Below are 163,302 nucleotides of genomic sequence, written 5' to 3' on the forward strand. Positions count from 1 at the left end.
CAGAGCTTCAGCAGCGGGTTCAAGAGGGGAGTCCAGGTTCGTCGGGGGCCCCCTATCATCGCATATCGGCGGTGTTCCTCCCGTTTCTGGCACGCTCGCTTCCCCAGCCACCGTGCATTCGTGGAAATTACGCTACGTTCACCCCGCCGCTCTCCCCATCCCTCACCAGGAGTCGCTCTCGAATGGCCCCCAACGATTTCAGCCGGGGCGAGTTTCTCGCCCTCTCCGGTCTGCTGGCGGCGGATGCAGCCGCGTCCAGGGTTGCCCCGCGCCCGGCGAAGGAGGCCGCCGACGCCGGGGTGGTGACGCGGGCCGCTCCATCCGGGCCCTCGCGGGAGGATCTGCGCCGCGGTTGCCGCGCCGCGCTCGCGCCTGGCCCCTCCGGGAATGATGGCGCCGAGCTGATCCGCATCGGCGAATGGGTACAGCGTCAGGGCCTGTCGGCGGACGTGTACGGCAATGGCGAGCTCGTCCAGTCCTTCGAGCGGCGCGTGGCGGGCCTGCTCGGTTTCGAGGACGGGTGCTTCATGCCGACCGGCACCATGGGCCAGCTCATCGTGCTGCGGATGTACGCGGATGCCGGGGGCAAGCGCACCGTGGGCCTCCACCCGTCCTCCCATCATGTGCTGCACGAGGACGACAGCTACGCCGTGCTGCACGGCCTGCGCGCGGTGCAGCTGTCGCCCTGGGTGAGGCCGGTGCTCGCCAGTGACGTGCGCGAGGCCCGCGAGCCGCTCGATGTCGTCAGCGTCGAACTGCCGGTGCGGTGGCTGGGCGGACAACTGCAGTCGTGGGAGCAGCTCGAGGAGCTCAAGCGCACCTGCCGCGAGCGGGGCGTGAAGTTGCACATGGATGGCGCGCGCTTGTGGGAGAGCCAGCCCTTCTACGGGCGCTCCTACGCGGACATTTGCCGCGGCTTCGACTCCGTCTACGTGTCCTTCTACAAGATGGTGGGCGCCATGGGCGGGGCGATGGTGGTCGGCGGGCGCGACTTCATCTCCACGGCGCGCCTCTGGCGGCACCGGCACGGCGGGAACATCTTCCAGATGATGCCCTACGTGGCCTCGGCGGCGATGCGCCTGGACGACGCGCTGGCCCGCATTCCGGGTTACGTCCAACGCGCGAAGCCCCTCACCGAGGCGCTGGCGGCGGACTCCCGCCTCACGGTGCTGCCCCGTCCCGTCCAGACGAACATGTTCCGCGTCTTCCTGCGCGGTGACCCGGCGGCGCTGTCGCGCCAGCGCGATCGCATCGCCCGCGAGCAGGGCGTCTGGGTGGCGAATGGTTTCGGCCAGACGCGTGTTCCTGGAATCGTCGAGACGGAGCTCCAGGTGGGCGAGGGTCTCGCGGGCATCAGCGACGCGGACGCCGCTCGGGCCTTCCTCCGGCTGCTCGAGCCAGCGTGACGAGGGGGGCCTCCGAAGAGGCGGGCAGTCGCCTGTGCGGCCGGTGTCCATGCCGCGATGCTGGAATGCGTATCCACGGATTCTCGCGGCTGAGCCAGCCGGGCCTTGCAAGCAAGGAAGTGGAGGGGCGTCAGCCGTCTTTCAACCATGCCGGACACCATCGATTTCGAGACGCTCTTCAACCACTCCCCGAACTCCTACATGTTGCTGGACCGCGAGCTGAGGTACGTCGCGGCCAACGACGTCTATCTGCGGGTCACGGCGAGCCGGCGGGATGAGCTCCTCGGGCGCAACGTCTTCGATGTGTTTCCTCATGATCCGGAGGATCCCGGTAACACCAGTGCGCGCCTGCTCCGGGCGTCACTCGAACGGGTCCTGACCGGGCGCGTGCCGGACACCCTGGCGCTCATTCCCTACCGGGTCCCACGCCAAACCGCCGAGGGGGTGGTCACCGAGGAGCGTTTCTGGAGTGCCACCCACACTCCCCTCCTCGATGCGCGGGGGGAGGTGGCCTTCATCCTCCAGCACACCGTGGATGTGACGGAGCTGCAGAGGCTCAAGAGGGCCGTGGGTGCCACTGCGGCCCGGGAATCGGCTATCTCCTCGGACCAGGTAGAAGCTGGCGTGTTGTACCGGGCGCGGATCGTTCAAGAAACCAACAGCACCCTGGATGCCGAGCGGCGTCACCTCCGCCGGCTGTTCGATCAAGCGCCCGGGTTCGTGGCCTTCCTGCGCGGGCATCAGCATGTCTTCGAGCTGGCCAACCCCGCCTACTACCAGCTCATCGGCCACCGCGAGATCGTCGGCAAGCCGGTTCGCGAGGCGCTTCCCGAGATAGAGGGGCAAGGCTTCTTCGAGCTGCTCGATCAGGTGTTCACGACGGGAGAGCCGTTCGTCGGCCTGGGCGTGCAGGTCTTCTTGCAGCGTCACCCCGGTGCACCGCTCACGGAGGTGTATGCCGATCTGGTGTACCAGCCCATCATCGAGTCCGATGGGACGGTGTCGGGCATCTTCGTCCAGGGCCATGACGTCACCGAGCGGAAGCGTGCCCAGGATGAGCTCCGCCAGTACCGTGAGCACCTGGAGGAACTGGTCCAGGAGCGCACCCGCGCACTCGCGGAGAGCGAGGCCGAGCGGCGTCAGACGGAGGCCGTGTTACGGCAGTCCCAGAAGATGGAGGCGGTGGGCAAGCTCACGGGTGGCGTGGCGCACGACTTCAACAACCTGCTTCAGGTCATCGGGGGCAACCTCCAGCTCCTGCAGCGGGACCTGGTTGGCAGTGAGCAGGCCCAGCGGCGTTTGAAGGCCGCCATCAGCGCCGTCGAGCGCGGCGCCAGGCTCGCCTCGCAGTTGCTCGCGTTCGCGCGGAGGCAGCCGCTCGAGCCCGTGGCCATCAACCTGGGCCGGTTGGTGCGGGGCATGGGAGACCTGCTGCGGCGTGCCCTGGGTGAGCGCATCGAGCTCGAGACGGTCATCTCCGGTGGGCTCTGGAACACGTTCGCCGATCCCAACCAACTCGAGAACGTCATCCTGAACCTGGCGATCAACGCCCGTGATGCCATGGAGGGGGAGGGCAAGCTGACCATCGAGTCTGGCAACGCCATGCTCGATGACCACTACGCCCGGAGCCATCCGGAGGTCGCGCCCGGGCAGTATGTGCTCCTGGCCATCTCGGATACCGGCTGCGGCATGTCCCCGGAGGTCCTGGAGCGGGCCTTCGAGCCATTCTTCACGACCAAGCCCGAGGGCCGTGGCACGGGGCTGGGTCTGAGCATGGTGTATGGCTTCGTGAAGCAGACGGGCGGCCACATCAAGATCTACAGCGAGGTCGGGCACGGGACGACCATCCGGATCTATCTCCCGCGCTCGTTCCAGGCCGAGGTGTCACCTGTCGAGGTCGTGACGCGCCCGATCGAGGGAGGCACCGAGACCATCCTGGTGGTCGAGGACGACGCCGAGGTGCGCGCCACGGTCGTGGAGCTGCTGACGGATCTCGGTTATTGCGTGCTCAAGGCCTCCGACGGGCAGAGCGCGCTGGCGATCATCCAGAGCGGCTTGGCCGTGGACCTGCTGTTCACCGATGTGGTCATGCCCGGCCCGGTCCGAAGCCCGGACCTCGCCAGGCAGGCCAAGGTGCTCCTGCCCGACCTCGAGGTGCTCTTCACGTCGGGTTACACGGAGAATGCCATCGTTCATGGTGGCCGGTTGGATCCCGGCCTCAGCCTGCTGAGCAAGCCCTATCGGAAGGAGGAGCTGGCCCGGAAGCTCCGCCACCTGCTGCGCAACCGCCAGCAACGGAGCAGCGCCCGACAGGCACTCGCCACGGAGGAGCGCGCCGGGCCCGGACGCGCTCAGGAGACTCCGAGGAGGGGCTCCTTGCGCATCCTCCTCGTGGAAGATGATGAGGAGATCCGCTCGTCCGCGAGCGAGTTGTTGGACGTGCTCGGGCACGAGGTGCGGGCCGTCGCGAGCGCGGAAGAGGCCCAAGAGGTGCTCGCCGCCAGCGGCTTCGACGTGCTGTTCACGGATGTGTCCCTGCCAGGCCTGTCGGGGGTGGCGCTGGCCCGCGAGGCCGTCCGCCTGTATCCCGGGCTGCGGGTCATCATTGCCTCCGGATATGGCGCCTCGGTGATCAACGAAGGCGGCGAGGTGGTGGGAGCCGTGCTGCTGCCCAAGCCCTATGAGCTTTCGCAGCTCCAGAGCGCGCTAACGCGAGCGGGGAGCTCCCCCTGAAGGTGTTCACGGTTTGACGCTGTCGTCCCTCATTGTTCACCTGACTGTCATGCGCGGGTGCTACGTCCCCGGTCCCCCAGGACGTACGCGTCACCTACAAGGAGACACTCCTGTACCCGCACATCCCTCGCCGTCATCCGCTTCGCTCTTCCTTCCGGCGCTCCCTTTCGCTGTCCGCCGTGTTGCCGCTCGCGGCGGCATGCGCCCTCACGCTGACGGGCTGTGAGGAAGATCTCACGCGCCCGATCGCGGACAAGGTGCTCGTGGTCGGTCATCGCGGTGCGAGCGCGCTGCGGCCGGAGCACACGCTGGCGAGCTACACCAAGGCGATCGAGGACGGCGCGGACATCATCGAGCCGGATCTCGTGTCGACGAAGGACGGCGTGCTCGTGGCCCGCCACGAGAATGAGATCTCCGGCACCACGAATGTGGCGGACGTGGCGAAGTTCGCGGATCGCAAGACGACGAAGACGATCGACGGTGTGCAGCTCACGGGTTGGTTCACCGAGGATTTCACGCTGGCCGAGCTCAAGGAGCTGCGCGCACGTGAGCGGATTCCGCAGGTGCGCCCTGACAACAAGACGAACTACAACGACCAGTTCGAGATCCCCACGCTCTCCGAGGTGATCGCGCTGGCCAAGGACATGTCGGGCAAGGCGGGCCGCACCATCCACATCTACCCGGAGACCAAGCACCCGACCTACTTCCAGTCCATCGGGCTTCCGCTGGAGGATCGGCTGATCTCCACGCTGAAGGCAGACGCGTTCACCGCGAGCCAGGCTACGGTCTACATCCAGTCTTTCGAGGTGGCGAACCTGAAGGCCATCCGCGAGAAGATTGGAACCTCGCAGCCGAACTGGAGGCTGGTGCAGTTGATGGATGAGGCGTCCAAGCAGCCCTACGACTTCGTCAAGGCGGGCGATGCGCGCACCTACGGCGCTCTGATGACCGCGGAGGGCATGAAGGAGATCGCGAAGTACGCCAACGGCGTCGGTCCCTACAAGCTGAGCATCGTCAATGTCGACAGCGCGGGTCAGTTCCAGGCGGCGAGCGAGCTCGTGCGCAACGCGCACGCGGCGAAGCTGCTGGTGCACCCGTACACCTTCCGTCCGGAGAACAACTTCCTCCCCGCTCCGCTCAAGTCGGAAGGTGTGGACAGCACGCGCAATCCCGCTGGCTCCATCAAGGAGATCCAGACGTATCTCGACGCCGGCATCGACGGCTTCTTCACCGACGATCCCGCGGTGGGCCGTCAGGCGGTGGATACGTACAACCGCTGAGCCGCCGCATCCTCGGGGGTGAAGCCCAGACCACCCTCGAGGGAGCCGGGCTCCGGTACTCGGGAGCCCGGCGGTGTCACATGAAGGCTCAGGCGCGCTCCGAGGGCCCCTCCCGATTCATTTCACGGTCTGGAGCACCGCCGTCATCGGGGCATGCAACGCGGGCGCGGCGGCCAGGAAGCTGGTGGCGCCCCACTCGAGAGCGCCGCCATGGGCATCGGTGACGACACCTCCCGCCTCGCGGATGAGCAGGATTCCGGCGAGCCAGTTGTACATGTCCTCGCCGAACTCCCAGAAGGCGTCGATGCGCCCGGCGGCGACATAGGCCAGCTGGAGCGAGGTCGGACCGAAGTTGCGCAGCACGAAGATGAGGGGGAGGACCGCGGCCGTCGCCTCGCCCGCGCGCCTGATGCTCTCGGGGTCCTCGCCGACGAAGGGCGGTTGGCTGGCGGCGACGAGCGCATCCTCGAGCCGCTGCTTGGCGCTCACATGGAGGGGCTTGCCGTTCAGATAGGCCCCGCCTCCCGCGACGGCGTGGAACAGCTCGCCGTGGACGGGATCGTACACAGCCGAGAAGACGGGGCGGCCGTCCCGGATCAGCGCCAGCGAGAGCGCCCAGGCGGGAATGGCCTGCAGGAACTGAACGGCTCCGTCGATGGCGTCGCACACCCAGAACTCGCCCGGCGGGTGGCTTCTCTGGGACTCGCTGTCGAACTCGCCGTCCGACCAGGTGATGCCCGGGTACTCTCGGGCGAGAGCGGAGCGCAGCCGCTCCGCCGTCGAGTCGTCGAGACGCTTGAAGGCGGCGAAGAGCTGCTCCCTGTCGGCCAGTGGCTCGACGCTCGCGAACGCGTCCTTCAACGACGTGCCTGCCGCGCGGACGAGGTCGGTGACGAACGTGACGTTGATCTCGGTCATGGTGTGGCTCCTGAATCCGTTATGTCCGAAGCAGAGATTGCCCGCGAGTGCCCTGGCCTCTATCGCCGCGGCCTCTGTTGCGGCGCAGACGGTGGAGCCATGACCAGGATTGACCACGCGCTCCTTGCTCGCCTCGACTCCAGGTCCAAAGGAGAGCGCCGATGAAAGAGTACAAGGCCACCACGACCATTTATGCACCCCCCGAGAAGATCTGGAGCATCCTCATCGATGGGCGCTCCTGGCCCGAGTGGGATCCTTCCTGCGACAAGATCGAAGGCCGCATCGCGGCGGGCGAAACGCTCAAGGCGTTCACGAAGCTGAGCCCGGGCCGGGCGTTCCCGGTGAAGGTGGCGGAGTTCGTTCCCGGCCAGAAGATGACCTGGAAGGGGGGCATGCCGCTCGGGCTCTTCAAGGGAGTCCGGACGTTCACGCTGACCCCCAAGGGCGACAAGACCGAGTTCACGGTCCACGAGGTGTTCAGTGGGCCCATGCTCGCGCTGATCGGCGGCTCCATCCCCGACATGACCGAGGCCTTCGCGAACTTCGCGGAGGGGCTCAAGAAACGCGCGGAGCGTTAGCGGGGCAGGGGGCTCGTCAGTCGAGCCCTGTCTTTCCCACCGACCAGTAGGCCTTGACCTTCGCGGAGCGGCCGAGCCCTTCGGCCTTGAGCCGGGTCTTGAGGGCCTGGATCGACTGCGCCTTGCCGGTCATCACGAACTGCGCGTTCGGGTTGGCGAGGAGCGCTCCCCGCAGCCGCTCATGGACCTCGGCGAGGTGCGAGTCACCGGCCGTTCGCTCGACGTCCGAGCCCTCGAACCCAAGCTCGCTCAGCACGGCGGATGACTCCGCCCGCTGCGAGACCTCGAAGACGCAGGTGACGTTGCGCTTCGCGCTCGCGGACTTGAGAGCGTGGGCGACTCCGAACGACGTCTCATCCCCGAAGAACACCACGGGGCCGGAGGCGTCACCGAGCGACAGGGAGCGGCGGGGCCCGAAGAACTGGGCCCGCTCGCCGACGCGCAGCCCCCGTCCCCAGCTGGCTCCAGGGCTCGAGCCGTGAAGGTAGACGAGAAACGCGGTGGAGCCCTTCTGTGCGTCCCAGGCGAGCGGCGTGTAGGTCCGCATTCCCGTCTCGGGGAGGAAGACCTGCACCTTGTCACCCGCCTCCCAGTGCTCATCGCGCAGCGCCGGACCTTCGAACTCGACCCAGCGGAACCGGGGCGCGATGTCGCGGACGCGCGTCACGCTGACGTCGTGAAAAACGAACCGACCGAGAACGCTTCCGATGAGTGCCTTCGCGGATGCCACGGACCTTCTCCCTTCACGTGTCGTGGGTCTGAGGCTCCCCCAGTAACACAGGGGGCACTCGCGTCCCGTTAAGTAGTGTGAAGCGGACGACCCGAAGGGCCGTCATGGGACGAAGCGCTCGACGAGGAGCTGGAGGCGCCGGCGCAAGACGCGCGTCGCCGGTAGATCGCCTTGCAGCCCATCGACGGCGAGCATGAACACCTCGGAGAGCTCCTTGGTCTCCAGGATCGCCTGGGTGAGCTTGAGGAGGAGCCGTTCGTGCTTCGCCTCGACTTCCGGAAGCAGCCGGGAGCAGGCCTCGTAGAACTCGGCCGCCATGGGAGCTCCCACCATCTCGTCCCACGGCTCCAGAAGCAGCAACTCGTACACCCGGAACAGCTTGTCCCGTTTGCTCCCGGGCCCGGCCAGCGCCTGCTCGGCTTTGGGATACCGCCCCTCGAGCATGAAGTCGAAGAGCGCGGCGAAGATGTCCTCCTTGTTCTTGAACTTCCGATAGATGAGCGGCCGCGAGATGTTGGCCCTCCTGGCGATATCGTCGAGCGACGTCTTCGCGTAGCCGAACTGGAGGAAGCACTCCCGCGCGGCCTCGAGGATCTCCGCCCGGCGCATCGCATCGCGCTCGTCGCCCTTTGTGCTCACCATGTGAACGAATTGACAAAAAATGCGTAGATTGTCAATTTGTAACCCACCGCGCCGCGGCAGGTGAGCCTGCGTGGGATGCGCCCCTCCAGGGAGCAAGAGTGGAGAACATGAAGAAGAGCAAGAGAGCGCGCGGCGTGGCACGTGTGGCCCTGTGGGCCGGGGCACTGGTGGCCATCGCCCTGGCCGGCGTCGCCGCCGATGCCTGGACGGCACTCGGACGCGCCGCCAGCGGCGCACGGCGCACGCGGATGGAGCACTCACCCCAGTGGATGGGCAGCCACTTCGAGAATCCACAGCCGCTCATCAACGACGCCTGGGGCTCCGTGGCGACCATGTTCGATCCCAGTCCAGACGTGAGCCCCAGGCAACCCGTGACCACGGTGACCGGCGACCGCCAGCGGTTCGAGACGCCGCCTGCCTCCGGTCTGCGCGTCACGTGGTTCGGGCACTCCTCGGTGTTGGTCGAGATCGACGGCCATCGCGTCCTCACGGACCCGGTGTGGAGCGAGCGGGTCTCGCCCCTGGGATGGGTGGGCCCGCATCGCTGGTATGCCCCGCCGGTGGCGTTCGAGGACCTGCCCCCGATTGATGCCGTCGTCGTCTCCCACGACCACTACGATCACCTCGATTACGGGACCCTCTCGCGGATGAAGGATTGGAACACCACCTTCATCGTGCCGCTTGGCATCGGTGCCCACCTGGCCTCCTGGGGGATACCCGAGGCGCGCATCGTCGAACTCGATTGGTGGGAGCGCACACGGGTGGGTGGGCTCGAGGTCGTCTGCACGCCCGCGCGCCATGCGTCGGGGCGGACCGGGATCGACAAGGACGCGACGCTGTGGGCCGGCTACGCGCTCATCGGCCCCACGCACCGGGCCTACTACTCCGGTGACACGGGGCTGTTCCCCGCGATGAAGGACATCGGCGCGCGGTTGGGGCCCTTCGACGTGACGATGATCGAATCGGGCCAGTACAACAGAGCATGGCCCGACTGGCACATCGGGCCCGAGCAGGCGGTGCTCGCCCACCAGATGGTCCGGGGCCGTGTCCTGCTTCCGGTGCACTGGGCTCTGTTCCCCCTCGCCGCTCATGGTTGGACCGAGCCCATCGAGCGCGTGCTCGCGGCAGCCGGACAGTCCGGCCAGACGGTCATCGCGCCGAAGCCGGGCCAGAGCGTCGAGCCGGGCTCACCACCAGCCCTCGAGCGCTGGTGGCCTGAGCTGCCCTGGAGGACCGGGGCGCAGGATCCCATCGTCTCCACCCAGATGAACTGATGCCCACCAGAGCTCGAAGCGAGGAGTCCACAACATGAAGGTCATTCTCTTTGGCGCGACGGGCATGATCGGGCAGGGGGTCCTGCGCGAGTGTCTGCTCGATCCCGGCGTGGAGCGCGTCCTCGCGGTCGGACGCAGCACGACGGGGCAGCAGCACGAGAAGCTGCGCGAGCTCGTGCATACGAACTTCCTGGACTTCTCCTCCGCGGAGGAGGCGCTCTCGGGCTACGACGCGTGCTTCTTCTGCCTCGGTGTCTCCTCGGCGGGCATGTCGGAGCAGGACTACCGGCGCGTGACGTACGACTTCGCCCTGGCGGCGGCGAGGACCCTGGTCCGGCTCAACCCCGGCATGACCTTCATCTATGTGTCGGGCGCGGGGACTGACAGCACCGCACGGGGCGGCACCATGTGGGCGCGGGTGAAGGGGGAGACCGAGAACGCACTGCTCCAGTTGCCCTTCAAAGCAACGTACATGTTCCGTCCCGGGTTCATCCAGCCGCTGCATGGGGTGACGTCGAAGACGCGGCTGTACAGGGCCATCTATGCGGTGATGGGGCCGTTCTACCCCGTCTTGAGGGGGCTCTTCCCGAAGGACGTGACGAACACGGAGCAGCTCGGGCGCGCGATGCTCCAGGTCGCCAGGCGAGGTGCCCCGGCGCGCGTGTTGGAAACCCGTGACATCAATAATGCGGCCCCATGACGGGCTGGTTAGTCTGCACCGCCCCAAGGAGAGGCCCATGAACTACTACGATGTGACCGTCCCGGCGTTCATCCGCATCCTGAGCCAGACGCACCGCTGGTTCGACAAGGCGAAGGCGCACGCCGATCAGAAGAAGTACGACGTGAACGTGCTTCTGCCCGCGCGGCTCGCGCCTGATCAGTTCCACTTCGCTCGGCAGATCCAGGGCCTGAGCGATCAAATCAAGGGGGCCGTCGCGCGCCTCGCCGGCGTCCAGCCGCCCTCGTTCGAGGACAACGAGAAGACGGTGGACGAGCTGCGGGCCCGCGTCGACAAGACGATTGCCTTCCTGAAGACGCTCAAGCCGGAGCAGTTCCAGGGCGCGGCCGAGCGGACCATCACCCTGCCGTTCATCCCGGGCAAGGGCCTCAAGGGGAGTGATTACCTGACGGTGTTCGTCCTGCCGAACGTCTACTTCCACGCGACGACGGCCTACGCGATCCTGCGCCACAACGGCATCGATGTGGGCAAGGCGGACTTCATCGGCGACCTGCCGCTCTTCGACGTCCCGAAGTCCGCCTGACGCGGGCTTGAAGAACATCCGGGCCGGAAGCCACTGGAAGGCAGCGGCTTCCGGCCGGGAGCGTCAGCGCGTTTTCACTACTGCCACTGGTAGACGCGCACCCAGTCGATCTCGAACACCTGCGGCGTCTGGGCGATGAGGTCGGCCGTGGACTGCGGCACTCCGTAGTACGGCGAGGTGGCCCCGTTGACGCCGGCCGGGTAGCCGCCACCGACCGCCAGGTTCAGGATGATGTACATGGGCTTGTCGTACACCCAGTTGCCGTACTGGTTGACCTGCGCCTTCGTCGTGGTCTTGACCAGCGCACCGTCGATGAACCACTTGATGTCGGTCGAGGAGTACTCGGTGCGGTAGGTGTGCCAGTTGCTGACCGAGGAGTTCGGGTAGAACCGGCCGTTGATGGGCGTGTTGCCCGAGTAACCCGGGCCGTGCAGGGCGCCCGAGGTCCAATCGCTGTAGCCGACGTTCTCCATGATGTCGAGCTCGCCGCACGCCGGCCAACCCACCGAGCCGATGTCGTTGCCCAGCAGCCAGAACGCCGGCCACAGGCCCGGGCCCACGGGCATCTTGAGACGGGCCTCGACGGCGCCGTGGCTGAACTCCTTCTTGCCCGCGCTCTCCAGGCGGCCCGAGGTGAACGGGTAGCCGTTGTTCGACTCGCGGCGGGCGATGAGCTTCAGCGTGCCGTTGCTCACCTGCACGTTGTTGCCCGAGGTCGTGTACTGCTGCTGCTCGCTGTTGACGTGGATGTTGGTGATGTAGCTCCAGTTGGCCGTGTTCACACTGGTGCCGTCGAACTCATCACTCCAGATCTGCTTCCAGCCCCCGGTGCTGGAGCCGGAAGTTCCAAAGGAGAACGACTCCCAGCAGCCGGCGGTGGCGCGATCCGCGTAGAGGGGCGCGTTGGCGCCGCGGTTCGAATCCGTCGACACGTACTTGCCGGTGCTCTTGGCGATCAGGCCGTAGGTGCCGTTGTTGAAGTCGACCCAGGTAAAGCGCTCCCAGTCCCCGATGGTGGTCCGGTTGGCGACGAGCTGGCCGCCGAGGTTCGTGTCGGCCGACACGTACATGCCGGTCTCGCTGACGCGCAGCGCGATGGTGCCGCTGCCGGCGTCGACGATCTGGAACAGCTCCCAACCCGCCGCCGCCGCGCGATCCGCCACCAGGGGGGCCGTCGCGCCGAGGTTTCCATCCGCCGAGATGAACTTCGAGTTCAGGCACGCCTTCAGCCAGATGGTCTGTCCGATGGGGGCCGCCAGGGGCTGCTTCACCTGCTCCGTCGTCTCAGGGGCGGGCGCCGCCTCGGGCGAGCAAGCGGATGCGCCCAGGAGCATGCTCCCAACCCCAGCCAACAACACCCAACGGCCACCGATTGTCTTCGTGATGTTCAAAGTCATGTGAGGCTCCTTGTGAAGTGAATTACAGCTTGACGAGCTCGAACTGATCGAACGCGGCCCAGTTGCCTGCCTGGGCATTGCTATAGACGCCCACCTCGATGAAGCCGTTGGTGACCGGGATGTTGTTGATGGTGTACTGCGTCCAGCCCGAGACGGCGCCGGAACCGATCTCGGCTGTGACCTCGGCCGCGCCATAGTTCTTCGCATACAGGCGCAGGGCGCTCTGGCCGCCGCCGGAGCGGACCCAGACGCTGGCCCGGTAGGTGCCGTTGGCCACGTTGAGGGTCTGGCCCGTGACCTGCTGATAGGCCGCGGACGCCCAGTGGGTGAGCTTGTAGCTGCCCGTGTACGGCGAGTCCGTATCCACCTTGTGCGCAGCCGCGGTGCCGTTGTGCCACTCGGAGTTCCAGCTCGACAGGCTTCCACTCTCGAGTCCGGAGTTGGCGAGCAGGTTCGTCGGGCCGGAGCCGCCCTGGACCGCCTGGGCAATGGCGGTGAGCAGCGAGGCGCTGCCCGTGGCGTCGTCGGAGATGTCCCAGATCATCACGCCCCCGCCGCGCTGGAGTGCCAGCTGCGACTTGGCCTGGATGGTGGCGATGCCGTTGTAATAGACGTCGCCCACGAGGTCCTTGTACGGAGCCTGGGAATCACGGGCCACCAGGGTGGAGTAGCCCACGTACGAGTTGGGCCCGCGGCCGTAGAACGGAACGCCCAGCACGGCCTTGTCCTTGGGGAGCCCCCGCCCGAGCCAGTAATCCAGGGACTGGACGGCATAGTTATACGTCGAGTGGGGATAGCCACCGTCGTAGGCCATGATGTTCAGGAAGTCCACGTCGGCGAAGGTCGCGGTGGGGATGCCTCCACCCGTGGATCCGCTGGCGACGACCGCGGCGGTGAGCAGCTTTCCACGGCTGTGCATCGCGGTGGACAGCTCCTTCATCATCAGCGCGAAGTTCTGGGACGAGGTTCCCGGATCCGGGTACTCCCAGTCGATGTCCACGCCGTCCAGCCCGGCCTGCGTGACATAGTTGACCAGGTTGTTGACGAAGGCCGTCCGGGTGCTGGCATTGGCGGACAGCTGCTCGAAGCCGGAATCATTTCCATCGTTCCAGCCACCCACCGCGATGCTCACCTTGACGCCCCGGGCGTGCGCGGTCTGCACCAGGGACTTGAGCCGGCTGTCTCCGCTGCCCGGCCCCGTGAGGCCACCCTGCGCGGTGGGCACGACGAAGGCGTAGTTGATGTGGGTGAGTTTGTCGTACTGGATGGCATTGACGTCGCCATTCCAGGTGGGGAAGTAGCCGACGACCCGGGTGGCCAGTGCGGACTGCTCCTGGGGAGCTACTGGATCCTCGGCGGGAGCCTCGGGCTGACCCGAGCACGCCACGAGCGTGGAGATGAAGGCCGCGCCCAGGGTCAGCTTCCGAAAGGGGGATGAGATGTAAGACAAAGAAATGTCCTCCGGTATTGAGGGGATGGATAGAATATCAGGTTTTGCCTGGATAGAGATGCTTATGCCTCTTTTTTTGGGTCAAAAAAAACGCCGGACCCTTGGAAGAGGCACAGCAGCCGGTCCCACCGGAGGCGCCCACTCCACCTGTGGGTGGTGGAGTGGGGCCTTGCCTTCTCATGTCTGGTTACTGGAGCTGCTTCTTGATGCGGATGTTGCGCAGCTGGAAGTGGATGTTGCCTCCCTGGTCACCCCAGGCGGGCAGCATCTCCAGGACCGAGCTCACCCGGGTCTTGTCCCAGGAGGCCGGATAGGACGCGTCGGAGAAAGGCATCTTCACCGTCGTCCACGTATTGAGCACCGGGTGACCGATGAGGGTCTTCAGGTCGCCCGTCGCGCAGCTGTCCGGCTTGCGGTTGCAGACGCTCTTCACCCAGAAGTCCTGGGTGGTGTCGCCGTAGTCGAGCACTCGGATGTCGAACTCCACGCCGCCCGTGTCGGCGATCGCGGAGACGTCCAGCAGGTGCGGCGCCTTGATGCCCAGGGCGATGCCTCCGTTGCCGCCGCCCTCCTTGAGGCCCTTCATGGTGACGTCGATGACCTTCTCACCCCCGCCGATGTCGAACGCGGAATCCACCGTCACGGTGCCCGTCGTGCCCGCGGTCCACCCGTTGGGCGCGTCGAAGAGCGCGGTGTCGGAGATGCCGTTGACGTAGGCGTCCTTGTCGTCGGTGATGGCGGTGGGCGGCGTCTCCGGCTCGGTGCCCGTGCAGCTCACGTTGCCAGCCTTGTTCGGCTCCCAGCGGATGTCGGAGAGTGTCAGGTCCAGCGTGCTCGTGGTGTACAGCAGGAAGGGGGAGTTGACGTTGGTGAAGTCCAGGCCCGTGTCCGCGAAGCACTGGAGGGGAATCGCCAGCTCGCTCCAGCCCTTGCCCTCCAGGCCCTTGAGGGTGTCGGTGAGCTTGATCTCGCCGAGGCACGGATAGATGCAGTGCATGGAGAGGTTCACCGAGGCGGCCGGCGCCGTGTTCACCTTCACCGCGAAGACGAGCGAGCCATGGGAGTTCAGGTAGGGCTGGAGGTTGCGGCCCACGTTGCCGTTCTTGTTCTGCATGTAGACCTGCCCCGTGCCGCTGAACTTGATGTTGACCGCGGCCCACTGGTGGCCGCCCGCGTCATCCACCGGGGTGGCGCTGAGCTCATTGGCGGCGAGGGCCGTGGTGCTGCTGGTGTTCTGCAGCACGTCGATGCCGCCCCAGTTGGACGGCGCGCCAATGCGCATCACCCAGTCATCCTGGTTGCCGCGCTCGAAGAGGGTCAGCGGGGTGGTGGTGGTGCCGCCGTCTCCAGGCGTCGTGCCACAGCCGTGGGCCTGCGTCGTCTCGTCGAGCATGCTCAGCTCTTGCGGCTGGGCATAGGTCAGTCCGTAGCCGAACGCGAAGAGCGGGTCGTAGCCCGTATCGCCCCGGTTGAGCGAGACCTGGCAGGGGGCCTTGGGCCACGAGTAGGAGAGCTTGCCGTGGAAGTCATAGTTGATGGAGCCGTCGTCCTTGCGGAACAGCACGTCGGCCAGACCATCGCCCTCGGTGCCGGGCAGCCAGGCGGCGACGAAGGCATCCGACACGTTGACTTCCTTGTTGGCGTAGAGCGGACGGCCGGAGAAGAGCACCGTCACGATCTTCTTCACGCCCTTGCTCTTCAGGTTCTGCAGCAGCGTGGCGTCCTCCGGGCGCAGCTTGGCGAGCTCCAGGGTCTTGTTCTTGCCGATGTCACCCTGGCCCTCGGCGTAGGGCGTCTCGCCGATCACCACCACGGCGGCGTCGTAGCTCGCATCCGCCAGGGCGCCCGTCGCGCTGGTGTCGAGCGTGGCATTGGGGGCGATCTTCTGGATGGCCTGCCAGGCAGTGGTTCCACCGCCGAAGTCGGCGTCGGTGTTGTCCGTGCCCTGCCACGTGAGGGACCAGCCGCCCGACTGGTTCGACAGGTTGTTGGCGCTCTTGCCCACGACGAGGATCCGGGCCGTGCGCGCCAGGGGCAGGGTGTTGCCGTTGTTCTTGAGGAGCACCAGCGACTTGCGCACGGCCTCGCGGGCCACCGCCCGGTTCTCGGCGGTGCCAATCTCGTGGGTGGCGAGGCGCTGCGAGGGCTTGGACTTCTCGAAGAGGCCGGCGCGCAACTTCACGCGCAGGATGCGGCGGACCGCGTCATTGAGGCGGGTGTGGGAGATCTCTCCCTTCTTCACCGACAGGATGGTGTTGGCGATGAAGGCCTGCCAGTCCGCGCGGTAGGGCACCATCACCATGTCCACACCGGCATTGATGGCCTGCGGGCAATCGCTGTTGGTGCAGTCCCTGGGCGAGTCGCTGTTGGCCTTGGTGATCTGCCCGATGCCGTTCCAGTCGGAGATGACGAAGCCGTCGAAGCCCATCTTGGTCTTCAACACGTCTGTCAGCAGGTACTGGTTGCCGTGCATCTTGTAGGCCTTGGCATCCTCGCCGGCAGCCGCGTCCTGCCAGCTGTTGAACGAGGCCATGACCGTCTGGGCACCGGCCGCGAGCGCCGGGAAGTAGCCACGGCCATGAATGGTGCGCAGCTCCTTCTCGGTGACCCGGGTGATGCCCTGATCCTTGCCTTCCTTGGTGCCTCCATCACCCAGGAAGTGCTTGGGCGTGGCGATCACCTTCTCGTTCGCCTTCGGGTCCTTGGCGAGCTGGCCCTGGAGGCCCTCGACCATCTTGCCGGCGTAGGACTCGACGATGGCGGGGTCCTCCGAGTAGCCCTCGTAGGTGCGGCCCCAGCGGTCGTCGCGCACGACGGCGATCGTCGGCCCGAAGGCCCAGTCCAGGCCCGTCTGGGCCACTTCGCGCGCCGTCACCTCTCCAATGCGCTTGATCAGCTCGGGGTCATTCGCCGCACCCAGGCCGATGTTGTGCGGGAACAGGGTGGCGCCCTTCACGTTGTTGTGGCCGTGGACCGCATCCACTCCCCAGATGATGGGGATCTGGTGGGGATTGGCCGGGTCCATGGAGGCCTCCCACAGCTGGTCGGCCAACGCGTTCCACTCGGCCACCGTGGAGCCCTTCTTGCCGTTGGGCCACGAGCCACCGCCGTTGAGCACCGAGCCGAGGTGGTACTGCTTGACCTCGTCGGGAGTGACGTGGCCGATCTCCACCTGGGTGATTTGCCCGACCTTCTCCTCGAGCGACATGTTGGCCAGCAGCTTGTCGATCCGGTCCTCGATCTCGGGATCCTTGGGAATCGCGCTCTGGACGTGCGCCCAGTCGTCGGGCTGGGTGGGGGGTGGATTCTCTGTCCCCGGGCCGGGGGGCGCGGGGTCCTTACATGCCGCGAGTGCCATCATCAGAAGGGCCGCGCCAGAGGCGCTCTTTCGTCGTGAGAACTGCCGTTTCATGTTCATCTCCAGGGGTAAGGAGGGCGGCTGAAAGCGCTTTCAAGAGGCACCTGAAAATGCCCGGAGGGCTCTTTCCAAAGAGAGGGCCTCACAGGCGGAGAGCAGGAGCACGGCACCAGGGACGACGGCGCGTGCGATGACGCCGCGAGGATGACGACGAATGGTTCGCATGGGGTCTCCTGCCTTTCGGGCGGACCATGACACGATTCCCTGGATGCGCCGCTAAACCGGTTTCGCGTGTAGCTCTCTTTTACATATTAAGGCAAGAGTCCCTTGCGCAGAAGCGGTGGAAATTTCTCAGGACTCCAACCACCAAGACATCATCCAGAAAGTCGAGCGAAAACTAGTTTTCGTGAATATTCGGCTATTGCCGTCAAGCATGAATTCTGGTTTGTGTGACTCTCTTTCCTGAACCCAACGAAGAGGATGATGCAATGAGTCAAATTACCCTGGATGAATCATTCCTGGCCGTTCACTCCCGCCGGAAGCGTGTCCTGGGAGTTGCCGCCTGGGCCCTTCTCGCGGCCAGCGCGGGTTGCGCCGCTCCCCCAGCCACGGAGCAGGACGAGGCCACTGGAAGCGAGGCGAAGATGCTCGCGGCGAACCAGTACACGGTCACCCTGCAGACCTGGTCGGGCCACTACCTCGTCGCCGACCAGGGCGGTGGCGCCGATCTGATGGCGTACAGCACCCAGGCCTTGGAGTGGGAGACGTTCACGCTCACGGATGTGAACGGCGGCTCGCTCGTCAGCGGCGACGTGGTGACGCTGCAGGGAATCAGTGGTCAGTGGGCTTCGGCGATCAACGGCGGTGGCAGCAACATCCGGGTTACCGCCTGGGCACCACAGGCCTGGGAGCAGTTCAGCATCGTGAAGCTGAATGGCACTGGCGACATCGTCAGCGGCGACAAGATCGCGCTGAAGACGACGGTCACCAGTCAGTTCGTCTCCGCGATCAACGCCGGCGGCGGAAACGTCGTGGCCTCCGCTCCCGCGGCGAGGGAGTGGGAGACGCTCACGCTGCGCATCTCCGCCGGAGGCGGTGGGGGCGGTGGGTCAGGCCCGGACTTCGGACCCAACGTCCTCATCTTTGACCCGTCCATGTCGATGGCGACGATCCAGAGCCGGATCGACGGTGTCTTCCAGCAGCAGGAGACGAATCAGTTCGGCAACCAGCGGTACGCGTACTTCTTCAAGCCGGGCCAGTACAGCCTCGACGTCAAGGTCGGGTTCTACATGAACGTGTTTGGCCTCGGGCAGTCGCCCGATGCCGTGACGATCACCGGGGCCGTGCGCTCCAAGGCGGACTGGTTCCAGGGCAACGCCACCCAGAACTTCTGGCGCGGCACCGAGAACCTCGCCATCGTCCCGACGAAGGACTCGAATATCGAGGTGTGGGCCGTTTCGCAGGCGACCACCATGCGCCGCATCCACGTGAAGGGTTCCATCAACCTCTGGGATAACGCCTGGTCGAATGCCTGGTCGAGCGGCGGGTTCATCGCGGATTCGAAGATCGACAATGTCATCAACTCCGGAACCCAGCAGCAGTTCCTCACCCGGAACACCAGCCTGAACAACTGGCAGGGCCAGAACTGGAACATGGTCTTCGTTGGCGATGAGCAGACTCCGACGGGTACATGGCCGAACCAGGTCTACACGGTCGTCGACACCACGCCCGTCATCCGGGAGAAGCCCTATCTCTTCATCGACAGCGCTGGAAACTACGCGGTCATGCGCCCCTCCCTCAGGACGAACAGCAAGGGGACCACGTGGAGCGCCGGGACGACCGCCGGGACGGTCCTCTCCATCGACCAGTTCTACATCGCCCGCTCCGACAGGGACACGGCCGACACGCTCAATGCCGCGCTCAGCTCGGGCAAGCATTTGATCGTCACCCCCGGCATCTACCACCTCGCCAGCCCCCTCCAGGTGTCGAACCCGGGGACCATCATCCTGGGGCTCGGCCTCGCGACGTTCATTCCGGACCAGGGCAATGCCGCCATGAATGTCGCGGACGTCGATGGGGTGACCATCGCGGGGATTCTCTTCGACGCGGGTGTCACCAACTCCCCCGTGCTGCTCAAGCTCGGCAACGCGACGAGCTCGGTCAGTCACGCGGGTAATCCCACGGCGCTCTTCGACGTCTCCTGCCGCGTGGGCGGCGCGCAGGCCGGCAACGCCACGAACTGCGTGACGATCAACAGCAACGACGTCCTGCTCGACAACATCTGGCTCTGGCGCGCCGATCACGGCAACGGCGTGGGCTGGGACGTGAACAAGAGCACCAACGGCCTCACCGTCAACGGCAACAACGTGTCGGCCTATGGGCTCTTCGTCGAGCACTTCGAGGGGTATCAGACCCTCTGGAATGGCAACGGGGGCCGCGTCTACTTCTACCAGTCCGAGATCCCCTACGACGTTCCGAACCAGAGCCGGTGGACGCACGACGGCGTGAAGGGATACGCGTCGTACAAGGTCGCGGACTCGGTGACGAGCCATGACGCCCGGGGGCTCGGGGTCTACTCCGTGTTCTACAACCCCGTCATCCTGGAGAACGCCATCGAGTCGCCGACCAACGCCGGGGTGAAGTTCCAGCACATGATCACCGTGTTCCTCGGCAGCACCGCGGGCGCGGCGATCAACCACATCATCAACGGCACGGGCGCTGCGGTCACCAATCAGAACATGACGGCGAAGTCGTCCTATTAGGCGTACCCGCCAGGTCGTGAACAGCTCGGGGGGCCGTGCGAGCCACGGCCCCTCCTCTGGTGTGCAGGGAAGGGGGCGTGCAGCATCCTGCGGATCCCGTTACATCAGGATCCGCCATGAAGAGCCCTATCCTTCAGACCCTGCCGCTCGGTTCGCCCCCCTGGGTGACCGCGGATCCCTTCCTGTTCTGCGTGCATCACGACGACAAGTACCCGGCCGGCAACGACCATATGGGACCAGAGGCCTCGCTGGCCGGCCGCAACCTCGGCCAGGACTTCGAGAGCAAGGACGGCTGGAGCATGTACCACGGTGAGCAGGTGCCGGGCTTCCCCGGGCACCCGCACCGCGGCTTCGAGACGGTGACCCTGGTGCGCAACGGGCTCATCGACCACTCGGATTCGCTCGGCGCCACCGCGCGCTTCGGCCACGGCGACGTGCAGTGGCTGACCGCGGGGGCGGGCATCGTGCACTCGGAGATGTTCCCGCTCGTGAAGAAGGGGGAGCCCAACCCGACCGAGCTGTTCCAGATCTGGCTGAACCTCCCGGCCGAGGACAAGCACGCGCCGCCGCACTTCTCGATGCTCTGGAGCCAGGACATCCCTCGGCTCACGTTCACCGACGCGGCGGGCCGGCGCACCGAGGTGACGGTCGCCGCGGGTGAGCTCGAGGGCCGGCGCGCTCCGCCTCCACCGCCTCGCTCGTGGGCCGCGCGTCCGGACACCGATGTGGCCATCTGGACCGTCCGCCTCGAGCCCGGCGCGACGTGGACCCTCCCGCCCGCGAAGAACCCGCATGCCAACCGCACGCTCTACTTCTTCGATGGCGACGCGCTGAAGGTCGAGGATCGCGCCTTCCGTGAGCACCAGATCCTGGCCGTGCAGAGCGACGTCGCGTTGAGGCTCGAGGCCGTGGGCGGCGCGGTCGAGGTGCTGATGCTGCAGGGGCGCCCCATCGGGCAGCCCGTCGTGCAGTACGGCCCCTTCGTGATGAACACCCGCGCGGAGATCCAGCAGGCGTTCAACGACTACCAGCGCACGCGCTTCGGCGGCTGGCCGTTCGGGAAGGACGACCCGGTGCATCCGCGCGAGGAGGGCCGGTTCGCCCGTCACGCGGACGGTCGCATCGAGCGGCCGTCTCGCTGAGGAGTCCGGGGTCAGTTGTTCATCCAGACGCCCTCGAAGGAGGCCGAGTCCTGCGTGGAGGAAGGCAGGCTCTCGGAGCTCTCGTTGGCGGTGGCGACGATGTTCTCCGAGCTGGAGTCGATGAGGACCGTGCACAGGCTCCCGCTCGGAATCGTCGTGATGTTGAACGGCGAGAAGACCCGGCTCTCGTACGGCCCGATCGGGCGCTGCACCACGTACGGGGTGAAGGTGCCGCTGCTGGCCGTCCGGCATCGGTAGGTCATCGTCACCGAGGTGGGGGCCGGCCCCACGCTCTGGACGGTGATGCCCGTGTTGGCGGCGAACGCGTCGGTCCGGCTCGGGAACTCGAACTTCGCGGCGGGGATGGCCACATGGTGCCGGCCTCGCGTTACCGGGATGCACGAGTAGCTGGCCAGGCGTCCCCCGCCTTCCTCCACGGCCGCGGCGACCAGATCTCCACCGCTCTGCGCGGTGAGCGTGGCGGAGCTCACGGTCGCGTCGGGGAGCAGGCCCAGTGAGTCCTGGAAGCTCGAGGCCACCACGCTGCGCAGGGACGGAACATCGGTGAACACCTGCCAGTACTCATGGCCCGTGGCCGGGGTGACGGGCTCGAGTGTGCCCTCGAGCCGGGCGTCGACCGTCTGGGGGACGGGCGCCACGTTCATGAGGGCGATGGCGGTCGAGATGCCGCTGCCCGCGGGGAACTGCTTCTTCACCGTGGGGCACGCCAGCTTCCAGTAGTCGAGCTCACCCGACGACAGCCGGTTCATCATCACCACGGAGGGCACCGTCTCCTGGGTGGGCACTTCGACGGCCACCGCTCCGAGCCGATCGGAGCTGGTGAGGTGCAGGGCCGCCAGGCACGCGCGCGCCTCGGACGGAATGGGGTTGCAGGCGGTGGGGAAGGGGATGCCATTCCTGCGGAAGTCCGTGGGGTCGAGCACCGCCGAGGCCAGCGGCGCGAGGGTCAGGCTCACCGTGAAGTCCTGGCCATCGAGCTCGCGCCGGAGCGTCGCGGTGACCGTCGTGTTCACGTCGCGATTCGTGGACTGGAGGAACAGGCGGGTGGCGCGCCCGAAGAAGCCGCTCTTCACCGGGGCGTAGTTGACCTCCACGGGCCCCTCGAAGTCCTCATCCCGCGTCGCGCTGAAGGCTCCCTTCGCGCGTCCACCGGCCGTGCCGAGCGTGCTCGAGATGGGGGCGTTGCTCAGCGTCGCGGTGACCGCGATGTGCCTGTCCGAATGGATCACCATCGAGCCCTGGAAGTTGCCGGTGGCGACCGCGGGGATCCCCACCACGCCCGGCAGCCCCGTGGGATTGTCCGGGCGGAACACCACTGAGCCCCCCGGTGGGATGGCCGCCTGGGCCGTGGTGGACCTGCTCGTCCCGATGCCAGCCATGGGCACGGCCTCCAGAAGAACGAGGGCGGAGTTCACGGTGTCCGTGTTCTGGATGACCAGCGGTGTGTACCAGCCCGCCCCGGGTAGCCCCGTGCCTGTTCCCTGCGTGTTCCTCAGCAGTGGGACATAGGTCCGATAGATGAGGGACGGGCAGGAGGGATCCGTGCAGTCCGCGGCGAGCGGCGCGGAGAGGCTCGGCGCTTGCGGCACGGCCTCGGGCTCGTCACGGGCCTCCGGTGCACCACAACCGGAGAGGCCGACGGTGAGGAGAAACAGTGTGGCCATGAGGCCGCGCTTCGTCGGGTACGGAGCTTGCTCAGAGGAGAGGGAGAGAAAGGGCTGCCACGTCGACATGGGTATCTCCGATCAAGAACAGGCCACGGGGAGTGGCCTGGGGATCGGGTCCTCGCGGCACCCGTTCCCGGCACCGTAGAGAAATGACGGGAGGGATGTGACAGACGCCGATGAGAAATCGGCGAGAGGTCTGTTCGTTGAGGTGGCCGGTCACATCCAGCGCGAGCGTTCTCTACGTCCCCGCCCAGGCAGCGGGTGGGTGGGGGCGGGTGGCGTCTGGAAACACTTCGCAAGGAGCTGACGATGAAGACGATGAAGGCGTGGATCGTGGGTGTCGTGGTGGGGGGCAGCACCGTGCTGGCCATGGCCTGTGGGCCGGAGCTCGAGTCCTCGGTGGATGGACGTGTCGAGAGCCCCGGTGTGCTATTCCAGGCGGGAGCGACTCCACCCGAGGAGATACCGTTCGACGGTGGACTCCAGGTGATACCGCTCGACGGTGGACTCGATGGTGGAGGCAACAACGGAAGTCCGCCAGATGTCGGTCCAGTGCCTTGCCATGGTGGGGGTGACGTGAAGGGGCAGGAAGATGGCGGAGGCTACAGCGGCATCCCCGGCAGGGATGGCGATGGCTGCAGGCCCTAGCGGGACGCCAGGGCCTTGTTTTCTCAGGGGTCCTCGAGCAGCCATACGTCGCTGTCATACGGCTTCGCCGAGAACGCGAGGGAGCGCCCATCGGGCGAGGCCGTGAGATCACTCAGGAATGCGTTGCTGCTCGTCCACAGCGGGCGGAGCGGTTCACCGGGGAACACGGCCCAGAGCTGGTAGGAGTTCACCTCTCCGGAGCACACCGCCGTGACGAAGAACCCGTCACCCCGCGCGTTCCACTCCACGAACCGCGGGCCACAGTCGCCGCGCAGCGGGTAGTGCCTTTCGGGTCCTCCTTCCACCGGATGGATGTGGAGGCCCGTGCTCAACGGGAGCGCCACTTCGCTTCCATCCGGCGACAGTGCCCATCCGTAGCGGCCCAGATCTCCCGCGACGGGGAGATGGAGGAAGGGCCTGGGTGCTTCCGGGCGGGAGGGCTCGAACGTGGAGAAGACGAGCTGCCCGGCCTCCACCTCGCTGACGACGCAGCGAGAGCCGCTCCGCGCGCAGCGGAAGCGCTGGTGCTTGGGCGGAGGCGTGCCCACGGGAGAGACAGGCGTCGCCTGGTGCATGCTGAAGAGCGCGGAGGGCTCGGTGCCGTCCGCTCGGGCTCGCATCAGCCGGGGAATGCTCGTGGCTCCTCTGGACCCGCCAGGCAGCTCCCAGTACAGCAGGCTCGCACCGTCTGGAGAGAGGACGGGCCAGGTCTCCTCGTCCGTTCCGTGCACGAGGGGACGGGGCGCGCCGCCCGAGAGCGGCTGGAGGAAGACATCGCGCGTGCCACGCTCGTCCGAGGTGTACAGGATGTTGGCACTGTCGGGTGTCCACCCGGAGGCACGCTCGTTGTAGTCGCTGAGGGTGAGGCGGCGGGGCGTTTCCATGCCGCGGCCGTCCGGATGCAATGCCCCGACGTAGACGTCCACCTGCGTCTCATACCGGAGGAACGCGAGCTGGTGCCCCCGGGCGTCCAGGCTGAGTTGGCTGATGCCCACGCCCGCCCACTGCGTGAGGACCCGCGCCGGGCCCGTGGGCTGACCTGTTTCCCGATCCACGGGGAGGGCCCAGAGGTTGGCGCCCGTGGGGCGCGGCGGCAGATCCGCGAGCGCATAGAGGATGCGGTCGTCCGGAGCCCACGTCAGTCCCACGGTGTTCTGCTCGAGGGTGAGCAGCGCGTTTTCAACCAGAAGCGCCCGGCCGGCGCCCGAGAGCGCCACTGACTCCAGGGTGTGCCGCTCCCGGCCGCCCGAGCCGGTCTGGAGCTCGAACACCACGCGGCGGCTGTCCGGAGACCACGCCAGGCCTCGCACCTTCTCGCCCGCGGTGAAGGGGAGCAGGGCATGGCGCTCGGGTCGGGTGACTTCCCGCCAGGCCAGGCCTCCTTCATCCATGAAGGCGATGCGCAGACCGTCCGGGGAGAGCGTGGCGAGCTCGAAGCGCCCCTCTCCGAGCGCTTGCGGCTGGCCGTCCCCCGCGGGCAGCCGCCAGAGCTCGGTCTCCGCGGCGCCCTCATGGCGCACGCCGACGAGCAGCGCCTCGCCTCCGGGGAACCACGAGAGGCTCTGTGCCCAGGCCTTCTCTCCGGGCAGTGGGCGCGAGCGCCGCTCTCCCGAGTCCAGCCGCAGCACGCTCAGTCCCGCTTGATCCAGGTAGGCCAGACGCTCGCCATCCGGGGAGAGCGCGTGGGCCCAGACGGGGTTCTCCGCGGGATTGGCGGTCAGCCGCCGCTCGGCGTGCACCGGAGGGGGCGGCGGTTGCCGGGTGGAGCCGATGACCGCGAGTACCCCCACCAGGCCCAGGCCTCCGAGCGCCACCCAGCGCAGGGCTCCGTGGCGGCCTGAGTGGCTCAACTCCGGCAGCCGCCGCAGCGCCTCCACCAACTCCCGGCCATCCGCGAAGCGCTGGGAGGGCTCGTGCGCGAGGCAGCGCTCCAGCAGCCGCCGGGTTCGAGGCGACACCCGGAGCTCGGCCGGGAGGGAAACGACGCCCTGGGAGGGCAGGGGGCGCTGTCCGGTGAGCAACTCGAGCAGGAGCACCCCGAATGCGTACACGTCCGCGCGGGCGTCCACGGGCTCGCCTCGGGCCTGCTCCGGGGCCATGTAGCCCGGGGTTCCCCCCATCTGGCCCGAGCGTGTCTGGGGCACGTCCGCTGGTCTCACGCCGGGAGCGGGCGTGCTCGGGGTGCCCGAGGTCCGGGTCAGCCGGGCCAGCCCGAAGTCGAGCATCTTCAGGGTGCCCTTCGCGGACACCATCACGTTGTCGGGCTTGAGGTCCCGATGGACGATGCCGCGAGCATGGGCGGCGGCGAGCCCCTCGGCGATGGCGAGCCCGTGCTGGAGCGCGGTGGCGGCGGGCAGGGCACGCTCCCCGGCCAGCGCTCGGAGCGTCTGGCCCTCGACGTACTCCATGGCGATGAAGGAGACGCCCTCCACCTCGCCGACCTCGTAGATGGTGGCCACCTGGGGATGGTCGACGGCCGCCGCGCTGCGTGCCTCTCGCAGGAGCCGCTCGCGCGCCGCCTCATCCAGGGCATGGCTGGGAGGCAATAGTTTGAGTGCCACGGAGCGGCCCAGCCGAGTGTCCTCCGCGCGATACACCCGGCCCATTCCTCCGGCCCCCAGCCAGGCGGCGATCTGGAAGGGCCCGAAGCGGGTTCCGACGAGCCCGTGCTCCTCGTCCCGGGCCACGGTGGCCAGCGCCTCGGGCGTGACACTGGGGGCGTGGGCGACCTCCTTCAGCACGGCGAGGAAGGAGTCGGTCCCGAGCGAGTCGTCGGAGTTCTCGGGGTCCTGGCTCATGGCTGCGAGGGGCGTGGAGGATTGCCACTGTAAGCTGAGGGAGTCTCGGCCGTGAAGCGGATCCGGGCAGGAGGGTCGGGCATGGATGCTCGTCGAGAGGCAAAGGCGCGAGAGGTGGAGGCGCTCGAGGCGGAGCTGCGAGCGCTGCATGCCCGGGGAGACTTCGAGGGGGTGGTGACGCTCGCCCTGCGGCGCTATGGCCCGGAGGTGCTCGGCTTCCTGGTGGCGGTGCGGCGGGACGCGCAGGCGGCCTCGGAGTGCTTCTCGCAGTTCTGCGAGGATCTCTGGACGGGGGTGCCGCGCTTCGAGTGGGGAAGCAGCTTCCGGACGTGGGCCTATGTGCTCGCGCGGCACGCGATGGTGCGCCATGCGAAGGATGCGTTCCAGAGGCGGCGCGTGGCGCTCGAGGAGCACCCGCACCTGTCCCGGCTCGAGCAGCAGATCCGCACGCAGACGCTGCCGCACCTGCGGACGGATGTGAAACAACGAGCGGCGCGGCTGCGCGAGCGGTTGGAGCCGGAGGAGCAGGCGTTGCTGGTACTGCGCGTGGACCAGGGCCTGGCCTGGAGCGACATCGCCCAGGTGCTGGCCGAGCAGGCCGAGGGCGCTCCGGCAGGCAAGAGGGACACGGCGAAGGAGACGGCGGCGCTGCGCAAGCGTTTCGAGCGGGTGAAGGCGAAGCTCAAGGCGCTGATGGAGGAGGAGGGGATGCTGGACGAGCCGTGAGCGTCATCGCTCCTTCGCGGAGACGGGCTCCTCGGGGTATCCGGCGAGCGTGTACCCGCAAAAGAAGGTGGCTGCGTAGAAGACACCCTGAAGAAGGGACGGCGTCGGGGTGACAGGCAGCAGGCTGGAGTGATGGGTGAGCCACGCGAGCGCCTGCGGGGCATTCGAGGGATGGCACCACACCGCCAGGAACAACCAGAACGCGAGGGTCGGGAGCAGGGACACGAGCGCGGCTTTTGGGGACGCCAGCCTCTCCAGTGGCCTACCCAGTCCCAGCCCGCGCAACCGCGAGAGCACCCACGGGAGACAGAACACCCGATACAACTGGCCAACGATCGCGCCCAGAACGAGCGGACTCGCGATTTCGAGAAGCTGCGTGGGGATGGCGTTCGTCATCGCGCGAGTATCCCTCGGGATATGGGTGGAAGCATCACGGTTGACAACCGACTACCTCGTTACTACTAGTAACTTACTGTTGGTAACTTGCTTGGGCCGGCATTCGCATCGCCCGCCCGGAGGAGTCCATCCGCCATGTCCGCGAACACGAAGAAACCCGTTCTCTTCATTGGAGGCTCCGGCGTCGTCGGCAGCCGGGCCACCCGAGCACTTCGCCGGCTCCAACCGGAGCTGCCCATCACGATTGGCGGGCGCGATCTGCTCAAGGCCGAGGCGCTCGCCCAGGAAATCGGCGGCGCGGATACGGTGAAGATCGACCTCGAGCGAGAGGATCTGGGTCTACCCGAGGAATCGTCCTTCAGCGCGGTGGTCGTGCTGTTGAAGGATCCGTCGCTCAACTCGATGAAGTACGCCCAGGCGAAGGGGGTGCCCTATCTCTCCTTCTCGGACTTCGTGTTTGATATCGGGCCAGAAGTGGCGCTCTACATCCAGAAGCCCACGAGCGCGCCCATTCTCATGCTGGGCCACTTCCTGGGGGGAACGGCCGTTCTGTCGACCCTCTATTTCGCCAGGGAGTTCCGGACCGTCCATGCGATCGAGATCGGCGCGGTCTTCGACGAGGAAGACGTGGGCGGGCCGGTGGCGCAAGGCGATATGGAGCGTCTCACGACGAAGGGCGTGCCGAATCCGCTGATCCTGAAGGACGGCAAGTGGCTCTGGGCGAGTGGAGCGGACGCGGAGCGCCGGTTCACGGATGTGGACGGGACGGAGCGGCAGGGCCGGGCCTATCCGTTGCTCGACGTCGTGAGCCTCGCGGCCGCGACCGATGCCAGGTCGATCCGGGTGGATGGTGCGGTGAAGGAAGCGGCGAGCCGCCGCCGTGGCGAGGGCCCTTCGCACGAGGTCGTCATCGAGATTTCAGGCGAACTGCGGGACGGGACGACGGGGAGCATCCGGCACGAGCTCGTCGACGGGGACGTGCACTCAGGCCTGAGCGCTCGGGGTGTAGCCCTCGCCGTGGAGCGGTTGCTGGGACTGGCGGGCGGCCCGCCCGTGGCTCCGGGGCTCTATCATCCCGAGGGTCTGCTCGATCCGGCCTATGTGGTCGAGCGCCTGAAAGAGTTTGGAACGAAGATCACGCGCAGGCCGGCTACGCCTTCGCGGAAAGCCATTTGACGATCAGTGAGGCAAGGCTCGCAGCGGCCGTGGCCTCGTCAACACGGCCCCGGATCATCTCTCGCGAAGTCGCCTCCGCGGCGCCAACGATTCCGACGCAACGCAGGTGGAGCTCGTCCTTCGGCAGGTCGCAGTAGGGCGCGAACGCGTCGCAATAGGTTGTCACATAGTTGTCGAGCAGTTCCTGCTGGAAGGCTTCCATTTCCTCATCGCCTTTCAACGCGGCGGAGATCGCATGCCATTCTGGACCGACCGACGTGTAGCAGTTCATGTAAGCGCTGCTCACCACGCGAGCGACATCTTCCAGCCGGTGCCGCGTGCGTTTGAGGGCGTGAAGGAGCGCCGCCACCTGCTGGTCGTCAATCTGCTTGTAGAGCGCAATCAGGAGACCGGATCTCGATTTGAAATGCTCATAGGCAATCGGCTTGCTGACGCCTGCGCGCTCGGCGAGATAGCCGAGGGTCAACGCATCGGTGCCTTGCTCGCGCACGATCATCATCGCGGTCTCGAGCAGTTGCTCGTGGCGCATGGCCTTGGGCAATCGTTTGGATGAGGTCTCGGTCATCTTACTGTCCGTAGCCTACTGTCTGTAGCTTTCAAGATTCACCGTAACACTGTTTTTTTCAGCCAACAACAAGCGTCAAACCCAGAGGAGTCCATCCATCATGTCCGTGAACACGAAGAAACCCGTTCTCATCGTTGGAGGATCCGGCATCGTCGGCTCCCAGGCGGCCAAAGCGCTTCGCCGGCTCCAACCGGAGCTGCCGATCACGATCGGCGGGCGCGATATGGGCAAGGCCGAGGCCGTTGCCAGGGAAATCGGTGGCGCGGATACGGCGAGAATCGACCTCGAGCGGGCGGATCTGGGCCAGCCTGGTGGGAGGGCCTACAGCGCTGTCGCCATGTTCCTGAAGGACGATACCCTCAACTCGCTGAAGTATGCCCAGGCGAACGGCTTGCCCTATCTGAGCATCTCCACGGGCTTGTTTGAAATCGGGCCGGAGGTGGCGCGGTACATCCACAAGCCCACGAGCGCGCCGATCCTCATGGACAGCACCTGGCTGGCGGGAACGGCGACGTTGCCGGCTCTCTATTTCGCCCGTGAGTTCCGGACCATCGAGGCGATCGAAATCGCGGCCGTTCTCGACGAGCAGGACCTGGGCGGGCCGGCGGCGTATGTCGATTTCGAGCGTCAGACGAAGGCCGCGCCGAACGCCCTGATACTCAAGGACGGGAAGTGGCTCTGGGTCAGCGGAGAGGAGGCGAAGCGCAGCTTCAGAGGCGTGGATGGGACCGAGGTGCAAGCTCAGGCCTACTCGTTGCTTGATGGCGTGAGCCTCGCGGCCGCGACCGATGCCCGGTCGATCCGGTTCGATCTCGCGGTGGGAGAGTCGGCGGCCCGCCGGCGCGGCGAGCCCTTCTCGTCGGAGACCATCATCGAGATTGCCGGCCAGCTGAAGGATGGGCGGACAGGGCGTGTCCGTCACGAGCTCGTTCATCCTGCGGGTCAGGCGCCGCTGACCGCGGTGGGGGTCGCCGTTGGCATCGAGCGGTTGCTCGGCCTCGTGGGCGGCGCTCCCGTGGCGCCGGGGCTCTATCTTCCCGACGTCCTGATCGATCCGGAGTACATGGTGCGGCGGTTGAAGGAGGCTGGCACCCAGATCCGGCGGGGCCCGTAGGAAGAACAGGGCCTCCGCTGGAGTGGATGCCAGCGCCTCCGGGTGGATCAGACTTGATGGAGTTGGATCAGATTGCCGCAGGTGTCTTCGAACATGGCGATGGTGACCGGTCCCATCTTCGTCGGCTTCGTGCGAAACACCACGCCCAGCTTCGTCATTCGCTCGTACTCTTTTTGACAGTCATCCACGGCGAAGGACGTCAGGGGAATTCCTGCGTCGAAGAGGGCCTTTTGATAGACCTTGGCGGCAGGGAACCCGTTGGGCTCGAGAACCAGCTCGATGTCGGCGGACCCTCCGGGCGAGATGACCGTCAGCCATCGGGCCTCCCCGGCCGGCACGTCGTGCTTTTTCTCGAAGCCCAGGGCCTTCGTATAGAACTCGAGGGCCTTGGCCTGATCATCCACCAGCACACTCGTCAGATTGATTTTTATCATGGCATCCTCTTCATGGTGTGGCCTCCCAGGAGAGAGACGGGCGCCTACCTTGCCAGAGCCGGGAGCACCCCCGGAAGGGTAGAATGGCGCGGTGTCTTCCATCGTCCTTCGTGCCCTGGTCCTGGCTCTCCTCGGGTTCGTGCTCGCCGGCTGTGCCGTGCCTCCTTCCTCGGAGCCTCGACGCGAGGCCCGCGTGGAGGGCCGCGTCGAGCTGGCGGGCCCCGCCGTGGGCAATGCGTACCTGTTCCTGTTCGCCCCGGATGAGGCGCCACCGGACAAGCGTGGCGAGCCGAAGTATCTGGCCGCCGTGTCCGAGGTGCGTCTCACCGCGGGGGACTCGCGCTTCGGGTTCTCCGGGGTGGGCCCCGATGTGTACCGGCTGTGGGGTTTTCTCGACGCCAATGGGGATGCGGACCTCTCCGTGGACGTGCTCGCGCAGCCAGGAGCGGGAGATTGGGTCCCCGAGTCCTCCGTCGAGCTGAATGTGCAGCCTGGGCAGACACTGCCAGTGGACATTTCGCTATCACGCAGGGTGCGGCGTCCGCCCCCCGCGTTCCAGGTGGTGGAGCAGAGCGAGGAGGGCGTGGTGACGCTGACGGACTCGGCCACGGCGATTGCCTCGTTCACCGTGCGGAGCGAGGGCTTCGGGCTGCTGCGCGGGGACGCGCCCGCGTTCTACCTCCGGCTCGCGGATGCCAATGGGGATGGGACCCCGGATGACGTGAACGGGGATGGCGTGGCGGACCTGTGGCCCCAGTTCTTCCTGCGCTTCGTGCCCAGGCCCGGGCAGACGGTGCCTCTCGACAGCCAGGGGCGGCCCGCGCAGGTCCTGGTGCCGTTGCTGCCGAACGCGACCCCGTTCCTCGGGAGTCTGCAGGGAGATCCGAGCAAGGAGATTGCCGCCGTGTCCCTGCAACTCTTCGTCGTCCCGCTGGCCCAGGCGATCATCGAGGAGCCGGGGAAGGGGAGGGTGGTGACCACGCTCGGGGCCATCCCGGTCGGGGAGTACGAACTGTGGGCCGTGAATGATGAAGGGGGCTTCTGGTTCGTCCCCAATGCGCTGGGACGGAGGACCGGGGAGCCCGTGTCCGGTCAAGACCTGCGTTTCCGTGTGGTCCACGCTGGCGGTGCGGATGCCGGAACAGGCTCCCCGTAGTTCTCGGAACTAAATCCTCACGTAGGTGAAGCCAGACGGTGTTGTCAATATTTCGGAGTCCGCGCGGCGTCTGGGATTGAGAGGCTACGCCCGGTCCATCCGCTCAAAGCGCTGGAACAGCCGGAGCGACGCCAGGTCGAGCGCGGAGATGAAGTGGGCACCCCGGACGATGATCTCCGAGGGGCCGGAGACGGAGTAGAGGGCCTCCCAGGCGAAGCCGGGGCCGACGAAGCACCAACTGTCCCCATCGGGCAGCAGCCCCACCCACCACGCGGGCATCACGTAGTGCTTGTAGCCCCAGAGCCGGTCGCGGCTCAGGCCCTCCTCGAAGCGCACGTGGTGATGGAAGAGAAGGGGTGGGTGGTGGTCCTCGGGATCCACGACGGAGACATGCGCTTCCGGGGGCACGAGCTTCCGGAACGCGTCGAGCACCCGCTGCTGGAGCTCGATGATCTCGTCGGCCAGCGCCTCGTCGTAGGGGCCGAAGCCCTCCGGGATGAGGTAGCGCACCACGTCGCCGCCGTCCTCCCGCTGTAGCGTCTCCAGCACTGTCAGTGCAGGCGCGACCGCCGGGTCATCGAAGTCGAGCTGATTCCAGGCCCTGGCTTTCATGTGTCGTCACCGGGACAGGCGGCGGACCCACTCGAAGTATGTGGCCCGCGGGTCCTCCAGCGGTTCCCGGAACAGCGCCCGCAGGTCCGCCCGGTCCACCTGGTCTCCGTCGAAGCCACGATAGAGCGCGTCTCCGAGCAGGTAGCCCAGCGCGTGGCTGACGCCGTGGAAGAGCCGGTCCTTGCGCAGGGGCAGCAGCTTCACCGCCTCGTCCGGCACCTCCACCTCCGCCGCCTTGTGCGCCAGCACGAACGCGGCGATCTGCCGCTCCACGCCCCGCGCCTCGGCGAAGCGCAGCGCCCACTCGCCGGGCCCCAGGCAACTGCGCCGCGGGTTCACCAGCTTCGAGCCGAAGAACCCCAGCGCCTCTTCCAGGCACCGCGCGTAGAACGCATCCGAGGCCCGTCGCGGCATCTCCATCGCGTCTCCCACCGCGCAGTGCCGCACGAAGTGCGCCGCCTCCTCGGCCGCGTGGTTCAGTGACAGGGACGCCAGATACGCCGTCCGCGCCCGGGGGATGTAACAGCTCTCCCGCGACAGGATGTGCCGCCGAAGTTGCAGCAGCTCTCCCTGGGTGAAGCGGCCCCGCTGCTGGATGCGCACCAGCGAGTCCTCGTCCGCCGCCGTGACCACCTCCACCTCGTCCAGCCACCGGCCCACCGGCACTCCCGCCAGCCGGCCGATGAGGCTCGCCATCTCCCGGAAGCGCTCGGCCGCGCTCCGCTCCCGCAGGGGCGAGTCACCGGACTCCGCCTCCAGATAGTCCAGGAAGCTCTGCTGGCACACCACTGGCGAGGCGTTCAGCAGGCACAGCGCTCCGTCCAGCAACTCCACCGCTTGCGCCATGCCCACCTTGCCCTCGCGGGCGAGCCGCCAGTACACGCCCTCGGCGTTCTGGTACACGACCACTCCGCGCAGCCCGTGTCCCTCGCCGAGCGCCCGCTCCACCTGTGCCGGGAGGTGGCAGGGTGCCACGTGGTACTGGCCCACCAGCACCATCACCCGAGGCCTGTCCTCCGCCCGCACCGCCCGGGCGATCCGCTCCGCCGCGTAGGCGTCCCGCAGCTCCAGGGAGCGCTCGCCCTGGGCGCGCCGGTCGATGCCCACCACCTCCAGCCGGTGGCGCTTCGCGTAGGCCAGCAGTGTGCGCAGGCCCGACCAGGCTCCCTGGCTCGTGCTTTGTCCCAGGCGGGCGAACAGCGCGCGCTCCGTGAGGCGCCCCGCGAGCCAGGCATCCACCGCCGCCTGGTGCCGGCCCTCCACGCACTCGAGCGCCAGCACCACCCGGCGGTTCGTCTCCCGCACACCCTCGACCAGCTCCAGGTACGTCTCCTGGGCCAGCGGCAGCGTGTGGTAGTCGCCCACGTACACCACGTCCGCCGCCTGCACCCGCTGGGACACCGCCGACGCCGGTAGCACCCGCTGGTATTCGGAGGTGCGCCGGCGGTAGCGGGCCTCGTAGGTCCGGAAGGCCGCCGAGTGCCCCTCGATGACCCGGGCAATCTGGGCCTTCTGACGGCGGAACAGGGCGAGGTGGAGGGCGAGCGACGCGCGCATGGGCGATCACAACTCGCATGCGCCCGCCAGCCCGGCAAAAATTCGGCGCTTCGGCCACCCCCCTTGCCTTGACGCGCCGGACCCCTCGGAGGACCATCCGGTCTACCCGTGAAGTCCGTCCTTTCGAGCCCCCGCTCCGTCTTCCTCGCTCTCGTGCTTCTCGCGGCGCTGCCCGTCAACGCCCAGGAGCAGTCGTCCCTGCTCCACAACGCGCCCGCGCGGGCCGAGCCGGGAACGGCGCTCGTGATCGACGGCGTCCTCTCCGGAACGCAGCGCATCACGCGCATGGTCGTCCGCTACCGCGGGCCCGGCGAGCCGTTCTCCGAGGCGCCCATGGAGCTGCAGTACGGCGACCTCTACCGGGGCGTCATCCCGGCCACGAGCCTCGTTCCACCGGGCGTGGAGTACTACGTGGAGGGTTTCACTCCCAGTGGGGAGCGCGTGCCCCTCTTCAAGAGCGCCACGCGTCCGGCTCGCGTCGTCATCGTGGGTCAGGTCCCCACGACGCGGGCCCCGCTCGCCACGTCACGGCCCACCGCGGAGCCCGTTGCCCAGGCGGAGCCCCCCTCGAAGCCCGAGCGCAGGTCCGAGCCCGGCAGGAGGGGGGAGCCGGCTTCGAGACGCGAACCCCCTTCGAAGAGCGAACCGGTTCCACCGCCTCCAAAGGTTGAGTCGGCCCCGAAGGTTGAGCGCAGACCCGAGCCCGCCCGGAAGTCCGAGTCCGATGATGCGATGGCGGCCCTGACGGCCGATGTGCCCGCGGAGGCCGAGCCCGCCGCCACGCACCCGGCCCCCACTCGGCCCGTCCGGTCCCCCGAGCCCGCTGCGCCCGAACCGGAGCGCTCGCAAATGGAGGAGGATCTCGCCCTCTACACCGCCGAGGACACGCTGGCGCTCGCCACCCGGCACGAGGAGACGGTGAAGAAGGTGCCCGCCATCGCCGCCTCGTTCGGGCGCGATCAGATCCGGGCGCTCGGAGCGCGCACGGTGGCGGACGTGCTGGACGTGGTGCCCGGCCTCACCATCAGCCGCGACGTGCAGGGCTTCTACCGCGTCGCCGTCCGCGGCCTGCGCAACGACGCCGAGGTGCTCTTCCTCCTCAATGGCCAGCGGCTCAACAGCTTCTTCGATGGCAAGGCCCTGATGAACCTGCCGGTGGAGAACCTCGAGCGCATCGAGGTCATCCGCGGGCCCGGCTCGGCGCTGTACGGCGCGGGTGCCTTCCTGGGCGTGGTGAACATCGTCACCCAGCGCGCCGAGGGCCTGCGCGCCGCCATCTCAGGTGGAGGCTTCCCCGAGCTCGAAGGGAAGCTCGCGACCACCTTCGATGGCCATGCCTCCGGGGCCCACAACTTCGGTGGCTTCAAGCTCTTTGGAGACGCGGACGTCTGGTACCAGAAGGGGGACTCGTCTCCCGTCGAGAAGGACGCACTCGACGCGGAGACGCTCGCCCAGAAGATGCGCGATCCGTTGGATCCCGTCGGCTACACCCAGGACGATCGCTTCCTGCTCAACGTGGGTCTGGGGTTCGACTACGAGCTGTCGCCCAAGAACCACTTCTCTGTCTCCACACGGGTGATCTCCGAGAGCCGTGCCGCCCTGGTGGGCCTCTTCGACACGGTGGGCCCGGGCTCGCGGCTGGGGTGGCAGGTGTTCCAGGGCAACGCCTCCTACGAGCACGCGCTGAGCGACCGGGTGCGCCTGCGCGCCCGCCTCTATGGGGATTATCAGCACACGGATCGGCTCTTCCAGATCGGCCCGGACGACTTCCGCACCGGCCCCGATGCGGACCAGCTCTTCCCCGACGGCATGCTCGAGCAGACGCGCGTCTCCGTGCTCTCGCTCGGCGCCAGCGTGGACTCGGACATCACCCTCTTCGAGGGCAACCGCCTCTCGCTCGGTGCCGTGACCGAGCTGCAGACGCTGGGCGCCTACAGCTACGAGACCAACTACACCCTCGACAGCCGGCTCCGGCCCGGGCTGACCACGCCGGAGGGGCTGGTGGACATCGTGAGCCTCGCGGATGGCGCGGCCTCGCGGCGGTTGTCGCTCGGTATCTCCGCGCAGGACCAGTGGACGGTGGTGGAGCCGCTCACGCTCACCTTCGGCGTGCGCCTGGACGCCACCCAGCTGCCGTCCGTAAATGACACCAACGCCATCATCGGCAGCCGGCTGGTCCCGAGCATCAACCCCCGGGTGGGGCTCGTCTTCTCGGCCAGCGACTCGCTCGTCCTCAAGCTGCTCTATGGCCGCGCCTTCCGTCCGCCCACGCTCCAGGAGCTGGTGGAGGCCATCCCCGACACCGACTACAACCAGGGGCGGTTCGAGGGGAACGCGGCCTTGCAGCCCGCCGTGGTGAACACGCTCGAGGCGGGCGCGGACCTCATCCAGGCCGCGGGGGATGCGCGCGTGCGCCTGCGCGGCAACGCCTTCTTCGAGAGCTTCTCCAACCCCATCATGGCGGTGGACACCTCGGGCAACATCGTCCCGGTGCGCAACCGCGAGCTGGGAGTCATCGTCTACGGCGTGGAGGGCGAGGCCCGCCTGGAGGCCTCCAAGCGCGCCAACGCCTGGGTCAACGCCAGCGTCTTCCGCGCCGAGGACCAGGAGCTGCCGGCCAACCACAAGTACCTCACCGACATCCCCCAGGCGCGCTTCAACGCCGGCGTGTCCATGCCCATCGGGGACTACATCAACTTCGATCTGGTGGTGCGCGCGGGCGCCGAGCGGCGCAACAACACCCGCTCCGTGCTGGAGCTCATCCGCCGCTACAAGATTCCCGCCTACAGCCTCATCACCGCGCAGGTGCGCACCGAGCCCATCGCCGAGCGCTTCGAGCTGGCCTTCGTGGTGCAGAACCTCTTCGACTCCGACCTGCGCGATGATGTCCCCCGGCCGGACCGCATGTCCGGCCTCCTCCCCCGAGAGGGCGTCTCCGCCTTCCTCACCCTGAGGGCCCGCAACTGATGTCCCGCACGCTCACCGCCGCCCTCCTCGCCGCCGCCCTCGCGCCGGGCTTCGGCTGCATCCAGTACAACGACCAGTGCCGGCCGCTGGTGGATGATCCGGATGCCATCCTCGGCTACCTGGGCGAGGACGTCTTCCTCGACAAGCCCTATGCACGCCATGGCAACCACGCGCTCGGCCAGCTCGCCGCGGACGCCTTCCGGCATGCCACGGACAGCACCCGGACGCCCGCGGAGCTCGGCATCATCAACGGGGGCTCGCTGCGCGCCGAGGGCCTGTGCGTCACCCGAACCGTCATCCCCAAGGGCCCGCTCAAGAACGGCCTGCTGCACGAGGTCCTCCTCTTCGAGAACTCCGTGGTGACGGTGGACCTCACCGAGCAGCAACTGGTGGCCATGTTCGAGCACTCGGTGGAGGCGCTGACCCCGCAGGGCCAGGCCATCGTCTCGCCGTCCGGCGCCTTCCTGCACGTGTCCCAGGGCACCTCGCTGCGCGTGGACTGCGAGCGCCCCGCGGGCAACCGGGTGGTGGAACTGAAGGTGAACGAGCGCACGGTGCCACTGCCGCCGCGCACGGATGCGAGCATCCGCTACCGCGTGGCCATGCCCGACTTCCTTCTGGGGGGAGGGGATGGCTACGGCACCATCTTCAAGGACGCGGCCAAGGACCTGTCTCGCAACCCCGTCACGGCGACGGCGGCCGACGGCAAGGCCACGGACGCCAACCTCACCGAGGCCTATATGCGGGTGAACTACCCGTCGGAGACCCAGGCCTTGCGGGAGGCTGGTCGCGTCGTCTTCGTCAACTGCGCCCAGCCCGGCCGGCCCGTGCAGTAGGGCCGGCCAAGAGGGCGTCTGTCAGGACTGTGTGCCGTCAGTCCCGTTGGGCTGGGTCGGCGTGGGGCCGAAGACGTCGTTGGGCGATGGCATCTTGCGTAACTCGCCGCGAGCCACCTTCCAAGCCTGCTGGACGATCCACGAGAGCGAGCGGTCCTGCCGCGTCGCCTCGCGCTGGATTTCGTCCAGCATGTCTTCGGGGAAGTAGAGGGATTGTTTTCGATGATCTGTGGCGGCCATGAAGTTCAGGACCTCCCTTCTTCACGGGGGTCCTGTCGCTCGTCACCCGTCACGTCGTTCACCGCAGGGAACGACTTGATTCGGTCACGAGCGATCTTCCAGGCCTGTTGCACGACCCACGAGAGCGAACGATCCTGGCGGTTGGCCTCCTCCTGGATCTCCTTCAGCATCTCCTCGGGGAAGTAGAGGGACTGCTTGCGCTTGTCGGTGCCTGCCATCCTGGATCTCCGGAGCGGATACGAGGTGACGACCTGAACACACCGGAGCGGTTATCCGACAGACGCCCCGTTGGGTCAACGGTTTAGGAGTACTCCCGCACCGTATGCAGCCGTGCATGCATCATCCGCGAAAAAAGCGCGCAAAAGAAAACGCCCCGGGTCCTTGCCAAAAAGGACCCGGGGCGTTCCCGGAAAGAAGGACCGCCAGGACTCATCCCGGCGGCCCCGTGGGCCCAGAGGGGGAGGGGGGGGACCCCTAGGCCCAACTCCGTCGAAAATCCACGTTCAAAACAGGCTGTGTCGCGCGACCATTTCCCCCGCCATCTTTTCCCCGACCCTCCCGTCCCTCGCGACCTGCGTGACGATCATAAGAATCGTCTTCGGCCCCTTCAACCGGCCGCATCCGGTGTAACCGGACTCACCAGATTCTGATTCCTTCCCCTGTTCAATGCCCTCCATTGGAGATGTGAGCGTCCTGTTTTCGACGGCCCTGGAAGCGGCCTACCGCCATTTCGGGCTGGTGGGTGGCTCCGTGCTGCTGGCCGTGTCCGGGGGAGCGGACTCGACCGCGCTCCTCGTGGGGACCGCGCGGGTGCGCGAGGCGCTCTCCCTGCGGGTGGAGGTGGCCACGCTGGATCATGGCTTGAGGCCCGAGGCCCAGCAGGAGGTGCTGGCGGTTGCCCGGCTGGCCGCCCGCTGGGCGATGCCCTTTCATGTACGCGCGTTGCATCTGTCACCCGGTTCCGGAGTGGAGGCCCGGGCGCGCGAGGCCCGCTACGCGGCGCTGGAGGAGCTGCGGCGCGAGCGCGGTCTCCAGGTGGTGGCCACGGCGCATACGGCCTCGGACCAGGCGGAGACGCTCCTCATGCGCCTGGTGCGTGGCACCGCCCTGAGAGGGGCTGCTGGCATCCATCAGGCCAGGCCCTTCCTTGTCCGCCCGCTCATCGAGCGCACGCGCGAAGAGGTGGAGGCCTTCCTGGCGGAGCAGGGGGTCTTCTTCACGACAGATCCCATGAACGTGGACCCGGCCTTCCTCCGGACGCGCATCCGCTATGAGGTGCTGCCGAGGCTCGAGCGCGCGGCGGGCTTCCCGGTGGTGCGGCACCTGGCCGCCTTCGCCCGCCTGGCCGCCGAGGACGAGGCCCTGCTGGGGACACTGGCGGATGGGGCCTGGGGCCGGCTCGTCCTTCCGGACGGGAGTCTGGACGTGGTGGGGGTGCGCGCCCTCGAGCCGCCCCTGCGCCGCCGGGTGCTGGCGCGGCTCCTGTCCGAAGCCGGCGCGGAGGTGGATGATGCCTCGCTCGCCCGGGTCATGCGCGCCGTGGAGACGGGCCGGGCCGTGACGCTCCGGGGAGGACACTCGCCCGGGGGTCTTCAGCTGCGGACCACGGGGGGGCGCGTCCGGTGCGTGCGTCCCGAGCCGCCCGGGGAGCCGCCCGCGGCCCTGGTGCTGGCGGGCGAGGGGGCCTCCGGACTCCAACCCGGCACGGGCTGGGCCTTCCGCGTGGAGCCGGGGTCTCCCCCTCCGGGGATTCTGGGCCTGCCGCTGCCGGAGGGGACGCGCTGGCCGCTGACGGTGCGGACGCGGCGGCCCGGGGACCGGGTGAGGGGGCCCGCGGGCTCCCGGAAGCTGCAGGACGTCCTGGTGGACCGGCGCATCCCCGCCGAGCGCCGGGACGCACTCCCCGTGGTGACGGACGCCGGGGGAGGGGTGCTCTGGGTGCCGGGGGTCTGGAATTCAACGGCCGCGGGCGCTGTACGGCTCTTTCTGTGGGCCCACCCTCCGGTCGCGAGCACGCCCGGTACCCGTCCGTTATAGAGTCGACCACTGCGGAAGTGGTTGGGGCTGGAACCCCCAAAATAGTTGAGGCGTTTTTGCTGTTGCTGATACCGTCCGATCAACGGGCAACACGCCCGGTGTCGTGACAAACGGTCGAAACTGCTGGGCATTTTTCGGCCGTGCCCTCATACCGCCGAGCACCGAAAGGGCAGCTGACACGTGCGTTCGACTTACAAGACCATTGGCCTCTGGGTCATCCTGATCGTCCTCTTCGTCGCCTTCTACAACTTCTTCTCCACGGGCAGCGACCAGGTGCAGGAGCCGACCTTCACCCAGTTCCTGGCCAAGGTGGAGGACCGCAAGGTCCAGGCCGTCTCGGTCAAGGGGAACACCTACTCGGGCGTCTTCACCGACACCGACGAGAAGTTCCGGACCACGGGTCCCGAGGCGGATGCCGCCGTCCTCGAGCAGCTTCGCAAGAACAATGTGGACGTGAAGTACGAGCGGGAGGAGCAGAACAGCCTCTGGCTCACCATCCTCGGCCAGTGGATGCCGGTCGTCTTCCTGTTCCTCTTCTTCATCTTCTTCATGCGCCAGCTCCAGGGCGGCAGCGGCAAGGCGATGACCTTCGGCAAGTCGAAGGCGCGGCTGCTCAACGAGAGCCACAACAAGGTCACCTTCGCGGACGTGGCCGGCGCCGACGAGTGCAAGGAGGAGCTCGAGGAGATCGTCGCGTTCCTCAAGGACCCGAAGAAGTTCACCAAGCTGGGCGGCCGCATCCCCAAGGGCGTGCTGATGATGGGCCCTCCGGGTACCGGCAAGACGCTGCTGGCCCGCGCGGTGGCCGGTGAGGCCGGCGTGCCCTTCTTCTCCATCTCCGGCTCGGACTTCGTGGAGATGTTCGTGGGCGTGGGCGCCAGCCGCGTGCGCGACCTGTTCGAGCAGGGCAAGAAGAACGCCCCCTGCATCATCTTCATCGACGAGATCGACGCCGTGGGCCGTCACCGTGGCGCGGGCCTTGGCGGTGGTCATGACGAGCGCGAGCAGACGCTCAACCAGCTCCTGGTGGAGATGGACGGCTTCGAGTCCAACGAGGGCGTCATCCTCATCGCCGCCACCAACCGTCCGGACGTGTTGGACCCCGCGCTCCAGCGCCCGGGCCGCTTCGACCGGCGCATTGTGGTGCCGCGCCCCGACCTGAAGGGCCGCCTGGGCGTGCTCAAGGTGCACACCCGCCGCGTGCCGCTGGCTCCGGAAGTGGACCTCGAGGTCATCGCCCGCGGTACTCCGGGCATGACGGGCGCGGACCTGGAGAACCTGGTCAACGAGTCGGCGCTGATGGCCGCCCGCCAGAACAAGGAGCGCGTGGACCTCAGCGACTTCGAGCAGGCCAAGGACAAGGTCTTCATGGGCCCCGAGCGCAAGTCCATGATCATGACCGAGAAGGAGAAGCGGAACACCGCCGTCCACGAGGCCGGCCACGCCCTCATCGCCAAGCTGCTGCCGGGCTGCGATCCGCTCCACAAGGTCACCATCATCCCGCGCGGCCAGGCCCTGGGTCTCACCTGGAGCCTGCCCACCGAGGACAAGGTCAACGGGTACAAGAAGCAGATCCTCGATCAGATCACCATGGCCATGGGCGGCCGCATCGCCGAGGAGCTGATCTTCAACGAGATGAGCTCCGGTGCCTCCAACGACATCGAGCGCGCCACCGAGACGGCTCGCGCCATGGTGTGCCGCTGGGGCATGAGCGAGAAGATGGGCCCCCTGTCCTTCGGCAAGAGCGACGGTGAGGTGTTCCTCGGCCGCGACTTCAACTCGTCCAAGGACTACTCCGAGGACACCGCGCGGCAGATCGACGCCGAGGTGCGTAGCATCGTCATGGGCTGCTACGAGAACGGCAAGCGCGTGCTGACCGAGCACCTCGAGGGCCTCAAGCGCGTGGCCGATGCGCTGGTGGAGTACGAGACCCTGGACGCCGAGGACGTGAACATCCTCCTGCAGGGCGGCCAGCTCACCCGCGAGCGTCCGCCTCCCCGCGTCGTGGCCCCGCCGACCAAGTCCACCGAGAAGAAGGACAAGCGGAAGATCCTCGACGCTCTCGAGGGGCTCCCCAACATGGAGCCGAACAAGGCTTAGTCCGCGCCTCGTCTCCGGGTAGAACCCAGGCCCTCTCCACCGACCGTGGGGAGGGCCTTTTTGCTAGGGAGCCTCGCAGCCCGACATGATTCGCGCCCGCCCGGTCCGCGTGGACCGACCCACCGACCTCGAGCCCGCCTTCCTCCGCATGGGGCTGCCCACGCCCGCCCGCGAGTACCTGCTGGAGAAGCTGCCCGCGCTCCACGTGCTGCTCACCGGCCTGGAGCGCGAGCAGGGCCGCTTCCTCGCCGGGCTCTTCTCCGCCTCCGAGGCGCCCGGGCGCGAGGAGTTCCCCTCGTGGGTGGCGGGGGATCAGCGCACGCGGCCCGGCACGGGGCTGCTCTCCGGACGCAAGGACCAGTTCGAGCGCGTGGTGGCCGAGGCGAAGGCCCGGCCGGAGCTGACGGGGCTGGCCGAGGCGCTGGCGCGCGTGCTGGAGGTCTCGAGGCCGCCGGCCCCCCTGGTGCTGGGCGGGCGCACCTTCACCTTCGGGACGCGCACGTACGTCATGGGTGTGGTGAACGTGACGCCGGACAGCTTCTCGGACGGTGGGCGCTTCTTCGACACCGAGGCCGCCGTGGCCCACGGGTTGCGGCTCGCCGAGGCCGGCGCGGACGTGCTGGACGTGGGCGGTGAGTCCACCCGGCCCGGCTCGCCCCCCGTGCCCGCCGAGGAGGAGGTGGCGCGCGTCGTTCCCGTCATCCGGGGCCTTCGGGCCCGCACGGACGTGCCCATTTCCGTGGACACCACCAAGGCGGCGGTGGCCCGCGAGGCGCTGAAGGCCGGCGCGGTGCTCGTCAACGACATCAGCGGCTTCCACTTCGACCCCGAGCTGCCCCGGGTCACCGCCGAGGCGGGCGCGGCCTGTTGTGTGATGCACATCCAGGGCACCCCCGAGACGATGCAGAAGGACCCCCACTACGAGGACGTGGTGGATGAGGTGCTGGCCTTCCTGGAGGACGGCGTGGCGCGGGCGGTGGCGGCGGGCGTCCCTCGCGAGCGGGTCCTGGTGGATCCGGGCATCGGCTTTGGTAAGACGCTCGGGCACAACCTCTTCCTGCTCCGGCGGCTCGAGGAACTGCGCGTGCTGGGGCTGCCCCTGCTGGTGGGCACCAGCCGTAAGGGCTTCCTCGGACGGCTTGCGGGGGGCAAGCCGGCGAGCGAGCGGTTGGCGGCGACGCTGGGCTCGGTGGCGGCCATGGCCGCGGCGGGGGACGCGGACTTCGTGCGCGTGCACGACGTGGCCGAGGTGAAGGACGCTCTCGCCGTGGCGGATGCCGTGCGCGCGGCCGTGGAGGGCGGGTCCCTCTATCAATCCCCACCGGGAAAGGTGCGGGGTTGAGGGAGATTCTCGCTCTGGGCGGATGTGCGAACCGGCCCGACCCACCACAGGGTAGGGCGGCCTGACTGGCCGCAAGCTTGTCCAGGGGGCTTGCACTCCCTAGCTTCGGGCGCTGTGGAGGGCGGGATATAAGCCCGCGGTTTTGGTGGACCGGTCTCGCGGCCGGCCCAGGGAAAGGTGGAGCGGCACACTATGGCGTACAGGATGAACATGCCCCCCAAGGAAGAGCGGGCGTCGCAGCGACTGTTCGGCACGGATGGCGTCCGGGGCGTCGCCAACGTCTATCCGATGACGGCGGAGGTCGCGATGCAGCTGGGCCGGGCGCTCGCGCATCTCATCCGCAACGGGCCTCACCGGCACCGCGTCATCATCGGCAAGGACACGCGCCTGTCCGGCTACATGCTGGAGCAGGCGCTCGCCGCCGGCATCATCTCCATGGGCGTGGATGTGGACCTGGTGGGCCCGCTGCCCACCCCGGGCATCGCCAACCTCACCACCTCCATGCGCGCGGACGCGGGCGCCGTCATCTCCGCCTCCCACAACCCGTATCAGGACAACGGCATCAAGTTCTTCTGGCGCGACGGCTTCAAGCTGCCGGACGAGACCGAGGCCAAGATTGAAGAGCTGGTGGCCAGCGGCGCCATCGACTCCATCCGCCCCACCGCGACCAAGATTGGCCGTGCCTTCCGCCTGGATGATGCGCGCGGGCGCTACATCGTCTTCCTCAAGACGACCTTCCCCCGCGAGCTGACGCTGGAGGGGCTGACCGTCGTCGTCGACTGCGCCAACGGCGCCGCCTACAAGACGGCTCCGGCGGTACTCGAGGAGCTGGGCGCCAAGGTGATCGCCCTGGGCGTGCAGCCGGACGGCAAGAACATCAACCACAAGTGTGGCGCGCTCTTCCCGGAGAACCTGTCGCGCGCGGTGGTGAAGCACGGGGCGCACCTGGGCATCGCGCTGGATGGTGACGCGGACCGCCTCATCGTCGTGGACGAGAAGGGCAAGGTGGTGGACGGCGACGCCATCATGGCCATCTGCACCGGCGAGCTCGTCACCCGCAAGGAGCTCAAGAAGAAGACGCTCGTCTCCACGGTGATGAGCAACATCGGCCTGGAGCGGGCGGTGTCGCGCTGGGGCGTCAAGGTGGTCCGCACCAAGGTGGGAGACCGCTACGTCGTCGAGGAGATGCGCAAGAACGGCTACAACATCGGCGGCGAGCAGAGCGGCCACCTCATCTTCCTGGACCACACCACCACGGGCGATGGCACCCTGGCCGCGCTCCAGCTCCTGGCCGTCATGTGCCGCCAGCAGAAGCCCGTGAGCGAGCTGGCCTCCATCTTCGAGCCGGTGCCGCAGACGCTCGTCAACGTGGTGGTCAAGCAGAAGCGCGAGCTGGGCGAGCTGCCCTCGGTGATGAAGGCCATCCAGGACGTGGAGAAGAAGCTGGGCAAGGAGGGCCGGGTGCTGGTGCGCTTCTCCGGCACCGAGCCCAAAGCCCGCGTCCTCATCGAGGGCACCGACGCCGCGCGCAACGAGCAGTACGCCCGGGAGATCGCCGAGGCCCTGTCCAAGGCGCTCAACGGTTGACATCCGGTCTCGGGCCGCGAAAAGAAGGGCGCGCACGGATCGGAGCTCCGGTCTGATGCGCTCGCGAGGAGAGCGGCCGAGATGGGACAGCGATTGGGTGTAAATGTGGACCACGTGGCGACGCTGCGTCAGGCGCGGCGCACCACGTATCCGGATCCGGTGACGGCGGCGGCGATGGCCGAACTGGCCGGCGCCGGGCAGATCACCATCCACCTGCGGGAGGACCGGCGCCACATCCAGGAGCGCGACCTGCGCATTCTGCGGGAGACGGTCCAGACGCTGCTCAACCTCGAGATGGCGGCCACCCAGGAAATGGTGAAGATCGCCTACGAGCACAAGCCGGACGTGGTGACGCTGGTGCCCGAGCGGCGCGAGGAGCTCACCACCGAGGGCGGGCTCGACGTGGCCGGACAGCGCGACCACATCGCGAAGATCATCAAGAACCTCAAGGACGGGGACATCCCCGTGTCGCTGTTCATCGATCCGGACCTGGACCAGGTGCGGGCGTCGCACAAGGTGGACGCGGACCGGATCGAGCTGCACACCGGGCGCTACTGCGAGGCGCGCAACGAGCGCGAGCGGGCGCGGGAGCTGGCCCGCATCGTGGACGCGGCGAAGGCGGCGGCGCGGCTGGGCATGTCGGTGGCCGCGGGCCACGGGCTCAACTACGACAACGTGCTGCCCATCGCTCGCATCCAGGAGATCGACGAGCTGAACATCGGGCACTCCATCGTCGCGCGGGCCGTGTTGGTGGGCTTCGAGCGGGCGGTGCGGGAGATGGTCGAGCTGATGCGCAACCCGGGGTAGGGCACCATGGGAATCCTCGGCCTGGGGATGGATATCTGCTCGGTGGAGCGCATCCAGCGCATCCTGGATGGACCGCGCGCCGAGCGCTTCCTCGAACGTGTGTACACGGAGGCTGAGCGCGCCCTGTGCGGTGCGAGGGCCGACGCGGCCAGTGCCTACGCGGCCCGCTTCGCCGCCAAGGAGGCCCTGGTGAAGGCGCTGGGCGCTCCGCCGGGCCTCACCTGGCAGGACATGGAGGTGGTGCGCGAGGGCGGCCCACCGCGCTTCCGCCTGTCGGGAGTGGCGCTCGAGGAGATGGAGAAGCGGCGCGCGGAGGCCCTGCTCGCGCTCACCCATGACGCGGGGGTCGCTGCCGCGACGGTGATTCTTCAGGAGAGGAGCTGAGTCATGCGCCGTGTCCTCACCGCCGCCCGCATGCGCGCGGCCGACCATGCCGCCGAGTCCCGTTTCGGCATGCCGTCCCCCCTGCTGATGGAGAACGCCGGCCGGTGGCTCGCGGACGTGGCGCGCGAGCTCGGAGCACCCGGTGCCCGGTACGTGGTGGTGTGCGGGCCTGGCAACAACGGTGGCGATGGGCTGGTGGCAGCGCGCTTCCTCCACTCCTACGGCCTGCGCGTGACGCTGGTGCTCGTGGGGGACCGGGCGAAGCTGACGACCGAGTCCAGGCGCAACCTGCGCGCGCTGGAGCCCTATGGGATTCAGCCCCAGCCGCTCGGCGCGGGGGTGGAGACGCGGGCCGGGGACGTGGTGGTGGACGCGCTCTTCGGCACGGGGCTCACCCGGGCCCCGGCAGGGGAGTTCGCCGAGGCCATCCAGCACATGCTCCGTTGGCGCTCGGAAGGGGCGAAGGTGGTGGCCGCGGACATCCCCTCGGGGCTGCACACGGATACCGGCGAGCCCTTCGAGCCTTGCGTGCAGGCGGACGTCACCGTGACCTTCGGCTTCGTCAAGCAGGGGCAGGTGCTGGAGCCCGGCGCCTCCCTGTGCGGCGAGCTGCGGTGCGTGGACATCGGCATTCCTCCCCAGGCCGTCGAGCCCAGCGAGGGCGCGGAGTTGTTCCTCGTCGAGGAGTCCGACGCGCGAGGCGCCATTCCTCCGCGCCGCTCGGATACGCACAAGGGCTCCTACGGACACGTGCTGGTGGTAGCGGGCAGCCATGGCAAGTCCGGAGCGGCGGCCATGTCCGCACTGGGCGCGCTGCGCGGCGGCGCGGGGCTCGTCACCGTGGCCACCCGCTCCGAGGTGGTGGAATCGGTGCTCGGCCATGCGCCCGAGGTGATGGGGTGGCCGCTGGAGAACCGGGGGCCGCTCGGCATGGCGGACCTGGAGCCCCTGCTCGCCGCGGCGGAGAAGAAGGACGTACTCGTCATCGGCCCCGGCATTCCCCGCGGTGAGGAGACGGCGAAGCTGCTCGGGGAGTTGCTCTCGCGCGTGGATGTGCCCACCGTGCTGGACGCGGACGCGCTCAACGCCATCGCCACGGACCTGGAGATCCTCCACCGGGCGAAGGGGCCACTGGTGCTCACTCCGCACCCGGGCGAGATGTCGCGGCTCACCGGCATGTCCACGAAGGACATCCAGAAGGCCCGCGTGAACGTGTCTCGGGAGTTCGCGCGCAAGCACGGGGTGACGCTGGTGCTCAAGGGCGCGAGGTCGCTCATCGCGCACTCCGATGGCACCGTGTACGTCAATCCCACGGGCAACCCGGGCATGGCCACCGGGGGCATGGGGGACGTGCTGAGCGGACTCGTGGGCGCCTTGCTGGGACAGGGCTTGAAGCTCCCCGAGGCCGCCTGGACGGCTGTGTACGCGCACGGGCTGTCCGCGGACCTCATGGTGGCCCGGCGGGGCCAGTTGGGGCTGATTGCCACGGACGTGGCGAAGGGACTGGGCAACGTGTGGACGAGGTGGCACCGATGAGCACTCCCTTGCTGAGCCGGACGGTGCTCTCGGGCTCGCCCGAGGAGACGCACCGGTTGGGTCTCCTGCTCGGACGACTGCTCCAGCCGGGGGACTTCGTGGGTCTGGTGGGCGACCTGGGCGCGGGCAAGACGCACCTGGTGCGCGGCGTGGCCGAGGGCGCGGGCGTATCCCGCTCGGAAGTGGCGAGCCCCACCTTCGCCATCGTCTATCCGTACCGGGGCCGGGTGCCGCTGTACCACGCGGACCTCTACCGGCTGTCCGACTACGACGAGCTATACGCCACGGGCTTCATGGACCTGGTGGGCAGCGACGGCGCGGTGCTGGTGGAGTGGCTGGATCGCATTCCGGAGGCCGCGCCCCGCGAGTTCCTGCGCGTCACCCTGAGGTATTCGGGTGAGGAGTCGCGCGAGCTGGTGGCCGAGGCCTGGGGTTCGAGGCCGACGGAACTGCTCGAGGCGTGGCTGCCCGCGGATCGCTGATGGGTGACGAGAAGCCGGGCGACGAGAAGCGCTACCTCATTCCGGCGGGTCTCCACCGGGTGGAGCAGGAGATCCAGCGAAGCCGCTTCATCACCACGGTGGCCCATACGCCGACGGTGGAGGAGGCGAAGGCTTTCGTCGCCCGCGTCCGCGAGGAGTTCGCCGATGCGAACCACAACTGCTGGGCCTACGTCGTGGGCCCGCCCGGTTCGACCGGGATGGTGGGGATGAGTGACGACGGCGAGCCACATGGGACCGCGGGCCGGCCGATGCTCACGGCGTTGCTCCACGGAGGGGTAGGGGACGTCGCCGCGGTCGTCACCCGCTACTTCGGTGGCGCCTTGCTGGGCAAGGGCGGGCTGGTGAGGGCCTACACCGGTTGCGTCCAACAGGCGCTCGAGAGCCTCCCCACCCTCGAGCGCGTACGCAAGACCCGCCTCGCCGTCGAGCTGGAGTACGCGAGCATCGACATTGTGCGCCGGTTGTTCGCTGCCCACGAGGTCCAGGTCGTGTCCGAGGAGTACGCGGCCACCGTGGGCTACCGGCTGGAGCTTCCTGTCACCCGGGTGGACGCATTCAGGACCGCGCTCCTCGATGCCACCAACGGGCAGGTATTGGTCGAGGTCGAGGAGCCCGAGGATTGATGTCCAGGGTCCGAAGCATCGGGGGATCTACAGGCGGAAGGCGAGCTTGCCCACCATGCGGCCGGAGGCGACGGTCCGATGTGCCTCGGCGAGCGCGTTGGGCTCCAGCGCGCCCGCGTCCACCGTCAGGGTCGAGGTGAGTACGCCCTCGTCCAACAGATCGGCCACGCGGTCGAGGATGGTCTGCTGGGAGCTCAGGTCCGGCGTCTTGTACATCGACTTGGAGAACATGAACTCCCACGAGAAGCGCGCCCTCTTGCTGAAGAGCTTCCCCATCGGCAGGGGCTGCTCCGGCTCGACGATGGACACGATGCGTCCGTGGGGAGCGATCAACTCCGCCATCGCCTCGAAGTGCGCGTCCGTGCCGACGCAGCAGAAGATGGAGTCCACGTTCTTCAGACCGAGCGCCGCGAGCTGCGCGGGCAGGTTCTCACGGTGGTTCACCACGTGGTCCGCCCCCATCTTCTCCACCCACTCGCGGGTGTTGTCGCGGGAGGCCGTGCCAATGACGGTCATCTTCGACACCCGCTTCGCCATCTGCACGGCGAGCGACCCGACACCTCCGGCCGCGCCGATGACGAGGAGGGTGCCGCCCTCCTTGACGTCGAGCTGCTCGTACAGGCCCTCCCAAGCCGTGAGCGCCGTGAGGGGGATGCTCGCGGCGTGGAGGTGGTCCAGCTTGCGCGGCTTGTGGCCGGCGATGCGCTCGTCCACCAGGTGCAGCGAGGCGTTCGTGCCCTCCCGGGTGATGTCCCCGGCGTAGAAGACCTCGTCTCCCACGCGGAAGCGCTTCACCTCGGGGCCTCGCGCGACGACGACGCCCGAGGCATCCCAGCCGAGAACCCGGCCCGGACGCTTCGCGCGCACCTTGGTGTCGACCGGGTTGACGGAGACCGCCTTGACCTCGACCAGCAGATCATACGGACCGGGGGTGGGGACCTCGCGCTCGACGGACTCGAACCGGTTCGTATCGCTGGGGCTGACGATGAGGGCTCTCTGGGTGGTAGGGGCCATGGGGCTCTTTCTCTTGGGAAGACGGTGGCGCTCGAGGCCGGTGCCTCGATGACTTTTGATTTGCATCGTTCCCTGGAGATGAAAAAGGCTCCTCGCGGACGAGGACTCTTGACGGGAATTCACGAATGCTGGAGCACCGCGAGGCCATCACAGGGATGTCCGTATTGGTCGCCGTCGTCGACGCCGGCTCGCTCACCGCCGCGGCGGCGAGGCTGGGCATGACGTCTTCCGCGGTGAGCAAGCAGGTGTCGAGGCTCGAAGCCCGGCTGGGCACCCGGCTGCTCCAGCGCACCACGCGCCGCATGCAGCTCACCGAGGCAGGTGCTCGCTACTGTGAGCGCGCTCGCTCCATCCTGGAGTCCATCGAGTCCGTCGAGCGCGAGGCGGAGAGCGTCCCGGAGTCGCCGCATGGCACGCTGCGCGTCACCGCGCCGACGGTGCTCGGCCAGGTCCAGGTCATGCCGGTGGTGCTCGCCTTCCAACAGAAGCACCCCGCCGTGAAGGTCCACGTCGAGCTCTCGGATCGCCGGTTCGACCTCATCGAAGAGGGCATCGACGTGGCCATCCGCATCACCGCGCATCCTCCTCCGGCCTTCGTGGCCCGCAGGCTCGCGGATGACCGGCGCGTGCTCTGCGCCAGTCCCGGCTACCTCGCTCGGGCGGGCCGCCCCCGCCGCCCCGCGGAGCTCGCGAATCACGAGTGCATCGTGTTCGTCGCGGGTCAGCCGGCGGAGACCTGGAACCTGCGCGCTACAGAGGACGCGGAGCACGCCACCCCCATCCGCATCGCGGGCCGGTTGCACGTCAACAACACCCTCGCGTTGAGGCAGGCCTCGCTCGCGGGGCTCGGGATTGCCGATCTGCCTCGCTACCTCGTCGAGGAGGATCTCGCGGCCGGGCGGCTCGAATCGGTGCTCGAGCGCTTCATCCCGGTGGGTCGCGGGGTGTTCGCCATCTACGCGCCCTCACCCTACGTTCCGGCCAGGGTGCGCGGCTTCATCGAGATGCTGGAAGAAACTTTCCAGCCAGGCCGTCCCCATGTCCGGCCGAGAAAGCGCTGAGGCCGGGACTCCGGCGTCACGAGTTCGTGAATCGCTGAGTGGCCAACATCGTAAGGTCCCCTCTCACCCTGGGAGAGGACAGGCGTGAGGGTCGTCCTCCCGCTTGCTCTCCAGTGACGTTCGCGCCGGATCTATCCTGCGCTCCATGACCCTCTCGCACGCAGCGCAGTGGTTCCTGCTCGTTCCGCTCGCCAGCGCGGTGCTGGCCGGATGCGGTGCCATCGAGCCGGCTCCCCAGTCGTATCCCCATGTCACCGTCTCCTTCGACGTGACGGTCCCCGCCGATACCCCGCCCGATGCGGTCGTCACCGTGGTGGGCTCGGACGAGGCGCTCGGGGGTAATACGGCACCGGGTTTCCGTCTCCGCCGCCAGGGCGAGCACTTCACGGGCTCGGTGCGCCTCTCGCTCGACGCGGACGTCTCGTTCGAGCTCTGGCTGGATGACGTGTGGCGTCCCGAGCTCTCCGCGGACGGCTCGCCGATGCCGCGCCATTCCTTCCGCGCGGGGGACGACATGATGGTGACCACCACCGTGGCCCGCTGGGGCTCTCCAGGCAAGGGGCCCCCGAGCAGGGATTGATTCGCATCCACCGAGCCGCTCGGCGTGCGGCGGGACAGGCGTTGCCTCCGCCCACCAGACGGGCGGGCAGGCGGTGGGCCCTGGCCCGCCCTACGTTTCCTTCGTGCACCTGCGCGAAGTCCAGATCCACCCGACACCGCTGGAGCGCTTCGAGCCACTCATCGGTCCGGAGCGGGCAGGGGCGCTCTATGCCGCGGCGGAGCTGGCCCGGCGGGCGCTCCACGGGCGCGTCGTCTTCATCGTGAACTCGACGGAGATGGGGGGCGGCGTGGCCGAGATGCTGCAACCCCTCCTCGCCTACTCGAGAGGGGCGGGCATCAATGCCCGTTGGTTCGTCATCCGGGGCGACGAGGACTTCTTCCGCATCACCAAGCGCCTGCACAACCGCTTCCATGGAGCGCTCGGTGACGGCGGTCCGCTCGGGGAGCGCGAACGGGCCACCTACGAGGCCGTCCTGCACGAGAACGCGCTGGAGCTCGCGGCGCTCATCGAGCCTCGTGACGTCGTGCTGCTGCATGATCCGCAGACCGCCGGGTTGATCCCCCTGTTACGGCGCTCGGGGGCGCTGGTGGTCTGGCGGAGCCATGTCGGCACCGAGCAGTGGAACGAGCCGGTGCATTCCGCCTGGAGCTTCATCCGGCCCTACATCGAGCAGGCCGCGACCGTCATCCTCACCCGTTCCGAGTACGCGCCGGACTGGTTGCGGCACTACTCGGTCATCCCGCCATCCATTGATCCGTTCTCGGTGAAGAACGAGCCCCTGGACGAGCAGACGATCCGCTCCATCCTCTGCCGCGTGGGCATCCTGCGCGGGAAGCCGGAGGTGCCCGCCATCTACTCGCACCGGGACGGGACACCGGGCCGGATCGATCACTGCGCGGACCTGGTGCGCGCCGGACCTCCGCCGCCGTCCGATGTCCCGCTGGTCGTGCAGGTGTCCCGGTGGGACCGGTTGAAGGACATGCTGGGGGTCATGCACGGCTTCGCGCGCCGCGCCGCCACGCTCGGGGAGGCCCACCTCGCGCTCGTGGGCCCGAACGTGAGCGGCGTCTCCGATGATCCCGAGGGCTCCCAGGTGCTCGACGAGTGCACCGCGGCCTGGCGCGAGCTGCCCCATGCCGTCCGGCAACGCATCCAGCTCGTCTGTCTGCCCATGATCGATCGCGACGAGAACGCGGCGATCGTCAACGCGCTCCAGCGGCACGCGGCGGTCGTCGTGCAGAAGAGCCTCGCCGAGGGCTTCGGGCTCACGGTCGCGGAGGCCATGTGGAAGGCGCGGCCCACCATCGGGAGCGCGGTGGGCGGCATCGTGGAGCAGATCGTGGAGGGCGAGAGCGGCCTGCTGCTCGATCCGCCCACGGATGTGGACGCCTTTGGCGCGGCGTTGGAGCGCCTGCTCTCGGATCGCGAGTTCGCCGAGCGGCTGGGCCGCAATGCCCATCAACGCGTGCTGGAGCACTTCATCGGGAGCCGGCACCTCATCCAGTACGCGAAGCTGTTCTCCAGCCTGGAGAGCCCTCACCCGGTGCAGGACACCGCTCCGGCTCCGGGCCCGTGAGCCGGGCGCTGCTCGGATGAAAGCGATTGCACGCTCAATCCCACCTCAACGCAGTGCAGTAGGGATGGGTGTGCTCGGGCGTGAAATTCCTCTCGGGTTCTGCTCATTTTTGAAATGACGGATTTCCTTGTTTGGAATGGGGCAAACCCCGTATATGGCGGGCCGCTTCACCCAGAGTATCAGTCCATTCCCATCCAAACATGGAGATTCGAGAATGCGAATTCAGCCTCATCTCATCATCCTCGGTTTTGCCCTGATCGCGGCGGGCTGTGGTGAAACACTTCCGTCGGAGAGGATCGAGTCTGCTCCGGTCGAGGGAGTGTCGGAGGCGGCGTTGACGTACCGGTACTGTTCCAGTGGGCTCGACTGCGGCCTGGGTTGTGTGTGCCAGGCGAACCAGTGCGTGAACGATGGCTTTGGTCCGCCGAACCCGGACTGTGGCTCGCCTCCCGTGCGTTCCTGCACCACGAGCTCGGACTGCCGGTCGGCGTGCACGTGTGTCTCGGGGAAGTGCCAGCCGGACGGATTCAGCCCGCCGTATGGCTACTGCCACCTGCCGCCGCCGGACGCCTTCGAGAGCGACAACACCGCCGCGACCGCGAGCAGCTACCTGGGCTCGCCGCAGCTCAACCATACCTTCCACGAGCTCGGCGACGTGGACTGGGTGGCCGTGTACTTCGGAGTAGCGGGGGCGGCGAAGTTCGAGGCGTACAACATCAAGAACGGTGCCAGCGTCTACCTGGATGTGTACACGTATAACAATGGGAGCGCCGGGTCGTACGTCGCGGGTGCGGGCCACGTGTGTAACGACCCGTTCAATGCGGCGTGCCGGGTGGCGCGGGTGACGGTCAATGTGCCCGCGGGCTCGGCGTACTACGTGCGTGTCCGCAACCTGAACGACACCGCGCACAACGTCTACAACCAGTCCGCGCCGGGTTACGACCTCCGCATCTATTATTGACCGCGGATTGAGGGCGGGCGAGCAGGCCGCTCTGGAGTTCGGCAGCCTGCTCGGCCCGGGTTTTTCCTCGAGCGTCAAGGGGAGGGGGTCTCTTTCAAAAGAGGAGAAAGTCGTGGAGGATCTACGGGTCCGGTAGGCCACGGGGGGCTTCGATTTCGAGGGGCGACCCCCATCCACGCGACGCGGGAGGATGAATGCGAAGCCATTCGTTGAGAGTGTTGTTGATGGGAGGATTGTTCCTGGGGAGCATCACGGCCAGTGGGGGGTGCCAACCGCAAGAGGAGCGGCTGCTGCTGGATACCCGCCTGGTGGAGACGAGCAACCAGGGGGGGAGTGTCCAGGGCTTCTACTTCGGGGAACTGGAGATGCTGGCCTATGACTACCGGCCTGGCGCGACCGTCCAGCAGACCGGTCAGCACTTCGGGTTCAACGCCACGCATGATTGGAGTTACTGGGGGGCGCTGATGAGCGGCCATGAGTCCGCTCGCGATCTCGTGCTCCAGCCCGGTCAGCAGTTCGATGCCGCCACGCTCGACGAAGACAACAGCGACACCCCCGACAAGGACTTCATCGAGAACGTGGGTGTCTTCGACATCGACCTCTTCGAGGTCTACATGTACCGGACGGGTGTCCTCCACGACAATGTCTATTACGGCATGAACGCGGACTTCAACGGCTCGCAGACACACCCGCTGTACAAGTACCCGGCATGGGCCTCATGGGAGGATCACTACTGCGATCCCGAGTTCCCCGGCCAGGCGGAGCGCAGCCAGGACCTGAACGTGTTTTTCGTGCGCTCGGACTGGTTCCCGCAGCCTGTCAACGTCACCACGGCCCAGGAACCCGGCACCATGCCGATCAGGCTTGTCATCAGCCACTCGAGCGTCCCGCTCACGCCGGATCAAGAGAGTCTCATCCTGAGTCTGGTGAACAATGGCACCCAGCGCCGCTTCTACTCCAACCTGCTGTTCATCCCGATGCCGGGCCCGGTGTCGGTGAAGATCAAGGATACGGCGTCGTCGAGCAACTCGCCGGGGACGAACCAGTACGTGGCGGGCAAGTTCCGCATCACGATCAACTTCGACATGTCGGACATCATCCACCCGTCCACGGATTGGAGTGTGCCCCGGATCCGCTACAACGGAGATCCCAACAACATCCCTTTCGGGCTCGCCATCAGGTTCGATCCGCTCTGACGTGGAGCCCGCCAGCTGCACTCTGGCGGGCTCAAGCCTTGCAAACCCATCCCCAGGACTGGCTCTTTCAGCAGCGCATCAGCGACCGGCTCTGAGCCGGGAGGCTGTCTGCCCTTTATGACTTGCGGATGCCCGCCACCTCTCCGTAGCCGCCGGGGATGAAGAAGTCGCTCGTGTTCATGCCCATGATCCGCAGCGCGGTAGTTACTGCGTCCGCGGCCCGGGGCACGCGCTTCGAGGGCTGACCGTTCTCCTCGATGATGTCCACCGGCACGCCGAGCCCGCGCGGGGTGTACGAGCCGACCTGCCGGTTCGCCGCCACATTTCCGCCCGCGAAGCAGACCGAGGTGTACGGGTGGTGATCATCCGGCTGGTAGTAGGAGTTGTCGCTCGTGCGCGAGGCCCAGCTGCGGCCGAACTCGCTCATCACCAGCACGAGCGTGTCATCCAGCAGCGTCTTGCCTGGCTTGCCGGGAGCGGGTGCGGCCTTGAGCTCGCCCAGGAAGCGCGCGACGCAGTCCATCAATCCGCGGCCGTGCGCGCAGCTGAAGGCGTGTCCAAAGGCGTTGTGCGTATCGAAGTCGACCTGCAGCGACACGTGCACCGAGGTGCAGAGGTCCGACTTGAGCAGGCGCAGCGCGAGATCCATCCGGGGATCCAACCCCGTGAGGTGGAAGTTCGCGAGGCCGAACGTGTACGTGAACGTCTCGGAGAGGTAGCTCGACAGGTACGCGGGCCGGCTCGACTTCAGCACGTCGATGCCCTTGGTGCTCTCCAGCACGGACACGACGTCCGTCGCGAGCACGCGCGAGACCGACGACAACGAGCCATGCAGGCCCTCGAGGTAGCTGTCCACCTTCGCTGTCGAGCGGTCCATCATCCGCTGGGCCCGCGTGAGCGAGAAGCGCTCGATGGTGGTCGTCTTCAGGTTGCTCCCGGTGGGCTTACCATGCGCGTCCAGCTCGGGGCCCGCGGTGCGCGCATCGAGCCCCGTCCACCACGGATTGTCCGCGGGCTTCGCGGAGAGCTGCGGCTTGAGCGCTCCGATCGACGGAACGCGCACCGGCGAGGCGTGGGAGGGCAGCCCCATCCCGAGCGGCGTGCCGCGCTCACCGGTGACGACCACGAATGGCAGCGGCCGGCTCTCGCGGTACTTCTCGAACAGGTGATTGGCGATCACCGAATGAACGGCCGGCGCCCGGTAGTCCGCACCGGCGACACCGCACATCGAGGCGATGAACGCGCTCTGGTGATCATTGGTGCCCTGGTCGATGCCGTGCAGCACGCTCAGCTGCTCGTGCAGCGCGAAGTGCTTGAAGCCGTACATGAGCGGGCTGTAGGAGCCACGCGCGGCGGGGTCGGCGGGGTTCCACGACTGCCAGGTCCGCAGTGGCTGGTAGGGTCCGTTCTCGGGCGCGAGCGACACCAGCTTGCTCGCGTCGAAGAAGACGGGCTCTCCGTTGTAGCTGGAGGACGTTGGCACGCAGAGCGGAATGTCCGCGTCACCCATCGGGGTGAAGTAGTACGCCGGCCGGTAGCCGCCCGGGATGTAGAGGACCACGAGCCGGGAGGGGACGTCGATGTCCGCGGCGCGCGCGGCGCTCGAGCCGAGGAGTCCCGCGCGTTCGAGGAGCGCGAGCTGTCCCGCTCCGAGGGCCCACTTGAGCAGTGTGCGACGAGAGGTGTTCGGCATGGTGTCCTCGGCTCAGTAGGTGATCCACAGCGGGTGACGGATGAGCGCCGCACAGACGCCGATCCACGCGAGGCGCGTGCTCTGTGCTTCGAGCGGCAGATAGACCTGTTCGTACAGCTCCTTCGCTTCCGTATCCGAGGGCGGCTGTCCGAGCATGCGCAGGTAGAGCGCGCGCAGGTTCTTCTGCACCGCGTCCGGGTTCTTCGCAGAGGTGTCGGCGAGCGTCACGTAGCGCAGCACCGCCGTGTTGCTCTTCTTGTCCACCGCGCGCGCGCACCAAGCCTGGGACATCTGCACCACCGTCTGCGCGGCGGAGGGACCGAAGCTCACGTCCCGCTTGCGGTACGCGAGCGAGTTGCCGCCTCCGAGCGCCTCGAACCGCTCGACGCTGCGTGAGTCGGAGACGTACTCGCCCGAGATTCCGGGCGCCCAATCCCCGGGCCAGATGAAGAGCTTGCCGCCATTCACCACGTACGCCCTGTTGCGCCAGTTGGGATCCGAGGTGGAGACGAAGTCCTCGAGCGTGAGCCCGAGCTGATCCATCAAGCTCACCACCATCTCCTCGGCGGAGAGCCGGCGGACAGTGAAGGCCTTCGGATCCGGAGCCTCCAGCCGCTCGGGCGCGGGAGGCAGCTCGCGAATCCAGGCCTTCACCTGCTCGATGTTCAGCGTGACGCGGCCGTTAGCGACGAGCTCCTCGTAGCGCTGGCCCGGCGGCATCTGGGGGTAGCTTCCCGGCGCGTTTCCCACGAGCAGCTGGATGAGCAGGCTGTTCTCCGGGTCCCCGGGCTTCACGTACTTCTCGTCGTACACGAGCCCGTTCTCGAACGCGGTGAGCGAGGCGAAGAACGGCTTGTTGCCGGTGAGGTGGCAGCCCTCGCACGCGGGCGCGAGCGCGAGCCGGATCTCGTCGTTCCTGTTCGCGGGGGCACAGTTCTCGCCACCGTCCGTGCCTCCGTCCGGGCCGCCCGGGTCCGTCTTGGTGCAGGCCCCCGTGGTGAGCACGAGTGTGGCCAGCGCGGCGATTCCCAGCATTGAACGCAGCGTGTTCATTACAGGCCCCTCCGCAGCTCGGGCTGCTCGAAGAGGTAACGGATGAAGGGCCTCAGCTTGCGCTCGCGTGCGACGAACTCCCTCGCGAGCTTGTCGATGAAGCGCTTCTCGGAGGCCGGGTTCAGCTCACGGCCGATGAACATCGAATAGAGCCTGCGCGCGGCGCAGCGATCGAACTCGCCGGAGCGGACGAGCAGCTTTCCGAAGCCGAGCGGACCCATGGTGCCATCGCCATGCTCGCCGAGCAGCGTGTACGACTCGGGCATCGTGTCGAGCAGCACCGCTTCCGGATTGGCGGCGATCTCCGCGGGGGTGACCGGGGTCAGCACGGTGTTGGGAAGGAACGCGTTCTTCCATCGGTAGCCCGGTGCGGTGCCGGTGTGCGGATACTGCCCGGACAGCCATTCCTTGGTGACGCGGTTGCGGCCTACGCCCGGAATGAAGGGCCAGGGGACGTAGTAGCTCGAGAACGGAGAGAAATCCCATCGCTTGAACGAGATCGCCGCCGGATCGAGCGTCTTGTGGCAGTGCAGGCACGTTCCGCCCGTCGCGGGATCCGTCTCGTACGGAGGGAAGTGCACGTCAGCGGGAGGAGGCGAGAAGCTCTGGCAGGCGAAGATCTCGAGGAAGCGCGCGGCCCGGACGCGCTCGCGCGGGAACGAGGACAGTGAGCCCATCATCGTGAGCACCCCGGCGGTGGGAATCCCCTTCGGCGCTTCGAGCGTGGTGCGGGGATCGAAGCGGTACGTGCGCTCGATGCTGCCGGAGGCCGCCTTGTTGTTGGTGAGCGCGAGGTGGAAGGGCTCCAGGTCCTCGACCACGAACTCGCGCCATGCCTGTGGATCGTTCGGCGTGGGGTGCAGCGGGTCGCGAGGTGCGGTGTCCGCGTCCGGGCGCCACCAGGTCGTGTTCGCGTCCAGCGCGGTGCTGCCCATCTGCCGGCCGAAGCGCACGTACAGCGCGCGCAGCCAGTTGGTCCCCACCGAGTAGTTGCCGAGGACGAGGTCCGACAGCGGCCGGTCGTGCCACGCGAGGTGCGCGAACAGGCGCGCGGGCTCCTCGTACGGGTGGCGCCGCTGAACGCCGAGGTCGAAGTTGCTCATGCTCCCCAAGCCGGAGAGCGGTGAGCACCACACCAGGTTCGGTCCGCAGCCGCACCCGGTGGGAAGCGCGGGATCGTAGTAGCCGCCGCCCGCGATGCCGCAGTCGACCGTGTTTCCCTTGGAGTCGAGGACCTGGGTGACGTCGGAGCCGGCCTTGCCGAGCACCTCGACCCTTGTTCCCGGCGCCCACCAGGGCTCGTGCGAGTGCACCTCAGCCGTCGCGGGATTGCCCTGTTTATCCTTGTCGTTGCACTGATTGACCGACTGGTCGCCGTACTCGTTCTGTTGGTAGTACGAGCTCGGACGTAGGCTGTTCGAGGGGCACTTGAGGAGGTGACCGGACATGTCGCCCTGGTACGCGTCGCCGGCGGCGCCGGTGGTGTACGCGCCCACCGTGATCCAGTCATGCCCGAAGTTCAGCATGCGCTCGTAGAACTTCGGCGAGGCGAGCGCGTCATCCAGCGCCGAGCGCAGGAGAGTTTCTCGCGCCTGGGGCGTGGCCGCGGCCGCCATCGCCTCGTACTGCTCGACGGTCGGTGTGGTCCCGGTGAGCCCGAGCATGATGCGCCGCAACAAGCGCGTGTCGCTCATCTGGTCGTTGGGAGGTTCCTCCGTGGAAGGATCCTCGGGACTGCATTGCTGGGCGTGCGCGTCCGCTCCGGCGAGTCCGGAGATTACGAGCATCACCATCAGCATGGCCGCGCTCTTCGAGTGCCAATGCCAGTGCATTCGCAGAAGGTTACCGAATGCACTTAGGAGATCAATGACCCAGGAGATTGGTGGGTGCGTGTTACGAACGTGCGATCGCGGGCCCGTGCGAAATGCACAGCACCAGAGCAATTGCAATAGGGTAGTCGTTCAGCAGCAGGTGTGCCGTGGCAGGAATGCGAGGAACGGTGCGCGCCCTGTATGTGAGGAGAGGCTTCGTCCGGCTGCCGTGGGGAGCTCGGGGGCGCGCAAGTAGACGGTGGTGCCGCCTTTGACGGTCTCAACCACATACAAGTCCCGCAGAGCCTCCGTGGACACGGTGAGCGGATTGCCCGACAGCACCACCAGATCCGCCAGCTTGTCCGGCTCCAGGGTGCCCTTCTCCCTCTCCTCGAAGTTCTGGTATGCGGCCCACGCCGTCACCGCCTTGAGCGCCTCCAGCGGCGTCGCCCGCTGCTCGGGCCCCAGCACCTGCTGGCTGCGCGTGGTGCGGGCCACCGCGCTCCACACCAGCGGCAGGATGTCCGGAGGCACCACCGGCGAGCCATTGTGAATCGTGTAGCGCAGGTTTCGCTTCGTGGCGGAGCGCAGGGGGGAGATGCGCTCGGCCCTTTCCCTTCCCAGCGTCTCGTCCCGGTGCCAGTCGCCCCAGTAGAAGGTATGCGCCACGAAGAACGTGGGGAGGATGCCCAGGGCCTTCATCTGGTCGAACTGGTCCTCTCGCACCGTCTGCGCATGCACCATCACCGGCCGTCGGTCGGCTGGCCCGAACTTCTTGGTGGCCTGCGCGATGGACCTCAGCATCATGTCCACCGCCGCATCTCCGTTGCACCTCACCGCGTTACACGAAGCATCCACAACGGAGCGTTGTCGTCAGCCCCCGCGCCCGCTGTCCTCCGACGAAGCAGCCCGCATCAACGCCAATACCCCCGCCGAGTTCGTGGACTACTTCGGTCCTCTGAAGCATTGAGCAGGGATTGACCGCTGTCGCGCGGACGGAGCGTCTGGATTTGGTCGCCCGGGGCCCGAGACCATTTCTCCGCTCTCCGAGCCGCCGTGGACGCGGCCGCGGACGACCGGCGAGCTCACGGACCACTTCCCGGAGCTCGAGCGGTCGACCTCCTGGCCCGCATGAAGGCGGACCTGGAGGAGGAGGGTGCTACCTCAGGGCCGCGTGTACAGGTCCTGTACCTTCCACCGGTGCAGCACGAGGCCGTTGTCCACGCCGACGACGTCTTCCTCGTCGATGACGTGCCAGTGGTCCTCTCCCGAGAGCTGCTCGCTGGCGAGCACGAACTGCTCGAGCTGCGTGCCTGGCTTGGGCGGACCGGCGTGCATGCGGTGCGGGCGCTTGCCCGTCTCCGGCGCCGTGTCCGACAGGAAGAGCGTCCGGTTGCGGCGCGTCGCCACCATCACGTCCCCGTTCGTCACGAGGAAGTTCATCGACGAGCGATCCTGCCCCGGCTCGTCCGTGATGGCTGACACCAGCTCCATCGTCTCCGCCAGCGCGCGAGCCACCTTCTCCACGCACGCCGGACCCACGAGGCACTGGCGCTCCGATAGCCGCGTCAGGAAGAGGTAGAAGCAGCGCTCCGAGTCCGTGGCTCCCTGGATGTTCGCCAGCAGCTCCGGGCGGATGAGCGCCTCCACCACGGCCTTGTGCCGGGCGAAGTTCTTCAGCGTCCCGTTGTGCACGAAGCACCAGCGGCCATGGTGGAACGGATGGGCGTTGCGCTTCTCCACCGCGCCCACGGAGGCCAGGCGCAAGTGCGCCACCACCGTGCGGGAGGACACCCGGCTGCTCACCCGCTCGAAGTCGGGATCACAGTACGCGGGGCCTAGCCCGTGCGCGACGAGCGGGCGCTCGCCTGCTTCATAGGTTGCGATACCCCAGCCGTCCTTGTGCTCCCTCGACTGCTGGAGAAGCGAGTTCTTCTCCGTCACGAGGGAGGGATGGACGGCGGTGGGAACTGAGGAGCGGAAGCCGAAGAGACGGCACATGGTCTTGCTGTTTGTTTATAACGGCCGGCCCAGACGGGAAGTCCCGTCACGCCACTCCTGTCCGCTCCACGTCACGGACAGAGGGCCCGCTCATTCTCTACCACTACATGGCCATCTTTAATGACAATCCGCGCGTGGTTGATTCCCAGGTGGTAGGGAAGATGGCGGTAGTTTGAGCACGAAAAAACGACAATGTTTGCCGGATCCCCCACGGTAATCCGGCCGTATGTGTTCAAACCAAGGGCCAGGGCGGCACCACGGGTGGTGGCCCAGTAGGCCTCGGCGGCCGTCAACCCGTTCTCCAGGCAGGCGAGCCCCATGGCGAGGGGAAGGTTCTCGCTCATGGCGGAGCCGGGGTTGAGGTTGGTGCCGAGCGCCACGTTGACGCCGGCGTCGCGCAGCTTGCGCCCGGGGGCGTAGGGCCGCACGCGCAGGAAGAGGGTGGAGGTGGGCACGAGTACGGCGGTGACGCCCGCGTCGGCGAGGGCTCGGATGCCCGCGTCGCTCACGTTCTCCAGGTGGTCCGCGGTGGCGGCGCCGAGCTCGGCCGCCAGCTCCGCGCCCCCGGAGGCGGTGAGCTGGTCCACGTGCAGCCGCGGCTTGAGCCCCAGCTTCTTGGCTGCTCCGAGAATCCGGCGCGCCTCGTCGTGGCTGAAGGCTCCCTGCTCCACGAAGATGTCGCAGAAGCGCGCCAGCCCCTGCTCGGCCACGGCGGGGATGATCTCCTTGATGCAGAGATCCATGTAGGCCTCGCGCCACTCCCGGTACTCCTCGGGCACGGCGTGCGCGCACATGAGCGTGGGGATGAGCTCCAGGGGCTGGAGCGTGGAGAGCCGCTGCATCACCCGGAGCATCTTCAGCTCGTCCTGGAGCGACAGGCCGTAGCCGCTCTTCACCTCGGCGGTGGTGATGCCGTACTCGAGCATCAGCTGCAGCCGGGGCAGGGCGAGCTGGATGAGATCCTCCTCGCTCGCGAAGCGGGTGTTGCGCACGGTGTTGGCGATGCCGCCCCCGGCCTGGGCGATCTGCAGGTAGGTGGCTCCCTGGCAGCGCAGGTCGAACTCGGCGGCACGCTCACCGGCGAAGACGGCGTGCGTGTGCGGATCCACGAAGCCGGGGCCCACGAACTGGCCGTGCGCGTCCACCACGCGGGTGGAGGGGCCCACCGCGCCCTTGGGCAGACTGCCCTCGGAGCCCACGTACCAGATCTTCCCCCGGCGAACGCCCACACAGGCGTTCGGACGGGGCGTGAGGGCCTGCTCGGCGGGCTCCTGGGGGGAGCCCTCCACGGTGAGCACCTCGGACGTGTTGCGGATCAGCAGCTCCAGGGTTTCCATGCGTCACTCGGTGATGCCAGGGATGCGCACGCCGCGGGTCCGGGCGACCTCGACGGCCTCGGGGTAGCCCGCGTCGGCATGGCGCAGCACGCCCATGCCCGGGTCCGAGGTGAGCACACGCTCGATGCGGCGCGCGGCCTCGGCGGTGCCGTCGGCGACGATCACCTGGCCCGAGTGCAGTGAGTAGCCCATGCCCACGCCGCCGCCATGGTGGAAGGACACCCAGGAGGCGCCGTTCACCGCGTTCACCAGCGCGTTGAGGATGGGCCAGTCGGCCACCGCGTCCGTGCCGTCCTTCATGGCCTCCGTCTCGCGGTTGGGCGAGGCCACCGAGCCGCAGTCCAGGTGATCGCGTCCGATGACGATGGGGGCCTTCACCTCGCCCTTGCGCACCATCTCGTTGAAGCGCAGGCCGGCCTTGGCGCGCTCGCCGTAGCCCAGCCAGCAGATGCGCGCGGGCAGCCCCTGGAAGGCCACGCGCTGCTGCGCCATCTTGATCCACCGGCGCAGCGACTCCTTCTGCGGGAAGAGCTCCAGCACCGCCTCGTCCGTGCGGCGGATGTCCTCGGGGTCTCCCGAGAGCGCCACCCAGCGGAAGGGCCCGAGCCCCTCGCAGAACATGGGGCGGATGTAGGCCGGCACGAAGCCGGGGAAGTCGAAGGCGTTCTCGAGTCCCGCGAGCTGGGCCTGGGCGCGGATGTTGTTGCCGTAGTCGAAGACGTGGCTGCCGGCACGGGCGAAGTCGAGCATCGCCTCCACCTGCATGGCCATCGACTTCTGGGCCTTCTCGACGTAGCCCTTGGGGTCGCGCTTGCGCAGCTCGGCCGCGGCCTCGAGCGACAGGTCCGCGGGGATGTAGCCGTTGAGCGGATCATGGGCGCTCGTCTGGTCGGTGACGAGGTCCGGTTTGATGCCCCGGCGGTACAGCTCGCGGTACACCTGGGCGGCGTTGCCGATGATGCCGATGGAGCGGCCGATGCGCTTGGCCTGGGCCTCCTTCGCCAGGGCGATGGCCTCGTCGAGGTCCTTGGCGACGACGTCCAGGTAGCGCGTCTCCACGCGGCGCCGGGCGCGGTGGGGATCGATCTCCACGCCGAGGAAGACGGCGTTGTTCATGGTGGCGGCCAGGGGCTGGGCGCCGCCCATGCCGCCGAGGCCGCCGGAGAGGACGAGCCGGCCGGAGAGATCATCCGAGCCGAAGTGGACGCGGCCGGCCTGGGCGAAGGTCTCGTAGGTACCCTGGAGGATTCCCTGGGTGCCGATGTAGATCCACGAGCCGGCCGTCATCTGGCCGTACATCATCAGGCCCTTCTTCTCGAGCTCGAAGAAGTGGTCCCAGGTGGCCCAGCGGCCGACGAGGTTGGAGTTGGCGATGAGGACGCGGGGCGCGTCCGGGTGGGTGCGGAGGATGCCCACGGGCTTGCCGGACTGGACCAGGAGCGTCTCCTCGTCGGTGATCCGGCGCAGGCTGTCGACGATGCGATCGAAGGACGGCCAGTCACGGGCGGCCTTGCCGATGCCGCCGTAGACGACGAGATCCTCGGGGCGCTCGGCCACATCCGGATCCAGGTTGTTCATCAACATCCGGAGGGCGGCTTCCTGGACCCAACCCTTGCAGGACAGGGCCGTTCCTCGGGGGGCACGAATAGTGCGGGACATGTGTCTCCTCGGGGGTACTTGCGCCGCGCCGACACTAGCCGAAGCGGGGGGGGGTTGCGCGCCCGAGTTGAAAGGTTCCCACGACAGGAGACGGAATGCCGGTCATCAGCCAGGGCACTACCCACCCGGTCAGCGAGCGCGCGGCATGGTCTTCACGTCCACTCCGTGCTACCACGCACCGCGCCATGAGCCGCATCTACCGTTCACTTCCCCCCGCTGGTACCCGGATTGGTCTCGCTTTCTCGGGTGGTCTCGATACCCGCGCCGCCGTGGCGTGGATGTCACGCAAGGGCCTCGACGTGTACGCCTACACCGCCGACCTCGCCCAGCCCGATGAGAAGAACCCCGCCGACATCCCTCCCGTCGCCACCCAGCACGGCGCGAAGCAGGCCCGGCTCGTGGACTGCCGTGAGGCCATGGTGCGCGAGGGGCTCGTCGCCATCCAGTGCGGCGCCTTCCACCTGTCCGTGGGCGGCAAGAAGTACTTCAACACCACGCCGCTCGGCCGCGCCGTCACCACCACCGCCATCGTCCGCGCCATGCGCGAGGATGACGTGCACGTCTTCGGCGATGGCAGCACGCACAAGGGCAACGACATCCAGCGGTTCTACCGCTACGGCATCCTCGTCAACCCGGAGCTGCGCATCTACAAGCCCTGGTTGGATCAGGAGTTCGTCAACGCCTTCGGCGGCCGCAAGGAGATGAGCGAGTACCTGGTCTCCATCGGGCTGTCCTACAAGATGGGCACCGAGAAGGCCTACTCCACCGACGCCAACGTGCTCGGCGCCACGCACGAGGCCAAGGACCTGGAGCACCTCGACAAGGGCATGAACATCGTGGAGCCCATCATGGGCGTGGCCCACTGGCGCCCCGAGGTGGACATCCGCCCCGAGCGCGTCACCGTGGAGTTCGCCCAGGGCCTGCCCGTGTCCCTCAACGGCAAGCGCTTCCCCTCGCTCTACGAGCTCTTCCTCGAGTGCAACCGCATCGGCGGGCGGCACGGCCTGGGCATGAGCGACCAGATCGAGAACCGCGTCATCGACGCCAAGAGCCGCGGCATCTACGAGGCCCCGGGCATGGCGCTGCTGCACATCGTCTACGAGCGCCTGCTGTCCTCCATCCACAACGAGTCCACCAGCGACCTCTACTTCACCCTGGGCCGCCGGCTCGGCCGCTTCCTCTACGAGGGCAAGTGGTTCGACCCCGAGGCCCTGCTGCTCAAGGACTCGCTCACCCGGTGGGTGGCCCCCAGCATCACCGGCAGCGTCACCCTGGAGCTGCGCCGCGGCGATGACTACACGCTGCTCGACACCCAGGCCGAGCACATGGCCTACGACCCGAGCAAGCTCTCCATGGAGAAGGTCGCCAGCGCCTTCACCCCGGAGGACCGCATCGGCGCCCTGGAGATGCAGAACCTCTCCGTGGGCGACAACCGCGGCCTGCTGCTGCACCACCTCTCCAGCGTCCGCCGCCTCTCCGAGGGCACCGGCACTGGCCTCGCTCAACTGCTGGGTGACGGCGAGGAGGAGTGAAGTCCTCCGGCTCCTGGAACACCCGCTGACGCCGCTCTCTGGCGCCGAGCTCGAGGCTCGGCGCCGTGCGGCCTCCCGGGCCTACTCCGCCAGCTCCACCGTCTCCAGGTACTCGGGGATATAGGCCGGCCAGCCGCGCGCCTCCACCCGGCCCTGGAGCGCCTTCAACGCCGAGGGCTCCCCGTGGACGAGCAGCGTCTGCCGCGGGGGAGCCTCGAAGCCGTCCATCCAGCGCAGCGTCTCCGTCCAGTCCGCGTGCGCCGAGAAGCCGCTCACCGTGCGGATCTCCGCCTCCACCGGCACCATCTGCCCGTGGATCTTCACTTCCTTCTCGCCGTCCAGCATGCGCCGGCCGCGAGAGCCCTCGGACTGGTAGCCCACGAAGAGCACCGTGTTGCGCGGGTCCGGCAGCCGGTACTTCAGGTGGTGGAGGATCCGGCCTCCGGTGGCCATGCCCGAGGCGGAGATGATGATGCCCGGGCCCTCGACCTGGTTGAGCTTCCTGCTCTCCTGCGGCGAGGTGATGAAGCGCGTGCGCTTCGTGGCCAGCGGGGACTCGCCGCGCCCCACGATGGCGGACATGTCCAGGTCGTGGTCCTCCGCGTGCGCCAGGTAGATGGGCGTGGCGTCGCACGCCATGGGCGAGTCCACGTAGACATCCAGCTCCGGGATGCGCCGCTCCCGCTCCAGGTTGCCCAGGTGGTAGAGCAGCTCCTGGGTGCGGCCCACGGAGAAGGCGGGGATGACGACCATGCCCTTGCGCTCGGTGGCGCGCAGCACGGCCTCGCACAGCGCGTCCACGGGCCGTTTGTCCCCGTGCTCGCGGTCTCCATAGGTGCTCTCCACGATGAGCGTGGTGGCCGAGCGCACCGTCTGGGGATCCCTCAGGATGGGGGCGTGGTAGCGGCCCAGGTCTCCGCTGAACACCACGCGCTGGTTGGTGCTCTCCAGGTGGAACACGCACACCGCCGAGCCGAGGATGTGGCCCGCCCGGTAGAAGGTGAGGGTGATGCCGGGGAGGATCTCCCGGGTGTGCTCATAGCCGAAGGTCTTGAAGAGCTTCAGCGCGCGCTCCGCGTCCTCCACCGAGTAGAGGGGCAGGGCGGGGTGGTGCTTGGAGAAGCCCTCCTTGTTGGCGTAGCGGGCCTCTTCCTCCTGGAGGTGCGCCGAGTCCGGGAGCAGCAGCGCGGACAGATCCCGCGTGCCGGACGTGCAGTAGACGGGCCCGTGAAAGCCGTCGCGCACCACGCGGGGCAGGCCGCCCGTGTGATCGATGTGGGCGTGCGTGAGGACGATGGCGTCGAGGCTCCGCGGAGGAACGGGCAGGGCCCGCCAGTTGCGCTGGCGCAGCTCCTTGCGGCCCTGGAAGAGGCCGCAATCGACGAGCACCCGCCTGCCCTGGTGTTCGAGGAGGAACTTGGAACCGGTGACGGTTCCCGCAGCACCGAGGAACTGGATGGAGGCCATGCCCGGCACTCTACCCCAGCCGCTTCCCTGCGGTGGCGGGGCCTCCTATCCTCTCCACGTCGGGGCACGTGGGCCCCAGGCTCCACGGGAACCGTTTCAGCAGGAGGAGAGGCGAGCCATGAACCGGAAGAGGAATACTTCGTGGTGGTGTGCGGCGGTGGTCGGCGGGTTGCTGCTGGCGCTGCCAGCGGCGGCGGCGGGGAAAAAGTCTCCGGAAGAGAAGTCTCCGGAGAGAGCCGCCCAGAAGTGCCAGTTCGACTGTCAGTCGAAGGCCAACACGGCGGCGGAGGCGTGCTTCACGGCCTGCCCGAAGTCGGACGACCCGAACAAGAAGGAGGCCACCCAGAAGTGCATCAGCGGCTGCTCGGAGAAGTTCAAGTCCGCGATGGCGTCGTGCGAGAAGAGCTGCCCGCAGCCGAAGAAGGCGCAGGAGCTCCACTAGGCGCGCTCAGCGGAAGCGTGGGCCTCGCGCTCACGCTTGCCGCGAGAAGGCCCCATACACCGAGGCGAAGCCCGCGGCGGCCAGTCCCGCCAGGAAGAGCAGGGGGCCAGGCAGCAGCCGGCCGTGCACGAGCGTCCAGACGAGGCCGAGCACCACCACCGCGATGGGCGAGAAGCGCAACCAGTCCGGCCGTGGCACCTCCGGGCGCAGTGCCATCAATCCCAGCACCGCCAGCAGCAGCATCTCCATGGCCACGGAGCAGGGCTGATCCCAGCCCTTGTCGTAGGACTCCTCGAACAGGCTGTAGACGACGTCGTCCGAGGGGCGCGGCGCGTCCACCACGTGCAGCTCCGGCGGCGCCATGGGCACCGGGCCCGTGCTTCGCGCCGGGGTCGTCGCCACCGGCATCCAGGTGAGGAACAGCGTCGTCAGGCACAGCGCCACGCCCCCGAGCCCCACCGGGGCCAGCCCTCGCACGAGCTGGCGCGGCTCGAAGAGGCGGCTCCACCCGTCCTCACCCGCGTACACTTTGCGGTACTGGTCGAACCCGATCAGCGCCGCGCCTCCCAGCCACAGCACGGGCGTGAGGCCGATGCCGAGCATCCGGATCGCCAGCCCCACCAGCATGACCGCGTACAGCGCTGGCACCGCCGGGCGCAGCAGGGTGTCCGGCACCCAGTCCACCAGCGGGTGCTTCACGCTGGCCGCGCGCAGCTCTCGCGCCGTCACCAGCCACCCACCCGCGAACACCACCGACGACCAGAAGGGTCCCACTCCCGCGAAGAAGGGCAGGATGGAGAGCACCAGCGCCACCGCCAGCAGCCCCACGCCCAGCACGCTCGGCGAGTGTCCCGGCACATGCGCCAGCCACACAGGTCCGTCGTAGGGAGGCGACGCGGGCTTGCCTGGATCCGTGCTCTCGTCCGCGTCTCGGGCGGATACCACCGGACGCGGGTCGGGCACCGTGTCGTCGCCCGGGTCCGGCGCGGAGACCGCTCGGGCGGCTCCGGTGCTTCGCGTCCGCCCCGAGGTCTGGATGGCGGCTCGGGTGCCGGTCCGGCGGATCGCTCCAGGAGGGGGCGTGGGCATCTTCGCCCCACAGTTCTCGCAGTAGCGCAGGGTGTGATCCTTCGCTAGCTCTCCGCACTCCTTGCACTGCATGGGATACGGCCTCCGGCTTCCGGGCGCTGGGGGGGCGCCGCGCGGAGTATACTGGATTTGCGGCGACTACTGCTTCGCGGTGGGGCCGCTCGTGGACAGCTCCTTCATCCAGTTCGCGAGCGTCTGCGGATCAATCGGACCCACATGCTTGCCCCGGATGATGCCCTGCGCGTCGATGAAGTACGTCTCCGGCACGCCGGCCACCCCGTAGTCCACCGCTACCCGCGAGTGCGGATCCACCAATTGCGGGAAGCTCGCCCCCATCTGCGACAGGAACTGCCGCGCGTTGTCCTCGGTGTCCTCGAAGACGATGCCCATGAACTGCGCCTGGTTGCCGAACTCGCGCGAGCCCCACTCGAGTACCGGGTGCTCCATCTTGCAGGGCCCGCACCAGGACGCCCAGAAGTTGATGACCACGGGCTTGCCCTTGAGCTCTTGCAGGCTCACCCGCATCCCGCTGTCCAGCGCGCGCAGCGTGAAGGGCGTGGCCGGCTGGCCCTTCAGCATGAAGGGCACCGCATGCGGGTCGCTGCCGAAGCCCTTGTAGAGCACGCCCAGCAGGCCCAGGCACAGGATGATGAAGCTGATCGTGACGCGCCAGTTCATGCCGCACCCTGGTTCATCTCACCACCCGCCTCGGGAGGAGCACCCGCCGGCGTCTGAGCCTCCGCCACCGCGCGGGCCCGCCGCGCCGGCCACAGGGCGATCAGCGTCCCGAGCACCAGGATGGGGATGCTCCACCAGATCCACCCCACCAGCGGGAAGACCCAGGCGTTGAAGCTCGCGGTACCCCGCTCCTCGGAGAAGGCCATCAGCGACAGGTACAGGTCCTCCTTCGCCGTCGAGCCCACCGCCGGCGTGCCTATCGGATCCGTCATGCGCTCGTAGTAGTTCATCCGGGGCGCCAGCTCGCTGACCGTCCCGTTCGGTGCCGTCACCTCCACCTTCGTGGCCACGTAGGCGCGGTGCGGCTCCTGGCCGCTGGTGAGCCCCAGGTACTTCACCTGGTAGTTGCCCACCTTCATCGACTCGCCGACGCGCACCGTGCCCGTGGTGTGCGTCACGTACGCCTGCGACGCCCCCACTGCCACGAGGATCATCACGATCCCCAGGTGCACGATGTAGCCGCCGAAGCGCCGCCGCGCCTTGGTGGCACTGCCCACGAGCGCCGTGACGAAGCCCTCCTTGCGCTCGCTCATGCGCACCTTCACCGGCAGCGCCAGCTCGCGCAGGGTGATGACGGTGACGAAGCCCGCCAACCCGAAGGTGAGCAGCGGGTAGAAGCCCCTCAGGCCGCCCGCCAGGCACGCGCCCACCACCGCCACGCCCACCGCCGCCGGAATCCAGAAGCGATCGCGCACCGTCTTCGGATCCGAGCTGCCCCAGGGCAGCATCGGGCCCACGCCCATCAGGAACAGCACCATGATGCCGCCGGGCACCGCCATCTTGTTGAAGTACGGCTCGCCCACGCTCACCCGGATGCCGCGCACGGCCTCGGAGATGAGCGGGTAGAGCGTGCCCAGCAGCACCGTGAAGGTGATGGCCACGAACACCAGGTTGTTCACCAGGATGGTGGCCTCGCGCGACAGCATCGTCTTGATGTTGCTCTCGGCCACCAGCAGGTGGCCGCGCGTGGCCAAGAGTCCGATGGACACGAACAGCAGCACGGCGATGAACACCAGGAACGTGGGCCCGATGTCCGACTGCGTGAAGCTGTGCACCGAGTTGAAGATGCCGCTGCGGGTCATGAACGTGCCCAGCACCGTCAGCACGAAGCTGGAGAGCACCAGGCTCAGCGTCCACAGCTTGAGCATCTTCTTGCGCTCGTGCACCAGCGTGGAGTGCATGAACGCGGTGGACGTCAGCCACGGCAGGAAGGACGCGTTCTCCACCGGATCCCACGCCCAGTAGCCGCCCCACCCGAGCACCGCGTACGCCCACCACGCGCCCAGGATGATGCCCACGGACAGGAACATCCACGCGAACAGCGTCCAGCGCCGCAGCGGCGCCATCCACGCGTCACCCATCTCCCCGCGCAGCAGCGCGGCCACGCCGATGCCGAAGGGCACCGTCATGCCCACGTAGCCCAGGTAGAGCATGGGCGGGTGGATGACCATCAGGTAGTGGTTCTGCAGCAGCGCGTTGGGTCCCGGGCCGTCCGTCGGCGCCGGAGACAGCGTGTGGAAGGGGTTGGCCGGCCCGGCGATCAGGAAGGCGAAGAAGACGCCCACCGCCAGCATCGTGCCCAGCGCCAGGGACATGTAGCGCGCGTGCTCGCGCCGGTGCACCAGCGCGAACGCCAGCACGTAGCTGCCCATGATGAGGCCCCAGAAAAGGATGGAGCCCTCGAGCGCGCTCCACAGCGAGACGATCTTGAAGATCGTCGGCGTGGCGCGGCTGCCCACCTGCGCCACGTACTGCACGCTGAAGTCGTTGGTGAGCAGCGCCCACTCCATCACCAGGTTGGCGCCGAGCATGCAGGCGAAGAAGCCGAACACGCAGCGCATCACCCAGGGGAAGGCCGCGTCGTTGCGGCGCATCCCGCTCACCAGGCCCACCAGCGCCCCGAAGCTCGCGAACGCGAGCCCGCCAAGCACCAGCGCGTTTCCGAGCGTCCCGTTCACTGGGCCCTCGCCGCGGCGGCCGTGGTGGCCTCCGCCTTCTGCATGTCCTCGAACATCTTCTTCACGTCGTCATCCGTCTTCGGCGCCCGGTACTCGTTGGAGTGGTTCACCATGAGCCGGCTGCCCTGGAACACCTGGGACTTGTCGAAGGTGCCCTCCACCACCACGCCGATGCGCTCGCGGAACATCTGCGGAGGCACCTCGCTGGTGCTCACCAGCACGTTGGCCGCGCCAGGGTGCTCGCTGTCCATGACGCGGAAGTGCAGGGTGGTGTGCTGCTCGTTCCACTGGATGCTGCCCGGCTGCACCTGCCCACCCAGGCGGATGGTGGGGCCATACGCCTTCTCACCCTGGGCGAGCATCTCCGAGGGCCGCCAGTAATAGACGAGGTTCTCACCGATGTTGCCGAAGGCCACCAGGGCCAGTCCGGCCCCGGCCACCAGCAGGGCCACCACGGCGATGACACGATTGCGCGTCTGCTGCGTCATGGCTCACTCCTTCGAGTCGTTCACGGCCTTGCCGGGTCGGCGCAGCCACAGGGACAGGGCATACAGCGAGAGCGACGCCCAGGCGATGCCGTAGGCGGCCCAGATGTACTCCCAACCACCCTGGATGCGGCCCACGCCCACCTGGGCGAGCAGTGTGTACGTGTGCGGGGACATCAGGCCACCTCCGAAGCGCGGTTGTCACGCGAGCCCGGTGCATCCGGGGGCAGCGCGTCCGGCATCGCCACCTCCGCCTCGCGCGTGGCGAGGGCGATCCGGTAGCGGTGCAGCAGGAAGAGGGTGAGGATGATCAGGAAGGCCCAGGCATTGACGCGCAGCGACAGCGCCATGTCCGGGTCCACCGTCTTGGGCGTCGACTGCACCTGGTGCAGGCTGCGCCACCACTTCACCGAGAACCAGACGATGGGCAGGTTCACGAAGGAGATGATGCCCACCACGGAGCTCCACACGGCGCGCTTCTCCGGATCCTCCACGAAGCGGCGCAGCGCCATGTAGGCCACGTACGTCACCAGCATGATGGCCATGGCCGTGAGCCGCGGATCCCAGTCCCAGTACGTGCCCCAGGTGGGCTTGCCCCAGATGGAGCCCAGCACCAGCCCGTAGGAGCCGAAGAGCAGGCCCACCTCGGCCGTGGCCTCCGCCAGCGCGTCCGTCTTCCAACTCGTGTGCAGCAGGTACGCCACGCACAGGCCGAAGTTCAGCGTCAGCGCGATCAGCGCCATCCACATGGCCGGCACGTGCACGTAGATGATGCGGTAGACGTCTCCCATCTCCCGCTCGGGCGGCGTCCACACCAGGGCCAGGTACGTGCCCACCGCGAGCAGCCCCAGCGCCGCCCCCGTCATCCCCACCAGCACCGGCGTGGCGTTGTACCGCGACCCCGGCGGCGCCCACTTCACGCCCAGCCGGATTCCCAGACCCACTGACGCCAGCGCCGCCACCGCCGAAATCACCTGCAGCACCGTGTTCATGACTCCGCTCCTGACCTCAATCCTCGATGACCCGGGGGAACAGGACGAATCCCAGCCCCCAATAAATCAGATTGAACCCGATGAGCAGCCCAAACCATGAGCCCAGCTGATTCATCGGGTCACCTTGCAACACGAGCGATGTCGCCTTCGCGGCGGCGAGCAGCGCGGGAATGATGAGCGGGAACAGCAACAGCGGGAGCAGCACGTCTCTTGCCCGCGCGTTGCTCGCGATGGCCGAATACACCGTGCCCGGTGCGCTGATGGCCATGCAGCCGAGTACCACCGTGGTGGCGAAAGGTCCCACCCCCATGGCCACGTTCACCCCGTAGAGGGCGACCATCACCGGAATCAGCAGGGCGCCGAGCATCACCAGCAGCAGGGTGTTGCCCAGGGCTTTGGACAGGAAGATGGCGCGCGCATCCGCCGGGGCCAGCCGCAGCCCGTCCAGGGTGAGGTTCTCCGTCTCCACCCGGAAGGACTCGCCCAGCGCGAGCACGCTGGCGAAGAGCAGCGCCAGCCACAGGTAGCCCCCCGCGTTGCGCGCCAGCAGCTTGGTGTCCGGGCCCACCGCGAAGGAGAAGAGCAGCAGCGTGGCCAGCGCGAAGAAGATGAGCGCGTTGAGCCGCGCCCGCGTGCGCCATTCGATCAGCAGATCCTTGGCCAGCAGCACCCCCACCGTCTTCAGCAGGGAGATGGGTCGCACCTTCCTCATGCCGCCACCGCCCGGCCTTCCTGCAGGTGCAGGCGCTCCTCGCACAGGGACAGGCCCTGGTCGATGAGGTGCGTGGCCAGCACCACGGTGACTCCCGCGTCCTTGAGCTCGCGGATGATCTTCTCCATGGCCTGGATGCCGGCGGGATCCAACTCGCCGAAGGGCTCGTCCAGCAGCGCCAGCGCGGGGGCCTTCATCAGCAGCCGGGCAATGGCCAGGCGCTTGCGCATACCCGCGGAGAACTGGCGCACCGGGCTGTCCGAGCGCTTCGTCAGCCCCACCTTGGTGAGCAGCTCCCCGGCCACGTCCGAGGGCGCGTCCATGCCGAGCAGCCGCGCCAGCACCACCAGGTTCTGGTGGGCGGTGAGGTCCTCGTAGAGGAAGCTCGCGTGGGACAGGAGGGCCACCTCGCGCCGCACCGTGTCACGCTGCGTGACACAGTCGTTGCCGCGCACCTCCACCCGGCCGTGGGTGGGGGAGAGCGCGGTGGCCACCAGCCGCAGCAAGGTCGTCTTGCCGGAGCCGTTGTGACCCGTGAGCAGCAGGGAGCGGCCCGCGGGGAGGGAGTAGCTCAGGCGCGCGAGTGCCCAGCGACGTCCATATCGCTTGCTGACATCGTGAAGGGCGAGCGCGGGGGGCTGCGGCGCGGCGGGGGCGTCCATCGGCGGGAGCGTTCGTAACTGGAAATTTCCCCACACTCCAGTGAAAGCACGCCCGTTCGCTTGGCCGGGAGCCTGGAGGCGGTGCCCCAGGACGAGGCCCGGACCCCCTGGCGTGGCGTGTCAGCGCCTCGAATGGGAAATCCCAGGGATGGAATGGGTCCTCGGGTGGGGGCCTCCCGGGGCCCCATCCTGGGGCGCTCCAGGGCGGGGACGGGAAGTTTTTTCAAGCCGGAGCCCCCGGGGCGGCCCGGAACGGGGCCCTGTCCTGGGCGGAACGGAAGATCTTTCAACCCGCTGACGCCTCGCTTGCACCGGACCTGTCCCGTGGACGTAGCGGTTGGGAACGGCGTTACCGTCAACAGTGCTTCGGCCTTCCAGGCATCCCCCCGCTGTGCGGATGGCACCCCTCATGCACACCTCCGAGTCCGGAGAAGTACGGGCGGCGGCGTCATCTGGGAGGAAGCAACGATGGACAGGCGGGGAGTGGTGCGACGGGCGATGAAATCCGCGGCGGCGGGGCTGCTGCATCACAGCGGCCTGCGCAGGGCGCTGGCGGCCTACAGGCGGCATCAGTCGGGAGGGCGCCGCCTGCTCATCGTCAGCTACCACCGCGTCGTGGAGGACTTCACGGGCGAGCTACAGCGCTCCATCCCGGGCCTCCTCATCTCGCAGAAGACCTTCCGCCGGCACCTGGAGGAGCTCTCCGCGGCCGGCTACGAGTTCGCTCCGCTCGGTGACGCACTGGACGTGATGGCCGGGCGCCGCACGGCGCGCAAGGACCTGTGCGTCGTCACCTTCGATGACGGCTACCGCGACGTGTACCGGTACGGCTATCCCGTGCTGAAGCAGATGGGCGTGCCGGCCATCACCTACCTGCCCGCGGCGCTCATCGGCACCCACAGGCGCTTCAACCACGACCGGCTCTTCCATTTGTTGCGGCGCGCACGGTCCCGGGGCTACCAGCCGCTGTTCGACGTGCTGCCCGCTCCCGCCATGGAGCTACTGGAGACGGTGCTCTCTGGGCGCACCCGGCTGTCCGCGGCGCTCGACGACTTCATCGGCAAGTACCCCTCCTCCACGCTCACGGAGACCCTCCAGGCGCTGGAGGAGCGGCTCGGCCCCGGCTCGGACCTGCTCCCCGAACAGGGGGACCTGATGGACTGGGACGAGGTGCGGCGCATGGTGAAGGACGGCTTCGACTTCGGCGCGCACACCCTGGGCCACGTGGTGCTGACGCACGAGCCGCTCGACGTGGTGGAGCGCGAGGTGCGCGAGTCCAAGGCCCTCATCGAGCGCGAGGCCGGCATCACCGTGCGCGACTTCGCCTACTGCAACGGCTGGTACTCGGACGACGTCATCCGCGTGCTGGTGCGCAACGGGTTCCGCTCGGCCGTCACCACCGAGGACATGCCCAACCTCATGGGGGGCGATCCGTTCACCCTCAAGCGCAAGGTGCTCTGGGAGAACTTCAGCGTGGGCCTGACGGGTGGCTACTCGCGCAGCCTCACCGTGTGCCAGCTCGACGACTGCTTCGGAACCCTCGGCATGCGCGAGCCCGTGCATGGCCGGCGCCCGCAGCAGATGGCGGCTTCGTCCTCGTCCAACGTCGCGCGTCCCACGGGGATCCCGGAGGAGGTGTCCTGGTGAACGGAAAGCCGGACACCGCTGTGCCCGCCGCACCCGTTGTCGCGCCCGCCTCCTCATTCCTGGGGAAGGCGGGCCCGTTGGTGCTCGCCCGGCTGTTCACCGCCGGGCTCACCCTGTCCATTCCACTCGTCCTGGCGCGGATGCTGAGCCTCGATGAGTATGGCACCTACTATCAGCTCTTCCTGATCGCCACGACGCTCTACTACGTGCTGCCCTTCGGGATCGTGCAGAGCCTCTACTACTTCCTGCCCCGCGCCGAGGAGAAGCGGCCCTGGCTGGGCCAGACGCTGCTCTTCATGACCGGGGTCGGCGTGGTTGCCGCGGGCATGGTGTGGGTGGTGCTCGGACCCGTGGCGCACCACTTCGACAACCCGGCGCTGCTCGCCCACCGTGGGACGCTCGCCGTCTACACCGCCTTCCTGATCGGCGCCTTCCCGCTGGAGATCTCCCTCACCAGCCAGGGCCGCACGAAGCACTCGGCGATCGCCTACCTGGTCTCGGACGTCCTGCGCGCTCTCTCCATGGTGGTGCCGTGCCTGCTCGGGTTTGGCCTGCGCGGGATGATGCTGGCGGTGGCGGGCTTCGCCTTCGTGCGCTACGTGGCCGCCTGGGTGGTGGTGCCTCGGGGCTCCTCCGGGCCGCTGCTGCGCGCGGGGCTGTGGCGCGAGCAGCTCGTCTACGCGGCTCCCTTTGGCGCGGCCATGGCGCTCGCCATCCCCCAGCAGAACGCCCACCTCTATATGGTGGCGAGCGCGGTGGCCCCGGCGCTCTACGCCCTGTACCGCGTGGGGTGCTTCCAGCTCCCGGTGGTGGATCTGCTCTACACGCCCACCAGCGAGGTCCTCATGGTGCGCCTGGGTGAGCTGGAGAATCAGGGCCGCATGGAGGAGGGTGTGGTGGCCTTCCGCGAGGCCGCGGGCAGGCTGGCCTACGTCTTCCTGCCCTTCGCCGCGTTCCTCTTCGCCGCGGCGCCCGAGTTCATCGGCGCACTCTTCGGCGCGAAGTTCCTGCCGGCCGTGCCCATCTTCCGGGTGAGCGTGCTGGGCGTGGTGCTCGCCATCCTTCCCATGGACGGCGTGCTGCGCGCCCGCGGGCACACGCGGGCCATCCTCCTGTCGTACCTGCTGAAGGCGGTGGTGACGGCACCGCTCGTGTGGTTCGGTGTCAAGCGGTTCGGGATGACGGGGGGTGTCGTGTCCTGGGCGGTGGCCGAGGTGGTGGGCAAGAGCGCGCTGCTCGTCCGCGTACCGGCGGCGCTGTCCACTCCCGAGCGGATGCTGCACATCCGGGACATCATCCCCTGGCGCGAGCTGGGCAAGGCGTCGCTCGCGGCCGTGGCCTCCGCGGTGGCTGTCTTCCTGCTGCGCGTCTGCACGGAGCACGCCTGGCGCGGTCTGCCCGAGGGCTTCGTCTGGAGGGTCCTGCCACTCGCGGTGGCGGGCCTGTTGTTCGTCACGGGGTATGTGGGCGTGCTTCACGCCACGGGGGTGAGACCGCTGAGCCTGCTCGTCAGCTTGCGCTCGCGTCGCGCGGGGGGCTCCTGATGGGACCTGCAGGTGGTGGACGGCAAGGGTCTGGGGGGACTCCCGCCCCGGAGGGCTGGTACCTAGCTTGGGGCTCCGTTCAACCAGGGGAGAGGCGTGATGGGCATCGATGCGATGACGTTGTACCGGCTGGGACGCAAGCTGTACCTCAGGGGCGTCCCGGTGTTGCCAGCCGTGCTGCGCAAGGCCATCCACTATCTGCATGGCTCGTACATCCCGGTCGAGGCGGAGATCGGCGAGGGCACGCAGCTGGGCTATGGCGGCATGGGCGTCGTCATCCACAAGGACGCGAGGATCGGCCGGCACTGCCTCATCTCCCACCAGGTGACGATTGGTGGACGCTCGGGGCTCAAGGATTTACCGGTGATCGGCGACTACGTGCGCATCGGCGCGGGCGCGAAGATCCTGGGCAACATCCAGATCGGTGACTTCGCCGTCATCGGCGCGAACGCCGTGGTGGTGAAGGACGTGGCCCCCGGCGCGGTGGTGGGCGGCATCCCGGCCCGGGAGATCCGCAAGGATCCGGATCCGCTCGCCACCTACGAGCGGGAGATGGGACTGCGCCCGCAGCCGGCGCGGCACCCCGAGGCGGTGAAGCCCATTCCATCGACGGTGTCGTCCGCCGCGCAGTAGCTAGCAGGAGGGCAGGGCATGCGAGTGCTCCTCGTCGGGGACTATCCGCCACCGCACGGTGGCGTGGCCGTGCACGTCCAGCAGCTCCACGGGTACCTGCGCGAGCGCGGGGTGGAGGCGGTGGTGCTGGACATCGGGAAAGGGCGGCGGCCGGCGCCGGATGTCATCCCCGTCCGGACCCCCACCCAGTATGGAACGCGGCTCGCGGGCTTCCTGCGCGAGGGGTGGACCGTCCACGTTCACACCAGCGGCAACAACCCGAAGTCCTGGATGCTCGTCGCCACCGCCGGAGTGAGGGCGCCGCGCTCCCAGCGTGTCATCACCCTGCACTCGGGACTGCTGCCGGACTACCTGGCCGCCTCCGTGTCGCGCCGGGCCTTCGCTCGCGTGGCCCTGGCCGGGTATTCGCGCGTGGTGGCCGTGTCCGAGGCCGTCCGCGAGGCGCTCTCGCGCTGTGTTTCCGAGGACAAGCTCGTGGTGTACCCGGCCTTCTGCGGCTCGCAGGTGCGGCCGGGGCCGGTGCCTCCTCGGGTGGAGGAGGCGCGCAACCGCCGCCGGACCCTGCTGGCCATGGCACACCACCCGTCACCCGTCTACGGCCGCGGGCTGATGTTCCGCGCGCTGCGGATGCTCGCGAGTGCGTTGCCCGGTGTGGGGCTCGCTGTCTTCGGGCCCGGCACCCGCTCGGAGGAGTTCCTCCGCGATGCCAGGCAGTACGAGGTCGAGGCGCTCCTCGAGGACCTGGGCGAGCTGGAGCACCCGGCGGCGCTCGCGTTGATGGCGCGCTGCGATGCCTTCGTGCGGCCGACCACGCACGACGGCGATGCCATCTCCGTGCGCGAGGCGCTCGCGCTGGGCGTGCCGTGCGTGGCCAGCGACGTGTGCGGGCGGCCTCACGGGACGTACACCTTCCGCGCGGGCAACGCGGTGGACCTGGCGGAGAAGGTCCGGCACGCGCTCGAGCAGGGGCCCGCGCAGGTGGTGTCACCGGACGCCGGACCGGTGCTGCTGAAGCTGTACGGAGAGCTGGCGCAACCGACGATTCAGGGTGGAGGCGAGACACATGCGGCGCAGTGAGGAACTGGATCTGGCCCGCCGGGCCCTTCGTGGCAGGGATCTGGTGGTCTTCTCCAACGACTGGGATGGGGATCCGCTGTCCAAGGTCCACATCATGCGGATCCTCTCGCGGGACAACCGCGTCCTCTGGGTGAACAGCATCGGCAACCGGGCGCCGAAGGCCAATGCGCACGACGTGAAGCGCATCTGGAAGAAGCTGGCCTCGTTCACCGAGGGCATCCGCGAGGTGGAGCCCAACCTCTTCGTGCTCGCCCCGCTGGCGATTCCGTTCTACGGCTCGGAGGTGGTGCGGGCCACCAACCGGGAGCTGCTGCGGGCCCAGGTGCTGCGCGCCATGCGCAAGCTGCACTTCAAGCGGCCCATCTCCTGGTCCTTCCTGCCGGCCTCGGCGCCGGTGTCCGGGCGGCTGGGCGAGGAGTTCGTCGTCTACCACTGCGTGGACGAGTTCTCCGCCTTCAGCGACACCAACGGGCGGCACATCGCCGAGCTGGAGGAGACGCTGCTGCGCCGGGCGGATTTGTGCATCACGTCCGCGGACCGGCTGAGGGACAACAAGATTCGCGTCAACCCGAACACGGTGCTGGTGCGCCACGGCGTGGACTTCAACCACTTCGTGAAGGCGTGCGATCCCTCCACACCCATTCCCGAGGACATCGCGAAGCTGCCCCGGCCCATCTTCGGCTTCTTCGGACTGGTGGCGGACTGGGTGGACCTGGAGGCGATCGCCGCGACGGCGCGGGCGCACCGCGAGGGCTCGGTGGTGGTGATCGGCAAGGTGGCTCCGGACGTGGACCCGTCGGTGCTGACGGCCGAGCCCAATGTGCACATGCTCGGACGCAAGCCGTACGCGGCGCTGCCGGGCTACTGCCGCGCATTCGACGTGGCGCTCATGCCCTTCAAGGTGAACGAGCTCACACTGAACGCCAACCCGCTCAAGGTGCGCGAGTACCTGGCGGCGGGCCTGCCCGTGGTGTCCTCGGACATTCCCGAGGTGCGCAAGGTGGGGTTGTGCAAGGTGGCGAGCAGCACCGAGGACTTCGTGCGCAAGGTGGACGAGTGCCTCGCCGATGGCGCCGGGCCCACCCGCGAGCGCGCCGAGCGCATCCGCCACGAGAGCTGGGAGGCCAAGGTGGAGGAGATCCGCGGCTTCGTGGGCGAGGCCATGGTGAAGGCGGGACGGGGCTTGTAGCCGCCGAGCCCGTTGGCTGCCTGCCGTGATTCCGGTGGGCAGCCAGGCGCTTCGCTCGCGGGTACATCCTGCTCGCGTCTCTGTTAAGAGGAGCAGGTCACCTGCGCCGGTGCAGGTGTCCCGCTTGCTTGCTCCATGACCGCCGCGCCTTTCTGCACCTTCGACGATTCACTCTGGCCGCTGCTCATCCTCCGGATGACGAGAGAGCCGTCGAACCAGGAGCTCGAGGAGTACCTCGACAGGTCGGCGTCCTTCCTCCGCCGCGGAGAGCGCCACGTCGTCATCGCCGATCTGCTCCAGGGCGGGATGATCACGGCCGAGCAGCGCCGCAGGCAGGCGGACTGGATGCTGCAACATGACAGGCTCCTGCGGGAGACGGTGCTCGGCAATGCCTTCGTCATGACCTCCCCCATTCTCCGGCTGGGGTTGAACATCCTCTTCTACATCCGGATGCCGCCCTGTCCCTATGTCGTCGTTTCCCGCCTGGAGCCCGCCCTCGTATGGGCCGCGGACCGGTTGGAGGGGGCGGGCCTGCACGAGGCCTCGGAGCGTGTCCGGAGACACTGGGGCTTGCTTCCCACGCGGAACCGGTTCAGTTAGTCCCGAGCGGCCTCGTCTTCCACCGAGGTGGCTCTCCCGATGCTCACCCGGCGTCTGATCGAACACTCCAAGGAAGTAGCCCGCTTCGCCCCGGTCCGTCCGGCGGTGAAGGCCGGGCTCCGAGCGGCGATCGCCACGATCCTCCCCCTGGTGGTGGCCAGTGTCTTCCATCTCACGGGGGCCATCTGGCTCAGCGTGGGAGGCTTCAACACCTCCTTCGCGGACAAGGGCGGGTCGTACCGCTCTCGCGCATCCAGCATGGGGGCGGTGGCCCTGGCCACGGCGCTCTCGGTCCTCGTGGGAGGACTGGCGGGCCGATATCCGGCCCTGGCCATCCCCATGGCCCTGCTGTGGGTGACCGCCTGTAGCTACGCGGGCGTGTACGGACCCGCGGCGGGCTTCGTGGGCAACATCGCGGCGAGCGCCTTCGTCATCTCCCTGGCCCTGCCGGCCTCCAGCCTCCGCGAGGCCCTCGAGCGGACGGGCTTCCTGCTCGTGGGCGCTCTCTGGGCGATGGTGCTCTCGCTCGTGCTCTGGCCGATCCGCCCGTACCGGCCCGCGCGCTTCGCCCTGGGCCGCTGCTTCCGGGCGGTGGCCGACTTCGCGGGGGAGGTGGGCCGGCTGTCCACCGGAGCCGAGAGCGCCGCCTGGCAGGCGTTGATCCAGGGCCATCACGGGCGGATTCGAGAGACCCTGGAGGAGGCTCGGGGCACCCTGGTCGCCACCCGGCGGGGACGCCAGGAGAGCGGGCGAGGGGAGCGGCTGTTGGTCCTGCTCCAGATCGCGGACGCGAGCTTCGGGGCGGTGATCGCGCTCTCCGACGTGATGGAGAGCCTGTCGCACGAGACCGGGGTCCGCCCGGCGCAGGAGGAGGTCGAGCGCACCCTCGCGGCCTTTTCCCGGAGCCTTCAAGAGCTCGCGCGCGTCGTCGAGACCGAGGGCAAGCCCCATCAGCTGCCCGCGTTGGATTGGGGCGCGGAGGCACTTCGGGAGGCACTCTCCCGCGCTGAGAGCGCGGAGGGGCTCGAGGCCATGCGGGTGGTGGATCGGGCACAGACCCTCCACGCGGCCCGGTTGCTGGCGCAACTGCGGGAGTTCATGGGGATCGTGGTGGAGACGGCCGCGAGCCTCTCGGACGATCGCCCGTCGACGCTCGGACGGGCACTGCTGGGGATCGACCTGGCCGAGCGCAAGCGCCCCTTCCTCGAGCCGTTGCGGGAGAACCTCTCGCGCAACTCGGTAGTGCTCCGGCATGCGCTTCGGGTGGGGGTCACCACGGCAGTCGCGGTCTGGCTCACGACGGCGCTGGGCCAGAGCCACGGCTACTGGGTCACGATCACCGTGCTCACGGTCATGCTGCCGTACACCGGCCCGACCTTCCTCAAGGGACTGCAGCGGGTGGTGGGCACGGTGCTGGGGGGAATTCTCGCCGCGCTGGTCGCCGCCGAGCTTCATGATCCACATGCGATCATGGCGCTGGTGTTTTTCACGGTGGCCATCAGCGTGGCCGTCATCTCGGTGAACTACGGGCTCTACACCATCTTCCTCACGGTCACGTTCGTGCTCCTGGCCGAGGTGGGCACGGGAGACTGGGGCCTGGCGGAGGTGAGGATCATCAACACGCTCATCGGCGGCGCGCTGGCGCTGGCGGGAACGTGGCTCCTGTGGGAGCGGCCGGAGAAGGAGCTCTTTCCCGAGCAGCTCGCGGCGGCGCTGCGGGCGGATCGCGAGTTCTTCCGGCAGGTGTTCGCCGTCTGGCTCGGAGAGCCGAAGACTTACAATCCCGGGGTCGGCGAGTCCCGGAGGAAGATGGGCCTGGCGTCCATCAACGCGGAGGCGTCCTTCCAGCGGTTGCTCTCCGAGCCGCGGCGGCGGACGGAGCCAATTGAGCCCTTGATGACGCTGCTCGCGTATACCCGCCGTTTCGCGGCGGCGGTGATTGCCTTCTCCACGACGCAGCACGAGCAGACGACGGAGCAGGTCCGGGCCCTGCTGGAGCGTTTCGCGGCGGCCGTCGAACAGGTCCTGGAAGATCTGGCCAACGCGGTGACGGAGGGCCGCTCGCCCGAGCCGCTGCCCGACTTCACGAGCCTGCTCGGAGGGGAATCGTTCTCCACGGAGGTGTCCGCGGCGCTGGCTCAGGATGCGCCCCTGCTGCGAGCCCAGCTCGAGCGGGTGGTGAGGCAACTCGCGGTCCTGCACGGAGCGGCGTCCCGGAGGGGGACCCCGCTCGCGCCAGAGCGTCCCTCTCGTCCAGAGTGGAGCGCCGGGTCCGAGCAGCAGGGCGGGTGAGACGGACGGTGCAGGCGGTTGAAGTGCGTCCCCGCTCGCCGGAAGCGAATCTCTCCAGCCGCCAGCACGTCTTCACCTCCAGCGCAGGCGATGTGCTCGGATCTTCTCGGGGCGAGCCGCAGCCGGCCCTGAAGGTCCTCGACGTACGTGTTTCCCTCAGCGAGGGCATCGGGGTGGGCCTCGTGCCATTCCTCGATGTCTCGCATTGATGTGATGGGTGTGCCAGTGGGGAACGACGCCACGGAGCGACGTATCTTCTTCGGGCCGACGTAGGTGTACGCGTAAAGCTCCATGGCCGTCTCCTCGCGCCAGCGAGCGTCAGATTCGCCCCGCCGCACGGTTGAGCGCACCCGCCTTCATTCTTTGTGAGAAGGGCAGTTGGCACGCAAATCTCGTCCGGGGTCGTCTATAAACAGGGATCTTCACTGCCTGTTTGGGCTGACTGCTCGGATTCTTGATGAAGCGTTTCCTCCTGGCCGCGGCTTCCGTTCTTCTCCTCGCTCTCTCCCTTGCCGCTCCGGCTGCCCGCGCGGCCGCTCAGCCCCGCCGAGTCAATAGCGCCACGGGCATTGTGAAGGTCTGGTCTCCGTCCCAGCACCTCTACGTGAAGGGCGACCTCGGCGTTTCGGACGCGCAACTGCGCGAGCTCGAAGTGTGGTTGACGAAGGGCGCGCCGCACTGGACCGTGGTGCTGCTGGAGAGCTCGGAAGGGGAGCGCTTCACGGATGCGGAGGGCTCATCCTACGAGGATGTGGCGGCGGTGCAGCACGCGCTCGGCAAGGGGCTGTCGAACCGCACGAACTTCGGCTCGCTGAAGCACCCAAAGACGGGCGAGCCGGACGGCGCCATCTTCCTGTTGTCGCTGCGCGATCGGAACCTGTCGTACTTCGGTTCGGATGCTCAGGACCGGCGCGGTCTGGGGGATGAGCATTGGAAGGGTGAGCTCGACGCACGCGCCATCGCCGCGATGCGCAGCGGTGGGCGCGTTCTCGATGCGGTGCGCGACACCATCACCTTCATCGACGAGCGGATGGCGAGCACCATCCAGCAGGAGCTCGCTGAGCGCGAGCGGCTCCTCCAGCAGGAGCTCGCCGAGCGAGAGCGGGCCCGGGCCGCGCTGCTCGCCGAGCGCGAGAGCACTCGTGCCTCACTGCGTGACCGGCTCCAGCGGATGACGGGCGAGCTCGATGCGCTCGTGGCGCAGCAGCAGGAGCTCTTCGCGGGCAACCCTCCGCCGGGCGTCCCCCAGGCGAACCCCGACGTGGCCGGCCTGCGCGTGAAGGTCGCCACCACCCTCGCGCTGCTCGAGCCGGAGCAGGTCCCCAAAGGCAAGAAGGCCAAAGGCGAGAAGGCCCCGGCGCCGAAGCTCGATCCGCCGCCGGACCCGAGGCTCGATCAGGCGAAGGCCACCCATGAGGAGCTGCGCGCCTCCATCGATGCGGCACGCCAGGGGCTCGAGACCTACCGCCAGGCGCTCTCGCGCCTGAAGAAGGCCGAGGAGGGGTTGCGGGCACTCGAGTCCCACCGCCTGAAGGCGTTCGCCGAGCCAGAGTTGGCGGATGCGAGCGCGGTGCTCGAGCAGGCGCGTCTCGGCGTCATGTCCCTGACGCCGACCCACGGGGCGCTGCTCGACGCGCTGGAGGCCCACCGGGTGAAGGCCGCGTCGCGCCTGGAGGAGACGGCTCGTCGCGAGCAGCGGCTGGGAGAGCTGCCCGGCCTGTTCGATGCACTCGAGAAGGGACGTCATGCCGCGCTCGTCCAGCAGGACCTCGCGAATGCCCGCAAGGCGCTGGCCGGGGCGCAGGCGGCATTCTCGCGGCAGGAGCGCTCGTTCGAGGAGCCGCTGAGCGCGAGCGAGGCGTCGCACCAGGCGGCCCTCGCTCGCATCAACGAGGTCGAGCTCGCGGAGGCCGCCCGTTTCGCGCTCGTGTTCCTCGCCACCGTCTTCACGCTCATCGTCCTCGGCATCGCGCGACTGCGGCGCTTCCTGAGCAGGCGCAAGGCCGTCAAACTCCACGCCCAATGGCGCACGGCCATCGACGAGAAGACCCAGGCGCTCTTCGGGTTGCTGGACCGGACGCACCTGGTCGCTGGCCGCTCGCGCGAGGAGATCGACAAGCGCTACTCGGGCATCACGTGCGAGCGGGCCCTGAAGCTCGCCTCCGACGTCGATGAGCTGTTCCTGCTGTCCGTCGGGGCCTCGCGCGTGTTGGGCCAGGCCGAGGCGCTCCTCACTCGCCAGAAGGGGGGCATGGAGTGGTTCAAGTTCCATTTCACGACCGGGCGCTTCGTGCGTGTCACGCGCCTGCTGCGCGACGAGCCCATCGTGTTCCACCCCGATGATGGCATCGAGCTCGTGCTGCGCGGCCGCCCCACCGACACGCAGCGGCTCATCGGCGAGCTCGCGAGCTACCAGCCGTTCTCCCTCTCGTTCGAAGCGCTCGTCGAGGCCTTCAATTCGCGCGCGGCGGCCTCTCTCTCGGCGCTCGATGCGCTGGAGTCGGCCCCGGCTCGTGCGCGGGAGGCCGTCAGCCACCTGGATTCCCTCGTCGCCGAAGTGCGCAAGGCGGAGTCGGCGGCCGTGGGGCTGCGCGTGTCGGCGCTCACCGAGCGCGTCGTGCCGTCGATCGAGGCGCTCCTGAAGCAGGCGTGGGCGCTGCTCCGGGGAGATCCCATCGCCGCGCTCGAGGGGCCTCTCGCCACCGGTCAGCGGCAGGGCTCGGACACGTCGGAGCTCCTGTCCGTGCTCGCGCGCGGACGCTCGGAGGTTCTGCCCACGGCGGAGCGCGCGGGTGGGGCGCTCGTGTCGGCCGGGCTGCAGCGGCGGTGGGTCGATGAGACGCTCGAGGCACTCACGCGCCAGGCGAACGAGGTGGCCCGGGAACTGGTGGCGCGGCCGGCCACCGAGTCCGTGAAGGCGTTGGCCGAGGCGCTTGCCCTGCTGGAGCGGCGTGCGACCGAGGGCGCGACGCTCGTGGCGGTGGCGGGACGCGCGCGCACCGAGCTGACGCGGGTGGCGACGGTGATTCAGACGGCACGGGCCTCGCTGGGACAGGCACTGGGCCTGGCTCCCGGGTCGCTGCTGCGGGAGGAGGGCCGCGATCCCTCCGATCGCATCAACTCGGGAGAGCAATCCCTCACGAAGGCCCGCGAGGCGCTGAGCCGCGGCGAGCTGGAAGCGGCGCGCACCTCGCTCGATGCGGCCCTGGCGCGGGTATCCGAGGCGGAGGAGTTGGTGACCCGGAGCCGCGAGGCGCATACGCGCTTCGAGCCGAGGCGCCAGGAGCGCCGGACCGAGGCGCAGCGGCTCACGGCGCTCGTGACTGAGCGCGATGACCTGCTGGTCGACGTGAATCACCGCTATCTGCCCTCGGCGCTGGTCCTGCGCGAGAAGGATCCGGTGCACCCGAACGCGAATGGCACCGTCAAGGACAACTCGCGCGAGTTCGTCTCGCACACCCAGCGGGCCGCAGATCTGCTCCAGGCCGCGGCCACCGCGTTCTCCGAGGGACGGCTGCTCGCGTCGGCCGATCTGCTCGGTCAGGTGCAGGGGCAGCAGGAGCTCGCGGCGCATCGGCTCGAGGAGCTCACCGAGAAGGCTCTGCAGCTGCGGGCCCTCGAAGCCCGGAACACGCAGGTGCTCGCTGCGAGCGAGGCGCTCGGTGCCTCGTGTGCCCACGAGGTGTCGGATCCCCGTGTCATGAAGCCCACCCAGAGCGCGCTCGTGGCGGCGCGGAGTCTGGTGGAGGTGGCTCGCACTGCGGTCGGGCGCCGGCCGGGAGATCCGTTCGACGCGGCCGAGCGGCTCTTCGAGGCCGGTGTGGCGCTCGCGAATGTCCAGAAGAGCATCGCGGGGGATCTTTCCCTGCACGTGGCGGCGGGGGAGAGCCTGCGGTCGGCAAGGTCGGCGCTCTCGGTGGCCCAGCAACTGGTGCATCGTGCCTCCAGCGATGGCATCCCCGATAGCCGTGACACCACCCAGGCCATCAAGGCAGTCGAGGCGCTCTCCCGTGCACTCGAGGCGGCGGACAGCGCGCTCGGCAAACCCCATGGTGACTGGAACGCGCTGGATACCGAGGCCGAGCGCATCGAGGCCCAGGTGGCGCGCGAGGCAGCCACGCTGCGGGGTGAGCTGAAGGACGCCGAGCGTGCGGTCGAGGCCATCGAGCAAGCAGCGAAATGGGTCCGGCGCGCGGACAGGTGGTCCGGGTCGTATGGTGTGTCCATTCCTGGGAGCCCCGGTGCTTCCAGGCTCGCGGATGCGCGCAGGTCCCTGGAGCGGGGCAACTACGCGTCCGCCCGGGACTCCTCCGAAGAAGCCGGGCGGATTGCCAGCGATGCCATCGACAGGGCCGAGCGTGAGGTGGCCTCACGGCGTGCGGAGGAAGAGCGGCGCAGGCGCGAGGAGGAGCGGCGCAGGCGCGAGGAGGAGCGGGCCCGCGAGCGCGAGAGGGAACGCGAGCGCGAAAGGGAGCGTGAACGCGAGCGCGAGCGGGAACGCAGCTCCCGCTCCTCCAGCGGTTCAGGGTTCTCCAGTTCTTCCTGGAGCAGCAGCGGCAACAGCTCGTCGCGCGGTTCCAGCGGCAGTGGATCCGGCTTTGGTAGCTCGAGCTGGTAGGCCCCGCTTCACACAGCTGCGACGGAAGAAGTTGCCCACATACAACCCCCCCGTTACGTCTGCCCGCCTGCCGCATCCTGTGCTTGACATCTCCCCCCCCCCAGGGATTAGTTAGTTTGCAGTCACTAACTTATCTCGGCGCGAGGAACTGCCCACCTCTGATAGGGGGGCAGGGCGCACGGGAGCACGGGTATGCAGAAGCTTCTTCGACAGGGCAGGACGGGCAAGAAGGTCCGGACGTTCAAGGTGCTGGTGGCGGGCGGGCTGGTGCTGACGCTGGGCGCTGGCTGTGGTTCGCGGGTGGACGCAGCGGAGAACAAGAAGGGTTCCCAACCACAACAAGCCGTGGCCCAGGAAGCCGCGGTGAAGGCGGACACGGTCCAGGTGGGGGAGGGGAAGGTTCCGCGCTACCTCACGCTCACCGGCACGTTGTCGGCCTACGAGGACTCGGATGTGGCGGCCGGCGCCGCGGGCAAGGTGCTGTCCGTGCACGTCGAGCGCGGCTCGGTGGTGAAGAAGGGCGACGTGCTGGTGCGGCTGGATTCCCGCGCCGCCTCGGCGAGCCTCGAGGAGGCTCGGGCCCAGCTGGCGCTGGCCAAGTCGCAGCAGGAGCTGGCCAACGCCGATTGCGAGCGCAACGAGAAGCTCTTCGCGAGCGGCACCGTCTCCTCGGCGGATCATGATCGCGCCCAGGCGCAGTGCCGCAACGCGGCGGCGCAGCTCGCCTCCGCCACCGCGCGGCTGTCGATGCTGGAGCTCAACGTGACGGATGCCACCATCCGCGCCCCCTTCGACGGCGTGGTGTCCGAGCGGGTGGTGTCCGTGGGCGAGTACGTGCGCCAGGACTCGAAGGTGGTGACGCTGGTGGCGCTGGATCCGCTGCGGCTGTCGCTCACGGTGCCGGAGTCCTCGGCGGCCTTCGTGCAGAAGGACCAGGCGGTGGAGTTCACCCTCACGGCGGCGCCGAACGTGGTGCACAAGACGAAGGTGTCCTTCGTGGGCGCGGGCCTGCGCAACGGCACCCGGGACCTGGTGGTGGAGGCGCTCGTTCCCAACAAGGAGCGCACGCTGCTGCCGGGCCAGTTCGCCACGGCGAAGGTGCAGCTGGGCGAGCAGCAGCTCCCGGTGGTGCCGCGCAGCGCGGTGCTGGGAGACGGCGCGCGCCGCAAGCTCTTCGTGGTGAGCGACGGGCGGCTGGAGGAGCGGTTCGTCCAGGTGAGCGAGTCCGCGGGGGACTCGCTGGGCGTGATGGCGGGTGTGCGCGCGGGTGAGCGCGTGGTGGCGGTGGCGCGGGACGACCTGCGCGACGGCCAGAAGCTGCAGTAGGAGAGGGCATCCGCCATGCAATGGCTCGCGAGTATCTGTGTTCGTAAACCCGTCTTCGCGTCGGTGATCATCCTGCTGATCTGCGTGCTGGGGATCGCCGGTTACGCGAAGCTCACCGTCGATCGCTTCCCCAAGCTCGACTTCCCCACGGTGGTGGTGGTGACGCGCCTGCCGGGCTCCGCTCCCGAGGAGATGGAGACGGACGTCACCGAGAAGATTGAAGAGGCGGTCAACACCATCTCCGGCATCGACGAGATGTCCTCCGTCACGGTGGAGGGCGTCAGCCAGGTCGTCATCACGTTCGTCCTGGAGAAGAACGTCGACGTGGCGGTGCAGGAGGTGCGCGACCGCATCAGCCAGATCACCTACGATCTGCCGCGCGACGTGGAGACGCCGCTGGTGCAGAAGTTCGATCCGGACGCGGTGCCGGTCATCATCCTGTCGCTCCAGGCGGAGCGGCCCGTGCGGGAACTCACCGAGTACGCGGATCGCGTGCTGCGCCGGAGGCTGGAGACGGTGCAGGGGGTGGGCCAGGTGTCCATCATCGGTGGCCGCAAGCGTCAGGTGAACGTGTGGATGGATCCGGTGAAGATGCGCGCGGCGGGCGTGAGCTCCGCGGACGTTCAGCGTGCGCTGTCCGGGCAGAACATGTCGCTGCCCGGTGGAAGCATCGAGACGGGTCCGGAGCGGCTCACCCTGCGCCTGCGCGGGCGCGTCACCAGCGTGGAGGAGCTGGGCCAGCTCGTGCTGCGCGAGAGCAACGGCCACATCCTGCGCGTGCAGGACGTGGCCCGGGTGGAGGACGGCGAGGTGGAGGCGGAGACGGCGGCGGTGCGCGACGGCAAGCCGGCGGTGCTGCTGTCCATCCGCAAGCAGTCCGGTGAGAACACCGTGGCCCTGGTGCAGGAGGTGCGCCGGCGCGTGGGTGAGCTCAGCCAGACAATGCCGGCGGGCTATTCGCTGCAGGTGGTGCGCGACAACTCGGAGACCACCATCACCAGCGTGAACGCGGTGAAGGAGCACCTGGCCCTGGGCGGTCTCTTCGCCGCGCTGGTGGTGCTCCTGTTCCTGGGAAGCTGGCGCAGCACCCTCATCGCCGCGCTCGCCATCCCCACGTCCATCGTCGGCACCTTCGCGCTGATGAACGCCGCGGGGCTCAACCTCAACACCATCAGCCTGCTGGCGCTCGCGCTGGCGGTGGGTATCGTCATCGACGACGCCATCGTGGTGCTGGAGAACATCCACCGCTTCATCCACGAGAAGAAGCTCAAGCCCTTCCCGGCGGCGATCCTGGCCACGAAGGAGATCGGCCTCGCGGTGCTCGCGACCACGCTGTCGCTCATCGCGGTGTTCCTCCCGGTGGCCTTCATGGGTGGCATCCCCGGACGCTTCCTGAGCAGCTTCGGCTGGACGATGGCCTTCTCCATCGCCGTGTCGCTGCTGGTGTCCTTCACCCTCACGCCCATGCTGTGCGCGCGCTGGCTGGTGGGCGGCTCGGCCGCTCCCGAGCACGGCCACCACCGCAAGCCGGCGCTCGAGCGCCTCACCGACGTGTTCTACCTGCCGGTGGAGCGCGCCTACGAGCGCGCCCTGCGCTGGGTGATGGCGCACCGCTGGGTGGCCGTCGTGGCGTCGGTGGTGACGCTCGGCTCGTGCGTGCCCCTCATGGGCGCGGTGCCCAAGGGCTTCCTCCCCAAGAGCGACGAGGCCCAGTACCAGGTCACCGTCCGCATGCCCGAGGGCACCAGCCTGGACTCCACCCTCCTGGTGGCCGAGCGCGTGGCGCGTGACATCCGCGAGAAGATCCCGGAGACGACCTCCACGCTCGTCACCATCGGCGACAACACGGACAAGACCCCCAACGTGGCGGGTATCTTCGTGAAGATCGTCGACCCGGAGAAGCGCAAGGACTCGCAGGACGACATCATGAACCGGGTGCGTAAGGAGATCACCTCCAAGCTGCCCAAGGAGTTCCGGGTCAGCGTGTCCAACGCGCCGCTGTTCAGCGGATTCGGCGCGCAGGCGGCGATCCAGTTCGTGGTGACGGGTCCCGACTTCGACGAGCTGGCCAAGCAGTCCAGCCTGCTGCTGGCGAAGATGAGGGAGATCCCCGGCGTGGTGGACGCGGACAGCAACCTCATCATCGGCAAGCCCGAGGTGAGCGCGTACATCGACCGCTCGCGCGCCGCGGACCTGGGTGTCCAGGTCCCCGACGTGGCCAGCACCATGCAGATGCTGGTGGGCGGCTTCGACGTGTCCACCTACGTGGAGAATGGCAACCTGTACGACGTGCGGCTGCGCGCCGAGCAGGGCTCGCGCGACAGCGTGGAGTCGCTCTCCCAGGTCACCGTGCCCTCCATGCGGCTGGGCTCCGTGCCCCTCACGGACGTGGTGAAGCTCAAGCACGAGGAGGGTCCCTCGCAGATCAACCGCATGAACCGTCAGCGGCAGATCATGATCTCCTGCAACACCGCGCCGGGCGTGAGCACGGGTACGGTGGTGGACGCGTTCAACAAGGTGATCGCCGAGACGAAGCTGCCGGCCGGCTACGCGGCGAAGCCCGCGGGTCAGTCCAAGGAGATCGCCCGCACGATGGTCAACTTCCTCATGGCCTTCGCGCTGGCGTTCATCTTCATGTACCTGATCCTCGCCGCGCAGTTCGAGTCGTGGGTCCACCCCATCACGATCCTCCTCTCCCTGCCGCTCACCGTGCCCTTCGCGATCATCTCGCTGCTGATCTTCAAGCAGTCGTTGGATCTCTACTCGATGCTGGGCCTGCTGGTGCTCTTCGGCGTGGTGAAGAAGAACTCGATTCTGCAGATCGACCACACCAACCAGCTGCGGCGCGAGGGCCTGCCGAAGCTGGAGGCCATCGTCCACGGAAGCAAGGATCGTCTGCGTCCCATCCTCATGACCACGCTGTCGTTCGTGGCGGGCATGATTCCGCTTCTGCTGTCCAAGGGCGTGGGCGCAACCTTCAACCAGGCTACAGCCGGCGTGGTGGTGGGTGGACAGACGCTGTCGCTGGTGCTCACGCTGCTGGTGACGCCGGTGGCATATTCGCTGATCGATGACGCGTCGGCCTGGTTCAAACGCAAGTTCGGTTCCAAGCGCTCGCCCGAGGAGACGGGTGAGGCCGAGGTGGCGCGCGCCTATGGCGTCGACACGCTCTCCGAGCTCCGGCCGGCACATGACAAGGAGGCGGCGGCGTGATTGCCCTGCTTGCATTGACACTGACGGTGAGCACCGCGTCCCCGGTGCTCACCCTGGATGAGGCGCTCGAGGCGGCTCGCCAGAACAACCTCGATCTCCAGGTGGCACGTGCCCGCCTGGAGCAGTCCCGGCTGCTGTCCAACAGGGCGTGGGCCGCCTACCTGCCCACCGTCTCGGTGAGCGGCGTCTACACCCGCAACTCCGCGGAGGCGTCGGTGAGCCTCCCCGGGGGGCCGCAGATCGTCATCCAGCCGTTCAACTCGTTCGCCGGCCAGGCGGAAGTACGCCAGGCGATCCTCGCTCCGTCGCTGTGGCCCGCCATCCGCAACGCGGGAATCGCCGAGGACGTGGCGGTGCTGAACACGGAGAACGTGCGTCGGGAGATCCTCTTCGCCGTGGCCCAGGCCTACTACGCGGCCGCCAGCTACCAGGAGGCCATCCGCGCCGCGGAGTTCCTGCTGGAGGTGAACAAGGCGCGCGAGCAGGACACGCAGAAGCGCTTCGACGCGGGCACGGTGACGCGGGTGGCGTTGCTCCGGGCGCAGTTCGACCGGGCCCGCGCCGAGCAGGACCTGGTCCGGGCGCGTAACTCCTACTCCTCCTCGAAGCTGGCGCTCAGCACGCTCATCCAGAAGGAGCCAGACTTCACGCTGCAGCTGCCTCCGGTGCCGGAGGTGCCCCCCACCGAGGAGGATCTCGTGAAGGTGGCGATGGAGCAGCGGCCGGACGTGGCCGCCGCACGGCGCAACCTGGACCTGGCGGTGGGCCGCCGCACGGGCGTGTGGTACTCCTACGCGCCCTCGGTGGCGTTCTCCGGCGTCTACCGCATCAGCAACGCCGGGGGCTTCACGGGTCAGACTGACTCGTGGGCGCTGTCGCTCTCTGCGCAGTGGACACTGTGGGACGGTGGCGTGCGCGAGATCAACCTGCGCGAGGAGTCCGCGCGTGTGGCCGAGGCGAGCGCCCAGCAGAAGCAGGCCGAGTCGCGCGCCCTGGAGGAGGTGTCTCGCGGCAGGCTGGACTACGAGAGCGCCAAGGCCAACCTGGCCAAGGCCGAGGAGGCGCTGGGGCTGGCGCGTGAGACGCAGCGCCTCACGGAGATCAGCTTCAAGGCCGGCGTGGCCACCTACCTCGAGGTGGCGGACGCTAACAACGCGCTGACGAACGCCGAGGTGAGCGCCATCTCCGAGCGTCTGCAGACGTCGCTCGCGGCCCTGCGGCTGCTGCGGGCCGCCGGGCTCTTCTCGGCGAAGCAGTAGCGTTCACGGGCTCGCGGGTTCCGAGGGCTCCGCTCGTCAGGGCGGGGCCCTCTGTGTTTTCCCAGAGGCGCTCCCCGGGGCCCGGGGTCCCCCTCGGGGCCGTCGGTCGTGCCGACGTCTACCCTGGACGTCCGCCTGCACGCTCTTCGTCCCTCCTTGCTCCCGCCCGCGCGTGAGCCCCTCCCAACGCCATGTCTTCCACCCCCGGGGGGAACCCAGTTAGAATTGCTCGGTGGACAACCAAATGGCGAGCCGCAGCACCCCGCTGGATCCGCTCCTCTGGCGACCCCCTCACGCGTTCTGGATGGTCGGGTCGCAGGATGGAGCCCAGGGGGTGGGGGTGCGCCAGGCTCCGTCAGGAGGGCCCAGGATGGAGGGGCAGGGCGATCGGCGCATCCTGGTGGTGGACGATGATCCCGCCATTCTCAATGTCTGGCGCAGGGTGCTCGGGCCGAAATGGCGCCGCCCCGCATTGGACAACCTGGAGAAGAAGCTCTTCGGTGCCGCTCCTCCCTCCCCGGCTCCTGAAGTGGGTTTCGCCATCGACACCGCCTCCCAGGGAATGGAGGGGTATCAGAAGGTCATCGCCGCTCTGGAGGAGGCGCGTCCCTACACCTTCGCCCTCGTCGACATGCGGATGCCGCCGGGTTGGGACGGGCTGGAGACAGTCCTGCGCATGCTGGAGAAGGATCCCCAGCTCGAGGTGGCCATCTGTAGCGCCTTCTCGGACATCTCCCGCGAGGAGGTCGCCAAGCGGGTCGGCCGGATCGACCTTCAGTGGCTCCGGAAGCCGTTCGACCTCGAGGTCGCCCGGGAGCTGGCCTGGAAGTTGGGCGAGCAGGGGAGCCACCGCCGTCAGGCCCGCTGAGCGGGCTCCTTACGGGTTCTCGGCCCGAGGTGCCGCACGGCCCGTGATGATGTTCTCGAACTGGGAGTAACGCCGCACCAGCCGGGCGTACTCCGAGGGGCGGATGTCCCGTTGCTCCATCGTGCGGACCAGCTCCTCCCTCGCGGCCAGGTAGTCCGCCGCCTTCACCCCGCAGGTCTGCTCCAGGAGCCGTGCCGCCTCGTCCTCGGGCAGCGCGAGGGGAATGCCCAGCCGCTCGTGCATGTGCCGGCGAAGCTGGCGCGCCAGTTCCGGCACCAGCTCACGCTCCACCTTCGAGCGCCGGGCCAGTCCTCCCAGCGAGCGCACGTACTCCAGCGCCGAGCGGTGTTTCTCCACCACCTGCGGCCGGGGAGGACCGAAGCGCGTTCCGCGAGACACCGCGTAGAGCAGCCCCACCACCAAGCCCTGTGCCACGAACACCCACAGCGCTCGGGCTGAGGGTGGCTCGGGCTTCGGACCCACGGAGTGGTGAAACTCGTCGAAGGCGATGGGCCCCCGTGCCGCCAGCGAGTCCCAGAAGCGCAGGTTGTCCAGCAGCTCCAGCCGCCGGTTCTCCGCCAGGTCCACTCCCGCCAGCACGTACACCTCGCCTCGGCCCTCCGGCACCCGCCACAGCACCGCCGCCCCCTTCGCTCCTGCGAGGGGGAGCGCCTCTGGCAGTCCCACCGTCATGCCCTGGTCCAGCGACACGCGGAGCCGCTCCAGGCCCCGCGCCGCGCCCACCGGAGCCCAGACGCGTGCCGTCGTTCCCGTGAGATCCTTCTCCCCGGACGGCAGTCCCTCGGAGTCCGGCGGCGTGATTGAGCCCTCGGAGATCCGCAGCCAGTCGTCCAGGTGGGGCTGCCGCGTCTTCGCGTTCCTCGACACGAGGTAGACGAGTGTTCCTCCCCGGGAGACCCACTGGCGCAGCGCCTCGGCCTCCGCCTCCGTCACGGGCCGCCCCGTGGGCGCCGCCACCACCACCGTCCGCACGCCCTCGGGAATCCCCGGCACATCGAGTGCCTCCCTCAGTGCCGACACCGGTGCCCCCGACTCCTCGAGGTACAGGTACAGCGCCCGCAGTCCCATGGGCCCCGGATTGTCCACCGAGGGCAACGTCGACAGGGGCGGCGCCTGATTCACCGCGAGGCCCAGCGCCAGGGCCAGCGCTACCAGCACGCCATAGATGGCCGCGGTCCGGAGGCCCTTCATGCCGCCGCTCCCGCCAGGCCCTGGTGCAGCCGCTCCACCTCGTCCACGAAGCGCGACGCGTCCTCCGGCGGCACCGGCTCGAGCGAGTAGAAGGCCCGGTCGTACCAGCGCACCAGCCGCTCCACCTCTCCCGTGAGCTGGGTGGAGGCACCTCGTCCGGGAAGCTCGCCCACCAGCTCGCGGTTCGTCTTCACGCGATCCGGCCGCGCCAGCCGCTTCTCCTCCAGAGAGGACAGCAGTGCCAGCAGTCCCTCGCGGATGGCCTCGCGCGGTTGGGTTCTCATCACCGCCCGCGCCCGCGCCAGATGCTCCCCCGGCAAGTCGAGCCGCAGCGCCTCCGCCCTCGTGTCCGTGCCCGGCTCCTCTCCGCGCCGCACCGCGCCCCTCCGCCAGTGGCGCAGGCGCAGCACCGCGAAGAGCACCACCGCGAATCCGAGCCCTAGCACCACCGTCCGCGTGCTCGTCGCGAAGCTCTGGGCCTGCCGCGTCTGCAGCAGGTCCTCCAGCCACGCCGCCGCCAGCGTCAGCAGCCGCTGGAGCACGTCACCCTGGCGTTGCCTTGCGTGAGCGAACTCGGGCCGCGAGAGGATCTCCTGGAGCCGGGCCCCGTCGGTTCGGGGCAGGGCAGCCGGTGCGTTTCGCGCCTCCTCGAGCTGGGTGCAGACACCCTGGAGGCGGCGGGCCGCCGTCCTCGCGCGCTCCTCGGGCGTCTTGTCCTCGGGCGAGCGCAGGGGCAGGCCTTCCCAGCGCGACTCCAGCGCCTCGAGATATGCGTCGTCCAGCGCCTCGGGCTCGCGCGAGGTGAGCTCCGTGAGTTGCTGGGCCTCTCGGGCGAGGTCCTCGCAGGGCAGGGGCACGGCCGCGAGCCACAGCAGCACCAGCCCGGACATCATGCGGCCACCACCGTATCCGTGCTCGCAGGGGTTCTCGCCTCCAGGCGCCGCTCGAGATCCAGTCCTTCCCGGCGCACGCGCATGTCCAGGTAGAGCGTCGAGTAGACGACGACCCCCAGCGGGTTGAGCATGGCCTGTCCCACCACCTGAAGCAGCTCGGCGGGGACGAGGAGCGACTGGGGTGCCAGGTTGGCCGCCGCGGCTCCCGGGTTGAGGGGACTGCCGTAGACGAACTGGATGATCAGCGCGGGCATTCCGCACAGGATGCTCACCGCGAGCAGGATGAGCGACACCACGGTGACGAGGACCATCGCTCGGACGGTCACGCGCCCGAGGAAGCCCGGTTCCACCCGTCCCGAGAGCAGCTCGCCCGAGCGCCGGAAGGAGCGCAGCGCCGAGTGGTCCTCCAGGGCCATCACCGGTGCCAGGATCGAGAAGCGCAGCAGGTACCAGAGGACTCCGCCCAGCATCCCGAGCATCGCGAGGATGAGCCCCACGATGCCCACGACCACGCCGGCCATCCGGACTCCCGGGGAGCTCGATTGCAGGCCCATGAGCGTGCCGACCCCGGCCAGCACCCCGCCGGGCAGCATCATCAGCAAGACGGCCCCCACGGCCCACAGCAGGGACAGCGCATAGGCACCGGTGAAGGCTCCCACCCGCTGCAACGCGCGCCGCCCCGCATCCGCCGGACGCGCTGGCTGTCCGAGCTGTATCGGCACCACGTACCTGGCCACCACCAGGCTGTTCAACTGGTAGAGCCAGTGGGTCACCACGATGATCCCCGTCATCGCCACCATGAGGCGGGCGTACTCGGAGCCCATGGCCGCCAGGTCGTTGTCGCGCGCCGCCTCCTGGATGGCCGCGAAGTTGCGTTGCGTCGCCAGCTGCAGGGCCTTGGTGAGGATGTAGGAGGACAGGTTGAAGCCGAGGCTCAGCACGAGCAGCGACTTGAAGTGCTTGCGCCAGAACGTGGCCGCGCGATCGATGATCTCACCGAGCGCCAGGGGCCGCAGATCCGAAAGGGGAAGGCTCACGGGCCGCAGCATACTTGCGGCACGCAGTCCTGGGGGAAGACCCTCACCCGGACGAGCACAGGGCCCTCGCGGCGGCTCCCGGGTCCTCGGCCTCCAGCACGCCAGAGATGACCGCGAAGCCCGCCGCCCCGGCGAGCAGGGAGGCTCGCTCGGGCGTGATGCCTCCGAGCGCCAGGGCGGGGCAGGGGAGCGCCGAGGCCAGTCTCCGGAAGCCCTCGGGTCCCAGCGTGGGCCGGGTGTCGTCCGGCTTCGAGCCCGGCGGGAACACCGGGCTCACCAGCGCCAGGTCCGCTCCCAGGGCCTGGCGCGCCTCCCGCTCGTCATGCACCGCCACGCTCACCTGGCGGCCCTCGGGGAGATGCGGGCGCACGTCCCCGGCCGAGAGGCCTCCCGCGGGCAGATGCAGGTGCGCTCCCACCAGCAGGGCCACGTCCAACCGGCCATTGACGAAGAGGGCATTGCCCCGTGCCCGGCACAGCCCGGCCAGCAGCCGGGCCTCCTCCAGGAACTGGCGCGCGGTGGCCTCCGGGTGACGGTGCTGCACCGCCACCTCCGGCCCCACCTCCAGCGCCCGTTCCAGCGCGGCCAGCAGCCGCTCCCGGGGCAGGCGCCAGTCGGTGATGACGATCAACCTCGGCCGCACTACTCGACGAGCCCCTCGATGGGACTGGACGCCGAGCCGTACGCCTTGCGCGGAATGCGGCCGGAGAGGAAGGCCTCGCGCCCCGCCTCGATGGCCAGCTTCATGGCGCGCGCCATGCGCACCGGATCCTTCGCGCCCGCGATGGCCGTGTTCATCAGCACCGCGTCCACGCCCAGCTCCATGGCAATGGCCGCGTCCGACGCCGTGCCCACGCCCGCGTCCACGATGACCGGCACCTTCACCGACTCGCGGATGAGGCGGATGTTGTGCGGGTTGCGGATGCCCAGCCCCGAGCCGATCGGCGCCGCCAGCGGCATCACCGCCGCGCACCCCACGTCCTCCAGCTTGCGCGCGGTGATGGGATCATCCGACGTGTAGGGCAGCACCGTGAAGCCCTCCTTCACCAGGATGCGCGCCGCCTTCAGCGTCTCCTCCACATCCGGGTAGAGCGTCTTCTCGTCGCCCAGCACCTCCAGCTTCACCCACTTGCTCATGCCGAGCTCCTCGGCCAGCCGGCAGGTGCGCACCGCGTCGTCCGCCGTGTAGCAGAGCGCCGTGTTCGGCAGCAGCCGCATGCGCGAGCGGTCGATCCAGCTCATCAGTGACGTCTCGCCCTTCGCCGACAGATCCAACCGCCGCACCGCCACCGTCACCATCTCCGCGCCCGAGGCCTCGTGGCAGTGCTTCATCACCTCGTGACTGGGGTACTTCCCCGTGCCCACGATGAGGCGCGACTGGAAGGTGACTCCCGCGATCATCAGGGGCTTGTCCTGCACGCTCATGGCTGGCTCCTATCCGCCACCGACGAAGGTGACGATCTCCACGCGATCCCGCGGCGAGAGCTGGTACTCGGCGTGGCGCGCCCGGCGGACCACCTCCGCGTTCACCTCCACCGCCACTCCCGGCCCTTCCACCTCCAACGAGGCGAGCAGCGCCGCGAGCGTCATTCCCTCGGGGACTTCCCGTAGCTGTCCGTTGATCCAGATCGTCACGGTTCGACGCTCCTGCTGGCCTCCGACGCCCTACAGGTGCGTCCCCCCGGCTGTCAACGCGCACCCAAATCCCTCACGTCCTCCAGTGCTCGCTTATACTCGGCGTCATGTTCACCGTCCGAAGCAGGCTCGTGGCCGCCGCCCTGGTGCTGTCGCTCGGGCTGCCCGCCGCCGCCGAATCCCCCCGCGCTCCGGATGCCCCCGAGCGGGCTCCCTCCGGCCTCTATGGCCACCGCTATGCCTTCGTCGCTGGCGGCCTGCTGCTCCTCGGAGGCGCCGGTTTCGGCTACCTCGCGCAGGGTGAGTCCAACCGCGCCCGGACCCTCTCCTCGGCCAGCGAGTCCACCGCCGCGCTCGGCCGAGCCCGCGCCAGCGCCGCCACCGCCAACGTGCTCTACGGCGTGGCGGGGATGACGCTCGTCTACGGGCTCGTGCTGGAGCTCCTCCCCGAGCCCGCCGCCGAGAAGGCCAGCCTCACGTTCCACTTCTGAGGCGTGAAGCCCAGCGCCGGAACGCCCCCACCCCAGCCCTCTCCCTCCGGGGAGAGGGAGCAGACTCATGCGCTCCCTCCTGAAACCGTTGATGCTTGTCTCCGCCCTGGCGTCCTCCGGATGTTTCATCTCCGAGAACACCGGGCCGGGGCACCCCTGCTCGGATGACTCCGAGTGCCCCACCTCCTACCGCTGCGTGACGGCCTCCCCGGGCAACGCCTCCTGCGAGGTGGTGTATCCGCCGCTTCCCCAGGAGGCGGACTCGGGCACTCCCGACGCCGGGCCGGTGCCCACCTGGTGCCGGGACATCCGGCCCATCCTCGCGGCCAGTTGCGTGGCCTCGTGCCATGGCGCGGATACGTCGGGGAGCCACCGAACGGACTTCCGGCTCGACCAGTACGAGGCCAGTGGTGGCGTGCTCGGGGCCCGGGACCTGGCCGCGCGCATCAAGGTCCGCGCCGTGGATCAGCAGTCGATGCCACCCGCGGGCAATCCCGCTCCCTCGGCCGAGCAGCGGGAGCTCCTCACGCGCTGGATTGCTGGCGGTACACCGTCCTGCTCCGACGGTGGTACTCAGTAGGGCGCCATGATGCGCATCCACTTGAGCCTCCTGGGTCTCTGTGCCGCCGCGGCCGCCGGCTGCACCATCGAGGCCCCCGATTTCTCCGGCAAGTCGTGCCAGTCCCCGGCCGACTGTCCCTCGGCCTATACCTGCGTCGCGGCGCGTTCGGGCGCGGGTCGCACCTGCGAGGTGCTCAACGGGCCGGGCGTCACCGAACCCAACGACGGGCCGGTGCCCACCTGGTGCAGCGACATCCAGCCCATCCTCGCGGCCAACTGCGTGTCCTCGTGCCACGGCGCCACGACAAAGGACAGCGGCAGGGCGGACTTCCGGCTCGACATGTACGAGGCCGATGGCGGAGTGGCCGGGGCGAAGCTGATGGCGCCCCGCATCCACGCGCGTGCCGTCACCTTCCGCACCATGCCGCCCCCCGGGAGAGGTCTTCCCGAGCCCACCGAGGACGAGCGCTCCCTCATCAATCGCTGGGCCTCGGGTGGAGCGCCGTTCTGCGGCGATGGCGGCACGCCGGACAGCGGCTCCTGAGCCCGGGCTGGCGCGGGAAGTCCGCGAAATCCCTACCGCTCCGAGCAGGCGGACGCCCGAGCGTCCCGTCCCTCGGGCGGAGTCCCTAGGTCCGCACCTCTCCTGTGACAAGGCTTTGCAACCACGAAGCAGGGTCCCAGTTTCCTGCCACACGCCGGGGAGGTTCCCCGGCCAGCAACCGAAAGGAGCGGCACCACATGCGTAAGCTCATGATGGCGGTGATGACGGTGGCGGGGATCGGTCTGATGACGGCGGGCTGCCAGCAGAAGAGCGAAGTCCAGAAGCAGCGCGAGGACGTGGCCTCGGCGCAGCGGGATGTGACGAAGGCGGAGCAGGACGCGAACCGCAAGGTCGCCGAGACGCGCCAGGAAGAGCAGAAGGATGTGAACGAGGCCCAGGGCAACCTGAACAAGGAGCAGAGTGACCTGGCCAAGGCCGAGCAGGAGCAGGCCACGGGCGGCAGTGGCACGGCCACCGCGCAGACCGAGGAGGTGAAGGGCACCATCCAGTCCGCGTCGGCCAGCACCATCACGATCATCGTCCCGGACAAGAACAACCAGATGATGCGCTTCCAGGCGAACCCGCAGGTCGTGGTGACCCGGGACGAAAAGCCGGTGGCTCTCAAGGATCTGAAGCCCGGCGATGAGGTCCGCGCCTCCTATCAGATGGACCCGAACGGCCAGATGGTTCTGAAGAGCATCGACGTGAAGAAGGCCAGCGCGCAGCACCCGGGCGTGAAGGCGAAGTAGTTCCGCGCCCGGCGTGGACGAACGCGGCCTCCTCCTTCGGGTGGGGGCCGCTGTGCTTTTCGTGGCGGGCCTCAGGGATGCTTGTGGCGGGGCCCGGGAGGGCCGAGACTGGCGCCATGTCCCTGACGGCGAGTGACGTTCTCGAGTTTCATCAGCGCTGGTGCATCGCGGATGGGCACGCGGACTCGTTGATGTGGAACCGGGATCTCTGCGAGCGCTCCTCCGACGGTCACGTGGACTTCCCCCGCCTGCGCGAGGTGGGGATGAAGCTGCAGTGCTTCACCATCGTGACCCGGGGCTTTCCCTTCATCGGGGGGTTCGAGGCCTTCGCCATCTGGAGGGGCTGGCCGCGCGAGGCCCGTGCCACCGAGTGGACGCGCGCGGTGTGGCAGATTGATCGGCTGGCGGACTTCTGCCGCCGCTCCGAGGGGCGGGTGCGGATCACCACCACGGGGCGGGGGCTGGAGGAGAACCTCGCCCAGGGGCGGCTGTCGGCGGTGATCGGCATCGAGGGCGCGCATGCCATCGAGGGCCAGGTGGAGCGCGTGGCCGAGCTGTACCAGCGGGGCGTGCGCTTCATGGGCCTCACGCACCTGTCCAACAACGACGCGGGAGGCTCGTCCTTCCCGCTGATGGGGAACCGGCCGCTGTCGCCACTGGGCCGGGCGGTGCTGGAGGAGATGGCCCGCGTGGGCATGGGCGTGGACGTGGCCCATGCCTCCGAGCAGACGCTGGAGGACATCCTGGCCCATCCCACGGCGCGCGTCTTCTCCTCGCACACGGGCGTGCGCGGAGCGGGCGGCGGCTGGCGCAACCTCTCCGACGAGGTGCTGCGCCGCATCGCCGACAAGGGGGGCGTGGTGGGCATCATCCTCGCGCCCGTGTACCTGGGGGGGGACGCCATCGACGATGTCGTCCGCCACATCGAGCACGCCGTGTCCGTGATGGGAGAGGAGGGCGTGGGAATCGGCTCGGACTATGACGGCATGGTGGCCCTGCCCAAGGGCATCCGCGACGTGACGGATCTGCCCAAGCTCACCGAGGCCCTGTTGCGCCGTCACCCGGAGGCGTTCGTGGAGCGCATCCTCGGAGGAAACTTCCGAAGGTACTTCCGCGAGACGCTCGGGGCGTGACACCGGTTGACCGGGCTCGCGGCGCCTGGAATCGTCCGGCGCCGTGATGAACCGCGCTCCCGTCCTGTTCTCGTTGCTGCTCGGCTCCCTCCTGCTCTCCGGCTGTGGCACCCAGGCCGGAGACTCGTGCTCGGGCTCCGGCTATCTCTGCGCCTCCGAAAAGGAGGCCCTCGAGTGTCGCGACAAGGTGTGGCGCGCGCTGCCCTGCAAGGGGCCCGCGGGGTGCTCCGTGTCTGCCCAGTCCATCAACTGCGACATGACCGGCAACGTCGACGGAGATGCCTGCGCCGCGTCCGCCGAGGGCCGCGGTCTGTGCACAGCCGACCGCAAGGCCGTCCTCGAGTGCCGCATGGGCACACTGGTGCAGGTGAAGACGTGCAGCGCGTGCACCATGAGCGGCGACCTCGTCACCTGCAACCCGTGACGTGAGCAGTCCGTCTGGCGAGGGTATTGCCGGACATCCGCCGGAGGTACCGCGGCAGGGGAGGGCGCAGGAGACGATGCCGTCTCCCGCGCCCAGGGCCCTGCTCAGGCCCGTCCGGAGGCCTGCCGTCCGCGACGCGAGAGGGCGTCGATGGAGGCGGCCACGAGCAGCACTGCGCCCGTCACCATGAACTTCACCGACGAGGACAGCGCCAGCAGATCCATCCCGTTGGAGATGGAGCCAATCACCAGCGCTCCGAGGATGGCTGACCACGCCGAGCCTCGGCCGCCGAAGAGACTGGTACCGCCGATCACCGCCGCGGCGATGGAGTTGAGCAGCACGTCTCCACTGCCCGACGACTGATTCACCGCCATGAGGCGCGAGGACGCCAGGATGCCGCCCGCCGCCGCCAGGGTGGAGCCCAGCGTGAAGATGGCGACGCGGATGCCTTCCACCCGGATGCCCGCCCGGCGCGAGGCCTCCGCGTTGCCGCCCACGGAGAAGACGTGACGGCCGAAGCGCGTGCTCAGCAGGACCAGTTCCAGGATGGCCACGATGCCCGCGAAGATGATCGTGGCCAGCGGCAGGCCGCGGTCCTGCGTGAAGACGGCCGTCACCCCCAGCACCGCTCCGGAGATGAGCACCACGCGCAGGGCGGTGGTGCGAATGGGGGGCAGCGTCAGGCCCGCTGCTTCCCGCCGTTTCCGCTCGACGAACACCGTCGCGACGAGCAGGGCGATGACCAGGGCGGCCACCGACCAGGCGACAGATGGCTCGAAGAACGTCCCGGTCAGCCCGGTGATGAGCGAATCATTGATGTTCACCGTGCCCGTCCCGCCCAGCACGTACAGCAGCGCGCCCTGCCACCCGAGCAGACCCGCCAGGGTGACCACGAACGAGGGGACGCGGAACCGGGTGATCCAGATGCCCTGGAACAGGCCGATGACGGCGCCCGTGGCCAGGCCGGCCAGCAGGGCGGGCACTGGCGCCCACCCCTGCTTGACGTTGAGCACCGCCATCACCGCGGCGGACAGGCCGCTCACCGCTCCGGCCGACAGATCAATCTCCCCGAGCAGCAGCACCAGCACGATGCCCGCGGAGATGGTCCCCATGGCGGAGATCTGCAGCATCAGGTTGGTGAGGTTGACCGCGGACAGGAAGCGGGGGTTGGCCAGGTAGAAGGTGATCCAGATGGCCACCAACCCGATGATGACGGGCAGGCTCCCCAGCTCTCCCTGGGAGACCTTGCGGCGGAAGCCCCGCCACGCCCCCACGAGCCCCGGCGGATCCTGGATGAGACGCGGGTCGATCCGCACTTCGCGCATCGTGTTCATGGATTCACCTCCGGGGCGGAGGCCCCTTCCCTCGGCGGCACGGCCAGTCCGGTGATGGCGGAGACGACCTCGACCTCCCGGGTCGCCTTGGCGTCGAAGGACGCCACCCTCCGGCCGAGCCGCATCACGGTGATGCGATCCGCCACGGAGAAGACATCCGCCAGGTTGTGGCTGATGACGACGACACCCAGGCCCTGCTCGCGCAGCCGCCGGATGAGGTCGAGCACCTGCCGTGTCTGCGCCACGCCCAGCGCCGCCGTGGGCTCGTCCAGCAGCACCATCCTGGGCGAGCCCATCATCGCGCGCGCCACCGCGATGGACTGACGCTGTCCGCCGGACAGCGCCGCCACCTGGGTGCGCACGCTCGGGATGCTGACCGAGAGCTTGTCGAGCAGCTCGTTGGCCTGGCGCTCCATGGTCGTTTCGTCCAACCACCCCACCAGCTGCCCGGCGCCGCTTGCCTTCAGCTCGCGTCCGAGGAACAGGTTGCCGACGACGTCCAGGTTGTCGCACAGCGCCAGGTCCTGGTAGACGGTCGCGATCCCGAGCGCGGCCGAGTTCTGCGGCTTGCCCAGGGTGACCGGCTTGCCGTCGAAGAGGATCTCGCCCTCGTCGATGGGGATGATGCCGGAGATGATCTTGATGAGGGTCGACTTTCCGGCCCCGTTGTCTCCCACGAGGGCCACGACCTCGCCCGGATGGACCTCGAAGTCCACCCGGGTCAGCGCCTGGACGGCGCCGAAGCGCTTGGAGATGCCTCGAAGCGCCAGCAGTGGGGTCTTGGACATGCGTTCACCTCGGGACTACAGGAGGTTCGCCGCCGTGCAGGCGTTCTTGTAGGAGCTGGAGCAGATCTCGTCCGGCTTCCAGAAGCCGTCGGCGATGACGGTGCTCTTGAGGTTCTCGCGCGTCACGGCCACGGGGGCCAGCAGGATGGACGGCACGTCCTTCTGGCCGTTGTTGACCTTGCCGTTGATCTTGCTGGCCTCCGGCTGGCCGCCACGCAGGATCGTCACCGCCAGCTCGGCCGCGGTCTCCGCCTCGGGCTTGATGGCCTTGTAGATGGTCATGAACTGCTCCCCGGCGACGATGCGCTGGATGCCGGCGAGCTCCGCGTCCTGGCCCGTGACGGGCGGCAGCGGGGTGACGCCCGCGGCCTTCATCGCCGCGATGGCCCCACCCGCGGTGCCGTCGTTGGCGCAGTAGACGCCCGCGATGGTGCCCTTGCCGAGCGCGGTGATGGCCTGCTCCATCTCCGTCTGGGCCTTGTCCGGGCTCCAGTCCGGCGTGTCGTACTCGGCGCCGATCTTCAGGCCGCTGCCGTCGATGATCGAGTGGGCGCCCGCCTTGAACAGCTTGGCGTTGTTGTCGGTGGGCGAGCCGTTGATCATCACGATGGTGCCGGCGCCCTTGCCATCCGCCTTGAGCTTGTCCACGAGCGCCTGGCCCTGGAGCTTGCCCACCTTCTCGTTGTCGAACGAAATGTAGTAGTCGACGTCGGCGTTGACGATGAGGCGGTCATAGCTGATGACCGGAACCTTGGACTGCCGGGCGCGCGCCACGATGGCCGCCGCGGAGGCGGAGTCCACCGGATCCAGCACCAGCACCTTGGCGCCGTTGGTCAGCGCCGCCTCGGCCTGGTTCTGCTGCTTGGCCGCGTCCTGGTCCGCGTTGCTGTAGATGACCTCACAGTCCGCGCACAGTTCCTTCACCTTGCGCTCGAAGTTCGGACGGTCGTGCGACTCATAGCGCGACGTCTTCGACTCCGGCAGCAGCAGGGCAATCTTGCCGCCCGTGGTCTGCGCCGCCGGCTTCGCGGCGGTCTCCCCCGCGGCCGGAGGCGGGGTCTCCTTCTTTTCGCTCTTGCAGCCAGCGGTGAACAGCAGCATGGCCGCCAGCACACGGGTTCCAATGCGAGTTACCGAAGTACGCGTATCCACTCGAACCTCCCTCAGCGTTGAAGACGACGACGACGATGGGACTTCTGCGGTAGTGACGACGGGAATTCCTGAAAGCGCTGCCATCCTGACTTCGCCCCGGGTGTGCCGCAAGAGCCTTCACCCGGGCCCACGCGGAGAGTGACGTTCTCCTCGCGGAGGGTGAAGCTGTTTATGCGATCCACCCCTCAAAAAACCAGAACCCCGGGCCCCGGCCGCCTGGACTCAGGTCAGCAGGAGCACCGGGTCCTGGAGTGGGGCGGATGACGGCTAGAACCACCACTCGGCGCGAGCGCCGATGTAGTGGCCGAGGTTCTTCGGCCCGAAGGTCTGCAGGTAGGGCGAGTACTGCTTGTCACGTGCGTCGTTGTCGTAGACAGCGAGCGTATAGAAGAGGCGCAGGTGCGGGCGGGCCCACGCCGAGCGCACGCCGGTGGGGACGATCGTCGGGGCGATGGTGAACTTGAAGGCGGTGCCCCAGGGATCGTCGCCGTCCTTGCGGCCCTGGTAGGTGGCCTCGTTGATCAGGTGGAACTGGTCGGCGATGTACACGAAGCTGCGCACGCCGAACGCGTAGTCCCAGCCCTTGTCCGCGGCGGTGTCGCTGGCGCCCTGGTCGTAGTGGAGGATGCCGTAGCCGTTGAGGGTCAGCCGGTTGTTCACGTTGTAGAGGAAGTGCTCCACCACCTCGAGACCCGCGGCGCCATCATACCGGCCATTCACGTCCGTCAGGCCAAAGGTGTTCCACGTCTGCGAGCCGGCGCGGCTGCCGTTGGCGGCGCGGCTGCCGTAGCGCACGGAGAACTCGTTGAAGCTGCCCTCGGAGAGCGAGGTCAGCTCCACGCGAGTCTTCACACCCGCCACCCAGCCGAAGTCGGACGGCAGGCTCTCACTGCCATCGCGGTTGATGCCCGCCGGCAGCAGGTGGAGCTCACCCAGGAAGTGCAGCTTGAACTGCTCCGTCACCGGCAGCACGTACTGCCCGACGAGCACGGAGCGTTGACGCCGTGAGTCAAGAATGCCGTCGCCGTTCGAGTCCCAGTTGTACTGGCTTCCGAGGAGGGACGTCTGGAGAAGGACGGCGACATCCAGGTTGCCATACTTGGCGCCCACGCCCTGACCGCTCAGGTTGTTGAAGTAGAAATAGTCCGCGATGTGGACGTCGGTGCCACGGTAGAAGCGCTCGCCGGCCCACAGCGTCAGCTTCGGGATGAGGACGTTGCCCGCTTCGATATAGGCCTGGAAGATCTCGATGCCCAGGGTCGTCGGCGCGTTGTTGGTGAAAGCGCCGATGAACGAGCCGTTGCGGGCGAACATGGCGGGCGTCAGGACGAAATCCACCGTCGTCCCATCCGGCTCCTCGGGCTTGGCCCGGAGGACGTGGAGCCGGATGGTCGGCTCGAGGTAGTCACCTTCCTCGAAACGGCCACCGATGGAGTTGCCCATCAGGTTCATCGATGTTCCCTGGATGACCTTGCCGTTCACGGGAGACCACGCAAGGCCAACGCGGCCGTACATGCTGATCTCCAGCGCGCTCGCGTCGAGCGACGCGTGGGCGGCGGCGGGCGCCATCAGGGCGCCCAGCAGGGTGAACATCGGCAAGGAGGGAGACTTCCGCCAGGCGGCGGACACACTGGAACAGAGACGGTGGAGAAGCACGAGGTGACTCCATGCGGGGGGAGCTGAAGGGCGCGGAAGCGGTTTCAAGCCACGCGACCCTTCAGCCATGCTTCTTTAACGTGTTAGACACAAAACTCAAGGCTTCTCTGTAATGTTGCAACGTGTTAACGGGTTCCACCGGGTAGCTCTCAAGCACTTCAGTCGTGGAGGAACATCCATGTCGAAGTTTTTGGCAGGGCTTGTAGTTGCGCTGACTTTCGTCGCACCGCGTCATGCTTTGGCCGAGAAGATCAGCATTGCGTGCGGCAGCGTGGGGCAGGAGCAGGAAGTCTGCCGGCAGGGCGCGGAGGCGTGGGCGAAGAAGACGGGCCACACCATCAACCTGGTGTCGGTGCCAACGGCTGCGGATCAGCAGCTGGCGCAGTTCCAGCAGCTCCTGGCGGCGGGTTCTCCCGATGTCGACGTGTACCGCATCGACGTGGTGTGGCCGGGCATCGTGGGAAATCACCTGATTGATTTGAAGCCTTACTTTCCAGACACGGCTCTGTCCCAGTTCTTCCCAGCCATCGTGAAGAACAACACGGTGAACGGGAAGCTCATCGCCATCCCATGGTTCACGGACGCGGGCCTCCTCTACTACCGCAAGGATTTGCTGGAGAAGTACCAGCAGAAGCCGCCGACGACGTGGCAGGAGCTGGCGCAGATCGCCAAGACAGTGGTGGAGGGCGAGCGCAAGGCGGGGCAGGACAAGCTGGTGGGCTTCGTGTTCCAGGGCAAGGCGTATGAAGGCCTCACCTGCAACGCGCTGGAGTGGGTGGACTCGTTCGGTGGGGGCACCATCGTGGACTCCAGCGGCAAGGTCACCATCTACAATCCGAAGGCAGTCGAGGCCATCCAGTTCGCGGCGTCGCTCATCGGGCCGGTGGCTCCCAAGGGAGTGCTGAGCTACGAGGAGGAGGGGGCGCGCGGTGTCTTCCAGTCCGGCAACGCGGTGTTCATGCGCAACTGGCCGTACGCGTGGGCGCTGGCCAACTCCAAGGACAGCCCTGTCAATGGCAAGGTGGGGGTGATGGCCCTGCCCAAGGGCGGCCCGGACGGCAAGTCCTCGGGCACGCTCGGAGGCTGGCAGCTCGGCGTGTCTAAGTACTCCAAGCACCAGGAGATCGCGGTGGACCTGGTGAAGTACCTGACCAGCCCCGAGGAGCAGAAGCGCCGCGCGCTGGTGGCCTCGTTCAATCCCACCATCGCCAGCCTTTATAAGGATCAGGAGATCCTCAAGGCCAATCCCTTCATCGGACAACTCGAGGCCACCTTCACCAACGCGGTGTCGCGCCCCGCCACGGTGACCGGCACGAAGTACAACCAGGTGAGCACCGAGTTCCGCAACGCCGTCTATGCCACGCTCAGCGGCAAGGGCAGCGCGGATGCGAACCTGAAGAAGCTCCAGGACAAGCTGGTCAAGCTCAGCAACAACGGGAAGTGGTAAAGGAGCCCGGATGCCCGCCACTGTGACAGTGAATGTCTCCGCCGAGGAGGCCGCAGTGCCTTCGTCCCTGACGCGCCAGCGTACGAGCGCGGCCTGGCTGTTCATGATGCCCACGCTCGTAGCGATGGCTCTGGTGGCAGGCTGGCCGCTGCTGCGCACGTTCTGGTTCGCGTTCACGGACGCGAACCTGACGGACCTGGAGTCCTCGCAGTTCGTGGGGCTCGAGAGCTTCCGCGAGGTGGTGGAGGATCCGGACTGGTGGACGACCGTGAGGACCACCTTCCAGTTCGCCTTCATCTCGGTGGCGATGGAGACGGTGCTGGGGATGATCATCGCCCTGGCGCTGCACGCGCGCTTTCGCGGCCGGGGTCTGCTCCGCGCCGCGGTGCTGGTGCCGTGGGCCATTCCCACGGTGGTGTCCGCGAGGATGTGGGCGTGGATGTTCCATGACTCCTTTGGCGTCATCAATGCCATCCTGCTGAGCCTGGGGTTGATCTCCGAGGCGCGTGCGTGGATGGCCGAGCCCGAGCTGGCGCTCTGGGCGGTGATTGCCGTGGACGTGTGGAAGGCCACGCCCTTCATGACGCTGCTCATCCTGGCGGCGCTCCAGATGCTGCCGGAAGACATCTACGAGGCGGCGAAGATCGACGGAGCGGGGCCCATCCGGGTCTTCTTCCGGGTCACGCTGCCGCTGCTGCGCGGGCCGCTGCTGGTGGCTGTCATCTTCCGCATGCTGGATGCGCTGCGCGTGTTCGACGTGTTCTACGTGCTCACCGGTGGTGGCACGGAGACCATGCCCATGGCGGGCTACGCGCGGCAGAAGATGTTCGAGTTCCAGCAGATTGGCGTGGGGAGCGCGGCGGCCTCGCTGCTGTTCGCACTCATTGCGCTGTTCACGGCAGTCTATCTGACGGTGGGCCGGGTCCGGCTGGACGCGGAGGCTTGAGGCATGCGCTGGCTTAAGAAGGTGTCGTTCTGGGTGCTGCTCGCGGTCATCACGGTCTACACGCTCTTCCCGTTCTATTGGGCCATCGTGTCGTCGTTGAAGACGAAGGGGGAGCTGTTCGAGGTGAAACCCTGGCCGCGCCAGCCCACCTTGAGCAACTACGTGCAGGTCTTCGCCGAGCAGCCCTTCGAGCGAAACATCCTCAACTCGATCCTCGTGTCCACGGCGGTGGTAGCGCTGTCACTGGTGCTTGGACTGACGGCTTCGTTCGCGCTCGGGCGCATCCAGTTCCGGGGGCGGCGTGTGTTGCTGCTCAGCGTGCTGGGCGTGTCCATGTTCCCGCAGATCGCCGTGCTCTCGGGCATGTTCGAGCTCATCCGGTGGCTGGGCATCTACAACACACTGCCGGCGATGATCGTCTCCAGCCTCATCCTCACGCTGCCTTTCACGGTCTGGACGTTGACCACGTTCATGCGGGAGCTGCCGATTGAGCTAGAGGAGGCGGCGATCATGGATGGGGCCACGCCGTGGACCATCGTCACGCGGGTGTTCCTGCCGCTGCTGGGGCCCGCCATGGTGACGACAGGGTTGTTGGCGTTCATCTCTGCGTGGAATGAATTCCTCTTCGCGCTGACGTTCACGCTGACGAACGAGGTGCGCACGGTGCCGGTGGCCATCGCGCTGCTCAGTGGCGGCTCCTCCTTCGAGCTGCCCTGGGGCGTCATCATGGCTGCATCGGTAATCGTGACGGTGCCGCTCGTGCTGCTGGTGCTCATCCTCCAGCGAAGGATCGTCTCCGGCCTCACCGCGGGCGCGGTCAAGGGGTAGCGATGTTGCGCAGCTCCCAGTTCGGGCCGACGCCGCCGATGAGTGCTCACAGGGTCATGAGACCTGTCTCTCGGTGGTGGGCTCGCTGAGGTCCAGCGCGGGGGTGTTCAGCAGCTGCGGGTCCGGCTCGCTCGACATCGCGAGCAGGCCGCGCAGCGCGCGGAGCACCAGCGGCCAGTTGCGCGGCTTCTTCAGATCGACGCTGCCGAGGAGCTGCTTCAACATCGTCAGGGTGTCGAAGTAGATGCGCTCGCAGACCAGCCGCTCTTCTTCGTCGAAGATGAAGTAGGCGGTCACTCGCGTGCGATGACTGCCTCCGGTGGCCGGGATGGCGCCCAGCGGCCCCTTGTGGGTGCCCATGAGCCAGAACTCGACGATGACGGCGTCGGCGCTGTGTCTGAGCGCGATGATCTCGTGATGTTGGTCGGGAAATGCAACGCGGGTATCCGCGTAATAGCTCCGCACGGCGCGGTTGCCGCCGTGCACGGTCAGCGTCGCGATGATCTCGTAGTGCGGGTGGGGGAAGGTCGACAGTACCGCGTCCCAGTCCTGACGGACCTCGTCGCGAAAGTGGTCGAGGACGAGCTTCTCGCGTGCGCGCAGCACGTCGGCGCCTGGCATCTCGAGCCGACTCACGAGTGGCCTCCGGCCTGATGGCTGATCGCCCGGTGCGTGAACGTCGGCGTGCTCAAGGGAAAGTGCATCGTCCGTAGCCTCGCTTCATCGCGGATTTACCCACAGCGTGGGTTTGTGTTTATCCACACAGTGGATTTTCTGCAAGGGGTCGTGCATCGTGTGCGCGTGACGAAGCGTCCCCGCCGGGGTCGGCCACCGAAAGGCGCCGCGCGGCTCTCCCGCCAGGCGATCCTCGACGCCGCGTTGACGGTGATCGATGCGCACGGCGTGGGCGCGGTGAGCATGCGCACCGTGGCGGGTCACATGAGGGTCGACGCCAAGAGCCTCTACAACCATGTCGATGGCAAGGACGACCTGCTCGACGCGGTGGCCGAGCACATCCTGGCTGGCATTCGCCTGCCCACGCCCACCGGCTCGCTCGAGGACGACCTGCGCGCCATCGCACGCGCGTTCCGGCAAGCGGCCCTCGCGCACCCGCAGGCCGCCACGCTGGTGCTCACCCGCCAGCTGTCGTCGTTGACCAGTCTCGCGCCGGTCGAGGCGGTCGTGTCGGCGCTCCGACGCGCCGGGTACTCGCCCGAAGAAGCGGTGCATCTGCTTCGCTCGTTCCTCGCGATTGCGATCGGCACTCTCCTGCGAGAGGTCAACGCAGGGCCCACCTTCGGCGTGAGTGACCTCGAGGGCATCGCGCGTCGTCGCAAGGTGCTGGAGGACTCGGGCCTGCCCGGGCTTGTCGAGACCGCGCCCTACCTCGCCCGGTGCGACCACCGCGAGGAGTTTGACTTCGCCGTCGAGCTCATCGTCGGAGCTGTGGTGGCGCGTCGGCGGAATTGACCCCGCCTCGACGCGCGGCTGCGCGACGCCGCTTCTCGCGCCCGGCGAGCGCTCGCGCTGTGTTGCCATTCATCAGGAGTGCTGACGCTCCGCTGAAACGCGTCCCACCGTTTGCGCACCCGGCTGGGAAAAGTTGCATGGGGCCACCCAAGGGCATACCGCGTCGGGGCCGGAACCGTTTTGTTGCATTGTGGATGATGCAAACAAACGAAAGGATGGGAGGTCGCGGATACCCACCGCACTGGCGCTGCCCCCCGCGGCGCACGAGGAACCCATCCAATGAAAGACATACACGTACGACCCACACGGGTCCTCCAGTCCCTACTCACCGCTGTTGCCCTCATCCTGCTGGCCCTCCCCGCGGGTAACGCCCGCGCGCAGACGACGTATTCGCTCTTCGCGAACAGCACGCCCGCCGTCGCCTCGGTGACCAACGACTTCGCGGCCGTGGAGTTGGGCGTGAAGTTCAAGGCAGACGTGAGTGGCGAGCTCGTCGGCGTGCGCTTCTACAAGGGCTCCAGCAACACCGGCACACACGTGGGCCACCTGTGGAGCGCCGCCGGCCAGCTGCTGGCCACCGCTACCTTCACCAACGAGACGGCCACCGGCTGGCAGGAGGTGACCTTCACCACGCCGGTGCCCGTCACCGCGGGCACCACCTACGTCGCCTCGTACCACGCGCCGGGTGGCGCCTACGCCTTCACCGAGTACGGCCTCGCCTCGGGCGCGGATGCGCTGCCGCTGCATGCCCTGGCCGGGCCCGCCAACGGTGGCAACGGCGTCTTCAAGTACGGCCCCGCCGGCACCTTCCCCACCGATAGCTTCCACGACTCCAACTACTGGGTGGACGTGGTCTTCCGCCCGGCCGCGCCCGTCTCCCTCTGGCCGTCCACCGCCACGCCCGCCGTCGCCTCGGTGACGAATGACTCCACGCCCGTGGAGCTGGGCGTGAAGTTCAGGACCGACGTCGCCGGCAACGTGCTGGGTGTTCGCTTCTACAAGGGCGCGAGCAACACGGGCACGCACGTGGGCCACCTGTGGAGCGCGACGGGACAATTGCTGGCCACCGCCACCTTCACCAGCGAGACGGCCACCGGCTGGCAGCAGGTGACCTTCTCCTCGCCGGTGACCATCGCCGCCAACACCATGTACATCGCCTCGTACCACGCACCGGGCGGCGCCTATGCCTTCGACAACGGCGGGCTCGCCTCGGGCGTGAATGCCCCGCCGCTGTATGCGTTGCCCGGCACCACCAGCGGCGGCAACGGCGTCTTCAAGTATGGCCCTGCCGGCACCTTCCCCACCGACAGCTTCCAGGACTCCAACTACTGGGTGGACGTGGTCTTCCAGGCCACGGGCGTTCCGCCGTCGACGCCGCCTCCGGCCGGCACCTACAGCCTCTTCCCCGCCACCGCCACGCCGGGCACCGCCAGCGCCAATGACACGGCCTCCGTCGAGATGGGCGTGAAGTTCCGCGCGGACGTGGACGGCAAGGTAAAGGGCATCCGTTTCTACAAGGGCGCGAGCAACACCGGCACGCACGTGGGCAACCTGTGGAGCAGCACCGGCCAGAATCTGGCCAGCGCCACCTTCACCAACGAGACGGCCTCGGGCTGGCAGCAGGTGAGCTTCGCCACGCCGGTGTCCATCACCGCCGGCACCACCTACGTTGCCTCATACCTCGCGCCCATCGGCGGCTACGCCTTCGACGCCAACGGTCTCGCCAACGGCGTGGACGCGGCGCCCCTGCATGCGCTGCCCGGCACCACCAGCGGCGGCAACGGCGTGTTCGCGCTGGGCTCGGCGTCCACCTTCCCCAACAGCAGCTACCAGAACGCCAACTACTGGGTGGACGTCGTCTTCGAGCCGAACAGCGCTCTGCCCCGCCCGGGCGTCACCGGCTCCGGCCCGGTGCTGGTGGCCACGGACCCGACCAACCACTTCACCGACTACCTGAAGGAAATCCTCAAGGCGGAAGGCATCACCACCTTCGCCACCACCGACGCGGGCAACATCGGCAACACGGTGTCGCTCAATGACTACAAGGTGCTCATCCTCGGCGAGGAGACGCTGAGCGCGGCGCAGGTGACGCTCGTCACCAACTGGGTGAACGCGGGCGGCAGCCTCATCGCCATGCGGCCCGCGGCCAACCTCAACGCGCTGCTCGGCCTCAACGCATCCTCGGGCACGCAGGACGACGGCTACCTCCTCATCGACACCACGCAGGCGCCGGGCGCGGGCATCACCGCGGACACGATGCAGTACCACGGCACCGCGGACCTCCACACGCTGGTGGCCGGCACGCGCGCGGTGGCCACGCTGTACTCGAACGCCACCACGCCCACGGCCTACGCGGCCGTCACCCTGCGCACCGTGGGCAGCGGCACGGCCATGGCCTTCACCTACGATCTCGCGAAGTCCGTTATCCTCACGCGCCAGGGCAACCCGGCGTGGCAGGGGCAGAACCGCGACGGCTCCAGCATCGGCCCGGGCGCGCGCGCCAGCGACATGTTCTACGGCAACGCATCCTTCGACCCGAAGCCGGACTGGGTGAACCTGAACAAGGTGCAGATTCCCCAGGCGGACGAGCAGCAGCGCCTCCTGGCCAACATGCTCCACCTCACCAGCGCCGTCCCGCTGCCGCGCCTCTGGTACTTCCCCAGCGCGAAGAAGGCGGTGGTGGTGATGACGGGCGACGGACACCCGGGTGGCGCCATCAACCAGCGCTGGCAGAACTACCTCGCCGCCAGCCCCGCGGGCTGCAGCGTGGATGACTGGCAGTGCATCCGTGGCACCGTCTACGACTTCATCGGCGGGCTGACGGCCACCCAGGCGCAGAGCTACACGGCGCAGGGCTTCGAGTACGCCCTCCACGTCAACACCGGCTGCGCGGACTACACGGCCACCTCGCTGGACCCGCAATTCTTCACGCCGCAGCTCGCGGGCTTCGCGTCGTCGTACCCGGGCATCCCCGCGCCCGTCACCAACCGCACGCACTGCATCGCGTTCAGCGACTGGGCCACTCAGCCCAAGGTGTCGCTGGCCCACGGCATCCGGCTGGATACCAACTACTACTACTGGCCGGACTACTGGGTGCAGGACCGTCCGGGCCTCTTCACCGGCTCGGGCCTGGCCATGCGCTTCGCGGATGTGGACGGCACGCCCATCGACGTCTACCAGCTCGCCACGCAGATGACGGACGAGTCTGGCCAGTCCTACCCGCTGCACATCGACACGCTGCTGGCCAACGCGCTCGGCACGAAGGGCTACTACGGCGCCTTCAATGCCAACATGCACGTGGACTCGGACCCGTCGGCGGGCGCCTCGGGCTCGGCGGCCATCATCGCCTCTGCCCAGCGCGAGGGCGTGTCCGTCATCACCGCGAAGCAGCTCCTCACCTGGCTCGACGCGCGCGAGGCCACCCAGGTGTCCTCCGTCGCCTTCACCGGCATGGCGCTCACCTTCACCGTGGCCACCCCGGCGCGCAACCTGTCGCTCATGGTTCCCACGAGCACGGCGGCGGGCCGCACGCTCGTCTCGGTGACGCGCAACGGCTCGGCCGTGACGACGGTGCCGCAGACCATCAAGGGCGTGGGTTACGCGTTCATCAACGGCACGCAGGCCGGCACGTACACCGTCACGTACAACTGAGTCGCTGCCCACCCCGTTCCACGGCGTGAGATGAGAGACGCGGCCCGGCGGGGAGTCCCACGCCGGGCCGCGCTTGTTTTCGCGTGGCGTGCGTGGCCCTTTTTGGACTGCTAATGTTTCCAATGACTTCTTCCTTCATGCAACCCGGTTGAAGCATGCGAACGTCCGGCCCCCCGGGGCCGAAGCGCTGCCGGCTAGCCGCTGTTCCAAACCACAGGGAGAAGGTCCATGCGTCTGCAGTTCGCAGATCTGCGAGCCTGTTCGCTCGTGCTCGTGTTGCTCAGCTGTTCACCTCCACCGCGGGATGATGGGAATCCGGTAGCGGCGAGCGCCTTCGGGAGCGCGAGTGCCAGCCTGACCTCGCCGGAACCGCAGCTCCTTGCGTCCGCGACCTTTGCGCCTTCGGATGGGCTCGCCTTCGTGACCATCACCGTCACGCCGCGAGACTCGACTGGAGCACCCCTGGGGCCAGGGCTTCACGTCGAGGTGCTGAGCAGCGACGGGCTCGTCACCCTGGGTGGCACGGGAACCACGGCCTGCACGGTCAATGCTCCGTCAGCGACCTGCCTGAAGGCGGTGGACTCGGGCGCCGGGAGCTACGTCGTCACGGCGAAGAGCTCGACGGCGCTGGCCGTGCCGACAACCTTCTCCGCCACCGTCACGGGTGCGAGCGGCACCGAGACGCTTCCGGACACGGCGGACGTCACGTTTGATTCGAGCAGGTTCGAGGGCGGCGCCGGTTGCGCCGGCACCTGTGGCACCACCATCACCACGGGCAACGTCACCATCACCAGCAGCAATGCGGAGGGTCGCAACCTCTACATCACGGGGGGCACGGTGACGTTCGACGCCACCACGGAGGGGCAGACCTTCGGTGACGTCTTCATCACCGGCGGCACGGTGACGCATCTCCAGGCTACCAACGCCGCCATGTACAAGCTCGACATCCTCACGGGCTCCTGGAACCTCCTGGGCGGCACGGTCAACACCACCAGCAAGGGCTACGGCATGACCTGTTTTTCCAATGGCTCCTGCAGCGGCAACGGGCTGGTCAGCTTCGGCCCCAATGGCGCGCCATCGTCCGTGCTGTCGGGGACGAGCCAGCTGTACGGCGCCAGCCACGGCGGCATGGGCTCCGGCAACTACCGCATCAACATGACCGCGGCCAGCAACTCCCACGCTGGCAACGCGGGGACGACGTACGGCGACTACCGCGACCCGAAGTATCCCGGTGCCACCAACAGCACCTACTCGGGCTTCCATGGGGGCGGCGTCGCGCGCATCACCTCGGCGGGGACCTGCGTGCTGGCCGGCACTGCCTCCATTACCGCGAGCTCTCCGTCCAATGGCGCGGGGGGCTCCATCAACCTTCGCTGCCGAGGCATCACCTCGACGGGCTGGACGGGAAGCATCAACGCGGACGGAGGCCCCGGTGCGGGGAACTCCTCCATCCCGGTGGGCGCTGGCGGGGGAGGGCGCATCGCGCTGGTCAGCACCGGTGATGCCGCGACCATCACCGGCGCGGTGAGCTACCCGCCCACGAACCTCACGGCCCAGGTCCACGCCTTCGGCGGCGCGCCGGCCAACTCCAGCTATGTGATTGGCGCTGGCGGCGCGGGGACCATCTATCTCAAGCACAGCGGGCTGACGTACGGCGACCTCCTCATCGCGAACAACTCGCCTGCGCATTACCAGAACGAGGGGACGACGCGGCTGCCCGCGATTGCCGGCACCCTCACCGCGAACGTCACCGCGGGCGCCACCCAGCTCCCCGTCTCCATCGCCAGCACCAGCTTCAACGCGACCTATTACGAGAACGCTGGTGCGCCGCTGAACACGAACCCGGCACTCACCCAGAACACGACTCCCTCGTCCTCGGCGGCCTACAACGGGGTGTTCGCGGGCGGCTGGCTGCGGCCCGACATCAGCGCCGCGGGCGGGGCGCTGTTCGACCCGTTGAACCTGGTGAGCGTCACCACCAACGCGGTGGGCAGCCTGACGACCACCGCCGTTCCTTCCGACATCGCCGCGGGCTCGTTCTTCCGGAGCGTGGAGGTGCTGGATCACCTCGACGTGCTCGGCAACGCGATTCTCGAGACCAACGGTGACATCTACGTTCTCTCGGGCAACACGACGAGCTCCGGGGCGAGCACGATGACCGTGAACGGCCTGGTGCTCTTCGACACGACGAGCAACCGGACGGGCCGCATCCAGTACGCAGGTGGGGCGGTGAACGTCGTGCAGAGCACCCAGGCAATGCCTTCAGTGGGGGGCGGTACGCTCGTCGCAGACAACGTGTCGGTGACGGCGGGCGCGCTCACCGTGCCCACCATCGTCGCGTCCAACGACGTGACCGTGTCGGGGGGCACGCTGACCACCAACTCGCTGACGGCGGCGCGCTATGCGCAGACCGCGGGCGTCCTCAAGCACTACCCACCGATATTCAAGACCTCGCCGGCCGCCGCGATGGTGTACGGGCTCCAGCTGACGATCGCGGACACCTTCACGCTCACGGGGGGCTCGATGGATGTGGCGGGGCTGGGCTATCCGATGGCGTGCGATCCGCAGGGCGCGCCGCTGACGGCCTGGGGCTTCGGAGCGACGGGCCCCCTGGCCGCGACCGGCGTGGCGAACGGCTACGGCGCGGGTCACGGTGGCGTCGGCGGCGGGTACACGGCCGGGGCGGTTCGCGGCATGGCCTACGATGACTATCGAGACCCGCGGTATCCCGGCGGGGCGGCCGCGAGCGTGGGCGGCTCGCCGTCGTACCTCTCGTACCGGAGTAACGGAGGTGGCGTCTTCCGGCTCGATGCCTCCGGAACCTGCACGCTGGGCGGAAGCACGCTCATCAAGGCCGGCGTGGGGACCACCGGAGCCTACGGCGCCGCGGGAGGCTCGGTCTCCATGCGTTGCGGTGGCTTCGACACCACGGGTTGGAACGGCTCCATCACCGCCAACGGGGCGAACGCCTACTCGGGCTCGCTCGGCGCCGTGCGCGCGGGCGGTGGCGGCCGGATTGCGCTGGTCAGCACGGGCGGGGTCTCGAGCTTCGTCGGCGCTCTCAGCTATCCGCTCCCGACGGGCAACGCGCAGCTCCAGGCACGGGGAGGCACCGGCCTCAACGCGACGTACACCGACGGTGGCGCGGGCACGGTGTTCCTCAAGCACGCCGATGTGGCGTACGGCCAGCTGCTCATCAACAACAACAATCAGACGCACTACCCCGCGGGTGGATACACCCCGTTCATCTCCATCGCGGGAACGGTCAGCAGCGCGGTCTCCGCCGGTGACACCACGATGGGGGTGACCATCACCAGCACGCCGCTCCACGGCTCGGCTGCATTCAACCAACGCCTCTCCGGCATGTGGCTGCGACCCGATACCAGCGTGAACAGCGGAAACCTGCCCGCGGACAACCTGGTCACGGTCTCCGGAAATACCTTCGTGAGCTCTACGCTGACCCAGCTGACGATCTCACCCGCCCTGGCCGCGGTGCCGGCGGGCGCGAGCTTCAAGAGCGCCGATCTCTTCGACGTCTACAACGTCGTGGGCGGCGCCATCACGCAGACGAACGGCGACATCTACATCGCTCCGTAGCCCGCCCCGCCGTATTCCGCCCGGTTCGCCGCGGGAGTGGTTCGGCGAGCCGGGCGGAACAAGCCCCATCGCCAGCATGCCGAAGCCTTGGAGCGTGGAACCCAGCCTAGAGGGCGCCATTGACGAAGCCGTAGGAGGCCTCCGGTTCATCACCGCTATGGGCACTGACCAGCCGGTTCGTATGCTAGATGCGAGGGAAGCTCGAAGAGGGGGGGCGGGTGATGCGCCGCGAAGCAATGAAGCAGGTTCTTGGTGACACCGCCCTTCTGTGGCCGCTGTTGCCGATCATCGCGTTCATCCATGGTGCTGGGGCCATGGGGCTCGAGCTGCCACTCATCGAGCGCACGATCTTCTGGCGGCTCCATCAGTACCCCGCCATCAGCGTGGGCATCGCCGCGTTCATCGTGGTTGTCATGCTCGTGTTGTTGGCCAGCGGCAAGAACAAGGCGCGCAACGCCCGTTACGTCTCGGTGCTCCTTGGGGCCGGGTCCCTGGCGAGTTTCGTGGTCTTCGATCCCGCACTGGGGGGCACCCTCATGATGTCGGCCAGGCTCCTGTATGCCCGGTATGATCCGAAGAAGCTGGAGGGTGGGGCGCCCATGCCGGTCCCTCTCGAGAATCCGGGCGGACCGAAGGTGAGCGTATGGACGGTCATCATTCCCGTCTGCGCGGCGCTCATCGCCACGTTCGTCACGTGCAAGCTCCAGACGGGTGAATTCATTCCGCCGGCACCCGAGAAGCGGTTCCTCCAGGCCCGTCACTACTGGAGTGCGACACCCGTCGTCTCGGAGCCCACGGGCCAGCCACCGCGCTCGCTGATCGTCCACCCCGGCCTCACGAGCGAGCAGGTGCGGCAGAGCGCGTGGAAGCAAGGCGGCGGCTGGTCGGTGGGAGAGGTGCTGTACGAGCTGAACCGGCGCGGCAAGCTCGAGGGGCTCCCCGCGACGGACGAGCGTCGCATCCAGGCGTTGCTGGCGCCAGCGCTGGCCTCCGGCGTCCTGGTGACTCCCGAGGGTGGCTCCGCTGTGGAGCACGGGCTCTGGGGTGTCGTCGCGGAGGCCGAGGGCCCCAAGGGAGTGCGGCGGCTGTATCTGTCGCTCGGGGCGGGCGAGCCCACCAGCGCCTTCGCTCCGCACTACCAGTTCCTCTTCGAGGAGCCGGCGGAGGGTGGCCCGGTGCGGCTGCTCGAGGCCCGGCACTACTTCCCGAGCAGCTCCGGCTTCGAGGGCATCGAGCCGGTTGGCCTCTTCCTGATCTACCTCGTCGCGTTCCTGTTCCTCTCGATCTTCGTGAGCCTCGGGCTGGTGGGACTCGCCAACGCGCGACGCGCCACCACCTAAGCCGAAACCTCCGTTCACCCTAAAGACCATTCCCCGAGGCGCCGCGACCTCGGTTTGGGCTGGAGTGGTGGCCGCGGCGGACGACGTTGGAGGCCGCTATTGCGGTGTGCGACTGGCGGGGTGCAGCTTGCTCCCCGGTGCCGGGGTCCTGCCCGCTGGCACCGCTACCGCCTTGGAGCCCTCCACAGGCCCGAACTGCGGCTGCCATATGCCGCCCCCCCCACTGCTGTCTCGGGCACGTAAAGACATCGAGCCGCGTCAATGGGAACAGTTGGACCGCAAGCTCACCGCGGCGGAACGGGCCTTCGAGCGTTTCTCCCGCGCCGCGAACAAAGAAGCTCTGCTCAAGGCAGATAATACCCTTGATGTGGTGGTCATGGATTGGTGTTGAAATGTCAGCCAATAAAAATTCTTTCATCCTCGGTGTCTACGCACCTGTGCTCATAGGCAACGACAGCCGCCCTCTCGCCGTCGCTCATGGTCTGGAACGCGCTCTCCCCGGTTTGCGCCTGGGGTGGACGATGACAGAGGCGGAAGGACTTATTCCATTGCCGCAGCGAGATGAGTGGGTCAGGACACAGAAAATGGCAGATGGGGGACTTCCGTTCCTCTGCAACGACGACGAGAACCATGTCGTGACGCTTACCGGCTGGGAGATACCTGCGGGGCAGTGTCCGGGCAACCAACCGCAGCTCAAAGTCTCCGCGAGCCTGCCACTTGACGAGGCTGTTATCGCTGCCGCAGTAGATATATTGGTGGGAGTAGCGGAGGGCGCGCGCGCGCTGTGGGGCCATTTGACGCCAGATAGCGTGATGCTGGACATTGCGGACCAAACGGGCCCGAAGCTGTATGGGCCTGAAAAGCCGCCACGGGGGCTGCCTGCAATCAAGTTCCCAGAGGAGATCCCTTCGCCTGAGATTCCCGAATTCTTTGGGTGGTTGAACTACTGGTCAGCCGCTGCCGCAAGCGCCATCGGCTTCCCGGACCCGGCCCGCGACGCGGAACTACTCTCGCGCTCACGACGTACCGCGACGGGCGGGTGGATTGTGCAGCTCACCGATGCGCCGCTCGACCTGGACAACCCCGCCCACCTGGACGCGCTCAAACGGGCCTACGAGCGCTTCCCGGAGATTGGCGGGCGCTCCACCCCTTGAGGGTGGAGGCAGCCGGAGGGGAGGGTGCTGTACTCTGAATCCGATTGAGCATGTCTTTGCCAGTGTCGAACCTGATACAGTCGCTCAGAAGTTCGCAGTGGTTCCTGGAAGGTCGGCGGGGTGGTGAGTCATGGTCGGCGGTGATGAACGGTGGACGGAGGGCGGTCCTGGATGAACATGCTGCGACCACCTGCTTCGGAGCCGCCGAATAAGCGGGCGGCTCCGTCTTCGGGGCGCATGCGCACGACGGACGTGTGGCTGGTCCCCGAGCGCCGTGTCCACCACATGGCGGATCTGGAGGAGGCGCGCGCCGTAATCAGAGGCATCTACTCGGAGTCAATGCTGGAGCCTTCACGGGGACTTGCCTTCTCGTGCGAGCTGAAGGTCATCACCTGCGGGTCGATTCATATCGTCCACGGGACCTGGCCCACCGGCGGCCGGTTCACGATTCCTCAGATCCTCGGGCGCTACCTCATCACGGGCGCGTTGCGCGGCAACGTCCACGGGATCCACGCGAACGAGCCCTACGTGCTGGAGCCCGAGCGGCTCAGCGCGGTACTCTCGCCGGAGCGCCCCGTCACGCTGGAGTCCTCGCCGGCCTACCAGGGTCGCTCCGTGGTGATAGAGCGCGCCACACTCGAGTCCCATTTCACGGCGCTCACGGGCCGGGAGCTCCGCGGGCCGCTCGTGTTCGACGTCGCGCTGGATCTCACGTCGGTCGCCGGGGTCGGTTCGATCCTGAAGCTGTTCGCGGAGGGCCTGGAGCTGCCTTCCATCTCGTCGTTCCTCGTGGCCTCGCTGCGGGACGCGCTCCTGACAGCGCTCCTCACGGGCACGCGCCACAGCGCATCGAGCCTCCTCGAAGCTCCCCCGCGCCGCGCGGCGCCTGCTTCCGTGCGTCGCGCAGAAGAGTTCATCCAGGCGCACGCAGGCGAGCCCATCTCCCTGGCCGATATCGTCGCTGCCGCCGGGGTGCCGGAGCGCTCGCTTCGCGCTGCGTTCATCGCGGCTCGGGGGATGCCGCCGGGTGCGTTCCTCCGCCGCCGTCGCTTCGAGATTGCGCGACAAACGCTGCTCGCAGGCGCGCCGGGGACGACCGTCGCCGGCGTCGTGGCCTCGCTCGGCTTCGTGTCCGGCGGGCGATTCAGCGTCGAATACAAGAAGCTCTTCGCAGAGAGCCCGTCGGATACCCTCGCAGCCTCGCGCGGGCCCGCGGGGCCGACGACGAAGCGCTCCCTCTGACGGTGCGCCGTACAGGAGGCTTCCGAGCCCTGGCCCGTGCTGGCGGAGCGGTGCTTTCATGCCCTTCATGGTGGAACTTGAGGCCCAGCCTCGTGGGGCGAAAACACCGGCCCGGGAGCCGTCACAGCGAAATCAGCCCGCGACCGCCCCCACCCAGGAAGAAGACGACCCGAGATGCAAGCCCATCCCATTGCCGCGCCACCTTGGCGGGCATGACCCGCACAACGAATGCGCCGACAAGATGCCGGGCAACACCTTCGCTGGGGGGATGTGTACGTGAATGGGAAGAGCTTCGACGCGCTGCAACTGGCCACGCGCACGCTCTGGGAGGTCAAGACTGATAATTTCGACAAGCACTCGCCGCGATCCCGGAAGTTTCTTGCGGAGGTGAAGCTCCCGGAGATTAGACGCGAGAGAATGCTCGCAGAAGAGTGTGGGTATAAATTCGTTGTTGGCGTCCGCAGCGCCGCGCACAAAGAAGCGCTTCTTGCGCTAGACCGCTCTCTCAAAATTGTCGTTATGGATTGGTGCTGAAATGGCAGCCGAGCAAAAATCCCTTGCCGTGATCGTCTACGCGCCTGCGCTCGTGGGCGACGAGAAGCGCCCTCTTGCCATCGCCCAAGGTATGGAGCGCGCGCTTCCCGGATTGCGGCTGGGGTGGACGACTTCTGAAAAGGAAGACCTCATTGCATTACCTGATCGCGACGAGGGGATAGCGACAGACAAGACAAACGGCGGATTTTTCTTCCTATGCAACGATGACGAAACCCACTTGGTGACACTTAGCGGGTGGGAGAATCCGGACGGCCTTGCCGCAGAGGGGCCGCCGCACTTTCAAGTCTCTGCGAGCCTGCCACAGGATTCAGCAGGCATTGCGGCGGCTGTGGATGTGCTGGAAGCCATAGGAGAGGGCGCGCGTGCGTTCTGGGGGCATGTGTCGCCGGAGGGCTACGGGGTGGAACTCGCGCAGCAGACGCGCCATTCGTCGAGCGACCCGGATGTTTCGCCTCGGGGGCTACCTGCGATCGGGCTTCCCCGTGAGATTCCCGCGCCAGAGATTCCGCATTTCCTTGGGTGGCTGAACTACTGGTCGGCCGCTGCAGCACGAGCCATCGGATTTCCAGACCCCGCCCGCGATGCGGAGCTGCTATCGCGCTCACGGCGCACCGCGACGGGCGGGTGGGTCGTGCAGCTCACCGATGCACCGCTCGACCTGGACAACCCCGCGCACCTGGACGCGCTGAAGCGGGCCTACGAGCGCTTCCCGGAGATCGGCGGGCGAGCCACCCCTTGAGACTCGGCAGTCCCCGACGGGATTCGAACCCGTGGGCAGGGCGATAGAAAACCCCAAGCGAGTCCGCGGGCGATAGGATTTCCATCAGGCCGGCAGGACCTGGGCTGACCGATCCCAGGTATGGCTTCGAGGAGCTGGGCGCGGATGCCTCTACTGTGGCCCGGCTCTTCGCTTTTCGGAGCTCGCTTGCCCCCGCCTTGGTAGGTGGGGGCTCGAGGAGCGTGCGCCTAGTGGGGGAGCATCGTCACGAAGGCATCGGGGTTGCCTTGCAGCAGGTTGCCGCCGTAGTTCCCGTAGAGGCTGCCGCCCAGGTAGTAGTTCCCGTTGGCGTCGATCGACAGCCCATAGGCGAAGACGTCCTTGTCGACCCCTCCGAGGCTGGCCGGAGGCTGCTGGACCACCCCAAGGGCATTGCCCGCCGTGTCGTACCTCGCGACGAAGAGATGCGACGCGGAGCCCGTGCTGGTGGGATTGCTCGCATCCCCGAAGGCGAGTCCTCCCGCAAAGACTCCATTCGCGTTGATGACCACTCCCGTTCCCCAGACGGTGGCGCCGGAGCCGAACTGTCGCGTCCACTGCTTGTTGCCCGCCGAGTCGTATTTCGTGAGGAAGCCGTTGGGGCTCGCGGCGGGATTGCCGTCGAGATCTCCACCGGTGTAGCCCGTCACGTAGAAGTTCCCCGCCGCATCGGCCGCCGCGCCATACGTCCAGCTCGAGGTGCCTGCCGCACCCAGCAGCCGCGTCCACTGCTTGACGCCGGCCCCGTTGTACTTCGTGACGAAGACATCCTGAGGACCGTTCTTGACGACACCGTCCAGGTTGCCCGTGGTCCATCCGGCGACATAGACGTTGCCCGCGTCATCCGTGGCCGCGCGCCTGGCGATGGTAGTCCCGCCCGCCACGCCCAGTTGCCGGGTCCAGAGCTTGATGCCGTTGGGGTCGTACTTGGTCACGAAGAGATCCCAGTTGCCGGTGAGCGTGTTGCCATCCAGCCCGTTGTTCACCGAGCCGACGACAAAGGAGTTGTTCGAGGCATCCACGGCGACCCCGTAGGCCTCCGTCCGCCCGCCCGAGACACCGAGCACCCGCGTCCAGTGCTTCACGCCGGTGTAGCGGATGTTCGTGATGAAGGCGTCCGTCCCGCCCACGGGCGGGTTGCCGTCGATTCCTCCGCCGCTGTAGCCCACCGCGTAGATCTCCTCCCAGGTCCGGTTTGTCGCGATCCCATAGGACACTGCGACCGCGTTCGGCGCTCCGAGCGTGTGGGCCCAGATCAGGTTCCCGGTCCAGTCGTAGGCACGGACATACGCGTCCATTGCTCCAAGCATGGGGGAACCGTTCACGGCGCCTGTCGTCATCCCGGCGATGTAGGAGCGCCCCGCCGGATCGCCCGCGAGGGACATTCCCTGCGTCCAGGCCCCCGACACGCCGATCGTCCGCGTCCAGTCAGCCTGGCCCGAGCAGCCCTTGAGCTCGACACGGGCCAGGGAGATGACCTCCACGCCAGTGCGCGTGTCGTTGTCGTCGGTGAAGCTCAAGCGGTACTTGCTGTAGGCACCCGGCGAGGTCACCGCGAACTCGCGCTGCTCGAAGCCCGCCCAGCCGGTCTGGTTCGTCCGGGTGTCGATCACCGTCCAGGCGCTGCCGGTCCAGGCTTCCAGCGTCCAGTTCTTGGGGGCTCGGGAGGTGAGTGAGCCGTTGGCGAAGGTGAAGGCGTAGTGGGTGATCGTCTTGGCCCCGTCCTGCCACTCGTAGCCGAGCTGCGCTGGCGTCTGGCCCACTGCGGAGATCCACATCGTGTTGCTGTTGTCGAAGGCCTGCCACGCCTCATAGGACGAGCTGTAGGCTCCCGAGCGGGTCACGATGCCGCTGGGCGAGGTGGCGCTCGTCATGACAGGCACCAGGTTGACGGTATTGCCACAGGTGAGTGTCTGCGTGCTGCTCTGGCCCTCGAGCTCCGCCCCCTCGGCTGGGAGCTCCTCTCCCTTGCACCCGGGCGTGGACGCCAGGATGAGCGAGCTTGCCAGACAAAGAGTTCTCAAAGACTTCGGGAGCTTCACAACGCCTCCATGCGTTCGTGTGCGAAGTGCACACGTGCTGTGAATACCAACTCACAGCCACCCGGCGCGGAGGGATGGGATGAGTCCGCCGCCGCGAGGGACGAACCTGCTCCAGCGTGGGACGAAGCGCGTCACCGGGGACGGCTACGAACCACGCGGCTGCGTAGAGCCTCGGGGCCGCTACCCTCGCAGCACTCCGTCCCACAGTGCGCGCCGTGCCTCCAGGGAGAGCAGTGCCGCTGCTTCCGCCTCGCGCCACTTCCGGGTGTCTTCCCCGCACAGTCGGCAGAGCAATTGCTCGGCACGCACTCCGTGCTCCTGTCCATCCAGGTGGATGTGGCGCTCCAGGTAGAGGCGCAGCGAGTCGCACCGCCCGCCCAATGGCTCCACGGCGCGCAGCACGTGCTCGAAGACGGAGGGCAGCAATTGCTCGCGTCCGAAGAGGAAGGCGGCGGCTACCTCGTGTGTGCTCGCCCGGGTTAGCGTCAGCGTGTGCAGCACGAAGGCTCGCGCCGCCAGGGGCGCATGCTCCACCGCGGACGTGGGTGCCACTCCCGCACGGAGCGCCTCCAGGAAGCGGAGCATGGGACGCTCATCCGCACCGGCCTCGCGCATTGCCTCCAGGTACAGTTCGAAGTGGCTGCGGAACTCTCCCGGACGCACCTCGTCTGTTTCCTCGGCGAGCACCACTTCGTTGATCCACCGGGCGCACTCCGTGTCCGCAGGGGGCATCCACGGCACCTCCACGCACGTGAGCCGCCGCTGGAGCGTCTTGAGCAGACTCATGAAATCCCAGACGGCGAATACGTGCGCGCCCATGAAGTCTCGCAGCGCTCCCAGCTCCGAGAGCCGCGTGTAGATGGGATGCTCGACGAGCCCCCGGCGGGGCCCCTCAAGGATGGGGATCAATCGAGACAGGTGGGAAGCGTGCGCAAGCGGGGCGGTGTCCATGGCCGCCGAGATATGCCTCACCCAGCCCCTCGCATGGCGCCTCATCCGCAGTAGCCCCAGTAGCAGAAGCGCGGTGGCTCATGAGGTGCCTTTCGAGGTGGACCGACGGAGGGGAGGGCAGGAGGCGTAATCCCAAACGCGGGCCAGGGCGCCACTCACTTGTAGACGTCTATAAGTGAAGGTGCCGGAAACACGAAGGCCGGAAATTGCTGACTCCAGCGGCTCCCGGCCTCGGTGCGCATTCTCGTGTCGGAGGGCCGTGGCATCCACGCTTTCAGTGTCCCCGACGGGATTCGAACCCATCAGGGGCACTTCAGAGTCCTGACAAGAAGCTGTCGAGCACTGCGTTGAACCTCTCCGGCTGCTCCTGGTTGGGCAGGTGGGCCGCGTCTGGGATGACCTCCAACCGAGCCCCGGAGATGAGGTCCGCCATCTGTCTGGCTTTGTCCGGCGGCGTCACCGGATCCTTCTCTCCCACCACTACCAGCGCGGGCCCGGCGAAGCGCGCGAGCATGTCCTTGCTGTCCGGCCGCGAAGCCATACCCCGCTGTGCCGCCGCGATACCCGCCGGTGTCGCCGTCCGCATCAGCGCCGCCACCTCTCGTCCCACTTCCGAGTCTGGTGCCGTCACCAACTTTGGCAGCAGCGCCCGTACCACCGCCTCGGGCCCCTCCCGGAGCGCCTCCTGCGCCGAGGCCTCCCGCCGTGCGCGTCCCGCCTCGTCGTCCGCCGTGGCCTGCGTGTCCACCAGCACGAGCCCCCGCACGCGCCCCGCGTCCTCCCGCAGCAGCGCCATGCTGGCATACCCGCCCATGGAAACTCCTCCCACCACCGCCGAGTCCACCTTCAGCGCGTCCAGCAGCGCCAGCCCGTCCCGGGCAATGCGAGACATCTCCGTGGGGCCTTCGCCCAGCCCGCTCCGTCCGAAGCCCCGGATGTCCGGGATGATGAATCGATAGCGCCCCGACAGCGCTTTCACCTGCTTCTCGTAGGCGTCCCCGTTCAGCGGGAACGCGTGGAACAGCAGCACGGGCAGCCCGCGGCCTTCGTCGCGGTAGTGCAGGGGAACGCCATCGACGGTGATGGTGAGCATGTGCGCCTCCAGGGCCTCAAATCCACTGCTTGCGCTTGAACCAGAACATCAATGCCACGGGCAGGCCAACCACCGAAACCATCATCACCCAGAAGAACTCCTGGCGTGTCAGGACGTCGAAGTTCTGTCCGAAGAAGCCCGTGATGAATGACAGGGGCAGGAAGATGGTCGCGAAGATGGTGAGCTGCTTGGTGATGTCGTTCGTCCGGTTGGCCACCATGGACAGGTAGCCGTCCATTACGTTGCCCAGCAGATCCCTCCCCGCGTCGATCTGCTCGTACAGCCGCACCAGGTGATCGTAGATGTCGCGGAAGTACAGCGCCGTGCGCTCCTGCACGTTGGGGGTGCCCCGTTTGGACAGGATGCCCAGCACGTCTCGCTGGGGGGACAGCACCCGCCGCAGTGTCACCAGTGCCCGCTTCAGCTCGAAGATGCGCTGGAGCTGTTCCGACCGCGTGTTCTCGAAGACATCCGATTCCAGGTCCTCCAGCTCCTCGTTGAACCTGTCCAGGATGGGGAAGTTGCGGTCCACCAGCGCGTCCGCCAGCAGGTAGAGCACGAAGTCCAGCCCGCGTCCGATCGTCGCCTGGGGCTCGTCCTGGACGCGCTTGCGCACCGCCTCCAGTCCCTCGTAGGGCAGCTCGTGGACGCTGATGAGCCAGTCCTGCCCCAGGAAGAAGTGGTGCTCGTGCAGGGTCAGATCGCACACGTTCCCCGCCTGCGAGGTGAAGCCCTGCAGCACGATGAACTGGTGGTTCGGGTACTCCTCCAGCTTGGGCCGCTGATCCAGGTGGAGGCAGTCCTCGATGGCCAGCTTGTGCAGTCCGTACCGCTCGCCGAGCCGTTGCATCAACTCCTCCGTCGGGTGGAGGACATCGATCCACTTGGGACCGGGCCGGTCGAGCAGCTCCTCACCTCCGGTGAGGGTCTTGCCTTCGTTCAGGAGCAGAACCTGGAGCATGCGTGCGCGTGCTTAGATCGCACCCTCTTGGATGTCGAGATGTCGAGCATCCCCCTCCGCCCGGCCGGGTCCTCTCCCGTGGGGGTCAAACCAGGGGGAGTGCTCGGCGCTGTACGCTCCGGGTTCCGAAGTTCGCGACGCGCCGTGCCGAACCCGCTAGAGTGCGTGCGCCGTGGCCGCCGATACCCCTCCGCTCGTTCTCTCCCCCAGGCTCGAAGAGCTGCTTCAGACCTTGTCCGATCGCTCCTTCGCCGAGCGCTTGCGCAAGGTGTATGGCGCCGCGAGCCAGGCCATCTCGCGACTGAGCGACCTGGATCTGCTGAAGTACGAGACCGCCCACGTGGACGAGAGCCCGGACCTGTCGCTCTGGGAGGAGATGGCCCCCGTCATCCGCGACACGGTGGTGGACGTCAACGCGCTGCTCAACGTCATCCGCGAGCAGTTCGCGGCGCGGCCAGCGGGAGGCGCGGCGGGCTCCGGAGCGCCCCTGGCTGCCACCGTGGAGACGCGGCGGGCCAAGGACTCCTCCGAGCTCCTCCAGGGGTGGATGCAGCAGCTTGCCCAGGGGATCACTCAGCTCGGCGAGACGATGCGCAACCCTGCGGTCGTGTCGGATCGCTGGACGCTGCTGGCGGAGATCCAGCGGCTGCGCGAGCGCTTCCGCGAGCAGATCGGCAACCTCGTCTTCGAGTCCGCCAGCGCCTTCGGGCCGGTGACGCGGCTGCAGGTGGTGCCCGGCCACGAGGCCGAGGTGAAGGCGGCGGTGATGGTGCGGGCCATCGTGGCGGACCTGTCGCGCATCGTCTCGGCGCGGCTGTCCAAGGTGGGCGAGGCCGAGCCCGAGGACGTGCAGTGGAATGCCCAGCAACTCCAGACGGAGCTGGATGCCTTCGGACGCACGGCCGCCTACAAGCATCTGCGCGCGCAGGACAAGCGGCACATCATCGAGCTGCGGGGTCAGGTGGGCAGGCTGGCCATCCAGGAGGCCCCTCTCAGGCACGAGGTGTTGTCGCTGGTGCAGGAGCTGGACACCTTCGTGCGCTCGCTCTCCAGCGTGAACCAGCGGCAGATCCTCATCACCCATGATCGCGAGGTGTGGGCGGGCTGTGGCGTGCGGCTGGAGCGGGCCCTGGGGCTGTTGGGCTCGGCTCCCGCGGAGGCGGCGAAGGCCTTGGCCGAGGCTGCCGCCAGCGCCCAGTCCCTCTATGGGCGGGAGCCGAAGCTCGATGCTTTCCTGCGCAAGGCGCGCAAGCTGCAACTCGCCCAGCTCCCCGGCGCCGAGCTGCGCACCACCATCGAGACCCTCCAGGCGCTGCTGGCCGGACTCGACATGATGTGAGTCACCGCCGTCTCGGGTGCCGGGCCGCTTGCGGCGCGTCGTCCTCGAGCGCGGGGGGTGGGGCGGCCCAGGCTCCCGCTGGCGTCGTGCCTGTCCGGCTGGAGGGGGGCTCGAGCCTATGTCCGCGTGTCTGGGGCGGCCGTGGGCTCGGCGGAGGCGGCGGCCGGGTTCGCGAGCGCCGTGCGGGCTCGCTCCTGGTCCAGGCCTCCCTCCCATTTGGAGATCACCAACGTGGCCACCGCGTTGCCTACCAGGTTGGTGAGGGCACGAGCTTCCGACATGAATCGGTCCACACCCAGCAGCAGCACCAGGCCCGCCACGGGGATGCGGCCGGTGGCCGACAGCGTCGCCGCGAGCGTGATGAAGCCTCCGCCCGTGACGGCCGCGGCGCCCTTGGAGGTGAGCAGCAGCACCGCGAGCAGCGCCAGTTCCTCGCCCAGGGTGATGGGTGTGCCGGTGGCCTGGGCCACGAAGAGCGAGGCGAGCGTGAGGTAGATGGAAGTGCCGTCCAGGTTGAACGAATAGCCCATGGGCACCACGAGCCCCACCACGCTCTGGGGGCAGCCCAGCGCCTCGAGTTTCACGAGCAGACGGGGCAGGGCGGACTCGGAGGAGGAAGTGCCCAGCACGAGCAGCAATTCGTCGCGCAGATAGCGCAGCAGCTGGAACAGTCCCACGCCCGTCCAGCGCACGATGGGCCCGAGCACGAGCAGCACGAAGAGGAACGCGGTGGCGTAGAAGGTGCCGAGCAGCCGGCCCAGGCCCACCAGCGTGCCCACGCCGTACTTGCCCACGGTGAAGGCGATGCCGCCCAGTGCTCCCAGTGGGGCCAGCCTCATGATGATGCCCACCATGCCGAAGAGCAGGTGGCCGACGTTGTCCAGCGCGTGGAGGATGCCCTGGCCCGCCTTGCCCATCTTCGAGAGCGCCACGCTGGTGAGCAGCGCCACGAGGAGGAGCTGCAGGATGTCGCCCTTGGCGAACGGATCCACCAGCGAGGAGGGGATGATGTTGGCCAGGAAGTCCACCGTGGAGAGGGACTTGCCGGCGGTGGTGTAGCTCTCGATGGCCTTGGTATCCAGGCGCGAGACGTCGACGGACAGGCCGGCGCCGGGCTCGAGGGACCTGCCCACCAGCAGGCCCAGGGCGAGCGCGCCCGTGGTGACGACCTCGAAGTAGATGAAGGCCTTGAGCCCCACGCGTCCCACTCGCTTGAGGTCCCCCATCTTGGCGATGCCCGTCACCACCGTGGTGAACACCACTGGCGCCACCATCATCTTGATGAGCTTGATGAAGCCGTCGCCGAGCGGCTTGAGCGATTCACCCGCATGGGGCCAGTAGTGTCCGAGCAGCGCTCCGAGCACCACCGCCACCAGCACCTGCACATAGAGATTCTTGAGCCACCCGAGGACTCGCATGGCGCGCGAGTCTAGCCCGGCACTTTCGTGCGGCTCTCACTCCGTGTCGCCGCCCTCCACTCCAGGAGGCGGGCCTGCCGGCTCCCTCTGCATGGCAAGTCATTGCTGCTGAAATCATTGGGATGGAGGCGGCATATTTTTATTGCTGGGCCATCCCTGTTCATGTCGCGGACGGGGTGTCGCGTATCAGGACACTGCTGTCTCGAATCAGGACGCGTCCTGGCAGGGTGGAAGAAGCTATTGGAATTAGGGGAGTTCTTCAGAAATCTGTAAACACTCGATACAGCGTGGAGGTTGTCTGTCGTGACATCCACGCTCCACTTGTTTGAACTGGAAGTGTTGCAAGGCCTAGTATTTCCACGATTGAGGGGTTTGGCGCGGTTCCTGCTCATTCGTCTTGTGCCCGACGGCACCTCGCCGTTGGCCAGGAGGAACCCCAGTGGTTCGCACTCGCTTCCTTGCTGCCGCGCTGCTCGCCCTTCCCCTCGCCGCGTGCGAGGTCGACAACTCCCAGCTCCCCGAAGGCGCCCAGAAGTTCGACGAGGCCGCCGATTCTCTTGGGGACATCCAGGCCGCGCTCGCGGCGCTGCCCTCCGCTCAGGTCGCCGGCGCCGAGAAGGACATTCCCTTCATGATCACCGGCAACCTCGGCACGGCCAGCTCCGTGCAGGGGCTCGCGGCCGGGCGTGATGGTCTGAGCCAGGCGCTGCCCGGCATCGCCGCCGTGTTCCGCCTGCAGGCCAGCGACCTCGTGGCGAAGCGCTCGCGCGTGGACGAGCAGGGCGTCACCCACGTCCGCTATGCCCAGACGAAGAACGGCCTGCCCGTGGTGAACGAGGAGCTCATCGTTCACGTGGCGTCCAACGGCACCATCACCGGCGCCAACGGCACGGCGCGTGACGGGGAGCTCGCCCCCGCCAAGGCGACCATCTCCGCCGAGGCCGCCGAGATCGCCGCCGTGAACAGCACCTCCGGCAGCCGCCTGTCCAACGACAGCGCCAAGCTGGTGTACGTGCGCTCCACTCAGAGCGGCAAGCTGACGCTGGCCTACGAGGTGGCGGTGCGCGGCGAGGGTCGCGACCTGCCCATCGACGAGAAGGTCTACGTGAGCGCGCTCGATGGCTCCATCGTGCAGCGCAACTCGAACATCCACACCGCGCTCAACCGGGCGGTGTACTCGGCCAACAACGGCACCAGCCTCCCGGGCACGCTCAAGCGCTCCGAGGGCGGCGCCGCCACGGGCGACAACCACGTCGACACCAACTACGCCAAGCTGGGTGGCACCTACGACTGCTACAAGAACAACTTCGGCCGCGACTCGTACAACAACGCGGGCGCGCAGCTGAAGAGCACGGTGCACTACAGCAGCAACTACGTGAACGCCTTCTGGAACGGCACCCAGATGGTGTACGGCGATGGCGACGGCGTGAACTCCACCCAGCTCGGTCTGTCCGCGGACGTGACCACGCACGAGCTCACCCACGCGGTGACCTCGAGCGAGTCCAACCTCACCTACTCGGGTGAGTCCGGCGGCCTCAACGAGGCGATGAGCGACATCTTCGGCGCCTACTGCGAGAGCTACGCCTCGGGCACCTGGGCCACCACCAACGCGGTGTTCATGGTGGGCGACGACATCTGGACGCCGGCCACCCCGAACGACGCGCTCCGCTACATGTACGATCCGGCCAAGGACGGCTCCTCGCTGGACTTCTGGACGAGCGGCGCCGGCAGCGTGGACGTGCACTACAGCTCGGGCATCGCCAACCTGGCCTTCACGCTGCTCTCCAAGGGCGGCACGCACCCGCGCAGCAAGTCGACCGTGAACGTGACGGGCATCGGCGTGCAGAAGGCCGGCGCCATCTTCTACAAGGCCAACGTGGACCTGATGACGGCCTCCACCACCTTCGCCCAGGCGAAGACGTACACCGAGCAGGCCGCGACGGCGCTCGGCTACACCACGGCGGAAGTGGCGTCCGTGACGGCGGCCTGGCAGGCGGTGGGCGTGGGCGTGCCCATCGTCTCCACCCCGCTGACCAACGGCGTGGCCAAGACGGGTCTGGCGGGTTCCTCGGGCTCGCAGTCGTACTTCTACCTGGACGTGCCGGCCAGCAAGGCGTCCACGTTCGCCATCAGCGGCGGCACGGGTGACGCGGACCTGTACGTGAAGGCGGGTTCGGAGCCGACCACGTCCTCGTACGATTGCCGTCCGTACCTGTCCGGCAACGCCGAGTCGTGCAGCATCGCCGCGAAGACCGCGGCCACCCGCATCCACGTGATGCTGCGCGCCTACAGCACCTACTCCGGCGTCTCGCTCAAGGGCTCGTACTAGTCCCGAGCACGTTGAAGATGGGTTGAGCTGAACGGCCCCTGGGAGGCACTGCCTCCCGGGGGTTTCGTTTTGCGGGCAGGTGAAGCGGGGCCTTCCCGTGGAGCCGGGAAGGGTGTAGGTGCGGCAGCGTATGGTTTCCCCCCGCCCCTTGCGCGACGCGGACCTCTCCTGGGTGGAAGGGGTCTTCACCGACGTCGACGGTACCCTCACCACCGCGCACCGGTTGCGCTCCACCACCGTGCGGGCGCTCGAGCGCCTGGCGGAGGCCGGTCTCAAGCTGGTGCTGGTGACCGGGCGCCCGGCGGGTTGGGCCGAGGCCTGGGCCCGCACGCTGCCGGTGGACGGGGTCATCGCCGAGAACGGGGGCCTGTTCTTCCTGCGAGGGCCCGGCGGGAAGCTGCGCAAGGTGTACGCCGAGTCTCCGCGCGTCCGGGAGCCGAACCGGCGGCGGCTGGAGACGGAGGTGGCGGCGGTGCTGCGGCAGGTGCCCGGGGCGCGCCTGTCCATGGACAGCGCCTACACCGAGGTGGACCTGGCCGTGGACTACAACGAGGAGGCCCGGCTGGGCGAGCAGGGGGCCGAGCGGATTGAAGCGCTGCTGCGGGCGCGCGGGGTGACGGCGGTGCGCTCGTCGGTGCACATCAACTGTTGGCTCGGGCGCTTCGACAAGCGCTCCGCGGTGCGGCGCTTCCTGAAGCTCGCCTGGGGGCTGCGGCTGGAGCCGGGGGATCCGCGCTTCGTGTACGCCGGGGATAGTTTCAACGATGCCCCGATGTTTGGAGAGTTCGCCCTGAGTGTCGGGGTGGCCAACGTGCGGCGGGTGCTGGAGCGCATCGAGACGCCGCCGGCCTTCATTACCCGGGCGGAGGAGGGGCGGGGCTTCGAGGAGCTGGCCCGCGCCATTCTCGCCCAACGGGGCCGTGTGGCCCCTCGTCGAGGAGTCAGAGCGTGAACGTCGTCAAGTTGGAGCTGGCCCCTGGGTTGGGCCGTCACCTGCGCGCGGGGCACCCGTGGGTCTTCCGCAAGGCGCTGGACAAGGTTCCGAAGATTCCCCCCGGCAGCGTGGTGGACTTGGCCGAGAACGGGAAGTTCGTGGCGCGCGGGTACTTCGATCCGCACTCGGCGATCGCGGTGCGCGTGCTGACGCGCAATCCGCGGCAGAACATCGACGCGGCCTTCTTCGCGCAGCGGGTGAAGCAGGCGCTGGCCGAGCGGCGCTCGCTGATCGACTTGCGCGACACGGACAGCTTCCGGTTGATTCATGGCGAGGGGGATGGGTTGCCGGGCGTGGTGGTGGACCTCTACGGCCCCTATGCGGTGATGAAGCTGTACTCGGCGGGGCTCACGCCGTACCGGGGGCTCATCGTCGAGGCGCTGAAGGCGGCGGTGCCGGAGCTCAAGGGCATTCTCGGCCGGGACGAGGTGGGCCGGGACGACGCGGAGGAGGACGAGGGCCGGGGCTCGGGGCGGATGCTGTGGGGCGAGAAGGCGCCGGAGGTGCTGGAGATCCTGGAGCGGGGCGCGAAGTTCGGCGTGGATGCGTGGCGCGGGCAGAAGACGGGCTTCTTCCTGGACCAGCGCGAGAACCGCTACCTCATCCGCCGCCTGGCGAAGGGGAGGGACGTGCTCAACTGCTTCTGCTTCAGCGGCGGGTTCTCGGTGAACGCGGCGCTGGGCGGGGCCAAGAGCGTGTTCTCGGTGGACCTGGATCCGGACGCGATCGCCCTGGCGCGGGAGAACTTCACGCGCAATGGGCTGCCGGCGGAGAAGTACGACTTCCTGGCGGCGGACGTGTTCAAGCTGCTGGCGTCCTTCCGGGAGGAGGGGAGGACGTTCGATCTGATCATCCTGGACCCGCCGGCGTTCGCGAAGAGCCAGCGGGCGGTGCAGGCGGCGATCGACGGGTACGCGTCACTGAACCGTCAGGCGCTGGGGCTGCTGCGGCCCGGAGGACTGCTGGCGACGGCGTCGTGCTCGGCGCGCGTGGGCCCGGAGGACTTCCTGGGCGCGGTGAAGGAGGCGGCCTTCAAGGCGGGAGTGGACCTGGCGATGGTGGAGGAGCGCTATCAGCCGCCGGACCATCCCATCCGGCTCCAGTTCCCCGAGGGCCGCTACCTGAAGTTTTACGTGATGGTATCGGTGTAGCCCTCCCGCCGGGCCTGCCCTCACACCTCGATCCGGTACACCGTGCGGGACGGATCGAGGACGGAGGGCACGTGCCGGACGCGGAAGCGCTCCTGGGCGGACAGCCCGATGGTATCTCCGTCCTTCAGCACGGGACCGTGGTCGAGCAGGTAGTGGGCGAAGTTGAAGGCCCGGTCCACCAGCTCCGCCGGCTTCGTGCGGGACGCGACCAGCTCCAGTTCCATGAGGCCAAACGCCTTCATTCCCGAGGTACAGAGCGTGAAGGTTCCATCGGAGTTGCGCACGAGCTGGAAGGCGATCCACAGATAGAGGGGTAGCCGCTCGTGCGAGGTGCGCTTCGCCTCGTCGACGAAGTCGTCCGGCGCATTCACCACGGGTCCCTCGCCCCAGTACACGCCGGAGGCATCCGCCGTGGATGCCACCGCGGCCACCACCCGGGTGAGCAGGAGCATCGTCGAGATGCGGTCCATCCCGGGAGCCAGCACGGCGACGATGACGTGGGCCGAGTGGGCCTTCAATCGATCGACCGCCTCGGGCCAGTGCCACGCGGCGCGCGCCGGGCCCTCGAGGTCTCTCCAGGGAATGGGGGCTCGCATCAGCGTGAGGGTGACGACGGCGCCTTGCAGTTCGAAGCTCAGGGTGTCCCCTTCCTGGCGGACCTCCTTCGCGCGAGGCAGTTCCTTCCAGTTGTCCTGCAGGAAGGTCAGCAGGGTGCCCTCGGGGAGCGGCCTTGCCCGATCGAGCGTGACCATGGCCAGACCCAGGTCGCGCCGCAGCCTCGGCGCGTCCACTTCTACTGCCTTCTTCCGGAAGAAACCCATCTGCCCTCCTCGCCCGGCGTTGGAGCCCACCCCCGTGGTCTTGCCTGAAGCGTGCGCCACGGATGACCGCGCGGGTGGGGACGCGCGAACCCATGTCGGAGGTGGGTGCTAGCAATGAAGGGGGTGGGAGGGGAAGGGCGATGGAGCGGAAGGCGTGGGAGAACCTGGCGGCGGCACGTGTGTTTCTGGACGTTGAGGAGCCGTGCCCCAACGCGGCGGCCTCGCGGGCGTACTACGCGGCCTACCACGCGTGCTGGCATGCAATGAACGAAGCGGGTATACCTACTCCAGAAGTCAGGTCTGGTGTATATTACTTCTTGCATGACCCGCTGCCTCAAGATGCGCTCGAGGCAGGGGTGCTCGATAGGCAGGCGAGCGAGGTGCTGGATTGGTTGGTCGACTTGCGAGTGGCCGCGGATTACGTCGTGGATGACCTGACGGTCGAGTTGGTGAAAGAGGCACTGGAGATGGCCACGAGCTTCGTCCGGCGCCTCCTGGGGGAGGAACCCACATGGTGAACGAGCGTGAGGAGATTCGTCGGAGGGTGATGGAGGCAGTAGGGGGCAGGCCCGTGAGGTGGACGGATCATCGAACCACCAAGGGTGATTTCCCAGGGCGCGATTGGGCCTTGGAGATCTTCGACGTGCCCTTCGCCGAACAACGCGAGCTCCATGGCCGTCTGTTTTGGGGAATCAAGAGGCAGGTCTGGGAGGAGAAACGCCTGGCGCTCACCATCCTCTTTCACACCCCTGAGAACACGGATCGGTACTACGCCTGGGTGCGCGAGGAGCACGCGGCGGAATTGGCGGGAGCGACCTGAGCGGCTCGGGACCCCGGGACCGTTCGGTTGCCGGAGTCCCGGGGGGCGCTCCCGCCTGACTGATGGAGAGGTGCTTCCCCTCGTGCCTCAGCGCTTGAACACGCGCGAGGCCACGCGGTCCAGCACCTCGTCACCCCACACGACGCTCGCTTGGGCGAGGCGCCGCATGTCCTCCTTGAAGGCCGCGTCCTGCGGCACCGTGGAGTAGGTGCGGCTCAGGAAGAGGCTCTTGTTCTCGGGTTCGTAGTCCACCGCGCCACCGCCCGTGTCCGTGCCGGACTTCTCCTCGGCGCGGAAGCCCTCGAGGACTCCGGGCTTGGGCGGATCGCGGAACTTGTAGACGAGAGCGCTCGTCTCCAGCGCCTGCTTGTCCGCGTGGTACTCGAAATAGAGCTGCGCATCGCCGAGCGCCACTCCACCAAATCCCTGCGGGTTGAGGCCTTCACTCGGCTGCCCGAGGGACTTCATGAACGCCTGCACCAGGCGCTGCGCTTCTTCGCGGGTCATGGGTCCTCCGCCTCCAGGAGGCGTCGTTCTTCGGGAGGGACGTTAGCAGCAGCCCGCCCGGCATCGCGAGGAATGCGGGGCAGGATGGGTGGAACTCCGGGCCGAGGCCCATGCGGCGAGGTGGAGTTCCGAGGGGGTCCCGTCCGGGGATGACCGCTGGAGTGGGGGCGGGCGAGCCCATGTCAGAGGTGGGAGGTAGGAAGGGAGGTGGTGGAGGGGGGGAGGGCGATGGAGCGGAAGGCGTGGGAGAACCTGGCGGCGGCGCGTGTGCTTCTGGACGTTGAGGAGCCGTGCCCCAATGCGGCGGCCTCGCGGGCGTACTACGCGGCCTACCATGCGTGCTGGCATGCGATGAACGAAGCGGGTATACCTACTCCAGAAGTCAGGTCTGGTGTATATTACTTCTTGCATGACCCGCTGCCCTACGAGGCTCGCAGGGCTGGGGTGCTCGATGATCAAGGGAGTGAGGGGCTGTGCGAGCTGGTCCGGCTGCGAGTGGCTGCGGACTATCTTCAGGAAGACCTGACAGTCGAGCGCGCGAGGGCTGCACTGGAGACGGCGACGACCATCGTCCGGGGTGTGCTTGGAGAGGAGCCGACATGGTGAACGAGCGTGAGGAGATTCGTCAGCGGGTGCGGGAGATTGTCGGGAGCCGACCTATCAGGTGGACGGATCATCGGACTACGAAGGGGGACTTTCCGGGCCGGGATTGGGCTCTGGAGGTCTTCGATGTGCCCGATGCCGAGCAACGAGAGCTCAGCCACAGTCTCTGGGGTCTGCTGACGAAGCTCTGGGACGAGCGGCATGTGGCGCTCCTCGTGCTCTTCCATACCCCCGAGAACACGGATCGGTACTACGCCTGGGTACGAGAGGAGCACGCGGCGGAAATGGCGGGAGCGACCTGACATGCGATACCTGGGAATCGGACTGGGGCTCACCCTGCTCGCCGGTTGTGGAGGGGGCGAGGAGATCCGGCGTTATCTCGTGGCGGTGGATCCCGCGCCTCTCGCGGCGCTTCCGGCCTCCTGCTACCGGGGTGGTACGCCTCCCTCGCCGCGCGTGGAGGACCACAACCTCTATCGCGACTTCACCTGGACCGTCTGGGAGGCCGGGAGCGCCGATCGCGCCTTCCTCGTGGTGGAATCGCCCGAGGGGGGCTGGAGGCTCGGGGACGCTCCACCGGTGCGGCTCGAGGGGGCCATCGCTGGCACCGGGGACTCCTTCTCCGCCGAGCGGGTACAGGTCTCCGCCGACGGCCAGGTGTTGGAATCCACGGCCCTCCACATCGTCTTCGAGGACCTGGACACCGTCTCCAAGGGCGTGGTGGAGCTCAAGGCGAGCTGCGCCTCGTGCGCGGGGGGAAGCGCCCTGTCCTGCGAGGCCCGGCTGGCGTTCACTGCCCGGGAGGAAGTGCTCCAGGAGTGAAGCACTCGGACCCGCTCCGCGTTAATCTCCAGGCTTCCTATGGTCCTGAAAGGTCAGTTCCTCGAGCGCCCGGCGCTCATCCCCCTGGGCCGCGAGGTGATGGAAGGCGTGGCGCACCGGGGCGACGAGCGCCCCCCGCTGCTCGTCCTCCCGCCCCGGCCCGAGGACGGGGGAGGCATGGACCACGTCATCGGGGCAGAGCTGGCCTTCGCCGCGGCATCGGCGGGCCACCCCACGCTGCGCTTCAACTACCGCGGTGTGGGAGGGAGCCAGGGCGAGCGGGGCTCGGGCGAGGCGCTGGTCCAGGACGCGGGGGCCGCACTGGCCGTGGTGCTGGAGAATGCCCACGCTCCCGCGGCGGCGGTGGCCGCGCTCCATGGGAGTGCCCGGGTTGCCCTCGAGCTCCGGGCCCAGCACCCCGAGGTGGCGGGCCTGTGCCTGGTGAGCCCCCGGGCGGTGACGGCGCGGGAGTTGGCCGGGCTCGGGCGGGGGTTGCTGGTGGTGGTGGGCGAGCTGGACTCCACCCTGTCCCGGGCGGAGCTGGCCGAGGCGGTGGACGCGGCGGGGGGCTCGCTGGAGGTCGTGGAAGGTGCCGGGGCCAATTTCCACCATGCCTTGCCCCTGGTGGGAAAAGCCGTTCGCGCCTGGCTGAAGATGCTGTCGGGCAAGTGACCGATGCTGCGTAACCCGTTGATTTGACGAAGGATCCTCATCCCGGAGGGAACTTGCCCGCCGGGAGGGGCGTCGAACAGACTTGATCGAGACCCAATCGTTCCGCCGTTCGTTCGTATGGGTCGTCAAAGGAGCGCCCATGCCCATGAAGCGTTGGACCCTGGCAAATGCGGTGCTGTCCCTGGTGGTGGCGGCGGCGGCCTGCGCGTCTCCCCCGGACTCCGGGGGCAGCCGGGAGGCGGAGCAGGAGGCCGCGGTGGACACCTCGCGGCGCGTGCTGGCCGAGGAAGAGCCCGGCGGCATCGTCGTGGACTTCAAGGACGGTACCTCCAAGGCCGAGTTCGACGCCTGGGAGTCCGAGTGGGGGGTGGACCTCGAGTTCAACTCCGTGGAGGGCGAGCACACGGGGGTGACGATCGCCCGGGACGTGGGGGATGTGGACGCGGTGCTCGCGCGCATCCGCCAGAACCCGGCCGTCGAGTCCGCCGAGCCGCTGCGGGTGTACTCGGTGCCTCCTGGAGAGGAGGCCGTGTCGGGGCTGGAGGACTCGCTCGAGGAGACGAGCAAGGACGGCTACACCCCGAATGATCCGGACTATCCCAAGCAGTGGAACCTCCGGATGATCCACATGCCGAAGGCCTGGCAGCAGAGCCGTGGCAAGGGCGTGGTGGTGGCGGTGCTGGACACGGGCATCGCCTACGAGGACTACGACGACTTCAAGCAGGTGCCGGACCTCAAGGGCGTCAAGTTCAAGAAGGGCTACGACTTCGTCAACGACGACGAGCACGCCAACGACGATCACGGGCACGGCACGCACGTGGCGGGCACCATCGCGCAGGCGACCAACAATGGTCAGGGCGTGGCCGGCGTGGCCTTCGAGGCGACGCTGATGCCGGTGAAGGTGCTCAACCACTTCGGCTCCGGCACGTCGGCGGACATCGCCGAGGCCATCCGCTTCGCCGCGGACCACGGCGCCAACGTCATCAACATGTCCCTGGGCGGTGGTGGCTACTCGAAGGTGATGGCGGATGCCGTGGAGTACGCGCGCAAGAAGGGCGTCACCGTGGTGGCCGCGGCGGGCAACGCTGGGCGTCCGCGGGTGGAGTTCCCGGCGGCGTACCCGGGCGCGGTGGCCGTGGCGGCGGTGGGCCCGAGTGGCACGCGCGCCCCGTACTCGTCCTATGGCAAGGAACTGGATATCGCGGCCCCGGGGGGTGACAAGCGCCAGGGCGACGCGGGCGGCATCCTGCAGAACACCATCGATCCTCGGGATGTGTCGCGCTCCGTGTACGCGGCCTACCAGGGCACGAGCATGGCGACCCCGCACGTGGCGGCGGTGGCGGCGCTCCTGTACGCCGAGGGCGCCAGCGGGCCGGACGAGGTGGAGAAGGCCCTCTTCGCGGGCGCGAAGCGGATGGGGGAGCAGGCCTGGACGGAGGAGTACGGACACGGGCTGTTGGACGCCCAGGCCTCGCTGGAGGCGCTCGGTGGCGGGGCCTCTCGCTGGCCGTCCATGTGGTGGGCCCTGGCCCTGCTGGCGCTGGTGCTGTTGACGATCCGCGGGCGTGAGCGTCCGGGCTACCTCAACGTCCTCGTCCGGCCGAGCTTCCTCGTGCCGCTGGTGTTGGCCACGGTGGGCGTGTTCTTCGCGCGCTCGTGGTTCGGTGGGGCCTCGGGCGTGGCCGGAGACGTGGTGGACGCGGCGTACCTGCCCATCCCCGACTGGCAGCGCATCATCTTCGGCCGGGGCAAGCTGGCCAACCCGCTCTTCTACAGCTCGCTCATCCCGCTGCTGCTGTCCTTCCTGGCCATCAAGTTCAAGGGGATCCGGCCGGCCATTGGCGGGCTCTCGCTGGGCTTCGCCGGCTTCCTCACGTACGCCGCCTGGTCCAAGGCCCCCGCGCTGGCGTGGATGCCCTTCAACTTCCTCGCCTTGCCCTGGCTGGTGGTCAATACGCTCATCTGCCTCATCATCGCGAGGGCCATGCTCCGCAAGGAGTCGGCGGTATGAAGATCACCGGACGCGTGGTGTTCCGTGATCTCGAGGGCGGTGTCTGGGTGCTGGAGGGTGATGATGGGCGCACCTACCAGCTCGCGGGCGGAGATCGGAAGATCAAGAAGGACGGCCAGCGCGTGGAGGTTCAGGGTGACGTGGCCCGCGACGTGATGACCGCCGCCATGGTGGGCCCCGTGTTCAACGTGGCCACCTACCGTTTCATCTGACGCACGGGGTTTTGCTCCGGGTTGCTCCCTCTCGGGTTCTGAGGAGAGGGAGCACGGAGCAGCGGCGCTTCAGGGTTTCCCCGTGGGCGGCCGCACCATCCGATCCATCAGGTGCTCGAGCGCCTTCGCCGGCTCCTCGCACAGGCCCGAGTGGACGGGGCCTGTCTGGAGCATCGTGCTGCGCGGCGCCACCAGCCAGTGGAAGCGCTCCTTCTGCGGCAGCTGGCCGATTGGCCCCGCCGCCTTGCCTCCCGCGCAGATGCGCGGAATGGACGCCAGGTGGCTCCGGATCAGCTCCACATCGGCATCCGGTGCGAGCGCCAGGAGCCGCCGCTCGTCCAGCTCCACCCGGGCATCGAGGACGCGCCGGGTGAGGCAATAGAGGATGACGCCCACGTTGATGAATTCCTCGCGCTCCACGCGCGGCACGACGCGGATGACGGCGTAGTCAAACGAGCTGTGCGCGGGCACGTTGCGCCTCCTCGATGAACGCCGACGTCGCTTCCAGGCGCTTCAGCAGGTAGGTGGCATAGGCCTCCCGGTGCTCGGCCACCGTCGCGAAGCGGGGCTCCACCTCCGGGCCCAACCACGCATCGGGCACGCACCCCACGACACGCCGGATGACGTCCTCCGTCACCCTCTGGCGCAGGGACGCCTCCGCCTCCGGTAGCGCGGAGGCCCAGGGCAGCAGCACGTGATCCTTCACCGCCGGGAAGCGGCTCTGGCTGCGCTCCAGGTAGTCGTCCCACGCGTGGTGGAAGTACAGAGAGGCGCCGTGGTCGATGAGCCACAGCGCCTTGTGCCAGGACAGCATGTTCGGGTTCTTCGGGGTGCGGTCCACGTTCGTCACGTAGGCGTCGAAGCACACGATGGCCGAGGCCTCCGCGGCTCCTGGCGTCGGGCCCACCATCGGATCGAACGTGATGGAGCCCGGCAGATAGTCCATGCCCAGGTTGAGGCCCGCGCTCGCCTTGAGCAGATCGCGGATCTCCCCGTCCGGTTCGGCGCGGCCCAGTGTGGGATCCAGCTCCACCAGCACGAGCTCCGGCATCCGCAGACCCAGCGCCCTGGCCAGCTCGCCCGCGATGATCTCCGCCACGAGCGCCTTGATTCCCTGGCCCGCTCCTCGGAACTTCAGGACGTAGAGCCCTGAGTCATCCGTCTCGATGATTGCGGGCATCGAGCCGCCCTCTCGCAGCGGCGTGACATAGCGTGTCGCGGTCACTCTTCTCATGCTTGCACCCTCAACCCTGCCTCCTCCTGGGGCCAGAGGGGGCATACACGCTCACGGGGCGTCTCGTCTCGGTTGTTTGGATTGCCTCGCCCGCTCCTGGGCGTACTCCTCGAGCGGTACCTCGCCCCGGCGGGCTCGCACCCGGAGCTCGTCCAGCGCCTTGCGCTCGGCCTGAAGCGCATCCGGCGCGTCCTCGGGCACGGGCTTGAGCGGATAGCGCAGATCGATCTGGCTCAGCCGGACACCCAGCGGATCCAGGGCCTTATAAGCACTCAGGGACAGCACCGCGGCGAACGCCCAGGGAAGCGCCAGCCGCAGCAGGCCCGGAAAGGGCTCTGGCTGGACCGGGGGTTCCGGGGCCTCCACGACCTGGGCCGGACGAGGCGGGCCCAGCAGGCTCGGAAAACGGCGCGTGGCGGACAGCAGCGCCCAGAGTACTCCGCTGCCCATGAGCGCGAACAGCAGGATGGCCAGTTGCTCCTGCCGGGTGGTGGGCTCCTGGGGGGACTCGACCTGCTTCGCGCCGAAGAACAGCACCGTGGACACGAGGTTGTTGGCCGTGTGCGCGAGGATGCCCGGCCACAGCGAGCCGGTGCGGAGCAACAGCCAGCCGAACAGCACTCCCAGCTCCACGCGGGCCAGGAACCCCACCGGATCCAGGTGGAACGCGCTGAAGACGACCGCCGAGAGCACGAGCATTCGCAGGGGCGGACCCCCATGCGACTTCAGGCCCTGGAAGAAGATGCCCCGGAAGAAGAACTCCTCGCACACCGGAGCCCCGAGCGTCACGCTCGCCACGATGAGGGCCATTTCCAGCGGAGATTGCCCGCGGAAGATGTCCGCCACGTCGTAGATCTCCCGCCACGCCTTGGGCAGCAGCGCCTGGGAGACGTACTGGATGGGCGCGACGATGGCGAAGAAGTTGACCACGCCCAGGGCGAACCCGAACGCCACCGGCACCAGGCCCGGGAAGGGGAACAGGCCGGTGTAGCGCACCGGATCCCTCCCCGTGGCGCGCAGGACGATCCAGCCCAGGCCCAGGAAGACGAAGATCTGGGTGAACCAGATGCCGAAGGCCACGTTGAGGGGCTGAACGAGCAGTCCCGAGACCAGGAAGGCCACGAACACGGCCATCGCGGCGAACACCGCCACGGTGCGGGGATCCCATGAGCCGTGCGAGGGAGGTCGTGGGGGGCTGGGGCTGACTTCTTCCACCGGTTTTCTCCGGCTTGCGAGGAGGGTGCTCAAAACACGAGGCACCGGAACGAGGCGCTTCTATAATGCCCGGACTTTGATGCGCTTCCTGAGACGAGCTCAGCGGCGGATGGTGGACACGGGGCGAATCATTTTCCGACGTGCAGGCCCGCTGGCGGCGTTGCTGGTGTCGGGGACGGCCTCGGCCTCGGCCTTCCAACTCGAGGCCCGTACCGAGGCGCAGGTGTACCAGATCCGCGCCTGGAGGGATGCCTCTCCTGACGAGCCGGTATTGCTGCCTCGCCGGAGGATCGTCCAGTACCTCGGGCTCAACGGTTACGAGCTCGTCACCGGGCAGGACGTGGGCTTCGAGTCCAGCCTGCGCATCTTCGCGGACTTCGGTCTGCCGCGCGGCGAGGCGGCGCAGATCGACGGGGTGCGCTCGGAGGACGCGGATCTCCTCTACGCCTTCGTGCGCTACGCGGGTAACGGCTTCGAGGGCCGGCTGGGACGGCAGGTCTACGTGGACGTCGCGGACATCCTGGCCTTCGATGGCGCGCGGGTGCGCTACATGAGCAGGCTGGGGCTCGGCGCCGAGGTGTACGGCGGGTTGTGGGTGAAGGGGGCGGGGTTCCTGTCCTCGTCGGTGTACCAGCCCGATGGGACGCGGGAGAGCGATTCGCGCCGGCTGGACCAGGGCGTGGCCGGGGCGGACCCGTCGCTGACGGCGCTCGAGCCGATGTACGGCGCGAAGCTGCTGCTGGAGGACTTGAAGGGCGTGTCCGCCTCGGTGGGCTACCGCCGGGCGCTGGTGGAGGGGCAGACGGACCTCGAGCGCGCGACGGTGGAGGTGCGGTATGGGCGGGGGCTCGGGTTGAGCGCGCTGGCGGGGGTGGACTTCGATCTGTTGCAGACGCGGCTCGCGCAGGCCCGTGCGCAGGTGCGGTGGGACGGGGAGCAGTTGGCGGTGAGTGGCGAGGCGCTGCGGCTCTCGCCGGTCTTCTCCGCGGACTCCATCTGGTACTGGTTCGCCTTCGCTCCCAGGGACGAGGCCCGGGTGCGCGTGGATTTCTTCCCGCGAGGCCCGCTGCGCTACTACGTGCAGGGCGTGGGGAGCCAGTACCACACGAACATCAACAGTGGCCTCGCGCTGGCGGCGGTGGCGAACGATCCCGGAGGACAGCCGTCCTACACCGCGGGAGGCTCCGCGGGCGCGACGCTGCGCTCGGGCCGCTTCCGCTCGGGGCTGGACGTGTCGTACCGGCGGGGCTTCGGAGGCTCGCAGGCCTGGGTGGATCTCACCGCGGGCTACGGCTTCGGAGATGGGCGCTTCACCCTGGATGGGCGGCTGTCCGCGGCGCGCATCGATGATGGCTTCAACCCGCTGCTGGCGGGCAACTTCTTCGGCGCGCAGGTGTGGGCCAGCCAGGTGCTGACCCGGGCCTCGCGCGTGTCCCTGGTGCTCGAGCAGAACGTGAACCCGTACACCCGCTGGGACTCCAAGGTGTTCTTCCTCTTCGACCTGAAGGCGAGCCTGTAGATGGAGCGCCGGTACCGTACAGCCCTGGGCCTCGTGGCCCTGTCTCTCCTGGTGGCGGGAATCGCCTGGGCGGCCACGGCCCGCGAGCGCAGCCTCGCCATCTACCCGGCCCAGCGCATCCCCGTGAAGTTCGACCACAAGCAGCACCTGGAGGCGGGCGCCGAGTGCGTCACCTGCCACGATGCCGCTCGGGCCAGCAGCTCGGTGAAGGACCTCAACCTCCCGGGCCACGAGGAGTGCGAGACCTGTCACGACATCCAGGCGGCTCGTAAGGGCGAGAAGACGGACCCGCCCGCCAGCTGCAACACGTGCCATCCGGGGTTCGATGCCACGGTGCGCCTGGCGCCGCCGAAGGTGGAGATGCCCCCGGCGAACCTGCACTTCAATCACCAGGTGCATGTGCAGAAGAAGGTGGAGTGCGCGGTGTGCCATGGCGCCATGACGGACGTGCAGCTCGCCACCCGGCAGCAGCTCCCGAAGATGGCCACCTGCTTCGAGTGCCACAATGGCTCCGTGGCCTCGAAGGAGTGCCGCACCTGCCACGTGACGGAGGCCTCGGGCCGGTTGCAGCTCACGTTCCCCTCGGGCGTGCTGCGGCCGACGCAGGGCAACCCGCTGGGCCTGGACCACGGGCCCCGCTACGAGTTCACCCACGGCAGCCGCGCGTCGGTGGACCGGCAGACGTGCATGTCGTGCCACGCCGAGTCCTACTGCCAGACGTGCCACGATGCGCTGCAGAAGCCGCTGTCGGTGCACCCCAACGACTTCATCACCCTGCACCCGGTGCAGGCGCGGATGGAGTCCACGCGCTGCACGAGCTGCCACCGGATGCAGTCCTTCTGTGTCGCGTGCCATGAGCGCAGCGGCGTGGGCATGGACGCGGACCGCTCGCTGCGCCCGCGCAACGTGAAGGTGCACCCGGACTACACCGCGTGGGTCGAGGTGCCCGGGCCCCAGCACCACGGCGTCGCGGCCTCGCGCGACATCCAGAGTTGCGTGTCGTGCCATCGCGAGGAGTCGTGCATGAGCTGCCACTCGGAGCGCTCGGTGAGGCGGCAGGTGAATCCGCATCCGGATGGTTTCGCGGCGGCGTGCAAGCGGGTGGCGGCGGCCAACGACAGGGCCTGCCTCAAGTGCCACACCGAGACGAGCCTCGCGCAGAAGGGGTGCCGCTGATGCGCCGGGTGCTGCTCGTAGGCCTGCTGGGCTGTGCCGGGTGTCTGGAGCCGGGGGACCCGATGCTCGCCGCTCGCGACACGGATCCGCCCGAGGTGGTGTCCACGAAGCCGGGCGCTGGGGGCACGGTGCTCGTGGATGGCTCGCTGGAGGTCGTCTTCTCCGAGTCGATGGACACCCGTACGTTGCGCCCGGGCATCGCCGTCTTCGAGGGCCGGGTGGAGCTTCCCCTGGTGCTGACGGTGCCGCCGGGCTCGGACGTGGACGATAACGTCGAGCGCGGGGACGTGCCGTACACGGTGACGGTGAGCACGGAGCCGGGGGTGCTCAAGCCGGGGACCGCGTACACGCTGGTGCTGCGCAACTCGCTGACGGACTTCGAGGGCAACCCGCTCCGGCAGGAGGTCCGGGTGCCCTTCCGTACGGAGCCGTGACCGCGCGCTCCCCTCTCCCGCAGAGGAGAGGGGAGGGGGAGGGGCTCAACCCTGGTGGCGCAGGTAGCGGTGGATCTCCTCGGCGAACTGCCGGGTCGCCGCCACGTCGGGGGCCGCCGGTCCCAGCTTGAGCTTCTTGTCCTCTTCCACGAGGTAGCGCTGGTCCAGCATGTAGGCCACGGCGTTCTCCAGCGTCACCTTGGCCAGGGACTCGGCCGCGGTGATGCGCCCTGAGTGGTACTCGGCCCGGCCCAGATCCAGTGCCTGCTTCACGAAGGACTTGCGATCCTGTGCCGAGCCCGCAGCCACCTCTGGCAGCGTCTGGGCGGCGATCAGGTACGCCTCGAGGTAGTCCCGCAGCAGGTCCGCCAGGAACTCCAGCTCCGGCCGCGCATGGGGCTCGGGCGCCACGCTCAGCGTGTCCCCCTGGTGCAGCACCAGCCCCATCCGCACCATCCGCTCCACCACCTCTGAGAAGATGGTGTCGAAGCTGGCGCCCACCCGGTAGATGAACTCCACCTTGAAGAGCCTCGAGAGCCACAGCGCCCGGGCCTTCACCTCGTCGAACGGCGCGGGAGCCCCCACCAGCAGCGCGTTGGCCACGAGGCTGCGCGCCGCCACCAGGTTCATCAGCGTGTTCTTGTAGAAGGACATCTCGCCGCGGCGGTCGTCCTCGGCCTGGTAGATGACCTCGCCGTGCGCCTTCTGCGTGCGCACCATCCCGTCAGAGCAGAAGGTACGCATGGCATCCTGGATGGCGCCCATCGCCTCCGGGTTGCTCGGCGAGTCCTTCAGCATCGTGGACAGTGGGGTCTTCTCCTCCTCGGCGATGCGGCGCAGGACGGTGATGCGGTCGGTCAGCTCGCGGCTCGTCATGCCGCGCCGACGGTGGGACAGCAGCGCCGCGCTCACCAGGGCGTGCGGCGTCACCGTGGACACCTTGCTGATGCCATACATCATCCGGTTGCCCAGGGCGCGCACCAGGCCCTTCTTCTGCTCGTCGGTGATGGGCTGGGCCGGATCGATCCCGCGGCTCTTCATCAGGTCCACCAGCGACAGGGGCTCGTCGAAGGTGAGGTGGATGCGGCCGTAGCGCGCCGTGAGCACCTTGGGCGTGCTCAGCAGGGCCTTGATGTCCTCGGGCTTCTTCTCGCCGCCGGCCAGCTCCTTCGAGTAGCTGCTCGACTCCACCACCTTCTCGTAGTCGATGGACACGGGCACGAAGGTGAGATCGTTGCGTGCGCCCTCGATCACGGACTCCACCTGCCAGGTGAACATGCCCAGCTTGGGCTGGAGCAGCTTGCCGGTGCGCGAGCGGCCGCCCTCGGGGAAGAACTCCTGGTGGACGCCGTCGTGGACGAGCTTCTTCACGTAGGCCTTGAAGGACGCGGCGTAGACCTTGTCGTCCTTGAAGGAGCGGCGCAGGAAGAAGGCGCCGCAGCGGCGCAGCAGGGGCCCGAGCGGCCAGAAGGACAGGTTGGCGCCCGCGGCCACCAGGGGCACGGAGTAGCCGCGGTTCCAGAGCACCCAGCTCATCACCAGGTAGTCCACGTGGCTCTTGTGCGAGGGGCACAGCACCAGCGGCGCCTTGCTGGCGGCCTTGAGGGCGCGGTTGAGCCCGGCCTCGTCCACCTCGATGCCGTCGTAGATGCGGTTGAAAACCCACCCGAGCACGGGCGAGACGAAGGCCAGCGTCGTGGGGCTGGGCTTGGCGGCGATGGCCTCCAGGTTGCGCCGGGCCTGGCGCAGCACGCTGTCCGGCTTGCGGTTGTCCTCGGTGGCCACCGTGTCCAGGGCCTTGCGCAGCGTGCGGTCGCGCAGCGTCTCCTCGAGGATGCGCACCAGGGGCTTCACCGGCGGCCCGAAGACGGCGCGCGTCTCGCGGGCCAGGTGGTGGTTGAGCGCACTGCGCACCTTGCGCGCGATGAGCTCGTCCGAGTCCTCCGGGTTCTCCTCGATGAAGCGCTTGAGATCGATGGGCTCGCCCACGCGGAACTGCGCGCGGCGGTAGTTGCGGAAGAAGGCCACCATCGAGTGCAGGAAGCCCGGGGCGTCCGGGCTGCCGAACACCCGGTCCAGCAGGCTTGGCTTGACGCGCGAGGTGCGCTTCTCCCAGACGAAGAGCTCGGGGACCAGGTAGATGGTCTTGTCCCCCTTGCGAGCCATGGCGACCAGGGCGGGGAAGGGGTTCTCCTCGATGTCCTTGCCCGCGGCGCTCAGGAGGGCCGTCTTCTTGAGGAAGATGAGGCCGCTGCCGCCCTGGCGCCGGGCATAGGTGAAGCGCACATCGAAGTCGCCGCGCTGGGCCGTCTTGCGGAAGGGGCGGGTGAACCAGGGACGCAGGTTCACCACGGCCCGCACGGGGGGCAGGGCCCGGCGCACCATGGCCCAGGCCAGGTAGAGGAAGTTGATCCACGCCGTGGTGCGCATGACGTGCACCACGAACCCCTTGGTGTGGAGCGAGCGCAGCTCATCCTCGGCCTCGGCGGGGAAGCGAACCCCGTCGAAGTAGCGCTGGCCGAGCACCCGGGACATGGGTCCGAACTCGTCCTTCAACGCCTCACTGTGATTCACAGCTTCTTGTGTCAATGCGGTGTCCACGTGCGGCCCCCCTGTTTCCACTCGAGCCTCGCTACATGTTCTCCGGAGCTGCGATACCCAGCAGCCCCAGGCCAGCGGCCAGGGCCGCCCGAGTCGCGTCCGTCAGCGCCAGCCGGGCCGCCTTCAGGGGCTCGTTGCCCTCCACGAGCACGCGCTTGGAGCGATCCTGGTTGCCCAGCGTGTAGTAGCGGCTGAACTCGGCGGCCAGGTCCAGCAGCCACCGGGCCACGAAGCTCGGCTCGGCCTGCTCCGCGGCCTCCTGCACCACCACGGGCAGCTTGGCGATGACGCGCAGCACGGCCTGCTCCTCCGGCAGGGTGAGCAGGGACGCGTCATACGAGGCCGGAGCCCCGCCGCCCCTGCGCAGGATGTTGCAGGTGCGCGCGTGCGCGTACTGGAGGTAGGGACCGGTGTGGCCGGTGAGGTTGAGGACGTCATCCCAGTCGAAGGTGTAGTCGGTGGCCCGGCGATTCTTCAGGTCTCCGAAGACGATGGCGCCCAGGCCGATCTGCTCGGCGAGGGCCTCCGGATTGTCCGTCTGGATGGCGCCTTCCTGGATGTTCTGCTGCACCTTCTCCATGGCGCGGGCCTTGGCCTCGTCGAGCACGTCATTGAGGAGCACCACGTTGCCCTTGCGGGTGCTCATCCCGTGCACGCGGCCGAAATTGATGTGCACCATGCGCTCGGACCACTCGCGGCCCATGGCCTTGAGCACCCGGAAGAGCTGCCGGAAGTGCAGCGCCTGATCCGTGGCCACCACGTACAGCGACTTCTCGAAGCGGAAGCGCTCGTGTCGATCGATGGCCGCCGCCAGGTCGCGCGTGGCGTACAGGGTGCTGCCGTCGTTCTTCTTGAGCAGCACCGGCGGCTCGTTTTCTGCGTAGGGCAGATCCACGATGGTGGCGCCCTGGGACTCCTTGACGCCCGGAGCGCGGGCGATCTCCTCGATCACCGGCTCCATCTTGCCCTGGTAGAAGCTCTCGCCCTCGATGTGCTCGAACTTGATGCCGAGCCGGCTGTAGATGCGCTCGAAGTCGCGCACGGACGTCTCGCGGAACTCCTTCCAGAGCGCGAGCGCGTCGGACTCACCGGCCTCCATGCGCCGGAAGAAGTCGCGGGCGCGATCGTCGAAGGCGGGCTCGGCCTCGGCGCGCTTGTTGGCCTTGACGTACACCTCCACCAGGTGGGCCATGTCCTTGCGGTGGGCCGGATCGCCGTACTCCTGGAAGCCCACGGCCACCAGGCCGAACTGCTTGCCCCAGTCGCCCAGGTAGTTGATGCCCTCGACGCGGTAGCCGAGCGCCCGGTGCAGGTTGGCCACGCTGTGGCCGATCATCGTCGAGCGGATGTGGTGGAAGGCGATGGGCTTGGCGATGTTGGGCGACGAGTAGTCCATGACCACCGTCTTGCCGGCGCCCACGTCACTGCCGCCGTAGCGCGTGCCCTGCGAGCGCGCCGCGTCGATGACCTCGGCGGTGAAGGGCATCTGCGCGAACTTCGCGTTCACGTAGGGGCCAGCGGCCACCACCTCCAGACCGGGCACCTTGACGCTCTGGGCGAGCGAGGCCGCGATGGCGGGGGGAGCCTTCTTCTGGGCCTTGGCCAAGGGGAAGGTGGGGAAGGAGAGGTCGCCGTGGGCCGGGTCGGCCGGCTTGATCTGGGAGTCGATCTCGGAGGCCGGCACGCCCAGGGCCTGGGCGAGCGCCTCGACGAAGGCAGTCCGATAGCGGGAATAGACGGAAGGATTCATTGGATCGCGCGGATACTAAGCGAAACCCGGGCGTAATCCGCGCACCTTCTGTCAACGCGTTGAGTCGCAGTGACCTTTCACGTGACGGCCGGGTTGCGGCGGCTCGGACGGACCACGGCGGCCACGGTGTCGAGCAGCCGCGGCAGTTGCAGTGGCTTTTCGAAAAATCCGTCGATGCGGTCCAGCCCCTGGCCCGCGCCGAGGCTGGAGACCTCGCTGGCGCCGGAGATGATGTAGACGGCCACGTCGGCCAGGGACTCGGTGCCGCGGATGAAGCGCAGCACGGAGCGCCCATCGTCCTCGCTCAGTCGCAAATCCAACAGCACCATGGCCGGGCGGATGTGCGAGAGGATGGAGCGAGCCTCGGAGGCCCCCGAGGTGGACATCACCCGGTAGCCCTCCTGCTCGAGCACCTGCTGGAGCACCTCGCGGCAGTCGGCGTCGTCCTCGACGAGCAGGATGCCGCCTGCGCGGGGGCCGGCCTGGGCGGAGTCGGGGGTGCTGACGGCGCCGGCGAACATGGGCAGCACCAGCTGGAAGGATGCTCCCTCACCCAGGGTGCTGGTGGCCTCCACCCGGCCGCCGTGGAGCGCGAGGATCTTGGCCACCAGCGGCAGGCCCAGGCTGCGCCCCTGGCCGCGGGTCCCCTCGGGCCGGTAGAAGGGATCGAAGACGTGCTCCAGGTCCTCCGAGCCGATGCCCGGCCCGGAGTCCTTCACGGTGAGCACGGCGAGCCCGTCCTCGATGGAGACGCGCAGCTCCACGGTGTCCTCGGCCTCGCAGCGGTGGATGCCGCTCTCCACGAGGTTCTGGATGGCCTCGGCGATGCGCTCGCGGTCGCCGCGGACGAAGACCTCGCCGGAGGGGGGCAGGGTGAGCTGCACCTTGGCCTGCTCGGCCATGGGGGTGAGGGTGCGGATGACCTCCTCGGCCACGGCCTTGAGGCCGAAGGGGCGCTGGTTGAGCTGCATCTTCCCGGCCTGGAGGCGGGACATGAGCAGCAGATCATTCACCATGCGCAACATGCGGTCCGCGCTGCGATCGCACACCTGCACCGCGCGGCGCTGGGCGTCGGAGATGGGCCCGAGCTTCTCGCGCCCCATCATGGCCAGGTAGGCCTTGAGGGTGGTGAGGGGGTTCTTCAGGTCGTGGGACACGTTGCCGAGCAGCTCGTCGCGGCTCTGCTCGAGGGCCTTGAGGCCGGCGATGGCCGTCTGGAGGTCCTTGTTGCGGCGGGCGCTGTCGTCGCGCAGGCGGGCGACTTCATAAGCGGCGGAGAGCTGGCCGGCGATGGCCGCCAGCAGCGAGTCCGAGAGCGAGCGGCGCGGGGCGATGATGGCCAGCACGCCGCTGATGCCCTGGGGGCCCTCGAGCGGCACGGCGACGGTTTCCTCGTCGCGGAGGATGGTTCGCTCGGCGAAGGCGCGGCCGACCAGGCCCTCCTCGGGGGTGGCGGCGGTGATGCGCTCGTCGTAGCGGCCGCGCACGTGCTCGACGTGGAGCTGGTTGCGCGAGGCGAGGAAGCGGGCCACGTAGCAGGCCTTGGCCTGCATCAGCCCGTGGATGATCTGGAGCTGGGAGCGGAGGGCCTCGGTGGGACCGGCGCTGGAGCTGATGTGCTGCGCCATCTCCACCAGGGCGCGCTCGGCGGCCTCGCTCTCCACGGGAGGCTGGGGCTTGACGGTGCGGCGGGGCTTCTTCGACTCGGGGCGGAGGGTGACGACCTCGGCCAGATGCGGAACCTTCTTCTTGGGCACGGAGCTACCTCGGCTACCAGGGGGCGGCGCGCCCGCCCACGTCCAGGGTGGGGTGACGCGCTCGCCGCTCAGGCCGATCCTGCGTCACCCGGCGCCGGGGTGAAACCCTTCCCGGGGCCACACCCGGAACAGGGCCGACCGGAGGACAATTGCCGTGTTGAATGGACGACAGGGCGGCGGGTGGGAGATATCCGACCCGCCAGGGCCCGGGCGCTCAGCCGCGGCGCTGCACCAGACCGTTGCCGTCGAGGTAGTAGGGGTCGGCCAGGGTCGCCTCCACCTTCTCACGGAAGCCCTGGACGCCGAAGCCGCTCTCCTGGAGCGAGGCGAGGGCGGCCACCTGCACGCGGCGCGCGGTATCGCCGGTGGTCAGCAGGCGGAGGATGGGCTCGCGCGCCGGCTCGTACTTCAGGGAGCCGAGCGCCTTGAGGGCGGCGATCTTCACGTCATCCGCCATGTCGTCGAGGTGGGGCACCACGGCCGGCGCGATGCGAGGGTCCTGCTTGCCGGTGACGTAGTGGAGGAGGACCACCTTCTTCTCGGGGTCGCGCATGTACTGGGCGCTCAGGGCGGTGAGCGTGTCCACGACGATGCCGACCACCTCGTTCTCGGGCAGGAGCGCCTCGAGGATGCGCAGGGCCCAGGAGGTGGCCTGCTCGGTCTTGCGCAGGAACTCGGTGACGGGGGCGAGGGCGTCCTTGCCGAAGCTCTTGACGAACTCGAAGACGAGCTCCTTCTCGTCGGCGTCCGTGGTGAGGGGCTCCACGGTGATGGTGTAGCGCTGCAGCAGGACGCTGACGGCCTCGGGGTACTTCATCTCCCCGAGCTGGTGGAGGGCCTTCTGGCGGGTGGTGGGGTCCCCGTACTTCTGGGTCACCTTGGACTTGAGCTTGAGGGCCTTCTCGGGACCGGAGCCGCCGAGGAAATCGAAGATGCCCATAGTGGGAGATGCTCCGAGGGTGAGAACGAGTTCTGTGGAGCGCCGTGTAGGACGCGGCGCAAGCTAACGCAAGAAGCTTGGATGGCCAGTGGCTGGCCGTCGATTACAACAGCAGGGTGCTGCGGACATCCGCCTGGTAGGCGCGAGCGAGCGTCTCGGCGGCCTGGCGGGCCTCGTGGGTGGGCTGCTCGGGCACCTTTACCTGGAGTGTGAGGTAGAGGTCGCCCGGGGGGCCGCCCTTGAGCGCGGGCGAGCCCCGGCCCTTGAGCCGCATGCGGCGGCCGGACTGGGAGCCCTCGGGCACCTTCACCGTCACCTCTCCCTGGAAGGTGGGCACGCGGACCTCGGCGCCGAGCATGGCCTCGGTGACGGTCACCGGCAGGTCCATGTAGAGGTCATCTCCCTCGCGGCGCACGAGGGGGTGCTCCTGGACGATGGTCTCGATGTAGAGGTCACCCGGGGGGCCGCCGAGCGTGCCCGCGGCGCCCTGGCCGGCCAGCCGCACCTTGGAGCCCGTCTGGACGCCGGCGGGGATCTTCACGGTGAGCCGGGCCGTCTCCTCCAGGACACCCGTCCCCTGGCAGGAAGGGCAGGGCGGGGCGGCGCGGCCGGTCCCGCGGCAGGTGGGGCACGTGCCGCTCGAGGCCATGCCCAGGATGCCGCCGCCGCGGCGCACCTTCCCGGTACCTCCGCAGGTGGCGCACGTGGTGGGGGTCCCCACCTGGCCCGAGCCCTGGCAGCGCTGGCAGCGGCCGGGGCGCTGGAGCGAGATGCTGCGCTCGGTGCCGGTGAGGGCCTCGTTGAAGCTGAGCGTGAGCCGGGCGGTGATGTCCTCGCCGGGGGTGGGCCCTGCGGTCCGGCCTCCTCGACCGGCGCGTCCGAAGAGCTCGTCCACGTCCACGCCGCCGCCGCCGCCCGCGCGGCTGAAGATGTCGCCGAAGATGTCGCCCAGGTCGAAGTCCGCGCCGCCACCGCCGCCGCCGAAGGGCCTGCCACCGGCGGCCTGGGCGGCCTTGTAGGCGCGGTACTGCTCGGCCTTCTTCTCGTCGAAGCCGAACTGGGCGGCCTCGTCGCCGAACTCGTCGTACAGCTTGCGCTTGCGCTCGTCCGAAAGCACTTCAAAGGCCGAGTTGAGCTGTTTGAACTTCTCCTCGGCCGCCTTGTCGCCCGGGTTGACGTCGGGGTGGTACTTGCGAGCGAGCTTGCGGAAGGCCTTCTTGATTTCGTCGGCCGATGCCGTCCGGGACACGCCGAGAATCTGGTAGTAGTCGTCCGCCATAAGGTGCTGCCCTCCGAAACTGCAAGAACGTAACCAGCCGTCCGGCGATCGCCAGCACGGCGTGTGGCCCAAGGTCCGGATGTATAAAGTGGCCGGAGGGTCATGAGGGAGAGCATGGGAGTACCACGCGGACGAAGAGCGAAGACCGGGCTGGTGGTGGGCTGGCTCGCGCTGGTGCCGGTGGCGGCTGCCGGGCAGGCCGCTCCCGAGGCCTCCCAGGGGGCGGCCGCGGCGGAGGGCCGGGTCATCGACCGGGTGGTGGCGGTCATCGGCAACCAGGTGCTCACCCTGAGCGAGCTGGAGTTCGAGACGCGGGTGGCGCTGGTGCAGCGAGGAGGCGTGCGGGCGGCGGAAGCCCGGCTCGACGAGCAGACGCTCCGGGGGGCGCTCGAGCTGGCCATCAACCAGCGGCTGCTGGTGGCGGGGGCGGATCGTCTGCAGGCCTTCGCGGCGGAGCGCTCGGAGGTGGAGGCTCGGCTGAAGGTCTTCCGGGAGCGCTTCGAGGACGAGACGGCGCTGCTGGCGTTCCTGGCCCGGCATGACGCGGACCTGGAGCAGTTGTTCGCGGTGCTGGAGCGGGGAGTGCGGGCCGAGCGCATCCTGGACAGCCGGTGCCGCCTGCGGGCGCAGGTGAGCGAGGCGGAGACGCGGCGGTACTGGGAGGAGCACAAGGCGGCCCTGGGAGGACCGTACGAGTCGGTGCGGGAGGCCCTGAAGGAGAAGCTGATCCGGGAGCGCTACAGCCAGCTCGCGAAGGAGGAGTTCGCCCAGGTGAGGGCGGGCGCGAAGGTGCGGCGGGTGGCTCCCTTCGCCCGGGAGGCGCTGCCATGAGGCGGATGCGCGAGGAGCCCCAGCCGACGGAGCAGGCGACGCCGGAGTCCCCGTACCGCATCCGCAGGATGACGCGCGAGGACCTGCCGGCGGTGATGGATCTGGAGAAGGCCTCGTTCAGCAACCCCTGGTCGTTCGAGCTGCTGCAGCGCGAGCTCGGCCACGACTGGTCCGTCATCTTCCTCCTGGAGGAGTCTCTGATGGAGGGAGGGCGGCGGCTGCTGGGCATCTCCATCTTCTGGATCGTCCACGACGAGGTGCACGTGCTGAACGTGGCGACCGCGCCGGCGCACCGCAGGCGTGGGGTGGGGCGCCGGCTGATGGAGGCCACCCTGGCCGAGGGGCGGTCGCGCAAGTGCAGCCTGGCCACGCTGGAAGTGCGTAAGAGCAATGATCCGGCCATCCACCTGTACAAGTCGTTCGGCTTCCGCCCGGTCGGGGTGCGGCCGAACTACTACGTGGACGAGGGCCGGGCGCCCGAGGACGCGATCGTGATGGTCCTCGACTTCTAGCTGCCGGGGGAGTAGAGGACCGGCCCCGCCAGGAGTGAGTAGGAAAGGATGCCCGTGCCGTCCACGGTTGGAACGCCGTGGGCCAGCAGTGCTTGACACAGGGTACTCCCTCCCTATACTCGCGGCCCTTTTTCAAGCGCAGTTGTAGGTTTGTATGCGCCCCTGGGTACACCCGCCCGGGGCAAATCGGGAAGGAAGAGAAGCTCAGTGCCAACCATCAGCCAGCTGGTCCGCAAGGGCCGCGAGAAGTTGAACATCAAGGGCAAGAGCCCCGCTCTGAAGGAGTGCCCTCAGAAGCGTGGCGTCTGCACCCGCGTGTACACCACGACGCCGAAGAAGCCGAACTCGGCGCTCCGCAAGGTGGCGCGTGTTCGTCTGACGAACGGGATCGAGGTCACCTCGTACATCCCGGGCGTGGGTCACAACCTCCAGGAGCACTCGGTGGTGATGATCCGCGGAGGCCGTGTGAAGGACCTCCCGGGCGTTCGCTACCACATCATCCGCGGAACGCTGGACTCCGTGGGCGTGGCCGGCCGCAAGCAGGGCCGTTCCAAGTACGGCGCCAAGCGCCCGAGCTGATTCGGGTCGATCACCTTCGTTTCATTCGCATAGGTCGCTTGCCCCGCACCCTGGGGAGTCTCCTCGATATCGCCAACGCAGTTGAAGCCCCACCAATTGACTCCCAGGTGCATGGGAGAGGGGCGTAAGGGATGGAAAGCAATGCCTCGTCGTCGCGTAGTAGCCAAGCGCAAGATCCTTCCTGATCCGAAGTTCCAGGATCGCCTCGTCACGAAGTTCGTGAACGACCTGATGCGCAAGGGGAAGAAGTCCATCGCCGAGCGGGTGTGCTACGGCGCCTTCGCCCTCATCGAGGAGCGTGCGAAGGAGGATCCCCTCAAGACCTTCAAGAAGGCCCTGGACAACGTCAAGCCCGTGCTCGAGGTGAAGAGCCGCCGCGTCGGTGGCGCCACCTACCAGGTGCCCGTGGAGGTCCGTCAGGATCGCCGCGTGGCGCTGGGCATGCGCTGGATCATCACCTACGCCAAGGCGCGCGGTGAGAAGACGGCCATGGAGAAGCTGGCGGGCGAGATCATGGACGCCGCCAACAACCGTGGCAACGCGGTGAAGAAGCGCGAGGACACGCACAAGATGGCCGAGGCCAACAAGGCCTTCGCCCACTACCGCTGGTAGTCCTTGGCGTCCTGAAGTGCCCGACACCCGGATGCGGCCCCCCGCGTCCGGGTGTTTCAGGTCTTTGACAACCGTTTCGTTGGTTTCGTGGTGGGAAGGGCAGGGGAGCACGCCCCATCCCGTTCTGGAGAGGTTCGGAGAAATGCCTCGCGAGTATCCGCTCGAGCGCTATCGCAACATCGGCATCATGGCGCACATCGATGCCGGCAAGACCACGACCACGGAACGGATCCTGTTCTACACAGGAGCCATCCACAAGATGGGCGAGGTGCATGAAGGCACCACGACCACGGACTGGATGGTGCAGGAGCGCGAGCGCGGCATCACCATCACCTCGGCCGCCATCACCGCCTTCTGGAGCCGGAACGATCAGAAGTTCCGCATCAACATCATCGACACCCCGGGGCACGTGGACTTCACCATCGAGGTGGAGCGCAGCCTGCGCGTGCTGGACGGGGCGATTGCCGTCTTCGACGGCGTGAACGGTGTGGAGCCCCAGTCCGAGACGGTCTGGAGGCAGGCGGACAAGTACAAGGTCCCCCGCATCTGCTTCATCAACAAGATGGACCGGGTGGGCGCGGACTACGAGATGTCCGTCAACACGATCCGCGAGAAGCTGGGCGCCCGTCCGGTGCGCCTGCAGCTTCCGCTGGGCGCCGAGGACAAGCACCGCGGGGTCATCGACCTGGTGCGGATGAAGGCCCTCGTGTTCCACGACTCGGAGCAGGGCAGCCGGTACGACGTGGTGGACATTCCCACGGAGTTCCTCGAGCAGGCCACTGCGGCCCGGAACGAGCTCGTGGAGACGGCGGCCGAGCAGGACGACGCGCTCACCGAGAAGTTCCTCGAGGGTAAGGAGCTCACCGAGGAGGAGATTCGCGGGGCCATCCGGAAGGGGACCCTGGGGCTGAAGATCTTCCCCGTGTTCTGTGGCTCGGCCTTCAAGCACAAGGGCGTGCAGCCGCTGCTGGACGCGGTGGTGGACTACCTGCCCAACCCGCTCGAAGTGCCTCCGGTCCACGGCAAGAACCCGAAGGGCGACGACGAGACGCGTCAGACGGACGACAAGGCGCCCTTCAGCGCGCTGGCGTTCAAGATCATGAACGATCCGGCGTTCCAGTCGCAGACGCTGACGTTCCTGCGCATCTACTCGGGCAAGCTGGAGGCGGGGACGGCGGCGTGGAACTCGGTGAAGGGCAAGCGCGAGCGCATCAGCCGCCTGGTGCAGATGCGCGCGGACAAGAAGGACGAGGTCCAGGAGTGCTACGCGGGTGACATCTGCGCGGTGGTGGGCCTGAAGCTGGCGACCACGGGCGACACGCTCTGTGACGACAAGCACCCCATCATCCTGGAGCGGATGGAGTTCCCCGAGCCCGTCATCGACGTGGCCATCGAGCCGAAGTCCACGGCGGACCAGGACAAGATCATCACCAGCCTGGCGCGCCTGGCGATGGAGGATCCGTCCTTCCGCGTGAAGACGAACGAGGAGACGGGGCAGACCATCATCGCCGGCATGGGCGAGCTGCACCTGGAGATCATCGTCGACCGGCTCCTGCGCGAGTTCAAGGTGGACGCCAACGTGGGCAAGCCCCAGGTGGCCTACCGCGAGACGATCACCAAGGCGGTGGACAGCGAGGGCAAGTACATCCGCCAGACGGGTGGCAAGGGCATGTACGGCCACATCAACCTGCGGGTGACGCCCAACGAGCCGGGCGCGGGCTTCGCCTTCGAGGACAAGGTCGTCGGCGGGGCGGTGTCCAAGGAGTTCATCGCCGCGGCGAAGCAGGGCGTCCAGGAGGCCATGCAGAGCGGCCCCATCGCGGGCTACCCCATGCTGGACATCAAGGTGGAGGCCTACGACGGCTCGATGCACGACGTGGACTCCAACGAGATGGCCTTCAAGATCGCCGGCTCGATGGCCTTCCGGGACGCGGTGCGCAGCGCGGACCCCGTGCTCCTCGAGCCCATCATGGACTGCGAGATCATCACCCCGGACGACTTCACGGGTGATGTCATCGGCGACCTGAATGGCCGCCGCGGGAAGATCCTGGGCATGGAGCCCCGGCCGGGAGGCGTGCAGGCGATCCACGCCCAGGTGCCGCTCGCCAAGATGTTCGGGTACTCGACCGACCTGCGCAGCCGCAGCCAGGGAAGAGCCACCTATACCATGCGGTTCAGCCACTACGCCCCGGCCTCGAAGGACGCACTGAACCGGTGAAGTAACCGGCTCCCTGGAAGGGGAGCAGGCGATTTCGATTGACGTTTTTGCAGGTTTGGAGCACGACGCAGCACCTTTTCTCGATTCGGCCGGTGCGCCGGTCTCGCGAGGAGCAGCAATGAGTAAGGAGAAGTTCGACAGAAGTTTGCCGCACGTCAACATCGGCACCATCGGCCACGTTGACCACGGCAAGACGTCCCTGACGGCGGCCATCACCAAGGTGCTGGCGAAGACCGGCGGCGCGACCTTCCTCGCGTACGACCAGATCGACA

Annotated in this window: 140 protein-coding genes and 2 pseudogenes (1 of these 142 only partly in view); 83 read left to right on the forward strand and 59 right to left on the reverse strand. The window is 68.1% G+C overall.

Annotation, left to right across the window (positions count from 1 at the left end):
• On the reverse strand, window positions 1-23 hold the start of the coding sequence (locus DAT35_RS45085) for an OmpA family protein (protein WP_158502143.1). Its footprint begins 1,273 nt before the window's first position; 23 of the gene's 1,296 nt are visible here — the first part of the coding sequence; its start codon is at window positions 21-23; its stop codon lies beyond the left edge, outside the window.
• Window positions 24-182: 159 nt separating this feature from the next.
• On the opposite strand from DAT35_RS45085, the gene DAT35_RS45090 reads away from it, so the two are divergent.
• The 3 genes from DAT35_RS45090 (at window position 183) to DAT35_RS45100 (ending at window position 5,419) form a co-directional block, all read left to right on the forward strand.
• Window positions 183-1,406 (forward strand): low specificity L-threonine aldolase, encoded by a 1,224-nt coding sequence (locus DAT35_RS45090; RefSeq protein ID WP_108075528.1) that lies wholly within the window; start codon window positions 183-185, stop codon window positions 1,404-1,406.
• Window positions 1,407-1,553: 147 nt separating this feature from the next.
• Window positions 1,554-4,139 (forward strand): response regulator, encoded by a 2,586-nt coding sequence (locus DAT35_RS45095; protein WP_108075529.1) that lies wholly within the window; start codon window positions 1,554-1,556, stop codon window positions 4,137-4,139.
• 179 nt (window positions 4,140-4,318) lie between these two features.
• Window positions 4,319-5,419, forward strand: coding sequence for a glycerophosphodiester phosphodiesterase (locus DAT35_RS45100; RefSeq protein ID WP_233262088.1), 1,101 nt, complete (start codon window positions 4,319-4,321; stop codon window positions 5,417-5,419).
• Window positions 5,420-5,536: 117 nt separating this feature from the next.
• Here DAT35_RS45100 and DAT35_RS45105 read toward each other — a convergent pair whose 3' ends face one another.
• Window positions 5,537-6,337 carry an inositol monophosphatase family protein gene (locus DAT35_RS45105; protein ID WP_108075531.1) on the reverse strand — a complete coding sequence of 267 codons (801 nt, stop codon included), beginning with the start codon at window positions 6,335-6,337 and terminating at the stop codon, window positions 5,537-5,539.
• A gap of 161 nt (window positions 6,338-6,498) precedes the next feature.
• Between DAT35_RS45105 and DAT35_RS45110 the strand changes: the two genes are divergently transcribed.
• Complete coding sequence (locus tag DAT35_RS45110; RefSeq protein WP_108075532.1) at window positions 6,499-6,915, forward strand: SRPBCC domain-containing protein; 417 nt, start codon at window positions 6,499-6,501, stop codon at window positions 6,913-6,915.
• A gap of 16 nt (window positions 6,916-6,931) precedes the next feature.
• Here the strand turns inward: DAT35_RS45110 and DAT35_RS45115 are convergent, their stop codons facing one another.
• Both DAT35_RS45115 and DAT35_RS45120 read right to left on the reverse strand, forming a co-directional pair.
• Window positions 6,932-7,582 carry a siderophore-interacting protein gene (locus DAT35_RS45115; protein ID WP_233262089.1) on the reverse strand — a complete coding sequence of 217 codons (651 nt, stop codon included), beginning with the start codon at window positions 7,580-7,582 and terminating at the stop codon, window positions 6,932-6,934.
• Between the two features lie 165 nt (window positions 7,583-7,747).
• Window positions 7,748-8,287 (reverse strand): TetR/AcrR family transcriptional regulator, encoded by a 540-nt coding sequence (locus tag DAT35_RS45120; protein WP_108075534.1) that lies wholly within the window; start codon window positions 8,285-8,287, stop codon window positions 7,748-7,750.
• 107 nt (window positions 8,288-8,394) lie between these two features.
• Between DAT35_RS45120 and DAT35_RS45125 the strand changes: the two genes are divergently transcribed.
• The 3 genes from DAT35_RS45125 to DAT35_RS45135 are packed head-to-tail and all read left to right on the forward strand — an operon-like array spanning window position 8,395 to window position 10,823.
• Window positions 8,395-9,561 carry an MBL fold metallo-hydrolase gene (locus DAT35_RS45125; RefSeq protein ID WP_108075535.1) on the forward strand — a complete coding sequence of 389 codons (1,167 nt, stop codon included), beginning with the start codon at window positions 8,395-8,397 and terminating at the stop codon, window positions 9,559-9,561.
• Window positions 9,562-9,595: 34 nt separating this feature from the next.
• On the forward strand, window positions 9,596-10,261 hold the full coding sequence (locus DAT35_RS45130) for an NAD(P)H-binding protein (protein ID WP_108075536.1): 666 nt from the start codon (window positions 9,596-9,598) through the stop codon (window positions 10,259-10,261).
• A 37-nt stretch (window positions 10,262-10,298) separates the two neighbouring features.
• Window positions 10,299-10,823 (forward strand): DUF1993 family protein, encoded by a 525-nt coding sequence (locus DAT35_RS45135; protein WP_108075537.1) that lies wholly within the window; start codon window positions 10,299-10,301, stop codon window positions 10,821-10,823.
• 77 nt (window positions 10,824-10,900) lie between these two features.
• Here the strand turns inward: DAT35_RS45135 and DAT35_RS45140 are convergent, their stop codons facing one another.
• From DAT35_RS45140 to DAT35_RS45150, 3 genes are all read right to left on the reverse strand, one after another.
• A complete protein-coding gene (locus tag DAT35_RS45140; RefSeq protein WP_108075538.1) occupies window positions 10,901-12,220 on the reverse strand; it encodes a family 16 glycosylhydrolase in 1,320 nt (439 codons plus the stop codon).
• Window positions 12,221-12,242: 22 nt separating this feature from the next.
• The gene (locus tag DAT35_RS45145; protein ID WP_199243196.1) at window positions 12,243-13,670 is read right to left on the reverse strand and encodes a glycosyl hydrolase family 18 protein; all 1,428 of its coding nucleotides are present in this window, start codon (window positions 13,668-13,670) and stop codon (window positions 12,243-12,245) included.
• Window positions 13,671-13,857: 187 nt separating this feature from the next.
• Window positions 13,858-17,082: an exo 1,3/1,4-beta-D-glucan glucohydrolase gene (locus DAT35_RS45150; RefSeq protein WP_108075539.1), complete on the reverse strand. Its 3,225-nt coding sequence runs from the start codon at window positions 17,080-17,082 to the stop codon at window positions 13,858-13,860.
• A gap of 434 nt (window positions 17,083-17,516) precedes the next feature.
• Between DAT35_RS45150 and DAT35_RS45155 the strand changes: the two genes are divergently transcribed.
• Window positions 17,517-19,790 carry a hypothetical protein gene (locus tag DAT35_RS45155; protein WP_108075540.1) on the forward strand — a complete coding sequence of 758 codons (2,274 nt, stop codon included), beginning with the start codon at window positions 17,517-17,519 and terminating at the stop codon, window positions 19,788-19,790.
• A gap of 116 nt (window positions 19,791-19,906) precedes the next feature.
• On the forward strand, window positions 19,907-20,932 hold the full coding sequence (locus DAT35_RS45160) for a pirin family protein (RefSeq protein ID WP_108075541.1): 1,026 nt from the start codon (window positions 19,907-19,909) through the stop codon (window positions 20,930-20,932).
• An 11-nt stretch (window positions 20,933-20,943) separates the two neighbouring features.
• Here DAT35_RS45160 and DAT35_RS45165 read toward each other — a convergent pair whose 3' ends face one another.
• On the reverse strand, window positions 20,944-22,617 hold the full coding sequence (locus tag DAT35_RS45165) for a hypothetical protein (RefSeq protein ID WP_146210136.1): 1,674 nt from the start codon (window positions 22,615-22,617) through the stop codon (window positions 20,944-20,946).
• Between the two features lie 312 nt (window positions 22,618-22,929).
• Here DAT35_RS45165 and DAT35_RS45170 point away from each other — a divergent pair, with 312 nt between their 5' ends.
• Window positions 22,930-23,268 (forward strand): hypothetical protein, encoded by a 339-nt coding sequence (locus tag DAT35_RS45170; RefSeq protein WP_108075543.1) that lies wholly within the window; start codon window positions 22,930-22,932, stop codon window positions 23,266-23,268.
• A 23-nt stretch (window positions 23,269-23,291) separates the two neighbouring features.
• Here DAT35_RS45170 and DAT35_RS45175 read toward each other — a convergent pair whose 3' ends face one another.
• Complete coding sequence (locus tag DAT35_RS45175; RefSeq protein ID WP_158502144.1) at window positions 23,292-26,066, reverse strand: protein kinase; 2,775 nt, start codon at window positions 26,064-26,066, stop codon at window positions 23,292-23,294.
• Between the two features lie 81 nt (window positions 26,067-26,147).
• Between DAT35_RS45175 and DAT35_RS45180 the strand changes: the two genes are divergently transcribed.
• Window positions 26,148-26,792, forward strand: coding sequence for an RNA polymerase sigma factor (locus tag DAT35_RS45180; protein WP_108075652.1), 645 nt, complete (start codon window positions 26,148-26,150; stop codon window positions 26,790-26,792).
• Window positions 26,793-26,795: 3 nt separating this feature from the next.
• Here DAT35_RS45180 and DAT35_RS45185 read toward each other — a convergent pair whose 3' ends face one another.
• Window positions 26,796-27,188, reverse strand: a complete 393-nt coding sequence (locus DAT35_RS45185) for a hypothetical protein (protein ID WP_108075545.1) — start codon at window positions 27,186-27,188, stop codon at window positions 26,796-26,798.
• A 135-nt stretch (window positions 27,189-27,323) separates the two neighbouring features.
• On the opposite strand from DAT35_RS45185, the gene DAT35_RS45190 reads away from it, so the two are divergent.
• Window positions 27,324-28,364 carry a saccharopine dehydrogenase gene (locus DAT35_RS45190; protein ID WP_108075546.1) on the forward strand — a complete coding sequence of 347 codons (1,041 nt, stop codon included), beginning with the start codon at window positions 27,324-27,326 and terminating at the stop codon, window positions 28,362-28,364.
• On the opposite strand, the gene DAT35_RS45195 is transcribed toward DAT35_RS45190, so the two are convergent.
• On the reverse strand, window positions 28,339-28,929 hold the full coding sequence (locus tag DAT35_RS45195) for a TetR/AcrR family transcriptional regulator (RefSeq protein ID WP_108075547.1): 591 nt from the start codon (window positions 28,927-28,929) through the stop codon (window positions 28,339-28,341). The two genes, DAT35_RS45190 and DAT35_RS45195, sit on opposite strands and share 26 nt — an antisense overlap.
• 100 nt (window positions 28,930-29,029) lie before the next feature.
• Here DAT35_RS45195 and DAT35_RS45200 point away from each other — a divergent pair, with 100 nt between their 5' ends.
• Complete coding sequence (locus DAT35_RS45200) at window positions 29,030-30,043, forward strand: saccharopine dehydrogenase (RefSeq protein WP_108075548.1); 1,014 nt, start codon at window positions 29,030-29,032, stop codon at window positions 30,041-30,043.
• Window positions 30,044-30,090: 47 nt separating this feature from the next.
• Here the strand turns inward: DAT35_RS45200 and DAT35_RS45205 are convergent, their stop codons facing one another.
• Window positions 30,091-30,477: a VOC family protein gene (locus DAT35_RS45205; RefSeq protein WP_108075549.1), complete on the reverse strand. Its 387-nt coding sequence runs from the start codon at window positions 30,475-30,477 to the stop codon at window positions 30,091-30,093.
• Between the two features lie 91 nt (window positions 30,478-30,568).
• Here DAT35_RS45205 and DAT35_RS45210 point away from each other — a divergent pair, with 91 nt between their 5' ends.
• Window positions 30,569-31,633, forward strand: a complete 1,065-nt coding sequence (locus DAT35_RS45210; protein WP_108075550.1) for a hypothetical protein — start codon at window positions 30,569-30,571, stop codon at window positions 31,631-31,633.
• 84 nt (window positions 31,634-31,717) lie between these two features.
• On the opposite strand, the gene DAT35_RS45215 is transcribed toward DAT35_RS45210, so the two are convergent.
• Entirely contained in the window at window positions 31,718-32,245 is a 528-nt protein-coding gene (locus tag DAT35_RS45215) for a hypothetical protein (RefSeq protein WP_108075551.1), read from the reverse strand.
• A 6-nt stretch (window positions 32,246-32,251) separates the two neighbouring features.
• Entirely contained in the window at window positions 32,252-33,802 is a 1,551-nt protein-coding gene (locus tag DAT35_RS45220) for a ChaN family lipoprotein (protein WP_108075552.1), read from the reverse strand.
• A gap of 108 nt (window positions 33,803-33,910) precedes the next feature.
• Between DAT35_RS45220 and DAT35_RS45225 the strand changes: the two genes are divergently transcribed.
• Both DAT35_RS45225 and DAT35_RS45230 read left to right on the forward strand, forming a co-directional pair.
• A complete protein-coding gene (locus tag DAT35_RS45225; RefSeq protein WP_108075553.1) occupies window positions 33,911-36,769 on the forward strand; it encodes a TonB-dependent receptor domain-containing protein in 2,859 nt (952 codons plus the stop codon).
• Window positions 36,769-37,605: a 5'-nucleotidase C-terminal domain-containing protein gene (locus DAT35_RS45230; RefSeq protein ID WP_108075554.1), complete on the forward strand. Its 837-nt coding sequence runs from the start codon at window positions 36,769-36,771 to the stop codon at window positions 37,603-37,605. The genes DAT35_RS45225 and DAT35_RS45230 overlap by 1 nt, the downstream gene beginning before the upstream one ends.
• A 21-nt stretch (window positions 37,606-37,626) precedes the next feature.
• On the opposite strand, the gene DAT35_RS45235 is transcribed toward DAT35_RS45230, so the two are convergent.
• Together DAT35_RS45235 and DAT35_RS45240 are read right to left on the reverse strand one after the other, a co-directional pair.
• Window positions 37,627-37,845, reverse strand: a complete 219-nt coding sequence (locus tag DAT35_RS45235) for a TIGR04563 family protein (protein ID WP_108075555.1) — start codon at window positions 37,843-37,845, stop codon at window positions 37,627-37,629.
• Between the two features lie 5 nt (window positions 37,846-37,850).
• Window positions 37,851-38,063 carry a TIGR04563 family protein gene (locus DAT35_RS45240; RefSeq protein ID WP_002628981.1) on the reverse strand — a complete coding sequence of 71 codons (213 nt, stop codon included), beginning with the start codon at window positions 38,061-38,063 and terminating at the stop codon, window positions 37,851-37,853.
• A gap of 448 nt (window positions 38,064-38,511) precedes the next feature.
• Between DAT35_RS45240 and tilS the strand changes: the two genes are divergently transcribed.
• The 9 genes from tilS (at window position 38,512) to DAT35_RS45285 (ending at window position 48,764) form a co-directional block, all read left to right on the forward strand.
• Complete coding sequence (gene tilS, locus DAT35_RS45245) at window positions 38,512-39,882, forward strand: tRNA lysidine(34) synthetase TilS (RefSeq protein ID WP_108075556.1); 1,371 nt, start codon at window positions 38,512-38,514, stop codon at window positions 39,880-39,882.
• 180 nt (window positions 39,883-40,062) lie between these two features.
• Window positions 40,063-41,982: an ATP-dependent zinc metalloprotease FtsH gene (ftsH, locus tag DAT35_RS45250; protein ID WP_108075557.1), complete on the forward strand. Its 1,920-nt coding sequence runs from the start codon at window positions 40,063-40,065 to the stop codon at window positions 41,980-41,982.
• A gap of 85 nt (window positions 41,983-42,067) precedes the next feature.
• Window positions 42,068-43,324 carry a dihydropteroate synthase gene (folP, locus tag DAT35_RS45255; protein ID WP_108075558.1) on the forward strand — a complete coding sequence of 419 codons (1,257 nt, stop codon included), beginning with the start codon at window positions 42,068-42,070 and terminating at the stop codon, window positions 43,322-43,324.
• A gap of 192 nt (window positions 43,325-43,516) precedes the next feature.
• Window positions 43,517-44,911, forward strand: a complete 1,395-nt coding sequence (gene glmM, locus DAT35_RS45260) for a phosphoglucosamine mutase (protein WP_108075559.1) — start codon at window positions 43,517-43,519, stop codon at window positions 44,909-44,911.
• An 81-nt stretch (window positions 44,912-44,992) separates the two neighbouring features.
• Window positions 44,993-45,718, forward strand: coding sequence for a pyridoxine 5'-phosphate synthase (locus tag DAT35_RS45265; protein WP_108075560.1), 726 nt, complete (start codon window positions 44,993-44,995; stop codon window positions 45,716-45,718).
• A 6-nt stretch (window positions 45,719-45,724) separates the two neighbouring features.
• The gene (acpS, locus tag DAT35_RS45270) at window positions 45,725-46,102 is read left to right on the forward strand and encodes a holo-ACP synthase (RefSeq protein WP_108075561.1); all 378 of its coding nucleotides are present in this window, start codon (window positions 45,725-45,727) and stop codon (window positions 46,100-46,102) included.
• 3 nt (window positions 46,103-46,105) lie between these two features.
• Complete coding sequence (locus DAT35_RS45275; RefSeq protein ID WP_108075562.1) at window positions 46,106-47,638, forward strand: NAD(P)H-hydrate dehydratase; 1,533 nt, start codon at window positions 46,106-46,108, stop codon at window positions 47,636-47,638.
• The gene (tsaE, locus tag DAT35_RS45280) at window positions 47,635-48,120 is read left to right on the forward strand and encodes a tRNA (adenosine(37)-N6)-threonylcarbamoyltransferase complex ATPase subunit type 1 TsaE (protein ID WP_108075563.1); all 486 of its coding nucleotides are present in this window, start codon (window positions 47,635-47,637) and stop codon (window positions 48,118-48,120) included. The genes DAT35_RS45275 and tsaE overlap by 4 nt, the downstream gene beginning before the upstream one ends.
• Entirely contained in the window at window positions 48,120-48,764 is a 645-nt protein-coding gene (locus tag DAT35_RS45285) for a YigZ family protein (protein WP_108075564.1), read from the forward strand. Before tsaE ends, DAT35_RS45285 begins: the two co-directional genes overlap by 1 nt.
• Before the next feature lie 27 nt (window positions 48,765-48,791).
• Here the strand turns inward: DAT35_RS45285 and DAT35_RS45290 are convergent, their stop codons facing one another.
• Window positions 48,792-49,778 (reverse strand): zinc-binding alcohol dehydrogenase family protein, encoded by a 987-nt coding sequence (locus tag DAT35_RS45290; RefSeq protein ID WP_108075565.1) that lies wholly within the window; start codon window positions 49,776-49,778, stop codon window positions 48,792-48,794.
• A gap of 125 nt (window positions 49,779-49,903) precedes the next feature.
• Here DAT35_RS45290 and DAT35_RS45295 point away from each other — a divergent pair, with 125 nt between their 5' ends.
• The 5 genes from DAT35_RS45295 (at window position 49,904) to DAT35_RS45315 (ending at window position 55,134) form a co-directional block, all read left to right on the forward strand.
• On the forward strand, window positions 49,904-50,839 hold the full coding sequence (locus DAT35_RS45295) for a LysR family transcriptional regulator (protein WP_108075566.1): 936 nt from the start codon (window positions 49,904-49,906) through the stop codon (window positions 50,837-50,839).
• 145 nt (window positions 50,840-50,984) lie between these two features.
• A complete protein-coding gene (locus tag DAT35_RS45300; protein WP_108075567.1) occupies window positions 50,985-51,419 on the forward strand; it encodes a hypothetical protein in 435 nt (144 codons plus the stop codon).
• Between the two features lie 103 nt (window positions 51,420-51,522).
• Window positions 51,523-52,977: a glycosyltransferase gene (locus tag DAT35_RS45305; protein ID WP_108075568.1), complete on the forward strand. Its 1,455-nt coding sequence runs from the start codon at window positions 51,523-51,525 to the stop codon at window positions 52,975-52,977.
• Window positions 52,978-53,191: 214 nt separating this feature from the next.
• Window positions 53,192-53,938: a hypothetical protein gene (locus tag DAT35_RS45310; protein WP_108075569.1), complete on the forward strand. Its 747-nt coding sequence runs from the start codon at window positions 53,192-53,194 to the stop codon at window positions 53,936-53,938.
• A 194-nt stretch (window positions 53,939-54,132) separates the two neighbouring features.
• Entirely contained in the window at window positions 54,133-55,134 is a 1,002-nt protein-coding gene (locus DAT35_RS45315) for a hypothetical protein (protein ID WP_146210137.1), read from the forward strand.
• A gap of 115 nt (window positions 55,135-55,249) precedes the next feature.
• Here DAT35_RS45315 and DAT35_RS60215 read toward each other — a convergent pair whose 3' ends face one another.
• From DAT35_RS60215 to hutU, 7 genes are all read right to left on the reverse strand, one after another.
• On the reverse strand, window positions 55,250-56,827 hold the full coding sequence (locus DAT35_RS60215; protein WP_199243197.1) for a DUF1501 domain-containing protein: 1,578 nt from the start codon (window positions 56,825-56,827) through the stop codon (window positions 55,250-55,252).
• A gap of 12 nt (window positions 56,828-56,839) precedes the next feature.
• Window positions 56,840-57,880 carry a hypothetical protein gene (locus DAT35_RS45325; RefSeq protein ID WP_108075571.1) on the reverse strand — a complete coding sequence of 347 codons (1,041 nt, stop codon included), beginning with the start codon at window positions 57,878-57,880 and terminating at the stop codon, window positions 56,840-56,842.
• A complete protein-coding gene (locus DAT35_RS45330; protein ID WP_233262090.1) occupies window positions 57,880-59,673 on the reverse strand; it encodes a DUF1549 domain-containing protein in 1,794 nt (597 codons plus the stop codon). The genes DAT35_RS45325 and DAT35_RS45330 overlap by 1 nt, the downstream gene beginning before the upstream one ends.
• 168 nt (window positions 59,674-59,841) lie before the next feature.
• Window positions 59,842-60,549, reverse strand: coding sequence for an amidohydrolase family protein (locus DAT35_RS45335; protein WP_369946340.1), 708 nt, complete (start codon window positions 60,547-60,549; stop codon window positions 59,842-59,844).
• A 306-nt stretch (window positions 60,550-60,855) separates the two neighbouring features.
• The gene (locus DAT35_RS45340) at window positions 60,856-61,692 is read right to left on the reverse strand and encodes a class II glutamine amidotransferase (RefSeq protein WP_108075573.1); all 837 of its coding nucleotides are present in this window, start codon (window positions 61,690-61,692) and stop codon (window positions 60,856-60,858) included.
• A 71-nt stretch (window positions 61,693-61,763) separates the two neighbouring features.
• A complete protein-coding gene (hutI, locus tag DAT35_RS45345; RefSeq protein ID WP_108075574.1) occupies window positions 61,764-63,029 on the reverse strand; it encodes an imidazolonepropionase in 1,266 nt (421 codons plus the stop codon).
• A gap of 3 nt (window positions 63,030-63,032) precedes the next feature.
• Window positions 63,033-64,688, reverse strand: coding sequence for a urocanate hydratase (gene hutU, locus DAT35_RS45350; protein WP_108075575.1), 1,656 nt, complete (start codon window positions 64,686-64,688; stop codon window positions 63,033-63,035).
• A gap of 185 nt (window positions 64,689-64,873) precedes the next feature.
• Here hutU and argG point away from each other — a divergent pair, with 185 nt between their 5' ends.
• The gene (gene argG, locus DAT35_RS45355; protein ID WP_108075655.1) at window positions 64,874-66,220 is read left to right on the forward strand and encodes an argininosuccinate synthase; all 1,347 of its coding nucleotides are present in this window, start codon (window positions 64,874-64,876) and stop codon (window positions 66,218-66,220) included.
• A gap of 81 nt (window positions 66,221-66,301) precedes the next feature.
• On the opposite strand, the gene DAT35_RS45360 is transcribed toward argG, so the two are convergent.
• The gene (locus DAT35_RS45360) at window positions 66,302-67,687 is read right to left on the reverse strand and encodes an MBL fold metallo-hydrolase (RefSeq protein ID WP_108075656.1); all 1,386 of its coding nucleotides are present in this window, start codon (window positions 67,685-67,687) and stop codon (window positions 66,302-66,304) included.
• Between the two features lie 118 nt (window positions 67,688-67,805).
• Here DAT35_RS45360 and DAT35_RS45365 point away from each other — a divergent pair, with 118 nt between their 5' ends.
• Window positions 67,806-68,129, forward strand: a complete 324-nt coding sequence (locus DAT35_RS45365) for a hypothetical protein (RefSeq protein WP_108075576.1) — start codon at window positions 67,806-67,808, stop codon at window positions 68,127-68,129.
• A 30-nt stretch (window positions 68,130-68,159) separates the two neighbouring features.
• Here the strand turns inward: DAT35_RS45365 and DAT35_RS45370 are convergent, their stop codons facing one another.
• The 8 genes from DAT35_RS45370 to ccmA form a co-directional block, all read right to left on the reverse strand.
• Window positions 68,160-69,290 (reverse strand): hypothetical protein, encoded by a 1,131-nt coding sequence (locus DAT35_RS45370; protein ID WP_108075577.1) that lies wholly within the window; start codon window positions 69,288-69,290, stop codon window positions 68,160-68,162.
• 66 nt (window positions 69,291-69,356) lie between these two features.
• Window positions 69,357-69,896 (reverse strand): redoxin domain-containing protein, encoded by a 540-nt coding sequence (locus DAT35_RS45375; RefSeq protein ID WP_108075578.1) that lies wholly within the window; start codon window positions 69,894-69,896, stop codon window positions 69,357-69,359.
• Window positions 69,893-71,914 (reverse strand): heme lyase CcmF/NrfE family subunit, encoded by a 2,022-nt coding sequence (locus DAT35_RS45380; protein ID WP_108075579.1) that lies wholly within the window; start codon window positions 71,912-71,914, stop codon window positions 69,893-69,895. Before DAT35_RS45380 ends, DAT35_RS45375 begins: the two co-directional genes overlap by 4 nt.
• Complete coding sequence (locus DAT35_RS45385) at window positions 71,911-72,402, reverse strand: cytochrome c maturation protein CcmE (RefSeq protein ID WP_108075580.1); 492 nt, start codon at window positions 72,400-72,402, stop codon at window positions 71,911-71,913. Before DAT35_RS45385 ends, DAT35_RS45380 begins: the two co-directional genes overlap by 4 nt.
• A 3-nt stretch (window positions 72,403-72,405) precedes the next feature.
• Complete coding sequence (locus tag DAT35_RS60220) at window positions 72,406-72,576, reverse strand: hypothetical protein (protein WP_199243198.1); 171 nt, start codon at window positions 72,574-72,576, stop codon at window positions 72,406-72,408.
• Window positions 72,576-73,391: a cytochrome c biogenesis protein CcsA gene (gene ccsA, locus DAT35_RS45390; RefSeq protein ID WP_108075581.1), complete on the reverse strand. Its 816-nt coding sequence runs from the start codon at window positions 73,389-73,391 to the stop codon at window positions 72,576-72,578. The genes DAT35_RS60220 and ccsA overlap by 1 nt, the downstream gene beginning before the upstream one ends.
• 16 nt (window positions 73,392-73,407) lie before the next feature.
• The gene (locus DAT35_RS45395; RefSeq protein WP_108075582.1) at window positions 73,408-74,103 is read right to left on the reverse strand and encodes a heme exporter protein CcmB; all 696 of its coding nucleotides are present in this window, start codon (window positions 74,101-74,103) and stop codon (window positions 73,408-73,410) included.
• On the reverse strand, window positions 74,100-74,765 hold the full coding sequence (gene ccmA / locus DAT35_RS45400; protein ID WP_108075583.1) for a heme ABC exporter ATP-binding protein CcmA: 666 nt from the start codon (window positions 74,763-74,765) through the stop codon (window positions 74,100-74,102). Before ccmA ends, DAT35_RS45395 begins: the two co-directional genes overlap by 4 nt.
• Window positions 74,766-75,314: 549 nt before the next feature.
• On the opposite strand from ccmA, the gene DAT35_RS45405 reads away from it, so the two are divergent.
• The 12 genes from DAT35_RS45405 to DAT35_RS45460 all read left to right on the forward strand — a co-directional run bounded on the left by DAT35_RS45405 (window position 75,315) and on the right by DAT35_RS45460 (window position 95,031).
• Complete coding sequence (locus DAT35_RS45405) at window positions 75,315-76,412, forward strand: polysaccharide deacetylase family protein (RefSeq protein WP_108075657.1); 1,098 nt, start codon at window positions 75,315-75,317, stop codon at window positions 76,410-76,412.
• A 20-nt stretch (window positions 76,413-76,432) separates the two neighbouring features.
• A complete protein-coding gene (locus tag DAT35_RS45410) occupies window positions 76,433-77,956 on the forward strand; it encodes a lipopolysaccharide biosynthesis protein (protein WP_108075658.1) in 1,524 nt (507 codons plus the stop codon).
• Window positions 77,957-78,055: 99 nt separating this feature from the next.
• Window positions 78,056-78,589 (forward strand): serine O-acetyltransferase, encoded by a 534-nt coding sequence (locus DAT35_RS45415; protein ID WP_108075584.1) that lies wholly within the window; start codon window positions 78,056-78,058, stop codon window positions 78,587-78,589.
• A gap of 18 nt (window positions 78,590-78,607) precedes the next feature.
• The gene (locus DAT35_RS45420) at window positions 78,608-79,666 is read left to right on the forward strand and encodes a glycosyltransferase family 4 protein (RefSeq protein ID WP_108075585.1); all 1,059 of its coding nucleotides are present in this window, start codon (window positions 78,608-78,610) and stop codon (window positions 79,664-79,666) included.
• On the forward strand, window positions 79,653-80,855 hold the full coding sequence (exoP, locus tag DAT35_RS45425; protein ID WP_108075586.1) for a spore coat polysaccharide biosynthesis glycosyltransferase ExoP: 1,203 nt from the start codon (window positions 79,653-79,655) through the stop codon (window positions 80,853-80,855). The genes DAT35_RS45420 and exoP overlap by 14 nt, the downstream gene beginning before the upstream one ends.
• A gap of 135 nt (window positions 80,856-80,990) precedes the next feature.
• Window positions 80,991-81,455 carry a hypothetical protein gene (locus tag DAT35_RS45430; RefSeq protein ID WP_108075587.1) on the forward strand — a complete coding sequence of 155 codons (465 nt, stop codon included), beginning with the start codon at window positions 80,991-80,993 and terminating at the stop codon, window positions 81,453-81,455.
• A 39-nt stretch (window positions 81,456-81,494) separates the two neighbouring features.
• Window positions 81,495-83,747 carry an FUSC family protein gene (locus DAT35_RS45435; protein WP_108075588.1) on the forward strand — a complete coding sequence of 751 codons (2,253 nt, stop codon included), beginning with the start codon at window positions 81,495-81,497 and terminating at the stop codon, window positions 83,745-83,747.
• Window positions 83,748-84,204: 457 nt separating this feature from the next.
• Complete coding sequence (locus DAT35_RS45440) at window positions 84,205-88,365, forward strand: hypothetical protein (protein WP_146210138.1); 4,161 nt, start codon at window positions 84,205-84,207, stop codon at window positions 88,363-88,365.
• Between the two features lie 192 nt (window positions 88,366-88,557).
• On the forward strand, window positions 88,558-89,691 hold the full coding sequence (locus DAT35_RS45445) for an efflux RND transporter periplasmic adaptor subunit (RefSeq protein ID WP_108075590.1): 1,134 nt from the start codon (window positions 88,558-88,560) through the stop codon (window positions 89,689-89,691).
• Between the two features lie 15 nt (window positions 89,692-89,706).
• Entirely contained in the window at window positions 89,707-92,904 is a 3,198-nt protein-coding gene (locus tag DAT35_RS45450) for an efflux RND transporter permease subunit (protein ID WP_108075591.1), read from the forward strand.
• The gene (locus tag DAT35_RS45455) at window positions 92,901-94,163 is read left to right on the forward strand and encodes a TolC family protein (protein WP_108075592.1); all 1,263 of its coding nucleotides are present in this window, start codon (window positions 92,901-92,903) and stop codon (window positions 94,161-94,163) included. The genes DAT35_RS45450 and DAT35_RS45455 overlap by 4 nt, the downstream gene beginning before the upstream one ends.
• Before the next feature lie 370 nt (window positions 94,164-94,533).
• The gene (locus DAT35_RS45460) at window positions 94,534-95,031 is read left to right on the forward strand and encodes a hypothetical protein (protein ID WP_158502145.1); all 498 of its coding nucleotides are present in this window, start codon (window positions 94,534-94,536) and stop codon (window positions 95,029-95,031) included.
• A gap of 9 nt (window positions 95,032-95,040) precedes the next feature.
• Here the strand turns inward: DAT35_RS45460 and DAT35_RS45465 are convergent, their stop codons facing one another.
• The 6 genes from DAT35_RS45465 to thiS are packed head-to-tail and all read right to left on the reverse strand — an operon-like array spanning window position 95,041 to window position 99,808.
• Window positions 95,041-96,243 carry a DUF4350 domain-containing protein gene (locus tag DAT35_RS45465; RefSeq protein ID WP_108075594.1) on the reverse strand — a complete coding sequence of 401 codons (1,203 nt, stop codon included), beginning with the start codon at window positions 96,241-96,243 and terminating at the stop codon, window positions 95,041-95,043.
• Window positions 96,240-97,136, reverse strand: coding sequence for a DUF4129 domain-containing protein (locus DAT35_RS45470; protein ID WP_199243200.1), 897 nt, complete (start codon window positions 97,134-97,136; stop codon window positions 96,240-96,242). Before DAT35_RS45470 ends, DAT35_RS45465 begins: the two co-directional genes overlap by 4 nt.
• Window positions 97,133-98,173 (reverse strand): hypothetical protein, encoded by a 1,041-nt coding sequence (locus tag DAT35_RS45475; protein WP_233262091.1) that lies wholly within the window; start codon window positions 98,171-98,173, stop codon window positions 97,133-97,135. The genes DAT35_RS45470 and DAT35_RS45475 overlap by 4 nt, the downstream gene beginning before the upstream one ends.
• A gap of 43 nt (window positions 98,174-98,216) precedes the next feature.
• Window positions 98,217-98,816, reverse strand: a complete 600-nt coding sequence (locus DAT35_RS45480) for a thiamine phosphate synthase (RefSeq protein WP_108075596.1) — start codon at window positions 98,814-98,816, stop codon at window positions 98,217-98,219.
• Complete coding sequence (locus DAT35_RS45485; protein ID WP_108075597.1) at window positions 98,816-99,598, reverse strand: thiazole synthase; 783 nt, start codon at window positions 99,596-99,598, stop codon at window positions 98,816-98,818. Before DAT35_RS45485 ends, DAT35_RS45480 begins: the two co-directional genes overlap by 1 nt.
• A 9-nt stretch (window positions 99,599-99,607) precedes the next feature.
• Window positions 99,608-99,808: a sulfur carrier protein ThiS gene (thiS, locus tag DAT35_RS45490; protein WP_108075598.1), complete on the reverse strand. Its 201-nt coding sequence runs from the start codon at window positions 99,806-99,808 to the stop codon at window positions 99,608-99,610.
• A 107-nt stretch (window positions 99,809-99,915) separates the two neighbouring features.
• On the opposite strand from thiS, the gene DAT35_RS45495 reads away from it, so the two are divergent.
• From DAT35_RS45495 to DAT35_RS45520, 6 genes are all read left to right on the forward strand, one after another.
• The gene (locus DAT35_RS45495) at window positions 99,916-100,299 is read left to right on the forward strand and encodes a hypothetical protein (protein ID WP_108075599.1); all 384 of its coding nucleotides are present in this window, start codon (window positions 99,916-99,918) and stop codon (window positions 100,297-100,299) included.
• Between the two features lie 67 nt (window positions 100,300-100,366).
• Entirely contained in the window at window positions 100,367-100,879 is a 513-nt protein-coding gene (locus DAT35_RS45500; protein WP_233262092.1) for a hypothetical protein, read from the forward strand.
• Window positions 100,880-100,885: 6 nt separating this feature from the next.
• Window positions 100,886-101,404, forward strand: coding sequence for a hypothetical protein (locus DAT35_RS45505; RefSeq protein WP_233262093.1), 519 nt, complete (start codon window positions 100,886-100,888; stop codon window positions 101,402-101,404).
• 197 nt (window positions 101,405-101,601) lie between these two features.
• Window positions 101,602-102,153, forward strand: coding sequence for a hypothetical protein (locus DAT35_RS45510; protein WP_108075600.1), 552 nt, complete (start codon window positions 101,602-101,604; stop codon window positions 102,151-102,153).
• A 116-nt stretch (window positions 102,154-102,269) separates the two neighbouring features.
• Window positions 102,270-103,286 carry a dipeptidase gene (locus DAT35_RS45515; protein ID WP_108075601.1) on the forward strand — a complete coding sequence of 339 codons (1,017 nt, stop codon included), beginning with the start codon at window positions 102,270-102,272 and terminating at the stop codon, window positions 103,284-103,286.
• Window positions 103,287-103,332: 46 nt separating this feature from the next.
• On the forward strand, window positions 103,333-103,710 hold the full coding sequence (locus DAT35_RS45520) for a hypothetical protein (RefSeq protein WP_108075602.1): 378 nt from the start codon (window positions 103,333-103,335) through the stop codon (window positions 103,708-103,710).
• 104 nt (window positions 103,711-103,814) lie between these two features.
• On the opposite strand, the gene DAT35_RS45525 is transcribed toward DAT35_RS45520, so the two are convergent.
• From DAT35_RS45525 to DAT35_RS45540, 4 genes are all read right to left on the reverse strand, one after another.
• On the reverse strand, window positions 103,815-105,044 hold the full coding sequence (locus tag DAT35_RS45525; protein ID WP_108075603.1) for a sugar ABC transporter permease: 1,230 nt from the start codon (window positions 105,042-105,044) through the stop codon (window positions 103,815-103,817).
• Entirely contained in the window at window positions 105,041-105,832 is a 792-nt protein-coding gene (locus DAT35_RS45530; protein WP_108075604.1) for an ATP-binding cassette domain-containing protein, read from the reverse strand. The genes DAT35_RS45525 and DAT35_RS45530 overlap by 4 nt, the downstream gene beginning before the upstream one ends.
• Window positions 105,833-105,847: 15 nt before the next feature.
• Window positions 105,848-106,984 carry a sugar ABC transporter substrate-binding protein gene (locus DAT35_RS45535; protein WP_369946342.1) on the reverse strand — a complete coding sequence of 379 codons (1,137 nt, stop codon included), beginning with the start codon at window positions 106,982-106,984 and terminating at the stop codon, window positions 105,848-105,850.
• 267 nt (window positions 106,985-107,251) lie between these two features.
• A complete protein-coding gene (locus DAT35_RS45540; protein WP_233262101.1) occupies window positions 107,252-108,577 on the reverse strand; it encodes a carbohydrate porin in 1,326 nt (441 codons plus the stop codon).
• A gap of 241 nt (window positions 108,578-108,818) precedes the next feature.
• Between DAT35_RS45540 and DAT35_RS45545 the strand changes: the two genes are divergently transcribed.
• Genes DAT35_RS45545 through DAT35_RS45555 form a run of 3 tightly spaced genes read left to right on the forward strand, consistent with a single transcriptional unit; the run spans window position 108,819 to window position 111,861 of the window.
• Window positions 108,819-110,087 carry an ABC transporter substrate-binding protein gene (locus DAT35_RS45545; protein ID WP_108075606.1) on the forward strand — a complete coding sequence of 423 codons (1,269 nt, stop codon included), beginning with the start codon at window positions 108,819-108,821 and terminating at the stop codon, window positions 110,085-110,087.
• Window positions 110,088-110,097: 10 nt separating this feature from the next.
• On the forward strand, window positions 110,098-111,033 hold the full coding sequence (locus tag DAT35_RS45550; protein ID WP_108075607.1) for a carbohydrate ABC transporter permease: 936 nt from the start codon (window positions 110,098-110,100) through the stop codon (window positions 111,031-111,033).
• Between the two features lie 3 nt (window positions 111,034-111,036).
• On the forward strand, window positions 111,037-111,861 hold the full coding sequence (locus DAT35_RS45555) for a carbohydrate ABC transporter permease (protein WP_108075608.1): 825 nt from the start codon (window positions 111,037-111,039) through the stop codon (window positions 111,859-111,861).
• A 54-nt stretch (window positions 111,862-111,915) separates the two neighbouring features.
• Here the strand turns inward: DAT35_RS45555 and DAT35_RS45560 are convergent, their stop codons facing one another.
• Window positions 111,916-112,497 (reverse strand): ester cyclase, encoded by a 582-nt coding sequence (locus DAT35_RS45560; protein ID WP_233262094.1) that lies wholly within the window; start codon window positions 112,495-112,497, stop codon window positions 111,916-111,918.
• Between the two features lie 36 nt (window positions 112,498-112,533).
• On the opposite strand from DAT35_RS45560, the gene DAT35_RS45565 reads away from it, so the two are divergent.
• The 8 genes and pseudogenes from DAT35_RS45565 (at window position 112,534) to DAT35_RS45605 (ending at window position 125,609) form a co-directional block, all read left to right on the forward strand.
• Window positions 112,534-113,331 (forward strand): TetR/AcrR family transcriptional regulator C-terminal domain-containing protein, encoded by a 798-nt coding sequence (locus DAT35_RS45565; protein WP_199243202.1) that lies wholly within the window; start codon window positions 112,534-112,536, stop codon window positions 113,329-113,331.
• A gap of 279 nt (window positions 113,332-113,610) precedes the next feature.
• Window positions 113,611-116,982: a DUF4082 domain-containing protein gene (locus DAT35_RS45570; protein WP_108075609.1), complete on the forward strand. Its 3,372-nt coding sequence runs from the start codon at window positions 113,611-113,613 to the stop codon at window positions 116,980-116,982.
• 228 nt (window positions 116,983-117,210) lie between these two features.
• Window positions 117,211-120,579, forward strand: coding sequence for a hypothetical protein (locus DAT35_RS45575; protein WP_108075610.1), 3,369 nt, complete (start codon window positions 117,211-117,213; stop codon window positions 120,577-120,579).
• A 221-nt stretch (window positions 120,580-120,800) separates the two neighbouring features.
• A complete protein-coding gene (locus DAT35_RS45580; RefSeq protein ID WP_146210140.1) occupies window positions 120,801-121,919 on the forward strand; it encodes a hypothetical protein in 1,119 nt (372 codons plus the stop codon).
• Window positions 121,920-122,311: 392 nt separating this feature from the next.
• A complete protein-coding gene (locus DAT35_RS45590; protein WP_108075612.1) occupies window positions 122,312-123,073 on the forward strand; it encodes a DUF5953 family protein in 762 nt (253 codons plus the stop codon).
• A 171-nt stretch (window positions 123,074-123,244) separates the two neighbouring features.
• Window positions 123,245-124,315, forward strand: a complete 1,071-nt coding sequence (locus DAT35_RS45595; RefSeq protein ID WP_108075613.1) for an AraC family transcriptional regulator — start codon at window positions 123,245-123,247, stop codon at window positions 124,313-124,315.
• A gap of 67 nt (window positions 124,316-124,382) precedes the next feature.
• Window positions 124,383-124,849 (forward strand): annotated as a pseudogene (locus tag DAT35_RS61415) (DUF6310 domain-containing protein).
• 1 nt (window position 124,850) lies between these two features.
• Entirely contained in the window at window positions 124,851-125,609 is a 759-nt protein-coding gene (locus tag DAT35_RS45605) for a DUF5953 family protein (RefSeq protein WP_108075615.1), read from the forward strand.
• Between the two features lie 227 nt (window positions 125,610-125,836).
• Here the strand turns inward: DAT35_RS45605 and DAT35_RS45610 are convergent, their stop codons facing one another.
• From DAT35_RS45610 to corA, 4 genes are all read right to left on the reverse strand, one after another.
• The gene (locus DAT35_RS45610) at window positions 125,837-127,651 is read right to left on the reverse strand and encodes an SBBP repeat-containing protein (protein WP_146210141.1); all 1,815 of its coding nucleotides are present in this window, start codon (window positions 127,649-127,651) and stop codon (window positions 125,837-125,839) included.
• Window positions 127,652-127,849: 198 nt separating this feature from the next.
• On the reverse strand, window positions 127,850-128,578 hold the full coding sequence (locus DAT35_RS45615; RefSeq protein WP_199243203.1) for a DUF3050 domain-containing protein: 729 nt from the start codon (window positions 128,576-128,578) through the stop codon (window positions 127,850-127,852).
• Window positions 128,579-128,933: 355 nt separating this feature from the next.
• A complete protein-coding gene (locus DAT35_RS45620; protein ID WP_108075617.1) occupies window positions 128,934-129,713 on the reverse strand; it encodes an alpha/beta fold hydrolase in 780 nt (259 codons plus the stop codon).
• Between the two features lie 16 nt (window positions 129,714-129,729).
• Entirely contained in the window at window positions 129,730-130,674 is a 945-nt protein-coding gene (corA, locus tag DAT35_RS45625; RefSeq protein WP_108075618.1) for a magnesium/cobalt transporter CorA, read from the reverse strand.
• Window positions 130,675-130,846: 172 nt separating this feature from the next.
• Between corA and DAT35_RS45630 the strand changes: the two genes are divergently transcribed.
• Window positions 130,847-132,013 (forward strand): hypothetical protein, encoded by a 1,167-nt coding sequence (locus DAT35_RS45630; protein ID WP_108075619.1) that lies wholly within the window; start codon window positions 130,847-130,849, stop codon window positions 132,011-132,013.
• Between the two features lie 116 nt (window positions 132,014-132,129).
• On the opposite strand, the gene dctA is transcribed toward DAT35_RS45630, so the two are convergent.
• Entirely contained in the window at window positions 132,130-133,431 is a 1,302-nt protein-coding gene (gene dctA, locus DAT35_RS45635; RefSeq protein WP_108075620.1) for a C4-dicarboxylate transporter DctA, read from the reverse strand.
• A 439-nt stretch (window positions 133,432-133,870) separates the two neighbouring features.
• On the opposite strand from dctA, the gene DAT35_RS45640 reads away from it, so the two are divergent.
• The 3 genes from DAT35_RS45640 (at window position 133,871) to DAT35_RS45650 (ending at window position 137,905) form a co-directional block, all read left to right on the forward strand.
• Window positions 133,871-135,760, forward strand: coding sequence for a M4 family metallopeptidase (locus DAT35_RS45640; RefSeq protein ID WP_108075621.1), 1,890 nt, complete (start codon window positions 133,871-133,873; stop codon window positions 135,758-135,760).
• A 130-nt stretch (window positions 135,761-135,890) separates the two neighbouring features.
• Window positions 135,891-136,712 (forward strand): HAD-IIB family hydrolase, encoded by an 822-nt coding sequence (locus DAT35_RS45645; RefSeq protein WP_108075622.1) that lies wholly within the window; start codon window positions 135,891-135,893, stop codon window positions 136,710-136,712.
• Entirely contained in the window at window positions 136,709-137,905 is a 1,197-nt protein-coding gene (locus DAT35_RS45650; protein WP_108075623.1) for a class I SAM-dependent rRNA methyltransferase, read from the forward strand. Before DAT35_RS45645 ends, DAT35_RS45650 begins: the two co-directional genes overlap by 4 nt.
• A 20-nt stretch (window positions 137,906-137,925) precedes the next feature.
• On the opposite strand, the gene DAT35_RS45655 is transcribed toward DAT35_RS45650, so the two are convergent.
• Window positions 137,926-138,726: a DUF4261 domain-containing protein gene (locus DAT35_RS45655; RefSeq protein WP_108075624.1), complete on the reverse strand. Its 801-nt coding sequence runs from the start codon at window positions 138,724-138,726 to the stop codon at window positions 137,926-137,928.
• A gap of 140 nt (window positions 138,727-138,866) precedes the next feature.
• Here DAT35_RS45655 and DAT35_RS45660 point away from each other — a divergent pair, with 140 nt between their 5' ends.
• Both DAT35_RS45660 and DAT35_RS45665 read left to right on the forward strand, forming a co-directional pair.
• Entirely contained in the window at window positions 138,867-139,244 is a 378-nt protein-coding gene (locus DAT35_RS45660) for a HEPN domain-containing protein (protein ID WP_158502147.1), read from the forward strand.
• Complete coding sequence (locus DAT35_RS45665; protein WP_108075626.1) at window positions 139,238-139,546, forward strand: hypothetical protein; 309 nt, start codon at window positions 139,238-139,240, stop codon at window positions 139,544-139,546. Before DAT35_RS45660 ends, DAT35_RS45665 begins: the two co-directional genes overlap by 7 nt.
• An 87-nt stretch (window positions 139,547-139,633) precedes the next feature.
• Here the strand turns inward: DAT35_RS45665 and DAT35_RS45670 are convergent, their stop codons facing one another.
• On the reverse strand, window positions 139,634-140,053 hold the full coding sequence (locus DAT35_RS45670) for a type III secretion system chaperone (protein ID WP_108075627.1): 420 nt from the start codon (window positions 140,051-140,053) through the stop codon (window positions 139,634-139,636).
• A gap of 228 nt (window positions 140,054-140,281) precedes the next feature.
• On the opposite strand from DAT35_RS45670, the gene DAT35_RS45675 reads away from it, so the two are divergent.
• The 6 genes from DAT35_RS45675 to DAT35_RS45700 all read left to right on the forward strand — a co-directional run bounded on the left by DAT35_RS45675 (window position 140,282) and on the right by DAT35_RS45700 (window position 144,373).
• Window positions 140,282-140,659: a HEPN domain-containing protein gene (locus DAT35_RS45675; protein ID WP_146210142.1), complete on the forward strand. Its 378-nt coding sequence runs from the start codon at window positions 140,282-140,284 to the stop codon at window positions 140,657-140,659.
• Window positions 140,653-140,958 carry a hypothetical protein gene (locus DAT35_RS45680; protein WP_108075629.1) on the forward strand — a complete coding sequence of 102 codons (306 nt, stop codon included), beginning with the start codon at window positions 140,653-140,655 and terminating at the stop codon, window positions 140,956-140,958. The genes DAT35_RS45675 and DAT35_RS45680 overlap by 7 nt, the downstream gene beginning before the upstream one ends.
• 1 nt (window position 140,959) lies before the next feature.
• Window positions 140,960-141,478: a hypothetical protein gene (locus tag DAT35_RS45685; RefSeq protein WP_108075630.1), complete on the forward strand. Its 519-nt coding sequence runs from the start codon at window positions 140,960-140,962 to the stop codon at window positions 141,476-141,478.
• 39 nt (window positions 141,479-141,517) lie between these two features.
• Complete coding sequence (locus tag DAT35_RS45690) at window positions 141,518-142,150, forward strand: alpha/beta hydrolase (protein WP_108075631.1); 633 nt, start codon at window positions 141,518-141,520, stop codon at window positions 142,148-142,150.
• A 139-nt stretch (window positions 142,151-142,289) separates the two neighbouring features.
• Complete coding sequence (locus tag DAT35_RS45695; RefSeq protein ID WP_108075632.1) at window positions 142,290-144,161, forward strand: S8 family serine peptidase; 1,872 nt, start codon at window positions 142,290-142,292, stop codon at window positions 144,159-144,161.
• Window positions 144,158-144,373 (forward strand): DUF5818 domain-containing protein, encoded by a 216-nt coding sequence (locus tag DAT35_RS45700; RefSeq protein ID WP_108075633.1) that lies wholly within the window; start codon window positions 144,158-144,160, stop codon window positions 144,371-144,373. Before DAT35_RS45695 ends, DAT35_RS45700 begins: the two co-directional genes overlap by 4 nt.
• Window positions 144,374-144,442: 69 nt before the next feature.
• Here DAT35_RS45700 and DAT35_RS45705 read toward each other — a convergent pair whose 3' ends face one another.
• Genes DAT35_RS45705 through DAT35_RS45715 form a run of 3 tightly spaced genes read right to left on the reverse strand, consistent with a single transcriptional unit; the run spans window position 144,443 to window position 146,855 of the window.
• Entirely contained in the window at window positions 144,443-144,844 is a 402-nt protein-coding gene (locus DAT35_RS45705; RefSeq protein WP_108075634.1) for a DUF3037 domain-containing protein, read from the reverse strand.
• Entirely contained in the window at window positions 144,822-145,607 is a 786-nt protein-coding gene (locus tag DAT35_RS45710; protein WP_108075635.1) for a HipA family kinase, read from the reverse strand. Before DAT35_RS45710 ends, DAT35_RS45705 begins: the two co-directional genes overlap by 23 nt.
• A 51-nt stretch (window positions 145,608-145,658) precedes the next feature.
• On the reverse strand, window positions 145,659-146,855 hold the full coding sequence (locus tag DAT35_RS45715) for a type II CAAX prenyl endopeptidase Rce1 family protein (RefSeq protein ID WP_369946345.1): 1,197 nt from the start codon (window positions 146,853-146,855) through the stop codon (window positions 145,659-145,661).
• Between the two features lie 133 nt (window positions 146,856-146,988).
• On the opposite strand from DAT35_RS45715, the gene DAT35_RS45720 reads away from it, so the two are divergent.
• Genes DAT35_RS45720 through DAT35_RS45730 form a run of 3 tightly spaced genes read left to right on the forward strand, consistent with a single transcriptional unit; the run spans window position 146,989 to window position 149,951 of the window.
• Window positions 146,989-148,341: a hypothetical protein gene (locus DAT35_RS45720; RefSeq protein WP_233262097.1), complete on the forward strand. Its 1,353-nt coding sequence runs from the start codon at window positions 146,989-146,991 to the stop codon at window positions 148,339-148,341.
• Entirely contained in the window at window positions 148,342-149,517 is a 1,176-nt protein-coding gene (locus tag DAT35_RS45725; RefSeq protein WP_108075636.1) for a cytochrome c3 family protein, read from the forward strand.
• Window positions 149,517-149,951 (forward strand): Ig-like domain-containing protein, encoded by a 435-nt coding sequence (locus tag DAT35_RS45730; protein ID WP_199243204.1) that lies wholly within the window; start codon window positions 149,517-149,519, stop codon window positions 149,949-149,951. The genes DAT35_RS45725 and DAT35_RS45730 overlap by 1 nt, the downstream gene beginning before the upstream one ends.
• Window positions 149,952-149,996: 45 nt before the next feature.
• Here the strand turns inward: DAT35_RS45730 and DAT35_RS45735 are convergent, their stop codons facing one another.
• Window positions 149,997-152,552: a 1-acyl-sn-glycerol-3-phosphate acyltransferase gene (locus tag DAT35_RS45735; RefSeq protein ID WP_108075638.1), complete on the reverse strand. Its 2,556-nt coding sequence runs from the start codon at window positions 152,550-152,552 to the stop codon at window positions 149,997-149,999.
• Between DAT35_RS45735 and DAT35_RS62540 the strand changes: the two are divergent.
• Window positions 152,540-152,599 (forward strand): annotated as a pseudogene (locus tag DAT35_RS62540) (hypothetical protein); the annotation flags it as partial. The gene DAT35_RS45735 and the pseudogene DAT35_RS62540 overlap by 13 nt on opposite strands.
• On the opposite strand, the gene argS reads toward DAT35_RS62540, so the two are convergent.
• The 4 genes from argS to dnaJ form a co-directional block, all read right to left on the reverse strand.
• A complete protein-coding gene (gene argS / locus DAT35_RS45740; protein ID WP_108075639.1) occupies window positions 152,584-154,302 on the reverse strand; it encodes an arginine--tRNA ligase in 1,719 nt (572 codons plus the stop codon). The pseudogene DAT35_RS62540 and the gene argS overlap by 16 nt on opposite strands.
• A 77-nt stretch (window positions 154,303-154,379) precedes the next feature.
• Window positions 154,380-156,059: a hybrid sensor histidine kinase/response regulator gene (locus tag DAT35_RS45745; protein WP_108075640.1), complete on the reverse strand. Its 1,680-nt coding sequence runs from the start codon at window positions 156,057-156,059 to the stop codon at window positions 154,380-154,382.
• 214 nt (window positions 156,060-156,273) lie between these two features.
• Window positions 156,274-156,999 carry a HEAT repeat domain-containing protein gene (locus DAT35_RS45750; RefSeq protein ID WP_108075641.1) on the reverse strand — a complete coding sequence of 242 codons (726 nt, stop codon included), beginning with the start codon at window positions 156,997-156,999 and terminating at the stop codon, window positions 156,274-156,276.
• A 103-nt stretch (window positions 157,000-157,102) separates the two neighbouring features.
• Window positions 157,103-158,278 carry a molecular chaperone DnaJ gene (dnaJ, locus tag DAT35_RS45755; RefSeq protein ID WP_108075642.1) on the reverse strand — a complete coding sequence of 392 codons (1,176 nt, stop codon included), beginning with the start codon at window positions 158,276-158,278 and terminating at the stop codon, window positions 157,103-157,105.
• 114 nt (window positions 158,279-158,392) lie between these two features.
• Between dnaJ and DAT35_RS45760 the strand changes: the two genes are divergently transcribed.
• The 6 genes from DAT35_RS45760 to DAT35_RS45785 form a co-directional block, all read left to right on the forward strand.
• The gene (locus tag DAT35_RS45760; protein WP_233262098.1) at window positions 158,393-159,109 is read left to right on the forward strand and encodes a hypothetical protein; all 717 of its coding nucleotides are present in this window, start codon (window positions 158,393-158,395) and stop codon (window positions 159,107-159,109) included.
• Window positions 159,106-159,621: a ribosomal protein S18-alanine N-acetyltransferase gene (gene rimI / locus DAT35_RS45765; RefSeq protein WP_108075644.1), complete on the forward strand. Its 516-nt coding sequence runs from the start codon at window positions 159,106-159,108 to the stop codon at window positions 159,619-159,621. The genes DAT35_RS45760 and rimI overlap by 4 nt, the downstream gene beginning before the upstream one ends.
• Window positions 159,622-159,828: 207 nt before the next feature.
• On the forward strand, window positions 159,829-160,200 hold the full coding sequence (gene rpsL / locus DAT35_RS45770) for a 30S ribosomal protein S12 (protein ID WP_108075645.1): 372 nt from the start codon (window positions 159,829-159,831) through the stop codon (window positions 160,198-160,200).
• A 141-nt stretch (window positions 160,201-160,341) separates the two neighbouring features.
• Complete coding sequence (gene rpsG / locus DAT35_RS45775) at window positions 160,342-160,812, forward strand: 30S ribosomal protein S7 (RefSeq protein ID WP_043408972.1); 471 nt, start codon at window positions 160,342-160,344, stop codon at window positions 160,810-160,812.
• A 142-nt stretch (window positions 160,813-160,954) separates the two neighbouring features.
• Complete coding sequence (fusA, locus tag DAT35_RS45780) at window positions 160,955-163,030, forward strand: elongation factor G (RefSeq protein WP_108075646.1); 2,076 nt, start codon at window positions 160,955-160,957, stop codon at window positions 163,028-163,030.
• 118 nt (window positions 163,031-163,148) lie between these two features.
• A partial coding sequence (locus DAT35_RS45785) for a GTP-binding protein (protein WP_233262011.1) occupies window positions 163,149-163,302 on the forward strand: 154 nt, incomplete at its 3' end.

It is taken from the genome of Vitiosangium sp. GDMCC 1.1324, from assembly GCF_003044305.1.
Classification (GTDB): Bacteria; Myxococcota; Myxococcia; order Myxococcales; family Myxococcaceae; genus Archangium.

What these genes read in the sequence shown, in the direction of transcription:
- DAT35_RS45090 (WP_108075528.1), top strand. Translation starts at nt 183, where the DNA reads ATGGCCCCCAACGATTTCAGCCGGGGCGAGTTTCTCGCCCTCTCCGGT.
- DAT35_RS45095 (WP_108075529.1), top strand. Translation starts at nt 1,554, where the DNA reads ATGCCGGACACCATCGATTTCGAGACGCTCTTCAACCACTCCCCGAAC.
- DAT35_RS45105 (WP_108075531.1), bottom strand. Translation starts at nt 6,337, where the DNA reads ATGACCGAGATCAACGTCACGTTCGTCACCGACCTCGTCCGCGCGGCA.
- DAT35_RS45110 (WP_108075532.1), top strand. Translation starts at nt 6,499, where the DNA reads ATGAAAGAGTACAAGGCCACCACGACCATTTATGCACCCCCCGAGAAG.
- DAT35_RS45120 (WP_108075534.1), bottom strand. Translation starts at nt 8,287, where the DNA reads ATGGTGAGCACAAAGGGCGACGAGCGCGATGCGATGCGCCGGGCGGAG.
- DAT35_RS45125 (WP_108075535.1), top strand. Translation starts at nt 8,395, where the DNA reads ATGAAGAAGAGCAAGAGAGCGCGCGGCGTGGCACGTGTGGCCCTGTGG.
- DAT35_RS45130 (WP_108075536.1), top strand. Translation starts at nt 9,596, where the DNA reads ATGAAGGTCATTCTCTTTGGCGCGACGGGCATGATCGGGCAGGGGGTC.
- DAT35_RS45135 (WP_108075537.1), top strand. Translation starts at nt 10,299, where the DNA reads ATGAACTACTACGATGTGACCGTCCCGGCGTTCATCCGCATCCTGAGC.
- DAT35_RS45140 (WP_108075538.1), bottom strand. Translation starts at nt 12,220, where the DNA reads ATGACTTTGAACATCACGAAGACAATCGGTGGCCGTTGGGTGTTGTTG.
- DAT35_RS45150 (WP_108075539.1), bottom strand. Translation starts at nt 17,082, where the DNA reads ATGAAACGGCAGTTCTCACGACGAAAGAGCGCCTCTGGCGCGGCCCTT.
- DAT35_RS45155 (WP_108075540.1), top strand. Translation starts at nt 17,517, where the DNA reads ATGAGTCAAATTACCCTGGATGAATCATTCCTGGCCGTTCACTCCCGC.
- DAT35_RS45160 (WP_108075541.1), top strand. Translation starts at nt 19,907, where the DNA reads ATGAAGAGCCCTATCCTTCAGACCCTGCCGCTCGGTTCGCCCCCCTGG.
- DAT35_RS45165 (WP_146210136.1), bottom strand. Translation starts at nt 22,617, where the DNA reads ATGGCCACACTGTTTCTCCTCACCGTCGGCCTCTCCGGTTGTGGTGCA.
- DAT35_RS45170 (WP_108075543.1), top strand. Translation starts at nt 22,930, where the DNA reads ATGAAGACGATGAAGGCGTGGATCGTGGGTGTCGTGGTGGGGGGCAGC.
- DAT35_RS45175 (WP_158502144.1), bottom strand. Translation starts at nt 26,066, where the DNA reads ATGAGCCAGGACCCCGAGAACTCCGACGACTCGCTCGGGACCGACTCC.
- DAT35_RS45180 (WP_108075652.1), top strand. Translation starts at nt 26,148, where the DNA reads ATGGATGCTCGTCGAGAGGCAAAGGCGCGAGAGGTGGAGGCGCTCGAG.
- DAT35_RS45185 (WP_108075545.1), bottom strand. Translation starts at nt 27,188, where the DNA reads ATGACGAACGCCATCCCCACGCAGCTTCTCGAAATCGCGAGTCCGCTC.
- DAT35_RS45190 (WP_108075546.1), top strand. Translation starts at nt 27,324, where the DNA reads ATGTCCGCGAACACGAAGAAACCCGTTCTCTTCATTGGAGGCTCCGGC.
- DAT35_RS45195 (WP_108075547.1), bottom strand. Translation starts at nt 28,929, where the DNA reads ATGACCGAGACCTCATCCAAACGATTGCCCAAGGCCATGCGCCACGAG.
- DAT35_RS45200 (WP_108075548.1), top strand. Translation starts at nt 29,030, where the DNA reads ATGTCCGTGAACACGAAGAAACCCGTTCTCATCGTTGGAGGATCCGGC.
- DAT35_RS45205 (WP_108075549.1), bottom strand. Translation starts at nt 30,477, where the DNA reads ATGATAAAAATCAATCTGACGAGTGTGCTGGTGGATGATCAGGCCAAG.
- DAT35_RS45215 (WP_108075551.1), bottom strand. Translation starts at nt 32,245, where the DNA reads ATGAAAGCCAGGGCCTGGAATCAGCTCGACTTCGATGACCCGGCGGTC.
- DAT35_RS45220 (WP_108075552.1), bottom strand. Translation starts at nt 33,802, where the DNA reads ATGCGCGCGTCGCTCGCCCTCCACCTCGCCCTGTTCCGCCGTCAGAAG.
- DAT35_RS45230 (WP_108075554.1), top strand. Translation starts at nt 36,769, where the DNA reads ATGTCCCGCACGCTCACCGCCGCCCTCCTCGCCGCCGCCCTCGCGCCG.
- DAT35_RS45235 (WP_108075555.1), bottom strand. Translation starts at nt 37,845, where the DNA reads ATGGCCGCCACAGATCATCGAAAACAATCCCTCTACTTCCCCGAAGAC.
- DAT35_RS45240 (WP_002628981.1), bottom strand. Translation starts at nt 38,063, where the DNA reads ATGGCAGGCACCGACAAGCGCAAGCAGTCCCTCTACTTCCCCGAGGAG.
- tilS (WP_108075556.1), top strand. Translation starts at nt 38,512, where the DNA reads ATGCCCTCCATTGGAGATGTGAGCGTCCTGTTTTCGACGGCCCTGGAA.
- folP (WP_108075558.1), top strand. Translation starts at nt 42,068, where the DNA reads ATGATTCGCGCCCGCCCGGTCCGCGTGGACCGACCCACCGACCTCGAG.
- glmM (WP_108075559.1), top strand. Translation starts at nt 43,517, where the DNA reads ATGGCGTACAGGATGAACATGCCCCCCAAGGAAGAGCGGGCGTCGCAG.
- DAT35_RS45265 (WP_108075560.1), top strand. Translation starts at nt 44,993, where the DNA reads ATGGGACAGCGATTGGGTGTAAATGTGGACCACGTGGCGACGCTGCGT.
- acpS (WP_108075561.1), top strand. Translation starts at nt 45,725, where the DNA reads ATGGGAATCCTCGGCCTGGGGATGGATATCTGCTCGGTGGAGCGCATC.
- DAT35_RS45275 (WP_108075562.1), top strand. Translation starts at nt 46,106, where the DNA reads ATGCGCCGTGTCCTCACCGCCGCCCGCATGCGCGCGGCCGACCATGCC.
- tsaE (WP_108075563.1), top strand. Translation starts at nt 47,635, where the DNA reads ATGAGCACTCCCTTGCTGAGCCGGACGGTGCTCTCGGGCTCGCCCGAG.
- DAT35_RS45285 (WP_108075564.1), top strand. Translation starts at nt 48,120, where the DNA reads ATGGGTGACGAGAAGCCGGGCGACGAGAAGCGCTACCTCATTCCGGCG.
- DAT35_RS45290 (WP_108075565.1), bottom strand. Translation starts at nt 49,778, where the DNA reads ATGGCCCCTACCACCCAGAGAGCCCTCATCGTCAGCCCCAGCGATACG.
- DAT35_RS45295 (WP_108075566.1), top strand. Translation starts at nt 49,904, where the DNA reads ATGCTGGAGCACCGCGAGGCCATCACAGGGATGTCCGTATTGGTCGCC.
- DAT35_RS45300 (WP_108075567.1), top strand. Translation starts at nt 50,985, where the DNA reads ATGACCCTCTCGCACGCAGCGCAGTGGTTCCTGCTCGTTCCGCTCGCC.
- DAT35_RS45310 (WP_108075569.1), top strand. Translation starts at nt 53,192, where the DNA reads ATGCGAATTCAGCCTCATCTCATCATCCTCGGTTTTGCCCTGATCGCG.
- DAT35_RS45315 (WP_146210137.1), top strand. Translation starts at nt 54,133, where the DNA reads ATGCGAAGCCATTCGTTGAGAGTGTTGTTGATGGGAGGATTGTTCCTG.
- DAT35_RS60215 (WP_199243197.1), bottom strand. Translation starts at nt 56,827, where the DNA reads ATGCCGAACACCTCTCGTCGCACACTGCTCAAGTGGGCCCTCGGAGCG.
- DAT35_RS45325 (WP_108075571.1), bottom strand. Translation starts at nt 57,880, where the DNA reads ATGAACACGCTGCGTTCAATGCTGGGAATCGCCGCGCTGGCCACACTC.
- DAT35_RS45330 (WP_233262090.1), bottom strand. Translation starts at nt 59,673, where the DNA reads ATGGTGATGCTCGTAATCTCCGGACTCGCCGGAGCGGACGCGCACGCC.
- DAT35_RS45340 (WP_108075573.1), bottom strand. Translation starts at nt 61,692, where the DNA reads ATGTGCCGTCTCTTCGGCTTCCGCTCCTCAGTTCCCACCGCCGTCCAT.
- hutI (WP_108075574.1), bottom strand. Translation starts at nt 63,029, where the DNA reads ATGGAAACCCTGGAGCTGCTGATCCGCAACACGTCCGAGGTGCTCACC.
- hutU (WP_108075575.1), bottom strand. Translation starts at nt 64,688, where the DNA reads ATGTCCCGCACTATTCGTGCCCCCCGAGGAACGGCCCTGTCCTGCAAG.
- argG (WP_108075655.1), top strand. Translation starts at nt 64,874, where the DNA reads ATGAGCCGCATCTACCGTTCACTTCCCCCCGCTGGTACCCGGATTGGT.
- DAT35_RS45360 (WP_108075656.1), bottom strand. Translation starts at nt 67,687, where the DNA reads ATGGCCTCCATCCAGTTCCTCGGTGCTGCGGGAACCGTCACCGGTTCC.
- DAT35_RS45365 (WP_108075576.1), top strand. Translation starts at nt 67,806, where the DNA reads ATGAACCGGAAGAGGAATACTTCGTGGTGGTGTGCGGCGGTGGTCGGC.
- DAT35_RS45370 (WP_108075577.1), bottom strand. Translation starts at nt 69,290, where the DNA reads ATGCAGTGCAAGGAGTGCGGAGAGCTAGCGAAGGATCACACCCTGCGC.
- DAT35_RS45375 (WP_108075578.1), bottom strand. Translation starts at nt 69,896, where the DNA reads ATGAACTGGCGCGTCACGATCAGCTTCATCATCCTGTGCCTGGGCCTG.
- DAT35_RS45385 (WP_108075580.1), bottom strand. Translation starts at nt 72,402, where the DNA reads ATGACGCAGCAGACGCGCAATCGTGTCATCGCCGTGGTGGCCCTGCTG.
- DAT35_RS60220 (WP_199243198.1), bottom strand. Translation starts at nt 72,576, where the DNA reads ATGTCCCCGCACACGTACACACTGCTCGCCCAGGTGGGCGTGGGCCGC.
- ccsA (WP_108075581.1), bottom strand. Translation starts at nt 73,391, where the DNA reads ATGAACACGGTGCTGCAGGTGATTTCGGCGGTGGCGGCGCTGGCGTCA.
- DAT35_RS45395 (WP_108075582.1), bottom strand. Translation starts at nt 74,103, where the DNA reads ATGAGGAAGGTGCGACCCATCTCCCTGCTGAAGACGGTGGGGGTGCTG.
- ccmA (WP_108075583.1), bottom strand. Translation starts at nt 74,765, where the DNA reads ATGGACGCCCCCGCCGCGCCGCAGCCCCCCGCGCTCGCCCTTCACGAT.
- DAT35_RS45415 (WP_108075584.1), top strand. Translation starts at nt 78,056, where the DNA reads ATGGGCATCGATGCGATGACGTTGTACCGGCTGGGACGCAAGCTGTAC.
- DAT35_RS45420 (WP_108075585.1), top strand. Translation starts at nt 78,608, where the DNA reads ATGCGAGTGCTCCTCGTCGGGGACTATCCGCCACCGCACGGTGGCGTG.
- exoP (WP_108075586.1), top strand. Translation starts at nt 79,653, where the DNA reads ATGCGGCGCAGTGAGGAACTGGATCTGGCCCGCCGGGCCCTTCGTGGC.
- DAT35_RS45430 (WP_108075587.1), top strand. Translation starts at nt 80,991, where the DNA reads ATGACCGCCGCGCCTTTCTGCACCTTCGACGATTCACTCTGGCCGCTG.
- DAT35_RS45435 (WP_108075588.1), top strand. Translation starts at nt 81,495, where the DNA reads ATGCTCACCCGGCGTCTGATCGAACACTCCAAGGAAGTAGCCCGCTTC.
- DAT35_RS45440 (WP_146210138.1), top strand. Translation starts at nt 84,205, where the DNA reads ATGAAGCGTTTCCTCCTGGCCGCGGCTTCCGTTCTTCTCCTCGCTCTC.
- DAT35_RS45445 (WP_108075590.1), top strand. Translation starts at nt 88,558, where the DNA reads ATGCAGAAGCTTCTTCGACAGGGCAGGACGGGCAAGAAGGTCCGGACG.
- DAT35_RS45450 (WP_108075591.1), top strand. Translation starts at nt 89,707, where the DNA reads ATGCAATGGCTCGCGAGTATCTGTGTTCGTAAACCCGTCTTCGCGTCG.
- DAT35_RS45460 (WP_158502145.1), top strand. Translation starts at nt 94,534, where the DNA reads ATGGAGGGGCAGGGCGATCGGCGCATCCTGGTGGTGGACGATGATCCC.
- DAT35_RS45465 (WP_108075594.1), bottom strand. Translation starts at nt 96,243, where the DNA reads ATGAAGGGCCTCCGGACCGCGGCCATCTATGGCGTGCTGGTAGCGCTG.
- DAT35_RS45470 (WP_199243200.1), bottom strand. Translation starts at nt 97,136, where the DNA reads ATGATGTCCGGGCTGGTGCTGCTGTGGCTCGCGGCCGTGCCCCTGCCC.
- DAT35_RS45485 (WP_108075597.1), bottom strand. Translation starts at nt 99,598, where the DNA reads ATGAGCGTGCAGGACAAGCCCCTGATGATCGCGGGAGTCACCTTCCAG.
- DAT35_RS45495 (WP_108075599.1), top strand. Translation starts at nt 99,916, where the DNA reads ATGTTCACCGTCCGAAGCAGGCTCGTGGCCGCCGCCCTGGTGCTGTCG.
- DAT35_RS45500 (WP_233262092.1), top strand. Translation starts at nt 100,367, where the DNA reads ATGCGCTCCCTCCTGAAACCGTTGATGCTTGTCTCCGCCCTGGCGTCC.
- DAT35_RS45505 (WP_233262093.1), top strand. Translation starts at nt 100,886, where the DNA reads ATGATGCGCATCCACTTGAGCCTCCTGGGTCTCTGTGCCGCCGCGGCC.
- DAT35_RS45510 (WP_108075600.1), top strand. Translation starts at nt 101,602, where the DNA reads ATGCGTAAGCTCATGATGGCGGTGATGACGGTGGCGGGGATCGGTCTG.
- DAT35_RS45515 (WP_108075601.1), top strand. Translation starts at nt 102,270, where the DNA reads ATGTCCCTGACGGCGAGTGACGTTCTCGAGTTTCATCAGCGCTGGTGC.
- DAT35_RS45520 (WP_108075602.1), top strand. Translation starts at nt 103,333, where the DNA reads ATGAACCGCGCTCCCGTCCTGTTCTCGTTGCTGCTCGGCTCCCTCCTG.
- DAT35_RS45525 (WP_108075603.1), bottom strand. Translation starts at nt 105,044, where the DNA reads ATGAACACGATGCGCGAAGTGCGGATCGACCCGCGTCTCATCCAGGAT.
- DAT35_RS45530 (WP_108075604.1), bottom strand. Translation starts at nt 105,832, where the DNA reads ATGTCCAAGACCCCACTGCTGGCGCTTCGAGGCATCTCCAAGCGCTTC.
- DAT35_RS45540 (WP_233262101.1), bottom strand. Translation starts at nt 108,577, where the DNA reads ATGTTCACCCTGCTGGGCGCCCTGATGGCGCCCGCCGCCGCCCACGCG.
- DAT35_RS45545 (WP_108075606.1), top strand. Translation starts at nt 108,819, where the DNA reads ATGTCGAAGTTTTTGGCAGGGCTTGTAGTTGCGCTGACTTTCGTCGCA.
- DAT35_RS45550 (WP_108075607.1), top strand. Translation starts at nt 110,098, where the DNA reads ATGCCCGCCACTGTGACAGTGAATGTCTCCGCCGAGGAGGCCGCAGTG.
- DAT35_RS45555 (WP_108075608.1), top strand. Translation starts at nt 111,037, where the DNA reads ATGCGCTGGCTTAAGAAGGTGTCGTTCTGGGTGCTGCTCGCGGTCATC.
- DAT35_RS45570 (WP_108075609.1), top strand. Translation starts at nt 113,611, where the DNA reads ATGAAAGACATACACGTACGACCCACACGGGTCCTCCAGTCCCTACTC.
- DAT35_RS45575 (WP_108075610.1), top strand. Translation starts at nt 117,211, where the DNA reads ATGCGTCTGCAGTTCGCAGATCTGCGAGCCTGTTCGCTCGTGCTCGTG.
- DAT35_RS45580 (WP_146210140.1), top strand. Translation starts at nt 120,801, where the DNA reads ATGCGCCGCGAAGCAATGAAGCAGGTTCTTGGTGACACCGCCCTTCTG.
- DAT35_RS45590 (WP_108075612.1), top strand. Translation starts at nt 122,312, where the DNA reads ATGTCAGCCAATAAAAATTCTTTCATCCTCGGTGTCTACGCACCTGTG.
- DAT35_RS45595 (WP_108075613.1), top strand. Translation starts at nt 123,245, where the DNA reads ATGAACATGCTGCGACCACCTGCTTCGGAGCCGCCGAATAAGCGGGCG.
- DAT35_RS45605 (WP_108075615.1), top strand. Translation starts at nt 124,851, where the DNA reads ATGGCAGCCGAGCAAAAATCCCTTGCCGTGATCGTCTACGCGCCTGCG.
- DAT35_RS45620 (WP_108075617.1), bottom strand. Translation starts at nt 129,713, where the DNA reads ATGCTCACCATCACCGTCGATGGCGTTCCCCTGCACTACCGCGACGAA.
- corA (WP_108075618.1), bottom strand. Translation starts at nt 130,674, where the DNA reads ATGCTCCAGGTTCTGCTCCTGAACGAAGGCAAGACCCTCACCGGAGGT.
- dctA (WP_108075620.1), bottom strand. Translation starts at nt 133,431, where the DNA reads ATGCGAGTCCTCGGGTGGCTCAAGAATCTCTATGTGCAGGTGCTGGTG.
- DAT35_RS45645 (WP_108075622.1), top strand. Translation starts at nt 135,891, where the DNA reads ATGGTTTCCCCCCGCCCCTTGCGCGACGCGGACCTCTCCTGGGTGGAA.
- DAT35_RS45655 (WP_108075624.1), bottom strand. Translation starts at nt 138,726, where the DNA reads ATGGGTTTCTTCCGGAAGAAGGCAGTAGAAGTGGACGCGCCGAGGCTG.
- DAT35_RS45660 (WP_158502147.1), top strand. Translation starts at nt 138,867, where the DNA reads ATGGAGCGGAAGGCGTGGGAGAACCTGGCGGCGGCACGTGTGTTTCTG.
- DAT35_RS45665 (WP_108075626.1), top strand. Translation starts at nt 139,238, where the DNA reads ATGGTGAACGAGCGTGAGGAGATTCGTCGGAGGGTGATGGAGGCAGTA.
- DAT35_RS45670 (WP_108075627.1), bottom strand. Translation starts at nt 140,053, where the DNA reads ATGACCCGCGAAGAAGCGCAGCGCCTGGTGCAGGCGTTCATGAAGTCC.
- DAT35_RS45675 (WP_146210142.1), top strand. Translation starts at nt 140,282, where the DNA reads ATGGAGCGGAAGGCGTGGGAGAACCTGGCGGCGGCGCGTGTGCTTCTG.
- DAT35_RS45680 (WP_108075629.1), top strand. Translation starts at nt 140,653, where the DNA reads ATGGTGAACGAGCGTGAGGAGATTCGTCAGCGGGTGCGGGAGATTGTC.
- DAT35_RS45685 (WP_108075630.1), top strand. Translation starts at nt 140,960, where the DNA reads ATGCGATACCTGGGAATCGGACTGGGGCTCACCCTGCTCGCCGGTTGT.
- DAT35_RS45690 (WP_108075631.1), top strand. Translation starts at nt 141,518, where the DNA reads ATGGTCCTGAAAGGTCAGTTCCTCGAGCGCCCGGCGCTCATCCCCCTG.
- DAT35_RS45695 (WP_108075632.1), top strand. Translation starts at nt 142,290, where the DNA reads ATGCCCATGAAGCGTTGGACCCTGGCAAATGCGGTGCTGTCCCTGGTG.
- DAT35_RS45700 (WP_108075633.1), top strand. Translation starts at nt 144,158, where the DNA reads ATGAAGATCACCGGACGCGTGGTGTTCCGTGATCTCGAGGGCGGTGTC.
- DAT35_RS45710 (WP_108075635.1), bottom strand. Translation starts at nt 145,607, where the DNA reads ATGAGAAGAGTGACCGCGACACGCTATGTCACGCCGCTGCGAGAGGGC.
- DAT35_RS45725 (WP_108075636.1), top strand. Translation starts at nt 148,342, where the DNA reads ATGGAGCGCCGGTACCGTACAGCCCTGGGCCTCGTGGCCCTGTCTCTC.
- DAT35_RS45730 (WP_199243204.1), top strand. Translation starts at nt 149,517, where the DNA reads ATGCGCCGGGTGCTGCTCGTAGGCCTGCTGGGCTGTGCCGGGTGTCTG.
- argS (WP_108075639.1), bottom strand. Translation starts at nt 154,302, where the DNA reads ATGAATCCTTCCGTCTATTCCCGCTATCGGACTGCCTTCGTCGAGGCG.
- DAT35_RS45750 (WP_108075641.1), bottom strand. Translation starts at nt 156,999, where the DNA reads ATGGGCATCTTCGATTTCCTCGGCGGCTCCGGTCCCGAGAAGGCCCTC.
- dnaJ (WP_108075642.1), bottom strand. Translation starts at nt 158,278, where the DNA reads ATGGCGGACGACTACTACCAGATTCTCGGCGTGTCCCGGACGGCATCG.
- DAT35_RS45760 (WP_233262098.1), top strand. Translation starts at nt 158,393, where the DNA reads ATGGGAGTACCACGCGGACGAAGAGCGAAGACCGGGCTGGTGGTGGGC.
- rimI (WP_108075644.1), top strand. Translation starts at nt 159,106, where the DNA reads ATGAGGCGGATGCGCGAGGAGCCCCAGCCGACGGAGCAGGCGACGCCG.
- rpsG (WP_043408972.1), top strand. Translation starts at nt 160,342, where the DNA reads ATGCCTCGTCGTCGCGTAGTAGCCAAGCGCAAGATCCTTCCTGATCCG.
- fusA (WP_108075646.1), top strand. Translation starts at nt 160,955, where the DNA reads ATGCCTCGCGAGTATCCGCTCGAGCGCTATCGCAACATCGGCATCATG.